The sequence below is a fragment of the Aminobacterium sp. UBA4908 genome (assembly GCF_002398115.1).
Lineage (GTDB): Bacteria > Synergistota > Synergistia > Synergistales > Aminobacteriaceae > Aminobacterium > Aminobacterium mobile.
In genome coordinates this window covers 187,252-390,623 of the sequence record NZ_DHCG01000002.1, presented here as the reverse complement: position 1 = coordinate 390,623, position 203,372 = coordinate 187,252, and the positions used below count along the sequence as shown (strand labels likewise).

190 protein-coding genes, 4 tRNA genes, 1 other RNA gene, 1 pseudogene, 1 riboswitch and 1 other annotated feature (1 of these 198 running past the window's edge) are annotated in these 203,372 nt (G+C 44.3%); of the genes and pseudogenes, 146 read left to right on the top strand and 50 right to left on the bottom strand.

Annotated elements, in window-relative coordinates; genetic code table 11:
* The 3 genes from B4J50_RS02740 to B4J50_RS02730 form a co-directional block, all read right to left on the bottom strand.
* Positions 1 to 842: ABC transporter permease (locus B4J50_RS02740; protein ID WP_286953902.1), on the bottom strand; the 842-nt coding region annotated here is incomplete at its 3' end.
* Positions 839 to 1,990 carry an efflux RND transporter periplasmic adaptor subunit gene (locus tag B4J50_RS02735; protein WP_024821924.1) on the bottom strand — a complete coding sequence of 384 codons (1,152 nt, stop codon included), beginning with the start codon at positions 1,988 to 1,990 and terminating at the stop codon, positions 839 to 841. The genes B4J50_RS02740 and B4J50_RS02735, both read right to left, overlap by 4 nt.
* Positions 1,987 to 2,595 (bottom strand): TetR/AcrR family transcriptional regulator, encoded by a 609-nt coding sequence (locus B4J50_RS02730; RefSeq protein ID WP_024821925.1) that lies wholly within the window; start codon positions 2,593 to 2,595, stop codon positions 1,987 to 1,989. The genes B4J50_RS02735 and B4J50_RS02730 overlap by 4 nt, the downstream gene beginning before the upstream one ends.
* 559 nt (positions 2,596 to 3,154) lie before the next feature.
* On the opposite strand from B4J50_RS02730, the gene B4J50_RS02725 reads away from it, so the two are divergent.
* From B4J50_RS02725 to B4J50_RS02695, 7 genes are all read left to right on the top strand, one after another.
* Positions 3,155 to 3,898, top strand: a complete 744-nt coding sequence (locus B4J50_RS02725; protein WP_286953899.1) for an SPL family radical SAM protein — start codon at positions 3,155 to 3,157, stop codon at positions 3,896 to 3,898.
* A gap of 199 nt (positions 3,899 to 4,097) precedes the next feature.
* A complete protein-coding gene (locus tag B4J50_RS02720) occupies positions 4,098 to 4,493 on the top strand; it encodes a rhodanese-like domain-containing protein (RefSeq protein ID WP_024821928.1) in 396 nt (131 codons plus the stop codon).
* A 351-nt stretch (positions 4,494 to 4,844) separates the two neighbouring features.
* Positions 4,845 to 5,024 carry a hypothetical protein gene (locus tag B4J50_RS02715; RefSeq protein ID WP_024821929.1) on the top strand — a complete coding sequence of 60 codons (180 nt, stop codon included), beginning with the start codon at positions 4,845 to 4,847 and terminating at the stop codon, positions 5,022 to 5,024.
* Entirely contained in the window at positions 5,021 to 6,262 is a 1,242-nt protein-coding gene (locus B4J50_RS02710) for an exonuclease SbcCD subunit D C-terminal domain-containing protein (protein ID WP_024821930.1), read from the top strand. The genes B4J50_RS02715 and B4J50_RS02710 overlap by 4 nt, the downstream gene beginning before the upstream one ends.
* 11 nt (positions 6,263 to 6,273) lie before the next feature.
* Complete coding sequence (locus B4J50_RS02705) at positions 6,274 to 9,531, top strand: AAA family ATPase (RefSeq protein ID WP_286953896.1); 3,258 nt, start codon at positions 6,274 to 6,276, stop codon at positions 9,529 to 9,531.
* Positions 9,532 to 10,336: 805 nt separating this feature from the next.
* Positions 10,337 to 11,242, top strand: coding sequence for a helix-turn-helix domain-containing protein (locus B4J50_RS02700; RefSeq protein ID WP_286846938.1), 906 nt, complete (start codon positions 10,337 to 10,339; stop codon positions 11,240 to 11,242).
* A complete protein-coding gene (locus tag B4J50_RS02695) occupies positions 11,239 to 12,090 on the top strand; it encodes an ATP-binding protein (RefSeq protein WP_286846935.1) in 852 nt (283 codons plus the stop codon). Before B4J50_RS02700 ends, B4J50_RS02695 begins: the two co-directional genes overlap by 4 nt.
* A gap of 19 nt (positions 12,091 to 12,109) precedes the next feature.
* Here the strand turns inward: B4J50_RS02695 and B4J50_RS02690 are convergent, their stop codons facing one another.
* The 3 genes from B4J50_RS02690 to B4J50_RS02680 all read right to left on the bottom strand — a co-directional run bounded on the left by B4J50_RS02690 (position 12,110) and on the right by B4J50_RS02680 (position 14,122).
* On the bottom strand, positions 12,110 to 12,484 hold the full coding sequence (locus tag B4J50_RS02690) for a type II toxin-antitoxin system HicB family antitoxin (RefSeq protein WP_286934742.1): 375 nt from the start codon (positions 12,482 to 12,484) through the stop codon (positions 12,110 to 12,112).
* Positions 12,485 to 12,585: 101 nt separating this feature from the next.
* On the bottom strand, positions 12,586 to 12,786 hold the full coding sequence (locus B4J50_RS02685) for a type II toxin-antitoxin system HicA family toxin (RefSeq protein WP_211235516.1): 201 nt from the start codon (positions 12,784 to 12,786) through the stop codon (positions 12,586 to 12,588).
* Positions 12,787 to 13,006: 220 nt separating this feature from the next.
* On the bottom strand, positions 13,007 to 14,122 hold the full coding sequence (locus B4J50_RS02680; protein WP_286846930.1) for an EVE domain-containing protein: 1,116 nt from the start codon (positions 14,120 to 14,122) through the stop codon (positions 13,007 to 13,009).
* Positions 14,123 to 14,599: 477 nt separating this feature from the next.
* On the opposite strand from B4J50_RS02680, the gene B4J50_RS02675 reads away from it, so the two are divergent.
* Positions 14,600 to 15,160 (top strand): helix-turn-helix domain-containing protein, encoded by a 561-nt coding sequence (locus B4J50_RS02675; RefSeq protein ID WP_286846929.1) that lies wholly within the window; start codon positions 14,600 to 14,602, stop codon positions 15,158 to 15,160.
* A gap of 94 nt (positions 15,161 to 15,254) precedes the next feature.
* Here B4J50_RS02675 and B4J50_RS02670 read toward each other — a convergent pair whose 3' ends face one another.
* The 6 genes from B4J50_RS02670 to B4J50_RS09790 all read right to left on the bottom strand — a co-directional run bounded on the left by B4J50_RS02670 (position 15,255) and on the right by B4J50_RS09790 (position 21,557).
* On the bottom strand, positions 15,255 to 16,382 hold the full coding sequence (locus B4J50_RS02670) for a mandelate racemase/muconate lactonizing enzyme family protein (protein ID WP_286846926.1): 1,128 nt from the start codon (positions 16,380 to 16,382) through the stop codon (positions 15,255 to 15,257).
* A 53-nt stretch (positions 16,383 to 16,435) separates the two neighbouring features.
* A complete protein-coding gene (locus B4J50_RS02665; protein WP_286846924.1) occupies positions 16,436 to 17,743 on the bottom strand; it encodes a TRAP transporter large permease in 1,308 nt (435 codons plus the stop codon).
* Positions 17,731 to 18,294: a TRAP transporter small permease gene (locus B4J50_RS02660; RefSeq protein WP_286846921.1), complete on the bottom strand. Its 564-nt coding sequence runs from the start codon at positions 18,292 to 18,294 to the stop codon at positions 17,731 to 17,733. The genes B4J50_RS02665 and B4J50_RS02660 overlap by 13 nt, the downstream gene beginning before the upstream one ends.
* Positions 18,295 to 18,364: 70 nt before the next feature.
* Positions 18,365 to 19,390, bottom strand: coding sequence for a TRAP transporter substrate-binding protein DctP (gene dctP / locus B4J50_RS02655; RefSeq protein WP_286934741.1), 1,026 nt, complete (start codon positions 19,388 to 19,390; stop codon positions 18,365 to 18,367).
* A 105-nt stretch (positions 19,391 to 19,495) separates the two neighbouring features.
* Positions 19,496 to 20,581, bottom strand: a complete 1,086-nt coding sequence (locus B4J50_RS02650) for an NAD/NADP-dependent octopine/nopaline dehydrogenase family protein (protein ID WP_286846917.1) — start codon at positions 20,579 to 20,581, stop codon at positions 19,496 to 19,498.
* A gap of 769 nt (positions 20,582 to 21,350) precedes the next feature.
* Entirely contained in the window at positions 21,351 to 21,557 is a 207-nt protein-coding gene (locus B4J50_RS09790) for a hypothetical protein (RefSeq protein WP_333593006.1), read from the bottom strand.
* Positions 21,558 to 21,975: 418 nt separating this feature from the next.
* On the opposite strand from B4J50_RS09790, the gene B4J50_RS02640 reads away from it, so the two are divergent.
* The 9 genes from B4J50_RS02640 (at position 21,976) to B4J50_RS02600 (ending at position 30,684) form a co-directional block, all read left to right on the top strand.
* Positions 21,976 to 22,368: an ImmA/IrrE family metallo-endopeptidase gene (locus tag B4J50_RS02640; protein WP_286934929.1), complete on the top strand. Its 393-nt coding sequence runs from the start codon at positions 21,976 to 21,978 to the stop codon at positions 22,366 to 22,368.
* A 148-nt stretch (positions 22,369 to 22,516) separates the two neighbouring features.
* Positions 22,517 to 23,698, top strand: coding sequence for a PucR family transcriptional regulator (locus tag B4J50_RS02635; protein ID WP_286846913.1), 1,182 nt, complete (start codon positions 22,517 to 22,519; stop codon positions 23,696 to 23,698).
* Positions 23,699 to 23,920: 222 nt separating this feature from the next.
* Positions 23,921 to 25,486 carry an OPT/YSL family transporter gene (locus B4J50_RS02630; protein ID WP_286846911.1) on the top strand — a complete coding sequence of 522 codons (1,566 nt, stop codon included), beginning with the start codon at positions 23,921 to 23,923 and terminating at the stop codon, positions 25,484 to 25,486.
* Between the two features lie 15 nt (positions 25,487 to 25,501).
* The gene (locus tag B4J50_RS02625; RefSeq protein WP_286846910.1) at positions 25,502 to 26,158 is read left to right on the top strand and encodes an aspartate/glutamate racemase family protein; all 657 of its coding nucleotides are present in this window, start codon (positions 25,502 to 25,504) and stop codon (positions 26,156 to 26,158) included.
* 18 nt (positions 26,159 to 26,176) lie between these two features.
* A complete protein-coding gene (locus B4J50_RS02620) occupies positions 26,177 to 27,250 on the top strand; it encodes a DUF917 family protein (RefSeq protein ID WP_286846907.1) in 1,074 nt (357 codons plus the stop codon).
* Positions 27,251 to 27,264: 14 nt separating this feature from the next.
* A complete protein-coding gene (locus tag B4J50_RS02615) occupies positions 27,265 to 28,203 on the top strand; it encodes a DUF1177 domain-containing protein (RefSeq protein ID WP_286846905.1) in 939 nt (312 codons plus the stop codon).
* Positions 28,204 to 28,235: 32 nt separating this feature from the next.
* Complete coding sequence (locus B4J50_RS02610; protein WP_286846904.1) at positions 28,236 to 29,039, top strand: hypothetical protein; 804 nt, start codon at positions 28,236 to 28,238, stop codon at positions 29,037 to 29,039.
* A 7-nt stretch (positions 29,040 to 29,046) separates the two neighbouring features.
* Entirely contained in the window at positions 29,047 to 29,718 is a 672-nt protein-coding gene (locus B4J50_RS02605) for an AroM family protein (protein ID WP_286846902.1), read from the top strand.
* A 12-nt stretch (positions 29,719 to 29,730) separates the two neighbouring features.
* A complete protein-coding gene (locus tag B4J50_RS02600; RefSeq protein WP_286846900.1) occupies positions 29,731 to 30,684 on the top strand; it encodes an aminopeptidase in 954 nt (317 codons plus the stop codon).
* Between the two features lie 384 nt (positions 30,685 to 31,068).
* Here the strand turns inward: B4J50_RS02600 and B4J50_RS02595 are convergent, their stop codons facing one another.
* The 4 genes from B4J50_RS02595 to B4J50_RS02580 form a co-directional block, all read right to left on the bottom strand.
* Positions 31,069 to 31,425: a DUF488 domain-containing protein gene (locus B4J50_RS02595; RefSeq protein ID WP_024821942.1), complete on the bottom strand. Its 357-nt coding sequence runs from the start codon at positions 31,423 to 31,425 to the stop codon at positions 31,069 to 31,071.
* 180 nt (positions 31,426 to 31,605) lie between these two features.
* Positions 31,606 to 32,775 carry an FprA family A-type flavoprotein gene (locus B4J50_RS02590; protein WP_024821943.1) on the bottom strand — a complete coding sequence of 390 codons (1,170 nt, stop codon included), beginning with the start codon at positions 32,773 to 32,775 and terminating at the stop codon, positions 31,606 to 31,608.
* 93 nt (positions 32,776 to 32,868) lie between these two features.
* A complete protein-coding gene (locus tag B4J50_RS02585; RefSeq protein ID WP_286846898.1) occupies positions 32,869 to 35,370 on the bottom strand; it encodes an ATP-binding protein in 2,502 nt (833 codons plus the stop codon).
* 170 nt (positions 35,371 to 35,540) lie between these two features.
* Positions 35,541 to 36,335 carry a potassium channel family protein gene (locus B4J50_RS02580; protein ID WP_024821945.1) on the bottom strand — a complete coding sequence of 265 codons (795 nt, stop codon included), beginning with the start codon at positions 36,333 to 36,335 and terminating at the stop codon, positions 35,541 to 35,543.
* 562 nt (positions 36,336 to 36,897) lie between these two features.
* On the opposite strand from B4J50_RS02580, the gene B4J50_RS02575 reads away from it, so the two are divergent.
* From B4J50_RS02575 to B4J50_RS02545, 7 genes are all read left to right on the top strand, one after another.
* Positions 36,898 to 38,103, top strand: a complete 1,206-nt coding sequence (locus B4J50_RS02575; RefSeq protein WP_024821946.1) for a hypothetical protein — start codon at positions 36,898 to 36,900, stop codon at positions 38,101 to 38,103.
* 16 nt (positions 38,104 to 38,119) lie between these two features.
* Positions 38,120 to 38,998, top strand: coding sequence for an ABC transporter ATP-binding protein (locus B4J50_RS02570; protein ID WP_024821947.1), 879 nt, complete (start codon positions 38,120 to 38,122; stop codon positions 38,996 to 38,998).
* On the top strand, positions 38,991 to 40,373 hold the full coding sequence (locus B4J50_RS02565; RefSeq protein WP_286846894.1) for an ABC transporter permease: 1,383 nt from the start codon (positions 38,991 to 38,993) through the stop codon (positions 40,371 to 40,373). The genes B4J50_RS02570 and B4J50_RS02565 overlap by 8 nt, the downstream gene beginning before the upstream one ends.
* A 59-nt stretch (positions 40,374 to 40,432) precedes the next feature.
* Positions 40,433 to 41,644: an ABC transporter permease gene (locus B4J50_RS02560; RefSeq protein WP_286953941.1), complete on the top strand. Its 1,212-nt coding sequence runs from the start codon at positions 40,433 to 40,435 to the stop codon at positions 41,642 to 41,644.
* Positions 41,641 to 42,771, top strand: a complete 1,131-nt coding sequence (locus B4J50_RS02555; RefSeq protein ID WP_286846892.1) for an outer membrane lipoprotein-sorting protein — start codon at positions 41,641 to 41,643, stop codon at positions 42,769 to 42,771. The genes B4J50_RS02560 and B4J50_RS02555 overlap by 4 nt, the downstream gene beginning before the upstream one ends.
* 464 nt (positions 42,772 to 43,235) lie before the next feature.
* Positions 43,236 to 43,394, top strand: coding sequence for a hypothetical protein (locus tag B4J50_RS02550; RefSeq protein ID WP_169728660.1), 159 nt, complete (start codon positions 43,236 to 43,238; stop codon positions 43,392 to 43,394).
* Between the two features lie 341 nt (positions 43,395 to 43,735).
* Positions 43,736 to 45,412 carry a SulP family inorganic anion transporter gene (locus tag B4J50_RS02545; RefSeq protein WP_286846887.1) on the top strand — a complete coding sequence of 559 codons (1,677 nt, stop codon included), beginning with the start codon at positions 43,736 to 43,738 and terminating at the stop codon, positions 45,410 to 45,412.
* A 70-nt stretch (positions 45,413 to 45,482) separates the two neighbouring features.
* On the opposite strand, the gene B4J50_RS02540 is transcribed toward B4J50_RS02545, so the two are convergent.
* Positions 45,483 to 46,877, bottom strand: coding sequence for an MATE family efflux transporter (locus B4J50_RS02540; RefSeq protein WP_024821952.1), 1,395 nt, complete (start codon positions 46,875 to 46,877; stop codon positions 45,483 to 45,485).
* A 222-nt stretch (positions 46,878 to 47,099) separates the two neighbouring features.
* On the opposite strand from B4J50_RS02540, the gene B4J50_RS02535 reads away from it, so the two are divergent.
* Positions 47,100 to 47,351 carry a zinc ribbon domain-containing protein gene (locus B4J50_RS02535; protein WP_024821953.1) on the top strand — a complete coding sequence of 84 codons (252 nt, stop codon included), beginning with the start codon at positions 47,100 to 47,102 and terminating at the stop codon, positions 47,349 to 47,351.
* A 130-nt stretch (positions 47,352 to 47,481) separates the two neighbouring features.
* Positions 47,482 to 47,706, top strand: a complete 225-nt coding sequence (locus B4J50_RS02530; RefSeq protein ID WP_156923340.1) for a hypothetical protein — start codon at positions 47,482 to 47,484, stop codon at positions 47,704 to 47,706.
* Here B4J50_RS02530 and ribB read toward each other — a convergent pair.
* Positions 47,675 to 48,319: a 3,4-dihydroxy-2-butanone-4-phosphate synthase gene (gene ribB / locus B4J50_RS02525; protein ID WP_024821954.1), complete on the bottom strand. Its 645-nt coding sequence runs from the start codon at positions 48,317 to 48,319 to the stop codon at positions 47,675 to 47,677. The two genes, B4J50_RS02530 and ribB, sit on opposite strands and share 32 nt — an antisense overlap.
* A gap of 104 nt (positions 48,320 to 48,423) precedes the next feature.
* A riboswitch (FMN riboswitch) is annotated at positions 48,424 to 48,568 on the bottom strand.
* A 214-nt stretch (positions 48,569 to 48,782) separates the two neighbouring features.
* On the opposite strand from ribB, the gene B4J50_RS02520 reads away from it, so the two are divergent.
* Complete coding sequence (locus B4J50_RS02520) at positions 48,783 to 50,081, top strand: hemolysin family protein (protein WP_156923341.1); 1,299 nt, start codon at positions 48,783 to 48,785, stop codon at positions 50,079 to 50,081.
* Positions 50,082 to 50,274: 193 nt separating this feature from the next.
* Here B4J50_RS02520 and B4J50_RS02515 read toward each other — a convergent pair whose 3' ends face one another.
* Positions 50,275 to 51,723, bottom strand: coding sequence for a copper resistance protein NlpE N-terminal domain-containing protein (locus B4J50_RS02515; protein ID WP_286846877.1), 1,449 nt, complete (start codon positions 51,721 to 51,723; stop codon positions 50,275 to 50,277).
* Between the two features lie 493 nt (positions 51,724 to 52,216).
* Between B4J50_RS02515 and B4J50_RS02510 the strand changes: the two genes are divergently transcribed.
* Positions 52,217 to 53,692, top strand: a complete 1,476-nt coding sequence (locus B4J50_RS02510) for a potassium/proton antiporter (protein WP_286846875.1) — start codon at positions 52,217 to 52,219, stop codon at positions 53,690 to 53,692.
* 98 nt (positions 53,693 to 53,790) lie between these two features.
* Here the strand turns inward: B4J50_RS02510 and B4J50_RS02505 are convergent, their stop codons facing one another.
* The 3 genes from B4J50_RS02505 to B4J50_RS02495 all read right to left on the bottom strand — a co-directional run bounded on the left by B4J50_RS02505 (position 53,791) and on the right by B4J50_RS02495 (position 57,898).
* Positions 53,791 to 55,242, bottom strand: a complete 1,452-nt coding sequence (locus B4J50_RS02505) for a TrkH family potassium uptake protein (protein WP_286846873.1) — start codon at positions 55,240 to 55,242, stop codon at positions 53,791 to 53,793.
* A gap of 2 nt (positions 55,243 to 55,244) precedes the next feature.
* A complete protein-coding gene (gene trkA, locus B4J50_RS02500) occupies positions 55,245 to 56,609 on the bottom strand; it encodes a Trk system potassium transporter TrkA (RefSeq protein ID WP_286846871.1) in 1,365 nt (454 codons plus the stop codon).
* Between the two features lie 239 nt (positions 56,610 to 56,848).
* Complete coding sequence (locus tag B4J50_RS02495) at positions 56,849 to 57,898, bottom strand: hypothetical protein (RefSeq protein ID WP_286934725.1); 1,050 nt, start codon at positions 57,896 to 57,898, stop codon at positions 56,849 to 56,851.
* Positions 57,899 to 58,078: 180 nt separating this feature from the next.
* Between B4J50_RS02495 and B4J50_RS02490 the strand changes: the two genes are divergently transcribed.
* The 10 genes from B4J50_RS02490 (at position 58,079) to B4J50_RS02445 (ending at position 67,112) form a co-directional block, all read left to right on the top strand.
* On the top strand, positions 58,079 to 58,972 hold the full coding sequence (locus B4J50_RS02490) for a DMT family transporter (protein ID WP_286846867.1): 894 nt from the start codon (positions 58,079 to 58,081) through the stop codon (positions 58,970 to 58,972).
* Positions 58,973 to 59,111: 139 nt separating this feature from the next.
* Positions 59,112 to 59,936, top strand: coding sequence for a UDP-2,3-diacylglucosamine diphosphatase (locus B4J50_RS02485; RefSeq protein WP_024821962.1), 825 nt, complete (start codon positions 59,112 to 59,114; stop codon positions 59,934 to 59,936).
* Between the two features lie 71 nt (positions 59,937 to 60,007).
* Positions 60,008 to 60,421 carry a hypothetical protein gene (locus tag B4J50_RS02480; RefSeq protein ID WP_034326259.1) on the top strand — a complete coding sequence of 138 codons (414 nt, stop codon included), beginning with the start codon at positions 60,008 to 60,010 and terminating at the stop codon, positions 60,419 to 60,421.
* A 16-nt stretch (positions 60,422 to 60,437) separates the two neighbouring features.
* The gene (locus B4J50_RS02475) at positions 60,438 to 60,968 is read left to right on the top strand and encodes a chromate transporter (protein ID WP_286846865.1); all 531 of its coding nucleotides are present in this window, start codon (positions 60,438 to 60,440) and stop codon (positions 60,966 to 60,968) included.
* Positions 60,968 to 61,492: a chromate transporter gene (locus tag B4J50_RS02470; protein WP_034326260.1), complete on the top strand. Its 525-nt coding sequence runs from the start codon at positions 60,968 to 60,970 to the stop codon at positions 61,490 to 61,492. Before B4J50_RS02475 ends, B4J50_RS02470 begins: the two co-directional genes overlap by 1 nt.
* 34 nt (positions 61,493 to 61,526) lie before the next feature.
* Positions 61,527 to 62,597, top strand: coding sequence for a magnesium/cobalt transporter CorA (gene corA / locus B4J50_RS02465; RefSeq protein WP_286846862.1), 1,071 nt, complete (start codon positions 61,527 to 61,529; stop codon positions 62,595 to 62,597).
* A gap of 42 nt (positions 62,598 to 62,639) precedes the next feature.
* Positions 62,640 to 63,377: an SIR2 family NAD-dependent protein deacylase gene (locus B4J50_RS02460; protein WP_286846859.1), complete on the top strand. Its 738-nt coding sequence runs from the start codon at positions 62,640 to 62,642 to the stop codon at positions 63,375 to 63,377.
* Complete coding sequence (locus B4J50_RS02455) at positions 63,374 to 64,426, top strand: hypothetical protein (protein WP_024821968.1); 1,053 nt, start codon at positions 63,374 to 63,376, stop codon at positions 64,424 to 64,426. Before B4J50_RS02460 ends, B4J50_RS02455 begins: the two co-directional genes overlap by 4 nt.
* 92 nt (positions 64,427 to 64,518) lie before the next feature.
* Positions 64,519 to 66,414, top strand: a complete 1,896-nt coding sequence (locus B4J50_RS02450; RefSeq protein WP_286846856.1) for a YgiQ family radical SAM protein — start codon at positions 64,519 to 64,521, stop codon at positions 66,412 to 66,414.
* A complete protein-coding gene (locus B4J50_RS02445; protein ID WP_024821970.1) occupies positions 66,411 to 67,112 on the top strand; it encodes a hypothetical protein in 702 nt (233 codons plus the stop codon). The genes B4J50_RS02450 and B4J50_RS02445 overlap by 4 nt, the downstream gene beginning before the upstream one ends.
* A 2-nt stretch (positions 67,113 to 67,114) precedes the next feature.
* Here B4J50_RS02445 and B4J50_RS02440 read toward each other — a convergent pair whose 3' ends face one another.
* Entirely contained in the window at positions 67,115 to 68,041 is a 927-nt protein-coding gene (locus B4J50_RS02440; RefSeq protein ID WP_286846853.1) for a DMT family transporter, read from the bottom strand.
* Positions 68,042 to 68,465: 424 nt separating this feature from the next.
* Here B4J50_RS02440 and B4J50_RS02435 point away from each other — a divergent pair, with 424 nt between their 5' ends.
* Genes B4J50_RS02435 through B4J50_RS02370 form a run of 14 tightly spaced genes read left to right on the top strand, consistent with a single transcriptional unit; the run spans position 68,466 to position 76,896 of the window.
* Positions 68,466 to 68,951 carry a Na+/H+ antiporter subunit E gene (locus B4J50_RS02435; RefSeq protein ID WP_024821973.1) on the top strand — a complete coding sequence of 162 codons (486 nt, stop codon included), beginning with the start codon at positions 68,466 to 68,468 and terminating at the stop codon, positions 68,949 to 68,951.
* A 14-nt stretch (positions 68,952 to 68,965) separates the two neighbouring features.
* On the top strand, positions 68,966 to 69,208 hold the full coding sequence (locus B4J50_RS02430) for a monovalent cation/H+ antiporter complex subunit F (protein WP_034326581.1): 243 nt from the start codon (positions 68,966 to 68,968) through the stop codon (positions 69,206 to 69,208).
* Position 69,209: 1 nt separating this feature from the next.
* Complete coding sequence (gene mnhG / locus B4J50_RS02425) at positions 69,210 to 69,590, top strand: monovalent cation/H(+) antiporter subunit G (RefSeq protein ID WP_024821975.1); 381 nt, start codon at positions 69,210 to 69,212, stop codon at positions 69,588 to 69,590.
* Positions 69,583 to 69,846 (top strand): Na(+)/H(+) antiporter subunit B, encoded by a 264-nt coding sequence (locus tag B4J50_RS02420; protein WP_024821976.1) that lies wholly within the window; start codon positions 69,583 to 69,585, stop codon positions 69,844 to 69,846. Before mnhG ends, B4J50_RS02420 begins: the two co-directional genes overlap by 8 nt.
* The gene (mbhE, locus tag B4J50_RS02415; protein WP_024821977.1) at positions 69,843 to 70,115 is read left to right on the top strand and encodes a hydrogen gas-evolving membrane-bound hydrogenase subunit E; all 273 of its coding nucleotides are present in this window, start codon (positions 69,843 to 69,845) and stop codon (positions 70,113 to 70,115) included. Before B4J50_RS02420 ends, mbhE begins: the two co-directional genes overlap by 4 nt.
* Positions 70,112 to 70,594 (top strand): MnhB domain-containing protein, encoded by a 483-nt coding sequence (locus B4J50_RS02410; RefSeq protein WP_024821978.1) that lies wholly within the window; start codon positions 70,112 to 70,114, stop codon positions 70,592 to 70,594. Before mbhE ends, B4J50_RS02410 begins: the two co-directional genes overlap by 4 nt.
* Positions 70,584 to 70,931, top strand: coding sequence for a sodium:proton antiporter (locus tag B4J50_RS02405; protein ID WP_024821979.1), 348 nt, complete (start codon positions 70,584 to 70,586; stop codon positions 70,929 to 70,931). Before B4J50_RS02410 ends, B4J50_RS02405 begins: the two co-directional genes overlap by 11 nt.
* Complete coding sequence (locus B4J50_RS02400) at positions 70,928 to 72,493, top strand: proton-conducting transporter membrane subunit (protein WP_024821980.1); 1,566 nt, start codon at positions 70,928 to 70,930, stop codon at positions 72,491 to 72,493. Before B4J50_RS02405 ends, B4J50_RS02400 begins: the two co-directional genes overlap by 4 nt.
* A complete protein-coding gene (locus tag B4J50_RS02395; RefSeq protein ID WP_024821981.1) occupies positions 72,493 to 72,834 on the top strand; it encodes a hypothetical protein in 342 nt (113 codons plus the stop codon). The genes B4J50_RS02400 and B4J50_RS02395 overlap by 1 nt, the downstream gene beginning before the upstream one ends.
* Before the next feature lie 11 nt (positions 72,835 to 72,845).
* Entirely contained in the window at positions 72,846 to 73,310 is a 465-nt protein-coding gene (locus B4J50_RS02390) for an NADH-quinone oxidoreductase subunit B family protein (protein ID WP_024821982.1), read from the top strand.
* Positions 73,307 to 73,852 carry an NADH-quinone oxidoreductase subunit C gene (locus B4J50_RS02385; protein WP_024821983.1) on the top strand — a complete coding sequence of 182 codons (546 nt, stop codon included), beginning with the start codon at positions 73,307 to 73,309 and terminating at the stop codon, positions 73,850 to 73,852. Before B4J50_RS02390 ends, B4J50_RS02385 begins: the two co-directional genes overlap by 4 nt.
* A gap of 11 nt (positions 73,853 to 73,863) precedes the next feature.
* A complete protein-coding gene (locus B4J50_RS02380; RefSeq protein ID WP_286846843.1) occupies positions 73,864 to 75,102 on the top strand; it encodes a nickel-dependent hydrogenase large subunit in 1,239 nt (412 codons plus the stop codon).
* The gene (locus B4J50_RS02375) at positions 75,099 to 76,094 is read left to right on the top strand and encodes a respiratory chain complex I subunit 1 family protein (protein WP_024821985.1); all 996 of its coding nucleotides are present in this window, start codon (positions 75,099 to 75,101) and stop codon (positions 76,092 to 76,094) included. Before B4J50_RS02380 ends, B4J50_RS02375 begins: the two co-directional genes overlap by 4 nt.
* 16 nt (positions 76,095 to 76,110) lie before the next feature.
* Positions 76,111 to 76,896: a 4Fe-4S binding protein gene (locus B4J50_RS02370; protein WP_286846841.1), complete on the top strand. Its 786-nt coding sequence runs from the start codon at positions 76,111 to 76,113 to the stop codon at positions 76,894 to 76,896.
* Between the two features lie 113 nt (positions 76,897 to 77,009).
* Here the strand turns inward: B4J50_RS02370 and gltX are convergent, their stop codons facing one another.
* A complete protein-coding gene (gene gltX / locus B4J50_RS02365; protein ID WP_024821987.1) occupies positions 77,010 to 78,326 on the bottom strand; it encodes a glutamate--tRNA ligase in 1,317 nt (438 codons plus the stop codon).
* A gap of 317 nt (positions 78,327 to 78,643) precedes the next feature.
* On the opposite strand from gltX, the gene B4J50_RS02360 reads away from it, so the two are divergent.
* The 4 genes from B4J50_RS02360 to B4J50_RS02345 all read left to right on the top strand — a co-directional run bounded on the left by B4J50_RS02360 (position 78,644) and on the right by B4J50_RS02345 (position 84,276).
* Positions 78,644 to 80,269, top strand: coding sequence for a putative manganese-dependent inorganic diphosphatase (locus B4J50_RS02360; protein WP_024821988.1), 1,626 nt, complete (start codon positions 78,644 to 78,646; stop codon positions 80,267 to 80,269).
* A gap of 96 nt (positions 80,270 to 80,365) precedes the next feature.
* Complete coding sequence (polA, locus tag B4J50_RS02355) at positions 80,366 to 82,930, top strand: DNA polymerase I (protein WP_051461101.1); 2,565 nt, start codon at positions 80,366 to 80,368, stop codon at positions 82,928 to 82,930.
* A gap of 103 nt (positions 82,931 to 83,033) precedes the next feature.
* Positions 83,034 to 84,128, top strand: a complete 1,095-nt coding sequence (locus B4J50_RS02350; protein ID WP_245587094.1) for a peptidylprolyl isomerase — start codon at positions 83,034 to 83,036, stop codon at positions 84,126 to 84,128.
* 58 nt (positions 84,129 to 84,186) lie between these two features.
* Positions 84,187 to 84,276 (top strand) — tRNA-Ser (locus B4J50_RS02345).
* A 48-nt stretch (positions 84,277 to 84,324) separates the two neighbouring features.
* Here B4J50_RS02345 and B4J50_RS02340 read toward each other — a convergent pair.
* The gene (locus B4J50_RS02340) at positions 84,325 to 84,555 is read right to left on the bottom strand and encodes a hypothetical protein (RefSeq protein ID WP_024821991.1); all 231 of its coding nucleotides are present in this window, start codon (positions 84,553 to 84,555) and stop codon (positions 84,325 to 84,327) included.
* A 42-nt stretch (positions 84,556 to 84,597) separates the two neighbouring features.
* Between B4J50_RS02340 and B4J50_RS02335 the strand changes: the two genes are divergently transcribed.
* Both B4J50_RS02335 and B4J50_RS02330 read left to right on the top strand, forming a co-directional pair.
* A complete protein-coding gene (locus B4J50_RS02335; protein WP_286846837.1) occupies positions 84,598 to 84,861 on the top strand; it encodes a hypothetical protein in 264 nt (87 codons plus the stop codon).
* Positions 84,862 to 84,879: 18 nt separating this feature from the next.
* Complete coding sequence (locus tag B4J50_RS02330) at positions 84,880 to 85,029, top strand: hypothetical protein (RefSeq protein ID WP_286953893.1); 150 nt, start codon at positions 84,880 to 84,882, stop codon at positions 85,027 to 85,029.
* 253 nt (positions 85,030 to 85,282) lie between these two features.
* On the opposite strand, the gene B4J50_RS02325 is transcribed toward B4J50_RS02330, so the two are convergent.
* Complete coding sequence (locus tag B4J50_RS02325; protein ID WP_211235517.1) at positions 85,283 to 85,441, bottom strand: hypothetical protein; 159 nt, start codon at positions 85,439 to 85,441, stop codon at positions 85,283 to 85,285.
* Between the two features lie 197 nt (positions 85,442 to 85,638).
* Here B4J50_RS02325 and B4J50_RS02320 point away from each other — a divergent pair.
* From B4J50_RS02320 to pncA, 3 genes are all read left to right on the top strand, one after another.
* A tRNA-Arg gene (locus tag B4J50_RS02320) sits at positions 85,639 to 85,715 on the top strand.
* Between the two features lie 320 nt (positions 85,716 to 86,035).
* On the top strand, positions 86,036 to 86,722 hold the full coding sequence (locus B4J50_RS02315) for a class I SAM-dependent methyltransferase (protein WP_024821993.1): 687 nt from the start codon (positions 86,036 to 86,038) through the stop codon (positions 86,720 to 86,722).
* Positions 86,723 to 86,878: 156 nt separating this feature from the next.
* Positions 86,879 to 87,460, top strand: a complete 582-nt coding sequence (gene pncA, locus B4J50_RS02310) for a bifunctional nicotinamidase/pyrazinamidase (RefSeq protein ID WP_024821994.1) — start codon at positions 86,879 to 86,881, stop codon at positions 87,458 to 87,460.
* Positions 87,461 to 87,697: 237 nt separating this feature from the next.
* Here the strand turns inward: pncA and feoB are convergent, their stop codons facing one another.
* The 4 genes from feoB to B4J50_RS02290 all read right to left on the bottom strand — a co-directional run bounded on the left by feoB (position 87,698) and on the right by B4J50_RS02290 (position 91,033).
* Positions 87,698 to 89,725, bottom strand: a complete 2,028-nt coding sequence (gene feoB, locus B4J50_RS02305) for a ferrous iron transport protein B (protein ID WP_156923342.1) — start codon at positions 89,723 to 89,725, stop codon at positions 87,698 to 87,700.
* Between the two features lie 2 nt (positions 89,726 to 89,727).
* The gene (locus tag B4J50_RS02300) at positions 89,728 to 90,018 is read right to left on the bottom strand and encodes a FeoA family protein (RefSeq protein ID WP_024821996.1); all 291 of its coding nucleotides are present in this window, start codon (positions 90,016 to 90,018) and stop codon (positions 89,728 to 89,730) included.
* A gap of 90 nt (positions 90,019 to 90,108) precedes the next feature.
* Positions 90,109 to 90,339 (bottom strand): FeoA family protein, encoded by a 231-nt coding sequence (locus B4J50_RS02295; RefSeq protein ID WP_024821997.1) that lies wholly within the window; start codon positions 90,337 to 90,339, stop codon positions 90,109 to 90,111.
* Positions 90,317 to 91,033 (bottom strand): DtxR family transcriptional regulator, encoded by a 717-nt coding sequence (locus tag B4J50_RS02290; protein ID WP_024821998.1) that lies wholly within the window; start codon positions 91,031 to 91,033, stop codon positions 90,317 to 90,319. The genes B4J50_RS02295 and B4J50_RS02290 overlap by 23 nt, the downstream gene beginning before the upstream one ends.
* A gap of 169 nt (positions 91,034 to 91,202) precedes the next feature.
* On the opposite strand from B4J50_RS02290, the gene B4J50_RS02285 reads away from it, so the two are divergent.
* From B4J50_RS02285 to B4J50_RS02275, 3 genes are all read left to right on the top strand, one after another.
* Positions 91,203 to 92,078 carry a sulfite exporter TauE/SafE family protein gene (locus B4J50_RS02285; protein ID WP_024821999.1) on the top strand — a complete coding sequence of 292 codons (876 nt, stop codon included), beginning with the start codon at positions 91,203 to 91,205 and terminating at the stop codon, positions 92,076 to 92,078.
* 25 nt (positions 92,079 to 92,103) lie between these two features.
* Complete coding sequence (locus B4J50_RS02280) at positions 92,104 to 93,087, top strand: ornithine cyclodeaminase family protein (protein WP_024822000.1); 984 nt, start codon at positions 92,104 to 92,106, stop codon at positions 93,085 to 93,087.
* 124 nt (positions 93,088 to 93,211) lie between these two features.
* Positions 93,212 to 93,910 carry a helix-turn-helix transcriptional regulator gene (locus B4J50_RS02275; protein WP_286846828.1) on the top strand — a complete coding sequence of 233 codons (699 nt, stop codon included), beginning with the start codon at positions 93,212 to 93,214 and terminating at the stop codon, positions 93,908 to 93,910.
* A gap of 96 nt (positions 93,911 to 94,006) precedes the next feature.
* On the opposite strand, the gene B4J50_RS02270 is transcribed toward B4J50_RS02275, so the two are convergent.
* Positions 94,007 to 96,202, bottom strand: a complete 2,196-nt coding sequence (locus B4J50_RS02270; protein WP_024822002.1) for a methyl-accepting chemotaxis protein — start codon at positions 96,200 to 96,202, stop codon at positions 94,007 to 94,009.
* Between the two features lie 366 nt (positions 96,203 to 96,568).
* Between B4J50_RS02270 and B4J50_RS02265 the strand changes: the two genes are divergently transcribed.
* From B4J50_RS02265 to B4J50_RS02240, 6 genes are all read left to right on the top strand, one after another.
* Positions 96,569 to 97,096, top strand: a complete 528-nt coding sequence (locus tag B4J50_RS02265) for a ribonuclease H-like YkuK family protein (protein WP_024822003.1) — start codon at positions 96,569 to 96,571, stop codon at positions 97,094 to 97,096.
* 22 nt (positions 97,097 to 97,118) lie between these two features.
* On the top strand, positions 97,119 to 98,549 hold the full coding sequence (locus tag B4J50_RS02260) for an aminopeptidase (protein ID WP_024822004.1): 1,431 nt from the start codon (positions 97,119 to 97,121) through the stop codon (positions 98,547 to 98,549).
* Positions 98,550 to 98,678: 129 nt separating this feature from the next.
* Positions 98,679 to 100,151 (top strand): NAD(P)/FAD-dependent oxidoreductase, encoded by a 1,473-nt coding sequence (locus tag B4J50_RS02255; RefSeq protein ID WP_349677298.1) that lies wholly within the window; start codon positions 98,679 to 98,681, stop codon positions 100,149 to 100,151.
* A 54-nt stretch (positions 100,152 to 100,205) separates the two neighbouring features.
* On the top strand, positions 100,206 to 100,397 hold the full coding sequence (locus tag B4J50_RS02250) for a 2-hydroxymuconate tautomerase (RefSeq protein WP_024822006.1): 192 nt from the start codon (positions 100,206 to 100,208) through the stop codon (positions 100,395 to 100,397).
* 26 nt (positions 100,398 to 100,423) lie between these two features.
* On the top strand, positions 100,424 to 100,732 hold the full coding sequence (locus B4J50_RS02245) for a hypothetical protein (protein WP_024822007.1): 309 nt from the start codon (positions 100,424 to 100,426) through the stop codon (positions 100,730 to 100,732).
* A gap of 14 nt (positions 100,733 to 100,746) precedes the next feature.
* The gene (locus tag B4J50_RS02240; protein ID WP_286846821.1) at positions 100,747 to 101,706 is read left to right on the top strand and encodes an ArsA family ATPase; all 960 of its coding nucleotides are present in this window, start codon (positions 100,747 to 100,749) and stop codon (positions 101,704 to 101,706) included.
* 146 nt (positions 101,707 to 101,852) lie between these two features.
* Here B4J50_RS02240 and B4J50_RS02235 read toward each other — a convergent pair whose 3' ends face one another.
* Entirely contained in the window at positions 101,853 to 102,353 is a 501-nt protein-coding gene (locus B4J50_RS02235) for a hypothetical protein (RefSeq protein ID WP_286846820.1), read from the bottom strand.
* Between the two features lie 165 nt (positions 102,354 to 102,518).
* Here B4J50_RS02235 and B4J50_RS02230 point away from each other — a divergent pair, with 165 nt between their 5' ends.
* The 7 genes from B4J50_RS02230 to larA all read left to right on the top strand — a co-directional run bounded on the left by B4J50_RS02230 (position 102,519) and on the right by larA (position 110,005).
* Positions 102,519 to 103,016 (top strand): YhcH/YjgK/YiaL family protein, encoded by a 498-nt coding sequence (locus tag B4J50_RS02230; RefSeq protein ID WP_024822010.1) that lies wholly within the window; start codon positions 102,519 to 102,521, stop codon positions 103,014 to 103,016.
* Between the two features lie 15 nt (positions 103,017 to 103,031).
* The gene (locus B4J50_RS02225; RefSeq protein ID WP_286846817.1) at positions 103,032 to 104,615 is read left to right on the top strand and encodes a nitrilase-related carbon-nitrogen hydrolase; all 1,584 of its coding nucleotides are present in this window, start codon (positions 103,032 to 103,034) and stop codon (positions 104,613 to 104,615) included.
* Positions 104,608 to 105,054 carry a tRNA adenosine(34) deaminase TadA gene (gene tadA / locus B4J50_RS02220; protein WP_286934927.1) on the top strand — a complete coding sequence of 149 codons (447 nt, stop codon included), beginning with the start codon at positions 104,608 to 104,610 and terminating at the stop codon, positions 105,052 to 105,054. The genes B4J50_RS02225 and tadA overlap by 8 nt, the downstream gene beginning before the upstream one ends.
* Positions 105,055 to 105,286: 232 nt before the next feature.
* Positions 105,287 to 105,379: transfer RNA gene (locus B4J50_RS02215), tRNA-Ser, on the top strand.
* Positions 105,380 to 105,995: 616 nt separating this feature from the next.
* A complete protein-coding gene (locus B4J50_RS02210; RefSeq protein WP_024822014.1) occupies positions 105,996 to 107,207 on the top strand; it encodes a hypothetical protein in 1,212 nt (403 codons plus the stop codon).
* A complete protein-coding gene (locus tag B4J50_RS02205; protein ID WP_024822015.1) occupies positions 107,194 to 108,297 on the top strand; it encodes a pyridoxal phosphate-dependent aminotransferase in 1,104 nt (367 codons plus the stop codon). Before B4J50_RS02210 ends, B4J50_RS02205 begins: the two co-directional genes overlap by 14 nt.
* Positions 108,298 to 108,715: 418 nt before the next feature.
* Positions 108,716 to 110,005, top strand: a complete 1,290-nt coding sequence (gene larA, locus B4J50_RS02200) for a nickel-dependent lactate racemase (RefSeq protein WP_024822016.1) — start codon at positions 108,716 to 108,718, stop codon at positions 110,003 to 110,005.
* Positions 110,006 to 110,021: 16 nt separating this feature from the next.
* Here larA and B4J50_RS02195 read toward each other — a convergent pair whose 3' ends face one another.
* Positions 110,022 to 111,278 carry an arginine deiminase family protein gene (locus tag B4J50_RS02195; protein ID WP_024822017.1) on the bottom strand — a complete coding sequence of 419 codons (1,257 nt, stop codon included), beginning with the start codon at positions 111,276 to 111,278 and terminating at the stop codon, positions 110,022 to 110,024.
* A gap of 458 nt (positions 111,279 to 111,736) precedes the next feature.
* Here B4J50_RS02195 and B4J50_RS02190 point away from each other — a divergent pair, with 458 nt between their 5' ends.
* The 6 genes and pseudogenes from B4J50_RS02190 (at position 111,737) to B4J50_RS02170 (ending at position 116,538) form a co-directional block, all read left to right on the top strand.
* On the top strand, positions 111,737 to 112,192 hold the full coding sequence (locus B4J50_RS02190) for a universal stress protein (RefSeq protein WP_024822018.1): 456 nt from the start codon (positions 111,737 to 111,739) through the stop codon (positions 112,190 to 112,192).
* Positions 112,189 to 112,545, top strand: a complete 357-nt coding sequence (locus tag B4J50_RS02185) for a cupin domain-containing protein (protein ID WP_024822019.1) — start codon at positions 112,189 to 112,191, stop codon at positions 112,543 to 112,545. The genes B4J50_RS02190 and B4J50_RS02185 overlap by 4 nt, the downstream gene beginning before the upstream one ends.
* A gap of 77 nt (positions 112,546 to 112,622) precedes the next feature.
* Positions 112,623 to 112,710 (top strand) — tRNA-Ser (locus B4J50_RS02180).
* Between the two features lie 120 nt (positions 112,711 to 112,830).
* A pseudogene (locus B4J50_RS09800) lies at positions 112,831 to 113,001 on the top strand (DUF6538 domain-containing protein); the annotation flags it as partial.
* Positions 113,002 to 113,915: 914 nt separating this feature from the next.
* Positions 113,916 to 114,236, top strand: a complete 321-nt coding sequence (locus tag B4J50_RS02175) for a hypothetical protein (protein WP_156923344.1) — start codon at positions 113,916 to 113,918, stop codon at positions 114,234 to 114,236.
* Positions 114,237 to 114,792: 556 nt separating this feature from the next.
* Complete coding sequence (locus B4J50_RS02170; protein WP_286846806.1) at positions 114,793 to 116,538, top strand: restriction endonuclease; 1,746 nt, start codon at positions 114,793 to 114,795, stop codon at positions 116,536 to 116,538.
* Between the two features lie 286 nt (positions 116,539 to 116,824).
* Here B4J50_RS02170 and B4J50_RS02165 read toward each other — a convergent pair whose 3' ends face one another.
* Entirely contained in the window at positions 116,825 to 117,922 is a 1,098-nt protein-coding gene (locus B4J50_RS02165; RefSeq protein WP_286846803.1) for a GGDEF domain-containing protein, read from the bottom strand.
* Between the two features lie 272 nt (positions 117,923 to 118,194).
* Here B4J50_RS02165 and B4J50_RS02160 point away from each other — a divergent pair, with 272 nt between their 5' ends.
* The 41 genes from B4J50_RS02160 to pepT (B4J50_RS01965) all read left to right on the top strand — a co-directional run bounded on the left by B4J50_RS02160 (position 118,195) and on the right by pepT (B4J50_RS01965) (position 164,204).
* A complete protein-coding gene (locus tag B4J50_RS02160; protein WP_286846800.1) occupies positions 118,195 to 118,830 on the top strand; it encodes a TetR/AcrR family transcriptional regulator in 636 nt (211 codons plus the stop codon).
* Positions 118,827 to 121,922, top strand: a complete 3,096-nt coding sequence (locus B4J50_RS02155) for an efflux RND transporter permease subunit (RefSeq protein ID WP_286846798.1) — start codon at positions 118,827 to 118,829, stop codon at positions 121,920 to 121,922. Before B4J50_RS02160 ends, B4J50_RS02155 begins: the two co-directional genes overlap by 4 nt.
* Entirely contained in the window at positions 121,919 to 123,247 is a 1,329-nt protein-coding gene (locus B4J50_RS02150; protein ID WP_286846796.1) for a TolC family protein, read from the top strand. Before B4J50_RS02155 ends, B4J50_RS02150 begins: the two co-directional genes overlap by 4 nt.
* Before the next feature lie 7 nt (positions 123,248 to 123,254).
* Positions 123,255 to 124,418: an efflux RND transporter periplasmic adaptor subunit gene (locus B4J50_RS02145; RefSeq protein WP_286846794.1), complete on the top strand. Its 1,164-nt coding sequence runs from the start codon at positions 123,255 to 123,257 to the stop codon at positions 124,416 to 124,418.
* 136 nt (positions 124,419 to 124,554) lie between these two features.
* The gene (locus tag B4J50_RS02140) at positions 124,555 to 126,288 is read left to right on the top strand and encodes a hypothetical protein (protein WP_286846792.1); all 1,734 of its coding nucleotides are present in this window, start codon (positions 124,555 to 124,557) and stop codon (positions 126,286 to 126,288) included.
* A 278-nt stretch (positions 126,289 to 126,566) separates the two neighbouring features.
* Positions 126,567 to 127,925: an aspartate aminotransferase family protein gene (locus B4J50_RS02135; protein ID WP_286846790.1), complete on the top strand. Its 1,359-nt coding sequence runs from the start codon at positions 126,567 to 126,569 to the stop codon at positions 127,923 to 127,925.
* A 33-nt stretch (positions 127,926 to 127,958) separates the two neighbouring features.
* The gene (locus tag B4J50_RS02130; RefSeq protein WP_024822031.1) at positions 127,959 to 128,912 is read left to right on the top strand and encodes a TAXI family TRAP transporter solute-binding subunit; all 954 of its coding nucleotides are present in this window, start codon (positions 127,959 to 127,961) and stop codon (positions 128,910 to 128,912) included.
* 70 nt (positions 128,913 to 128,982) lie between these two features.
* On the top strand, positions 128,983 to 130,935 hold the full coding sequence (locus B4J50_RS02125; protein ID WP_286846787.1) for a TRAP transporter permease: 1,953 nt from the start codon (positions 128,983 to 128,985) through the stop codon (positions 130,933 to 130,935).
* A 16-nt stretch (positions 130,936 to 130,951) separates the two neighbouring features.
* Complete coding sequence (locus B4J50_RS02120) at positions 130,952 to 131,659, top strand: CoA transferase subunit A (RefSeq protein ID WP_024822033.1); 708 nt, start codon at positions 130,952 to 130,954, stop codon at positions 131,657 to 131,659.
* Positions 131,643 to 132,344, top strand: coding sequence for a 3-oxoacid CoA-transferase subunit B (locus B4J50_RS02115; protein WP_024822034.1), 702 nt, complete (start codon positions 131,643 to 131,645; stop codon positions 132,342 to 132,344). The genes B4J50_RS02120 and B4J50_RS02115 overlap by 17 nt, the downstream gene beginning before the upstream one ends.
* A complete protein-coding gene (locus B4J50_RS02110; RefSeq protein ID WP_024822035.1) occupies positions 132,341 to 133,525 on the top strand; it encodes a thiolase family protein in 1,185 nt (394 codons plus the stop codon). Before B4J50_RS02115 ends, B4J50_RS02110 begins: the two co-directional genes overlap by 4 nt.
* 244 nt (positions 133,526 to 133,769) lie before the next feature.
* Positions 133,770 to 134,915, top strand: a complete 1,146-nt coding sequence (locus B4J50_RS02105; protein WP_286846784.1) for a sensor histidine kinase — start codon at positions 133,770 to 133,772, stop codon at positions 134,913 to 134,915.
* Positions 134,915 to 135,586 (top strand): response regulator transcription factor, encoded by a 672-nt coding sequence (locus B4J50_RS02100; protein WP_024822037.1) that lies wholly within the window; start codon positions 134,915 to 134,917, stop codon positions 135,584 to 135,586. Before B4J50_RS02105 ends, B4J50_RS02100 begins: the two co-directional genes overlap by 1 nt.
* 248 nt (positions 135,587 to 135,834) lie before the next feature.
* A complete protein-coding gene (locus tag B4J50_RS02095; RefSeq protein ID WP_286846783.1) occupies positions 135,835 to 136,023 on the top strand; it encodes a Flp family type IVb pilin in 189 nt (62 codons plus the stop codon).
* 108 nt (positions 136,024 to 136,131) lie between these two features.
* Positions 136,132 to 136,608, top strand: coding sequence for an A24 family peptidase (locus B4J50_RS02090; RefSeq protein ID WP_286846781.1), 477 nt, complete (start codon positions 136,132 to 136,134; stop codon positions 136,606 to 136,608).
* A gap of 14 nt (positions 136,609 to 136,622) precedes the next feature.
* Entirely contained in the window at positions 136,623 to 137,021 is a 399-nt protein-coding gene (locus B4J50_RS02085) for a TadE/TadG family type IV pilus assembly protein (RefSeq protein ID WP_024822040.1), read from the top strand.
* 5 nt (positions 137,022 to 137,026) lie between these two features.
* Positions 137,027 to 138,046 carry a pilus assembly protein TadG-related protein gene (locus B4J50_RS02080; RefSeq protein ID WP_156923346.1) on the top strand — a complete coding sequence of 340 codons (1,020 nt, stop codon included), beginning with the start codon at positions 137,027 to 137,029 and terminating at the stop codon, positions 138,044 to 138,046.
* Between the two features lie 16 nt (positions 138,047 to 138,062).
* Positions 138,063 to 138,932, top strand: a complete 870-nt coding sequence (gene cpaB / locus B4J50_RS02075; protein ID WP_286846777.1) for a Flp pilus assembly protein CpaB — start codon at positions 138,063 to 138,065, stop codon at positions 138,930 to 138,932.
* A complete protein-coding gene (locus B4J50_RS02070; RefSeq protein ID WP_084043878.1) occupies positions 138,929 to 140,086 on the top strand; it encodes a type II and III secretion system protein family protein in 1,158 nt (385 codons plus the stop codon). The genes cpaB and B4J50_RS02070 overlap by 4 nt, the downstream gene beginning before the upstream one ends.
* Positions 140,083 to 141,201 (top strand): AAA family ATPase, encoded by a 1,119-nt coding sequence (locus B4J50_RS02065; RefSeq protein WP_024822044.1) that lies wholly within the window; start codon positions 140,083 to 140,085, stop codon positions 141,199 to 141,201. The genes B4J50_RS02070 and B4J50_RS02065 overlap by 4 nt, the downstream gene beginning before the upstream one ends.
* Complete coding sequence (locus B4J50_RS02060; RefSeq protein ID WP_024822045.1) at positions 141,198 to 142,541, top strand: CpaF family protein; 1,344 nt, start codon at positions 141,198 to 141,200, stop codon at positions 142,539 to 142,541. The genes B4J50_RS02065 and B4J50_RS02060 overlap by 4 nt, the downstream gene beginning before the upstream one ends.
* 2 nt (positions 142,542 to 142,543) lie before the next feature.
* Positions 142,544 to 143,470 (top strand): type II secretion system F family protein, encoded by a 927-nt coding sequence (locus tag B4J50_RS02055; RefSeq protein ID WP_024822046.1) that lies wholly within the window; start codon positions 142,544 to 142,546, stop codon positions 143,468 to 143,470.
* A 12-nt stretch (positions 143,471 to 143,482) separates the two neighbouring features.
* Positions 143,483 to 144,373 carry a type II secretion system F family protein gene (locus B4J50_RS02050; protein WP_024822047.1) on the top strand — a complete coding sequence of 297 codons (891 nt, stop codon included), beginning with the start codon at positions 143,483 to 143,485 and terminating at the stop codon, positions 144,371 to 144,373.
* Between the two features lies 1 nt (position 144,374).
* Complete coding sequence (locus B4J50_RS09795) at positions 144,375 to 144,743, top strand: DUF192 domain-containing protein (protein WP_084043879.1); 369 nt, start codon at positions 144,375 to 144,377, stop codon at positions 144,741 to 144,743.
* A 116-nt stretch (positions 144,744 to 144,859) separates the two neighbouring features.
* Positions 144,860 to 145,714: an HIRAN domain-containing protein gene (locus B4J50_RS02045; protein WP_286846772.1), complete on the top strand. Its 855-nt coding sequence runs from the start codon at positions 144,860 to 144,862 to the stop codon at positions 145,712 to 145,714.
* Positions 145,715 to 146,339: 625 nt separating this feature from the next.
* Complete coding sequence (locus B4J50_RS02040) at positions 146,340 to 147,860, top strand: ABC transporter substrate-binding protein (RefSeq protein WP_286846770.1); 1,521 nt, start codon at positions 146,340 to 146,342, stop codon at positions 147,858 to 147,860.
* Positions 147,861 to 147,978: 118 nt separating this feature from the next.
* Positions 147,979 to 148,908 carry a nickel ABC transporter permease gene (gene nikB, locus B4J50_RS02035; RefSeq protein WP_024822051.1) on the top strand — a complete coding sequence of 310 codons (930 nt, stop codon included), beginning with the start codon at positions 147,979 to 147,981 and terminating at the stop codon, positions 148,906 to 148,908.
* A gap of 10 nt (positions 148,909 to 148,918) precedes the next feature.
* Entirely contained in the window at positions 148,919 to 149,788 is an 870-nt protein-coding gene (locus B4J50_RS02030) for an ABC transporter permease (protein WP_024822052.1), read from the top strand.
* A 19-nt stretch (positions 149,789 to 149,807) separates the two neighbouring features.
* On the top strand, positions 149,808 to 150,797 hold the full coding sequence (locus tag B4J50_RS02025) for an ABC transporter ATP-binding protein (RefSeq protein WP_024822053.1): 990 nt from the start codon (positions 149,808 to 149,810) through the stop codon (positions 150,795 to 150,797).
* 11 nt (positions 150,798 to 150,808) lie between these two features.
* Positions 150,809 to 151,789: an ABC transporter ATP-binding protein gene (locus tag B4J50_RS02020; protein ID WP_024822054.1), complete on the top strand. Its 981-nt coding sequence runs from the start codon at positions 150,809 to 150,811 to the stop codon at positions 151,787 to 151,789.
* 33 nt (positions 151,790 to 151,822) lie between these two features.
* Positions 151,823 to 152,845 carry a M42 family metallopeptidase gene (locus tag B4J50_RS02015; RefSeq protein WP_034326627.1) on the top strand — a complete coding sequence of 341 codons (1,023 nt, stop codon included), beginning with the start codon at positions 151,823 to 151,825 and terminating at the stop codon, positions 152,843 to 152,845.
* Positions 152,846 to 153,025: 180 nt separating this feature from the next.
* Entirely contained in the window at positions 153,026 to 153,793 is a 768-nt protein-coding gene (locus B4J50_RS02010) for a creatininase family protein (protein WP_024822056.1), read from the top strand.
* A gap of 9 nt (positions 153,794 to 153,802) precedes the next feature.
* Positions 153,803 to 155,500 (top strand): M28 family metallopeptidase, encoded by a 1,698-nt coding sequence (locus B4J50_RS02005; RefSeq protein WP_024822057.1) that lies wholly within the window; start codon positions 153,803 to 153,805, stop codon positions 155,498 to 155,500.
* 35 nt (positions 155,501 to 155,535) lie between these two features.
* Entirely contained in the window at positions 155,536 to 157,062 is a 1,527-nt protein-coding gene (locus tag B4J50_RS02000; RefSeq protein ID WP_024822058.1) for an ABC transporter substrate-binding protein, read from the top strand.
* 98 nt (positions 157,063 to 157,160) lie between these two features.
* A complete protein-coding gene (nikB, locus tag B4J50_RS01995) occupies positions 157,161 to 158,090 on the top strand; it encodes a nickel ABC transporter permease (protein ID WP_024822059.1) in 930 nt (309 codons plus the stop codon).
* 13 nt (positions 158,091 to 158,103) lie between these two features.
* On the top strand, positions 158,104 to 158,958 hold the full coding sequence (locus tag B4J50_RS01990) for an ABC transporter permease (RefSeq protein ID WP_286846761.1): 855 nt from the start codon (positions 158,104 to 158,106) through the stop codon (positions 158,956 to 158,958).
* Between the two features lie 13 nt (positions 158,959 to 158,971).
* Positions 158,972 to 159,961 (top strand): ABC transporter ATP-binding protein, encoded by a 990-nt coding sequence (locus B4J50_RS01985; RefSeq protein WP_024822061.1) that lies wholly within the window; start codon positions 158,972 to 158,974, stop codon positions 159,959 to 159,961.
* A complete protein-coding gene (locus tag B4J50_RS01980; RefSeq protein WP_024822062.1) occupies positions 159,958 to 160,935 on the top strand; it encodes an ABC transporter ATP-binding protein in 978 nt (325 codons plus the stop codon). The genes B4J50_RS01985 and B4J50_RS01980 overlap by 4 nt, the downstream gene beginning before the upstream one ends.
* On the top strand, positions 160,935 to 162,155 hold the full coding sequence (gene pepT / locus B4J50_RS01975; RefSeq protein ID WP_286953891.1) for a peptidase T: 1,221 nt from the start codon (positions 160,935 to 160,937) through the stop codon (positions 162,153 to 162,155). Before B4J50_RS01980 ends, pepT (B4J50_RS01975) begins: the two co-directional genes overlap by 1 nt.
* 25 nt (positions 162,156 to 162,180) lie before the next feature.
* Entirely contained in the window at positions 162,181 to 162,867 is a 687-nt protein-coding gene (locus B4J50_RS01970) for a GntR family transcriptional regulator (RefSeq protein ID WP_286934664.1), read from the top strand.
* Positions 162,868 to 162,971: 104 nt separating this feature from the next.
* The gene (gene pepT, locus B4J50_RS01965; RefSeq protein WP_024822065.1) at positions 162,972 to 164,204 is read left to right on the top strand and encodes a peptidase T; all 1,233 of its coding nucleotides are present in this window, start codon (positions 162,972 to 162,974) and stop codon (positions 164,202 to 164,204) included.
* An 86-nt stretch (positions 164,205 to 164,290) separates the two neighbouring features.
* Here pepT (B4J50_RS01965) and B4J50_RS01960 read toward each other — a convergent pair whose 3' ends face one another.
* The 3 genes from B4J50_RS01960 to B4J50_RS01950 form a co-directional block, all read right to left on the bottom strand.
* Positions 164,291 to 165,016 (bottom strand): gamma-glutamyl-gamma-aminobutyrate hydrolase family protein, encoded by a 726-nt coding sequence (locus B4J50_RS01960; RefSeq protein ID WP_024822066.1) that lies wholly within the window; start codon positions 165,014 to 165,016, stop codon positions 164,291 to 164,293.
* A 100-nt stretch (positions 165,017 to 165,116) separates the two neighbouring features.
* On the bottom strand, positions 165,117 to 166,400 hold the full coding sequence (locus B4J50_RS01955) for an amidohydrolase (RefSeq protein ID WP_286847676.1): 1,284 nt from the start codon (positions 166,398 to 166,400) through the stop codon (positions 165,117 to 165,119).
* Entirely contained in the window at positions 166,400 to 167,602 is a 1,203-nt protein-coding gene (locus B4J50_RS01950) for a M20 metallopeptidase family protein (RefSeq protein WP_024822068.1), read from the bottom strand. The genes B4J50_RS01955 and B4J50_RS01950 overlap by 1 nt, the downstream gene beginning before the upstream one ends.
* A gap of 176 nt (positions 167,603 to 167,778) precedes the next feature.
* Here B4J50_RS01950 and B4J50_RS01945 point away from each other — a divergent pair, with 176 nt between their 5' ends.
* Both B4J50_RS01945 and ffs read left to right on the top strand, forming a co-directional pair.
* A complete protein-coding gene (locus B4J50_RS01945; RefSeq protein WP_286953890.1) occupies positions 167,779 to 168,231 on the top strand; it encodes a YbhB/YbcL family Raf kinase inhibitor-like protein in 453 nt (150 codons plus the stop codon).
* Between the two features lie 75 nt (positions 168,232 to 168,306).
* An RNA gene (gene ffs, locus B4J50_RS01940) (signal recognition particle sRNA small type) lies at positions 168,307 to 168,405 on the top strand.
* Positions 168,406 to 168,423: 18 nt separating this feature from the next.
* Here ffs and B4J50_RS01935 read toward each other — a convergent pair.
* A complete protein-coding gene (locus B4J50_RS01935; RefSeq protein ID WP_024822070.1) occupies positions 168,424 to 168,771 on the bottom strand; it encodes a metal-sensitive transcriptional regulator in 348 nt (115 codons plus the stop codon).
* Between the two features lie 228 nt (positions 168,772 to 168,999).
* On the opposite strand from B4J50_RS01935, the gene rpsB reads away from it, so the two are divergent.
* From rpsB to frr, 4 genes are all read left to right on the top strand, one after another.
* Entirely contained in the window at positions 169,000 to 169,800 is an 801-nt protein-coding gene (gene rpsB, locus B4J50_RS01930; RefSeq protein ID WP_024822071.1) for a 30S ribosomal protein S2, read from the top strand.
* A 23-nt stretch (positions 169,801 to 169,823) separates the two neighbouring features.
* Entirely contained in the window at positions 169,824 to 170,420 is a 597-nt protein-coding gene (gene tsf / locus B4J50_RS01925) for a translation elongation factor Ts (protein ID WP_286847675.1), read from the top strand.
* 83 nt (positions 170,421 to 170,503) lie between these two features.
* The gene (gene pyrH / locus B4J50_RS01920; protein ID WP_024822073.1) at positions 170,504 to 171,235 is read left to right on the top strand and encodes a UMP kinase; all 732 of its coding nucleotides are present in this window, start codon (positions 170,504 to 170,506) and stop codon (positions 171,233 to 171,235) included.
* The gene (gene frr / locus B4J50_RS01915; protein WP_024822074.1) at positions 171,228 to 171,788 is read left to right on the top strand and encodes a ribosome recycling factor; all 561 of its coding nucleotides are present in this window, start codon (positions 171,228 to 171,230) and stop codon (positions 171,786 to 171,788) included. Before pyrH ends, frr begins: the two co-directional genes overlap by 8 nt.
* A gap of 89 nt (positions 171,789 to 171,877) precedes the next feature.
* On the opposite strand, the gene B4J50_RS01910 is transcribed toward frr, so the two are convergent.
* Complete coding sequence (locus B4J50_RS01910; protein WP_286847674.1) at positions 171,878 to 173,179, bottom strand: NCS2 family permease; 1,302 nt, start codon at positions 173,177 to 173,179, stop codon at positions 171,878 to 171,880.
* A 246-nt stretch (positions 173,180 to 173,425) separates the two neighbouring features.
* On the opposite strand from B4J50_RS01910, the gene B4J50_RS01905 reads away from it, so the two are divergent.
* Entirely contained in the window at positions 173,426 to 174,406 is a 981-nt protein-coding gene (locus B4J50_RS01905) for a 2-hydroxyacid dehydrogenase (RefSeq protein WP_414630722.1), read from the top strand.
* A gap of 59 nt (positions 174,407 to 174,465) precedes the next feature.
* Here B4J50_RS01905 and B4J50_RS01900 read toward each other — a convergent pair whose 3' ends face one another.
* Positions 174,466 to 175,656: a pyridoxal phosphate-dependent aminotransferase gene (locus tag B4J50_RS01900; RefSeq protein WP_286847673.1), complete on the bottom strand. Its 1,191-nt coding sequence runs from the start codon at positions 175,654 to 175,656 to the stop codon at positions 174,466 to 174,468.
* Between the two features lie 152 nt (positions 175,657 to 175,808).
* Between B4J50_RS01900 and hpf the strand changes: the two genes are divergently transcribed.
* The 15 genes from hpf (at position 175,809) to B4J50_RS01825 (ending at position 193,242) form a co-directional block, all read left to right on the top strand.
* Positions 175,809 to 176,348 carry a ribosome hibernation-promoting factor, HPF/YfiA family gene (hpf, locus tag B4J50_RS01895; RefSeq protein WP_286847672.1) on the top strand — a complete coding sequence of 180 codons (540 nt, stop codon included), beginning with the start codon at positions 175,809 to 175,811 and terminating at the stop codon, positions 176,346 to 176,348.
* A gap of 78 nt (positions 176,349 to 176,426) precedes the next feature.
* Positions 176,427 to 176,780, top strand: a complete 354-nt coding sequence (hypA, locus tag B4J50_RS01890) for a hydrogenase maturation nickel metallochaperone HypA (RefSeq protein WP_286847671.1) — start codon at positions 176,427 to 176,429, stop codon at positions 176,778 to 176,780.
* Positions 176,773 to 177,438 carry a hydrogenase nickel incorporation protein HypB gene (gene hypB / locus B4J50_RS01885; protein WP_286847670.1) on the top strand — a complete coding sequence of 222 codons (666 nt, stop codon included), beginning with the start codon at positions 176,773 to 176,775 and terminating at the stop codon, positions 177,436 to 177,438. Before hypA ends, hypB begins: the two co-directional genes overlap by 8 nt.
* Positions 177,429 to 179,411: an ATP-dependent helicase gene (locus tag B4J50_RS01880; protein WP_286847669.1), complete on the top strand. Its 1,983-nt coding sequence runs from the start codon at positions 177,429 to 177,431 to the stop codon at positions 179,409 to 179,411. The genes hypB and B4J50_RS01880 overlap by 10 nt, the downstream gene beginning before the upstream one ends.
* A complete protein-coding gene (gene coaE / locus B4J50_RS01875) occupies positions 179,371 to 180,252 on the top strand; it encodes a dephospho-CoA kinase (protein WP_024822082.1) in 882 nt (293 codons plus the stop codon). The genes B4J50_RS01880 and coaE overlap by 41 nt, the downstream gene beginning before the upstream one ends.
* Positions 180,249 to 182,864, top strand: a complete 2,616-nt coding sequence (locus B4J50_RS01870) for a CBS domain-containing protein (protein ID WP_286847668.1) — start codon at positions 180,249 to 180,251, stop codon at positions 182,862 to 182,864. Before coaE ends, B4J50_RS01870 begins: the two co-directional genes overlap by 4 nt.
* A gap of 5 nt (positions 182,865 to 182,869) precedes the next feature.
* Entirely contained in the window at positions 182,870 to 183,475 is a 606-nt protein-coding gene (locus B4J50_RS01865; protein ID WP_024822084.1) for a site-2 protease family protein, read from the top strand.
* 27 nt (positions 183,476 to 183,502) lie between these two features.
* Positions 183,503 to 184,285, top strand: coding sequence for a 5'/3'-nucleotidase SurE (gene surE, locus B4J50_RS01860; RefSeq protein WP_024822085.1), 783 nt, complete (start codon positions 183,503 to 183,505; stop codon positions 184,283 to 184,285).
* Positions 184,286 to 184,353: 68 nt separating this feature from the next.
* Positions 184,354 to 184,578 (top strand) — a binding site (T-box leader).
* 54 nt (positions 184,579 to 184,632) lie between these two features.
* On the top strand, positions 184,633 to 185,850 hold the full coding sequence (locus B4J50_RS01855) for an argininosuccinate synthase (RefSeq protein ID WP_024822086.1): 1,218 nt from the start codon (positions 184,633 to 184,635) through the stop codon (positions 185,848 to 185,850).
* Between the two features lie 46 nt (positions 185,851 to 185,896).
* The gene (locus B4J50_RS01850; protein WP_024822087.1) at positions 185,897 to 186,664 is read left to right on the top strand and encodes a transporter substrate-binding domain-containing protein; all 768 of its coding nucleotides are present in this window, start codon (positions 185,897 to 185,899) and stop codon (positions 186,662 to 186,664) included.
* A 157-nt stretch (positions 186,665 to 186,821) separates the two neighbouring features.
* Complete coding sequence (locus B4J50_RS01845) at positions 186,822 to 187,022, top strand: hypothetical protein (protein WP_286847667.1); 201 nt, start codon at positions 186,822 to 186,824, stop codon at positions 187,020 to 187,022.
* 256 nt (positions 187,023 to 187,278) lie between these two features.
* Complete coding sequence (locus tag B4J50_RS01840) at positions 187,279 to 189,447, top strand: hypothetical protein (protein WP_286847666.1); 2,169 nt, start codon at positions 187,279 to 187,281, stop codon at positions 189,445 to 189,447.
* The gene (locus B4J50_RS01835) at positions 189,444 to 190,493 is read left to right on the top strand and encodes an HlyD family secretion protein (RefSeq protein WP_286847665.1); all 1,050 of its coding nucleotides are present in this window, start codon (positions 189,444 to 189,446) and stop codon (positions 190,491 to 190,493) included. Before B4J50_RS01840 ends, B4J50_RS01835 begins: the two co-directional genes overlap by 4 nt.
* Positions 190,487 to 191,908, top strand: coding sequence for a diguanylate cyclase domain-containing protein (locus B4J50_RS01830; RefSeq protein ID WP_286953889.1), 1,422 nt, complete (start codon positions 190,487 to 190,489; stop codon positions 191,906 to 191,908). The genes B4J50_RS01835 and B4J50_RS01830 overlap by 7 nt, the downstream gene beginning before the upstream one ends.
* Positions 191,908 to 193,242 carry a glycosyltransferase family 2 protein gene (locus B4J50_RS01825; RefSeq protein ID WP_286847663.1) on the top strand — a complete coding sequence of 445 codons (1,335 nt, stop codon included), beginning with the start codon at positions 191,908 to 191,910 and terminating at the stop codon, positions 193,240 to 193,242. The genes B4J50_RS01830 and B4J50_RS01825 overlap by 1 nt, the downstream gene beginning before the upstream one ends.
* Positions 193,243 to 193,339: 97 nt before the next feature.
* Here B4J50_RS01825 and purE read toward each other — a convergent pair whose 3' ends face one another.
* The 10 genes in view from purE to purC are tightly spaced (at most 18 nt apart) and all read right to left on the bottom strand, a layout consistent with a single transcriptional unit that may run on beyond the window.
* Positions 193,340 to 193,876: a 5-(carboxyamino)imidazole ribonucleotide mutase gene (gene purE, locus B4J50_RS01820; protein ID WP_024822093.1), complete on the bottom strand. Its 537-nt coding sequence runs from the start codon at positions 193,874 to 193,876 to the stop codon at positions 193,340 to 193,342.
* 18 nt (positions 193,877 to 193,894) lie between these two features.
* Positions 193,895 to 195,169 carry a phosphoribosylamine--glycine ligase gene (purD, locus tag B4J50_RS01815; protein WP_286847662.1) on the bottom strand — a complete coding sequence of 425 codons (1,275 nt, stop codon included), beginning with the start codon at positions 195,167 to 195,169 and terminating at the stop codon, positions 193,895 to 193,897.
* A gap of 15 nt (positions 195,170 to 195,184) precedes the next feature.
* Positions 195,185 to 196,714 carry a bifunctional phosphoribosylaminoimidazolecarboxamide formyltransferase/IMP cyclohydrolase gene (gene purH / locus B4J50_RS01810; RefSeq protein ID WP_024822095.1) on the bottom strand — a complete coding sequence of 510 codons (1,530 nt, stop codon included), beginning with the start codon at positions 196,712 to 196,714 and terminating at the stop codon, positions 195,185 to 195,187.
* Positions 196,701 to 197,309 carry a phosphoribosylglycinamide formyltransferase gene (purN, locus tag B4J50_RS01805; protein ID WP_286847661.1) on the bottom strand — a complete coding sequence of 203 codons (609 nt, stop codon included), beginning with the start codon at positions 197,307 to 197,309 and terminating at the stop codon, positions 196,701 to 196,703. Before purN ends, purH begins: the two co-directional genes overlap by 14 nt.
* On the bottom strand, positions 197,306 to 198,304 hold the full coding sequence (gene purM, locus B4J50_RS01800) for a phosphoribosylformylglycinamidine cyclo-ligase (RefSeq protein ID WP_024822097.1): 999 nt from the start codon (positions 198,302 to 198,304) through the stop codon (positions 197,306 to 197,308). The genes purN and purM overlap by 4 nt, the downstream gene beginning before the upstream one ends.
* A complete protein-coding gene (gene purF / locus B4J50_RS01795; RefSeq protein ID WP_024822098.1) occupies positions 198,288 to 199,661 on the bottom strand; it encodes an amidophosphoribosyltransferase in 1,374 nt (457 codons plus the stop codon). The genes purM and purF overlap by 17 nt, the downstream gene beginning before the upstream one ends.
* Positions 199,662 to 201,815, bottom strand: a complete 2,154-nt coding sequence (gene purL / locus B4J50_RS01790) for a phosphoribosylformylglycinamidine synthase subunit PurL (RefSeq protein WP_024822099.1) — start codon at positions 201,813 to 201,815, stop codon at positions 199,662 to 199,664.
* Between the two features lies 1 nt (position 201,816).
* Entirely contained in the window at positions 201,817 to 202,521 is a 705-nt protein-coding gene (purQ, locus tag B4J50_RS01785) for a phosphoribosylformylglycinamidine synthase subunit PurQ (RefSeq protein ID WP_024822100.1), read from the bottom strand.
* 2 nt (positions 202,522 to 202,523) lie between these two features.
* Positions 202,524 to 202,772 carry a phosphoribosylformylglycinamidine synthase subunit PurS gene (purS, locus tag B4J50_RS01780; protein WP_024822101.1) on the bottom strand — a complete coding sequence of 83 codons (249 nt, stop codon included), beginning with the start codon at positions 202,770 to 202,772 and terminating at the stop codon, positions 202,524 to 202,526.
* Positions 202,772 to 203,372, bottom strand: the 3' portion of a protein-coding gene (gene purC / locus B4J50_RS01775) for a phosphoribosylaminoimidazolesuccinocarboxamide synthase (protein WP_024822102.1). Its footprint extends 119 nt past the window's final position; the window shows 601 of its 720 coding nt (coding positions 120-720); its start codon lies off the right edge, out of view; the stop codon is at positions 202,772 to 202,774. Before purC ends, purS begins: the two co-directional genes overlap by 1 nt.

Genomic DNA, 203,372 nt, shown 5'->3' with positions numbered 1-203,372 from the left:
GAGGTGGCGATCAGCTTGCCGACAAGAATTTCCTCCATCTGATCTCGAGTGTAGACCGTCAAGCGCTTCCAGCGTCGGATCGATTCAGCCACTTCTTCTGGAGCATGGCCTGTTTCAATCCGAACTAAAATCGCATTGACGTAGGGGTTGGTACTTTGCGAGGCAATAACCGTATCAAGTAAACCAGGCATTCCAGGCTGGTTAAAAGCTGGATTTTCAGCTGTGCGTCGGCGCTGTTCTCGGATGGCGTCATTGTCTTTTAAAAACTGGGCTTCTTGGGCATCTTTAAGCGGGATAAACACCATCGGATCACCATTAGAAGAAACCATCCTCCTGGTCAGGCCGACCACGGTGTATTGGTTACGACGGATCTGGATATGTTCACCAAGTTTAAATCCCGAGGCGATATCAGCAACGGCCTCGTAATGGCTCCGAGTGATCTGACGTCCTGCTACAAGATAGGGTGGCCAGCCCGGCGTTCCTGCTTCTCCAGGTGTGACGCCGGTAACCATGACGCGCACATCTCTTTCTTCTTTGCTTTTGCGCACCTGCATAGTGAGATAGGTGATGTTCGCTGTCTGTTTCACTCCCGGCATGCCTCGTATCTCGCGCCAGATGTCGTCGTAGATGCTTGATGATTCAGCATAAGGACCAAGCGTGTCTTTCTGTACTACCCAGAGATCAGCACCGCTGTTGTCGAGCAGCACCTTAGCGTCATCCACCATGCCACGATAGATGCCGGCCATGGATAATGTAACGCCAATCAGGAGTCCAAGTCCCATGGCGGTAAAGACGAACTTTCCCCAAGAGTGCATGATATCTCGCCCTGCCAAACTGATCATTGCGTTACCCCCGGGATATGATCAACGATGCGAATTCGGCGGCGTTCGTTCAATGCGTTTTCGCTATAGATCACTACCTGGTCACCAATCTTGAGCCCTTCTTGTACCTGTACGAGGCCCTCCAAATCAGCGATTCCTAGTGAAACTGGAGTAAAACGAAGGTCACCATTTATGACTTGCCACACGCCTAATTTGCCATCAATATGATGAATGGCGGCGTTAGGGACAACTGGAGTTTCCGCAAGCGTTGGTAATGTAATCGTGACTTCGGCCAGTTCGCCGATTGGCGGCATAGGATCGGGAATGTGGTCGAATACAACTTTGGCCAATACTTCCTCAGTTACCACATCTGCCAATGGCTCGACTCGCAGAACACGCCCTGTTTGCAGTTCACCTGCCTGGGAACGCAATGTGATCTGGGCTGATAAACCGGCGGCAAGACCTCGCGCACGAATTTGATCGAAGCGGACGTTGACCCACAGTGAGTACGGGTCGATCAATTCCACGACAGCTTGACCAGCAACTACGGTGGTTCCTGGATCGGCATTACGTGAAATAATCAATCCGTCAACTGGTGCAATCAGAGACAAATTACTGCGCTGCGCCTCTAGTGCCTCCCGCTCGGCACGTACACGGGAAAGCTCCTCACGTGCTGCAGTTAGCGCTGTTTCCGCAACCAACAGCTCTTGTCGTTTAGTGTCTGCTATCTCCTCACTGGCGAAACCCGCTTTAAGTAACTGCTCGTAACGTAAAGCCTGTGTTTTGGCATAATCCTTACGTACCTGCGTTTCACTTAAGAGAGCCGTTGCTCGCTTCAGGGTGGCATTTTGAGCCTTAATACGCTCATCAAGATCCACCGGATCCATTTCGCCAAGCGCTTGTCCCGCCTTGACATGTTCACCTACGTGTACATCCAAACGTTCGACCCGGCCCGCGAACGTTGGGCCAATCTTGTAGGTGTAACGAGCCTCAATGGTTCCAATACCGAATAGAGCAGGAGAGAGGCTCTTATTCTCGACTGTGGCCAACACAATTGATACTGGAGCAAGTGGCCCCGAACGCAAGGCCACATAGACAAAAAGCGCAAATAGAGGCACAAGTACAGCTATCAGTGCCAGTGTGCGTATTTGGAAAGGCAATTTTTTCATAGTGTATTCCTAATGCCTCGCTGGTAGATGCCAAAAACTTTTGGTGCATTGCGGCGCATATGGCTCACATCTCCAGCTATTAACGATTGCATGACCAACCCTTGAATAGAGCCTACGAAAAGTGTAGCTGCAGCTTCGCTATCAAGCTTTCCGTCAAGCTCTCCACAGTTTTTACCTTGTTCAAAGAAATGATTGAGGCGCTCTTTATAACGCATGGTAAGCGTTTGTGCCATCTGCTTGGGAACGGTTTCTTCAGAACGTTGCAATTCACAAAATAGCATACGTGGAATACCAGGATGCTCTGTTATAAAGTCCACATGTGCCATAAACATGCTTTCAAGAGCGGCGAGAGGAGAGGCTTTTGCGTGTACCGCCTTGTCGATGCGAGACATTAATCGCTCGGCTACCCATTCCATAACTGCTCGTAAGATGGCATCCTTGTTGGGGAAATAACGAAAAAGTGCACCTTGAGTCAATCCCATGTGTTTGGCTATGGCGGCTGTGGTAATTTCGCTCGGATTTTGTTCGCCAGCCAACTCGATCACCGCTTCTACCGTCATCACCCGTCGTTTCTCTCCCGAAAGATATTTGCTTGATGAGCTCATGTAAACCTCCATAAAAAAGTAATTAATTACTATTTTTTATCATGAAGGGGGGATTTGTCAAGCGTTTTTTAAACCTATTGTTGCTGGAGGGTGGCCTTCTTTGCGATCTGCTCCGCACCTTTTTCAGCACATTTCCATTTCTTTCAGTCAGCGGCATAGCATTTTGAGCACGGTGTATAGCCTTTTGCTTTTGCTTCCCAAAGTAAAACTTTCGATTTTTGTGAGATCGAACCGTTCTTGGCTTCAAGAGTTGGTGTCGATATGTGGACTTTCAGTCGAGCTTTATGGCAATATTATTAGGTTTATTGTGGTGTTGCGCGATTATTTTTTGATTCAGCTTTCTCAAATCCCCTCGTCTCACCGGATAGAGCTTTGTTGTTGATTAAGGTCGTGCGATAATCTTCGCAATAGCGTTTTTTTGTTAGGCGTCTTTTGCAAACGAGGGGTGGGGCAATATGGATTCTAAAGATAAGGTATGGGCGCATGTTCTAAACTTGGAAGATCTCGACGGTAGATTCCCTACCAGTAGTGCAGAATCCACGCACGTAAGAAGGTTTTCATGATTATTCGGGAGATACACGCCAAGAGCATTCTTTCAGCCTCAAAAATTTACCCTTATGTCATTAACCCCTATGTCGGCTGCCAACATGCCTGTACATACTGCTATGCCCGGTATATGAAAAAGTTCACTGGTCACAAGGAACCATGGGGTACGTTCGTTGACGTGAAGGTCAATGCTGTAGAGTTGCTGCAAAAAGAAATACGCAAGAAAAAGAAGGCGACAGTTTGGATCAGCGGTGTCTGTGACCCATATCAGCCCTTAGAGAAACGGTACGAGCTCACCAGGCAATGCTTGCAGATATTGTTTCGCGAAGATTGGCCCGTGGTGATCCAGACCCGATCTCCTTTGGTTCTTAGAGATATGGATATACTCAAAGAAGCAAAAAACGTGGAAGTAGGGCTTACTATAACAACTGCAAATGACGATATAAGAAAATTGTTTGAGCCTGCCGCGCCATCTATACCAGAGCGAATCAACGCTCTTATTGAATTACATCGGCAGGGAATCCGGACCTATGCAATGATTGCCCCGATTCTTCCAGGTGCGGAAAAACTGATTAATCTGCTGACAGAGGCTGTTGACTACATTTTGGTGGATCGCATGAACTACCACTATGCGGATTTTGTCTACAAAAAATACAGTTTGGAAGAGTATATGACGGAGGAATTTTTCGCTCGGGTAAGCCAGCAAATCAAGTCAGATTGCTTCCGTTTGGGTATTGAGTGCTCGGTAGTTTTCTAAGGAATGCCCGATCATAGTAGTTGCGTGTACTTACTACAGGCACTTTTGCTGTTTGGGTGTTCGCACTCATTTGGTCAGAATTGCATAGGCAATCCGTTCTTTATATATAAAATGTTTTTGTTATTGAAATCTCTTTTTTTTTAAATTATTATTGATATTGATTATCGTTATCTAAGTACTTATAAAAGGAGGTTTTGTTTTGAAGACCATCGAAGAGGCAGTTGCGGTTTATTTTCAAGATCTTAAAAAAGGATGCAATAATCTTATCAGTTGCGACCAGTTGAAAGAGCTTATGAGTAGAGAAGATGTTTATATTCTTGATATTCGGAAGCCAGAGGATTTTGAAAAAGAACATCTGGAAGGCGCTATCAATGTTTTTTGGAGTGAGGTAGGAGATCATCTGGATGAAATTCCGAAAGATAAAAAGGTGGTTGTCTGTTGCTATTCAGGTCAATCTGCAGGGCAAGTCGTGTCTCTTATGAGGTTGTTAGGTTATAATGCGTGCTCTCTAAAGGGTGGTATGCAATGTGATTTGACCTACCTACCTTTAGAAGCACATTGCTGTGACATACAAACAGAGACGTGTTCGTCTTGAGGCATTTAGATATATTTCTCCGTGGGAGAAATGAATAAACACATTGTTCAGCACCTCAATGTTAATCAATAGCTAAGTAATTTGAGAGGAATGGGTTCGACACTTCGGTGCTTAGGCGCTTGGGTACCATCGGGCTCATTCCTTTTTTATTTGTTTATAGCCCATCTTTCTGCCTCGCCGGAAATAACTTGAGGTACAATATATATTAATTTGCATATTTGGTGCGTGTTTACGTCTTTGCCATGTGATTATGCCTTTATCACGTGCTCGTGCCTGTGGCGGCCTGGACAAAAATATGCGTAAGAAGAGGCTGAGAATGTAAAATCCTCAGCTATAATTCAAAGAGAAACCGTGGCTGGTCCCGTTGGGGCGGTGCTGGCGGTTTCTTTAGTACTGTTTGTGGTGGCATATTCGACTGACTCGATTACTCTGGCAGCTTCAGCTACCTTGGCCGCGACGGCTTTGTCAGCAGTTTCAGCCGCATCAGCAGAAGAGACTATTTCAATTACTTCACAGGAGGAAGCCCAATGAAGATTCTCCATACATCAGACTGGCACCTCGGGCGCTCCCTTTACGGGCGCAAACGCTACGACGAGTTTGCCCAATTTCTAGACTGGCTCGGCACAACTATCGAAGCCGAAAATGTCGATGCACTGCTTGTCGCCGGAGATGTTTTTGACACGAGCACCCCCAGCAACCGCGCTCAGGAGCTTTACTACAACTTTCTCTGCACAGTCTCCCGTTCCTGCTGCCGGCACGTTGTCATCATTGCGGGAAACCACGATTCCCCCTCCTTTCTGAATGCCCCCAAAGAGATTCTCAAGGCCCTGAACGTCCACGTTGTGGGTTCCATAACAGATAACCCTGAAGACGAAATTATCGTACTGAGAGATAGGACCCAAAAGCCGGAAGCCATCGTCTGTGCGGTTCCGTACCTTCGGGATAAAGATATTCGCGTTGTCGAGGCTGGCGAAACAATTAAAGACAAGAATGACAAGCTCATCGAAGGCGTTGCAAATCACTATGAAGTCGTCTGCCACATCGCAGAGCAAAAGCGCGCCGAACTCAAGGAGAGTAGCGACATAGACATTCCTATCATCGCTATGGGGCACCTTTTTACGGTCGGGGGCGCAACGGTGGACGGAGACGGTGTCAGAGAGTTATACGTCGGTTCTCTGGCTCATGTGGCGGCCGACCGCTTCCCTCCATCCATCGACTATTTTGCGCTGGGACATCTCCACGTCCCTCAGCGTGTGGGAAATACTGATCACCTCCGTTACTGTGGCTCTCCCATCCCTATGGGCTACGGTGAGGCCCGTCAAAATAAAAGGGTGATTATTGTTGACTTCAACAGCACGATGCCAGACGTTCGGGACATTCAGGTTCCGTGCTTTCAGCCTTTGGAACGCATCGTGGGTTCCCTTGATGAAATAGAGTCGAGAATTGAGGAACTTAAGGGACAGGGCAGCTTTGCGTGGCTTGAGATCGACTATACGGGCACGAGCATCGTGGGGAATCTGCGGGAGGTCATGGAAGAGGCCATCTTGGGCAGTTCCATGGAAATTAGGCGAATAAAAAACAGGCAGGTTATGGAAAATGCCACTCTGGCTCTTGAGGAAAACGAGACCCTCGACGATCTGACAGTGAACGACATTTTTGAACGCTGCCTCGACGATCACGATGTTCCTCAGGAAGAGCGGGAAGAGCTTGTCACAGCGTACAACGAAATAGTCAGGTCTCTTTATGAAGACGACGTTAATGCGGAATAAGAGGGCTGGACATGAAAATTCTTGAACTCCGATTTAAAAACCTGAACTCTCTCTACGGAGAGTGGCGAATCGATTTTACAGATCCAGCGTATATGACGCACGGCATCTTTGCGATCACGGGGCCGACGGGCGCCGGCAAATCCACCATCCTTGACGCAATCTGCCTGGCTTTGTACGGGGCAACTCCTCGACTCGGGCGGATCACAAAGAGCGGCAACGAAATCATGTCTCGTCAGACGGCGGAGTGCTTTGCAGAGGTTGTTTTCGAATCTCAGGCAGGGCGTTTTCGTTGTTTCTGGGAGCAGCATCGCGCCCACGGTAAGATTGATGGAAACCTCGTCGATGCACATCATGAGATCAGCGAAGTGAAAGACGATGGGCCAGGCACAGTTATCGAGTCGAAAAAAAGCCTGGTTCCGGGCGTTATTGTAGATAAAATTGGAATGGATTTCGACCGTTTCACCAGGTCGATTCTCCTTGCGCAGGGCAGCTTCGATACCTTCCTGAAGGCCAACCCGGAGCAGAAGTCAGAAATACTTGAACAGATAACTGGCACCGAGATTTATTCTGAAATTTCACGACGTGTCCAGAAGCGTCATAGTAGCGAAAAAGATGCGTTAGGCCTGCTGGAAGCCGAGGCTTCTGGCATTGAACTTCTCACTCCCGAGCGGGAATGCGAGATTGGGCACGAGATAGCCGAAAAACGAGAAGAAGAGACCACCCTCGCCGCTCAACGGGAGGAGACGGAGCGCGCCCTTTTGTGGCTGAAGGATATAGAAACACTTCATGGAGAGATCGCTTCTCTCGCTGAGGAATCCGCAAAGCTCGCATCCGAAATGGAAGAGTTCCAACCGGAGCGAGAGCGCCTTGACCATGCCCAGAAAGCGGCCGAACTTGACGGCGAATATGCCAGACTGGCAGAGGTTCGGAAGGTTCAGAGCGATGATAGCGCCTCGTTGGAAAAGCTGGAAGAGGAGCTTCCCGGGCTTGAGGGTTCCTTTAAAGAGTGTGAAGAGAGCTTGAAAAAAGCAGAGCAGCAGACCCAAAAGGCCAAAGAAGAGCTGAACCAAGAGGTTCCTCTTATTAAAAATGTGCGTTTGCTCGACCAAAATCTCGCCCTGAAAGGGGAAGACGTGGAATCGTGCGCCAAGAAGTGTACGGGGATTGCCGAGGCGATTGAGGCAAAGGAGAAGGAGAGGGGCGTAAAGGAAGCGGAACACAGTAGAGCCGGCGAAAAGTTGAAAGGTGTTCATGAATACCTTGAGACCCACTCCGAAGATGAGTGGCTGGTAAGCGGTTTGACGGGAATAGAAGAGCAGTTGACCTATCTTCTTGACAGAAAGAAGGCCGTGACCCAGAAAGAGGCGGAGGTACGACAAGTTCAGGCAGACCGTGTCACCTGTTGCGAAAGGCTGGCGGAGTGTGTCAGAAAGAATGACGTTCTCAAAAAGCAGGTTGAAGAGACTGTCAAGGCTCACGAAGAGACGCAAAAAGAGCTTGAAACTCTCTTGGCAGGGCGGTTACTTCGAGAATATCGCGCCGAAAAAGAAGCCCTGCTGCGTGAAATGAACCTCCTCAAAAAGATAGCGCAACTTGAAGATTACAGAGCCCAACTTGAGGACGGCAAACCGTGCCCACTCTGTGGAGCTATGGCCCATCCCTATGCTGAGGGGAATATTCCTCTCCCCGATGGAACGCAGAAAAGGATCAATGAGCTGACGGGGCTTATAGAAGCGGCAGAAGCTTTGGGCGAGGACGTAAAAGAGCGTGAAGCAGCTGAGCGGGAGTCCACGAGCAAACTAAAAGAGTTGGAAAGCGATGTTCGGCTCGTTACACAAGAGAAGGAAAGGGCAGAAAAAGATCTCTCAGACTTGAATGAGACGCTACAAAAGATGAGAGACGACTATGAGCGCTTAAAGGTAACTATATCAGAGAAACTGCACCCCCTCGGCGTCGATCTCACATCAGAGACAGACATCTCTTCATTGCGTGGGGCGTTGCACGAACGGCTTGAAGCATTGCAGACCCATGTCGATGAGAAGGAAAAAGTAGAAAGAGAGCTCTTTCAGCTTGAAAAGACGTTGGGTAAGCTTGATGGTGAAATTGAGACGCAGAAGATGGATTTGGCAGAGAAAAAGCAGGCCTTACAGTCGGCTCAAGATGGATATACGAGCGCAATGGCTGAGCGCCAGAATCTCTACGGAGATAAAGACCCCGACAAAGAAGAAGAGCGTATGAGCCAACAGATTGCCAAGGCTGAGGAGGCTGAGAGAGAGGCACGAAATTGGCTTAACCTAGCGCAACAGAGGCTGACCGCAACGAAGGCAAGCATAGAGTCGCTCAGTACGAAGATTGGGGAGAGAGCGTCGCTGCTTGACGAGCTCGAATCGGCGTTTCATATCTCTTTGCATGCGGGTGGATTCTGCGACGAGGCGCGGTTTCTGCAGGCTCGCCTTACATCTTCGGAACGGGCGGCGCTGGCAAACAGGGCAAGGAGCCTCGACAACCGGCAGACGGAACTCAAGGCCAAAGAGGAAGACCGCAAAGAGCGTTTGGCGGCTGAAATTGCCAAAAAGGTGACAGATGAGGGGCGTGAAGAGCTTGAGCCCCAATTTAGGGAGTGGGAAGAAAAACTGAGGCTTCTTCGTGACGTTATTGCGGGGTTGAAGCAGCAGCTTGCCTTGAACAGCCAGGCCAAAGAGCGCATGAAAGAGAAGCAGGGGGCTATTGAAGAGCAGAAAAAAAAGTGCAATCGGTGGGCTAAACTGCATAGCCTGATAGGGTCGTCAGATGGCAAAAAGTATCGGAATTTTGCGCAGGGGCAGACCTTCAAATTGATGGTGTCTCATGCCAATCGGCAGCTTGCCAAAATGACAGATCGCTACCTTTTGATACAAAATGAGGAACAACCGCTGGAGCTTGATGTTATCGACAACTACCAGGCGGGGGAGGTCAGATCGACGAAAAACCTCTCTGGTGGAGAAACCTTTATTGTGAGCCTTAACCTGGCCCTTGGACTCTCGAAGATGGCGAGTCAGAAGGTGAGGGTCGATTCTCTCTTTCTGGACGAAGGGTTTGGAACGTTAGATGAAGATGCCTTGGAAACCGCTCTCGAAACCTTAGCTGGCTTGCAGCAGGAAGGAAAGCTGATCGGCGTGATTTCACATGTATCCGCGCTGCGAGAGAGGATCAGCACGCAGATTGAGGTGGAGCCGGTGTCGGGTGGGAAGAGCAGACTGACGGGCCCGGGATGTTGCGAGGGCGCGTAGGGCTGCTATAAAGGCTATGGAAGAGGCCGAAGTGGCTAAAGCGGCCGGAGCCGGAGCGGCTTTTTAGTAGATAATGCAGGCGTTACCGGTCTGCTTGAAGTTAAAAAACAAAAGAGAAGGAGTGGATCTCGATAAGGGGCTGTTCCTTCTTTTTTAGTTTTTGCTGCTCATGAAATGGCTTCTACGAGCCACAAAACTTTTTGCTAATCGTATATAAGCCACAAATTCCCTTGCTGCTCATAAAAAGAAATATACGAACTGCAAAGTATCGCTTTTATTCAGGGAAACCATTCTGCTCAAAATATAAGCGCAGAAAAATTCCCGTACCTCTTCGCCCTTACCTGCGAAATAATTTTCTAAATGTCGCTTGCCTCGAAAACTTCAAAGAGAAGTTTCCTTTTCAGGCTTCCCCATGCTTTAAATTTTTGTACTGAAATCCCCAAAGAGAAAACTTCCTTTCATGGTTACTTTTCCCACTCAAAACTCCAAAAACTTTTCACTTTTTGTTTTTTCAATGCCACGAGCACACTTATACATATAGAGAGACTCTATTTTTTAAAAATATTGGCGAGTTTGAGTTTGAGCGTCGGGAATTTTTTGAGCAGCATGTCGAGCCACAGTTCGGGCAGATATAGGCCCGAGCTTCAGATCCAACATCAAATTGAATCACAGGCCGAATGTAGATTCGAATTGCTTAAACCGCCTGAACTGCTTGAACGCCGGAAATATTTCAAGCTCACGGAGAGTTTCTCGTGGCTGCATTGTCTCAGTTACGTGGCAATTCATTAGAAAGAGGGGAAGTTTTGTGGCAGACCAGACACTTCTAAACGACACTCGTGATTTTTGGTGGACGTGTGTAGACCGGTGCATCATTCGTGATAAAGACCTTTCTCCTATCGACAAAACCGTTTACGCCGTTCTTTGCAGCTTTGCGTCTACGTATGAGAGAAAATGTTTTCCTAAAGTGGCAACAATTGCCGCATATGCGAGGTGTTCCGTGCGCTCCACTCAAGAGAGCTTAAAACGACTGCAATCGAAAAAATATTTGAGGAGAACTCCTCGATACAAAAATAAGCGTCAGCTCTCTTCGGAATATACACTCATTGGCCACCGAGCGAGAAATGCATCTCCTACAAGGGCGCATGACGTACACCAGGGGGGTGCGCCAAAGGCAGTGGCGGAACTAGAATCACTTGAACTAGATACTTCTCTTTCAGAGAAGAGAGAAAAATTCTCTCCAGAAGCGCGTCCTTCAGGTGGCTTGTACGGAACATCAAACGCAAAATCCCAACCAACCGCTTCCACGCAATATATTCCTAAAGCGACAGTGGAACTGGAAGAAGTTCCTCAAGTAATGCGTGCAACGGTGGAGTATTTCCTACTCAAAACGGGAAGGAAGGAAATTACCCCACAAGAACTTTCCGCACTCAAAGCCCTCGAGAAAATTCATGTACCCGCACGTGTGAACCATGAGATCGCAAGGGCGGTGGCACGATATGAAAAGCTGAACCGTCCGCTCCACAGCCTGACTCTTGAATACATTTACGAAAGCTTGAAATATCAAACATCGAGGCGAAAGGGCGAGTCTGAAACTCAAGAGGTTTCCACATCTGAAGATCCATATGAAAAGCAACGATCGGCCGACTTGAAAGAGTGGGAGGCCAGGCGGCAGGAGGCCTTGATTGAAAAATACGGAGGTGAGTTGCCATGACAAAACGAGTTCTCTCGTATGTGCGGCGACTTTTCAAAAATCCATCTATAACGAAATCGGATTTATATGGCTCCATGGGAGATTTCAGACAGGCTGAAGAGCAGCAACTGTTCTGTGCCAAATGTCCGGGAATCACATTGTGTAAATATAAGGGGCTCCGATGGTCGATTTCAGTGAAAAAAATCTTTAGACGGCAGATTATTGTAGCTGAGGTGGGGAATTGTGTGAATCGCCAGAGGGAAAAACGACAGCGGGAAACGGAACAACTCATTCGGGCGAGCAAGATCCCAGAGGCCATGAAACGCTGCACTTTCGGTACGTTCATAACGGCCGGAGACCCCATGATCAGGACGGCGAAGGGGTTGGCAATGGCGAGTGTGGAAGACGGCGCCTCCTTAATTCTGGGTGGAGGAACTGGCGTGGGGAAGACCCATCTTGCCATCGCTATGGTGCAAAAAACGGTCAGTCGAGGGAAGGCGGCTCTATTCGTTCCGGTGGTAGATTTGCTCGACGAAATTCGGTCAGGCTACAATGAAGGAACCGCAGACGCGATTCAACAGGTGGTGAAGGATGCGGATTGCGTGGCTCTCGACGATTTGGGGGCGCAGCGGTCTACAAGCTGGGTAAGCGAGAGGCTTTTTTCTGTTATCGACGCGCGATACAGGTCGGGGAAACAGACGATCATTACCACGAATGCGTGCTCTATGTCGCAGCTTGAGAAGATGTTGGGGGAAAGAGGCGCGCGGATTGTTTCACGGTTGGCGGAGATGGCGCAGCCTCTGTTTATCAAGGCCCGGGATTTCAGAACACGCAAAAATGTGCAGCAGCGCCTTCCTGTTGGGAAGTAGCGGTATGGTTTGTTTTAAATCATGCAATGGTGGGGGCGGGGTGTGAAAATGGCGTTTCAGCTTTAATATCTATACCGAGTTCTTGCGCAATTGCAACTTGAAGCATCAAACTATAATTTTTTATTCCCGCTTCTTTGGCGGCACGATCCATCCATGCAGGTATTGTAAGCGTCTTTTTTACGCTGTACTCTTTTACAGATGCGCGAATGAGTGGCATCCAAACATCAACAAGTACGCAGATTGTTCCTTTTTTCTGTGGCAAATTTTTAATAGATGACGGAGCGGGAATTGATTCGCCATCGACTTCCATGCCGTAGATATGTAGCCCCAACGCCTCTTTTGCGCATTTGATAGCATCTGTTTCGTCTTTACTTACCGTAACGCACCCAGGCAAATCGGGGGATGTTACTCCCACTTGATTTTCTTCATAGTGAAAAGTGCTGAGTAAATATAGCGGTCTGCCATTGTCTTATTCCTCCTCTGGGGCAGGAATCATTACTTGAGTCGTATTCCTGCTTGTTTCTCAATACTTTTTAGTAAGGCTCCTGAAATATCTTTCTCTGGATGTTTTACCGTAACGTTCCCTTTTTTGTGAGGGTGTTTTAATTGGACAGGATCTCCAATGGAAGCAACCTTCTCCCATCCTTTTGCTTTCAGTATGGCAATGTTTTCTCTTGATGATATCGTACGACCCAATCCACAGCCACCTTTTTGGTACTCTTATTGCAATGCATCAACACGTATTGTCAATACATATTAATACTTTACAATACATTTTGATACTTTTTAATACGTACCAAAATGAGGCATGATTTGCTATATTCCTACCTTTGAGAGGACTATAGTTCTGACATAATGTAAATTTAATTTGAGCTAGAGTTAGGGAACGTGACCATATTTTGAACTTAATAGAGGGTTAAAACTCGTCTCCTTCACAACTTATAGCTATTTTTTGTATAAAATCTGGCTTCATAACGTCAAGCATGTCTTTATGCTTATCAAATGTTTCTTTCAATGTAGAATAAGGAATAAATTTGCATATTTTGGGGAGCGGCTTCTTCAATTTTGCAAAAGTAGGCCTCATGATTTCCCCGAAAACCTTATCTTGCCTTTCATCTGGCGCGACCAGAAAAAGCTTTATATTGATATTAGGTTGCATGCATATAAGATCCGACATTCTCAGCAAGCCGGAATATATGGACGTCGTGTGTTCCACCTCAAAAGTGGCCTCAATAGAATCTCCTTGAAGCCAGAGAACATCAATCAGCTGAATTGTTCTATTGGTGGCATCATCAAACTGATTCGGCAACTCGGTTCGCATACCTTTTATATCCTTAAAGAGTTTCCCGTCGAACTCCTTGTTTTTGTCATTTCGCGCTACCCATACATCTAAACCAAGCCTAGAGCCAATCTCAAGAAGCAACCATTGAATTTGTTCATGGGTAACATTGTTTCCATCAGTTTTTTGAATAGACTTCAACTCGGGCGAATGAGTCTCTTCATTGTTTTCGGTTTCCGGTATCGTTACAATTCCGTTCTTCGTTTCATACGTTTTAGGTGCTCTAAAATACTTCTTTTTATCAAAATCTATCGGTACAGGATTATTCTTTGCCTTGATAATTTCTTTAATAATCAATTCACCATCGTGCGGATGAAATTTTTGTGGTGAACCTCTAAGGAACCCACCCCAAGCGCTTGATGACGTCAGTTTTTCGTAATCGAGATGTTCTATTAAGTTACGTGGAACAGCTGTCTCGGGAGTAAGTTTATGAACAACTTTGACATTGAATCGGACGGGGAATGGTTGATTTTCCCATATCGGTTTATCGTCAATAAAAGCCTCTGATGTCACTTCTAAAACCCCAATAAATCTCTGAACGCCAGTTATGTAGCAAATAAAGTAATCTCCAGGTTTGACCCTTTTACATGTTGTTTTACGTGTTTCCCTGAAGCCGGAAACGTTACCACCGGCCTTAAGAAACTCTTCCCAAGTCTTTCCAATAAATAAATTTAACCAATACGATCTCCCCATATAGATAGATCGCCATCCTTAAAATAAGTTGCTTATATTTTTGTTGTTTCTCTTCAATTCGATGTCAAAGATTAAAGGGTACACAATACTTAAAAACAAATCACATCTATCCAGTTAAAATATTAAATTAATTGATATAAATAAGCAAGGAAACTCTGGGTAAAATGAAAACGCAACGCTCTTTTATTGCTTCTTCAGAAGTTAGGGCGGTACATTATGGCAGATTGGTTGCAAGTTGGTCTTTTATGCCTTTTTAAAATTAACTTGACATTCCTGTCCGCCATGTAATAATAGAGTCAAATTTTCATATAAAATGCAGTTTTTAAAAATGTTTTTATTATTATTTTGTTAAAAAGAAAACAGTCGTTTATGAGTCAATATAATCATTGTTTTTATGAGTGTTGAACTTAGTGCCCACGATTGTATGCTAAGCTTGTTATTGGGTTTCTTATTGTTTTAATCGGAGGGGAATTGTGAATGGAAGAGATGGAAATACTCATAGGGAAACGCATAAGAGAGCAACGAAAAAGTCACAAAATGACCTTACAAGATTTAGCTGATAAAGTTGGCATATCAAAAGCAATGCTCTCCAAGATCGAACTAGGCAAAGTAAGCACCCCAATTTCAACTTACTCGAGAATTGCTAAAAATTTAGAGATGTCTTTAGCTGCCCTCATTAGCGAAACTAGCTCTGGTTTCCTTCTTATTCGCAAAGATGATAAAAAGCCCATCTCATCGAGAAAGACAAGTAAGGGATATCGCTATGAAATGCTTGGTGATGCTTGGCATAATAAAATGTGGAGCGCATACTTAATTACTTATTCAGCTGGAACAGCCGAAGAAAACCCGAACTTCATACATAACTCTGATGAGTTTATATATGTTTTAGAGGGGCAAATGCATTTTTATTATGAAAGCAATACATTTATCCTTTCTTCTGGAGATTGTATTTTCTTTGATGGGAACAAATCTCATGGAGGAAAGGCTTATGGTGGGAAACAATGTAAAGCTCTTCTTATTTTGACACCAACAAGTTAACCAATAAGTCGTAGAAGAAAAATCTTCTACGACTTATTGGTTAATATATTTAGACGATTTTCTGTAGAAGTTTGCTAAACTGCATATAGTGTATCTATTTCTTTATAACTGTACGAGCGATGACATAGCGATCAAGAACATCTTCTAGCAAACTGATACCAAGGCCAGGAGATGCTGGGGCATAAACTCTGCCGTCTCGAATTAAATCGCTAAAGGTAGTAATATCTGCCTCTAAACGTAGCGGTGAGAAATAAGCATGACCATACGTATATATATTTTCAGTGGCAAGAGCCATATTTAGAGAAGCTGCTTGTGTTATTCCTTCTTCTAACATAGAATTAAATAAAATGTTGATTCCATTATTTCTTGCTAGTTCAATAATTCTCATTGACTCTTTTATTCCACCATTCTTACAAACTTTAACACTAAAAACATCAGCAGCGTTAAGACGAATTATATTCTGAGCACACTCAAAAGAAGTGAGACTTTCATCAACGGAAACAGGGACATCGCAACACCTACGTAACTCTGCCATTCCTTCTATATCTTCCCCAAGTAATGGTTGTTCAAATAGAACTGGATTTGCCTCTTGGGCAATAGAAATAAACTTTTTAGCAGAAGCAAGATCCCACCCTTGATTCGCATCAAGAATCAAGGGGTAGTCTGGCCCTACAACTTCTCGGACAGCAAGAACACACTGAGCATCTTGAACAGGATTACGACCAACTTTAATCATTAAGGAATGGTAGCCCTTAGTTTTTGTTTTCATAGCAGCATTAGCAGCTTCTTCGCATGTTTCTCCTCCAATGCCTCCCATAATAGGTAAAGACTCATATAAATTCCCCCCCAGCAAATGATAAACAGGCATCCCTGCCTCTTTGCCAAGAATATCGTAACAAGCTATATCAATAGCTGCTTTAGCCATATGATTTTCACGCATAACAAAATTCATGATTTTGTGTAACTTAAGGATATTCGTTGATTCTTCTCCAAGAATTGCAGGTGCGATATTATGTTTTAGAACAGCAGCGACGGTCTCCGGTGTTTCAGATGTAAAGCCAGCCCATGCATCCGTTTCTCCGTAACCAACGGTGCCGTTATCAGTATAAATTTTTACAATTGTAGGGTGTGTAAACTCCACCACGCCATATTTTCTTGACAGTTTATATGGATCTTTTAATGGAATTTTTGTTTCAATAATTTCGATTGAATTTATCCTCATTATTATCATCCTTTCAACAATTATGGTGGTGAAGGATCTTTTTTAATTATTTTTTAGCGAATTAACCCTGCAAGACGAGGCAAATAAAGAGAGAGAGGTTCCCAATATGTTGTGGCCAAAATAACTGGGACATAACAACATCCTATAAATATCATTATAGGTTTCATCATTTTGTTAACAGCAACCTTTCCTGTTTTAGCCCCCATATATAGAATGCCAGCCATAGGAGGAGTTAACATTCCTACTCCTAAATTAACTCCGATAATAGCTGCAAAATGTATGGGATGAATGCCAAGCTTTAAAATAACAGGGTAAAGCAACGGTGTTACCAAAAGTATCCCACTCAGTGCATCCACAATCATCCCAACAAAAAGAAGAAACACGTTAATGAGAAGCAAAAGGACATATTTGTTATCAGAAAGGCTCAATAAGATAGTGGAAACTGCATGTGGAACTTGCTCCATCGTGTATATTCTGCTTAAAATTGCTGCAAAGAACGTCATAAGCATCATCGTACCAGTAGCAGTAACAGAGGAACGAAGAGATAATAATATTTTCCCAAACGAAAGCTCGCGATATATAAAAAGGCTTAACAAAATTGAATAAATAACAGCAACAGCAGCTGCTTCGGTTGGAGTCATGACCCCCCCATAGATCCCTCCTAAAATAAGTACTGGAAGCAACAAAGCTCCGAGGGCAGTTTTCGTTTTTTCTCCAATGAGAGCAATCTTTTCTCTAAAAGAAACATTCGGGAGCGTTCTGACAGAAGGCATTTTTTTAACAAGATAGACGTTAACGAAACTTAAAAGCGCTGTTAAAATTAACCCTGGTATCACTGTTGATAGGAAACAAGCTGCAACGGATTGACTGGTTACAAATGCATACATGATCATAGTGATACTGGGAGGAATCAATGTGCTTAGAACAGAGGAAGCAGAGATTAGGGCTGCCGAATAACCTCTGGGATATCCATGTCGTTCCATTTCAGGAATCATTATGGTACCAATAGCGATTACCGAAGATGCAGCTGCCCCAGAAATCGCACCGAAAACAGCAGATGTTACACATGCCACTATACCTAGCCCACCTGGAATTCGACCTGCAAAAGCATTAGCAAAATCGAGTAAACGGCGAGCAATGCTACCCTCCGTTACGATGTAACCAAGGGCAATAAAAAAAGGCATGCTAAGAAGGGTTACCGAATTTAGGCTAGTAAAACCTATAGGTAAAAGAAAAGAAGGATCCATTCCTTTTGCAATTTCTAAAAAAATTATAGAGACTAAAAAACCAAACGGTATTGGCACGCCAGAGAAAATCATGAACGCAAATATAACTAAAGAACAAACAATTATCCAATCCATGAGTCAATCTCCTCTCTAGCGACGAGTAAATTTTCAGGTACATGACGATCCATAAAAGCAGCTTTAAACCATTGAAAGGACTCTATGAAAAAATAGAAACTCATTAATGCTAATCCGACAAAAATACTCAATTGGAAAAAAAACACAGGATAGGTACTTCCTAAAAAAGTGGCTCTCGATTGCTCATTCATTACCCAACCCCACTTAACATATTTATAAGCCCATGACAGGGAATAAAAAGCTGCTAAAGCGGAAATTAGGCTTGTAATTGCATGTGATTTGGCGTAGTTAAGTTTATTTTTAAAAATAAGTTGAGAAAGATCTGCCGAAATATGACTTCTTTCATAGGCACCGTATGAGCCACCAATAAAGTAAAGCCAAAAAGCAACATAAGCTGCTAATTCTTCTATACCTATTAAAGGAGTTTCGAAAAAGTAACGCATAATAACTTCAATAAAAACTGCTATCGTCGAAAAACATATTGATAGAAGCATCACAACTCTTTGGGCTCGTAGCATAAAATGCCAAAAAGACAAAAAGACTTTTTTCATGCTAACTTCTCCCTTCAATAAGGAGACCCCGAGAATATCCTAATCGCGAGATCTCCTTAAATATACTGATTTATTTTGTAATCCCAAGCCCAGAAAGCGCTTTATCCATTACTTCTTTACCCACAACATTTTCCATAATTGGCCATGTATTTTTACGTACTTTTGTAGCAATTTTCTTAAGTTGTTCATCGGTAGGGATAATAACTTTTATACCAGCCTCACTCATTTTTCCCATATAAGATTTGTCTTCAGCTTCTGCAATTGCAAAACTTGTATCGGCGTATTTTTGAGCGACTTCTTTAACTATTTTCTGAAGGTCAGGAGAAAGAGCTTCCCAAGCTTTTTTATTCATATAGACAAATGAGTGTTGGAAGTGAGTATTATACTGAACCCAAGTTTTAGTTATATCAAGGAAAGAAGCATAAGTATTATATGGTTGACCACCAATTTGAGAATCGATAAGCTTAGTCTGAAGAGCTATATAAATTTCTCCCCAGGGCACAGAGGCAGGTATGAATCCTAATTGTTGTGCAAGAGATTCGAAAGCCTGATTTCCAGCAGGGACACGCATTTTATAGCCATGTTTATTAGCATCAGGATCAACAAGATCAAAATCAGGGGTATCAGCAAAACCAGCGCCACCAAATCCCTCTGCTACAACAGCAAGAGCCTTAAATCCTACTTTTTCCATTTCTTCAGACAGAATATTAAAAAGGAAAGGATCTGCGCCAGTAAAAGCTTTTCGAGCTTCATTCCAGTTCATGACACTGTAGGGAAGAACACGGATCTGAAGTGCTTTATTATATACTGGAGAGACAGGAAGAATGCCAATTTGTATAGAACCACGCATCATTTGTTCTGACATTTCCATCCAATCTCCCAGCTGCCCTGCTGGGAAAAGAGTAAATTTTATTTGACCATTGCTTCTTTCTTCTATTTCTTTAATCATATCTTTTGAAAGGTTGTCTACCATGGAATCAACTGGCAAATAGTGTACCCACTTCCAATTAACCGCGGCTAAAGACATAGTAGAGAATAGTACTAAAAAACAAACAACCAGAACCAAAAGCGATAAACGTTTCTTCATACCAATCATCTCCCTATCTTTTCTAAATTTATATTCCTAATTGGACGACTAGAAGGCCCTATATGCTAGGCTAGTTGCCGCATGTTAAGCACATATCTACCAATTTGATTAAAACTAAATCATCATTTCTATAATCTCTTGTGAACTTTTCCCTTCAATTCCAATTGAATTTAACGTGGTACCCTGTGTCCAATAGTTGGTACCATGAAGCTGTGATGCCAAATCAATGATAGTATCGCAGCGTGGAGAGGGGGTTCCAATCTGTTTAGCCAGTCTTGCTATTGGCATGATAACGCCTGGTACGTCCTCTGTTATATAACGACTCTTCACATTTTGCCCGATAAGGTCAGCATACGGAGTTTCAGCACTGTTAACGTACTCATATAGATTTTTTGTATCGTTTTGACCATAGTATAATTTCATAAGATCCAAAGCTGATGTTAATGTAAATCCTAAATTTGAACCGATTGAAATTCTTTCTTGATCGAGATATTCCATCTGTTCACTGATTAATGGTGTAATACCGTCTATATAGTGCCTAAACGTAGTGGGATTTTTCTCTATCTGCCCGTAGTTCAGAAGCAGCGGGTAAGGGTGCATTACAAAATTAGCGTTCGAAAAGTCTAGCGCAAGTATATGCTCCGCAGGAAGAAAACTAACATAACCATCAAAAATATCATTCAGAAACTTGCGTACTTCGGGGCCGACTGATAAAGGAGTACTAGCAATGTGAATAGAAAATTTTCTTTTAAATATAACAACAGTGTCGAAATTTTTAATCCGGCAAGCGTAAGGCATTGTTTCAGTTGTTGATATATATATTTTTTTATTACAATGCTCATCAAGCATCATTTTTTTTAGGCGATAGGCCGCAAAATTACTTGGAACTACGATAACGTGTTGTCCATCTTCAAGATAGGGGATCATTTTCCTAAAAATAGGTTTGTGTGCAAACGAAGGAACAATAACAAGAATACAATCTGCTCCTTTCATAGCATCCTCGATATTCATAGTAACTCCAGCAAGTTTTCCCCCTAATTGGATATCACCCTCAAGAAACATTTCTTTCTTTTCTTTTAGCTTTAGATAGTCTTCAGTAGCTTCGAGAGGTTCCCACATAACTACAGAACACCCTTTTGCTGCTATTTGAGCACACCAAGCTCTGGCGCCATTTCCACTTCCAAGAACAGCAAATTTCATTTTAAAATTGCCTCCTTAGTAAAGCATGTTTGAACAGCAAGTAAAATAAAACAATTTATTCAAAGCGCATATGCAGAATAGTTCAATTTTATTAAAAAGTCAACTAACATGAAATTTTTTTACTGTAGTGATACTTATTACTTTATAAAATATTTTGATTACAATGAAAGAGTGGAAGGAGTTCATTTTAGTGACAAATATATGTTTCTGTTTACGCTCGATTTTGCCCCAACTATAATTCTGCTTTAACTTACAGTTACAGAATAAAAAAGTTTTTTCTCCAAATGGACAAGTAAGGCTTATTTACCTTATGGATCTACAATTTTGGATGAATAGAAGTTTATAATGTGAAAAAACACATTTATTCACAAGAAAAACCCAAACAAATCATGATTTTTAAAAAAATAAAAAAACAGCTAATCCTGATGAGGACAAGGGCTAGCTGGCTAGTATGTACCTAAGCGGTGATTATTAGTCAATTACAGCGTAATTCAATTTTGCTCTAGTGCTTGATACACGGAGGAATTCTTATTATCTAGCTGTAACGGATCATCAAAAATTATGTGAAAAAGTATAGTGAAATAAAAAGTCTTGATGGTGTGAGTGTTATAAATAGAATTCATTTATCGTAGCTTTATGCTCATGTTTCATATAACCTTTTGTGAGGGGTTATAGTCTTCTCCCCGATAACGTGATAAAGAGAATAGTGGAAATCCCAGTTAATCTGTTTGGTTCCCGCCATTTCAAAAATGAATGGGCTCAATAACAGCTACAGGACAGAAGTATCGGCTTTTGAATTGGCTGAAGAAAGCTCGTATATTTTCCCTTTTGATGCTTTTCCGTCCATTTCTCTTCTTCCATGTAACCGTTCCTGATTGTAATATTTTACCCATTTTGTAGCGAGAGTCATAAAGGTTTTATGAGATGCAATATAGGGAAGCACAGGGATGGGGTCAGTACGGTGGCTCTGTTCCATAAAGCCCTGGGGCTCTTTCTGTTGTTCCTCCGGAAGATGTTGCTGATTGTGTATAGGGAGAAAGTCAGGCTGAAGATGCGGGCCAGTTTCTTGGCAAGTCGACGAGTACCCATGTTTGTATTCTTCTGAACTTCAAGAACGATAGCCTCCATATGAGGCTGTGTTCTTTTTGAATGGGATGGGATGATCGTGGTCCCCTTTTTCCTTTTTTCATGAGATCAGTTACGACTTCTAGTGCTGCTGCAGAGTTCTCAGATCGCTGTAAGCGTTGGTATAACGATGTCATGGTGGGTTACCTCCAGTTTCCTTTGTCTTGGTTGTGTGAGCAACACCAGCATCAGGAGAGGTGTCCGCCTTTTTCATTATCTATTTCACTTTACCTAAGTAAACGAAAGTGAAGTGGTACAACAAGCGTAAAGTGTTGTTGGCGATAAACGATAGGTTGAAAACTTCCGATATTTTCTGGTTTTCATTATTCCACGAGATTAAACATGTTTTGCAAAAAAGAATAAAGTTAACCATTGTAACAGATGATAATGTTTCATTGGCAGAAAGTCTGATTCAGAGATTAGAGCTTGAGGCTGATGGATTCGCAAGAGATATTCTTATCCCTAGAGAAAAATATTTAGAGTACATACAAGAGGGGATTTTTACTGAGCAGAGCATAAAACAGTTTGCGGAAAAAGTTGATATAGATCCAGGTATTGTGCTTGGACGTTTACAGAAAGACAAATATGTACCTTATAGTTATTTCAACAATTTAAAAATAAGGTATGAAATACAATTAAATTTCTCATCTACAGCCTGCTAGCTCGTTTCCAAAACAGGTAGCAAAATTTACGCCACCCAAAATATGGAAGAAACCTTCAATTAAGGATGTGAGTTGTTTAAAAAGGCTGAATATAGATTAAAGTGGTTTATAGTTATAATATGAGGGCAAAGAAGGGGGGTAGTATAGCGTGTTACGCATTAGGGAAATGCTTGAGTTTCCCTGTTTAAAAGGGTCTATAGTTTTGGCAGGACAACAAGGGCTTGATAATCCGGTTCGTTGTATAGATGTTATAGAAGTGCCAGATGCAGACCAATGGGTGACACCTGGCACTTTTTTTCTTACAACTGCTTATGCCTATAGAGAAAATATTTCACGTCTAGCACAACTAATTAAACTTCAGGCAGAAGGAGGTGCTTCTGGCATAGGAATAAAAGTAGGACGTTTTATACAGGCTTTGCCGGAAGAAGTACTCAAAATATCTGAGCAAGAAGCTTTCCCAATGATCCTTCTGCCCCCAGAATTGCCGTATGTTCCTGTAATAAAAGAAGTTATGTCACAGATATTTGAGAGGGAACAATTCTTAAAGAGATCTTTAAATAAACAGGAAATATTGCAGTATATGCTGAGAGAAAGCGTTTCTGAAAAAGAAAAGCTGGACTTTTTCCGTCAACTAAATCTCTCTCTGTCTGATCAATGTTGTTTCATATTATTTGAGTTCCCAGACAATAGAGGTGTAAATGACATTTCTATTTGGGAATTTGTTGAAAAAACGAGGTTGAAGAGAAAAGATTTCTTTGCTGTTCAACTTGATAATATTATTGGTCTTCTGTTTATAGTGTGCGATGAGTCAAGTTTTGTGGACGTGAAAAATATAGCACGAAGAGTGTCTTCATCGTCTCAAAGTGAATTAGGGGCATATTATGTAAGCGTAAGTGCCCTTCATTTTTTAGAAGAAGGTATAAAGGAGGCATATAAAGAGGCTTGTTTTTCCTTAAAAATTATAAAGAAGCTTATGATTTGGCAATCAAGTTTTGCTGATTTTGATAGCCTTCATTATCTTTATTTTTGGTATACACATCCTAACCGTAAAGACCTTATTCACACGAGTCGTTTGATTTTAGAACCCGTTCTGGCCTATGACGAAAACAATAACAGCTCTTTGTTACAAACGCTTAAAATTTTTTTGCTTATGGATTGCAATCAGAAAAAAGCTGCTGAAGAGTTGCATTTACACAGAAATTCGTTGCGTTATAGATTAAACCAGATAGAAGGAATTCTTGGTACTGACGTTTTTTCCGGTTTCAAACTACAGCGGTTGTTTTTTGCGCTGATCACATATGCTCTCCTCGAAGATGAGAACCCTACATAAGTTTTGTGCATTGTGCATAGAGAACGTTTTTTTCTTTGTATGTTGATCCCATTGTTTTTCCTCTACCTTAAAGATATAAATACATTAGAGAAAACTCTATAATGATGTAATTGTATCCATAGCAGTAACTTCTCTTTGTTTTTTGGCGTGAAACTATGGCATATTTTTACGTATTTGCTCCTACGTATCACAGTGTGCTGGGAATAAAAAGGAGGGGAAAATATGAATGGGTCCAAGAAGCATGTGAAAGCTCTTGAGCCAAGGACTTTTGTTTTAAGCATCATAGTTTCTGTTCTTTCCGCTATTATCTGTATGCAAATCATATCAAGAATAGGTATTACGCCAAACACATCAATTATAGGAGCCATTGTTGCAATGACTCTAGCTCGTATTCCTCTATCATTTTTAAAAGACTTCCGTTCACTTGATCGTCAAAATCTTGTACAAACAATGACTTCAGCTTCAGGTTTTGGAGCGGCAAATTGCGGTTTGCTTGCCGTGGGAATTATATATGTGTTAGGTGCGCCTAAATATATTTTCCCCATGTTAATAGGTTCTGGAATAGCGACAGTTATTGGAATGCATTTTGTATATAAAATATACGATTCCGATCTGTACCCTGCTACAGGTGCATGGCCTCCTGGTATAGCTACTGCCCAAGCCCTTATTGCAGGAGACGAAGGAGGAGAAAAAGCGCGCCGTCTCTTGGAAGGGGTTGTAGTTGGTGCTATCGGCAGTCACTTTGGTCTCCCTATGGCAGGAGTAGGAATAGTTTTTATCGCTAATATTTTTGCCATGTCTGCCTTAGGAATCGGTCTTGTTATACGAGGATATTCCGGAGTGCTATTGGGGCTGGATTTAGGTAAAACCTATATTCCCCATGGCGTTATGATTGGAGCTGGTATTGTTTCTCTTGTGCAGGCTCTTGTTGTTATTTCGCGTAAAGGAACATCCAGTTCTCAAGAAAAAACTAATGATTCTCTTCCTAACACTGTTACCCCTCAAGAAACTAAAAAAGCAATTATTTTTCATACAATACTTTTTGGGTTAGGAGCAATTGTTTTGGCTCTTTTGAGTGGGCTTTGGAGAGACATGAGCTTCGGAAAATTACTCTTATGGGTGGCTTGGGCTACTTTTTCTGCAGTTGTTGCTCCTATTCTTGTAGGTTTAAGCGCGATGCACTCAGGATGGTTCCCAGGTTTTGCCATTAGCGTCATATTCTTGAGTCTTGGCCTTTTTATGGGGTTTCCCGGAGTTCCTTTGGCTCTTTTGGCGGGATATGTTTCAAGTACAGGGCCATGTTTTGCTGATATGGGATACGACTTAAAAACAGGGTGGATTATTCGTGGTAAAGGGAGAGATAGAGAGTACGAGCTTGACGGACGTCGCCAGCAAATGATAGCTGAAATTATAGGGGGCTTTGTAGCGGTAGTAGTTGTTTTTTTCTTTATGAATATGCATTTTAAGTTAGATATGTTGCCTCCGGTAAGTCGCGTTTTTGCTGCTACAGTTTATGCTGGAGCTAATCCTGATGTTCTTCGGCAATTGCTTTTATGGAGTGTTGCGGGCGCTGTTATTCAGTTACTAGGCGGTGCTAAACGTGCTATTGGTATTCTTTTTGCTACAGGACTCCTTATTAAAAATCCTATATATGGAATAGGTGTTTTAGCTGCGGTAATTTGTCGCATTATTTGGGGGACCAAGTGGATGGAGATGCGAGAAGCAGGTTTAATTGCGGGGGATGGCATCTACGGATTTATTTCCGCAGTTGTTCGAAGTTTTGCGTAAAAGGGGATACTTAGCATGGTAAAGACTTATTATCGTATTGGTCTCATACGAGTATTAACTGCGTACGATCAAAAAGTTCTCGAATCTCACGGCCGACTTTTAATGTCTCTTTTCCCAGATTGGGAAGTGCTCTCTTTGTGTATTCCTGATCAGCCAGAAGGAATACATGATGAGGAGACGAAAAAGAAAGCCCTTCCTAAGATAGAAAACCTAGCTCTCTCTATGATTCAAGATAATATTCAAGGTTTAATTATAAGTTGTGCAGATGATCCGGCAGTAGATAAACTCAGCAAAAAGCTCTCCATCCCTGTTATAGGCGCGGGACGTTCTACAGCTTTGCTTGCTATAGGAGTAGGGAAACGAGTTGGAGTTATTGGAATAACAGATGAAACTCCAATAGGGATGAAAGAAGTTTTAAAAGATTCTTTAATAAAAGAAATACATCCTTATGGAGTGAACTCTACTCTTGATCTTATGACCCCAGCTGGGCGAGCTTCTGTTTTAAAAGAGGCATTTACTTTAAAAAAAGATGGAGTGGATGTTATTGCTCTTGCCTGTACAGGCATGTCAACTGTTTCTTTGGCATCAGAGATTAAAGACAGAGTTTGTTTGCCTGTTATAGATCCGGTGAGAGCAGAAGGATTTTTCATGAGGGCTGCTTTAGGGTTTTAATAAAATGGGGTTGATAATATGTCGAGAATAGTATTAATGGACGAACATGTTGAAGCCGCTGTTTTAGGTGGAGCTGTTTTAGGTGGTGGCGGCGGTGGAGCTATGCAACGAGGACTTGATCTTGGACATTTGGCAGTACGTATCGGACATCCTGTTCTTATAGGGTCTGAAGATTGCGAAGATGAAAAAGTGTTAGTGACATGTTCTGGGGTTGGAGCCCCAGCGGCGAAAAAGGCTTTCGTTTCGCCGCGAAGTTATTGGCGAACAATAGAGTTACTCCAGATGCATAGTAGCAGTCTCATAAACGGGCTTATTACTAACGAATGCGGGGGCAACGCTATTGTTAATGGTTGGCTTCAAGGGGCACTTCTTGATTTACCAATTGTAGATTTGCCATGTAATGGCCGCGCTCATCCTACAGGAGTAATGGGATCTATGGGGCTTCACAAGAAAAAAGATTTTGTATCTGTTCAAGCTTTTGCTGGGGGGGATCCAGAAGATAATACGTATATTGAAGGTTGTGTTTCTGGAAGTCTAACTGAAACGTCAGCCTTAGTTCGTCAAGCTGCGGTTCAGGCACAAGGTTTAGTAGGAGTGGCGCGGAATCCTGTCCCAGCATCTTACGCTAAAGCGAACGGAGCTCCAGGAGCTGTCTCTATGGCTATTGATTTGGGAATGACCATGTTACAGGCAAAAGGACAAGGAGCGGAGAAACTAGTTTCTTCTGTTATAGAGTATCTTAACGGTGAAATTGTAACGCATGGAATTGTTCAGAACCTAAGTATTGAAACATCTGGTGGTTTTGATGTGGGACATATAGAAGTAGATGGCCATGTTCTTACTTTTTGGAATGAGTATATGACTCTTGAGAAAAAAAATGGAGAGCGCATGAGTACTTTCCCAGACCTTATTATGACTATGGATGGAGAGAGTGGTATGCCCGTTACAAGCGCTGAAATACAAAAAAGCCAATCAATATACATTATTGCAGTTCCTAAAGAACATTTGCGTTTAGGGGAAGGAATGCGATGTATAGAGCTTTTGAGCGATGTGGAACGTGTTGTTCATAAAAACATCATTTCGTATTTATGAAAGAGGGTGTAGATATGTCGTTTACTCGAACACTCGAAGCGATTGATCTTCTTGATCGTTCTGATGCCAGTGGGGATTTAGTAAAAGAAGCGTTTTACAAAGCGGGGATATCTGAAGTTGTAGTAAAAGAAATTAAAGGTCCTAAGGGGCATACAGATTTTATAAAAGCTATTATTCCAGGAACTCATGGAAAACGGGCAGGGGGGGTAGCTCCTACTTTAGGTGTTATCGGTCGATTAGGGGGAATAGGAGCTCGTCCAGAGCGTATTGGGCTTGTTTCTGATGGAGATGGGGCGGTAGCTGCTGTTGCAACTGTATTAAAGTTGGCTCGTATGCTTTTAGTATATGATGTCCTTCCAGGAGATGTTATTATCGCTACTCATATTTGTCCTAACGCTCCGACACAACCTCATGAGCCGGTTGCTTTTATGGGGTCACCTGTAGACATGTCAACGATGAATCAGCAAGAAGTTGATCCAGAGATGGATGCCATTCTAATTATTGACACAACTCGCGGTAATCGCATTATTAATCATAAAGGGTTTGCTATCTCGCCAACAGTAAAAGAAGGATATATCTTGCGGGTAAGTGAAGATCTTCTTTCCATCATGGAAATAGTCACAGGAGAGCTTCCCGTTGTTTTCCCTCTTACTATGCAGGACATTACTCCGTACGGTAATGGTCTTTACCACTTAAATAGCATATTGCAACCTTCAACTGCAATAACGGTGCCTTGCGTTGGTATTGCTATTACCTCTCATTCAGCTGTTCCTGGATGTGCAACGGGAGCTACTCATGTTACTGATATCGAGCAAGTTGTTCGTTTTAATATTGAAGTGGCAAAAAGTTTTACGAGAGGGAAATGTGCTTTTTATAACGCAGAAGAGTTTAAGTTGCTTCTTGACTTATATGGACCAATGACCCATCTTCAGACACTTGGTAGAAAGCAATAATGTATAAAGCACAAATAACACTTTCTGTTCCTATGGGGAAGCGGCTGATTGCGAAGGCTATCGCCGCTCTCCCGGATGTAAAAAAAGCGTTACGGGAAGGAAATATCCTCCTAAAAGGAGGAACGACCGTTTCTGCAGTATCCGAAGAGCTCATAGGCTCCTCTTTGAGGGTGAGTGGGCGAATCACACTCCGAGGGACAGTGTCGTGTAATAAAAATATTTTGACATATCCTCATAGTATACTTATTCATAAAGGAGAAGCTCAGAATGTCGATAGCTGTTTGCCACAGGTAGTATCAGAAATGAGGTCTTCAGATATTGCCGTATGCGGCGCCAATCTTATTGATGCTCACAGGCGAGCTGCCATGATGGCGGGATCGCCTTTAGGAGGTGCTCCGGGACAGATTGTTTCAACGCTTGAAGCAGAGGGAATTACGACATATATTGCTGTAGGGCTCGAAAAATTTGCTCCTTGTTCTTTAGATGATGCTATTCTTGAATGTGGGCGTAAAAAAATAGACACCTCTATGGGAATGTCTGTCGGGCTTATCCCTATTCCCGGTCGATTAATAAGTGAAATAGAAGCTCTTTCAATTCTTGCTCATGTGAGGGCCTGTGTTATCGGCAGGGGGGGAATCAGAGGTGGAGAAGGTTCCACTACGTTTGTAATAAGCGGGGAAAAACCAGAGGTTGAGAAAATTCTTCATCTTATCTCTACTCTGCTGATGGTTTCTGAAAGTGGAGTAGAAGAATCTCTTAATGAGTGTTCTAGTGGCGGACCTGGTTGCAAAACTCATTTAGGTTGTTGGTATCGTAACTGCTTGATGAAAGGGTGATACATAAGTGAAACGGTATTTAGGAACTGTAACCATAGGTCAAGCTCCACGAACCGATATTATTCCAGATATTATGCCTATTCTTGGCGAGAATGTAGAAGTGGTAGAGTCTGGTGCTTTAGATGGTTTGACAAAAGATGAAGTAGCTGAAATGGCACCGAAAAAAGACGACTATGTTCTTGTGACACGGATGCAAGACGGCTCTTCTGTTACTGTTGCTGAACGTTATATTACTGCAAGAGTGGAACAAAAGATTCAAGACCATTTTGATAATGGAATTCCCGTTGTTCTCCTTCTCTGTACAGGGGAATTTCCTGCTTTCAAAGAAACAGGATTGCTTATTCGTCCCCAGAGGATTCTTTATCAAGTGGTGCGGGCGGTAGCAGAAAATAAGAAATTAGCAATTATAACTCCGTCTGAAAGTCAAATAGCGCAGTCTAAAAGAAGGTGGGGATCTGTATCAAACAAATTATCCATAGTCTCAGCCTCTCCGTATGACGATCGTTCTCTGTTTGATAATGCTATAAATAAATTAAAAGAATGTGACCTTGACGTAATTATCATGGATTGCATGGGCTATACCATAGAAATGCAACAGAAAGTAAGGGAGTGCGTTGGGAAACCTGTCTTTCTTGCCCGGAGCATTGTCGCCAGAGTTATTAAAGAAATGTTTGGATAGAAGGTGATTTTTATGGATTTCGGGAAAATGGTCGATGTATCAAAACGTTTGCTCACTGATAACATGGGACTATTGAAAGAGGAAAACCTTTTAGTTATCTGTGATTATAAAACAGTAAATATTGCTCAAAGTCTTTTTGAGGCAGGGCAATTGCTAGGGTGTGAATCTCTTTTAGTCCAAATTCAGCCCATGAAAAAAAATGGAGAAGAACCACCAGCACGAGTCCGAGAATTAATGATTGCTTCAGATGTTATTGTTATTCCTACCAGCAAGTCAATGACCCATACTCACGCTAAAAAAAACGCTTGTGTAGCAGGAGCACGCATTGCAACTATGCCTGGCATTACTGAAGATATGTATTTTAATGGTCCTATTACAGCTGATTATAAAGAAGTTGAATTTTTAACTAAAAAACTTACAGCTCTTCTAGATCAGGCGAAGCAAGCTGAGATACGGAAAGATGGTTGTTCTCTTACATTGTCTCTTGAGGGACGGAAAGGGGTTCCAAGTACTGGCGTATATAGAGAAAAAGGACAGTCTGGCAACTTACCCTCTGGAGAAGCTTTTATAGCTCCAGTAGAAGGAAGTACATCTGGTGAAATTATCATAGATGGTTCTTTTGCAGGGATAGGTGTTTTGGAGGGGCCGTTAAAGCTTTTTTTTGAAAATGGTAACCTTGTAGATGCTCAAGGGGTAGATAGTCAGAAACTTATGGAGCTTCTTGGCGAAAATCCATTAGCGCGGAATGTGGCAGAGCTTGGAATAGGAACAAATAACAAAGCTAGGGTGACAGGTGTTATTCTTGAAGATGAAAAAATATATGGAACGGTTCATATAGCTCTTGGTAGTAATGACACTTTTGGTGGAACTGTAGCGGCAGGCATTCATGTAGATGGAGTCATTCTTAATCCAGAACTTTACCTTGATGGAGAATGTATCCTTTCCCATGGAACCAAAAAATTTTAAGGTGTTAAAGCGCATAAATAAAACCCATTCTTTAGGCTTTCTCTATGCGGGGTTTCCTTTCGCTATGGGGGCCTTTGAAGGTTTATATGTTATCAGGATAAAGCAACTGTGCATGAAAATGTAGCAATGAAACTAGCAACTATGTTGGGGACTAGTGCCAGTTTATGGCTTAATTTGCAAGCAAAATACAAGGAGAGATGTGAAGTTATACGATCTTTTCGAGCAGAATTTACGCCACCCAAAATGTAGTCTTTATTCACCGCCGATCGCTTTCAGCGCAGAATCTATTTGTTCGGCGTCAGGGAGTGTACGTATCTTTGTATACCCTAATATGCGTTGGCCCTCTTCCGTTGTGGCGAATACATGTTAGAGGTATGCGTGTCTTTACGTAGCCTCCATGCCTTCAAGAAACTCTTTCAGCACCGTTGCGTTGTTCTGCTCATTATTCTTAGAGCTGTAGAGCAGCGTTACTTTGAGTGTTTTCGCTATCTCTGCAAGGGCTCGGAGCTCCTCAATGTGTGTTTCCAACTCTTCCTGATATTGCTTTTCGAACTCAGCCCACGAGAGTCCCCCGCCATGAAAAAGCTTTCGAAGCTCGTTTGATGGGGCAACCTCCTTCATCCATTCATCTACTTTTGCTTTCTCTTTTGATACTCCTCTGGGCCATAGACGATCGACCAAAATGCGGTGTCCATCGCTGGAATCCGCTTCATCGTAAATTCGTTTCAGCGTTATAGGCATTTTTCCCCTCCTCGTTGGCAAGAACTCTAAGCCACTGACGATTATGGCCAGGCGGGCGAACTTGATTCCTTATTGAGAAGAGGCTGCACTAACACCAGTGGCGCCTCAATTTGTAGTCTCGCCTAAGCGTGTAGCAGTGCCCCAACTCACAGCGACCCCTTCGTCTGTTCCGGCTTTAACTTAAAGGAGAGCGTGTTTCTCCTTTATCTTGTTGGCGAGCCTGTCTAATGCCTCGAAATCTTCTTTCCGAGGATATCCCTTGCACATGACCGTATCTAACACGTCAACCTTAAGGTTGGGGATGAGCCCGGCGATCTGTTCCACAGCCTTGGTTCCCCAGCCATATGACCCGATAATAGCCGCATATTTCACTTTAGGCTTGAGGGCATTGGCGAGTTGGGTTACAGAAAAGACGATGGGATGAGGCCCGAAATGGACTGTAGGTGTTCCAATGACAATGGTGGCGGCGTCAACGAGGGCCATGGCGAGTTTTCCTATATCTGTTGACGATAATTCGAACTTTTCCACCTTAATATCCCGCTCTGCCAGGGAACTGACGAGATACTCTACCATCTTTTCGGTGCTGCCATGCATTGATATGTAAGGAATCACTACTTTGTTGGCAACTGTATCTGAAATCCAGTTACGGTAGTAGTCGAGGATGCACTGAGGCTTGTTGTAGATTGGCCCGTGGCTCGGTGCGATGAGTTTAACATCGAGGTCGCCAATCTTTTCCATGTTCTTCTTGATAATCGATCTGAAGGGCATCATTATTTCCGCATAGTACCGCTTGGCAGCTTCGCACACGTAGGGATCGTCGCCAGCGTAAAGGTCTGACGTGGCAAGGTGTGATCCAAAGAAATCACAGGAGAAAAGGATGTTTTCTTCCTCCAGATAGGCCACCATCGTTTCGGGCCAGTGAACCCACGGAGTGTAAATAAAGGCGAGCGTGCAGTCTCCCAGCGAGAGTTTTTCGCCGTCATTTACAATCTTGATCCGTTCTTTCGCTACGTGGAGATGATCGATAAGCAGTTCCTGCGCTTTCTGAGAGCATATGAGTTGGGCGTGGGGATACGCCTCTAAAATTGTGGGTATGGAACCTGAATGATCCTGTTCTGCATGGAGCGATATGAGGTAGTCAATTTGCGGAATGTCACGCAGCTGTTCAAGCAAAATATCCACCTTTGCGGGGTCTACAGTGTCAATAAGAGTCGTTTTTTCGGAACCGCGCAACAGGTAGGCGTTATAACTTGTTCCGTCGGGAAGAGGAATGAGTGAGTCGAAAAGCCGCCTGTTCCAGTCAATTGCTCCCATCCATTGAACTCTCTCGCTTACTTTTCTTGGCTTCATGCGCTTTCCCTCCTTGTTGAGAAGAAGGCCGCACTGACACCGGTGGCGTCAAAACTTGCTGCCTGCACGGCCTCTGTACGTTTCATTTCGTCGTCACTCTCTGATTCTCACCGGAATCCACGCAAGACCGAAGGCCTTGATGGTAATATCCGTACTCTTAGGGCGCACCAGAGATTCCCGTGTCGCTTCTTTGTATTTCTCCATGTTTCTCGTGAGAATATCAATTTCTTCGTTGAGCCGTGTTTCGAGGTCTGTTATTTGATTCTGTAAAAATTGCAATCTCTCTTCAGCTCTTGCCACATCCATTTTTTCTTTTTTAAGCCGTCCCGCTTTGGAGAGGGCAGATCCCATTCTGTAGGTGGATGTCGCCGTGAGGCTTTTTCTGCCGAACAATGCGCTTGCTAAAGCCGATCCGAAAGAGATAACTGTCTCCATATTCCGGTGTTTCGCCTGTTCGCTTTCTCTCTCAATGGCCTGTTCCGCCGCAATGAGCTGTTTTTGCAGAGTGGCCATTTTGCTGTCGTATTTTTTCCGTATCTTTTCGATTTCAATATCTCTTTTTTCCCGCAAGGCTTCGTCAATTCGTATGGTAAAGTCGGCTTCACTTTCTTCCGGCAGGCTGACTATTTTCAAGGGTTGGTTCTTATAGATGACGAGAGGTTTGTTCTGTCTGATCCATCGTTGGAAGGCTTTCCCCCATGTAGCGTAGTTGCGTGGTTCAGCCAGAGTTTTGGGAAGTTTAAGGAAAGGTATGCCCCCAGCGGCTGTTGTTCGCAGCTCTTCTGGAGCGATGTCGAGGTCGAAACCTCTTTCCCAATCAGGGTCAAAGGTGTCAGGTGCTTCTGTCCCCAGCGTGTATGTTATGTGAGTGTCGATTTCGAGGCTGGCGCTGGAGTAGTAGATGTCGCCGATTCCTATAATAAAAGGTTTATAGACCCAGGAACCGCCTCCCGTCGGAGTATCGACGAAGAATTCGGGGATATTCGGGGATATGGCTGGTTTGATCGACGTTCGTGGCGTTGTTGGTGTTGCTGACGTTGCCGCTGGTGGTACGGATGTTGCCGAAATTTGCTCTGCTGGCCCTGTGGCAGGTTCTGTCGGAGTTGCTTCAGTCGCTGCTTTAGCTAATGTTGTCAGAGCTGGCATTGACGCCGGCTCTGACGTTTCCGCCCCCGCCCCAGATGCCGGCGCTCTTCCTTCCATAAGTATTTTAATGTGCTCCCGTGACAGAGGTCCTCGCAGGTACGACATGGCCCAGCGGGTCGTGAAGACGGAGGGGCTGTTTTCGTGGATATTATTAAGAAGGAACTCCCTCTTTTTCAGGGTTGTAATGGCCTTGTCGAGAAATTCCCGGTCACATCCTGAGGCGCTTTCGAGTCGTTCCATTCCTTCGAGAACACGGTCTTTGTCGCGCTGTGTTTGAAGGCGTCCGATAAACCACGTTCCAATATTTGAAAGGCCCTTATAGTCTAGATCTACAGGGTTTTGAGTAGCTAAAACCACGCCGATACCGAAGGCTCGAGCCTGCTTGAGAAGGGTGATGAGAGGTTTTTTAGAGGGAGGTTCTTTTACAGGAGGCATATATCCGAAGACTTCGTCGATATAAAGAATGGCTCGAAGGCTCGAGGTCCCTGTCTGCAACCTCATCCAGCTAACAATTTCGTTTAGAAGCATGGAGATAAAGAACATTCTCTCGTTATCGGAAAGGTGGGAGACGGTAAAAATAGAAGCTCGTGGTTTCCCCTCCCGAGTGTGGAGGAGGCTTCCTATTTCTAGAGGAACCCCTGTCATCCACTGGTTGAACGCTGGAGACGCGAGGATCTGGTTCAGAGCGAGAGCCAGTTTAAATCGTTCGCTCGGTGGATAAAAGGTATCGGTAGGCATAATGCCAATGTGAGGGAATGGAGGGTTCTGAATCCAGCTGATAATCAGCGGCAGATCGACATCTTTGCCTTCTCTCCAGCTTTGTTCAAATATTTTTGACAGAAGAAGGTGTTCCCGTCCAGAGAGAGGGTCAGATTCAATGTTGAGAAGAGAGAGGAGAGTGGAGGCGGTATTTTGAATCTTTTCTAAGAAAAGCTCGTTATCGCTCGTGATTCTATCCCCAGGGCATCTGAAGGAACCAAGCACGTTCACTTTCACACCTGCGCTGCTCCCAGGCGTATAGATGGTGAAGTCGACGGATTCCCTCATTTTTTTAATTCTCGCTCCGTCAATTCTCCAGTCGGCAAGCCCCTTCGCCCATTTTGCGGCTTCCAGGGAGGCATAGTCTGCGACAGAAAGTCCCTGTGCCGCTGCGTCTTCCCTGTTGATCCACGGCAAGAACTCTTCGGCCTTTTGCTCGGGGAAGGATAGAAGAAGGTTTGTAATGTCTCCTTTAGGGTCGATAGCGAGAATTGGAATGTTGTCCATAAGGGCTTCTTCCAAGAGTGCTATTCCAAGGCCCGTTTTGCCGCTTCCCGTCATTCCGATGATCATCCCATGGGTGGTCAGGTCTTTCGAGTCGTAGAGCACGAGTGTGTTGCTCTTTTTCCCTGTTGCGGGATCTATCTCGTTCCCGAGGTAAAATTTCCCCATGAGTTCGAAGTTTTCCATCATCATCCCTCCCATTGCTTAATAAATCCACGTAAAAGGAGGCCACATGGTCTTCATGGCGTATCCTGTTTTTATTCAGAATTCTTGTGGAGACCTGACTATAGTCTGAACTTTTGGCAGAGACTTTCGCTTCTATATATGTTTGCCCCAGATTTTTAGAGCTATATTTATTAACGTAGCTTATTTTTTACGACATTGGATTTTAAGCTCATTAAAACTTGGCAAATATCTTGAACTTCCCTGAGGGTTAGATTATCGAAGTTCTCGAGCTTATGTATGGTTACATTTATAAAATCATTATTCGATTCTTGCTCTTTGTCGGGAGCAATGAAAAAAGAGGCGATAGTTCCGGTAAGAATACTTATGAAGCCAATTCCCACCAACATCAATATAGTTGCTATAACTCGTCCTCCTGTAGTTGTAGGAACCATATCACCATACCCTATTGTAGTTGTAACAAAAGACCACCAGAGGGCGTCGTGGAAATTTATGTTTTCGAAATAGCGGATAGCTATCGCTCCAAATAATACCATGGAAATGGTGATGAAGAGAACGTATTGGAAGTTGTTCCGCCTCAGAAAGCGGGAAAGATAACGATGGGTTCGGCCAAAGTAGGCTAACAATTTAACAATTCTTAAAAAGAGAAAAGAGGAGGGTACACGGAAGAGTTGGAAGAGGCGAATGGCTCGAACGCCTTTGAAAAGGGCGTTAAAGGGTAAAATTGCCGTGAGTTCTATTACATGCTCTTTGACGTAGTCCTTTTTATCTTTTGTCAAAAACAAGTGGAGAAAATAATCTGCAACGAAAACACACCAGATTATGAAATCAATGTCGTCCAATAATTTTTCTTCGTGAAGGGGAAGTGTTGTTCGTTCTTGAATGATAAGCAAAACGACAGAGAGAATTGCCAGTATGCCAAGGGATATTTCGTAAATATTTACGTTATTCCTTTTGCTGTTATCCATAGTAAACGAACCGCCTATCCCGTAAAAGTTTCAATACCCTTGGAATTCGTTGCATTTGTTGCGACTGTCACATTTACTGTGTTTGTCATAATTATGGCACCTCAACTTTAAGGATACGGCTCTGGACTCGAGGCCAATTGGCCGCAAAGCAACATTCTTCGGATTCGAAACTATGTATCTTTGCCCGCGATGCCTGAATACACATCGGGACTGTGGAAAACCTTCGGATTCGAGACTATGTATCTTCGCATGTAATGCCTAAACTCTCGCTGGGTTATTGAAAGCCTTGAGATTCTAAACTACGTATCTTCGCCCTTTTTATATTTTATATTAAAACCTGAATAAGAAAAATACTATAGCTAGGAAACGTTTCGTGTTGTGTGAAAAATCTCCCCCGCCATTACGCCTGTTCGTCAAGATTTCCACCTTCTAAAATAAAAAACAAACAAAATTTGCATAAATAAATTCTCAGATGGTATTCTTATATAAACAATTTATTCATCTCGCCCAACGTTAACCTTGCGAAAAGTAGAGTTCAAGTGATAGGAGGTTAACCATAGGCATGAATATAATAATGGGCTGTCAATCCAGATGTACCCGTGAGCTGTTGTTTGCCTTTGTTTTTGTTTCTTTTGCCCTTTGCATATGGGCGCCTGTTGTGAGTTATGCCACCGTGTTCTCTCACTCGGGGCAGGTCTCTCTCTGGGGGGCATACAACGACGACACAGACAGTTCGTTGGGTATCCGATACATTCCCGAAATAACAATAAGTTTTGGCGCGGGCGCTGAAACGGGCGCTGAAACTGATACCGCCGCAGACTCCGAAACAGACTTAAACAGAGGCACGCAAACAACGCAAACAGCCCAGACCCTTGACGCTCTCGTCTCTTTCAACATCCGCACCCTCTCAACCTTCGGTTCCTTCAAAGAGTTGGAAGACAAATTCCATGCCGATTTGTATCGCTCCTGGGTGCGTCTCTCCGGCGAGAGGTATGAAGTGCGCCTCGGCCTCCAGCGAATCAATTTCGGACCGGCTCAGATCCTTCGTTCTTTAAAATGGTTCGACCAGATAGACCCCCGCGACCCTTTGAGCCTAACTGACGGGGTCAACGCCCTTCTTGGACGCTATTATTTCCCCAACAATTCGAATATATGGGTGTGGGGCTTATACGGAAATGGCGATCCGGAGTTTGGCCTACGCTACCAGTTCCCAGTAGCCAATGGGGAGATGGCCTTTACATATCACAATAGGCGTGTCGACCGGGAGTGGTGGAACTCAAACACTTTTGCTTTTCCCCGCAGAGTAACCTTGGAAGACGGTCTGGAGCAGCGTTACGCACTCGATGGAAGTTTCGACGTGGGGATCGGTCTTTGGTTTGAGTTCGTCATGAGCCGCCTCAAAAAAGACTCCAAACACACTCTTTCCACCACATGTCTTACCCTTGGAGCCGACTACACCTTTGATGTTGGTTCCGGCGTCCACGTTTTGGCAGAACATTTTATACGATCGCCCGGCAGTGACATATGGAATCATGAAAATGACGATGAAATATCCGCCCTTTCCATAGACTTCAGCACTGGCATTCTCGACACCGTAACCATCCTGACATACTACGACTGGCAAAAAAAAGAATTCTACCCCAACGTAAGCTGGCAGCGCACATACGATGACTGGCTTATTAACGTAACGGCTTTTCACAACGGCGACGATGCTAACAGCGTCTATTCGGGAACCGGGGTTGTTCTCACCTTTGTGTACAACTATTAGGGAAGGGGGCCTGTTCATGTCTATCGTAACCATAAAAAATCTGACAAAAAGATATCCTATGGGCAGCCATTTCTTTACGGCGCTGAGTAATGTAACCCTCGAATTCGAGAAGGGGGAATTCTGCGGATTAATCGGTCCCAGCGGATCTGGAAAGACGACTCTTTTGAACATTATTGGGGCTCTCGACGCTCCAACGGAAGGAAATGTGGTGGTTATCAATAAAAACGTAGAAAACCTTTCTCACAAGGAATCTGCGGCGTTGCGCAACCATCATATTGGTTTTATTTTCCAGACGTACAACTTGTTTCCAGTCTATAGCGTCTACGAGAATATAGAATTTCCATTGCTGCTTTTGAAGATGCCGCCTAAAGAGAGAAGGCAGAAAGTTTACGATGCTCTAGAATGGCTGAGATTGACAGATAAGGTAAATTCCAAGCCGGCGCAGCTTTCAGGAGGAGAGTGTCAGAGGGTGGCAGTGGCCAGGGCTGTGGTGAAACGTCCGGCGTTGATTCTGGCAGACGAGCCTACGGCCAATCTTGATAGCGAGAATTCCTACAACATTCTGGAAATGATGGTGCGGCTCAACAAGGAACTTGAAACCACTTTTATTTTTGCAACTCACGACGAGAAGGTCATGAAATACTTGAGACGTAAAATTCATCTCTTTGACGGGCACGTAGCGCGAGACGAAATCATTGCCGTTTCCAGCTCTGAGGTTTCCTCGCAGAGTTCTATGTCGCTCAACACTGGCGAGGTTGTTCCCAGAGATAACCTCACGTCCCGTGATGGAGCTTTATCGGGACCCAACGTAGGATCAGCATCAGCTTCTGTGGCTTGTGATGTTTCCAATGATCACCGTGCGCCTCGCTCCAAAGGAGAGAGCAGACATGTTTAGCGTTGGCGTTACGTTAGCCTATCGCAATATAAAGGAAGCGGGACTTCGAACATGGCTCAACGTGGCTGTGCTTGCGATGACCTTTGTTGTGATCGTCGGTTTCCAGGGGCTTTATACAGGTATGCTCGCCCAGACGTCCAGAGCGATGATTGAAGACGAAATCGCAGGCGGACAATACTGGCATAAAGATTACGACCCTTACGACGCTCTATCCATTGATAATGGACACGGTGTTATTCCAGAAAATCTGTTTTCCCTGATCGAAGAGAGAAGGGCGACACCTATTCTTATTCGCCAGGCCACAATCTACCCTGCTGGACGTGCTCAGTCGGTTCAACTTCGGGGGATCGATCCTGCCCAGACCATTCTCCATATTCCCACGCGCTATCTTCACATTTCAGTTGCTTCCGCTAGCATAAACGGCGCAGGTAGAATGAATGGCGTTACTGGTTCTGTTAGCCCAAATAATACAAATGGCTCTGATAGAGCGAGTGGCGCCGGTGGTTCTTTCAGAGTAAATACCGCCGATATTTACGAACTGCCAATCCTCATCGGAAAGAGAATGGCGAAGAGCAAAAATATCGCTATCGGCGATTATCTGACTATACGCTGGAGAGATGCTCACGGGACCTTCGATGCAACCGAGGGCCAGGTTGTTTACATTATGGATACTCGGGTTCCGTCTATCGACAACGGAATTATTTGGGTACCCCTTCAGACGTTGCAGCACATGACGGCCTTGAAAAATGAAGCGACCCTCGTGGTTGTGAGCTCCGAAGCTGTTGGGGAAGGGACCAAGTTCCCCCATAAGGAGCCACCCATCGGCGCAAGATCCCATGTTGTGAGCCCTGAAACTGAAAGTTCAGGTTCCTCTCAGGAGTGGCCTTTTAAAAGCCAGGCTTTTTTGATGAGGGACCTCACGGAAATGATAAAGACGAAGAGAATTTCAAGCGTTATTATCTATTCTATTCTCCTCTTTCTTGGCATGCTCGCCATTTTCGATACTCAGGTCCTCTCTCTCTTCAGGCGAAGAAAGGAGATTGGTACCTTGATTGCCTTGGGCATGACGAGAATGCAGGTTATTTTTGTCTTTACGCTGGAAGGTGTAATTCAGGGAGCCATGGCTATCGTCGTTGCCCTCATCTTTGGTATGCCTCTTTTAACGTATGTGTCGAAAAAGGGGATTGCCATCCCCCAGATGGTGGAGGGATACGGTTTCGCCCTTTCCGACAAGCTCTTTCCCGTGTACTCCTTAGAGCTCGTTCTCACGACGATACTCTTAATGATGGTCGTTGTCGCAGCCATTAGTTTCCTCCCTTCGAGCAAAATAGCGAAACTCCAGCCTACAGAGGCGCTGAAAGGGAAAATATCATGATCTCTTTCCTTCTAAAAGGGCTGATCCGAGATCGTTCACGTAGTCTCTTCCCCGTGCTAATGGTGAGTGCCGGCGTTTTCCTCACAGTTTTTCTTTACTGTTTCATGCAGGGAGCTATGGGCGACCTCATCAGCTCAACGGCGAAATTCGATACGGGCCATGTCAAGGTTATGACTCAGGCGTATAGAGACCTTGCCGATCAAGTTCCCAACGATTTGGCGATTATCGGGGCCGATGCGCTGCTTGTATGGTTGAAAGAGAATGAAAAAGAGATGATTTGGGCCCAACGGATACGCTTTGGCGGTCTTCTCGATGTCCCTGACGAGAGGGGAGAAACTCTGGCTCAGGCGCCTGTCATGGGCCTTGGAATTGACCTCTTTAGCGAAGATACGCCAGAAAAAAACCTCTTTAACATAGAGAAGGCCATGGTGCGGGGTTCCTACCCAAGAGGTCCGAATGAAATATTGATAAGCGATGAATTTGCTCAAAAAATGGGTCTTCATATTGGCAGCACGGTGACGCTTATTAGTTCAACCATGTATGGCGCTATGGCAACGTACAATTTTAAGATTGCCGGAACCGTCTATTTTGGCATGATTCCTATGGATAGGGGCACGATCATAGCAGATATCAGAGACGTGCAAAATGCCCTCGATATGACTGACAGCGCAGGTGAGATTGTGGGATACACCCACGACATGCTCTATTCCGGCAGACGAATGGGCAATGTTGCGCAGCGGTTCAACAAGACTTTTACAATGGCAGATGATGAGTTTTCTCCTGTGATGGTGTCTCTTGGCCAGCAGAATAATTTTGAGGAATATTTGAATTATGCTGAAGCCATGGAAGCCGTAATTGTTGGCATTTTCGTCTTGGCCATGTCCATTGTTCTCTGGAATTCAGGCTTGATGAACGGGTTGCGGCGGTACGGAGAGATAGGCGTTCGTCTTGCCATGGGGGAATCCAAGGGGCGGCTTTACCGTTCAATGATCCTTGAGTCTTTCTTTGTCGGAATTGCCGGTTCCGTCTTAGGGACCGCTTTGGGCCTCGTCGTTTCGTATTACATGCAGTACACAGGCATAAATTTTGGGGAGATGATGCCGAAATCGAGTATGCTTATCTCCAATATCATACGGGCTCAGGTTACGCCGGCAAGCTATATTATCGGTTTTTTCCCGGGAGTGTTTGCGTCGGTGACAGGGGCCATGTTTGCCGGTATTGGCATCTATAAAAGACAGACAGCCCAGCTCATTAAGGAGTTAGAAGTATGAAGAGGAAGAATATGTTTAGGGAATGGGGGATCCCCTTGGCTGAAGCTTACCCTCATAATATGGCGGTGTGTGCGGCGCTACACGTAGCGGCGGCAGGTATAGCAATGCATAAAACGGTGGGACATGTAGCTGCGAACATAGCTGCGTATAACATAGCTATGCTTATATCGGCAGTTACAGCCTTTTCGCCTGAAGGCACGTCTGTATCAGCGCTCAAGTTTGCGTCGCATTCGAGCGGCCACATCGGAAAGTTTGCGCTGGTTGCTTCGTTGAAAAGGGTGCTGATTATAGTTTTTATCGCTGTGGCGGTGCTGTTAGCAGTGTTGTCGTCTGCTCAATGTAGCGTTGTTGAGACTGTCGGTGTCGCTGCTTTTACCGACGCTAAAGATCTCCAGAGGCCCCTTCCGGACCTCATTCCCCTTACAGGCGAGGGGATTCTTGAAAAAGTTGACGAAAATTACGTTGCCAAGAATCGGAAGGTGACAAGTACTATGATTGTGAAGGGACAGCGCGGCTCCCGCACATTACAAGTGCTTTCATGGGTGCAGGGCACTGAAAAGGCCTTTAGCGAATTCCTTTCGCCTCCCCGTGAAAAAGGGACGAAAATGCTCAAACTCGAAGATGAGCTTTGGATGTACACCCCGTCAACCGATCGCATCATAAAAATAGCGGGGCATATGCTTCGGCGCTCCATGATGGGGTCTGACATATCCTACGAAGATTATATGGAAGATCCCAAACTCAGCAACATGTACAATGTGGAGCTTGTGGGGGAGGGAAAGGTGGGTAAAGAGCGAACAGGCGAAGACAAATTAGGCGAGCGAGATTGTTACCTACTTGAGCTTACGGCCAAAAAAGAAGGAGTTTCCTATTATTCGCGAAAGATGTGGGTGGATAAAGAGAACTTTCTTCCTTTACGAGAGGATCGTTTCGCCAAAAGTGGCAAGCTTTTAAAGACCTTCACCATTAACGAAATATTTCAGGTTCAAGAGCGATGGTACCCTAAAAGGGCGACAGTTAAGGATGCGCTGGCTTCTGGTGAAGGCACAGAATATATTATAGATACTATCGAATTTGACGTTGAAATACCTGACTACATCTTCTCCAAAGCCTCTTTGCGCCAATAGGTTTCATATACCAGCCATATACCAACGGTACAGAATTGCTCTTACAATTACTCTTACAATTGCGATTATAACGGCTCCATGGATATTTTTGTTACCGACGAAGTGGCTCTTTAAATTTCCCCTCTTGGCTTTGAGCTGGTTGGCCTCCATGTATTGATATGGGGCATTTTATCAGCGCGATGTGTGCTATATCATGTATAATAGCCCAGCTCTTCAGAAACTTTCTATTGGGATATCCAAAAATTGGAATAACTCTCTGAAGATTTATAAATTTTAATTTAGATTGTAATAATAAATTTATGTGCTATAATAACAAGGTTGTGATCGGGTGGTTTAAAAGCCATCTGGAAAAGATATAGCGTTTTTTTTGCGACACGTCCCGTCATGTAGTTAGGGCGGTACCGAAACGTCATACTTCATGTGTCGCTTTTTTCGGAATTTGTTAGGAAAGGTAAGGTAATTGTATGAGTAAGAAGCTTGTTTATGTTAATGAAGTTCCTTTCTGGATGACCCCGGAAGGTCGTTTGGAAACAGCAGAACTTCGCAACGGCTGGGCTGTAGAGCGGATTATGCTCCGTACTTCCCGCGGGCTTAAAGCCCTTCGAAGTACCGCTTCTGTCTAGGCTCGGAAGTTGATTCAGAGAGACACTTTTGTCTCTCCCAATTACGTAGATTACAGACCTCTCTCGTGGGAGGTCTGTTTTTTTATGAGGGCGAATATTATGCCTTTGTGCCTTTCGTTTGCGTTCCTGTCATTTGCGCCTCGAAAGCGACCCTTCCATGTTTTATGCGAAGTACAATTTTTGCCTGCCCATAAATAGAATATATGCGCTATAACCTTTTCGTTAATTTAAATTGATTTTCTTAAGATCAATGATAAACTAACAAGAGTTGCTTTTTAACACTCGGAGTACCCCCCATTTATTCCTAAAAATATTAAAATATTGAGCAAAGGAAGATTGATGTGTACACACCAAAGTTATTAACGGAGATCAAGGCGTATTCCCGTGAAAAAGCCCTTGCGGACCTTTTCGCTGGAATGACTGTAGGCGTTGTTGCGTTGCCACTGGCTATGGCGTTTGCGATAGCAAGTGGTCTTCCACCAGAGCGAGGTCTTTTTACTGCCATTGTTGCTGGTTTTCTGATTTCGCTTTTTGGAGGAAGTAAGGTGCAGATAGGAGGCCCGACAGGGGCTTTTGTTGTTCTTATTTCAAGCATAACACTTCAATATGGGTATTCAGGTTTGGCTTTATGTACGTTAATGGCAGGTATTATCCTTATTTTATTAGGCCTTTTTAGAATGGGCGGTCTCATCAAGTTTATTCCCTTTCCAGTCACCACTGGATTTACCACAGGCATTGCCGTTGTTATTTTTTCCACACAAATTCGCGATTTATTAGGTTTAAAAATAGAGAAAGTTCCCGCTGCCTTTCTAGAGAAATGGCAGGTCTATTTCGAGTCCCTCAATACTATGAGCTTTGGAACAGTGCTTGTGGGGATAGGAACCATAGTAGTTATCCTCTTAATACAGCGATTTTGGCCCAAACTGCCAGCTATGCTGATAGGTATGGTCGTGGCTACTCTTGTGGCTCATGTATGTGCTTTGAACGTAGAGACTATCGGAAGCACGTTCGGGGAACTTCCCCGTATGTTGCCAGCGCCGTCCTTCCCCAAAATCGAGTTCTCTCAGATAGGAGATCTCGCCAAGCCGGCCTTTACTGTGGCGCTTCTAGCGGCTATAGAATCTCTTTTGTCTGCAACTGTGGCCGATGGGATGATAGGTGATCGTCACAGACCTAACGCTGAACTTATCGCTCAGGGGATAGCAAATGTAGGAAGCGTTATTTTCGGAGGCATCCCTGCTACAGGGGCTATTGCTCGTACAGCGACGAATGTTAAGAGCGGAGCTAAAACTCCAGTTGCCGGGGTCATTCACGCAGTTGTTCTGTCTTTGTTGCTTCTACTTTTTGCACCAGTGGCAAAGCTGATACCTCTCGCCGCACTCGCAGGAATTCTTGTGGTTGTTAGCTATAACATGAGCGAATTGCACAATTTTGTGTCTATCTGTAAAGGCCCGAAAAGCGACGCGTGCGTATTAATACTGACCTTTGCTCTGACTGTCCTTGTCGACCTTACGGTAGCAGTTCAGGTTGGAGTTGTTTTAGCGGCTCTTCTTTTCATTTGGAGAATGTCGGAGAATACAGATGTCAACGTCATTACAGAAAGGGTGCAAGGGAAGACTGTTGCGGAAGAAGAGTTTTATGCTATTGCACCACGGGATGTTCCAGAAGGAGTAGAGATTTTTGAAATCAATGGGCCTTTTTTCTTCGGGATGATCCACAGATTTAAGAACGCTATCCGCAATATGGAGGAACCGGCCGCAGCTCTTATTATCAGGGCGCGAAATGTATTGGCGGTAGATGCCACCGGGATACATACTCTGAGGTCTTTATATAAGCAGTGCAGGAAAAAGGGAATTTATTTGATTTTTTCGGAAGTCCATTCCCAGCCTTTAAAGGCTTTTCAACGGTCAGGATTGATATTTGAAGTTGGGCGAGATAATTTCTGTAAAAGTATGGATGACGCATTAAAACGAGCGAAGAACCTCCTGAAGATGACGACGAAACCCCAAGAGGAATGATAGTGCGATAATTTTTATATCTTTAGGGCCTTTCCGCCAGTGAGTGATGAGGCGGAAAGGCCCTTCTTTCTTACTGATATTGGGACGAAGATATCTCTTTTTTTATAAAGAGCTCTTGTCGTTTGTAGAGGCGGTCTATCCGCACAAGCTGAAGAGGCTTGTTCGGGGCAAAGAGCTTTAGAGACATTAGAAAAGTTCCTACTTCGGCAAAGGGAATGGCCATATAAATCCCCTTCGTTCCCAAACAAAGAGGGAGCACCATCAAAAAGATAGCTGGCAGTGCAAGACTTCTCGATATGGCAACAACCGCTGAATGAAGCGGCTTTTGCATGGCCGTAAAGTATGATGAAAAAACTATATTTACGCCAATAAGCAAAAATGCCGGCCAGAAATACGCGATAAACTCCTTGGCGATACGGGTTGTTTCTCCAGCCTCTCCATTGGTAAAGAGGTCGATCATCCTATCGGGAACTAAAACGAGTAGAGCTATAATTCCGATCCCTATTAAAAAAACGGTTCCCCAGGCAACAAGGAGAAAGGAAGAGATGCGGTTTGATTTTTCTGCCCCAAAATTTTTACTGATAATAGGCTGTATAGCATCGCCAATGCCATAACAGGCCATGGAGCCCAGATAGAGTATGTAGTTTACAATAGTATAAGCAGCCACACCAGAGATTCCCATTCTCTTGATCATGATCCAGTTGAAGATAAAAGTGAGAATGCCGGCGGATATTTCGTTAGCAAACTCAGAGAAGCCGTTATATGCGGCAAAAAGAATTTCTTTCCAGGATCCACCATTTTTTTTGAACCGCAACTTTCCCTTTTTTAAAAGGAAGTGCGGCAATAATATGCTGAATAAGGCTACTTGCGACAATCCTGTGGCGAGAGCGGCCCCCTGCACGCCAGTATTAAGCTTGATAACAAAAAGCCAGTCAAGAGAGATATTAATACCGGCTCCAGTAACCATAGACGCAGCGGCAAGAAGAGGTCGTCCATCCACCCGTACAAAGTAAGAAAGGCAAATACCGCAGGTAAGAAACGGAATAAAAAGCAAAAGCATAGAAAGGTACTTTTTAACCCAGGGAGCGATTTCAGGACTTGCGCCAAGGATGGTTACCAGAGTATCTATTCCCAATCTTCCTATTACAGAGATACTTGCGGCGATAACAAAAGTAGCCAGTAACGTTTTCGTAAAGATAGAAGAAGCTGTATCAGGATCTCCTTCGCCAAGATATTTCCCACAGTTAACAGAAGCTCCTATGGCCATCATGTAGGCAATCCCTCCTGATAATATAACGAAGGGGAGAGATAAGTTAACGGTGGCCAAGGCCATTTCTCCTACTTTATTGCCAAGAAAAGCAGCATCCACAGCACTGGCTGAGGACACGGCAATCATTCCTATAACTGTTAAGAAGGAATAATAAAAGAACACAGGAAAGATATTCCCGCGCAGAGGATCTAACATGTACTTCACTTTTAATGCACCCTTTCAGGAAAAACAACAACACTTGGACAGTTACCATATTTGCGCATGTTCATTTCGTGGAAGATACTTCTATAATATAGCACAAAAAATGAATAAAAATATGTATACTTTAATGAAAATGTACTTCTATATTCCACTTCTTTTTGCTAACAAAATTTGTTATTCTTTAAAAAGATTCTGTTGGTTAAGGAGGTTTTAAAAATGCAGGAATATTGCCAGAGTTGTGGTATGCCCCTTGAAAACTCCCTTCGTGGAACAGAGGGGGATGGCACCGTATCTCACGACTATTGCATCTATTGTTATAAGAATGGTGAATTCACTCAACCTCACGTGACGATGGAAGAAATGATCAATATTTGTATTCCCCATATGCTAAAGTCAGGTTTCGATGAAGAAGAAGCCCAAAGAATGCTAAGCGAGTTCCTTCCTACATTGAAGCGATGGAAGAAGTAGAAGCGATAAAGCTAAGACGCTGACACGCAATCAAAGTGGAGAAGTCGTCTCAATTCTTTCTTCTGACGGCCTCTCCTCACAGCAAACGTTGATTGCGAGGTTTCTTAGGCCCTTCTCTGCAGTGTCTTGTATGAACAATCTCATCAGCAGATGTTCGTTGAGCGGGGTTTCTGATGGTTCCTCTCTGTATCTCCTTGATGAGCCCCGCCCTTGCTTCTATCCTTGCTATTGGCAGCACTTTGTTCCTTTGTTGCCGGCTAAAATACTGCCGCGAGCCGTAGTGATAGTCGTCGCCATGACAGGTTTCGTTCCGTGGTTGCCGGCTACATTCCATTCTCTTTCCGGTACAAAATAATATCCTGTACAGTTACAACGGGGAAATTATGTTTCTTCGCAAAAGCCGCTACTTCAGGCAAACGAGCCATTGTTCCGTCGCTATTAGTGAGTTCGCATAGTACCCCGTACGGTTTCAATCCGGCGAGCCTCATAAGATCTACATTTGCCTCAGTATGCCCGTCTCGTTCCAAAACGCCTCCCTGTTGAGCCCGCAGTGGGAACACGTGGCCCGGATGTCGCAAATCACACGGTTGAGCGTCGTCAGCTATTGCGGCTTTAATCGTTCTCACTCGATCTGCGGCTGAGACGCCAGTTGTTACCCCTTCCGCAGCTTCTATGGAGATGGTGAAAGCAGTCTGGAATCGACTGGAGTTATGAGTTACCATCATGGGAAGTTCCAAGGATTGAACTTTCTCGGGGGTGAGGCAGAGACACACGATGCCGCTACATTCGCGAATAAGCATAGCCATCTGCGGCACAGTTAAACTTTCGGCAGGGAAAAAAAGGTCTCCTTCGTTTTCTCTATTCTCATTGTCTGTAACCAACACGCCACTTCCAGCACGAAGGGACTCCAACGCTTTCTCCACTCGCTCAAGGGGAGAGCCATAGGTGTTAAGCAACATACTATCCATTCTCAACAAATCCTCCTAAGTAGAAAAATAGAAATAGCAGGGCGGGAACTCTATCAGCGGCCTCTTCTTTTCTCCACAAACAAGCAGAGAAGGATAGTAGATCGCCTGATCCTCTTTCATCCGGACTATTACCGTCGGCTCTGGAATTTAACCAGATCTACATTTTTCTTTCAGAAAAATGTGCGCGGGCTTTCCAGCTTGAACTGGTATACCGCCGATGGGGAATTCCACCCCGCCCTGAGAACCGGCTTTAACACTGTAGCTTCAATAAGACAAGAAGTCAATAAAATAACATCATAATACTATTTACACAAATACTCCTTGCCATCTTTTATTAATATTCTGTTATTATACTGTGTATGTTTCAAGTCTGAACATAATGGATAATGCGTCGTATAATAAATAAAAAAGAGCAACTGCGAGAGAGAAGAAGTGTTGGAGCCTAAAATGGAGGTTATTGGTAGTGATAGATAATTTTGTGGTTTTATTTGCGTTATTTTTTATTTTTATGTTCATCCTCTCGGCGTTTTTTTCGGCGAGTGAAACAGCGTACTCAAGTGTCAATAAAATACGGCTCAAACGCTTTGTAGAGGAGGGCCGGAGAGGGTCCAAACGAGCGTTGGGCTTGGCGAAGGATTTCAATAAAACCATTTCAGCCATCCTCATTGGGGGAAATATTGTCGATATTCTTATGACGTCTGCTGCTACTGGAATTCTTTCGGTCCTTTTCGGGCCTATTGGGGCTGTATATGCGACGCTCCTCATGACGGTACTCATTATTCTATTCGGTGAAATTCTTCCTAAAGCTTTTGTAAAAGACAAAGCGGAAAACTTTGCTTTAGGTGCCGCCTCTCTCGTCCATTTTTTTGTTGTCTTACTTTCACCCTTAACGTGGTTAACCACCCGTCTTTCCCAGCTTTTACGAGGGAAAGACAAACCGGCTTTTTTGCCCAGCGTTACCCACGATGAGCTATGGAGTATTGTGGAGACCATGGGGGAAGAGGGAGTTTTGCCGGAAAGCGAGAAAGATTTGATAGGGAGTTCTATCAACTTCTCTGAGATCGAAGTTTGCGAAGTCCAGACGCCGCGGGTCGATCTTTTTGCTGTGAATGTAAACGAACCTATTGAGAACGTGAAGAATTTATTGCTTAAAAATCATTATTCCCGGGTTCCCGTATATGAAGGAACCTTTGATAACATTATTGGAATCCTGAACGAAAAAGATTTTTTGAACCAGTATATTAACGAGGGGTCTGTGAATATTCGTAGTATCATGTCTCGCCCCCTCCTCATTGCGGGGAGTGCAACCCTTATGGATGCCTTGAAAATGTTACAGCAAAACAAGGCCCATCTCGCCGTTGTTTTAGATGAATATGGTGGAACGTCGGGTATTATCACACTTGAGGATATTCTTGAAGAGTTGGTAGGGGAAATTTACGACGAACATGACGATTTCAAAGAGTATTTTACTCAGGTGGAGGAAAATACATATCTAGTCAGTGGAGACGCGTACTTAGAGGATCTCTTCGAGACGTTTTTGCATTTCTCCCATACGCCGGAAAGCGAATCGAGTACTTTGAATGGTTGGCTTTTCGAACAATTTAAAACGCTCCCGGCAGTAGGAGCGACTCTGGAATGGGGGCCTCTTCGTTTTGAAGTAGTGAAGGTCACCGGACAGAGGATCCAGAAGGTCCGAATTTCTAGAGATCCCAACTACAAGGAACCAGACGAGGAAGATAAAGAGCGAGTGGTGATTTTGTAGCAGTAGCATGGTGAGACGCGCTTCATATGCGCTCGTCCTTTTCGTTGCATGAACATAGTGAGCCCTGACAGTTATGAAGCTCTTTGCAATGGGAAGTATAAGCAAATCGTTCTGGTGAGTGCTCGTCTCGTTCTAATATTATGTCCCAGTGACAGAGGGAGGAGAAAGAAAAAGGTCTCCTCCCTGCATGTTTTTACGGATTATACGGTTCAAAAACCGCTAAGAGAGCTCCATCATGATAAAGCTCCAGCCTGTTGTCTACTATTTTGAACCCGCTAACCAGCTCGAGGGATTCTAAATAGAGTTTTTCTGTCTCCATTGCCGACTCACAGTATCGTCTCGTCGCTGCTATTGGCCCCATATAAAGCTCCTTGCCTGTTCTGGAATAGGGACCGAAAAAGTTGTTGCAACCAGCGTAGCCTGTAACACGGTGAGCCTGTACATCAAATCTGAGAGTCATTGGCTGATTATCGGAGGGACTAAGCGTTGAAATTGTTTCCCCACGAAGGAGTGTGAGTTTCCACACTCTCTCTTCAAGATGAGAGGAGCTTTCCTCATCGCATGTTCGGTTTGGCTGTACCTCTATAAATCGGTCTATAACAAGCATCTCTTCTATTTCGTCGCCCTCCATGGCAGGACGCATGGCTAGATGGGCCTCGACAACGGCATATACAGGCTTGCCCGCTTCATGAGGAAGGGCGGTATATGCTTGTTCAAGGGATAAATATCCTTTTTCCATAGCTACAGGGAAAATTTTGCCAGTAAAGCAATCTGTAAAAAAGGCTGCGTCAGCCATATAGGAAAACATCCCTTTCATAGGGATAGGGGAGAGGTGTTCTTCCACTCGCGTCTTTCTAGAAAGGGTGTAATTGAGGGAGGTTACAGACCTCCTACCTTCATAATCGAGCATGGTTATTTTCTGAGGGGAATCTATGGCGAAGAGAATTGTTTCAGTGTCGCTCTCATGGAGAGTGATTATCCCTCCATTTTTGGAAAGAGACCACCAGCCTAGAGAAGCAAAGGTTTCGTCTTTTCCTTTTTCAGCCTCTATATACGTGATATCGAGTTGATAGAGCCTGTCTGGACGAACCGTTAACGTATAAACAATCCCTGGTCCGTCAGCTGCGGGAAGAAGTCCCTGATAGGTTGCGGGAAGTTTCAATAGTTCTTCTGCCTCTTTGTTGATAAGAACGGAAGGATCTTTTTTTAGGGTCCCGCCCATATCCGAAGGTATCTCTTCTTGGCTTGGCGTTAGCAGGGTCAGGTGTCCTTTAGCATTAGAGATAAAGAAAAACGAAGTATCGGGATAATCGGGGTTAAGCTGATAGACTAGAGCATCGGGATTGCTAACTGTCCCTCGAAGAGATTCCCATTCACCACGGAGGGTGAGGGGAAGTTGTCCAGCCTGGTTTTCTAAAGAAGAGATGGTCATAACGTAGTTTTTAGCCTGCAGTGTGGATGCGTCAGAAAAAAGAGTTAAATCCACTTTGGAAGCAGTTTCATCAAGAGACAGTTTCAATTCCCCAGAGAAATGTTCTGCTTGAATGACCGGCATCTCTTCAGCTGATGCTCCTATTGTTATAGAGAGGAGAACGAAGAGAGCTATACTTAAAAAGAAAAGATTTTTTTTGGTTGTTGTCATGATGAACCTCCTCGTATGAACGTAAAAAAAGTTTAACATATTTAATGCAAAAAAAGTAGGGAAGCTAGGTGGGTAGCTTCCCTACAGGTACAGAGGAGAATCGGAGAACCAAACTTTTTTGTGCAAAAAACAAATACAGTAACAACATTTTAGACCCATAGGCGTTCTCTTTACGGGGTATGTAACACATTTTTTATAATAAGTAACACGATTATCCTAAGGAATTTCCCTCTAAATGTCAAGAGGTAAAAGATTTATTTATTGTCTGACAGCTTCGCTCAGGATTTTTTTGAAAAGAGGTGAGAACACAGGTAAAAAGATGTTTATTGCCAGGCAGGCTTGTGGCGAATCTAACTCTCTAGCCATAGGTTTGCCAGACAGGTGGGATATTCCTCCTGTCCCTTGACAGGACGTATAGAGATATTATTAGATGGCACATGAAGAATACGACTGCGGTGAAGGGAAAGCGCGGTTTTAATTGAGGTGGTAGCAGGTGTTTGATCTTCCTTTAGCTTTTTTAGTTACGGCGGTTCTTCTTGTTTTAAGTATTCTTTCGAGTAAGCTCGCCGATCGTTTTGGTTTTCCCGCCCTTCTCATGTTTCTCGTAATAGGGATGTTGGCTGGGTCAGACGGTCCTGGCGGTATACAGTTTGATAACGCAGCTGCTGCCAATATGGTAGGAACTGTAGCGTTAGCTTTTATTCTCTTTGCTGGAGGGCTTGACACGAACTGGGAGAGCATTCGTCCTGTTCTGACACGGGGCATTCTTATGGCTACGGTGGGAGTTGCCCTTTCAGCCTTTTTTATGGGACTCTTTATTCATTTTGTTTTAGGATTTTCCCTCCAAGATGGGCTCTTGCTCGGTTCCATCGTTTCATCTACTGATGCTGCTGCTGTTTTTGCAGTGCTCAGATCGAGGCGCGTCAGTTTAAAAGACCATCTCAGAGCTTTTTTAGAGCTTGAGTCTGGTAGTAACGACCCTATGGCTATTTTCCTAACCCTAGGTATTTTGCAGATTATGGCAAGAGATACTCTCTCTTGGGGGGAGTTGTTGCCTCGTTTTGCCATGCAGATAACTATGGGTGTTGTAGCGGGATTCATTATAGGGAAGGGTGCGGCGTGGGTTATGAATCGAATCCGCCTAGATTACGAGGGGCTTTACCCTCTCTGGGGAGTCAGTATTGTGTTGCTTACATACGGAGTGGTAGAGAAATTGGGGGGGAACGGCTTCCTGGCGGTGTATTTATGTGGCCTTATTTTAGGAAATGGCGATTTTATTTATAAACGAAGTCTTATCCGGTTTCACGATAGCGTGGGATGGCTTATGCAAATCATCATGTTCTTAGTCTTGGGCCTTCTGGTGTTCCCCTCTCACCTTCCTGCAGTAGCGTGGGAAGGGTTGCTATGCTCTGCTTTCCTCATGTTTGTGGCTCGGCCGGTATCTTTATTTCTGACCCTTATCGGGAGTAAATTCTCTATCCAGGAGCGTATCTTATCTGCTTGGACCGGTTTACGTGGGGCTGTCCCCATTGTATTGGCAACGTTCCCTCTTTTAATGGGGCATCCTAAATCTGAGGAAATATTTAATGTAGTGTTTTTTATAGTCTTGACGTCAGTTCTATTACAGGGAAAAACGTTAATGCCCCTTGCCCGTTTCCTAAAGGTGGATAAGCCGTTAGTTCTGCGGGCACGATACCCTTTGGAATTCGATAAAACGGAAAATGATGTTCGAAGCGAGACGAGGGAGTTTGAAATTCTACCGAGTGCTGATGTGGTGGGTGAACCTTTGGAGAATCTGGGATTGCCTAAAGATGCCCTTGTTTTACTTGTGAGACGAGACAACCAGTTTCTCGTGCCGAGGGGACATACAGTATTGCAACCCTACGATACGTTGCTCGTGCTGGGGGAAAAGGAGGCTCTTCTTCAGACGAGAAAGATACTCCTCAAAACTCATGCTTCAGAGGAATAATTGTGGAAACGCAGGAAAAAAGAAGTTTCGAGGTTTCTAGAAACTGTGTTGAGAAATAAAAATAAAGCTCTCGACATGTATGTGTCGGGAGCTTTTCTTTATTTGCGCCACGTTGCCGGAATGAGAAGGATAAGAACGGTATAAAGCTCTAATCGCCCCAAAAGCATGCAAAGAGAAAAAACCCATTTCCCTGCGGCTGGAATGGCGGCGTAATTTTTAGTAGGGCCAACCATGCCAAGGCCGGGTCCTATATTCCCCAATGTAGCAGCTACTCCAGATATGGCCGAAACCAAATCGAGTCCCAATAAGGTCATAATTAAACTTGCCAGTGTAAATAACCCTATATAAAGCAGGAAAAAAGCGGATATGGACCCCACTGTTTCCTTGGGGATAGTATGGCCAGCCACTTTCGTTTGAATAATGGCGTGGGGATGGAGAAGCCGATATAGCTCTGTACGAGCATGGCGGGCGAGGACCATAATGCGAAGATTTTTGATTCCACCGCCTGTAGACCCGGCACAGCCGCCAATGAACATTAATATAAGGAGCAAAAACTGAGTGAAAACAGGCCACAATTCATAATCAGCTGTGACAAAACCGGTGGTGGTTATAACGCTTACAACTTGAAAGGCGGCATATCGCAACGCATCAAAAATATTAGTATAGATGCTTTTTCTCAGGAGGAGAGCCGTAATGGCGAGGGTGCTTCCTGTAGTGATCCAGAAATAGAAACGAAATTCTTCATCTTTCCACCATGCATTCAATTTCCCCCGAAGAAAATGGTAATGGAGCACAAAGTTGCATCCGGCAAGGAACATAAAAATAGTAATGACCCAGTCTATGTATGGACTGTTGTAATAGCCTACACTGGAGTTTTTAGGCGAGAATCCCCCTGTGGCCATAGTGCCGAAAGTGTGGGTCAAAGCATCAAAAAGATTCATACCCCCAAAGAGGAGCAATATGGTTTGGAGGATGGAAAGAAAAACATAAACGCCCCAGAGCAGCAGAGCTGTTTGCTGTATTCGAGGTGTCATTTTCTCAGGGATGGGGCCGGGAACCTCAGCCTTGTAAAGATCCATTCCTCCTACGCCGATAAAGGGCAGAACAGCTAAGCTCAGAACGATGATTCCCATGCCTCCGAGCCAGTGAGTAAGGTCGCGCCAGAAGAGGATTCCTCGAGGTAATGCCTCAATATCCGTAAAAATAGAAGCGCCGGTTGTTGAAAAGCCTGAAATAGCCTCGAAAAATGCGTCGGTAAATGTGGGAGCTGCCCCATAAAGATAGTAAGGAAGCCCACCAATTATGGAGGCTGTTACCCACGAAAGAGTAACAACGGCAAAGGCTTCTTTAACTCCTAAGTCCTGGTAGTTTTCTTGTTTCCCCCAGAGATGGAGAATTAATGAAATACAAAAACCTGAAACAATAGAAAACGCAAAGGCTTGTACATCTTGGCTTTTATCGAGGATAGCCCAGCTTAGCGGCCATAACATAAAAAGAGAGATCATAGCGGAAAGAAGAGCTAATACTCTTGCTACAAGGCGAAGTCGCATTCTTATTTCACTCCAAGTTTTTCCACAGCTATAGGCATAAGTTCAGATGAGGCAAAAAGAGTTACCAGGTCGTTTCCCTGGAGGGTCGTTTCTCCTTTGGGGACGAACACTTCATTTCCACGCCGGATAAGAGCTACAAGAATCCCTTTGGGAAGCCCCAATTCTGCCATGGATAGACCAACAACGGGACTTGTTTCGGGAATAATGGCTTCGAACATTTCAGCGTCTATCTTTTCGAGAAGAGAGAGTGTCCCCATCCCTGATGGGTAGCGAACGTTGCTCATAATAACTGAAGCTAACGCCTGGTTGGGATTGACCATAGCATCTACGGAAATATAGTTGTCCAGACGCATGTACATCTGTCTGCGTACAACGGCGATAGTCTTTTTGGCGCCAAGAGCTTTTCCTACCACGCCAAAAAGAATATTGGCTTCATCGCTTTCCGTAGCGGCAACTAAGCCATCAGCTCCCTCTATTCCCTCTTGACGCAGCAACATCTCATCTGCGCCGTCTCCGCAAAGAACCAGCGTTTTCTCCAGCTCTGAAGCGATTCGTTCGCATTTCTCTCTGTTATGGTCGATAAGGCGGATATCCAGATGTTTATACTGTCTTTCCAGACGGCGGGCAACTTGATAGCCCAGTTTCCCTCCACCTATAATAATAACTCGATGAAGAGGGGTACTCTTTTCCCCTTGAACCATTTCCTCCAACCGCCATATTTGATCTTTGCGGGTGGCTATAAAGCAGAGGTCCCCTTCTTCCAAAATATTGTCTCCGTAAGGGACAAAACCACCGCCGTTTCGTTGCACATATACGATGATGGCTGTTATTTGAGGGTAATGAAAACGGAGATCCTTCAGGGGCACGCCAATGAGGGGGGAATCATGGGCTATGCGAAAGGCATAAATACCCGCTACTCCTTCAAACAGTTCTGCTGCGTCCATAGCAGAACTGACGGTTAGTAACTCTATAATCTGGCGGGCTACAGATCTTTCCGGAGAGCTCATTACGTCTATGCCCAGACTTCGAGCCCAATCAGGGCTGTCGGTGTATTCAAGGCCCCGAGCCCTTGAGATCACCCGTTTGACGCCGGCCCTTTTTGCAATCCAGCACGCCATAATGTTGACTTCATCGCGGTTCGTACACGCGACAAGAATATCGACTGAACACCCAGGGACAACCCCGGCTTCGGCAAGAACCGATGGGCGAGATCCATTTCCACGAATAGCAATAACGTCTAGTTCGTTGTCTACCTTTTGTGCCCGTTCCTCATCCTCTTCAATGACGGTAATATCATGTCCTTCAGCTGAAAGACTTTTTGCTACGTGGTAGCCAACTTCTCCTGCTCCGACGATGACAATGCGCATAATAAAATTACCCCTGCTTCCGCATTTTTATTTTCTGTTCATGTGTGTAAAACAATCATAATCCTAGCAGAGGCTCGAGGAAACGCAAGAAAAATCTGATTGCCGAAATAAAAGAATTCTTTGCCCACAACCCCTTGACGTAGACGGCATCCCTGGCAATGTGCCGACGCGACAGACACCAGCTCGCTGAGAATGGCTTACCTGACAACATGTCAACGCAGAAAACGTCCCTGTTTTTTCTACGAGGGAATAAGCCAATATGGAGATTCGGGAACCATCCCTTCAAAAACAGAGAGAACTTTTTCCGCTGCATTTCTCCCAGCATGAAGGAAGAACAACTGGGACATTTCTGAAACAGTATATCGAAGGATCTGCTCTGGATAAAGAATATTCTGGAGTCTTCTGAAGAGGAGTGCGGCAAGGCGCCCAATCCTCTCCAACGGAACTTTTCCGTAAAGAAGATATAAATTTCGCAGCGTTCCACTGAGCCACGATGGATCCTGATGTTTGGTCCCTTTCCCGATAATGCCCTCTATTAGAGTTTCTTTTTCGCTATCGAAGGGAGCCTTAAAATAGCTATGGATCTGTGGAAAGACGTGGCCAGACAAGTAGTATACCGAAGCGACAGAGAGATCTTCCATTGTGCAGTTCCGATCTTTCTTATGAGTGGTATCAAGGGTTAATCCATAAGGAATACTTTCCGTCCTTGTTGTTAAAAGAGCTTCTGATGTAAAGGCTCGGCCATGAAAAGATGCCATGTGGGCGGTAGTCCATCCAGTTTTCACCTCTCGAATGCTCCAAAACTCCCCATGCTTTTCAGGAATATCGATGTACATACTTGCATAATGTCCCCATCTCCAGCCGGGAAGAAGTTCCCATGGCAGGTGGGGAGCAGCGCTTGCAATACTAGATGTCACTACCTCCATTTGTACTATTTTCATAAACTGCCGTTCTGGAAGGGTGTCGTATAGATAGGGCAAAGCAGCCTCCCCCATAGCAGAAAGAATTTGGTGCCATCTCTGAGCTATATTTTCTCCAGTTTCGTTATTCTGTTCTGCTGCTAAAAGTGTGCTTTTATAGAGGGATACTATAAAATCTTTCCAATCAATGAAGCGATCATTGACATGAGCTATAGAGGGGATTTTTACTTCTTGGCTAAAAGAAGGGAGCCATACTGTTGGATCGTGAATTATTGAATCGAAAATATCTAACCGTAACAGGTGTTCCATATGCGAGCTGAAATTGAGAGCTTCTCGTACCAGATCCGGAGGATACTTGGAATAGAGCACTCTTTAACTCACCTCCACAACCTTGTTCTGCAAAATATCCATACTATGCCACTCTTTCTCGTTTTAGGGAAGTAAAAACTACCTAAATCGTAAAATTTACTCTCTTTTTTGAAAAAGCTCTTTTTCTATTCTTTTTATCGTGATAGGCTGTACTTAATATCAAATCACAAAGAGGGTATTATGACAATACATTTTAAAAATGAAAAACCATTCATTCCACCTTTTATTGTCTTAACGTTGGGAATAGCCGCCATATCTACAGGAGCCATTTTTGCCAGGCTAGCAGATGGCGTCCACCCTCTTGTCATCGCAGCATACCGAGTGGGGTTGGCCTCCCTTATCCTCTGTCCTCTGGCCGGGCTACATTGTAAAAAAGAAATCTCCCTTTTACAACCAAGGGAGTGGTGGGCTCTTTGTTTGGCAGGAATATTTTTAGCGCTGCACTTTGCATTTTGGATATCATCGCTGTTTTATACTTCAGTAGCTAGCTCTGTTGTTATTGTAGATACAATTCCTGTCTGGACAGCTATACTCTCTCCTATAGTGACAAAAGATTTAGTGCGCAAAAAGACAAAGATAGGCATAGCAATTGCTTTTGCAGGGGGAGTGATTATCAGTTTGGGGGATTTTTCCCTCGGCGAACAGGCCCTATGGGGCGACTTTTTAGCTCTTCTGGGGGCGTGGACGGCTACATGCTATTTTCTGTGTGGCCGGATAGCACGACGAAAAATCTCGTTGCTTACCTACACCTCTCTTTGTTATGGCATAGCTGCCCTCTGTCTCTGGAGTGTTATATGTGTGAAAGGGGTGCCGGTACGGGGTTTTGACCTTTCTGTATGGGGCGCCTTCTGGGGAATGGCTCTGATCCCCCAAATACTTGGGCATAGCAGTTATAATTGGGCTCTTCGGTATGTCAATCCTGGTGCCGTGTCTGTAGCTCTTCTTGGAGAGCCGGTGGTCAGCTCTTTCCTGGCGTGGCTGATTTGGGAAGAGGCAGTGGGAAAGGCTGTTTATAGCGGAGGAGCGTTAATTTTGCTTGGCATATATATTGTCTCTCGAAGTGAGGCCGCATAAGGAGATTTCTCGGAGCGAAGCCTCATAAGTAGGTCTCTCGGAGTGTGATGCTTCATAAGAAGTTTTCTCGGAAGCGAGGCTTTAGAAGAGGGATGAGCTTGCCTTTTTATTCCGGACGAAAAGGAGAAGATGAGACATTATGGAATACCGCTCTGTTTTTATTTCAGACGCACATTTGGGAAGCAGATGGAGCAAAGTTGAAGAATTGGCCTCTTTCCTTTCTTCTATTATTTGTGAACGTCTCTATTTAGTGGGGGACATTCTCGATGGATGGAAATTTAAACACGACGCTCTGAAGAGTCGCTCGGCTTATTACATCCTTCAGCTGCTTTTAAAGTTGTCAGAAAAGATGGAGATCATCTATATTCCCGGCAATCATGACGATTTCCTTGACCAATATGAAGGAACAACTTTGGGCGGAATACACATACGCAGAGAGGTTGTGCATATTGCTGCTGATGGTCGGAAATATTTGGTTGTGCATGGAGATGAATATGATGGCGTGTCCAGTCATACTCATTGGCTTGCCAGAGCGGGAAATGTCGCATATGAAGCGACGTTATGGTTTAACGAAGGGATTAGCGGACTCTTTTCTTTTGCAGGGAAAAGACCTCGCTGGTCATTTTCTCGATGCCTCAAACGGGGAGTGAAATCCATAGTGAAACGTATGAGCGGCTACGAGAACAAAGTTTTGAGAGCAGCAGAGCTGCGAGGGTTAGATGGCATTATTTGCGGGCATATTCATTATCCTGCCATGAGGCGGATCAAAGACATTTTATACTGCAACACGGGAGATTGGCTTGAAAGTTGTTCTGCCGTCGTGGAAGATCGAAGCGGAGCCTTAAGATCTTTTTATTGGCGTCCATTTTTTACTCCAGCCCAACAGGCGTTGGATCTTCCTAAAATAACAAGCCTTTTCCCGTTGTCAGAGATACCGTTACCTTTCCTCAGCTGCAAAAGTTAATACTATTATGTAAAATTGCTTTGTATATTAACGAGAGGATGTAATAATATCTCTGCCGAGGGTAAAGAAAAATGAAGACGTCTTATTTTGCTCATAAAAATATTATTGCGAATCCTCATGCAGTGGCGATTTGTCGCGGAGTTCCCAAATGGTTTCATGGAAGAATCTACTCACCATTGGCCCCCTCTTGGGATTTACTCCTCTATTGCAAAAAAAATGCGCTATCACCCCTTCTTTGCGCGCGAAGCTATTTTAAGGAAGTGCTTTACGCACTTGATCCATGGACCGTCTACAATGAAATAGGTGCTGAAGCTATCCTTTTATGCTGGGAAAAACCTGGCGAGTTTTGTCACCGTCGCATTGTGGCGGCTTGGTTCGAGTGGCACTTGAAGGTGAACGTCCCCGAACTAGGGTATGAAAACCTTTTGTTTGAAGATAATACAATAGACATGGAAAGCATCATGAACGATAGGAGTCATCTTTAGAAGGAGCTGACGTATTATGACGCCCTGGCAACTCTTTAAAATGTTTTTCAAAATAAGCTCAGTCACCTTTGGGGGCGGAGTTGTAATCTTGGGAATGGCTGAAACGGAAATACGGAAACGAGGGGATATGGACGAAAAAACCTTGCTCGACATTGTTAGCCTTTCTGCCGCCATGCCTGGACCTATCGCTGTTTCCTCCTCTTTCCTTATAGGGAAACATTATTGTGGAATTTCAGGGGCTGTAATGGCGATTCTAGGAGTGTTGGTCCCCCCTTTTACTGTAATTCTTCTGCTCTCTAATTTCGTTCTTGCCCATCAGCATTCCCCGGCTCTAAAAGCTTTTTTCCTTGGAGTTATCTGTGCCGTGGCCGCTCTGATTTTTAATGTGGTGGCGCGCCAGTTAAAAAATATAATTTTCCCCGATATAGTAAATTTACTTCCATATGCTCTCGTTATCCTTCTCATTACGTACCTCCATGTTCACCCTCTCTTTGCCATTGCCGCAGGAGTGGCTGTCCAATGGTTTAGGAAGGAGGGGAAGGCATAATGAAGCTTCTGTTATTGGCTTTAGCCTTTGCTCGCATTGGAGTGGGGGCTTTTGGCGGAGGGATCTCTACTATCCCCCTTATCGAACACGAGCTTGTGGTCAATTATGGCTGGCTTTCCCCTAGCGAGTTTAGCCAGGTTCTAGCGTTAGCCCAGGTTACTCCAGGTCCAATAGCTATTAATGCGGCGACCTTCGTGGGGGTTCAGCAGGCAGGGATTATAGGAGCTTTTGTTGCAACTCTCTCTGTGGTTTTAGCGCCATTGACAATATTGCTCATAGTGCTTCTTATTATGAAGAAGAGCTCAGATCGGGGCGTTGAACATTTTAAGGCTTCTTTGCGGCCGGCAGTAGGGGCTCTTTTGACGTTAGCCGTTATTCCCCTTATGAAAACCGCTTTATCTCAGTGGAAAGGCGCCGTTCTTTTCGCAGTAGGCCTTGCGCTTTTTCAGACGAAGTTCTTTAAAGACCGCCCCCCGTTGATGTTCGTACTTTTCGGCCTTATAGGCTTGGTTGTTTTTCGATAGGATCAAATCCATATTCAGGCTAAGGAGGAGGGTTATGACCGTAAAAGGGAAACGCAACCCCAGAACTGCAAAGACAGGGCTTCCGCCAGGAAGCCTCGTATATGTAGGTGAGCAGAAAACGAGACAGACGTCGTTGCGTTTCATGCAGTATAGCGAAAATATATTTACAGAAAAATCTTTATCCAGCCTTGATGAATTTGATAAAAATGTCGTAGAAGACACAGAGGTATGGCTCGATATAATGGGGATACATGATATTCCAGTTGTGGAATCTATTGGCGAAAGGTTTTCCATTCACCATCTTGTGTTAGAAGACATTCTAAACACGGAGCAGCGCCCTAAAGCCGAAGATCATGACGCATTCGTATATGTCATCCTTAAAATGCTCGATATAGACCCTGTCTCTTTGAAAATACGAGTTGAGCAGGTCAGCCTTATTCTGGGAAATAACCTCATCCTATCTTTTCAGGAAGAGCCAGGAGATGTTTTTGATCCTGTCCGAGAGCGAATTCGCAGTGCTGCTGGACGGTTTAGGCGTCTTGGCGCAGATTACCTCCTTTACGCTCTTATGGACGCTATTGTCGATAGATATTTTGTTATTCTGGAGTGCATAGGGGAGAGTATAGAGGAGATAGAAGAGGCTTTGCTCGAAAATCCTGACGCCCATTCCATACACGACCTCTATCTGAGGAAGAGAGAGCTTCTGACGTTGCGACATGCCGTATGGCCATTGAGAGAGGCGGTCAATTCGCTGCGAAAAACAGACAATCGTTTGATACAACCAGAAACGTTGGCCTATTTCGAAGACCTTTACGATCATGTTATTCAAGTTATAGACACGGTGGAAACATTTCGGGAAACAATTGCCAGTATGCTTGATCTCTACCTCTCTTCTTTAAGCAACCGAATGAACGAAGTGATGCGCGTTTTAACAGTCATCTCCACACTTTTTATCCCCCTAACCTTTATAGTAGGTGTATATGGCATGAATTTTAAATATATGCCGGAACTCGATTGGAAGTGGGGATACATATTTGTTTGGTTGCTTATGGGCCTTATTATAAGTGGGATGGGTATGTGGTTTAAGCGCAAAAAGTGGTTTTAACTTCTGAAGGGGCTGTTTGTTTTTAGGGAGGTGTCAGTAAACATGTACGGGAATTTAGCTGATACCATCAGCTCAGCGCGTTCCCTTGTGGCCTTCTCCGGGGCAGGAATGAGTACGGAGTCGGGGCTTCCTGATTTCAGGTCTTCCAAAGGGCTCTGGGCACAGTACGACCCAATGGCGCTTGCATCTGTCCATGCAATGGAAAACAATCCTGGAGCGTTCCTCGACTTTTATCGTTGCAGAATCAAGGCTTTAAAGAAAGCGGCGCCTAATCGTGCTCATTATGTGCTGGCAGACTGGGAGAAAAGAGGACTTTTGAAGGCGGTCATTACGCAAAATGTAGATGGCCTCCATCAGGAAGCCGGCTCGAAAGCGGTAGCGGAGCTTCATGGAAGTCTGCGTCGAGCTAGGTGCCGAAAGTGTTCTCATGAGGGTTCTTCCGATCTTTTGTTGCACGAAAAATCGTGCCCCCTTTGTGGAGGGTTTCTTCGCCCAAGCGTTGTCCTTTTTGGAGAAGCTTTGCCTGAAGAACCTTTAAATGAAGCTCAGAAACTTACTGCCACTAGCGATGTCTTTATCGTTCTCGGCTCGTCTCTCAACGTGTCGCCTGCCAACCTGTTCCCTGTGGAGGCGGTTCGACATAAAGCGACGCTTATTATTATTAATCAGGAACCGACTCTCTATGACGACGTGGCTTCTTTTGTAGTGCGGGAAAATCTTGTGGAAGTATTAGTCCATCTCCACAGAATTATTTTTGGAGAAAGAGGGGGCGCTCTATGATTAACCTCATTCGGAAAGGGGCTCCCGTCCTGATCTTAAAAGGGGATAAAGATCGGATTATAACGTGGCTTCAGAAGCGTTTTGGCACCGCTATACTTTCTTTGCAGAATATGTCTTTTGAAGAGACTGTTGCTTTCGTGAAGCAAGAAGAAACGGCTCTTTATGTAAGCAATAGTCGTGATACCTCGAGAACTCTTCCTACCATCCTCGTTACGACAAGTCACCCAGATAAAATCTTAGAGCGCATTATCAACGAAAATGCTACCGAAATGATCGAATGCGTGGAGAGGCTCCCGCGAGTCATCTTTTTTCGGGTCTTTGGGGACTATCGCACTGTCATTAAAGAGATACAAAATGATTTTGGCGGACGTTTAGGGAAAATTGGGCCGGAACTGCTTTTTGTGTCGGAGAATAGTGGAGTCCCTGTCTGTTTTACAGAAAAATCCTTGAAAAAGAGCATTGCATTAACGAAGGGGGATGTTTTTGAAGACATACTTTATATAGATATGCCTTTTGAAGAACTCTTCCGCAGATTGAATAATAGGGCTCTCCACTATTTCAATGCAGGTTTGGGATACCGGGATTGGAACGTAATGGAAATTCGTCTCTACGATGCAGACCTGCAATATTGGCTCCATAGCCGCCGGCTCAGATTGGCTCTTGAAGCTTTGGAAATAGGCATGATTATTGGGGAAGGATGGGGAAAAGACTACGCCCACATCCTTATGCCCGTTTCTGTCTACTGTATCCGCATTCTGACTTTTTGGGAACCTAAAATTGTAAAGCGGGCTTTAATGGGTCTCGAATATACAGAGGCTGGCAAGCGTTTTGTAGATCTTGATCTTTACTATAACCGTAAAAAGTTTTCCTGGGGAGAAGTTCCAGGGGGAGAGATAATGCCGAGAAGTGAGCGGGAACGGCCTCGAACAACACTGTCTATGGCTTTTCGTAAAGAGATCATGCAGACGATCCTCCCAGAGGAACGGCAGGAAATAGAAAATATTGAACGGGCGATTCTTGAAAAAATTCCTAAGAGAAACGATGTTTAGTATACCCTGTCTCGTATGTCAAGGTAGAGAAAAGTCTGTGGTAGAATACGCTTACTACTTTTTTGTTTCTATGTTTGAAAGGAGAAACTTTTTTGACTCAGACTTTTTTGCCAGTATCCAAGAAGGATATGCGGGCCCGGGGTTGGGATGAACTGGATTTCCTTTTCATCAGCGGTGATGCATACGTAGATGATCCAAGCTTTGGTCATGCCATTATAACCAGGATTCTTGAGAGAGAGGGGTATCGTGTAGGAATTATCCCTCAACCAGATTGGCATAATGTAAAAGATTTCGAGCGTCTCGGCCGTCCTCGCCTCGGCGTTATGGTTTCGGCAGGGAACCTCGACTCTATGCTCAATAAGCTGACAGCCTCGAAAAAGAGCAGGAGTACAGATAGCTACTCTCCTGGCGGGAAACGGGGATACCGACCGGACCGGGCTACAATCGTATATTGCAACCGCATCCGCGAGCTCTGGGGTGATATTCCTATTGTTATAGGGGGTATCGAGGCAAGTTTGCGGCGATTTGCCCATTATGATTATTGGTCTGATATTGTTCGCCGCTCAATCCTGATCGATAGTCAAGCAGACATTTTAGTGTACGGCATGGGTGAAAAGCAGATAATCCAGGTAGCATCCCTCCTTGAAAAGGGATTGCCTGTATCTGAAATACAAGATATAGCCGGGACATGCTATAAAACTCGTACTCTTGAGCGGCTCTGGGATTATGAAGAGTGTCCATCCTTTGAGGACGTGTTTCGAGATAAAAAAGCTTTTGCCGATGCGTTTCGTATCCAATATCTGGAGCAAGATCCTATTCGCGGAAAGATTGTCGTTCAACGTCACGAGACTTTTTATGTGGTACAGAATCCGCCGGTGTTACCTATGACGACGCAAGAATTAGACGAAGTATATGAGCTTCCTTATATGCGCACGTGGCATCCTATGTACGCTAAAGACGGGGGAGTTCCTGCCATTCAGGAGGTACGGTTCAGTATCACAACTCATCGCGGTTGTTTTGGGGACTGTGCTTTTTGTGCTATAGCGTCTCATCAAGGAAGAATGATACAAAGTCGCTCGGAGGAGTCTATTTTGCGAGAGGCGAAATTATTGACCACTCTTCCGGATTTTAAAGGATATATCCATGACGTAGGCGGCCCTACAGCAAATTTCAACTCTCCATCATGTCAGAGCCAGATGGAGCGGGGCACATGTAAAAATAAGCAGTGTCTTTCCCCTGAACCGTGTAAAAACATGAAGGCAGATCATGAGGGGTATATCCATCTTCTGCGTCAGATACGAGCCCTTCCCCGAGTGAAAAAAGTCTTTATTCGGTCGGGCATACGTTTCGATTATTTATTGGCGGATAAAAAAGGAAACTTTTTGGAAGAACTTTGTCGGTATCACGTTAGCGGGCAGCTGAAAGTTGCGCCAGAACATATATCAGATACAGTGCTTCGTCTTATGAGAAAATCTAGCGGGAATGTCTATAAAAAGTTCATGAATCAATATGAGGCCATGAACAAAAAGTTGGGAAAGAAGCAGTACCTTGTTCCGTACTTTATATCGAGTCATCCAGGGGCGGGCTTGAAAGAGGCTATTGAACTTGCCGAGTTTGTGCGAGATCTTGATTTTATGCCAGAACAGGTACAGGATTTTATACCGACGCCTGGGAGCCTTTCTACATGTATGTATTACACGGGTATAGACCCATTAACGGGGGAAGAGGTGTACGTCCCCCGAACAAATGAAGAAAGAAAAATGCAGCGTGCCCTTTTGCAGTACCGGAAGCCATCAAATCACCGACTTGTTCGCGAGGCCTTAGCGATCGCGCATCGGGAAGACCTGATAGGGTGGGGAAAAAATTGTTTAGTTCCTCCCGAAGATCACGCACAGCCTAAAACTCCCGTTACGTCCTCTCGATCTTCGAAAGGGGCTAAGAATGTCCGCCGCCAGAGGCGTGGTGATAGGAGGCGCAGAAAACCGTGAGAAAGCCTTTAAAAACCTATCGCTTTGTGTTGATATGCATAGGAGCGCTTAGTATTTCTTTATGTGGAAGTTTATGGTATCTGGCTACTCAGGGGGACGTTGGTGAATCTTTTTCTGAGGATGCCCCCCCTGTTTCTCCTCCTCAGCATCCTGTTAAGCCACCTGTTTTAGAGATGGGTTTAGACGAAAATGGAACGAATACCCAACACGATGCTCTTCAGGTGGCTCCTGCAACGCCTGCATTACCTACACCATCAGCACCGACGCCCACCTCGCTGGAAGATATAGAAAACGCCATTGTATCTCCGTCAGATTCTCCGTTGCTCCCTCGACAAAAAACACGGGAAGAAGAGTTGAGAGAGTTAAAAAACTATATACGTCCCAAAGAGGCATCAAAGGAAAACATGGTTTCTATTCCTGTAGCTGATAGTGTCATTAAGAAGGGGAAGGAACTTAAAGAATCTATAGAGGGAGAGGCAAAAGATGCTATGCAAGAAACGTTTGACGTTCTCCCAGGCATTGCTGCAGAAGTAGAGGAAGCGGAACTAGGCGTGCAGGGCAATAAAGTGACTATAAAATTCTCTATGCCGGCAGATAGAGTTAAGATATTTGGCGAGCTACCGTCGGAGCCCCCTAAAAAGAAGCACATAACCTCAGACGACGTGTCGTCCGACGATGTGCATGCTGGCAAAGAATAGCATTAGCTTTTCGCTGTTTCCTTTCCTGAGGCAGCGATAAAACGTTGAAATATGAGAGGGGCCGCTTCCGTGAGAAGTACGGCTATAAAAATAAGGACACAGCCGGCAGTCATGTGAGCTGTAAAGGTTTCGTTCAAAAGCAAAATGCCTGCAAGAGCTCCAAAAACAGATTCAAGGCTCAGTAAAATAGCAGCGTGAGACGAGGGGGTAAATTGCTGAGCCGCGTTTTGCACAGATAGGGCGAAGACAGTACAAAGAAGCACAGTGAAAGCAATGTCTCCCCAAGCGCTTGGGGCTATAGCTACAGGCCAAGTCTCGAAAAAGAGGGCGCAAAAGATACTCAATACGGCTGTCGTCCCGATTTGAAGGGCGGTTAGAGCGAGAGGGTCAATGGAGGCTGCAAAATATTCAATGGCCAGAATATGGCAGGCAAAGAAAAATGCACAAGCTATGGTAAGGAGGTCTCCCCTGTTAAGATTTAAAAGAGCCTCCCCATCTCCTTGAAGAGAGAGGAGTCCCATCCCTACGAGACAGATGAACGAAGAGACAAAAGTTAGAGTTCCGGGGAAGATTTTTCGTATCGCCCATGAAAGAAAAGGTACCATAACAACATAGGTAGAGGTGATGAAAGCCTGTTTTCCCGCTGTAGTATACTCTAGCCCTATAGTTTGAGTCACGAACCCCAGGAAGAGAAAAACGCCTACGAGGAGGCCGGAACGAATCTGTTTTATTGTGAGCGTTTCAAGTCTCTTGCGAAAAAGAAGGGCTAAAATGAAAAAAGAGGCTGTGAAACGCACAGAGAGAAGGTAAAATGGAGGGAAGCTGTCTAAGGCACCTTTCATTGCCACAAAACCAACGCCCCAAAAGAGGGCAATGAGAACCAGTGCGCTGTCAGCAAATAAAACTTTATATCGAGTTAATAAAGACATACATGTCACTCCTCATCTATTTTAAACGAAAAATACGAGTCGCATCTTTTGAGTTTGTAGGCACAACGTAAAACTGACAAGAAAAAACATAGGATAAGTGAACTAAAGTTTCAAAAACAAAATCTTGATACATTATCTCATGTTTAGTGTTGATAATAAAGGGTTACATGCCAGTACGTAAGGTGTTTGAGTGCGGTTCCACGCAGGTAATAGTAAGAAGTGAGGGAAATGGTGTTGAGCTTGAGCTGCTCCTCCTACATGTCCGTTGTTATATGCTAGTGTTGGCGAGGAATGAGGGGGATATATGGGATAAACTTTTATTTACAAAGAAAAGTTTCACGGAGTATAATGTATGCGCGAAATATATCAATCTTGAGACAGGGAAAAAACTGTTCTCCATCGAGTAAAAGGGGGGTTGTCATAGGTGTTTATTTTTATAGCTTCCTTTCTGATGTATTTGCTGCTCGTGTGGTCTGGTGGAAGCATTAGTTTAGTTGAGATAGGGATTGGTGCGATTCTGGCGACGATCCTCGCTTTTGCGTCTCACACGTGGAGCCCTTCTAAGCCGCTCAGTTTTAAAGCGCTGAATCCTCTAAAATGGTTAACCTTTCTTTATTATCTTTTAGTTCCTTTTGCCATAGGGCTCATTAAGGCTAATATCGACGTGGCGACTCGAGTTATAACAGGAGATATACATCCCGGGATCGTGAAACTAAACCCAGGGCTGAAGAGCGACGTGGCCAAAACCATTCTGGCTGATTCCATAACGTTAACTCCAGGAACATTAACGGTGGATGTAGATGATGATGGGGCTTATTACATCCATTGGATTAATGTATTGGATGTTTCTCCAGAGGAGGAACAAGTGTACGGTTCTTTCGCTCGGTGGGCAAGGAGGTTGGCGGATTGAGTATCCAGCTATTAATGTGGGGAGCTATGGTGCTCGGAATTCTTGCTATTGTTATTTTCGGTCGTCTTATCGCTGGTCCGACGATTCCAGACAGAGCTGTTGCCCTCGATACGGTGAACACTCTCGTTGTGGCCATTATGATCTTGCTGTCAGCTGTTTTCGATTCAGTAGTAATGATAGATGTGGCCATCGTTTATGCAGCTCTTTCCTTCGTGGGAACGATGTTTATTGCCCGTTTCATAGAAGGAGGGATGTAGGGTGCTGGAGAAATACCTCGTTGGAATTTTTATTACTATCGGGCTTTTTTTTAATACGCTAGGGGCTATTTCGCTCTATAGATTTCCAGATGTATATACGAGACTTCATGGAGCGACGAAGTGCACGACCTTTGGAAGCATTTTTACGTCGTTGGCCGTTATAGCGTATGCTGCTTTCCGTATACACCAAGGTGGGGGGAGTCGGTTTACAGTTTTGATCATCCACGCCGTAGTGGCGGTGATGGTTCTGCTCATAACGAATGCTACAGGAGCCCATGCCATTGCCCGGGCTGCGCACAGAAGTGGAATTGTCCCCAAAATGGCAGTGGTTGATCGTCTTGCGGAAGAAGAAGAACGTAAAGGTGGTGTTGTCAGTGAGTGAGATTTTCCATCTTGCCGTCCTTGTACTGCTCACTTTATCCGCTTTTTTCGCCGTATGGTTTCGAGATCTTCTCTCTTCTGTCATCTCTTTAGGCGTTTTTAGTCTGGTCATGGCTGTAGAGTTTTATCTTCTGCATGCGCCAGATGTGGCCATTGCCGAAGCGGCTATTGGTGCCGGCCTGAATACGGCAATTTATATCATTGCATTGAGAGGGTGCGGAAAAGCGCGGAGCAAAACCGGAGGTGACATCCGGTGAAAAAAACTCTTTTTATAGTTGCGGCATTGATTCTCGGCGGGCTTGTTTGGGGAGGCCTGGATTCCATCCATCCCTTCGGTGATCCAGGACAGGTGGCTATGGACAATTATTTTATTGACCATGCTCTTGTTGATCGATCGGCCGAGAACGTGGTTACCTCCATAGTCTTCGATTTTCGAGGCTTTGATACTATAGGAGAAGCAGCCGTTCTTTTTACAGCTGTGTGCTCAGTTACCGCCTTGTTCAGGGAAGGGGGCAAAAAGAAATGAAGCCTCTCTCTGTTGTTGTTCGGACTGGATGTGATTTATTCGCCTGGTTTATGGTGATCTTCGGTGCGTACGTTATCATACATGGTGATGTAACGCCTGGGGGCGGATTCCAGGGAGGAGCTGTGGTGGCCACATTCCTTGCGTTTTTACTCGTGGCTTATGGCTGGAATACGCTTAAACTCTGGCTTCAGGAGAGCGTTTACAATGCTATGCTTGGCTTCGGCCTCTTGTGTTTTTTAGTGTTGGGATTTATGGGAATGCCCGCCTCCTTCTTTTATAACTTTGTAGCGATTCCCGCTGCTGAAGTTGCGAAGAGCGGACACGGCATTATCCCTCCTTCGGGAACTATTGCCTTAATGGATATAGCTGTAGGTATAGAGGTGACAGGAGGGCTTTCCTTGATTCTCGTCTACATGTTTAAAGGAATTCACCTGTTCGATAACTACGAGATAGGAGAGGAGAGCGGCCATGATCGGTAATGCCCCATTCCTCATAGTAGGAGTTCTCTTCCTTATGGGTCTGATAGCCGTGCTGACGGAGAAGAACCTTGTGAAAATTGCTATCGGTATAAGCATTATTGAATCAGCAACGAATATGTTCCTTATAGTTTTGGGATACCGCACTGGTGGCACAGTTCCTGTGAGGTTTTTAGCAGCAGGTGAGGGCGTTATGGTTCTTCCTACACCTCAGGCTCTTACGTTGACAGCAATTGTTATTGCCTTGGCGACAACGGCGTTGATGCTCTCTTTGATCATGCTGTTATATCGCCATTATGGGACGTTGAATATTGACGAGATACGGAGGTTGCGAGGATGAGTTGGCAAGAACACCTTCCAGCAATGATCCTGGCCATTCCCCTTCTTGGAGCCTTTGCAACGCCTCTGTTTTCTTTAGGCGGGAAGACCCTGCGGAACGTTTGGATGGTCAGTATTTCGTTTATCACAATGATCGTGGCTTTCCTGATTTGGAGGACTGTAACGGTTAATGGCGTTCTGGTATACGTCATGGGTGCTGAGACGGCTACGTTGGCCTTACCTTCCGGAATGGCCTACCCAGTTAGAATTATTCTGGAGATAGATGCTTTCAGCGCCTTCATGGCCCTTGCCGGGTCTATTGCCTCTTTTGCGGGGGCTATGTACTCGATCCATTTCATGGATCGCTTCTCTGGCCTGAGCCGTTTTACATCTCTTTATTTCCTTCAAACAGCAGGAATGCTCGGGATGATGGTTACCGGCGACCTCTTCAACTTCTTTGTCTTTTTGGAGATATCGTCAGTGGCATCCTTTGGCTTGGTGGCTTTTTGGAGAGACCGTCCGGAATCAGTGGAAGCCAGCTTTAAATATATGTTAGTATCCCAGCTTTCCGCTATGATGGTTCTCATCGCCATAGGCTCTCTTTATGGTCGTTACAATGCCCTTAATATGGCTGGTATCGCTAGTATGCTCCATCTTGGAGTGGTGGAAAAATTAGTTCTGGCTTTTCTCGTTGTAGCCTTAGCCATGAAGTGTGGTGCCTTCCCCATGCATATGTGGATGCCAGACGCATATGCGGAGGCTCCGGCAGGCGTAACGTGCCTTTTAGTGGCGGTGAGCCAGGCCTCTCTCTATGGATTGATGCGTGTTTGTTATACCCTCTATGGAACCACCATGGGAAGCTCTTTTGTACCGTGGGTCATTATTGTTCTCGGAATGGCGTCCATGTTCTTTGGGGTCTCCATGGCTGTGGTACAACACGAAGTCAAGCGACTTATGGGATATCATTCCATTTCCCAGGTAGGGTACATGCTTCTGGCTCTCGGTGTGGGCTTATTATCTCTCGGCAATCCCCAGACTATGGCAGACTACGGTTTTATGGCAATGAAGGGTGGCATCTACCACATCTTCAACTACACAATGTATAAAGGATTGCTCTTCCTTACCGCCGGATCTCTTTATTACGCTACGGGAACCCGAGATTTGGATAAACTTGGGGGCTTGGCCAGGCGGATGCCCTATACCACCTTCATGTTTGTTATAGCGGCGGCAGCGATTTCGGGCCTACCGCCCTTCAACGGTTTTGTGTCAAAGTTGCTGATCTACGAGTCAACATTTGCGCTCCATCCTTTCCTTGCCGTAGCGGCTCTTGTAACGTCTGTCCTTACTCTTGCTTCTTTTGTTAAGGTCTTTCAAACTGCCTTCCTGGGACCGGAGAAAAAATGTTATGCTTCGGTTTCTGAAGTGCCTGCGAGTATGCTTATGGGCATGGCTCTCTTGACCATCGTTATTCTTGGGCTTTCTCTCTTCCCGTCCTGGGTACTCTCCAACTTGGTTGAACCGGCAGCGAAAGCCTTGGTGGATCAGAGCGGGTATATAGGCGCTATTATGGGAGGTGGGCTATAGTGTGGAGTAAAGTCTATTCAGGATTTGGATACTGGGACGTGATCTCTTGGCTCATCTTCTTCTTAATCGCGTCTTTCTTCGCCCTTTGGCTTCGCTCTCTTGGAAGGCGGGATTATAAAGAAGGAACGGAACAAGATGAGATTTATTGGTCCGGGAACCCAGTTCCGGAAGACGGATCTGAGATTACGGTACCGGCAAGTTCTGCCTATTGGGGATTTAGGAAAGCTCTTGAATCCTATTATTCGATTTTAACGAACATTCACAGTGGTCACATGAGAGACTATGTAGGGTACTTTGTAATAACAGCTGCTGTGATTGCTGCGTTGATCCTCATAGTGTAGGAGGCGGGAAAATGAGGCTGGATAAATATCTGGAAGTACTGCCTAAATCTCTGTGGGTTATGACCTGCAACTCAGGTTCATGTAATGGCTGTGATATAGAGATAGTGGCGACCATTAGTCCACGTTACGATATAGAGCGTTTCGGCATGAAGCTGGTGGGAACGCCGCGCCATGCCGACGTTTTGCTTGTAACTGGTCCTGTTACAAAGTACATGAAAGATCGCTTGCTTCGAATTTATCACCAGATGCCCGACCCGAAAGTGGTTATAGTGGTGGGCAACTGCGGTGCGTCAGGGGACGTTTTCTATAAATCCTATAACCTTGAAGGCCCCGTGGATAATGTTCTTCCCGTAGACGTGTATGTTCACGGATGTCCGCCTCGCCCGGAAGCTATTATTGAAGGTGTGACAAAAGCTGTTTTAAAGCTTGAGGCGAAGCGTGAAGAGTTGCTGAAGGCAGGTGTGGAAAAACCATGAAGATCCCTCATGATTACGTGCAAAATAGCATAACAACTGAAGAGGTTGTAGCCTCTCTTCGAAAAAACTTCGGCGACGGTGTGGTTGTAGATGTGCGGGAACATCGGGCAGGGAAAGATCAGGCCCTCTCTTTTTCGCAGTTATGGCTTGCCATTGATCGTGATAAGTTCCTTGATCTTGTTGAAACTCTTTTTACATTCGACTTCCTGCATTTCCATATCATCTCTGGCAACGATGATGGTGATGTCATCACTTTGAACTATCATTTCACTCTTTTCCGCAGTGCGGGCCGTGGAAAACGCCTCGGCGTAACAGTGAGCGTGTCTGTTCCTAAAAATGATCTCACCATGCCATCTTTATACAACCAAATTCCTGGAGTGGAATATAGCGAGCGGGAGATGCGAGAAATGCTCGGCGTTGATTTCGACGGTCTTCAGAATAAGGCCTTGATCTTTTTACCTGAAGATTGGGATGAATCTATTAAACCGTGGCGTCGAGATGAAACGGGACCACAGCCTGAAGATATTCGTGAGCTCTCGTAGGAGGATAAATCATGGCGAAGGAGAAAGTCCATACATATAAAGTACCTATCGGACCAGTGCATGTGGGATTAAAAGAACCGATCACGGCCTGGCTTGATCTTGATGGAGAAAAAATTATAGACGCCCGGGTTCGGCCGGGGGCCATTCATCGTGGCATTGAATATATGGCAAGAGACCGAAACCCCATTCAGGTAATATATCTCGCTGAGAGGATTTGTGGCATCTGTTCTTTCAGCCATATAACGGCTTTTCTTAGAGCGGTGGAAGACGCGGCGAACATACAAGTTCCTCCAAGAGCTCAATATATTCGCTCTCTTGTTCTTGAACTTGAAAGAATCCACTCCCACACATTATGGGCTGGAGTGGCCTGTTATTCCATAGGTTTCGACTCGGCCTTCCATTTAGGAATGCTTTTGAGAGAGAAGGTCATGGATGTTTTAGAGTGTTACACCGGAAATAGAGTGAACTATGGGGTAGGGACGGTAGGGGGGGTACGTTGGGACATAACGCCCGACGTGGTAAAAGTAATAAAGGAAATGGTGGCATACTACCGCAATGAACTTGGGGCTTTTTACGATGTAGTAACAGAAGACCCTGTGGCTAAGGCACGTATGAGACATGTGGGGGTTCTTACATACGAAGAAGCTATGCGCTACTGTGCGCTAGGCCCTACCGCTCGAGCCAGTGGTGTCAGATGTGACCTTCGTTGGTCTGCCCCCTACGAAGCATACGCAGATCTAGATGTGGTGCCTATCGTTCCTCAAGATTATTTTGGAGAAGTTCATGGAGATGTTTTTGATCGTTTCCTTGTTCGAGTGCTGGAGCTCTACCAATCTTTGGACATTATAGAAAAAATTATTGACGGACTCCCTGAGGGAGATATTGTTTTTGAGAAGAACTTAGTAAAAGTCCTCAATATTTTGAAAGCGGCGGATGGTATTGGCTGGAGTTGCATCGAAGCTCCTCGTGGTGATGATACCCACGTTATCCGCCTTAAAGGCGGAGATGAGCATGTTTTTTGGTGGAAAGTTCGAGCTCCTACCTACGCTAATGCCGTCTCATGGCCTCTCATGTTCCGAGGTAATGAATTAGCCGATGCTCCTCTCATTATCAATAGTGTCGATCCTTGTATTTCCTGCATGGAACGGACCCTTGTAACTGGTGGTAGTCATAAGGCGGGACAGGTCTACTCGAAAAATCAGCTTTTGGAAATGTGCAGAGATAAGACGAGGAGGCTGAGGATGGCATGATTATCAACTTTGTTATGAAGCTTGTAGCAGGCATGGCTCTCATGTTGCTCGTTTCGGTGGTAGCCATTTTATTTGATGGAGCAGACCGAGTGATTCATGCTCGTATGCAACGTCGCTGGGGGCCGCCCCTCTTTCAGCCTTTTTACGATATTTTGAAGTTGCTGGGAAAAGAGAACATCGTTCCACGCAGAGCGGTGAAGTGGGCTTTTAACGGCGCACCGTGGTTTGCCGTGGCTACTATGTTACTGATATTTCTTTACATTCCTATAGGTTCGCTGCCTCCTATCCTGGGAACAGAAGGGGATATGATCCTCGTTATCTATCTTCTCAGTCTTTCGGGAGTTGCCATGGCCGTAGGCGGCTTCGCCAGTGGAAACCCTATAGCTAACGTAGGGGCTCAACGCGAAATGATCCTCATGATGAGCTACGAGCTTCCCTTGGCAGTAGTGGCGACAACCATGGCATGGGTTGCGTATAAACATGGGGTCCCTGGTCAGCCATTTAGCTTGGAAACGTTTATAGGAGTGCCCATGTGGGGAATTGTAGGGAAGATGGGCTTGCTGGGCCTCCTCTGTCTGCTTGTTGCCTTGACACTGGTTGTGCCTGGCGAAACAGGCAAGGGTTTCATGGACATTCCGGAAGCGAAAACTGAAATATTGGAAGGGCTTATTATTGAATATTCCGGAACGAATTTGGCATTGCTCAAAATAACCTTTGCTTTAAGAGCATTGGCACTGTCGGCTATTATTGTATCTCTGTTCTTGCCATGGTCTGTGGGGCGTCTTGTGAATCTCTCTGGTCCCACCCTTTTCATTGTGGATTTCCTGTGTTTCTGGGTAAAGGTTTTCGTTGTCCAGGTTTTGGGAGTCACCTTTATTCGCACAGCTTTCGGGCGGCTCAAAATATGGCAGGCTTCACGATTTTATTGGATAAATGTAGCGGGGTTGTCTTTGGCAGGAATGGTTCTTGTGTCCATTGACGTGATGCTTTAGGGGAGGGAGCCATTTTATGTTGAACAGAATGTCTTTACAACTTTTGCGGCAATGGGTCGATCGTATTTTTACGAACCCCTTCCCCCTCTCGTCTATGCCAGATTCTCTTTCAGAAACTATGAAAGAAGTAGAGACGGGGAAGGTCTCCATCCATCCACCAATAGAGCCGAAAGGGTATTTTAGAGGTCGGCTGGACTACGATAAAGCTCGTTGTATCGGGTGCAGGCTTTGTGTGCGAGTATGCCCGGCAAATGCCACCGAGTTTTTACCAGACGAGAAAAAAATACAGATACATACTGACCGTTGTTGTTTTTGCGCTCAATGTACGGAAATTTGTCCGGTAAAATGTCTGTCTATGTCGAGGGAGTTCTTAATCTCTTCATACGATCGAAAAGAACAAATAGTAGTGGATTCCGGCTCGCCTCAGAAGGAAGAGAAGGTTGAGGCTGAAAAAAGGCAGGCAGATCAGCGGGAAGAGGCGAAGCAATCGAAGCAGCAGGAACAGCCAGAACAGCCAGAACAGCCAGAAGAACCATCTCAATCGAAGCAGCCAGAATTGCCAGAATCAGCCCGGCAGGAACAGTCTATGCCGCCAAAACAATTGGAGCAATCAGGGCAAGGCCAGCCGGAACGGCCTGAAGAATTACTGGAAGAAGATCCACCTACACCTTCTGCGAAGGAAGAACTTTCTCCGAAGGGCAAAAAACAGGATATTCGGTCTGGGGCTTCTTTTGAAAATAAGGACAGTAAGAAGAAAAGAAAAAGAAAGAATAACAATCATAATAGCAACAATAATAAATAAACAGGAAGGGACTCTGCTTAAAGTGCATCTCCACCAAACGCTGGATTTCCCCCCAGCTTTTAGGATGCTGTACAGCTTTGCAAAAGAGAGTCCCTTTCTTTATGGTCTATATTCTATTCTACGAGATCGTAGTGAGCGAGGCGTCGCTGGACCTCGTCTTTCCCAAGATGCCGGGCTACCTCGAAAATGCCGGGGCTCACCTTTACGCCAGTGAGAACCCATCGTAAGGGCATAGCCAAAATCTTCATCTTTACGTTTTTCTCTTCAGACCATTTCCTGGCAAATTCTTCCATAGCTTCATCTGTCCATGGTTCTAAGGTAAGAAGATCGCTATAAAAAACTTTAAGAAGTGCCTTATGCTCTTCCGTAAGATCGCTTCCATCATAACGAGCTTTTACAGGCTCGAAGGAAACAAAATAATCGGAATACTCCGCAAGCTCTTTTGTGGTGCGGCCCCGTCCCCCCATAAGTTCCAGGGCTTCAGCGAGGTATTTCTTGTCATGGCTATCCACTGGCAATCCAGCCTCTCGCCAGAAAGGTTCCACCATTTCGAGGCGTACCATGGGATCCAGCTCTTTAAGATGTTCCTGATTAATAAAGTTCAGCTTATCCATATCAAAAACAGCGGCCCGTTTGTTCACTCGTGAGAGATCAAAGGCGTCTATAGCTTCTTGTCGAGAGAAAACCTCTTTATCGTCGCCTACAGACCACCCGAGAAGAGCAAGAAAATTGAAGACGGAGTTAGGCATATATCCCATGTCTCTGTACTCATAAACACTTGTGGCGCCATGGCGTTTAGAGAGTTTTTTCTTGTCTTTTCCCAAAATCATAGGGAGGTGTGCAAACTGAGGTTCTTCCCATCCAAGAGCCTTATAGATAAGAAGCTGCTTGGGAGTGTTAGAGATATGATCTTCTCCGCGAATGACATAATTAATGCCCATAGTATAGTCGTCAACAACAACAGCGTAGTTATAGGTGGGCATGCCGTCACTTTTTATCATGACAATATCTTTTAGAGTTTCACTTCTCACTTCAATATGACCATATACAATATCGTTAAATGTGAGAGTTAAACCCTCTGGGACTTTATAGATAACAGCCGGGCCATCAGTGTATGCTTTCCCTTCATCGAGAAGTTGCTGGGCATATTTATTGTATATTTCAAGGCGTTCCGATTGCCGATAAGGTCCACAGGGCCCTCCAATATCTGGGCCTTCGTCCCAATCGAGGCCGAGCCATTTCATTCCAGCCATAATAGTATCTTCATACTCTTTCGTGGAACGTTCTCGGTCAGTATCTTCGATACGGAGAATGAATTTTCCTCCTGTATGTCTGGCCCAGAGCCAGTTAAACAATGCCGTATGTCCCCCTCCTATATGGAGTGCTCCAGTAGGGCTGGGGGCAAAACGGACACGAACCTCTTTATCCATTTTCAGGATTCCTCCTTGTGTCTAATGTCCATTAACGCAGCTATTATACATGTTCTGGAATGAAATAGGGGAGAGAAGCATGCCATAAGGTTGGTATCTTTCTTTAGTAGTGTCGCTACGTGTCGCCGAAGACGCCTAATGCCGCCGACGATGTCTCCATGAGGTCGGCATCTCTCTTTAGCAGTCTTGCTTCATCTCTATAAAGCTCCTTCTAATTTCCATGAAAGTTATTTGGATTATAAGGTATTATAACTATAAGAAAGTACGATTACAGATGATTATTCGAAAGAAATATTTATGTAGGGGGCTTTCGTACGATGAAACCGATTTATGTGTTGGGGCATCAAAACCCCGATACAGACTCTATCTGTTCCGCCATAGCGTATAGCTATTATAAAAATACACTCACTTCTCAAGAGAGCTGCTATGAACCAGTGAGGCTTGGACCTATTAATAATGAAACCCGATTTGTTCTCAATCACTTTAACATGCCGGTCCCGGCTCTTTTAGAGAATGTTTATGCCCAGCTTTCTGATATAGCCTACGACACTCCTTTGAATATAAGAGAGAGCGCTCCGTTGTCGGAAGTATGGCATATTATGATGGAGAATAATATAAAGACAGTTAATATCGTGGATGAAGATTTTTCCTTCGTGGGGCTCGTAACGTTAGGGGATATAGCGAAGGCAAGCCTGGAAATTTCTCACGATTTCTCAGAGTTCAATGTCCCTTTACAAAATATAGTGGAAACCCTCAGTGGCGAAGTAATCTATGATTCCGGCAATAATTTTTGTGGCAACGTTTCCGTAGCGGCCATGAAAATTGAGGATGTGGAGACTCGCTTGATAAAAGGGAGCCTGATTATAGTGGGGAGCCGAAAGGATGTGCAATTACTAGCTCTCCAAAAAGGGGTCAATACTCTTGTCTTGACAGGCGATGCTCTCGTGACGGAAGAGGTTTTGGAGCTGGCTCGGGCGAATAACGTGAATCTTGTAAAAGTGCCTCACGATACCTTTACAGCCGCCAAACTTTTAAATTTGAGCGTTCCTGTTCATTATGTAGCAAAAACTAAGGGGTTAGTGACTTTTAATATTGATGACTACGTTGATGACGTAAAAGAGGCTCTGTTGAAATATAAATATCGTTACTTTCCCGTGCTGAGCAACAAGAAAACGGTTGGGATGCTTGCCCGCCGGCATATATTGGAGTTTGTCGGAAAAAATGTTGTTCTTGTAGATCATAACGAAACAGCTCAATCTGTAGAGGGGCTTGAGCAAGCGCAAATATTAGAAATTATAGATCATCATAGAATAGGCAGTATAGAGACAGCACAGCCTATCATTTTTGTAAATCGTCCGGTAGGGTGTACTGCCACTATTATCTATAATTTGTATAAAGAAAATAACATCCCTATCCTCCCAAATATTGCAGGTCTTATGTGTGCTGCCATCCTATCTGATACGTTGATGTTTAAATCCCCCACCTGTACCTCTGAGGATGTTCGTTCAGCTCAGGAACTTGCTCAAATCGCTGGTATTGAACTCGAGGATTTTGCTCGGTCCATGTTTGTGGCGGGAACATCTCTTGGGGGAAAGACAGCGAAAGAAATTTTTTATACAGACTTCAAGAGTTTCCCGGTAGGGGATTATAAAATTGGCGTAAGTCAAGTGAATATATATAACACAAAACTGGGCTCCTTAAAGGACGACATCATCGCTTTTATGCAAGAGCTCCAGGTAGAGGGGGACTACGACATCCTTCTATTAATGTTGACTGATGTCCTTAACGAAGGATCAGAGTTTTTGTACGTAGGAAGTCATGTGGAGGTCCTTTCCAGGGCTTTCGGTATCCCTATTGCGGGGGAGAGTTTCTTTCTTCCCCATGTGGTTTCGAGAAAAAAGCAAGTTATACCCCAGCTTATATCGGCTCTTCGTTCCTTGTAGAAAAAGATATCCCATGGTGCTTCATTATTAATGGCGAGAGTAACAATAATTCATTCCTTTGAGTTATTATAAAAGACGTGGTAGAAAAAGAAGGAGTTGAATACCCTGAAAAAAAGATCGATACTTCTTGTTGATGGGCATGCATTGGCATTTAGAGCGTTCTATGCCTTGCCAGAATTGAATGCCCCAGATGGTACACCTACAAACGCTATTTTAGGTTTTGTCAATATGCTCTTTAAAACAATTGACGAATGTAAACCGGATATGACGGCTGTTGTATTCGATGCCCCTGGCAAAACTTTCCGTCACATAGCATACCCTGAATATAAAATGGGTCGGAAACCAACGCCGGAAGAATATAAAGTTCAAGTTCCACTCCTTCAGGAACTCATGGAATCTATGGGGATTCGGATTGTAGTCAAGGATGGGGTGGAGGCCGACGACGTTATAGCTTCCGCGGCATGTAGTGCTGCTCGTCTGGGGGTTGACGTTATAGCCTTGACCTCAGATAAAGACATTCTTCAGGTTCTTCAGCCCGGCGTAAGAATTATCAGGCCCATACGGGGCGTTTCCGAGTTTAAAGATTACGACGAAAAAAATTTTGAAGCAGAATGGGGATTTCCTCCCTCCGCCATGCCAGACTACCTGGCCATGTTGGGAGACTCTGTAGACAATATTCCGGGGGTTCCTGGAGTTGGAGAGAAAACGGCGAAAAAGTTGCTCTCCCAATATGTGTCCCTTGAAGATATTTACGATCACTTGAAAGATCTGAAGCCAGGACTACAAAAAAAGTTTGAAAACACGAAAGAGCAGGCCTTTAAGAGTCGGGAGCTTATTCGCTTAAAGTGCGATGTTCCTGTCACTGCTGAGGAGTTTAGGCAGACAGACGTACAGTTCGAGAAATTCGAAGAGCTATGTCAACATCTCGGACTTTCAAAAATATACCAAAGGGTTAAGGAAGAACAGTCTCCCTCCCTTGAGCTTCAGCAAGAAGAGCTTATTATTGGCGATGCCGTTGAGGGAAATTTGGACGAAGTCCTCGCAGGCGATACGTTGGCTCTTTTTGGTCAGGTTGAAGGAAGCTATCCTGTAGGTCTTTCAAAAGCCAGACTCGTTGTTCGCTCTCAGGACGGAGCCTTTTGGCATGGAGTAGTACAAAGTACCGATGTTCCTCAGCCTCTAAAAAAATGGCTTCGTCATGGTCATGTTATTACATCGGATTATAAAATGTTGCAGGCCTTCCTGAAAGAAGATGCCCCAGCTCCGGAAAGAGTATGGGATGTTCAGGTAGCTCATTATCTGCTGCACCCCGACGCGAAGGCTCATAGTCCCTTGGAATGGTCGGGATCGGAAATATTCGATCCGATAGAAGGGGCTGGGTTGCTTTGGAAAACTAAAAATGAACTTGGAGAGCAGCTCGCTCGTTACGAAGGTCTTGTTGATGTAATGGATAAGATAGACCTTCCCTTGGTCCCTGTGTTGTGGAAGATGGAGAGTTGGGGGGTAGGCCTGGATACAAACTCCTTTGAAGCTCTGGAGAGAGACCTACAGGAACGGATTGGAGAGATAGAGGAGCGAATAGCTGACAAAGGGAATGAACGTATCAACCTTAATTCTCCAAAACAGGTTGCCTGGCTTCTCTTTGAAAAATTGCAGCTTCCTCCTATAAAAGAGACAAAAACAGGCTATTCTACAGACGTTACTGTGCTGGAAGAGCTCGTTAAAATGGATCTGCCTGAAAGCGAAGTACCGAAACTATTGCTGGAGCATCGCGAGTTATCTAAAATTCAGTCAGGTTTTGTCCATCCCTTGATGAGCGCTGTAAACCCAGAAACAGGGTTCATCCATGGAACTTTTGAATCCACGTCTACTGGAACAGGTCGCCTAAGCAGCAGAGATCCTAACTTGCAGAATCTCCCCGCCTACGGCCATTGGTCGAATCGTTTGAAGGAGGGTCTTGTCCCGCACGCGAATGGCAATATATATGTAGGTGCCGACTATTCCCAAGTGGAGCTCAGGGTTCTTGCCCATCTTTGCGACGAAAAAAGGCTGAAAACGGCTTTTGAAGCTCAGCGCGATATACATACAGAAACAGCTTCATGGGTATTTAACATAGAGTCTGCGTTAGTGACCCCAGAACTTCGTCGTTTCGCAAAAGTGATTAATTTTGGAATTCTCTACGGCATGAGTTCCTACGGTTTGGCGAGTCGATTAGGTATAGGCCAACAAGAGGCAGGGGATATTATTAACCGATACTTTAAAGCCTTCCCGAAAGTAAGAGAATATGTGGAGGAAAGTTATAGAACGGCGAGAAAACGCGGGTATACTGTGACGGAGTTTGGCCGCATTCGCCCCCTTGATGAGGTATCGGTAAATCCTCGAGATCGGGGAGCCCTTAAAAGAATAGCGGTGAACACTCCTATTCAGGGGACAGCTGCTGACATAGCTCGGATAGCCATGGTGAATTTTAATCGTCATTTTAAAGATCAAGAGAAGGTCCATCTCGTTTTACAAATACACGACTCTCTTGTGTGTGAGTGTCCTGCTGAAGAGCGGGAATCTATAGAGAAAGAATTGGCTGAGGTCATGGAATCTGCTGTAAAGCTTTCTGTTCCCTTGAAAGTAGAAACAAAATGGGGGAAATCCTTAGCAGAAGTCTAGGTTTTTACGTAGCCTTTCAGTAGTAAACTATGATAAAATACGCCGTTGGCATTAGATGTTATTAGCTACGGTTTATGTCAAGGGAGGCAGATTTGCTTTGATAATGCGCTCGTTAAGAGAAAATGTTCGCTGGATTATGTTGGTTATTGTTGTTGTTTTCGTTCTATCTATTTTTGGTATGTATGGCTTTGGCGGTCGTCGTTCCGCTCCACAGCAGGAGGGTATGAGAGATTATCCAGTAGCTCAAATAGATGGGAAAAAGATAATGCGCTCATCTCTTGAGAACAACGTTCGTGATTACGTTGATCGGAATAATCTGAAGGATGTTACGTCGGAAGATTTGGCAGCTCTTCGGCAGGGTGTTCTCGACAATATGGTTATTCAAAATGAGCTTGCGAAAGCAGTTCAGAAGTCTGGAATAAAAGCTTCTGATGAGGAGATAGATGAGGTTGTAAAGCAGATTAGCTCTCAGTTCCCCACGAAAGAGGCTTTCCAGAAATATCTCAACGATAGTGGAATTAAGATGGAAAACCTGAGGGCCAATATTGGAACACAGCTCGCTCAGCAAAAGTTGATAGAACAGTCAGCTGGTTCCGTGGTTGTTACATCAGATGATGTGCGAGAATTTTATGATAAGGGGAAGAATGTCTTCTTCCGTCAGCCAGCAGGCCGAAAAGTGGTTTTTGCGCGATTTATCAATCAGGATGTTGCAGCAGCCATGAGTATGGCAGTGAAGAAAGATAACTCCCAATGGGATGCCCTTCTAAAAAATGCCGCTTCTGGCGATGTGAAAGAAAGCATTTCTTACGACAAGCCTATTTTTATCGCTGAATCTGGCTTGCAAGATAAGTTTGCGTCTTTGAAAGAGCTTCCTATTGGTGGCGTTTCATCTCCTATAGAAATAGCGAGTAACGACTATATGGTTATTCTGAATCGCGAAAATGTGGAAGAAAAGATTTTGTCTTTCGACGAAGTGAGCGGCGATATTAAGACGTTGCTTACAAATCAGAAAAACCAGGAAGCACAGCGCCAATATATTAGTGGTTTGAAGGAAGAAGCGAAGATTGAGATTCTTGATACAACCATCTTCCCACAGCCAGTAGAGGCTGTTAAGCCAGCGGAAGCTACCTCTCAACCTGTTGCTTCTGGTGATCAAGAGCCAGTTTCCAGTGAGCCAGCGAGCGGAGATAAGAAATAAGTAAAGAGCTTGACAGAACCGGGTTCCCTTAATAGAATAGACCCCGCAGTCTATTGGAGGAGAGATGGCCGAGTGGTCGAAGGCGCTCGCCTGCTAAGTGAGTGAGGCTTTACCGCCTCCGAGGGTTCAAATCCCTCTCTCTCCGCCATTTAATAAAAGTAATATAAAGCTCAGGCCTGAGTGGTCTGGGCTTTTTTTATGGTTTCTCATCAACTATGATTCGGTATTCGCATGAAGTTTTATTTATAAGGGTTTCCAGAAGTTCGGAGAGATTAGCTCCATGTATGTCAGTCTTTTCTTTTCTTCCTTCCTTAGTGTTGCTTTGATAAAGTACGAAAGATCCGCCTTCTTGAAGAGCGTAATACCAGGTAATCGTGTTCCCCGCGCTGTCTATTTTTCTGTAAATGACAGGCCCTTTTTTGTTCATCGTAAAGTTCACCTCCCAAAGTATTGATACCAATAAGATACCATGATTCGAAGGTTCTGCAAAAGTCTACGGCCCCAAAAACCTGTAAATAACGCTCTTCGTGCGGTTATTTCCCTTCAAACAGCGAAGCAGCAAGCGGAAAGCTCTAAAGAAGCGATGGAAGCAGAGGCAGCGCTTTTTGACGAATTGCCGAATCCAGCGGGATATGCGTGGCTCTTGCGAAATATACGCCCGGTAAAGGCCTTTAATGTTCGAGGAATGCCAGGTTTATTTGAAGTAGAGGATAACTTGATAAAATACCTCTGATTGAATTTACATGGGAATATGGGCTCAGGCTATGTTTATGTTAGGGAAAGGTTTAACGAAAACCTCTTACGCATTGGAACTTCAGCAGCGATGTCTTCTGAAACAAATCAGGGGAACAGAAACATGGTTATCGATGAGGTAGCAAAACAGCTTTTCGAAGCGAGGTGAATTGCCCTCTGCTGAATGAAAGTGTATCAAATACTTGAGATGCCCTAGCCTCGGCCTTTTCCAGGGCATCGTTAAGATTATCGAAGGCCTAGCTAACGGAGCTCACTCTCATAACGCTGCTGTTTCTGAAGCTGTTATAAGTTTTCAGTGCCCCCCTTGTTGAGCCATTTTGCGAAATTTCTTCCATAGCCTTTGTTTGGATATGCCCTCCATACTCAAAAAGAAAATTTCCATAATCCCCACCATTTAGCAGTCAGTCTGCAACCTCCACAGTGAGCACCGAATCATCGGTAAATTTAGTTATGGGAGTTCGAGGCGACAATTCTTCAATTTCCCTTGTCAAAATGTATCGTTCTACCGTTTGTTGCCATGTTTCCTCGGTGTGAAAAAGCCTTGCCACGTTTCCGGACATGCAGAATCCCTCCCATTGAAAGAGAATTCCTTAAAAATGTCAGGGTGGCTTTTGGGGGCTTAAAATTGTAGTGCGATTCTAGAACGACGGTGTACGTCTTTTGCACGAGCTTTTCATCTCGAAGGAAATACGGTAAAATATCCCCTAAAAGGTTGCATGAATGCCTGTTCCGTGGTAATATTTCCTCCGTTCAAGATGTGCCAGTAGCTCAGTTGGATAGAGCGTCGGTCTACGGAACCGAAGGTCACGGGTTCGAATCCTGTCTGGCACGCCATTTAGATTCGTCAACCGCTCTTCATATGAAGAGCGGTTTTTTTATTGCAATGGCAGTTTGCCCGTAGATCTACAGAGCTTTCTTCACAGCGTTACGTAAGTTTTTATTGTGATTAAGCAGATTGCGCCCTTCTATCTTACTTCCCCCAATACGTAGTTCTTGCTTCTCAGATGGCAGGCATGGGGTTCTTGCTTGGCAGGCGACTCAGATAATAAGAGCTTTTCCTCATTCTTAAAGTGCCTCTTGTTAATAATATTTCAAAAACATAGTAAAATAGTCCTGCTTGTATGTGCCCATCAGAGTTCAGTGGAGGTGGTGAGGTGAGTAACTACTACGCAGAGAACCTGAGTTCGGCGAAGCTGTTTCAAGTTTACGATACTAATATTGATCGAGTTAAGCAGTATTTGCGGGAAGAAATAGATTTTGTTCGTCGCAATGTACATGATCATGAGAAAGTATTGGAATTAGGGTGTGGTTATGGGCGAATCATGAAGGAATTGGCTCCTCATGTGGCTTCTATAATGGGAATAGATATATCTCCAGATTCTGTAAGGTTCGGCGAGGAGTATTTAAAAGGTTGCTCGAACTGCGAAATAAAAGTGATGGATGCCCATGTGCTCCAGTTCGGGCCAATTTTTGATGTTGTTCTTTGCCTCCAGAACGGTATTTCCGCCCTAAAAGGGAATGAAAGTAATCTTATTGCCCAGAGCCTTAAAGTTCTTGTTCCAGGAGGAAGAGCTTATTTTAGTACCTATAGCGCTAAATTTTGGAATCATAGACTAGCTTGGTTCCATGAGCAGGCAGATAAAGGGTTGCTCGGCGAGATTGATATGGAAAAAACCAAAGATGGACATATTGTATGTAAAGATGGTTTCGTAGCGCATACTTGTCGCCCGGAGGATTTTAAAGAATTAGCAGAACAGACTAGTTATACATATCTGATCCAAGAAGTAGATGACTCAAGCCTCTTTTTAGTTATAGAGAAAAAGAAAAGGGTTTCTTCATAAAGAACGTTAAAATCTCTTGGGAAGCTTCGGCTTTTATGGTCTGATTTCTCTCTCGTAGACATATTTAACATATTCCATTGGATTGCGTTTTGGAAAGCAGGTCGAACAGAGGGACCTTTCATGCTTCATAATCTTAAGAGGGGGAGTGGTGTTTAAATGTTGTTAACGATTGGTGATGCTCTGATCGTAGTGGATGTGCAGCAAGATTTTTGCGAAGGGGGGAGTCTCGCTGTTCGTGGGGCCAATTCTATAATTTCCGTTATTAATAGTCTTGTACAGCTTGCTCAGAATCGAAAAATTCCAGTTTTCTTCTCTCGCGATTGGCACCCTTCCGATCATATAAGTTTTAAAAAACAGGGTGGTCTTTGGCCTCCCCATTGTGTTCAAGAAGAGAAAGGGGCAGCTTTCCATCCTGGTCTCATTGTTCCCGACACGGCTTTTATTATAGATAAAGGAACATGTTGCGAGAAAGATGCTTATTCCGCTTTTGAGGGTACCGATTTATTGGAAAAACTTCATGCCCAGTCAATCCGGCGAATTTTTGTTTGTGGCTTAGCCACTGATTATTGTGTGAAGAGCACAGCCCTTGATGGCTTATCTCATGGATTTGATGTCTACCTTGTTACTGATGGCATGAAGGGTGTCAATGTAAAGGAAGACGATAGCTGTAAAGCCTTGGAAGAACTAAAAGCAAAGGGTGCACGGCTTGTTACAAGCCATGATGTGGTTGAATCATAATATAATTTTCAACACCTACGCCAATCATTTGCCAATAAGAAGCAATGCGCTTCATTGTTCGTGACCACTTGTGTTTGCTAACCACTTCTAGATAGAAGCGAACGGTTTGCATTCGGGGCGTACTCCCAAATGCAGTTGATTTTGTCTTTAGTCTGGAGCGAAAGGGCCCCTTTAGTAAGGAGCCCTTTCGTTGTGCTGGTTTTGAAGGGGAGGTACTGTATGAAAAAGGTCCTTTATCTACGACAGCCCAAACATACGGCCACCCTGATATATAAGGACAGCCAGTCCGTAAGCTACGATTGTTGTGTAGGCTACTAAGAAAAAGGTCCATTTCCAACTGTTTGTTTCCCTTTTAAAGGCAGCTATAGCTGCTACACATGGGATATAAAGTAATGTCATAACTAAGAATGCGTAAGCACTTAAAGGGGTGAAAAGAGTGGGTAAGACAGCTGCAAGGCCTTCTTCTCCCCCTAAAAGTGCTCCAAAGGTCCCTACCACAACTTCCTTAGCAAGGAGGCCGAGGAGGAGCGCGACAGTGGCTTGCCAGAAGCCGAAGCCTGCTGGAGCGAAGAGGGGAGCCATAGCGCGCCCGACATGGCCGATAAGGCTGTTGTAAGAACCATATTCTACGCCGAAGGGAAGGCTGGCCAGAATCCATACAAGCACTACAGCGCTAAAAATTACAGTTCCTGCCTTTTTAAGAAAGAGGCTTGCTCGTTCCCACGCACTTCCCCAAACAGCACGTACCTGTGGCACGTGGTATGGGGGCAACTCCATAACAAATTGGGAAGATTCCCCCTTGAACAGGGTTTTCCCCAAAAGTTTTGCAGATATAACAGCAACAACAATACCAAGTACATAGAGAGAAAAAACAACAGTCCCGGCATTTCTGCCGAAAAAGGTTCCAGCAAACAAGAGGTAAATAGGGAGCCTGGCAGAACAACTCATAAAGGGTAAGACTAGAAGAGTGATCATTCGGTCTCTTGGGCGCTCTAAAACGCGAGTTGCCATAATAGAAGGAACGTTACACCCGAACCCCATAAGCATAGGGATAAAACTTTTTCCATGGAGGCCTACAGCCCTCATTATTCTGTCCATCACAAAAGCACCTCTGGCCATGTAACCGGAGTCTTCCAAGATGGCTATAAAGGCGAATAGAATGAAGATATGCGGGAAAAACACTATCACCGACCCTACACCGCCGATAACTCCGCCAGAGATAAAACTCCCTACTACTGTTGGGAGCCCCCATTTCTCTATGAATATTGAAGCATACTCACCTAAGATCCCTATCCAATGATCTAGATAGTCAGCAGCAGGGTCTCCTATTGCATAGGTGAGGCGGAACATGCACCATGTAATAAGGAAGAAAATGGGCAGTCCCCATATGCGATGGGTTACAATTCGGTCTACTTTATCTGACAAAGTTACATCTTCTTTTAGAGACAAATCTTTCTTCATTACTTTCCCGGTGAGAGTAGATATATAATTCCACCGTCTCTCTATAACAGCTGTGAGGAGATCATAACCAAGCGACATTTCCAGCTTTTCGTTCTCTTCTTCTAGAATTTTTTGGATAGTTTTGTCGTTATCAAGAGTTTCCAGAAGAGAGAATATAGCGGCATTTCCTTCAGCTATTCGAAGGGCTGCGATATCTTTTGATATTTCTATTTCTCTTGTTACTAATGGATTAACAGCTTCTGCTAACCGTTTCAAAGTGTCTTCTATGTTTTTACCGTAAGGAATAGTTATGCCATGTTTTTCAACGGGAGTTTCCACGTATTTTTTTACAGCCTTTACTAACTCCTGAATGCCTTTGTTTTCTCGGGCTACGGTAGGAACTACAGGTACGCCAAGCTGTTTTTCCAGTTCCTCCACGTCTATATGAATACCCTTCTTTTGGGCTATGTCAGTCATATTGAGGGCGATAACCACAGGTTGTCCAGCCTCTAACATTTGCAGTACGAGATAAAGACTCCGCTCTAGATTAGAGGCGTCCACTACTGTGATAGTAACTTTTGGCTTTTCCCGCAAAAGAAATTCCGAAGCTACTTGTTCATCAATCGAAGAAGCTCCAAGGCTATAAATACCAGGAAGGTCCACAAGAGAGAACGCCGTGTCCCCCCATTTAAAGTGCCCTTCTTTCCGTTCTACTGTTACACCAGGCCAGTTTCCTACGTGTTGATGAGAGCCTGTAAGTACATTAAAGAGACTTGTTTTCCCTGTGTTAGGATTGCCGGCTAACGCCAGCGTAATACTCCCCATACTTAATGACACCCCCAGCATTTGCTGCACTCTCCATTACATCCACCGCAACTCACTTTTTTTACCATAACCGTTTCTGCCTCATATATGCGAAGGCTCAGTTCATAACCACGAAAAGCCACAGAAATCGGGTCGTTGAGAGGAGCTTTCCGCTGCACTACCAGAGGAGTGCCAGGAACAAGACCCATTTCTAAAACTTTCTTTTTTAATTCTGGATGTCCTTCTATTCGCATAACAATCGCAAGGCTCCCTGCCGGTAATTCACTAAGAGGCAGTAATTCGGATTCACTCATATTTTCACCACCTCGAAAAATTTTAGTTTGATTCATCAAACTATTTTTTTACTAAGAAAAAAAGGAGCGTAGCTCCCAAAAGTGCCGCCTTTATTGATTCTCTATTTCTCGGACAAAAATTCTATCGCCTACTCCTTGCCCAAGGGCAAGGCGGCTTTCTCCTACTTTGAGCAAATAGGGGCCACCTCCCTTATGAAGTACAGTAAAGGACGCGCCAGGCAACAATCCAAGCTCAGCCATCCTTTTCCGGAAGGCTAATCCCCCAGTAAGCCTTTCTATCCTCACTTGCGCCCCTTCTTTAACGAGATGGAGTGGAACCACAAGCGTCATCCTCCTTTACACGCCGAATCCATACGGTGGCAGCCTCGCTTCGGCGCAAAGCCAAACGTGTGCCTCGTATTTCAAACTCAATAGGATCTCCGAGAGGAGAGGTTTGTATGTATGTAATAATAGATCCCGGGACGAGCCCCATTTCCAGTAAACGTTTGCGCAGAGGACCATCAGCAGTAATTCTATTGATAGTTCCCTTCATTCCAGGCCTTAGCATTACAAGAGGGCAGGGTAGTCGAGAAGGATCATCCATTTCTGCTTTCAGATCATTAAACCATGCAGCCCCTTCTCGTTGAGCTTGACAGAAAAAGTCTGTTAAAGCGAGAAGCCGACCATCTGTCTGTTCATCCATTTCGTGTTCCATAATACAAGCGAGAGCCCATGCTTTAGAACGTTCTATTCCTAGAATTTCGGAGAAAAGAAAATTAAGATGGTCATGCCGCCTGTAAACACGCAAGGCCCTCTCTCGCCCATTTTCAGTAAGAGCGACAGCCCCGTATTTTTCATGGTCGAGAAAGCCTGCTTCTACTAATTTTTTAATGGCAGAAACAACTGTCCCTTTTGTCACTTTCAGGCGTTCAGCTAAATCGGTTACAGTTGCTTCTTGTCCATGAATTTCCAAGGCAAAAATGGCCTCTAAGTAATCTTCTATTCGAGCCGATAGAATAGCAATCCCTTCCTTCATTTCCCTTTTTCTCTCTAAGAAAGTTTAGTGTATCAAACTATAGCTGTCAAGATGTTTTTATGGCTCAACACATTATTGTCATATTGAAAATAATGTTGAATTAGGATACAATGCTTGTGAACGTGATATATATAACGAATATGGAAACTAACTCAAAGGAGTGATGGGTATGGTAAAGGTTCTGTTAGCGTTGATTGCACTTGTGAATGGGTTTTACGCCGTACGTTTTGCTCGAGACTTCTTTCTTCACCGTGAAGAGGCGTGGGCTGAACCTGGAAATAATGTCTTTCTAGCTATTTGGGGGGCTATTATTTTCTTTCTTTCGACCTTTGGAATTTCTGATTTTGCTTTATCTACCATCATGTACAGGGCCAAGAAACTTGTAAGTGATACCAAATTACCAGGGACGTTGAATACTCAGTGTGCCATTCCTGTTGCTGTTATGGCGCTGGCATACATATCTGCTATCCATGTGGATCCCATAACGCTGGTAGCCTGCATAGTTGCTCAAATGTTAGGTGCCTATATAGGTCCTCGCTTTGTAGTAAAGCTTCCAGCGAAAACTATCCGTATCTTTATGGGAACAGGGCTTGTAGTTGCCGCCTTTTTTATTTTGGCAGGAAAGCTGAATATTGTTCCTTCTGGCGGAGAAGCAGTGGGTTTGAGTGGAGGGAAGCTCTACGTTGCGCTTGTTCTCCTTTTCATTTATGGAGCTCTTAACAACGTTGGCATAGGTTCATATGCTCCTACAATGGCTACTATTTATGCCTTAGGCGTAAACCCTGCAGTGGCTTTCCCGATCATGATGGGAGCCTGTACTTTTTCCGTTCCTATGGGAGCCATGGAGTTCGTTCGTCTTGGTCAATATGGCCGTAAAATTACGTTTTTCTCCAGTGTCTTTGGAATAGCAGGGGTCCTCGCGGCCGTTTTTATCGTTAAAAGTCTTAATCTCTCTATGCTTCAGTGGGTTATTGCGGCTGTAGTCCTTTATTCTGGAGCGTCCATGCTTTATGAAGAGTTCTTCAAGAGGAAAGCAGTAGCATAAAAATATTTATTAGGGAGGAATTATTATGTTATTAATTTCCAGGGAAGATATATTGAAAATTTTTTCTATGCGAGACGCTATAGAAGCTGATAAAAAAGCTTTTGTAATGCATTATCGAGGGCTAAGCGAGGTTCCTTTGCGTACGAATTTCACACTTCAGACAGGGCAAAGTCTTTTTATGTCGGCCTATGCGAAAGAAATAAATACGTGCGGAGTTAAAATTGTTTCTGTTTTCCCCCATAACCCTGCGAAAGGGTTGCCATCAGTTCCTGCAACAATGATTTTGCTTGATGGGGAGACTGGCGTCGTTTCGGCCATTATAGAAGGAACGACTCTTACACAAATACGCACCGGTGCCATTGCGGGAGCCGCCACAGAACTGCTTTCGAGAAAAGATGCCTCCATTGGCGCATTATTTGGCGCCGGAGGGCAGGCTGCCACTCAGCTGGAAGCTATGTTGACAGTTCGCGATCTAGAAGAAGTGAGGATCTTTGATGTAGATAGAGAACGAGTCCAACGCTTTGTCGAATCCCAAAAGCCCCTTTCCAAAAAATTTAATACGAGGATTATAGCAGCTCAAACTTCTGATGAAGCAGTCGAGGGTGCTCACATAATTACCTCTGTTACCACATCGAGGAAGCCGGTATTTAATGGCAAATTGGTTATGGATGGAGCCCACATAAATGGGGTTGGAGCATATACTCCTGAGATGCAGGAGCTTGATTCGTGTCTCTTAGAAAGAGCGGATAAAGTTTTCGTAGACAATAGAGAAGCTGTTTTGGCAGAGGCAGGAGACTTTATTATCCCTATAAAAGAAGGAAGATTTGCTCCCGAAAAAATTAGCGGAGAGTTGGGAGGTTTGATTGTAGGGGACATAGAGGGACGATCCACAGAAAAAGACGTTACACTGTTTAAAACTGTAGGATTTGCCACTCTCGATGTGGTCGCGGCTTTTACTATATATCAGAAGGCTCGGGAGGCTGGGGTAGGGAAAGAAGTTTCTTTGTAGTTTTTCTATTCCATCGACAGACTCTCTTTTCCTTTTATAGTATTATCTCAGTAGCTTTAAAAAGGCATGATACAATGTGAGGACGGGGTGCCTCCCCGCCCTCATTTATAGGGAGATGGATCAAGTGAAGCGAAAAAAATGCCATCCTTATTTAGTGCCTATTATTGCTATTGTAGAAACTTTAAGTGAAACATTAGGTCCTGACTATGAGGTTGTTCTTCATGATGTTTCCGGCGAAGAGCATCAAATTGTGGCGATGGCTCATGGGGAACTAACGGGACGGACAGAAGACTCTCCTTTAACAGATTTCGGTGAGTACCTGCTTCGTAGTGAAGAGGAATATAAAGGCGTTCATTATATAGCTAACTACCCTTCTTATGCCTCTGACGGGCGACCTTTACGATCAAGCGTAACTCTCTTAAGAGATGGGAACGAAAAGATTATTGGTTTTTTATGTATTAACTACGATATGACCCGAGCTCAAATTTTAAAGGATTTAGGAACAGAATTGACCTGTGTCGTCCCTTTAAAAGCATCTCAGGTTGCCGAAGAAACTTTTGTCCCTTCTTCGGGCTCTCTCTTGCAAAAAATCCTCGAGGAAACGCGCCAACAACGGGGCGGACGCCCTTTACGTTACACTACTAAAAGGGAAAAACTTGAGATTATGTCATTTTTGAAGTCTAAAGGGTTCTTTAGGTTGAAGGGAGCTGTAGAGGCTCTGTGTAAAGAGCTGGGGAAAAGTCGTTATACTGTTTACGGCTATTTAAGAGAGATACGAACTGGCGATAATGACAATAATAATGAAGATTCTTCTCAAGATTAAGGTGTTACATAAAAGGAGACTACTTTGTGCGAAGTGCACCCCAAAAGCTAGACATAAAGTCAAACATTTGGAGGTGCACTTCAGTTTTTCCTTCTTTTATTTTTTTATGCTCTGATCCGCTATGGTTAAGGATCGGGAAAGATTGTTTTTATCTATCTTAAACTGTGCAATCATCTCTCCCAGGCGATGGGCTCCTTCCGAGAGACTCTGTGATTCCACAGCAACTTGTTCACCTGCTTTGGCAGTGTCTTCAGATGCCTGACGTATCGTATCCACTGAGGCTACAACTTGAACGGTCGACTGGGTTACTTGGTCGATTCCAGCTGCCATCTCTTCCGATGATGCTGCTTGCTCTTCTGCTGTGGCGGCTATATTTTGCATAACATCGTTTACGTGCGATATTTCCTCCATGGCTTTTTGCAGCTGTTTTTTAGCTTTCTCTGATCGATTAATAGTTTGTTCTACTATTTCATCGACCTGGCCTATAGACGTCAAAGCGTTTTTAGTCTGGGTTTGTAGATTGTTAATAAGTGTCTCCACTTCACCAGCAGCAACGCCAGATTCTTCAGCAAGTTTTCGTACTTCTTCTGCTACTACAGCAAAGCCTCGACCGGCATCTCCTGCCCGTGCTGCTTCTATAGCGGCGTTTAAAGCCAGAAGATTGGTTTGGTCTGCTATAGTCTGGATGGTTGTTACAAAACGAGTAATAGTTTCAACTGCATTTGCAACAGCTTTCATGCTCTGGGCTGTTTCCTTCGAGCGCTTCCCTACATTTGTGATTTCTTCAACAACTGTAGAAACTTCCAAAGTAGCGGCATTGCTGATTTGCGTGGTTCGAGCAGTTGCTTCGGCACCTTCTGTAGCAGACTTGGCTGCGTTTGTCGCGCTGGAACTTACTTCTTCTACTCCGGCATTCGTCTCTTCTACTGCTGCGCTTGTTGTTTCTGCCAAGGTAGCTACTTGATCTACAGAGGCTTTTATTTCTTCCATGGAAGCTACCGATTCTTCAGAAAGAGCTGCGAGAGATTCAGCGCTGGAGCTGAAACGCTGAGATTCTTCCTGAAGCCCATTTATTATTCCCGAGAGATGTTCTTGTAGATTCAACATGGCATGAAGCATTTGTGCAATCTCGTCTTTTGATTTCATATATTGCTTCATCCATGACAGAGATTGGTTAGAAGAAAAATCAAGATGGGAAAATTGTTGCAACATTTGAGATACGCCATTAATTGGGCGAACAAGAGTGCGGGTGATAAGGATAATGATGAGGCTCAAAATGATAAGCCCAACAAGAGAGGCCGCAATAGTATTGCGAGCCATGATGATGGCGTCTTCTTTTATCTTTGACATGGGAACCTGGATATTGAGGCTCCAGGGGGTTTCCGTATTGCCTAATTGTACAGGAGAATAAATTTTATAGGCTTCCCCGCTGAGGGCATTAGAGAAATCAATAATATTATAAATCTCACCTTTTTGAATATGCGTTAAAATGGTTCCAACATCTTTTAAATCATCAGTACGTTCTGTTAAGTTCTTACCAATAAGCGCTTCATTATCATGATAGATGGTAGTTCCATTATTGGAATAGAGAGAGGCCGTACTTCCTTCCACAACGCTGATGTTTTTCACTATCTCTTGCACTGTAGCTAAATCAATATCTATACCGACGACCCCGGCTATTCCCCCATTTAAAAAAATAGGGGTGCATATACTTGTAATAAACTCAAAATCATCTTTTTGCCCAGAATAATTATAAAGATAGGGGTTCATAACAACAGTTTTTCCAGTTTTTTTAGGAAGGATATAGAAATCTCCTTCCCCATTTTTGCTTAACAAAGATTCTGTTATGTCAAAAGAACGTTGAATATGTCCGTTTTTCTTGACAAAATCTACAATAAAACGGCCAGTTTCCTGATACCCGTCGCGTTCCACATACATAGAATCTTTCCCATCAAATGCGTTTGGTTCAAAGGCGACCCATGCGGTAAAAGCGAGGGGCGTTTCTTTTAAAACATTTTCAAGCATCCCTAACACATTTTGTCGGGCCTGGCTATCTTGCCGGTCTATGCCAGATATGCTTTTGGCGAGAGTTTCTGCGGTAATAAGTCCCTTGTCAATTTCTGAGGCGATAGCGTAGGCTGACGAACGAGCTGTTTCCGTTACAAGAACCTTTGTTGCCTTCAATGTTTTTCCATGCACGGAAAAAGCAATAAAACCAATTAAAAATGCGAGTATGATCGTGACTGTGGAGAGAAAATAGAGGAGCATCTTGCCCTGAAGTTTGAGTTTCAATAGACTACCTCCTTATAGAATAGCGTTATTTAATATTGAATATGTATATTATGCTAAGTATTGTTATTATTGTTAGGAGCGTAGTGTTTAATAAAACATTATTAGTTTTTATTGTTTGGTTATATTTTGAGCACTATACATAGTTATAAATTAAGCGAATTATTGTATATGAGCATTGAGGCTTATTATTAACTGGGAAATCATCCTTACTTATATGGGGAAATAGGTGGCCGTCATTACTATGTCCAGAAAGAAGCATAACTTGTGAAAAAGTGAAATAAATGCTACTCTACTGTTGTTTTTTAGTAATTAAAAAAATGTATTTTTTACTAAAAGAGATCATTTTTAAGGGGGAGGAGGGATATTTTGAGGAGCCCAACGTGGGGTCGCCTTAGTTTATGCCAAGCTATAAATAAGGTTATGGATTTCGTATCAGGTGATAAGAGTAAAACATACCGTTTCATTATCGGGACAGATTCTCAGGTGCATCGCGAGAGGAGAACAGTTTTTGTCTCCACTATTATTGTGCATCGAGTTGGTTACGGTGCAATTTGTTTTTATGAATCTCGAGGAGAGGTGAAGAAATACTCGCTTCGGGAACGTATGTTTACTGAAGTGTTTTTGAGTCTTGATTTAGCGACCCGTTTTCTTGATGAGCTTAAAGTGAAGGATTATAGTTTCTTTCAACATATGGGGAGTATTGAAATTCATGTTGATGTGGGAGAAAATGGCGCTACGAGAGATTTAGTAAGCGCTGTAACAGGTATGGTCAAAGGGTGCGGCTTTATTTGTAGAACCAAACCAGAAGCGTGCGGCGCCAGTACTGTGGCAGATCGCCTTACTAAAGTTCCTCTTGTTCAGAAAAACAATGTTTTTGAAGTAACAGCGAGTTGATTAAACAGCGGGAGGCGCAGGAGTGAACAATCTTAGTTTGGATGAAAAATATAAAGAAAAAGGTTTCCATTCTTTTTCTAGTGCTTGGTCGGTATTAAAAGATGCAGAAAAATCCCATGTCTTTTCTTTGGCAGAGGAGTATAAGCAATTTTTGGATAAGGGGAAGATAGAACGGGAGTGTGTAGAACAAATAGTGGCGACGGCTCGAATAGCCGGTTTTGTAGATCTGAACAACGTAATAGAAGCAGGAAAAAAGCTTGAGCCAGGTATGAAAGTAATGGCGGTAAACCGAGGAAAGGCCGTGGCGCTTTTTGTTTTAGGCAGTAAATCCCTGTCAGAAGGACTCCGCATAGTCGGCAGTCATATAGATTCTCCCCGCCTGGATTTAAAACCACAGCCTCTTTATGAAGAGGGCGGATTAGCTCTTCTGAAAACTCATTACTACGGTGGTATTAAGAAATATCAATGGGCGACATTGCCTCTTGCTATTCATGGTGTCTTTGTTAAAAAAGACGGAACAGTTGTCTCTGTCAATATAGGGGAGAAAGAGGACGATCCTCTTTTTGTTATTAGCGATATACTGCCTCACCTTGGTAAGGCTCAGGCCGAGAAAAATATGAATGAGGGCATTACAGGTGAAAATCTGAATGTTATTTTAGGCCATATCCCTGTGGAAGACGGGGATATCAAAGAGAAAGTAAAACTTGGCGTATTGCAAATACTGGGGAAAGTTTTTGGCATTGATGAGGCCGATTTTACCTCTGCTGAAGTTGAAATAGTACCTGCAGGAAGAGCTCGTGACGCAGGGCTTGATCGTGGACTTATATTGGGATATGGGCACGACGATCGATCTTGTTCTTTCTCTGCTTTACGGGCATTGTTTGATGTAGAATCCCCCCTTTACACTGCGTCTGCTCTTTTTGTCGATAAGGAAGAAATTGGGAGTATGGGAAGCACCGGCATGGAATCTGTTTTTTATGAGAATGTTGTGGCAGAACTTCTGGCTCTGGAGAACGAGCATTATTCAGAACTCTTGCTCCGCCGTGCTTTTAGTAATAGTAAGGTTCTTTCTGCTGACGTGGACGGAGCTTTCGACCCTACATATCCCGAGCCTTTTGATAAACGAAACGCTTCTTTGATGGGGAATGGCGTAGTTGTGCAGAAATATACAGGAAGTCGGGGAAAATATGGATCTAACGACGCCAGCGCGGAATTTATGGCTCATATTCGTTCCCTTTTCGACGAGAACAATGTTGTGTGGCAAACTGGTGAACTTGGAAAGGTAGATGAAGGCGGCGGCGGAACCATCGCCTATATTTTGGCAAATCGCGGGGCTGACGTTATCGATTGCGGCGTGCCGGTACTTTCTATGCACGCTCCATGGGAGCTTATTAGCAAAGTTGACTTATATATGGCATGGAAAGGGTACAGAGCCTTTCTTCAATCAAGGTAACGTCGGAATATCTTTGGCCATATAAGACAACTTGTTTCGTACAGAGCCTTTCTTCAATATAAAATAAGTTTTTTGAGCCCGGTGAAAAGCCGGGCTTTTTTGTAACCCCTTGATATACCCCAGATAGGTATGTTAAAATTAATATACAATCATTGCGGAGGTGGAGTTATGCTGACATTAAAGAAAAGAGTACTCATTATCGGAGGGGGCCCGGGAGGAAGGTTTTCGTATATAGCACTTCGACGCATGGGTGAAAAGAGCCTTTCCATTGTGATGAACGAGGATCCTACTGTCATTTGCTCGCTTCCTTATAGCGTTGGGAGAAAACTTATTCCAGGTGGTCCCGAAGAAGAAGTTGTTGACTTGGCGAACTCGGATCGCTTGCCTCCTGAGATCGTTGAGGATGCTATTCGTGGCGTTATAACTGAGCTAGATGCAGAGAATCATATTGCAAGGGGAATGAGCACAGAAGGTCCCTTTGAAATTTATTTTGAAAAAGTATTACTCGCGCCTGGTGCGGTTCCCTGGATTCCTCCTGTAAAGGGTCTTTTATCAGATAAGGAAGGGTATAAACAAGACCTGACGGAAGTTATGGTTGGACGCGAATATGTTTCTAAAGAGAAATTAGCTGAAAATATTTTTGTTATGCGTGGGGCAGACGATGCCCGTGCACTTGATGCTTTTGCAGAAAAGAGTGGGCGAGCCGTTGTAGTAGGCAGTGGGGCTATAGGGCTAGAAGTTGTGGAAGCCCTTCACGATAGAGGGCTCACTGTCACTTTAGTTGAGGCTTTGCCTCATCTTATTGCAGCCATGGATCAAGATATGGCAGAAAAGGTCAACGACCGTCTTTCTGAATGGGGAGTCTCTGTTTATAAAAATATTCAGCTGACAGAAGTCAAACCAGACAGGGTAATCCTCTCTGATGGTAGGGAGATAGAGACTGATGGCGTTGTTTTCGCAACAGGCGTTCGTCCCAACGTTACACTAGCTCAAAGTGCTGGACTCTCTGTTGAGCGAGGTATAGTGGTCAATGAAAAAATGCAGTCATCCCATCCTGATATATATGTTGTTGGCGACGCTGCTCAAATCAGGGATGCTGTTACGGGACGCCCTATTTTGCCTCTTATAGGCACTCTTGCTATGCGTCAGGGACTTGTTGCATCTTTCAATATTATGGGGCAAACCATGTCTTTGCCGCCTGCAACAGTTTGGGGTCTGAGCGCCATCTTCGACCTTCATTGGGGGAGCGTAGGGTGGACGGAGGAATTGGCAAATGCATCAGATATCCAGGCCTTTTCCCTTACATTGCCCTATTATACCCGTGAAAAAGCTATGCCGAACGGGAAGGAGGGGCTCTGGAAAATTATTGTCTCTGCAACTGACGAAAAAGGACTGAAAAAGGGGCAGATTATAGGATTCCAAGTTGTCATTGATGGAGAATCTCCTCTCTTCTTAACGGAACGTTTTATCGATATTATTACGCGAAGGGAAACTGTTTTTGAGTTATTCTCTCATTATTTTGTCCATTCTCCCTACCATAATACTGTTGAAGATCCGTATCTTATGCTTCTCTTTGCAGCGCAGGAAGCAATGACTCATTAAAAAAGAGTATAATACATAATAGTTTGACTTTTAAATAAAGTGAGGGGGATTCACATGCCAATAGTGAACGTGCATATTCTTGAGGGAAGAACAGTAGAGCAAAAACGACGACTTGTGCATGAAATGACCCAGACTATATGTTCATGTCTCGATGTACCGGCCGAAAAGGTTCGTATCATAATAACAGACATGAAGAAATCTGACTTTGCTGTAGCAGGAGTATTGGCCTCAGATAGAGATAAGTAATCTTTAATCAAGCAGAGGTGTCTACAATGTTTAGCGAAGAAGACGAAAGGAAAGGAGAAAATTTTCTTTCGAAAGTTCTTTTTTGGTCAAAAGCTTTTACACATGGAACTTTTGTAAATAAAAGAATGGCAGTGGTTCGAAAAGAGGCTTTCGATGTTAACGACAACCTCATGCTCTTGCTTTTTGGAGATTTTTTGGGAATTCCCAACCCGATTTCATACTACATGTTAGAAGTTCTCCCCTATTTCGCTGAAGATCTAATCCCTTGGGAACGAAGAATGCAAAACCGAAAATTTATTGTCGCGGAGAAAGCGGCTCAATACGATTTTGATTAAGGGGGCTTCTTTTTATGACAGATGTGGTGAAGCGACAGTTCTCCTTTTTTGGAGGGAAAGGTGGAACGGGCAAAACAACATGTGCTGCAGCCTATGCTTTGGCATTATCTCAGCGAGGCATTAAAACATTAGTAGTCTCCACTGATCCTGCCCACTCCCTTGCAGATGCTTTTAACAGGCCTATTGGTTTGGAAGTCGTTCCTATAGGTAAAAACCTTTGGGGCATAGAGATTGATGCTGAAGAAGAAGCTAAAAAGTATATGAAAGCTATTCAAGACAAGATGTTGAATATAGTAAGTGCTGCTATTGTAGATGAAATTAAACGTCAAATAGAGATAGCCTATATGTCGCCAGGTGCGGAAGAAGCGGCAATTTTCGATAAGTTCATCGAACTTATGGAGACCATAGGAAACCCCTACGATGTTATTGTTTTTGATACAGCCCCTACGGGGCACACCCTTCGACTTCTTACTCTCCCGGAAATTCTTGGAATATGGATTGAACATCTCATCCAAAAGCGAGCTCAAGCAATGGAGCTTATGAAAGCTGCTGCACGATACGATAAAGACCTTCAGGAAAAAATAAAAGAAGATCCTATCATAGAAACGCTCCAACTAAGGCGAGACAAATTTGCTCTTGCCCGAAAAATCCTGACAGATCGTGAGCATACAGCCTTTTATTTCGTATTAAACGCAGAAAAGCTACCTATTATCGAAACGAAAAGGGCCATAGAAATACTAAAGAAGCACAACATTACAATCGGAGGTGTTGTTGTAAATAAAATAATACCTCAAGAAGCAGGTTCTTTTTTTGAAAAGCGCAGAAAAAAACAAGAAGAGTACCTCCGCCAGATTAACGAATTATTTGGGGGCCTCGGAGTAACATATATACCGTTACTTGACTCGGATATACAGGGAATAGAGCAATTGGAACAAATAGCGCCTCTTATTTTAAAACTCGACGAGCTAAAATAAATCTTTTGCTGCTTGCCATGAAACGACGCACCGCTCGGCAGTTCATAAAGCAGCGGTTTCAATGAGTATAACTCTTTAGAGCTGACAATGAGCCTCATATTGTGTAAGTGCTAAGTGCTAAGTGCAACAATGTATAAATACAATCATTACTGACAGTCGTTGGCTGTTTCTTTAATGTAGGGAATAATATGGAGAGCCCATGTCTTGTCAATTTCCTCGCTGAAGGAGTCTACGTGAATAACTCGTCCCCAATGATAGGGCTTGTTTGTAGCGGGAAGCATGGGGCCATTGTAAATGATGTAGTCTTGGTAAATGAGCCACGTGAGTTCTTGGGTCTCTATAAAACCCCTGTCAATTACATTGAGATCATCGTCATATTTTTCCCATCTGTAGGGGCCATAAGCGTTTCCGTAAAAAACGAAAGCCGAGTGATCCTGTTTGACGCAGATCATTCCATGTTGAAGTTTGTGATCGATGAAAATATGGTGGATGCCCCAAAAAGGCGGATTAAATATAGTGAGTTTTTTCCCTCGGCTCCATTCTAAAACGTGATTGGCCTCTCGAGAACGTTGCACAATATCAGCAGCAGACAAGGGTACCAGCTTTTTAGGGTGAATCCCAAATATATTTAGTATTTTGGAAAGCACAGATAACGCTCCTTTCCTGCTTTTTTACATAGAGTATTGTATCATTTCCAATATAAGGGCAAAGCAAGCCACCTCTACGCCAGAGTACGAAATTCCACAGCAGAGGTGCGGTCTACACAGCCCAGCAAAGGGAGCCACCTACGCGTTAGAGTACGCTATCATGGTTTGGATTGTATCATTAAATATAACAACGAAGGGAAAGTGGTGAAATTGATATTCGATACTTTGGGGAATGCAAGCACATACTATTGCATGGGGGAGAGGATACGGCGAGCTTTTGAGTTTCTTAAAACCTTTGATCCATCCGCAATGGAGGATGGGAAATATGAAATAGAAGGATCATCTGTTTTTGCTATACTCCAGTCAGCTACTACAAAGCCGAAGGAGGCCCAGGTTTGGGAAGCTCACTGTAAATATATTGATATTCAATGCCTTCTTTCTGGTCAAGAGTGGCTTGGATATGCCCCTCTCGAGAGCATGCATCTTGTCCTTCCCTACGACGAAATCAGAGATTTTGCCCTCTATGATGGACATGAAGGGCTCTACTTCCAGAATTATCCAGGACGTTTCGTTATTTTCTATCCTCAGGACGTCCATAAAGGATGTGTTTCTTGTAGAGAACCTAGCTATATACGAAAGATAGTTATAAAAGTGCAACTGTAGAAAGGGGGAAGGGCTATGTTCCGTGTCGCCTGTGTACAAATGGAGGCAAGGAATGTGAGTCAGTACCTGCAAACAGAGCAAGAAATTTTAGACTCTATTGATACAGTATGCGAAAAGGATGATATAGATCTCATAGTTTTTCCCGAATGCACCTGGCCAGCCTACTATCTGGGGGAAAATCCTGAAGCGGCAGAATTGGCTCATGAAAGAACCCCCCAACTTATGGAGCATATAGGTGAGAAAGCAGCGTTATACGGTGTTTATGTCGCCATGGGGCTTTACCTTTTCCAGGGGAGATCGCTTCGTAATGCTGGAGTTTTATGGAACCCACAAGGCCAGATAGCAGGAAGAGTATATAAGTCTAATTTGTGGCATTTCGACTCTAAATATGTGGCTCCAGGAGAAGAATTCCCTGTAATTGAAACGCCTCTAGGAAAGATAGGGCTCATGATTTGTGCTGATGGCCGTGCCCCTGAAATAGCCAGGATACTGTCCCTTAAAGGGGCGGAGGTCATTATAGATATGACGAATCTCGTAACTTCAGGTTCAGATCCGACCGTATTAAATAACCCCCAGATTGAATACATGCTCCCTGTCAGGGCCTATGAAAATGGTGTGTGGATTATTGTATGCGATAAAATTGGTCTGGAAGCATACACCGTTCTGAACACGGGGCGGAGCTGTATCATTAACCCTTATGGCCACATTGTAGCGGAAGCATCTCCTAATCAAGAGGAAGTAATAACAGCAGCTATAGATACGTCTATAACCCTACCTCCTCACCGTCTGTACCCGGAACACTGCTTTTTCTCCAGACTTGGAAGCTCCTTGGAGTCGCTACCTATTCTTTCTTTTACAAAAGAGCTCACGGCTTTTACAGGTCTGCTTTGTTCGGTAGCACAGTTCTCCTGGTACGACGAAGAGCATTATTTTGCCTCAGCGTCTCGAATGATTCGCATTCTTCAGGATCAGGATTCATCTCTTATCCTTTTACCAGATAGCGGAGAGGCAGAGATTTTGGATCGTCTCGTACATTATTTGCAGCCTCTTCTTTCCTCCGGTACAGTTGTATGTCTTTCAGGTAAAACTCGCTTAAATGGAGAAGAGAGGAAAGCCATGGTCGGTTTCTCGAAAGATAATTTTTACGGGCCTGCCTTGTATCAGGATGATCATGATCCCATGGTTTTTCAAACAGAAGCTGGTCGCTTGGGATTCATAGTAGATGACGAAATGTCTCTTCCCGAAAAAGCCCGTTGTCTTATGCTGGAAGGAGCCCAAGTTTTTCTTTGGTCTGATTCCTTCCCAAAAAGAATTTCTCGAAACGTGGCTCAATGTCGCGGAGCTGAAAATAAGGTTTTCCTCATGCGGAATATTGTGGCGGATGAAGATAGCTCCCTTATTATTTCTCCTTCAGGGGCTATACTCGCCGCCGCTCTGCCCGGGAAAGATCAGTGTATTTCTTCATATATTGTGCCTGTGGAGGCCTATAACAAAACAGTTATACCTGGAACGAATGTTGTGACAGGACGCCAGCCGAATTTCTATAAAAACGCATTGAATGCACTTAAAGAAAGGCAGGATAGAGAGATTGATGGATGAAGATTTATTTTTTATGAAGAAAGCCTTGGATGAAGCTAAAGAGGCTATGGCGAGGGGAGAAGTTCCGGTAGGGGCCATTGTCGTTAAAGCAGGGAAGATTATAGGGCATGGTGGAAATGTAAAAGATACAGACCCTACGGCTCACGCCGAAATTGTAGCTATTCGTCAGGCAGCTTCTCATCTAGGTGCTTGGAACCTGAAAGGGTGTACACTCTATGTTACTCTTGAACCTTGCCCTATGTGTGCTGGCGCCATGGTGTTAGCCCGAATTGATCGTTTGGTTTATGGAGCTTCGGATCCTCGAACAGGTGCGTGTGGAACTCTTTATAACATTGTACAGGACCAGCGGCTCAACCATCGTTGTGAAATAAGAAAAGGGCTTCTTGCCCAAGAAAGCGCTCGACTTCTCTGGGATTTTTTTGAGAAACGCCGATCTTAGCGCTGCGCCTGAGAGACGATAGATTTTATCTCGAGAGCGCTCACAGAGCGGATATTTGCACAGTTCCTGTATCCCAAATAGCCAAGGGAGTGTATCTGCACAATATTAAGGTTCCTTAATACGTTTAAAATCTCAAAAAGCGCTATGATATAATTCTTTACGGTTTCCTTACAGGTGTCGGAATCTAGACATCTATAGTTAAAATGGCTATAATGCTCACGTTTGCTTATTCGGAGGGGTGGCCGAGTGGTCGAAGGCGGTCGACTCGAAATCGATTAGGCGGCTCATACCCGTCTCGTGGGTTCAAATCCCACCCTCTCCGCCAGAAAAACGAAGCGGCTCTTGTTATGGTGTTCAGCACCTCTAGATGTTGGATTCCTCGTCCAACTTTCGGGGTGTATTCCATGGCAAGAGCCGCTTTTTCATTAGAGAGTTTGTTTTTTATGATCAAGTCTATAGAGGATGGGAAATATCTTTCTTGCCTGGTAATAAAATACATATAGTAGGTTTTGACAAGATAAGCAAGGCTTATTACTGTTACTTTCCGGAACGTAATAAAATATACATGGCAGATCTTGACGGATATATGGAAAAATGGTAATCTTCCATACCATGAAGAACAGAGAGAAAATTCATGAAATACTAAAGAGCCAGCTGATTGTTCAGCAGGCAACGAATAGAGACGGTTTCTTTTATTTTTATTTTAGCGTGGGTCCCTCTCCTGGGATCGACGCCTAGTTGCGTTGATCTTTTAGGGCGGGGCCCCTTTCCTTACACGGGAGGGGCTCCGCCTTTTTTTATACCTTTAGAGCGAGAAAGAGGTGACGGGTATATAGCTCTTATTAGCACTTTAATAATATAAGATGACCGTACCTGAGACGGCTCCCGGGACAGAATGTAGCTTTTTTAATAAGTTATTACTGAAAAGGATGGTGAGAAAGATGAAAGAGGATGCCCAGAAGGGAACTATCCTTTCGCAACTTCTTGATATCACGCAGGTTAAATGGTTTAGCCGATGGCTCATGATTGGTTTTTTATGTCAATCTGTGCTTATTGGCGGAGGTTATGCTACGGGACGAGAACTCGTCGAGTTTTTTATGATGCATGGACTGTTACAGGGATTATATGGTATGGCAGTTTCCACATTCTGCTTTGCCCTTATAGGTATCCTGACTTTTGATTACGCTCGTCAATTTCATCTTTATAACTATCGCAGCTTTTTCCAAAGCTTGCTTCCAGGTTCTAGTTGGCTTGTTTTTGAAGTTGGTTATATTTTCCTTGTGGTGCTTGTAGGTGGTATTTTGTCTTCTGCTGCAGGCACTATTCTTCAACAGTGGTTTGGCGTTTCTTATTGGGTAGGGGTAACGATTCTTCTTGTGGGGACTTCTGCGCTTCTTTTCGCTGGTGGAAAAGCGATTTCCACTATTCTTTCATATTGGTCTTTCTATCTCTATGCAGTAATGTTTATTTTTCTCGCTGTTGCAATTCGTCATTTTGGAATGGACGGGGTCTTTGGAAATATGCTTCGAAATCACGACATTACAGAAAACACCAATTGGGTTATGGGAGGCATAAAATATACACTTTATAACATGGTGTCTTTTTTGCTTGTCCTTTATGCGTTGAAAGATACAATTAAAACGAGGCGCGATGCTGTTATAAATGGCATTGTTTCGTCCATCGTAATGATGATTCCTGCCAGTATTGAGTATCTAGCTATGGTTCCTGCCTATCCTTCAATTTTACAGGATCCGGTTCCTGTCTTCAGCATCCTCAAAAATGATCTTGGTGGAGGCGTTCTTCTTTCTGCCTATGTATTAATGCTTTTCGGAACGAGCATAGAAACAATTACAGGCTTCGTACATGGCCTCAACGAGCGTATCAATTCGGTCTATCAGGAGAAAGGTCGGGAAATGTCTCCTCGAACGAGAGGCCTTGTGGGTTTTTTCGTATTAGTTGTATGTTTTATCAGTGCTAAGGTTGGGCTCGTGGCACTTATTGCGCGTGGATATTCCTTTATGGCCTGGTACTTTCTTTTTGTTATGGTTTTGCCTCTGGTGACAGTTGGTCTTATGCGTTTGAGAGGAAAAGAAATAGCACCTGTATCTATTTCCCAAAACCTAGAGGAGGTGAAGGTTCATGTGGAGCCCTAAAGTTCGGCATCATTTAAGAGATTTTGAACGTGGAAGCTACATTCATGAAGACGGAGTGCATTCTATAAAATTGAATTGCAATGGTCTTGAATCGACGTTGCCACACGCTCCTGAAGTTGAAGCGTTTATCCGTGGCTACGATTGGATAACAAACATGTGGGAAACGGGGGATACTTCGTATAAAGCTTTGTCAGAAGAAATTTGTCGCTACTGGAAAGAGTATGCAGATATCAAAGAAGAGCAGGTAAAAATTGGTTGCGGATCAATGCAAGTTCTGGAAAGAATCAATAAAATCTTTCTTGATGAAAGCGCGACTGTTTTAGGGTATACGCCGCAGTTCGTTGAATATATTACAGAGGTTCGAGTGTCTGGGGCTCGTTTTGAAGCTGTTCCGATGAAACGAGAAGAGAACTTCCTTTTCCACGTGAACTCTTTACTTGATGCACTAAAAAAGGAACAGACCTTACTTTACATAGATAACCCTAATAATCCGACGGGGCAGCTTATTCCTCTTGATCAAATAGAAGCACTTGTAGCTCGAGCTCGTGACCTTGGGGTTGTGGTGGTAGTCGACGAAGCCTATGGAGATTATGCTCCTAAAGATGCTTCAGCCATGCAACTTATATCAAAATATAAAAATCTCATTGTAACCAGAACCCTTACAAAAGGCTTCCATTTTGCAGGAACTCGTGTCGGTTATGGAGTTTTTAGTGAGGACCTCTGGAAATACTACGATAAAGTGAACCTCCCTTTCCCTGTCTCTTCTGTAAGCACCCTTTTAGCGAGGGAAGCCTTGCGAGGTGGAGCTGTCTTGGAGCAAGTCCGAAAGTTGGTAGGAGAGGAGAAGGTGAAGCTGATTGCAGGACTTAAAGAGAGAGGATATTCTGTGGCAAACACGTATAATCATTGCCCCATATTGCTCGTGTCTCTGAATTCCCCCTGCATACATCTGGCTTCCTCTCTCGCTATGAAAGGAATTGGTGTACGATCAGGGGAAGATTATCCCAATTTGGGGAAAAACTATGTACGAATAGCAACGCCGTCAAAGGCCTCAGACTTCTTTGAATGTCTTGATAGAGGGAATCACTAATGTCACTAATATAACAATGTTCTGTTCAACTATCTTTAATTTGATAGAAGTTTCTTTCTGTTTTGTCCTTTACAAAAACTCGAAGCTTTGATAACATCGCGAACCAATACAATGTAAATACAAATCTACACAAAGAGGAGGGACCATATGTAAAATGTTGATGCTAATTGTATTTCTTCTACACGTCGGTCCTACCCTCAAGTGGTAGCGTAATAACTCTATAAGTAGAGCGGCCGAGACCTTGTATAGGGTTTCGGCTTTTTTATATCTGAATATCCAAAGCAGGTAAAGCGTTCCAGAACACGATAGGAGGTGACCATTGTTCCAAATCCTGGATGAGCTATAGGCGACATAACATATACGCAGCGCTGGACTTACTTTATACATATCTTGCTTTTCAGCATAAGGAGGATTTTAAATGTATTCATACGCCATGAATTATGGGAAGAAAAGTGTGGAATTTTCTATTCCCTCCAACAATCTACTCGGAGTAATAGATAGCGAATCACTTGCCTCAGAGGGCTCCGAAGAGGAAATTATACGTCGTGCCCTCGAAAATCCTATTGGCTCACCCCGATTGGGAGAACTGGTAAAACCTGGCGATTCAGTATGCATAATAGTGTCAGATATAACCAGGGCGTGGCAGCGAATGTGGGTCTATTTGCCTTTTATAGTTGATGAACTGAACAAAGCAGGGATACGAGACGAAGATATTCTCTTTCTAAGTGCTACGGGAACTCATAGAGAACAAACGCCTGAAGAGCATAGCCAGCTTTTGGGGGAAGAATTGTCAAAAAGATTTACTGTAGTGGATCATAAATGTCTTGCACATGAAGACATGGTTTATATTGGGACTACATCCTACGGTACGCCTGTTAAAGTCAATAAAAAAGCTCTTGAATGTGACCACATTGTTATAACGGGAGCTATCGGGTATCACTTTATGGCGGGATGGGGAGGTGGCCGTAAAGGAATTTTGCCGGGTATTTCTTCCTATGAAACTGTCATGTCGAACCATGCTCGAGTTTTAGATCCTGAACCTGGGAAGGGGCGCAACATGGACTGTCGGCCTGGGAATTTTGAGAATAACTACATACATTTGGATATGCTGGAAGCAGCAGAGATGGTGAAGCCCACTTTCTTGTTCAATGTTATACCAGGAAACGACGGGAAAATAGCTTTTGCCATAGCTGGAGATTGGAAACAAGCTTTTTATGAGGGAACCAAAATCGTTGATCGGAAAGATGGCGTCATTATTCCAGAGCTAGGTGAGCTTGTTATTGCCACAGCAGGAGGCTACCCGAAAGACATTAACTTCTATCAATCATCAAAAGTGATTGTTAACGCTATGGAAGCGGCTCCCCACGGTGGCTCGCTTGTCATATTAAGTGCTTGTAATGAAGGGTATGGCAACGATGAAGTCCAATATATGCTTCAACAATTCCCGAACACAGTAGAGCGGGAAAAAGAGATACGCCGCGAGTTTACGATCGCTAAATATATAGGGTACATAGTTGGATATGTGGCAGAGAACTGGGATTTCTATTTAGTCACAGAAATGTCCCCTGACGATTTCAAGGGAACGGGCATTACGGTAGTGAAAAACCTCGATGAGGCCTTAAAGATGGTTTACCAAAAAAAGGGGACTCAGCTGAAAACATGGCTTATGCCCCATGGTGCTAATACATTACCTAAACTAAAAAAATAGGAGGGCGAAAGCCCTCCTAAATATTATCGCGCCAGAGGGGCATAGTGGAACATCGAGGTCCGCCGCCGCCTTTAACAAGTTCGTCGGCCTCAATAGTAACCACATCAATACCGCCTTTTTCCAGAGCTTTTATTGTGGCCACATTGCGATCCCAAATACAGAGTTTCCCTGGCTCTAAATTGAAAGTGTTCCCTCCTGACCCCGCTCTTTGCTCTGCAAATGCAATGGCTTCACTTTCGTCTCCACCTACTTTTATAATTCGCAAAGAGTCTAACTTCAGCACTTTCTTAATAGCCCCAAAGAGGGAATTTTCTCTCTTAATCCGAAGGCGTCCCTGCTTCCCCCGTGTAATATGAAGCACAGTGAGCTTCTTTTCTATGTAGGGGAAGAAAAGAAATGCATCGTGATCGATCATGTTCAGGAACATATCCACGTGTACAGAAAGCCCAATAGAATCGGTAGAGCTGAGCCGCGGATTTTCGAACATAAGTGCTAGAACATCTGTAATCTCGCCATTTTGCATTGTCCTTTGGGCAATTTTTTCTATAGAAGCCGGATGGGTACGTTCATTGATGCCGATAATAAAAACGTTTCGGCTATAGCAGTGAATATTCCCACCCTCCACAGGTGTAGTATCTCCTTGGTCTTCTCCATACCATACTTTATAATCGAGATCTTTAAAATCTGGATGATTCCTAAGAATAGATCGAATGCAATAGGGCTCCTTAATGCGATCCCGATTGAACATTTTACAGAAAACGACGCCATCCCCCAGCACGGCAGCAGAATCTCGGGAATAAAGGATATTTGACATAGGGAATAGGCTCCACATGTGTGTTCCCATATCCACGAGATCTACAAGAGAAACTTCGTGAGTCGCCTTATTCAGTTCTTCTTTTGTCATTCCAAAGAAAAGTTGATCTACTAGCTTTGCGGGAGGAAGGCTCAACAAATATTCTTGCAGTACACTCATCGTTTGCTGCGTTATAAAAGATTGTTCGGTTTTAACTATCTGAGCAATGAGGTCTTTTTTCACGGCTGGGATAGCAAGAACATCTCGAAGCAAATCCTCGAAAAGGTAAACTTTGGCTCCAAAGCGTTCTACTACTTCTACCCACTTCTGATGCTCTTCTGCGGCTTTATGAGGACTTGGTACAGAATCCCAGGCCAAAGATCCTATATTAAGAGGGGTACATCGTTCAATGCCCTTACCGGGAGATTGCATCATCACCGCTCTAAGCTTTCCAATTTCTGAATTCACTTGAATTTTCATCCGAGATATCTCCATCCCTTCCTGTAGTCAAAAAATAATCCGGGGAAAGACTATCACCCTTTGCCTTTTTCAGCAATCTGAATTTTGGGTCTAACAAATTATTTTTTTATTCTCTTTCTTCTTAGACATAATACGAATAAAACATGTGTATGAAATAATGTCCTCCATCTGCTAATCGGAAGAAACGAGCGGTCTCTCTGCCCCAAGAAGAAGCTTACAGCCAATTGCGCGTTTCCACCAGTCGGAAACGAACGGTACCTCTGTCTCACGAAGAAGCTTACAGTAAATAACATATCAGTAAGATTCCTTGCAGCATCATGTCCCCCATCTCCTCAATAAAAGGAGGTCTTTGTAGTGAGATTCTTTATAACAGTGCGCATAAAGTTTAGGTATACTTAATTGCAAAATTGAATATATTTGATCTATAATAAAGTCACACGAAGGGAGGGGATGAGAGTATGAAAAAAGCGTTAGTAGCAATTGACCAGAGTCAGAATAGTCAGCTCCTCATTAGTTATGCCTTTCGTTTTGCAGAGAAAAACAGTATTGAGCGTTTAGATTTTATTCACGTGTTAACCCGTATAGACCTTACGATACCTGGATATGTTGATTATCCACCTCACTATAATGAAGAATCCATACGGCAATCTTTTTTGAACATGATAGAAAAAGGGTTAAGAGACGCTGGAGTTTCAGCAACGCCTTTTGAATTTGTTCTCACTACAGGCACTCCGTACGAAGAGATTTTAAAAATGGCAGAAAAGAATAAATATGAACTTATTCTTATCGGCCATAGAGGATTGAGCAACCTGGAGCGCTTCTTTATTGGAAGCGTTGCCGCCAAAGTTGTACGTCACGCACCATGCACAATTCTAGTACATCTGCCAAAAAGTGAAGAGGCGCCTAAAACATGATCATTCGATCAAGCCAAATAGAGGGGCTTGAAAGCCATCCTTTATTTGGAGTCCTCGAAGGAGTGGAAAGCCGCTCTATTCATCCAGATGATTTCTACGAGGAGAGTATGTTTCATGAAATAAGCTGGGTGGAAATGGAACCTGGCGCATCTATTCCTATCCATGAACACGAAGGATGCGAAGAGGTAAAAATTATTGTGTATGGTATTGGCATGTACACGGAAGGGAGACAGAAAGAAAGAATAGGTGCAGGAGATGTAATTTTGACAGAGCGAGGTCTAGAGCATTCTCTTGAGAACATAGGAAGCTACCCCTTAGTTTATATAGCCATTACGTCCCGTTGTAATAAATAAGACTTTTATGGGTTTTTCTTAAGAAAGGGGTGGCAAAAATCTAGGGAAGTTGTTATAATACCCAGCGTTGCTGGTAAGGAGAAGTGGCCGAGTGGTCGAAGGCGGGCGCTTGGAGAGCGTCTGAACCGAGAGGTTCCGTGAGTTCGAATCTCACCTTCTCCGCCATTTGATATCTCGTCCCTCGCTATTACAGCGTAGGGACATTTTTTTACCCTCATATGTCTTACTGAAGGCAAACTAGTACAAAGTGCTAGTACAAGGAGGCCGGAAGTCTTCACTTTATCTGTGGGTAAATCTCCTTCATATCTGGTTTTACAAGGTCAAATATACTATTCCCGTATGTCCATTCCCCTTGGTCTAAGAAAGACATTCGGTAAAACTGAAATACGCTATTCTTTAAGAACAGGCTATCTGCGTGAGGCTAGAGCAAGGTCAAGGGTATTGGCTGTGCGGGTGCATAAACTTATGAATTTAGTACACAAAGGGGCAGAGCCAATGTCCGAACTTACTGCAGAACAGATTAAAGAACTAGCTGATACTTGGATGAAAGAAGGACTTGAAGAGGACGAACTAGACAGGGCGTTAGCTCCTAGGCCAATGACAGTGGAAGAATAGGAAGTAGAGGACGAAGCCCTCTTTATTCTTCCATCAAATTTTAAGGAATATTTAGTCTTGAATGATTATACAAGGGTTAGATATCTTGTGGATAATTTGTTGGAAGATAGGGGGATAAAGCTCGACCGTGATTCTGTTTCCTATAAGGTTTTATGCAGGGAATTGCTCAAGGCGCTACCTAAATGGTTTAAGGTTCTTGAAGATAGAAAGTACGGTATTTATGATACAGACCCTGTTGTACAAGTACATAAGTACATAAGTACATAAGTACATAAGTACATAAGTACAAATACATAATAGTATCCCCTCACCCACAGCATTCAAAGCCTTCTCCCTGTCAGACGCAATAGATAAATATGTTGATGAAAAGGTGAGAGCAGGGGAATGGTCTAAGTCTTCTCTCAAAGATATGACCCCTGACCTGAAACTCTTTCTTGAGTTAGTAGGCGATATTGACACCTCTTTCATAACCAAGGATCACGTAAGGCAATTCAGAGAGATAGTCATGAAACTACCAAAGCATTACAAGAGTAAAAAGTGTTATAAAAACTTATCCTTGGTTGAAATAACCTTTCTAGATATTCCCAAAGATAAATTGCAATCTACAAACACTGTCAATAACAGGTTGGTAAAGCTTGGTTGTTTTCTTATATGGTTGGGCTCTATGGATTACAACAATGTATCTGGTTTAAGTGAACCACTGAAAAAACTGAGGTCCAAGGATAAGAAATCTGACAAAGTGCCCTTTGCTAAAGATGATCTGCAAAAACTTTTTACGGGTAGGGAGAATAGAAGAGCTTTGTCAACTCCATGTTGATGATGTAAGGGTTGTGGATAGTGTATGGGGTATCGATATTAATAATCAGGGGGAAAAACTTGTAAAGACCCTAGCAGGAATAAGGCTAGCCTCTCTTCATCCCGTTCTTGTGGAGCTGCGTAGGTTTCCATCCTTTGTGGCAAAGGTCAAAGCTGAGGGGAACAAGCGAGTGTTTCCTGAGTTAAAGACTGTGAAAAAAACAGGAAGGTGTTCAGATCGTGCATCCTCGTGGTTTAATCGCAGGCAGAGTCTCCTATAGGAAAGTTTTTAGCCTTCCCAGTCTTGGCTTCTCTAAGTACGATCCTATCCTTAATCCTTCCCTTTGAATCTCTTACGTTCTCTACCTTGAGGGACAGAAGGTCTGACACCCTCAGTCCTGAGTTAATGCCAAGGGTGAACAGGGCTTAGTCTCTTAGGTTTTTTGCTTTGAGTAACCTCTTCATCTTGTCTATTTTTTCCTGTTTTTTATTGGTTGAACAAATTCCATGCTAATCCCCCTTATGAAAGTAACAAAGAATGCATTGAAAATATATTAAGTTACATTTAAAGTCAACGCTAAAAAATACATCTTAAGTTGAATTGCTCTTAAGCCTTGTTAATGCTTAATTGGGGGGGCTTTTTCGAATGTAACAAAATAACATTGTGTTTTATTCGCTAAATACTGCCTCTCAAAATGTTTGCTGTATGTTCTGTTGTGTTATGATTAAATAGCTTGTCCATTATTAGCTTAAACTAACCAACTCATTGAGCAAGCGAATTACTCTCTACACGGTCTAATGATTTATCAAGGATTTTAGATGAAAGGGGAGCTTTCAATGAGTCAATTTGTTAAACTGCCAAGGAAATATGATCAAGTTGTGAATGTGGATGATCAATTTTCTGTAACGCGTCTTTTTGATTCTCGCTGTGACTATTGCTATAAGCTTTCTCACGATGGTCTAAATAAAATCAAATTAATCAAAAGTAACGATCCTTATGATCTTGAGATAAAACTTGGTAATCTAACGAATCAATGGATGGATCAATGGGAAAAATTGCAAGAACGTGAAGAGAAGCGAAAAAACAGGGAAAATGAAAAGCAACTGAAGGAAGAGAAACAACGGATTGCAGTTGAAAAAAGTGAAGAAGCGAGTAAAAGGCTTAATGAGATACAAGCTCTTCTAGTTAGTGGGGTTGAAAATACCACTGTCGTTGATTGGGAAAAAGCCAAGAAAACTGAAAACTATCACCTTCCTAAACCTGCTCCTCCTAAGAAACCATCATTTCCAATAGAACCTAAAAGGACTGACTTAAAATACAATCCTAAAATTGGTTTCTTTGGTTCTATCTTTGGAGGGAAAAAAGCCAAGGAAGAAGAAGCATCGCAAAACTTTATAAAGGACGTTAATGAATGGAAAGGCAAGGTCAATGAGCTTAGAGCTAAGCATGAAGAAAAGACAGCAACCTATCAAATACAAATACAACAATGGGAAAAAGGTAGAGATGAATTTGTGCAAGAGGTAAGAGCTTTTAATTTGTATCTTGATGGAATGCAAGAAAAGTATAGGGTTGTTACTAAAGATGGAGTTGAGTTTCAAGCAAAGCTAGTTCTAGAAGATTCATCTTATCCAGAGAGTTTTCCGAAAAACTTCGATATTGAATATACTCCTGATAATAAGGTTCTTGTCATTGATTATCAACTCCCCAGTCCAGAAGATCTTCCTCGGCTCAAAGAAGTAAAATACATAGCTTCCAGAGATGAATATCAGGAGAAGTTTATTACAGACTCGGCAAGCAAAAAGCTTTACGATGATGCCATATATCAAGTATGTCTTCGGACTATCTATGAATTATTCAAGAATGATCAGATTGATGCATTGTGTGCCGTTGCATTTAATGGGATTGTTGAATCTATCGATCCTGCTACAGGACAGGATATCAGAGCATGTATCTTAAGTGTACTTGTGGAAAAAGAAGAGTTTTCAGATATTAACCTAACCAAGATAAATCCTAAACAGTGTTTCAAGAAGCTAAAAGGGGTGGGCAGTTCTGCTCTTCATAGTTTAACTCCTATTGCTCCTGTTATTGAGCTTAATCGTAAAGATAGTCGTTTTATTGATGCTTATGGAGTAGTTGAAGGAGTTAGTCCCGATACAAACCTTGCTCTGATGAATTGGCAAGATTTTGAGCATTTAATCAGAGAGGTCTTTGAAAAGGAGTTTTCTGGAAATGGTGGAGAGGTAAAAGTTACCCAAGGGAGTAGAGATGGGGGAGTAGATGCAATAGCTTTTGACCCAGATCCTATCAGGGGCGGTAAAATCATCATTCAAGCTAAAAGATATACTAATACAGTAGGTGTATCTGCGGTGAGGGATCTTTATGGAACTGTAATGAATGAAGGGGCCACAAAGGGTATACTAATCTCAACTTCTGATTATGGTCCAGATGCCTATGAGTTTGCCCAGGGAAAGCCTATAACGCTACTAAATGGTTCAAACCTCCTCCACTTACTTGAAAAACATGGACATCAGGCTAGGATTAATCTGAAGGAAGCAAAACAGATATTAAGTATGGAGCAATAAATGGGGGGAAATATTTTCTCCAATGTCCTTGAGTTGTCTTAGTGGACTTCAACTGATACAATTCGCTACGACAAACAAAAAAGTAAGACATAGATAGCATCAGGGCTTGGGAGTTTTTGGCAAGCGAATTTTCGAATCTCACCTTCTCCGCCATGAATATACAAGGTTGCCCTTATGAGGCAACCTTTTTTGTTTCCATGAAACAGCAGCAACCTTTTTTGTTCTTGCCAAGCAGTAACAATCTTTTCTTTAAGATAATGCATTCTCAAGCCAATATATTCCAACGTTACCACGATATTTGGTCTTTCCCTAAATTCTTCGCATTGTAAAGAAGAATATCTGCTTTATGTATAAATGCCTCGAGGGTATCTTCACCATTAAATTTTACGATCCCCCCACTGACGGAAATAGACGTATAGGTTCCTTGGCTGTTTGGTGTCGTTAAAACTTGTCGAAATCTTTCTGCGGCAATGACGGCATCTTCCACCTCTGTTTCTGGGAATATAACAAGAAATTCATCCCCTCCATACCTTCCAATGAGGTCGGTATCTCGAAAGGTTTCTCTCATCTGCTGTGCTACGTAAATAAGAATAGCGTCACCTTCTTGATGACCATGAGTGTCGTTAACGTTTTTAAAACCATCGAGGTCAAAGATCCCGATGGAGAGGGGGGTTTTATATCGCTTGGTACGCCGTATTTCCTCTTCCAGCCGCGTACAGATGTAATTGTGATTAAAAAGGCCGGTCATCCCATCTTTTATGGAAATTTCTCTCAGTGCTTCCATTTGCTCTTCAATAGTTTTACTATTTATAAACGCTGCCATTTTCTGATTATACGTAAGCCTGGAAATGAAAAAAGCGAGGCAGAGGGCCGCCGTTGAATTGACAACGTGGTCCTGAAGAAGTAGGTAGTGGGAATGTATATGAAGCAGAGTGTAAACAAAGAAAAGATGCGAACCAATAAATATGAACAGTGACGGTAAAAAGGGGATATAAAAAAAAGAAGCAAGGCTAAACATTACAATAATGTATTCAGAAATAGCGCCTGTATAGTATTGGTTCATAATGCTGAGAAAAGAGGCATAGATAAGGATAGCGAAAAGAAAAAAACATCCAAACACATTCCCCCCACGAGGCATAAAATCCATTCTTCTTTTATTTAGGTATATTAAAAGGGGAATGATTCCAAGAGCTGCGAGAAAAAGAGTGATGTAAAAAGGAAAGTAGCGAGTCAATTTAGCTTTTAAAACATAACCAAAGGCCATACTTTCTATAAAAAGCCCTATAGAACTAAAAACAAGAGAATGATGAATATTTTGGTTCCAGAGAAAGTGTTTGAATTCTTCTTGCTTCATTCTTAAATCGATTCCACGTATAAAATTCATATTCTACCTCGCTGGCGCGAATATCCGAAACCTAGCCGGCCTCCGATACTGCTTATATATTTCATATCCTACACACTCCCTTATAAATATGAAATATATTGTTATTTCCTTAATATTATTCTACACGATTATTTGAAGAAAGCCTACAGAATGAAGACACATTCATTTACGTGTTTTCCCCCTTGACCGCTTAATAAAATCCTTTATAATGGCTCAAGTTGACTATCAAGTCATTTTTTTGGCCTCAGAGTCAAATGTATTGGGGGAATTTAATGTCTCGACTTCATTCTAAGAAAAAGGCAGTAGTAGGAGAATTAATGCGTGACCTCTTATACAGATCTGCGCGAAAAGTTTTAGAAGATTACGGTTGGAAAGGCACGACTATGGATAGGGTAGCCCAGCAGGCTGGCGTTGCCAAAGGAACTGTCTATAACTACTTTAAAAATAAGCGCGAGCTTATGGCTTTTGTGCTAGACAAGAATGTAGAACCTCTAAACCAGAAAGTGGCTTCTATAATAGACGATTCGCCGTCAAGTATGAAAGAAGCACTAGCTGATATTATACAAACCGTCTTAAACGGCATGAAACAAAATCGTAAAATAAATTCAGCAATGATATTGGCTTTTCATGAGGATGTAGAGCTCCGCCGCAGCTATAACCCAGAAGAGCATCCGCTTCAGTTTATACGAAATGGTGTTCGTCAAATTATTGCGGAGGGAATTTCTAGCGGCGAGTTTCGCCTCGTTAATCCACTTCTTGCTGAAGCCATGATCCATTCCCTTATTACTGGTCTCTCACGACAAACAGCTTTTGGCTATCTCGATATAACGGAAAAAAATATGGACAACGATATAGTTTCTATTATTTTAGATGGATTAGCAGCTCCAATTAGAGGAGGAAACCTATGAAAGTTACCGATATTTCTTTACGAAGACCTGTTACTGTTTTAATTGGAACTTTTGCTCTTATTTTCTTTGGTCTTTTGGCCATGAGAAATATGGGTATGGAGCGAATACCAGACGTAGATTTCCCATTAGTCGTGGTTTCTACCACAATGGAGGGTGCTAGCCCTACCGTTATGGATAATGACGTAACAGATGTGTTGGAGGAACAGCTCAACACCATTTCTGGAATAGAGAGTATTCGCTCTAGCAGCTATGAAGGGCGTTCTCTTGTAATAGTGGAATTCGAGCTTGGTCGAGACATAGACGCGGCAGCGGCAGATGTTCGGGATAAGGTAAATTTGGCCATTGCTGATTTGCCGGTAGAAGCTGATACTCCCATTGTTCAGAAGTTCTCAGCTGCCGATAGTCCGGTTATCACTTTAGGTGTTGTAGGGACAGCTCCTTATCGGGTCATGTCTCACTATGCTGATAAAGTTGTAAAAGAGCGGCTCCAGGCCGTTAATGGAGTAGGAAATGTAGACACTATCGGTCTGCGAAATAGGGAGATACGTGTGTGGCTGAATCCAGCACTTCTTGAGGCCCGAAATTTAACGGTACAGGATGTTCGGGACGCCATTAAAGATAAGCACGTAGAACTCCCTGCCGGGCGCCTTGAATCTGAACGCCGAGAACTCAGTATCAGGCTTGAAGGAGAATATGGCTCTGTTGCAGAACTCAAGAGCCTCCCTATTGTTTCTCGGGACGGCGCCGTTATACGCCTTCAAGACGTGGCGAAGGTAGAAGACGGCTTCGAAGATGTTCGGTCTGTGGCCACCTATAATGGAGAGCCGGTTATCCTTCTCGATATTTTGAAGCAACGTGGAGCTAACGAAGTTTCATTGGCAGATGATGTAATGAAGCAACTCGACGGCCTAAAGAAATTGGCTCCAGAAGGTGTAAAGCTTCTGGTACTTTCAGATACTTCTGACTTCGTTCGAAAATCGATGACTGGTGTAGGGTGGGATATGCTTGCCGGAATCGGGCTTTGTTCTTTGATCATGCTCTTTTTCCTTCAAACATTCCGAGCGACCTTCGTAACGGTAGTAACAATCCCTGTCTGTCTTTTAGGGAGCCTGATCGTATTGCGAGGTTTGGGAATAACCATTAACAACTTGAGCATGATGGGCCTTTCTCTGGCGGTAGGCATGGTTGTTGACGCAACTACAGTGGTTCTTGAGAATATCCATCGCCACATGGAACAAGGGAAAACGGCATTTCTGGCAGCATCTGAAGGCACAAGCGAAGTAGGTTTCTCCGTTATAGCCGGAGCTGCAACTACAGTATGTGTTTTTGCTCCAGTGGCATCTATGGGTGGAATTATTGGGCGATTTTTCTATGCCTTTGGAATAACAGTCGTTATGACGATCATTATTTCTTTGGTTCTTTCTGTCACTTTATCTCCTTTCCTTTGCTCTCGAATTCTGAAGAGAGATAACCCAGGGAGAATAGCTTCTAAAATCGAGAATTTTCTTAGAGGAATGGAAAACTCTTATAAGAAGGCATTACATGTCTGTCTGCGTCATCGCTTTCTCGTTCTCGGAGCGGCGAGCGTTTTCTTTATAGTAGGTCTTATCATCGCCAGCAGATTGGGAACGGGCTTTTTCCCTAACGAGGACCGGGGAGACTTTACCATTAGCTTTGAGCTTCCAGCAGGAACGTCTCTTGAAGAGTCGAAACAATTCCTTCTCGAGCTAGGTGAATCTGTTCGTTTATATCCTGAAGTGGCTTATACCTACGCCACCATCGGTTCTGGTATGGGGAAGGAAGTGAATAAAGGTAAGCTGAATGTAACCCTCATTCCTCGTAAACAGCGGGCCCCTTCGAAGGCTATTATGGGACAGATGAGAAAACAGTTTTCTTCGTACAAAGATGCGGAACTTACCTTTGGAACGTGGGGCTCCGACATTACTCTGACCCTTGTTGGTCAAGACACAGAGCAGCTTTCCCGTATAGGAGAAGCGATGAAAAAGGATCTTGAGAAAGATGATCGTCTAGCTGACATTACCACAGACGTACGTCTCGATAGCCCCCGAATAAATGTGAGTATTAATCGTGGATTGGCCGATGAAATGGATATTAACGTACGAGATCTTTCCAAAGATATTCAGGCGTATTTTGGTGGTGTCAAGGCTGGAGTTTTCAAAGACGGCGGATATCGATATGACATTAGAGTGAAGGCCGAGGAAGGATATCGCCGAAGTTTGGCAGATATAGAAAGTCTTACTTTCAAAGATGGGAGCAAGAAATTAGTGAAGGCCCCCGGACTCATTAACGTAGAGGAAGGGCGCGGACCAACTCTGGTAAAACGCTATAATCGACAGCGCTCCCTTACTGTAAGTGCCAATACTGCCGGAATATCTTCAGGAGAGGGAATGGCCCTTGTTATGAATGCCTTTAAGCAGAATGCTCCGGTAGATGGCAGTGTACGGCTTATACCAACCGGCTCATCGAAACATATGCAAGAGAACTTCAGAGAACTCTTAATGGCCTTAGCTATTGCTATCGTTCTGGTCTATATGGTTATGGCTGTCCAGTTTGAATCATTCCTCTATCCTTTGATGGTCATGTTCTCGTTACCTCTTGCGACATCAGGTGTGTTTTTTATTTTGTTGTTAACAGGAATGGAAATAGATATGATGAGCATGATGGGAATTATCCTTCTTGTCGGAATAGTTGTTAACAACGCTATTATCCTGGTGGACTTCGCCAACCAACGTCGCGCGGCAGGATATGACGGGCTCACTGCTATGGAAGAATCAGCTCCCCTTCGGTTACGGCCTATATTAATGACGGCCCTATCCACAGTTATTGCAGCTGTTCCTATAGCGTTGGGGCTGAGCGAAGGCGGCGAAATTCGGCAGCCCATGTCTACTGCCGTTATTGGTGGAATGCTGACCTCGACTTTCTTGACCCTCTTCGTTATCCCTGCAGTTTACGTTATTCTTGGAGATGGGAAGGAAAAAGTAAAGGCGTTGTTCTTTCGCATCAGAGGAGGAGAAAAAACAGTAGTTCAGGCTGGCAATCCTGGTACGAGTATGGGTGGAGGGGAAAAATGAGGAGAATAAGAAAAACCATATACAGTGTTGCTGTTTTATGTGGGGTGCTCTGGGGGTGTGCGGGAACATATTCCAGTGCTCTTGCTTCTGATGAAAAACCATTAACTCTCAAAATGGCACTGGAACTGTCAGAAGAGAGAAACCTGGATATCCTTTCTGCCAGAGAAGAACTTGTTCGAGCCAAGGGAAAGATAGTTGAAGCTGATGCAGAAGGTCTTCCCACCTTCAATGCTGGAGCCAGCTATACACGCCGTGAGGCAGGGAAAGAAGACATCCTTGAAGAAGATGTTTATAGTGCTGGCGTGACCCTCACTCAGCCTCTTTACAAAGGGGGACAAATCAGGGCGGGGAAGCGGCAAGCCTCCTATGGCCTTTTACAAGCCGAAAACTTTTACAAGGAAACCAGAGAACAGATAGCTCTTGGTGTTTATAATCGTTTCTATGCTGTTTTGCTGGAAAAAGAAAATGTAGCTACTGCTGAAGACGCGTTAGCTTTTGCAGAAAAATATCTGGAAGAAGTTAAGAAAAAACGGGTGCTGGGTCTGGCTACAGGGCTTGAAATTACCCGCGCTGAGAAACAACTTGCAGAAAATAGATCGGCATTGATCAGGGCAACGAATAACCTTAAAACTGCCCACCTTGATCTTTTTGAACTATTGAATCTTGCTCCTGACGCTCCGTATATGGTACAGGGGAAAATAGCGTATGTTCCTATAGATGGAGGAGATCCGGCTCTCTCTTTAGCGAAGGCGCTTGAACTCCGCCCAGAATTGTTGAGAGCTAAAAACCTGGTTAAGGAGCGGGAGCAGTCGGTAGAGATAGCTAAAAGTGGATTAAGGCCTTCTGTATCTGTGTCAGGATCGTATCGTTACGATGATCCGAACCAGACAGGATACGATAAAAAAGATACGTGGCTTGCTCGTCTAAATGTAGATATTCCCATTATTGATAGCGGTGCCACCCATGGGCGAGTGGTTCAGCAAACAGCCTTGTTGGAACAGGCAAAAAGAGGGGTAGAAAAAAAAGAAGAGGCTATTCGAACAGAAGTACAGTCTGTATATTTAGATTTAGATACGGCTGCTCAAGTTTTAAAAGAGGCTAAAGTGAATTTGGATTTGGCAAAAGAAACCCTTCGTCTTGCGGAAGTTGGATATAGGGAGGGCGTGGGTATTCAGCTTGATGTTTTAAATGCCCGGGCCTCGTTAACCCAAGCTATGCAGGAACACTCTGCAGCCCTTCGAAACTATGCGTATACAATTGTCCGTCTCAAAAAGGCGGAAGGAAATTTAGTAGACGAACCAGTTCTTTCTTCCATAGAGGAGTGATGGCGTAGTGAAATTCAAAAAGAAAATTATTATTCCTTTCATCTTTGTAGTCGCTGCACTTGCATGGCTTATCTGGGGGCCATTAAAAGACAAACCGGAAGCTTCACAGAACGTTCCTTCTCATCTTCCGGAAGTGGCCAAAGTTGTTGCTGTACCTGTAAAGGAAATGCCACTGCTACGCCAGGGGTTTGAGGAGACATGTTCTATTGAAGCTATAGAGCGTGTTACCCTCTACCCAAAAGTAACGGGGCGTCTTGAGGAACTCCGAGCCCATCAGGGCGATAAAGTTCAAAAAGGGCACGTCATAGCCGTTCTTGATCATCGAGACATAGATGCCCAAATTGCTTCATTAAAGGCGGGTATTGTTGTATCTGAAGCTCAGGTAGCGGAAGCGCGAGCAGCTCTTAACAACGCGAAGGTAGAGTGGGAACGCTATCAGCGCCTCGTTAAAGAGGGGTATGCAACGCAACAGCAACTAGACAACAAAGAGACCGCCTATCTCCAGGCTGAAGCTCGCTCTCAACTGGCGAAGGCTTCGGTAGATCAGACACGGGCGCAGCTTCAAAACTTGGAAGTTTCCTTGTCTGAGTACTCCATAAAGGCCTCTATTAATGGAATTGTATTGAACGACTATGCTCATACGGTAGGCACAATGATGACACCCTCTACTGCCGTTGCCGAGATCGCGAATGTAGATACTCTTAAGGCTGTGGTTCGGGTTCCTGAATCGAGAGCTTTCTCTCTCTCTAAAGGTATGGTGGGCCTTATAAAAGCAGATGGGCTGGGAGATGGGGTTTTTGAGGGCAAAATAGCACGAATGAGCCCCTTCGTAAAAGAGGACACTCGCACTGTTCAAGTGGAGTTCTTCATTGATAACAGAAAGAGCGGCTATCAATTGCGTCCAGGAATGTTTGCGAGGGTTTTCATGGTTCAAGAGGAGCGGCCTGAAGCCCTTGTTGTTCCTCCAGAGGCTCTTTTTACGAACAGTGAAAGTCCATCTGTCCTCTTAGTTGAGGATGGGAAAGTAAAACATACACCAGTCACCTTGGGATTAAAAACTGACACGGCGGTACAGATTACGGAGGGAGTAAAAGAAGGAGATCTCGTTGTTATCTCTGGTGGAAACCACCTCCAGACTGGGAACTCGGTAGAGGTCTCTGTCCGGAAATAACCACATCCCTTGAAACATGTTCGTTCATTACTGTACACATAGGTTTCTTCTCCCTGGAGAGGGCTTCCTCCTTTTCAGGGAGTTTTTTATGGTAATGTATATGAATCATGATTCTATTGGAGGCAAAAAATATACAATGAAGCGCATTCTTGCAATATGTATTTTATGTACTCTTGCGTTCGGCTGGATAGCTGTTTCCCCTTCAAGAGCAGAAGTGACCCTCCATGAGGAGAAAAAATACGACCCTATGGAAGTGGTGCAAGCCCTGAATTACTGCACCTATTCGTTAAGTAAAATAGTTTCGTACAACGACAAGGTAGTACTTACCTTCGAGTATGACAACATCATTAATAATCTTAATCTCAATGCTATTCCTGATGAGGAGATTGTTAAACTTCTTGCGAAGTTAATGGACACATTGAAAGATGAGATTATCTCTGATCGGAAAAGGGAACGCCTGCAGAGAAGTTATCAAAAGAAGATGGAGCGCACTTTTTTTAATCTGTTAGCAGGGGTAAAAGTTTCTCCCTCTGATGTGGTTTCAGCGGCAGTAACCGCGGTCTCTTCTATGGGCTCCATGTATGTCAACTATCAACGGCAGCTTGAAGAATACAAGACAGAAAATGAACTTATGATCGAGTCGCTTGATGACGAAAAACTCAACTCTCTCAACGTCATTCGCAAAGATCTTCTAACGGCCTCCTGGTCTATTATCAAGAAGTACAATCTTGACGATCACTATCGTCTAACTGAAAAACAAATTAATGAATTTGTAGAGAGCGTAAAGGCAGGGAACTCTGATATTCAGCACCGTAGGTTAGAGCGTCTGCTTCGCGATAACACGGCTTTTGAAGCATTTCCGCCTTTTTGGTATCACTTTGCTCTCTCTAAGCAAAATGATGCCGATTTTGTGCACTCATGCCTCGATAAATTTCTATCGACACATCGTCCCATTTTCCGTAAAGATCCTCTGTGGGCGAGTGTATTAATGGAAAAAATTCGCCTCAATGAAACCCGTGACCATCAACAAGTTCTTTCGGACCTTGAAGAAATTATTCGACAGTCACACAATGCAGACTGGCAAAATTTCCTGTTTGCAGGTGTAACCTACGCTCAGCTCAATAAGATGGACGAGGCAAAAGATTGTTTGCAGAGAAATATAGATAACGGATACGAAGTCTCCCTTAATAGCAGAATTCTTGCGGAAACTTTGTATGAAGGGGGAGCACAAAGTGAGTTTGAAAATATTTTGAAAAAAGCTATTACCGATAATCGGATAAGCAATAGTGATAAGCTCTACCTTATCGGACGCTGTAAAAACGTAACGTACCTGAATCGTTTCCGCGAGGAAATTGGCGAAATTCGCTTGATTGCCATGAATGAAGCGGGAGTTACTGAAATTATGAGCCCGACATATTTGCTTACAATCCCAATTAAATGGCTTATAGAAGATGCCCCCTTCGATGTGCGGCTCTTCAACGAAACCATCGATCGCTCCCATCACTTCGAGTCTTTAGATGATAAAGATTTAGTGGTAAGCGAGAAAAAAAAGAGGGTAGCCATTAAATTTCCAGAACCTGACCACACTGTGGCTCGTAAACCTGAAAAGGTTTTATCTGTAAATATACGGCACCCTATGATCGATATGACCCTCTGCTATGCGCTGGAAAAGAAAGATATTGGTAGGGCGGCTAAAACAACTTTGGAAGCCTTTATCCCTTTCTACTCTGAAGTTTTAGGAACGTACCGCCTCACAGAAGTTCTCTTTATGGGGGATCGATATATTTTTACTCAAAAGGGATTTACTCTGGAACAGAGTGACGGAACGCAAGACAAAACAACGCAGGAGAAAGGAACTCAAAATCAGTAGACATCCCTTCCAATCGGAATAATAAAGATGATGATCAACAGAGCTGTTTTTTAGAGCAGCTCTGTTTTTTGTTGCAATTGACAAAAGAGATTGAAGATTCTATTATTGATGAAGGAAAAACTTCATAAAAATAGAATATAAGTAGCGTATACTTCTTTTTGTGCACAACGAAATTATTCTTCAGCTTTCTCTCCGTTTTTTCCACTTTAAGGCTTTTTCTCTGTAAGTTCCGGCCAGGTTGTTACAGAGAGAGTATGTTATCAAAATACAGAGAGGGGATGATTTGTGTGCCGGAGTATGGAGCTATGATTCCTCGTAGTTATAAAACGGCTTTAAAAAAGGCGGTCAGGGGGGAAGGAATTTATATTTTTGATGAAGATAAGAAGCCCTATATTGACGGTTGTAGCGGGGCCTTACTTTCCAGTGTGGGGCATGGGAACAAAGAGATAGCTGATGCTATCTATAAACAGCTTACAACTCTTGAATTTGCTCACCCTTCGCGATGGTATAACGAAGCAACTATGGAAGCGTCAAAAGAAGTGGCATCCATGTCCCCAGAGGAACTGAACTACGTATGGCTTGTAAGTGGCGGGAGCGAGGCCATAGAATCGGCTCTCAAGCTGGCCAGACAGTACTTTGTAGAACGAGATGGGGTTAGTTCCGCTAAATATGTAATGATTGCGCGATGGAACTCCTATCATGGAAGCACAATTGGTACCATGGGCTTAGCCGGCAGTATGGCTCGGCGGCGAACCTTCTATCCTCTCTATCAAGATTATCCTAAAATAGCTTCTCATTATTGTTACCGTTGTCCCTTCGGATTATCGTATCCTTCCTGTGATATTCGTTGTGCCTATGATCTCGAACATGAAATTCGGAAAATCGGTGCTCAATATATTGCTGCCTTTGTAGCTGAACCGATTGTTGGTTCTACTGTTGGAGGACTCCACCCACCTAAGGAATATTGGCCGATAGTACGGGATATTTGCTCAAAATATGATGTGCTTCTCATTGCTGATGAAATCATGACAGGCATTGGTCGAACAGGGAAAAACTTTTGTTTGAACCATTGGAACGTTGTGCCCGATATGATTTGTTCAGCAAAAGCTCTGTCTGGTGGCTATTCTCCAGTAGGTGCTCTCATCGTGAAGGATGAAATTATTGAAACTCTAAAGGAAGGTAGCGGAGCTTTTCAGCATGGTCACACGTATAACGCAAATCCAGTAACTGCCGCAGCTGTTACGGCAACTCTCCGATTAATCAAACGAGAAGGATTGGTAGAAAATGCTTATATTCAAGGAGAGAGACTTGGTAAAAAACTACAGAGCCTCTACGAGATACCTATTGTAGGTGATGTTCGGGGAATGGGGCTCATGAGGGGTATTGAAATAGTAGCGGATCCTGCCACTCGCCAAGCCTTCCCATCTCCAGTCAATGCTGCAGGTGTGGTAACAAACGAATGCTTAAAGCAAGGGCTTGTTGTTTACCCCGGTCGAGGACAAATAGATGGCATAGAGGGAGATCAGTTTTTAGTAGCGCCTCCCTTAATAGTAACAGAGCAAGATGTAGACGAAATCTTTACTCGTTTAGAGAAAGGGCTGAGGGCAGCGAGAGACATATTGCTGCCTAGACAATAAGAGTAGGGTAACTCGCAAAAGGAGGGTCTAAGTATGAAGAAAAAATGGATAGCCCTGATAGCGGTTCTAGCTCTCATTGCTTTGGGCGCTACAGCAGCAGCCGTAACCTTTATCACCATAGGGTCTGGTGGGGTTGGCGGAACCTACTATCCCTTGGGTGGAGCTATGGCAGAGATACTCACCAAAGCGGATATTGGCGTGAAAGCTACTTCGCGCTCAACAGCTGCCTCGAAAGAAAATTGTCGTCTTGTAGCATCTGGAAAAGCCCAGATAGGAATGTCTATGGGGTCTACTTTGTACCAAGCTTATACAGGTACCGAAGCCTTTGAACAAGATGGGAAACTGCCGTTGAGAATTCTTATGCATATGTACCCTGCCCCCCAGCATCTTGTAACTACAACAAAAACAGGCATTAAATCTTTTGGAGATATTAAAGGTAAAAAGGTGTCTGTGGGAGCCCCTGGCGGAGGAGATCAAATATTAAGCAATATTATCCTTAATGCTGCTGGAATTGATCCGGATAAAGACATTCAAAAACAGCAACTTACACAGCCTGAGGGCGTTATGGCTCTGAAAGATGGCAATATAGACGCCGTATTTTGGAACTTTGCAGCTCCAGGGTCGGCAGTACTGGAGGTAGCGGCTGTTCGGGATATAGTATTGATTCCTCTCCCTCAAGATGTAGTGAATAACATCGTGGAGAAAAATCCATTCCTCTTCTCGTACAACATAGCGAAAGGGACATATCCAGGTATTGACGAAGACATCCTCACTGTCGCCGATGGCAACTTTCTTGTTGTGCGCGAAGATATGCCAGAAGAGCTTGGATATAACCTCGTAAAAACAATTATTGAAAAAGCGAAAGCTTTTATGGATGTAACCCAGCAGGCATCTCATTTTGTCCCCAAAGAAGCGAGTGTAGGAATAATCCCCTTTACGTCAGGATCCATTAAATATTTTAAAGAACAAGGCATAGATATGAAATAAGTCTCCCTTTATTAAGCGGGAGAGCTCAGACTCTCCCGCTTAAGGGGGGATTAGACTGGGGGGAAGCTCAATGACAGATCCTTCAACACTTTCACCGAAGGATGTACAGCCAGTAGAAGTGGAAATGGATTCAAAAAAACGGGATCTCCACGGTTGGCGATATTTGGTAGTAGCTTTCCTAGCCTTATCTGCATCTATTTTTCATCTTTATACAGCTGTATCCGGATTGCGTTCGGCTATGTATCAGCGAAGCATACATTGGCTCTTTATGGGGGCTCTTATGTTTCTTCTTTATCCCGTGTCGAGAAAAAGGCCTAAAAACAGTATTGATTGGTGGGATTGGATATTAGCAGGGCTCCTTATAGTGGGATGTCTCAATATTATTCTTAATTGGGAAGCAATTACCATACGGGAAGGGGCACCTATCCCCTCCGATATTTATTGGGGCACAGTCATGGTTCTTCTCGTTCTAGAAGGGACACGAAGATCTATGGGGCTTCCTTTGCCTATTATGGCTACTATAGCCCTGCTGTACGCCTTTTTAGGGCCCTACTTCCCTGGTATTCTAGCCCATGGAGGTTTTGCCCTTGAAGAAATAGCACCTTTCCAATATTTGCGTACAGACGGCATATTTGGAGTCCCCTTGGGAGTTTCTGCCTCCTTTATATTTCTATTCGTCTTGTTCGGAGCGGTTCTTAACGTTTCTGGAGCGGGACAATTTTTTATCGATCTCTCCATAGCTTTAACAGGAAAAAGTCGCGGCGGTCCCGCAAAAGCGGCGGTTGTTGCCAGTGCCCTTATGGGAACTGTCTCTGGTAGTTCTGTGGCGAATACAGTTACGACAGGGGCTTTTACAATCCCTCTTATGAAAAGTGCGGGGTACAAATCTGAATTTGCCGGTGCTGTTGTAGCGGCAGCCTCTACAGGCGGGCAGGTTATGCCACCTGTAATGGGGGCGGCAGCTTTTATTATGGCCCAGTTTTTAGGAATCTCTTATTGGGACATTGTTGTAGCGGCCGCTATTCCAGCAGCCCTGTATTTCTTTTCCATATGGGCCATGGTTCATTTCAGGGCCGGGAAGAGGGGTATTCGCGCCATGACAAACGAAGAAGTGCCTAAAATCGGCCCAGTACTCCGAGAGGGATGGCATCTTTTAATACCTATCATTACTCTTATTGCTTTTCTTGCTACGGGGTATTCGGCTGTAAAAGCGGTCTTTTGGTCGATCCTTTGTCTTATAGGGGCATCGTGGTTGGGAGAGAAGAAATATCGGATGACGCCCCAACGCGTCCTCGACGCTCTTATTAATGGAGCTATTGGCGCTGTAGATGTGGCAGCGGCATGTGCCTGTTCCGGCATCGTTATTGGCGTTATCGGCATTACTGGCGTTGGCCTTGCTTTCTCTTCTTTTGTCATGAGCCTTTCTTACGGAATCCTCCCCTTAGCTCTTGTTTTGACCATGATCGGATCTATTATCCTCGGCATGGGAGTCCCTACCACAGCTCAATATATCATTACGTCTACACTGGCAGCGCCAGCGCTGGCTCAGATGGGAGTCCCCATGATGTCCGCCCATCTTTTTTGCCTTTACTTTGGCGTTTTAGCAGACGTAACCCCCCCTGTGGCACTCGCTACCTACGCAGCAGCCGGAATAGCTCGTTCTAACGCAATGAAAACTGGATTTACAGCGTTAGTGGTTGCTGTGGCAGGGTTTATTGTCCCCTACATGTTTGTGTACAACAGCTACCTCCTATTTCAAGGCAGCATCGTCAAAATTATTATCGGATGTGTCACTGCATTCCTGGGGATTATTGGACTGGCAGCAGGAGTTCAGGGCTATTTTGTTACCCATCTCCCTCTCTGGGGAAGGGCTGCATTACTTGCAGTTCCTTTTTTGCTCATCCACCCAGCCCTTATATCTAATTGCATAGCCGTGGGAATCATTGGGTCTATGTACTTTATTCAGAGACGAAGAGCTTCTCGTATCGTCTCTCCTGTATTTGAAAAGACAGAACAACAATAAAAGGGAGGTTCTGCATATGCCCAAAAAAACTATTAAACCAGTTATGTCGGCAGAAGAGGCAGTGCGATACGTTAAGCCTGGAGCCTCGTTGATGGTAGGTGGTTTTAATTACGGTGGGGTTCCCTACACCCTGGTAGACGCATTAGCTTCTACTGACATCAATAACTTGCATCTTATTGCGAATGACACTGTATATGCGAATGAAAAATATCCCAAAGGGGTTGGTCATGGGAAGCTCGTTGTAAATGGGCAGATTCGTAAGGTAACAGCCTCTCATATCGGTCTGAATAAAGAGACTCAGCGTTTGTTCAACGAAAGCAAACTTGAGCTTGAACTTGTTCCTCAGGGCAGCTTTGTTGAACGTATTCGGGCCGGAGGCTTTGGGTTAGGAGGAATTTTAACGCCCACTGGCGTTGGTACGTGTTATGAGGAAGGAAAACAAATTATAGAGGTTGAGGGGGAAAGATATATTTTAGAGCTACCGTTACGGGCAGATGTAGCCTTCATTCGTGCCTATCGAGCCGATCGGTGTGGAAACTTAACTTACTTTGGAACCAACAGAAACTTCAATCCCATAATGGCTACTGCAGCCGATATTGTTATCGCCGAAGTAGACTCCATTCTTAGAGAGGGAGAAATAGATCCCAACGACGTTGTAACTCCTGGAATTCTTGTGGATATTCTTGTTCTGAAAGGAGATGGATACTATGCTTCCAGAACTTGATGAAAAGATTGTTCGGGAAAGAATAGCCAAGAGAATAGCTCTTGATTTCGATAACGGGTCTGTTGTGAACTTAGGCATAGGGATCCCTACTCTTGTGTCAGATTTCATCCCCCCAAACGTTCAAGTCATTATGCAAACGGAAAATGGAGTCGTTGGAGCAGGCCCATCCCCTGAAGAGGCGGATCTTCGTTTTATTGGAGCAGGTGGCCGAGGCCTCAGTCTCCTCCCCGGCTCCTCCATAGTATCAAGCGACATGAGCTTCGGGCTTATTCGAGGGGGCCATCTTGACGCCACAGTACTGGGAGCCTTGGAAGTGGACGAGGAGGGTAATTTAGCGAATTGGTGGATCCCCGGCAAACTTGTGCCAGGAATGGGGGGGGCCATGGATCTTGTTACCGGAGCAAAAGCGGTGTATGTAGCTACCACCCATTTAGACAAAAAAGGGCGTCCAAAACTCGTAAAGAAATGCACCTTGCCTCTTACAGGGGCAGGCATAGTCTCCACTATAGTTACTGAATATTGCGTTATAAGGAAACAGAACGGTCACATGGTTTTAACAGAAATAGCTCCAGGTATTGAGCTTGAAGATCTTCAGTCTAATACAGGAATAAATTTTGAAGTCAGTAAAGATCTTTGCATCATGCAAGGGACGGAAGAATATCTTTGCGAGGGGGTTGCGAAATGACCAAGGCCGTTATTCTGAGCGCTTGTCGAACTCCAGGGGGGAAATATGGCGGTTCCCTGAAGTCTTTCCAAGCTCCCGACCTCGGCGGTGTTGCCATAGCGGAAGCTATAAAACGTTCAGGTATAAACCCGGAAGATGTTGAAGAAGTTATTATGGGAAACGGATGGCAAGCCGGTGTAGGTGCTAACCCTGCTCGAATTGCCATGGTCAAAGGGGATGTCCCTCAGGATGTTCCGGCTTTCACTGTAAACAAGCGGTGTGGATCTGGCCTGAGAACAGTTATGCTTCTTGCCGATCGAGTCCGTCTTGGGGATATTAGCGTTGGTGTGGCGGGAGGAATGGAAAGCGCCACGAACACGCCCTATCTTCTTCCAGAAGCTCGGTGGGGACATCGCATGGGAGAAAAAAAGGCTCTCGATGTTTTACATCAAGATGGATTTATGTGTCCGGTAGCAGGAGCCTTAATGGGGGCCATTACAGAACGTTTAGTGGAGGAACACCACATTTCCAGGCAAGAACAAGATGAATTTGCCTTAGCGAGCCATCAGAAAGCAGTGAGGGCAATGGAGGAGGGGCTCTTTGCCGAAGAGACAGTCCCTCTCTTTATTCATGATCGAAAAAAAGGCGATATTGCTATTGATAGCGAGGAAATTCCGAGGAAGGATACAACTCTTGAAGCTTTAGGACGTCTTCCTGCCATATTTAAAGAAGGAGGAACAATTACCGCCGGAAGCAGCTCTGCCCTATGCGACGCTGGTAGTGCTGTGGTTGTAGCCCATGAGGAGTGGGCACAGAAAAATGGATATACTCCTATTGCTCGAATCTTGGGATACGCTGACGCTGCTATTGATGCCTCGCTTTTTGGAATATCCCCCACAGTTGCCATGCCGAAAGCTCTCGATATGGCCGGACTCTCTTTGGAAGAGATGGATCTTATAGAGATTAACGAAGCCTTTGCAGCCCAAGTTATCGCCTGCCATCGCATTATGCCCTTCAACATGGATAAATTAAATATTCATGGTGGCGCCATAGCTCTTGGACACCCTATCGGAGCGACAGGCTCCAGAATACTCACAACTCTTCTTTACGCCCTTAAACATGCAGATAAAGAGTTGGGAATAGCCAGTGCCTGCATTGGTGGCGGGCAAGGGGTAGCCATGGTAGTGCAGCGTTTGCGTTAAGCTTTCTTGCGCTTAAAGTTAATTAAAGTTTGTTTTTGTTATGAAGGCTTTTGCCTCTCTTCGAGGTAAAAGCCTTTCCTCTTGTCTGTTGATGCTGGTATAATACCAATAGCCCTATAAAATTGAATATTAAAAATTAAATTCTTTATTGATTTTTCATGATATAATTTATTGACTTTCTATGAAATATGTATGGATTAGCGGTGTTTTTATTAAAAATAAATTTATAGACCGGAGGAGGCCCATGAAAAGCGATTCGATTTATACCAGGTTGAAAAATATTCACGAAAAAGTAAGCGGGTATATTTCATCGAATTTGGCCAGTGTTTCCGGTATCCGAGAGCAAGAATCCACTAGGTTGAAGGAAATACGCGAAAAATTTGATTTTGTTCAAAAAAACATTGTCGAGCTTATAGAAGCTTCAGATAAGGCTGAGGAAGCGTATAAATCTGCTCGGCAAAAGTTAGTAGATGCCACAAGGGAAGGGGATGGGCCTTCTCAACGTCAGGCATATGACCGAGCGGAACATCTGATGAAAATGCTGGCAACTTTCGAGGAACGAGAGAGAAATTTAAAACAACAACGAGAGTATTTAAGCCTTGAAGAACGAGAGATTTTAAAGTATTTAGCTCGCAGCGATGAGATGGCGAACAAATTTCGGCTAGCATTAGAGCTTCTTCGAGACCAGTCTATAAATGCCATGTTAGGAGATAGTAACGAAAAAAGCTTTAGCGTTCTTCTTGCTGCTTTAAGCCTGGCAGAAAGAGACAGTCGAACTTTGGCCAGAGACCTTCACGATGGGCCGGCTCAAAGGCTGTCGGGGGCTATTATGCTTTATGATTTATCGGATCGTTATTTTCAGACAGGCCGTACTGAAGAAGCCTTGGCTGAATTTCGCAAAGTGAAAACACAGATGCAGGAAGCGATGGCAGACATAAGAGCTTTCCTCTTCCAGATCTACCCGCAAGGCCTGGAGGAGGGTCTTGATGTAGCCCTTCAACGATATGCAAAGCAGGCTAGCGATCGGTATGGAGTTGATATTACATTCCAATCTTCTGGAGATATTGTTGCTTTGCCCATGGCTCTTCGTTCAAATCTGTTTAAAATTATTCATCAGGCCATGGATAATGCCATACAAAGAGGTGAAGCCAAAAGCATCAAAATAACGTTGAGCGCAGGGAGTGAGGCTTTTAGCGCACGTATAGCAGACGATGGTATGGGGTTCGACGTGAATAAAGCCAGAATGGCAGCTCAAACACGAGGTTCCTATGGGCTTATGAATATGGAGGAACGAACGCGTCTTTTTGGAGGAAATTTTTCCATTGATAGCGCACCGGGTAAGGGTACAGTTGTAACTATGAGTGTTCCACTTCCGGAGGATGATATGTGATGGAAAAAATTACGATAGTTATAGCAGATGATCATAATATGTTCAGGGAAAGCCTTCGAAAAGTTCTGGACCTTGAATCTGATCTGGAAGTTGTAGGGGAAGCCAGAGATGGACAAGAGACTGTAGATGTTATAGAGCGAACCAACCCCCAAATAGTAATGCTTGATATACGCATGCCGAAGTTTGATGGTATAGAGGTCGTAACACAGCTCAAAAAGAAAGGATGCCCCTGTAAATTTATTATCATTACAGCCTTGGATGGAGAAAATCAAATAACTCGCATATCCCGAGCCGGAATAGAAGGATATGTGCTTAAATCCTCTGGTTTGACGGAATTGCTCATTGCATTAAGAACCGTCGCCTCAGGTGGAAGCTATGTGGATCCCAAGGTAGCTTCGAAGCTCCTTACATCTTTCTCTACCCATGCAGAATTTCGAGAAAAAATGGATCTTCTCACCAATAGAGAAAAACAGATTCTCTATTGGGTCTCTCACGGACTCTCCTCAAGAGACATAGCCAAACAAATGATCCTCTCAAATAAAACGATACAGAACCATATAAGCCAAATTCTTAAGAAGTTGCAATTACAGGAAAAAGGGCAAGCAGTAGCTCTTGCCTGGAAATGGGGCCTTCCTGAGCGCTCTCCTTCAGACTTTTCTGAAAAAGATTAAACCCAAATAAAATATATAACACACGTAGAGAGGCGGAGAAAAATCTCCGCCTCTCTTGTACTCTCCTTTGTATTCGTACAGGCGGGAAATATTCCTTTATTTATAAGTTAATCTTCCTTTTATTTTAGTGAGTCTCCCCACCTTATTTATGAAACTTCCGTTATGTATGAAAAAACATTAACCCATTATTATTATTGTAAAACAGTAGTAAAAATATTTACAGATACAGAGAAGGGGAGGGATTATAGATGCTAGAAAGACTTCGTAACCTTGTGTGGGATGAGGAAGGCCAGGGAATGGTGGAGTACGGGCTGATTATAGCAATAATATCAATAGCCTTGGTTGCCATAATGGCCACCCTTAAAGTAGGTATTCACGATACTTTCAAAAGTGCAAGCGATGTCTTGAAAAGCCCTGGCTCAGTTACTCCTGAATAATAGCATAAATATATCTTATTGTTAAAGATACTACCAAAAACTAGTTCCTGAATCAAACATCAAGGGCAGGTTTTTCCTGCCCTTTCTTTCTAAAACAGGAGGGGCTGTATGGAGTGGGGAGTGCTGGCAGTCGTATGTTGGGCTGGCTTTTACGATATGAAATATAAAAAGGTTCCTAATTGGCTCACCTATGGGCTGTTAGTGGCGGCGTTGTGCTTTCATGGAGTAACGGGCTCTGTTTCCATGTCTCTTGTAGGGGCAGTAATGGGGCTTGTGTGGTTCCTCATCCCTTATTTACTTGGTGGCATGGGAGCGGGTGACGTGAAACTTTTGGCGGCTACAGGGGCTGTGGTGGCGTGGCCGGGTGCTTTGAATCTCGTTTTGTATTCGTCCATAGCCGGTGGCGTGTTAGTGATAGCCTTGGCTTTTAAAGGTATAGATTACCAGAGCTTTTGGCTGGCTTTAGCTGGAGGCCCCAGGGTTTTTTTTAAAAGCATATGGAGGTCGGGGCGGGAACATCGTAAAGAAAAAGTACCTTATGCCCTATCTATTGCCGTGGGATATGCCATATATCTCCTGCTGTGAGCGGGGGTGATGAAATGAGAAGACTTTTGAAAAAACGAAGTGAAGGGCAGGCGTTAGTTGAGTTTGCCATAGTGTTGCCCCTTTTGCTTCTTCTCGTGATGGGAATAATAGATTTCGGTTTGATGATGCAGCAATACCTTACGTTAAATCACGGAGCTCGAGAAGGGGCCCGTCTGGCAGCTGTAGGAGGTTCTGCTTCAGATGTAGAGGCTCGAGTCAAAGAAATTTTAGCCGTCAGGTGGTCTGAAGACAAGGTATCTGTGAACGTCACAGAAGTAGATAAAGGGACCTATAAGGAAGATGTGGTTACAGTGCAGGCCCCGGTCGCATTTTTAACGCCTTTGAGTGCTTTTGTGAAAGGGCTTACTCCTAACTGGACAGCCCAGGCCAAGGCGGCATTTAGATCGGAGTGATAGACATGAGAAAAGAGAGCCATAGGCAATTAAAGAGAAGTAGGGGAGCTGTTCTGGTGTGGGTAGCGGGAAGTTTGGTAGTGCTTCTTGGCGCTGGCGCCCTTTCTTTAGATTACGGCCGTCTCGTGTTGAGTCGTTGGAGATTGCAGGCTGCTGCTGATGCCGGAAGTTTAGGGGGGGCTTGGGAGCTTGGAAATGCCATGGTGGATCAAGGCATTCGTGAAAGCGCTGCCACTCAAGTGGCGACAAGTATTGCTTCTGAGAATAGGAATGAGGGGAATTATTCTGTAACTTTCCCTGATACTAAAACATGCCATGTACTGGGACAGGAAAATGTTTCCATGACCTTCGCCAGAATTTTAGGCTTTGAAAGCAGTACTGTCCAGGCAGAAGCTTCGGCACGTCTTTCAGCCGCATCGTCAGTTAAGGGGCTTCGTCCTTTAGGTATTCAGGAACCGGAAAGCGGTTTTGTTTTCGGAGAACAATATCTTTTAAAGATTGGGCCTCATGATCCTACAAACCCTGACGAGACAGGCTATCAACACTTTGGGAATTTTCACGCACTGGCTTTTGGAGGGAACGGCGCGAATAACTTTCGTGAAAAACTCAAATACGGTTATGACGCCATCGTGACAGAAAATATGATGGTTACTACAGAACCGGGAAATATGTCTGGCCCCACAGAAGACGGAATTGATTACATTATAGCCTTAGAAATTATTAAAGAAGGGGTAGATTACATTTTGGATCAAGATGGGCATATTTCGTGGGACTGGTATGTGACCCATCTCGATGAGTTATATGAAAGCCCTCGCCTCATTACGTTGCCTGTAGTGGCTGAGTGGGATGTACATGGCCGCAAACAGGTTCGAGTTATCGGTTTTGCTAATTTTTTCCTAGAAGGTGTGGAGGGTACGGGTAAGGACTCTCGAGTTATTGGTCGTTTTGTAGAGCAAGTGATACCAGACAGTGCTGGTGGCGGAAGTGGAAGCTTTGGCGGATATTCTGTGAAGCTCATTCAATAAAAGGTGAGGTGAGGACGTGAAAAAGCGAGGCATTTTCCTAATTGTTTCCCTGTTGTTGGGAACCATGGCAGGACTTCTTGTGTACCAACAGATACGAAGTTATAAACAGAAAATTGCCCGTGCAGAACGAGAGCTTATTTCTGTGGTAGTGGCGACACGTCCCAAAGATGCTTTTTCCATTATTACATCTGAAGATGTAAAAGCTGTGCGTATGCCTCGAAGCAGCATTCCAGTAGAAGAAGTGCTTTCTCTTGACGATGTGGTAGGAAAGGCGTCGATGATGGATCTCTCTACAGGAGACCCTGTCCTGAAAAATAAATTATCCTTGGATCCAGAAAAGCTCGGAGTTGCTTTCCAACTTGCAAATGGTCGGTTGGCAATAGCCCTGCCTATCGATGAAGTTCGGGCTACTGGAGGTCTGCTCAAACCTGGAGATTATGTTGATATTTTCCATGTATATCGCGAAAAAGATGTTGAAACTCCTACATCACGACTTCTTCTGTCTCGAGTAAAAGTTCTTGCTATTGGCGGGGTCATGGCGAGGAAAGAAGAAAAAGAGAGTACGAAAGAGAAACAAATGGTTGCACAAACAGCAGTAGTGGAAGTTTCCCCAGAGGAAGCAGCGGTTGCGGCATGGGCTCAAAGTTTGGGAAATTTATGGCTGGCGTTGCGACCAGCCCAAGAAGAGACACCAACGTCATTAGTTGTTTATAGAGGGCCTGACGTGAGTAACCCTGCCCCGTTAAAAACAGCATCAGCGGAGCCGGTAAAGGCACGGTCTGTGAAGAAAGCGGTTCCCAGAACGCCTCAAGGGTGGAAGATAGAAATGATTCAACCTGGAAATATAACCACAGTAACAGTTCCTTCTGATGGGAGGTCTCGATGATGACTTGCCTCGTTAGAAAAACAAAAATATTTATGGCTCTAGCGTTCCTGTTCATTGTTTTAGGCGCCCTTCCCGCTTTTGCTGAAACCTATAACCTCGATGTAGGGGATAGTGCTGTTTTACAGTATCAGAATGTGAGCCGGATTTCTGTGGGAAACCCAGACGTTCTCGATGCGATTCCTTTAGATAAAAGTCAGATTCTTCTAACGGGGAAAGCGACTGGCGGCGCAGCCTTAATCGTTTGGGACAGTAAGGGCATGCATATGGAAAAAGTGATGGTCCATCCAGCAAGCGATGCGCCCACATGGGAATTGAAAGAACTTTTAAAAGCAGAAAATGTGGAGGTAACAGTTCGAGGAAACGCAGTAGTGCTGGAAGGGAAGGTAAAGACTCCTCGCGATAGACTAAGGGCTGCTGCGATAGCAGGCGCCTTTGGAGAAAAAATAATTAATCTACTTGATGTAGACGATGCTCCTCAAATTAAGCTCAGGGCTATTGTAATGGAAATTAAAAAGCAGGATGGAGATTTGCTTGGAATGAAGCGTCTTGAAGGAAGAGAGGGGAGTTTTTGGGGTATTTTTGACCTTGCGCCAGACATAGGACATATCCTTGATTACTCAAAAGACGCTGACTATTCTGCCAAAATCAACGCACGCATCAACGCTCTTGTAGAGAACAAGCAAGCAAAAATATTGAGCAAGCCGTACTTGACAACCTTGAGCGGAGAAGAGGCTTCTCTTAACGTAGGTGGAGAAATTCCGGTGCCTGTTGGGGTGGATAATAACGAGATAAAAGTGGAATGGAAGCCCTATGGGGTTATTTTGAAGTTTACGCCTGAATTAGATGGACTGGGGGAGATATGGCTCTCCTTTGAGGCTGAAGTGAGCGAGATAGATTGGGAGAATGCTGTGGAAACCGAGGGTATTAAGATACCTGCTATTCGTAGCCGGAAAATAGCGAATAAAGTTCGACTCGCCCATAATGAATCTCTGGTTGTTGGAGGGCTTCTCGACAATAAACAATCGAAGCTCGTAAAAAAGATACCCTTGTTAGGGGATATTCCTATTATTGGAGAGCTATTTAAGAGCAGAGAGTTTACGAACGATGAAACAGAGCTTGTAATTACTGTAACTCCGGAGGTGGTGGGTCTATGATACGAATTTTTGTTGTAGATGATGATGCTATAACCCGTGAAGTTATTCGTGGCATGATTGCTATGGAGCCTGATATGGAACTCATTGGTGAAAGCGACCGCCTTGATGGGGTTATGGAGACTGTTACTCGCCTCAGACCTTCGATTTTGCTTCTTGACGTGCAATTGCCAGATGGAGATGGGCCTGATCTGGCAGAAAAATTGGCGGAAATGCCTGCTCATCCAGGGATCATCATGATTTCAGTGCAAAAAGATGTGGCTTTCTTGCGGAAAGCTATGCAGGCTGGTGCGCGTGATTACCTTTTAAAACCCTTTACTGGCGTAGAGCTCGTAGATGCTATTAGGCGTGTAAATGCTGAGGCAGCCTCTAGAGGCGGTTCTCATCAAGCCGAATGTATCGCTGTTTGGAGTTGCCGGGGTGGCGCAGGTGGTTCTTCCTTTTCCATCTCTTTTGCTTCTCAGCTCGCCATGATGGGGAAACGCACCGCTTTAATAGATGGAGATCTTTTTATGGGGGATATAGCCTTTCTTTTAAATACTCCCTATGAGCTGAGCTGGACCCATTGGGCTAACGAATGTCTAAGTGGGACGGTGGATGGAGAACGCTATCTAACCTTTGGCCCTAATAATCTTATGATTATGCCTACCGCTAAGAATCCGGTTCAGGCAGAGCTTATAAAACCGGGGATGGGAAATAGGCTTTTGCAAGCTCTTTCTGACCGTTTCGATTTCGTTATTGTAGACCTCCATCGTTTGCTTGATGAAATGACGTTGGAATTGGCAGAAGCCTGTCAGCGTTTATGGCTCGTGACTGATTGCAGTTGTACGGGCGTTAAAAATTTACATCTTATTACAGGAGTGCTCGATCAGCTGCGAATCCCATGGATAGAGAGAGGCGTTATTCTCAATAAAGCGCGAAGGGAAGACCGATCTATTATTGAAAAGATACAAAAAGAATATCCAGTGAAAGGAATTTTGCCATTCGACGAAAAAATCGAAGATGGGTGGCTGAAAGGAGATCCCCTTATTATTGATCAGCCTCGATCGCCTTATTCCAAAACAATAAAGGAGATGGCTTCGGGCTTTATGGCTCGAGAGAAGGTGAAGGTATCATGAGCCTTTTACGCCGTTTGGCAGGAGACACACTAGGGCAACGGCGAGGTCGTGGAAGCGTATCAGATCTGTATCGAGAAACCTATCGGCGGGTATTGTCTCGCTTAGCAGACGAAGTGGATATGGAGGAAATAACTTCTCAGCCAGATTGGGGGAAGTCCACTCTTGTCAAAGAGCAGATTACCCTTGAAATTCAATCGATGCTCGAAGAAGTTCGGGGACTGAATGCATTAGAGCTGAGTCGTCTTCACGATGACCTCCTGAACGAAGTTTTCGGGTATGGACCTATTCAGCCCCTCCTTGACGATGACACAGTAACGGAAGTAATGGTGAACGGCTGTGACCGTGTATATATGGAGAGATGGGGGAAAATAGAGCCAGCCGATGTGTTTTTTAATGATGATGACCATATCCGACGCATTATCGACAAGATAGTGGCCCCGTTAGGGCGGCGCATTGATGAAGCTTCCCCTATGGTAGATGCGCGATTGCCAGACGGGTCTCGTGTCAATGCTGTTATTCCGCCCATATCTATCGATGGGCCTACGTTAACTGTCCGGAAGTTTAGAAGGGAGCCCTTTACAGGGCAAGATCTTATTGCTCTCGGCACTCTTTCTGACGAATCGGTAGGTTTTTTACGGGTAGCTACTGAAGCTCGATACAATATTATTGTCACTGGCGGAACAGGATCTGGTAAAACCACAACATTGAACGTGCTTTCTAGCTTTATCCCTAACCGAGAACGAATTGTTACTATCGAAGATGCAGCAGAATTGAGCTTGCAACAGGAACATGTTGTTCGTATGGAATCTCGCCCTGTAAATATAGAGGGGACAGGGGCTATTACTATCCGCATGCTGGTTCGGAACGCCCTGCGAATGAGACCCGACCGAATCATAGTTGGAGAGTGCCGGGGTGAAGAGGCCTTTGATATGCTTCAAGCCATGAATACGGGGCACGACGGATCTCTCACTACTCTTCATGCCAATTCACCTCGAGATGTACTTTCCCGTCTTGAAAGCATGGTCCTTATGGCTGGGATGGAACTGCCTATACGTGCCATTCGAGAGCAAATATCTTCTGGCATCGATCTTATTGTCCATCAGGAGCGTTTGAAAGATGGAACTCGCCGTGTCCTCACGATCTCGGAAATTACAGGTATGGAAGGCGACACAATTCAGATGCAAGATCTATTTGTTTTTAATCATCAAGGGTTTGACGACGCCGGCAGAATTCGGGGTAACCTTGATCCAACAGGCATTCAGCCTCACCGCAGCTTTAAGTTCGAAATGGCTGGTGTCTCATTGCCTAAAGATGTTTTGAGAGCTAAAAGGGGGAGCTAAGCATGGGAGGAGTTCTTTTTGCTCTTGTTATAGGAGTGCTTCTCTTTTTGATGGCATGGGGTTTTTCTAAAATAATATTGGGAGAAGAAACAGATCAGCTGACGAGAACGGAGTCATGGTTTACTGGCAACCGAGAAAAGCAGGGGGAAGAAAAAAGGCAGTGGAATAAACGTTTTACTTCCGATTCTTTTCGGAAAAAGCTTGAAGTCGAGCTTGTAAAAGCGGACCTACCTCTTAAACTGCAGGAAGCTTTTGTTCTGTGGCTCGCTCTTCTCATTGTCGTTCCATTCCTTCTTTTTATGTTTCGCGGCCCCTTCGGTCTTGCTGTAGGCCTTGTTGCTGTTATTGTTGTTCCAATTGTCATGATACGAGTTCGGAGGCAACATCGCCTTCAAAAGTTTGAGCGTCAGATTCCGCCCATGCTCGATATGCTTTCATCAGGGTTACGAGCTGGATTCAGCTTTTTGCAATCTTTGCAGAATGCAGCTACGCAAATTGAATCTCCCTTGGGAGATACGTTACAGCAGGTCGTAGCTGAAATTTCATTGGGACTGGATCTAGAAGATGTTCTGAATCGCTGGGTTGAAAGGGTTGGAAGTATGGACCTTGAGCTTGTAGTAACATCAATTTTGATTCAGAAAGAAATTGGTGGTAACTTGGCGAAAATTTTAGAAAATATAGCGAGAGTTATGCGAGACCGTCAAGATGTGGCAGCTCAGATGCGAGCACTAACATCTCAGGGACGCCTTGAAGGCCTTATTATATCTGTGTTGCCAGTGGTTATGGCCGTTATTATTAATATAATGAATCCCGGGTATTTAACCCCCTTATTTCAGACAGCTTTTGGGCAAAAGATGCTGGGAACAGCCGTGTTCTTTGGGCTCGTTGGTATTTTCGTTATCCAACGTATCGTTAAGCCTCGATATTAAGGGGGGAGAAATATGGAGATTTTAGTGATTGTTTTTTTGGTGCTTGTCGTAACATTATGTCTCTTCCTGATTTTAAATATCATCTCTCCTCAGAAAGAAGACTCTTTTGATAGGGCAGCTCGTTTTGCCGGTGACGAGGAAGAAGAGATCGCCTCTTTTAAGGAGCGGGTTGTTGAACCTTTGCAGGTTAAAATAAGTCGAGTCGGCCGTTTTCTGTTCCCTAAAGAAGCTATTGCACGTATGGACCGTTATTGTGTTATTGCTGGTCGTCCCTTGGGAGTGCGAGGAGAAGTTTTAGCTGGTATGAAGGTTTCCTTTGCCTTGATTACAGCTATAGTGTCTCTATTTATTCTTCCCATACCGTTGCGTATTTCAGGAGCTTTTATTCTCGGAGCCCTAGGGTATCTGATTCCTGGAATATGGATTACCAAAAAAGGAAAAGAGCGTCAGATGTTGGCTCGTAACCAGCTCCCAGATGTTATGGACCTTATGGTGGTGAGTGTAGAAGCAGGGCTTGGCCTTGATGCGGCTATGGCACGCGTAGCCGAGAGGCTTCGTGGCCCTATGGGAGAGAGTTTTGCTCGGGCTCTTCATGAAATCAGCTTGGGAGAAAATCGCCAGACAGCTCTTCGGGGCATTGAAGAAAGATTGCCCATGGAGGAAGTTCGCCATTTTATTACAAGTCTTATCCAAGCCGAAGAGTTGGGGGTCTCTGTGAGCGATGTGCTTCGGAGCCAGGCTGGATCTTTAAAACGTTTCCGGAGGCTGAAAGCGGAAGAACATGCCCGGAAAGCGCCTATAAAAATTCTTTTCCCTATGATTCTCTTTATTTTTCCATCGTTGTTTGTGGTTATTCTAGGCCCGGCTTTTATATCGATCATGGAAACCTTTGCCAAGAGATGATATGTTGATGCAAAAACATCCGTTGAGTCTTTTAAACGCTCAGGGGGATTTTCTCTTCTCCCCCTTATTTTGTGCAGACTCCTTTATGAGTCGTTTCCGGGGTCTTATGTTATGTCCTCCCGAAAAAAAGTGTGGCTTGATTTTGATTCCTTGTAATTCTATACATACATTTTGTATGCGTTTCCCTCTCGACATATTTTTCCTCAACGATGAATGTCGAATTCTATGTGTTCGTTGGAATTTGTCTCCATGGAGATGTTCCTGGTGCCCTGGGGCTTCTATGGTGGTAGAGTGTCCTGCCGGTGAAATTCCCCATAAAAGAATAGAGATTGGTTCAAAGATTATTTTTAAAAAGATATCTTCCAGTTAGCGTATATTCTCATCTGATATTTTTTTCTCAACATTCTATCTTTAGCCCCCTTTTCAAAAGAGAAAAGTAGTTTATAATGTCCGCACAGAATGTTATACCAGAGGATGGTGAGTCGCATGACGACCCGAACGAGAGAAACATTGAAAGAGATTTCTCTGGACAAAGTGCGGAAGTATTTGGAAGAAAACGGTGAAGACGTTCAATTGCTTGCAGGATCTACCATCGTACACAACATCTACGGAGAAGGTGAAATTTCCCGCCTCGAAACATCGCCTCAAGGAATCACATATCTTTATATCGAGTTTCAGGATCCATCGCGGGGAGTTGCTCTCGTGAAGAAGTTCCCCTTGAAAAATGTTGTAGAAACCTTTTTTTCCAGGCTCTGTCTTGTGTCTGACTTGTATAGTAAGGTTTGTTCTAGCGTTGAGTGTTCTAAGGAGGAGAGATCCCCTCTAGAGGACCGTTCCATTCACTCAAGGGTGATGGATACTGTAGCTAAGAACGAAAATGGACGGTCCCGCCAAGAAATTTTGAAAGAGTGCCGAGTTGGCGATATCGTTTTGTTATCTATGAATCCTGATAATGACCAAATAGCGGTTTCGACTGAGCAAAAAGAGGTTATAGGCTATTTGCCTGGAGAAGTGACGGAACTTATTGTCCCTGCCATAGAGAAAAATCTTCCAGTGGAGGGAATGATAACCAGTATCCCTAAAGAAGGGACAGCTCACAAGCGCGGTTGCCGTCTGGAAATTTATCTTAACGTGCCGGGCAGAGAGAACCCTCGTCTCAAAAACCTGTCGAACAAAAGACAATTGGAAAAAAACCTGTCTGCAGAAGAAAGTGATGTAGCTTCTCCCGAAGAGAGACCATGGGATGTGTTGGGGGAAGAAGATATGGACGATATGGTGGATCAGGATATGGAGTTGGATATGGATCAGTGGGATTTGTCTTTTGGAGACGGGATGGAATAAAATGGATTTGTAAACAATATTTTTATTAAAAGGCTGCCTTTCAAAAGGCAGCCTTTTTATGAGTTTTATACGGAGCCCGAGACAAAACTAACATTGGCTTCGATGCTGCTATATGTATTTTTATTGATCTTATAAGGGAGTCGAGAGCAATGTCGTTTTTGAACCTCAAATTCGATAAGAAAAAGGAGGGCATAAAAAATATTTTATGCTAGAATAAAATATATGCAAAAAAGTTATATCATACACGCCAAAAAGATCTCCCCCCCTTTTACAGATCGTTTTGGTTTTTCTGAGGACCTGTTATAAATGCAGGTCCTCTTTTTGTTCCTTAGCAGTTTTATTACGGATCACCCTACTTCGCATGTTATAAATGTAGACTTTCTTTTTTGGGGTGCATAATAATATAGAAATTGTTCTAAGAATATACTCTATGAAATAAAAGGTAAAAATTTTTTGGCTATTGACTTCAGTTCAACGACCTTGTATAAGTGGTTACTACAAAAACCCTTCCATCGAACTAGTAAATCCAGTTTTGAACAGAGATATTAAAAAAATGAATGCAAAGATGTTATTTGCAATTACAAATATGTGCAATTCCTATTATCAAATCAAAGGAGATGAAAGAATGAACAGAGGTAGGAAACGTTTCTTTGTAGTGGCAGGGTTGTTGTTAGTTATGCTGTTTGTTGCTTCAGCAGGGTTTGCCGAGAGTAAGAAAGATACTCTTATTGTGGCGAATATTTATGATGCAAAGACTATGGATCCTCATGCAACCAACGATGTAGCTTCTTCTGGCGCGATGATGCAGATGTATGAGACGCTTATTGCTCTTGACGATGCGAATAATGTGGTTCCCCAGCTTGCAGAGAAATGGGAAAAGCTTGACGATGTCACATATCGCTTCTATCTTCTCAAAGGTGTCAGGTTTCATAATGGAGAAGAACTGAAAGCTAGCGACGTGAAATACTCCATTGAGCGGGCAATGTCCCCTAAAGGAGCTGCTATTCAGAACTATTCCAGTGAAGTAGAGTCAGTCTCTGTTGTTGATGATTACACTGTAGAAATTAAGACAAAACGTTCCTCCACTCCTTTCCTTGCCTCTTTAAGTCATACGTGGGGGAGCATAATGAATGCCAAAGCCGTAGAGGCTGCAGGAGATAACTACGGTATGCAGCCTATAGGAACGGGCCCTTTCAAGTTTGCCGAATGGGCGAGAGGTGATCGAATTGTTCTTGAGAGATTCGATGATTTTCACGGGAATAAACCTGCGTATAAGACCCTTGTCATCCGGGCTATTACTGAGCCCACAAGTCGTACCATTGAGCTTGAAAGCGGTGCAGTGGATATTGCCTATCAAATTACTACCAATGATATTAAACGGGTGGAAGAAAATCCGAACCTGAAACTTATGAGGGTTATGGATAACTCCACAACGTATCTTGGCTTTAACTGTTCTAAGAAGCCTTTCGACGATGTGCGGGTCCGCCAAGCTATAAATATGGCCCTTGACACAGTCGGTATTAACCAAGCTGTTTATCGTGGAGTAGGGCAGGCTCCTGCCGGACCTTTTGCTCCCAATGTGAAGTATTACGATAAGTCTCTTTCTATTCCCGAACCCAATATTGAGACGGCACAGAAGCTTCTTGAAGAGGCTGGATATAAAGATGGTTTTAAAGCTGAAATATGGACAAACGATAAAAAAGAGCGCGTGGACATGGCCACGATTATTCAAAGCCAGCTTCAGGAACTTGGCATTACTGTAGAAATTAAAGTTCTGGAGTGGGGCGCGTATCTTGATGGCCTTAAAGAAGCTAAACACGACATGTTTATTGTTGGTTGGACTGCATCTGTTCCAGATCCAGACTTTGCTGTGGCTGGTGTCTTCCATTCCTCTATGAAGGGGAAAATGAACTTCGCCTTTTTTGGCGATCTCGAAGTAGATGCCCTTATAGAGCAGGGAAAAACTCTTCCCGATGGCTCTGAAAGAGAGGCTCTTTATAAGGAGTTACAGCTCCAGTTGAATGAAAAACGCCCGTGGGTTTATCTGTTGAATGATGAACAGATCTGCGGACTTCAGAAAAATGTGAAAGGGTTTCGCCCCAGCCCTCGAGGATATCACGAACTGTATAACGTTTATTTCGAATAATAAATAATTATATTTATTGTTTGTGATGTGCTCCTTTCTATTTAGGTAAGTTTATGTAGATGATTGCAGGGGCAGATCTATTGTCCCTGCAATTGTTATGTTTCAGGAGGAAGAAAGAATGCTCAAGTATGTTGTTAAAAGAATTCTATCTCTTGTCCCCGTCCTGATCGGGGTTGCTTTTATTGTCTTTTCCCTCCTTTACTTCACTCCCGGGGATCCGGCTCGGATGGTTTTAGGGGATATGGCGACCGAAGAGGCCATAGAAGCATTTCGCGAAACAGAAGGGTTAAATGATCCTTTTATCGTACAGTTTGGTCGTTACCTGTACAAGGCGGTAACGAATGCTGATATAGGCCGTTCCTATATGACAAAGCGGCCTGTTACCAGCGAGATTATGACCGTTTTCCCAGCTACATTGAAGTTGGCGGCCTTTTCTATGTTCATAGCCATCATCCTTGGAATCCCTTTTGGGATTATCTCGGCAATAAAGCAATATTCGTGGTTCGACTCCATTACTATGATCTTCGCCATGGTAGGTATCTCCATGCCAGTTTTCTGGTTGGGAGTGCTTTTGATTCTATTTTTCTCGGTGCGCCTCAGTTGGCTTCCTTCTTCAGGTTTTGACACCTTTGGCGCCATGGTCCTTCCTTCCATAACTCTTGCAGCTCAGGGAGTGGCCATTATTACGCGAATGACTCGCTCCACTATGCTGGAAGTAATTCGTCAAGACTATATTCGAACTGTTCGAGCTAAAGGTCAGAAGGAATCTTTGGTTATTTGGCGTCATGCTTTGCCTAATGCCCTTATCCCTGTCATTACCATTGCAGGTATTCAGTTTGGGCAGCTTTTGGGAGGGGCTGTGTTGACAGAGTCTATTTTCTCCATCCCTGGCGTTGGCCGTTTGATGGTAGAAGCCATTAAAATGCGAGATTTCCCAGTTGTTCAAGGCGGTGTTCTTTATATTGCTGTGGCCTTTAGTTTAGTGAACCTCCTCGTGGACCTGATCTATGCATGGATCGATCCTCGTATCAAGGCACAGTACAGGTAATGAGGAGGAGATGGAGATGAACGTAACCAAGAAAAAGAAACGAGGAAATTTGAGCGAAATTTTCCGTCGCCTTAAGAAAAATCGTCTTGCTATGTTCGGATTAGCTATTGTGGTTGTTCTCCTTATAACTGCAATTTTTGCTGATGTGATCGCGCCTTATGGCTATGCGAAACAGCACCTGAGAGATGCCTTCCAAGCTCCGAACGGAAAATATGTTTTCGGCACAGATGAGTTTGGCCGAGACATTTTTAGTCGCATTGTATATGGTTCCAGAATCTCTCTTCAGGTAGGGTTCATTGCCGTAGGTATTGCCGTTGTAATAGGCGGGTTCTTGGGCGCTGTCTCCGGCTTTTACGGAGGGCGGGTTGATAACGCGATTATGAGATCTATGGATATTCTTCTTTCTATTCCACAAATTTTGCTGGCTATCGCTATTGCAGCTTCTCTTGGCCCCGGACTTTTTAATCTCATGATAGCCGTGGGCATATCGTCGATTCCAAGCTATGCACGTATAGTGAGAGGTTCCGTGCTCTCTATAAGAAACCAGGAATATGTAGAAGCAGCTAAAGCGATGGGTTCTGGCGATATTAGAATTATTATGAAGCACATATTGCCAAACTGCATGGCGCCTATCATCGTACAAGCCACATTAGGCGTCGCCTTTGCTATCCTAACAGCTGCAGGCCTGAGCTTTATCGGACTCGGCATTCAACCTCCCGTCCCGGAATGGGGTGCTATGCTTTCTGGCGGACGAGGCTATATTCGGGATTATCCCTATATGACGCTCTTCCCTGGCTTGGCCATCATGATTACCATATTGGCTTTGAATTTTCTAGGCGATGGGCTTCGGGATGCTCTCGACCCTAAACTGAAGCGTTAAGGATAAGAGAGGGAGTTTCATGACAGAAAAGAAAGAATACCTACTCAATATTCAAGACCTGACGGTGCACTATGAAACAGATAGTGGCGTTGTTTGTGCTGTTGAGCACTTAAATTTACATCTTGGACGTGGAGAGTCTTTGGGGTTTGTAGGAGAGACTGGAGCTGGCAAAACAACAACGGCTCTTTCCATAATGCAGCTGATCCCCAATCCTCCTGGACGGATTTTAAGCGGGAAGATTTTGTTTGAAGGCGAAGACCTTATCGCTAAAAACGAGGAAGAGAAACGTCATATTCGGGGTGGAAAGATTGCTATGATTTTTCAGGATCCCATGACATCTTTGAACCCTGTTATCCCAGTAGGAGAGCAAATAGCTGAAATGATAGAGCTTCACCAGAAGGTGACGAAAAACGAAGCTCTGGAAAAAGCGGTTAAAATGCTTGAGTTAGTGGGAATACGACCGGAACGAGCTCGAGATTATCCCCATCAATTTAGCGGAGGAATGAGGCAAAGGGTTGTTATCGCCATTGCTCTTGCATGTGATCCCACGCTCCTCATCGCTGACGAACCTACCACGGCGTTGGATGTTACGATTCAAGCTCAGGTGCTTGAGTTGATGAAAGACTTGAAGAAAGAATTTAATACCTCTTTAATCATGATTACGCACGATCTTGGTGTAGTGGCAGAAATTTGCGATAAGGTAGCTATTATGTATGCAGGAAGCGTAGTGGAATACGCTGATACACACTCTCTATACACGAATCCCCTACACCCTTATACAAACGGGCTTTTCAATTCCATACCGGATCTTGATGCCGATCAGGAAGAACTAAAGGTCATCCATGGTTTAATGCCAGATCCTACGAATTTGCCCTCAGGGTGTACGTTCCATCCCAGATGTCCTATGGCTCAGCCTGAATGTTCCCAAAAAAGGCCGGAGATGCTTGAGATAGAGCCGGGACATTTTGTGGCCTGCCCCGTTTGTTGTAACGGACTGAAGAAAGGGTAGGAGGAGAAACTATGGCTGAGACGCGAAAAAAACTTATAGAAGTAAATCATCTAAAAAAATATTTTCAGACTAAAAAAGGAATGCTTCACGCGGTAGATGATGTCTCTTTCTTCGTGTACGAGGGAGAAACGTTAGGGCTAGTGGGAGAGTCAGGTTGCGGTAAATCCACATTAGGCAGAGTAATGATTCGTCTTCTTGACGCTACTGACGGAGAGGTCATTTATCGTGGCGATAACATACTGAAGTACAATAAACGCCAAATGAAGGAGTTGCGAAAAAACGTTCAGATAGTCTTTCAGGATCCATACTCGTCACTCAACCCCCGTCTCTCTGTTGCAGAGCTTATAGCAGAGCCTCTCATCGTCAATGGAGTCTATCGTTCCAAAGCGGAGCGAGATAAGCGAGTTTTGGACCTTATGGATACGGTGGGTTTGGCCCAACGTTTGGTAGATGTCTATCCCCATGAGCTGGATGGGGGACGGCGGCAACGAATAGGTATTGCGAGGTCCTTGGCTCTCAACCCGGAGTTTATTGTATTGGATGAGCCTGTATCGGCACTCGATGTTTGTATTCAAGCCCAGATTCTGAACCTCCTCAATACGTTGAAAAAGGAACGGGGCTATACATACATATTTATTGCTCATAATCTAAGCGTGGTTAAACATGTTTCTGATCGCATAGCGGTAATGTATCTTGGCAAGATAGTGGAGCTTTCAGACTACAGAACTATTTTTGCTGACCCTCTTCATCCGTACACGCAGGCTCTTTTGTCTGCTATCCCCATTCCCAAAGTAGACCAGAAGCGAGATCGGATCATTCTAGAGGGAGATGTTCCCAGCCCTGTAGAACCTCCAGAGGGGTGCCGTTTTGCTGGTCGATGCCGTTACAGACAAGATATTTGTGAGCAGCGGACTCCCGAATTGCGAGAGATTGATAACGGGCATTTTGTTGCATGTCATTTCGCCAGAAATTTATTAGAGACAGGATGTTAAAAGGAGATGCTCTTTGAAATGTTTTGCATTGATATGGATTATGTAAATTCATTGATGCTTGAATTGCTCGCTATCCCATCTGTGGGAGGAGATTGTGAAGAAGCGCTGTCGAGGGTGGCAAAAGAGTTTCAGCGCTTCAATATCCCTACAGTAAGAACCAATAAAGGAGCTCTTATTGGAACGTTGCAGGGGGCTGACGATGAAAGGCATGTTTTGGTTTCAGCTCATGTGGATACTCTTGGTGCTGTGGTAAGAGAAATTAAAGGGAATGGCCGTTTGAAGCTTCTCCAGATCGGTGGTTTTGCTTGGGGGTCTGTAGAAGGGGAAAATCTTCTTGTACGAACTTCCGAAGGGAAAGAATATTCAGGCTCTCTTCTTCCATGTAAAGCCTCTATTCACGGATATTCAGATGAAGTCCGCGATATGAAGAGGGATGACGATACTATGGAGGTTCGCCTCGATGAATTAGTAACCAGTAAAGAGGATGTTTTGGCGTTGGGAATCAGGGTGGGAGATTTTGTTTTTTTCCAGCCACGGGCTGTTATCACTGAGTCCGGCTTTATTAAATCTCGTCATTTAGATGATAAGGCCTGTGTGGCCCTTATGTTTGGGGCCATTAAAGCTCTATATGATAATGGAGTAACGCCAGCTCATACTACACACTTCTACATTACTAACTATGAAGAGATCGGCCATGGTATTTCTGTCATTCCCGATAAGGTGGCGGAGTTTGCCGCCCTTGATATTGGTATTGTTACAGATACGTCGGCTTCTTCAGAAACATGTGTAACCATATTGGCACGTGATAGCCGTACTCCTTATGATCTGTCTTTCCGAAAACGTCTTGCAGCTTTGGCTGAAAAACATAATATTGACTATTGTGTAGATGTTCATTATCGCTATGGTAGTGATGCCAGTTTAGCCGCAGTTGCCGGGTTCAACGTAAATTTTGCCTGTTTCGGACCAGGCGTTGATGCCACTCATCACTACGAACGGACCCACGTGCGGGCCATTGAGGAGACTGCGAAACTTCTCATAGCTTATGTATGTGAGTAACCGATTTTCATAACGAAGCGCTTCTTAAAGGCCGCTCTGACGCAGAGTGGCCTTTTTCTTTTTGTTGCAGAGAGGAGTGCATGGGTATATAATTACAAAAACTATGAATGCAAAGATGGATTCAAAAATTTCTATATCGATTTCCTAAAGAGAAGTTGGTAATGAAAGGAGTTCTTCTTTATGTATTTAGCATCTTTGACATGGAAAAAGGCTGAAAAGAATTTTACTCCTAACACTGTAGCAATTGTTCCTCTCGGAAGTGTGGAGGAACATGGTCCCCTCGGTCCCCTCGGAACAGATTATCTTATCCCTGAAGAGTTTGCACGGCGCATAGAGGCTGATTATCCTCAAGATGTAGTAGTGTTTCCTGCTATGCCTTATGGGGCTTGTGACACGTTACTTTCTTTCCCTGGAACAGTAGACATTGGTATAGAGACGTTAACGGCTGTAATGCGGGGTATTGCTCGCAGCTTGCTTCATTGGGGACTGAAAAAAGTTATATTCATCAATGGACATGGTGGTAATAATCCTGCCCTTAATGCGGCAGCTTTAGATATTTATAAAGCGGGTGGATTGGCAGCGATTGTAGATTGGTGGATATTGGCTGGCCAAATGAACCCAAAGTGGGTTGGTGGGCATGGAGCAGGTCAGGAAACAGCAATGATGATGGCTCTCAGGCCAGGTTGGGTCAACAAAGAAGAAAATTTCGAGGAGCCGGTGAACCATCTAAGTGATAACTTAATAAATGTTCATCTTCACCAAATCCAATTCAAAAATGGTTTCGTACGGATAGTCCGAGATGTTCGGGACTCTGTTCCCACGGGAGGATTTGGCGGACCTGATGATCCGTCTATGGCTACTGAGGAGTGGGGACATGAAATGTTCGATGCAGTAACAGAGTATATGAAGGATTTTGTAGCTGAGTTTTTAAAGTTAAACCTCAAGTAGAGAAATATTATGCTTTCTTCCCTTGAGCGAGACGTTCTCGCAAATATTCATGAGGATTGTCTGGAAAGGGACGTTGCTGCTCTGTCGGCCCTTTATCGCCGGCAGAGCAGTTCAGGGTTAAAAGAGTCCCTTGATTGGATACGTTGTCATCTTGATAGTTACGGTATAAAGACACAAACACATCAATGGGTTGGAGAACTGACAACCCCTATATCAGCTTCTCTTCGCATAAAAAAAGAATTATCTTCTTTTCTCGTCCCCTGCAAAGTGTGGGGATTTTCCGGACGAAGCAGAAAAAAAGCTTCTGGCCCTCTTGTATGTGTAGACCCTAGAACTCTTCCTGCCCCTGAGGCAGTTCCTTATTTTGCCATTCGAAAAGAAGTGGAGCGCGATCTGGAAGGGAAGATAGTTCTGACTAAAAAATTCCATGGCACGGCTATTTTAGCCTTACAGGATCGCGGAGCTGCCGCAGTGATAGTAACATGGCCGGGAGGTGACGAAGAGGAGATCCATGAGAGTGGGACTGGGCTTATTTGGGGCAATCCAGAACCCTTAGAAGAGACTCTCGATATTCAGATTCCTCTTATAGCTGTGAATTATATGTGGGGCTGTAAACTCCTTGAGGTGGCTTCCGGCAATGGCAAAGCAGAAGGGGAAATAGAAGTGGAGATACAAACAGATTTTCAGCCCTTCCCGGTACTGGAAGCCCGTTTGCCTGGAGAGGAAGATAATAGCCCCTTTCTGCTTGTTGGGGCTCATATAGATGCCAAACACTGGGGAGCCACTGATAATGCTTCTGGTGCCGCACTTGCCCTTCATCTGGCTCGAATTGCATCTACGTTGCGGGAAAGGCGCTACGGTCTTCGCATATGCTGGTGGACTGGCCATGAATTTGGTCACTATGCAGGTTCATCAGCCTACTGTCTGAATTACTATGCTGATTTAGAGGAACGAGGCTTAGCCTACCTTAATATTGATATGCCCGGAGTGCGAGGGGCCTCTCATTGGCAACAGGTGGCCTGTAGCCCGGACCTTACCCCTACTGTAGAAAATATCCTTCATGACGTTGTAGGGAGATCGAGCGGTGTCATTTCTGACCCGGTGAGAGCCTGGGATCAATCGTTCCAAAATCTTGGCCTCTCTTCCCTTCTTGTCTGGGCTTCTTCACTTCCCGAGGGATCTCCTTATAGGTCAGGAAGTTTTTCTATGCCTCGATGGTGGCACACGGAATCTGATGTTTTGGACTGTTTGGATCGCCATGTTTATCTTACAGACGCACATATCTATACGCTGGCCCTTATACGCTCCGTTTGCAGAGAGGGGCTTCAATATGATGTTCATAACCTGTGGATGTTTTTTTTAAATAGGCTGGAAGCCCTTTGCTCTGCTTTGAAGGGGCGGATAAATTTAGAAGATATTTTAAGTCGGGCTCAATCGCTACATCAGCGGTCGGAAGCTTTTACAGGTACATGCCCATGGAGCAGGGATGTGGTGTGGAAAGTTCGTCGGTTAAATAGACTTCTTTTTGCGCAGAAAGCTCCATGGTCTCAGGACTGGTGTGCTCCTCAGGAGGCTATTCCTGGCCTATCTGCTGGAATAAGCATGTGCAGGGAAGGGAGAGGAGGTGTTGTTCTCGATCATTGGTTGATGTGCCAGCGCAATCGCATTTATTCGTTGCTGGGAGAAATTGAAGAAGGTATACGCTAATCGCCAGAACGCTGAAAAGTAAGGGGGAATAACATATGAGCATAAGCTGGTTAAAAAAATTTGGATTGGTAGCTATGTGTTTTGCCCTAGTGTTGGGGATGAGTTCCGGAGCTTTGGCTGCAAAGGATACCTTAGTAGTAGCCAATATGTATGATGCCAAGAGTTTAGATCCTCACGTAACCCCTGATGTGGGGTCGGCCCACATTATGGTGCAGATATATGAAACCTTGCTAAAGACTGATGATAAAGGCGAAATAGTTCCATCTCTTGCTGAAAGCTACGAGAAAATTGATGATCGTACATACCGTTTCCATCTGAGGGAAGGCGTAAAGTTCCATAATGGAGAAGAGCTGAAGGCTTCTGACGTTGCTTTTACATTCCATAGAGCCATTGAAATAGGCAAAACCATTGGCTTTATTGTAGGGAATATCGACCCAGCGTCTATAAAAGTTGAAGACGATTACACCATCGTTATGGGAACTAAAACTCCAGATACGAGCTTTTTGGCTTGTTTAACTCACTTTGGTGGTGGTTGTATTCTCAACGAAAAGGCAGTAAACGAGGCTGGCGATGATTACGGAACCCACCCAGTGGGAACTGGCCCCTACAAGTTTGTAGATTGGCAGAAAGGTGATCGAATCACCTTAACGCGCTTTGATGAATATTGGGGAACGAAGCCCGCTATTAAAGACGTAGTTGTGCGGGCTATTACAGAGCAGACAAATCGTACAATTGAGCTGGAGTCAGGTGGAGTAGATATAGCCTATGCTATTCCTCCTCTTGATATTCGTCGTATAGAGGAAAACTCTAAATTAAAGCTTATCAGAGTTCCAGATGTCTCTGTTCAGTATATGGGGTTCAACTGCTCAAAGAAACCCTTTAGCGATGTTCGTGTACGTCAGGCTATTACCATGGCCCTCGACCTCGAAAAGCTCAATAAGGCTGTATATCGTGGTATAGGCGGCCCGGCTTATGGACCGATCCCTCCCAGACTTCGTTATTTCAATACGAATTTGTCCATTCTCAAGTACGACCCGGAACGAGCTAAGGAACTTCTGGCTGAGGCTGGATATCCTGAAGGCTTCAAAGCCTCTATTTGGACAAACGACCGGAAAGAGCGTATCGACATTGCAACTATCGCACAGAGCATGTTGGCAAAAGTAGGAATTACCGTGGACATCCAGGTTATGGAGTGGGGCGCATATCTTGATAAGTTAAGCGAGAAACAGCATGATATGTACCTCATGGGATGGTCTACGCCTATCCCTGATCCGGATTACGCAGTATACGGCATTTTCCATAGCTCTCAGATTAAGGGAATGAACAAATCTGTGTATAGCAACCCTAAGGCTGATGAGTTGATGGATCGTGGACGTACTCTTCCAGATGGAGATGAACGTCGCGCTATTTATGAAGAGCTTCAGACACTATTGGTACAAGAAGCCCCATGGGTTTTTGTCCATAACGGTGAAGAAGTTGTAGGAACCTCCAAAAATGTTAAGGGTTTTGTAGCAGACCCTGCTGGCTACCATAAGCTCTATACCGTTTCTTTTGAGGAGTAGTGGATACGGAAAGACGTTTTATATTGTGGGGGCGGGCGGCTTATGCCGCCTCCCCTAGCTGATTTTGCTTTTGGTTTAAAGGGAGGTAGTGACTCACTATGTGGAAATATGTCTTTCGTAGACTGCTCTATTTGATTCCCACAGTTATTGGAGTTACGTTCATTGTTTTTCTTCTTCTTTTTATAACCCCTGGTGATCCTGCTCGAATGATTTTGGGAGACCAGGCCACAGAAGAGGCGGTTGCAGACCTCAGGGAGGAAATGGGGCTTAACGATCCGTTTTTGGCGCAGTATGGACGTTACTTATATAATGCTGTCTTTCATTTCGACATTGGACGTTCCTACGTAACCCATGCTCCAGTTACACAGGAAATAAAGGCGGCTTTCCCTGCTACCTTGAAATTAGCTACATTGGCAGTTGTCTTGGCTGTTGTGCTGGGTATTCCAGTGGGAATATTTTCAGCGATCAAGCAATATTCTATCTTGGATAACTTGGCCATGGTTTTCGCCCTTGTTGGCATTTCCATGCCAGTGTTCTGGTTGGGACTTCTGCTTATACTGCTTTTTTCAGTTCATCTCGGGTGGTTGCCCGCTTCCGGCTTTGATAGCTTTAAATACATGATAATGCCTGCTGTCACCCTTTGTACTGCTTCTCTTGCCGTTATTTCAAGAATGACGCGGTCGAGCATGTTGGAAGTGGTGCGACAAGACTATATTCGTACAGCCCGTGCCAAAGGGCAAAAAGAAAGGGTCGTTGTTTGGCATCATGCCCTTGGCAATGCGCTTATTCCCATTGTAACCATTATTGGCATACAGTTCGGTTCTCTCCTGGGCGGAGCTGTTTTAACAGAATCTATCTTTTCAGTACCTGGGGTCGGTCGTCTTATGGTTGAGGCTATAAAAATGCGAGATTACCCCGTAGTTCAGGGTGGAGTTCTGTATATCGCCATTCTTTGCTCCTTGGTGAACCTTTTAGTCGACATTCTTTACGCCTATATCGATCCGCGTATTAAGAGCCAATATTCTTAGGAGGGAAAGATTTATGTCCGCCAAATCCAACGAAAATTTGCGGGGGGTTGTTCTCCGTTTTTCTAAAAATCGTTTTGCAGTGCTGGGGCTTATCTTGATAATCCTCTTCTGCTTGGTGGCTGTTTTTGCCTCCCATATCGCTCCATATTCTTACGAGGAACAAGATTTGCTCAATACATTGATGCCACCTTCTTCCGAACATTGGTTCGGGACCGACGAGTTTGGGCGAGATATCTTTAGCCGCATTATTTATGCTTCTCGTGTTTCCCTTAAAGTCGGGATTATTGCAGTAGGGATAGGAATGATTGTAGGTGGAATTTTAGGAGCTGTATCGGGATATTATGGTGGCTGGTTAGATAATCTTATTATGCGCACCATGGATATTCTTCTCTCTATTCCATCTATTCTACTCGCTATAGCTATAGCAGCTTCACTTGGGCCTGGTGTTGTGAACATTATGATCGCCATAGGTATATCTAGTGTTCCACAGTATGCAAGAATTGTGAGGGGGTCAGTTCTTTCAATTCGGAGCCAACAATTTGTTATAGCCGCTCGTGCTGTGGGAGGAAGAGATTTTCACATTATATTTAAGCATATTCTACCCAACTGTATGGCGCCAATCATTGTTCAGGCTACGTTGGGAGTTGCTTGGGCCATCCTTAATACAGCAGGGTTAAGTTTCATTGGGCTCGGCATTCAACCACCGATTCCTGAGTGGGGAGCCATGCTTTCCAGCGGTCGAAACTATATTCGTGACTTTTCTTATATGACGCTTTTCCCTGGATTGGCCATTATGATCACTATTTTGGCTTTAAACTTCGTTGGGGACGGTCTTCGGGATGCTTTAGATCCGAAGATGAAGCGATAGGAGGACTTCTGAAATGTCTGATTCTAACAAGACTCTTCTCGACATTCGGGATCTCTCCGTTGACTACGAAACAGATAGCGGGACGGTGTATGCCGTACGAAACCTGAATCTTTCGCTGGGATATGGAGAATCTCTCGGTTTAGTGGGAGAAACTGGCGCTGGTAAAACAACTACAGCCTTAAGTATTATGCAACTTATCACTGATCCTGGGAAATACAAATCTGGAGAGATCTATTTTGAGGGCCGAGATATGATGACTCTGCCTGAAATGGAGAAGCGGATTATTCGCGGTGGAGAAATCTCTATGATTTTCCAAGACCCTATGACAAGCCTTAACCCAGTCATTACTGTAGTTCGACAGATAGCAGAAGTCATAAGTCTCCATGAGAATATAACTCCCGATGATGCCAGAAAAAAGGCAATAGAGATGCTTGAAGTGGTAGGTATTCGTCCAGATCGGGCAGATGACTACCCCCATCAATTTTCTGGGGGCATGTGTCAGCGAGTGGTTATAGCTATTGCTCTTGCCTGTAACCCTCAACTTCTTATTGCTGATGAGCCTACTACAGCCTTAGATGTCACTATTCAGGCTCAGGTTCTTGAGCTCATGAAAGAATTAAAAGAAAGGCTTAATACATCACTGATCATGATTACTCATGATTTGGGCATTGTTGCTGAAACGTGTGATCGTGTCGCTATTATGTATGCTGGAAATGTAGTGGAGACGGCTGATACTGAAAGTCTTTTCACCCGTCCCATGCACCCCTACACGACCGGTCTTTTCGATTCTATTCCTGATCTAGATTCTAAAGAAAAAAGATTAAAGGTCATTCCTGGACTCATGCCAGATCCTACCTTGCTTCCAGTTGGTTGTTCTTTTGCCCCCCGCTGTACGTTTGCTTGTGAGTCGTGCGAACGGAATAAACCAACTATGGTGGAGGTTCACCCTGGACATTGGGTTGCGTGCCCAGTTGTTGTAGAAAAAGGAGGGGTAAGCCGATGAATTCCACGGAGCGCCTGCTTGAAGTTCGTGGTTTGAAGAAATTTTTTAAAACGAAGAAAGGCATTCTTCACGCTGTGGATAACGTCTCTTTTGATGTTCACCGTGGCGAAACCCTTGGGCTTGTTGGAGAGTCTGGATGTGGAAAATCTACTTTGGGCAGAGTGGTTATCCGTCTCCTTGATGCTACAGGAGGCCAGGTCTTTTACAACGGAGAAGATATTTTGAAATATAGGGGGCAGAAACTTTGGGATTTGAGACGAGTGGCCCAGATCGTTTTTCAGGACCCTTATTCGAGTTTAAACCCACGGATGTCTGTTTCCAGCCTCATCGCTGAGCCCCTGGAAGTTAATAATATATGCAAAGGGGCGGAAAAAGAGGCAAGAATTCGCAAGCTTATGGATACTGTGGGGTTGGCGCAACGGCTTTATAATGCATATCCTCACGAACTGGATGGGGGACGGCGACAGCGCATTGGCATAGCCCGGGCTCTGGCTCTTGAACCGGAGTTTATTGTCCTTGATGAGCCAGTCTCAGCTCTCGATGTTTGTATTCAGGCTCAGATATTGAACTTGCTCATTGACTTGCAAGAAGACATGGGATATACGTATATTTTTATCTCCCATGACCTGAGCGTGGTAAAACATATATCTGATCGCATTGCTGTTATGTATTTGGGATGTATTGTGGAGATGGCAGGGTATCAAGAGATATTTGATGCTACCATGCACCCCTATACAAAGGCTTTGCTGTCGGCTATCCCCATACCGAAGTTTGGAGTGAAACGAGAACGTATTCTTCTGGAAGGGGATGTCCCAAGCCCTATTAATCCACCTGAAGGATGTCGTTTCGCAGGGCGTTGTCACTATAAAAAAGATCTATGTATGCGCAAGACGCCAGAACTTCGAGAGATGGCTTCCGGCCATTTTGTGGCATGTCATTTTGCCGAGGAACTTTTTGAGGGGAGAAAGAATTAATGAAGCCAGTAGTAGAGAGGTTTCTTCGTTATGTAGCAGTAGCTACAGATGCTGATCCTCAGTCAGCGAAAGTTCCGAGCTCTTCTGGTCAGCTTTTCTTGGCCAAAATGCTGGCAGAAGAGATGAAATCCATGGGACTTTCAGATGTGGAAGTAAGCGATCATGGGTATGTAATGGGATCCTTACCAGCAGCTGCAGAGGAATATCCCGTAATAGGGCTTATAGCCCATCTTGATACATCGGATGCTGTGTCTGGGAAAAATGTGCGGCCACGTATTGTTGAAAACTATGACGGTAAGGATATTTTGTTGAATCCCCAGGAGAAAATCTTTCTTTCTACAAAGGATTTTCCTGAAATATTAGACCATGTAGGGGAAGACATTATCGTCACAGATGGAACAACCCTCCTTGGTGCTGACGATAAGGCTGGCATTGCTTCTATACTTGCAGCGCTGGAGTACCTCATAGATCATCCGGATATTCCTCATGGTACGGTTCGGGTAGCTTTTACTCCAGATGAAGAGGTGGGGCATGGAGCAGCGTTGCTTGATCTAGAGCGTTTTGGAGCAGATTTTGCCTATACTATTGACGCTGGTCCTATTGGAGAACTTTGTTACGAGAACTTTAATGCGGCAAGCGCTACGATTGAGATAAAGGGAAGAAGCGTTCATCCTGGCCGAGCGAAGGGGAAAATGATTAATGCTATTTTGATAGCTCAGGACTTTTTGGCCGCATTGCCTCCCAAAGAAATCCCAGCCTGTACAGAAGGGTATGAGGGATTTTTTCACGTATGTTCCAATGTGGGAACCGTTGAGAATGCCACGATAGAGTTGATCGTCCGAGATCACGATTCAGAGCATTTTGAAGGGCGCAAGGCCTTGTTGCAAAAAATAGTGGCAGAGCTTAACTCCCGATGGGGAGAAGGGGCTGTTTCTCTGACGATGCGTGACGAGTATCGCAACATGGCTGAAGTGTTGCAGCATTCTATGCATATAGTTGAAAGAGCCTATAAAGCAATGGAATTGGCTGGAGTTACACCGCGTGTCAAGCCTGTTCGGGGTGGTACAGATGGAGCGCGCCTTTCTTTTCGTGGACTGCCGACGCCTAATGTTTTTGCCGGTGGACATAATTGCCATGGCCGATTCGAGTTCTTGCCAGTTCAATCTTTGGAAAAGTCCATGGAGGTTGTAGTTGGTATTTTAACTGGGACAACGGTTTAAGAACAACATCTGAAGGAGGGTCTAGATGGAAGCTTTTTTACCTGCGGAAGAACAAGCTTTCCAATATGTGATTGGCTTAATAGTTGCCCATGAATTACAACCAGGAGATCGTATGTACGAGCCTGAGCTTGTTCAAAAAATGGGTATGAGCAGAACGCCCATCCGTACGGCTCTCAGTCGTTTGGTAGCAGACGGAGTGTTGGAGAAAGTCCATGGTCAGAGAGGCTACCAGGTTCCTAAACTTTCTTTAGAGGATATGGAGAAAGTTTTTACGGCCAGGCAGGCTTTAGAGGGAATGATAGCTCGAGAAGCGGCCATTCACCGTACAGAACTTGAAGTGGAGGAGCTGTGGAAAGTCAACGAACGCGAGATGGATATTGTTTTAAGCAGGAAGGAAGCTACGCAGCTTAACGAACTTTTTCATCGAAAGCTAGTACGAATGGCTCGAAATGAATATCTTGAGCGGTCTTTTGAGGCTCTCTATTTACGTTCATCTCTTTATATCTTTTACTTTGGAAGGTTTTTCCTAGACGGGCAAAGCCGGGAGTTATCTTCGCATAGGGAAGGGAACAATTATACATATGAAGAGCACCGGGCTATTATTCAGGCAGTGAGTGACCAAAATGGTGAATTAGCTCGTCAGCTTATGGAGCAGCACGTCTATAATACGTGGCGAATCCGAGTGATCAATTCCCCTTTCTTTGATGGATAATTTGTTTTATCATAAATAGCCAAGATAAAAATGAGAACGGAGCATAGAGGTACCCAAGTGTTGATGCTCCGTTCTTTTTTAGGCCAGAAGGAGGAACGAGAGTAATGTCTTCAGTGGTAGAGCGCTTCCTGAAATATGTTTCTTTTGATACTCGTGCAGTAGAAGATTCTTCAAGTGTTCCCAGTTCGAGTGGACAGATGGAGTTGGCCCGAGAGGTGGCGAAGGAGATGGAGGCACTTGGCATGGTGGATATTTCAGTAGATGATCATGCCTATGTTATGGGGACTTTCCCTGGCAACGTGAAAAAAGAAAGAGTTCTTGCAGTCGGTTTTATCGCTCATCTCGATACCTCCTATGAAGTAACCGGCACGAACGCAAAACCCAGAATTGTTTCCTACGAAGGCGGAGATATTGTGTTGAACGAAGAACAAAATATTCTCCTTTCTCCTCAAGATTTTCCTGAGCTGGAACATTATAAGGGGCACGATTTAATTGTTACCGATGGTACCACTCTTCTTGGTGTGGATGATAAGGGTGGTATGGCTCAAATTATGGCTGCTGTGGAATATTTAAAAGATCACCCTCACATTCAGCATGGTCCTGTAAAGGTTTGTTTTACTCCTGACGAAGAGATTGGTCATCAGGCGAAACTTTTAGACCTGAAGAAATTTGGGGCGAATTTTGCTTACACAGTAGATGGAGGGCCTTTGGGAGAGTTGAATTTTGAGACCTTTAATGCAGCGAAAGCGGTCATTACTATATATGGAAGAAGCGTTCATCCTGGCACGGCGAAGGACAAAATGATCAATGCCGCCCTTATAGGTACGGAATTCGCAGGGATGTTCCCTTTTGACGAGACTCCAGCAAAAACAGAAAAATACGAAGGGTTTTATCACTTGGTCTCTTTTCAGGGGAATGTGGAAAAAACGGTATTGCAGTATATTATCCGAGATCATGATTGGCAGAGGTTTCAGGACCGTAAGCAGAGAGTTGCTGACGTGGCTCAAAGTTTCCAAGAGAAGTACGGTACTCACGTACTGGAGTGTAAGATTGAAGATCAGTACTTTAATATGGCCGAGAAAATCAAGGATGCCATGCATATAGTGGAGACAGCAAAACAAGCGATGAAAGACGCAGGGATTGAACCCCGTATAGTGCCTGTCCGTGGTGGTACAGATGGATCCAGTCTCTCTTTCAGAGGGCTTTTGACGCCCAATCTCTTCACAGGGGGACATAACTATCATGGTCGTTTTGAATATGTGCCCATTTTTGCTTTAGAGAAAGGCGTAGAGGTTATTGTCAACATTATCAAACTCTACGGAACTCGTTCGGCCTAGCGATACATACAGTGATTGGGTATGTAAAAAGCACAGAATACAAACGGAGCGGATTTTTATAATAGGTCCGCTCCGCTTTTTATCGTTTATTGAGAGGATTTTTCTACAAAGTGTTGAAACAGAGGAAGCATAAGATCCGATAGAGAGAGCATCATTTCCGGATGCCACTGTACCCCCATTACGAAAGGATCTCCATCTTTTTCCACAGCTTCTATTACTCCGTCGGCAGCTTGTGCTGTTACCTTGAGACCCTTCCCACAATTTTTGATACTCTGATGGTGATAGCTGTTCACAGCTATTTCATGTGGAAATAGAGATGCGAGAATAGAGCCTGTTGCTATCTTTATAGAGTGGGTGGCTTCACCTCGTGGAGCATCTTGTGAATGTTTTACAAAAAAATTGTCTTTACAGCTAATATCTTGGTAGAGAGATCCTTCCAACGCAACATTAAGAAGCTGCGCTCCTTTACAGATCCCCAGGTAGGGTTTTCGTGCCTCTAGAGCAGCTTGGATTATGGCAAGTTGAGAACGATCGACAGACGCGGACACAAATCCTAATTTTCTCTCGGGCTCTTCTCCGTACAGGAGGGGATTTATGTCGTAACCTCCAGAAACAAGAACGCCATCCACTCTCTCTATCAGGAAAGGAGCCAAACTCAAGTTTTCTACTACAGGTAAAATGACAGGTACCCCCCCTGCTTTTTCTATGGCTTTTGTATAGTCTCTGTTGACATAATTTCGTTCGAGACCTGGCATATCTTCGCTTTTTTCAAAAAGAATATTGCCAATAATGCCGATAACAGGTTTTTTCACAAACGACCATCTCCTTTTCTAGCCCTGTTTATAACAGACATAAAATTTTTCGGAAGGAGGATATCTCCAGGAAATTTTAAATGTTACTCTATGTCGAGTCCTATTGTTTTTTGCTTAAGGTCCTCAAAACGGTGTAAAGAAGATCAACACCCATGGGAAGAACGGTTTCATCGAAATCAAAGCATTCGTTATGATGACCGGCCTTGAGGGTGGATCCAAGAATTATGTATGTTGCTTTCCCACCACGTTCCTGTACCCGTTTCATCATCCATGTGGCATCGTCACTCCCGCCTGGGGCTGCATCTCTCTCTATCTCTGCAAAGGTTCCCATAGAGCGGGCCGCGTCGACAATAATATCCACAATTTCACCATCACTTTGTGTTGTAGTGGCGGAGCCAGTTTCTTGAAGGGTCTTTTCTGTTCCGTACATAATTGCAGCCCCTTCTATAATATCTTTTGCCCGAGAGTAAACATAAGCTGCAATTTCCTCCGTTTCTCCACGAGTTTCCACTTTCATAAGAGCTTTGGGCGGAATAACGTTGCGACCTTCACCTGCCTGTAGGACCCCTACGTTGATTCGTGTCATTCCTCGGGAATGGGGAGCTATGGCATGAAGATTCAGTGCGGCGCTGCATGCCGCCAGGAGAGCGTTTTTCCCGTCTTGCGGAGCGGCTCCGGCGTGGGATGCTTTCCCTATAAAATTCACGTCAAACTTAGTAGTGCATAAGAATCCATGTGTGCCGGCAGTCAGCTTTCCTGTAGGATTTGACATGCCCAAATGAAGGGCAATGAAGTAACTACAATCATCAAGAATGCCTCTATCTGCCATTGCTTTTGCGCCACGTACTCCTTCCTCGGCAGGTTGGAAAATAAGTTTGATTGTCCCTTTGAGGGTACTCTCTTCTCTTTTTAGTATTTCAGCAAGCACGAGGCCCATGGCCGTATGACCATCATGACCACAGGCATGCATAGCACCTGGATTAACAGAGGCAAAACCTTCCTGTACAGGAATATGAGATGAATTTGTCGTTTCTGAAACATCTACAGCATCCATGTCAAAACGCAGAGCTACTACTGGGCCGGGACGCCCTGTTTCCAATATTGCTACAACGCCAGGATATCCTTCCATCTTATTTATCCACTCTCGAAGGCCTCCCTGGTCAAGAGCCCTCTTTGCATGGCGATCTATTATGTCTTTTGAAGGACGTCCCATGATAGAAGGGATGTAAAAAATTTGACGGCCCAATAGGAGTTTTGTGTAGCCTAATCGAAAAAGGCGTTCTGCTACCAATGAAGCAGTGCGAAATTCTGTCCACGCCGTTTCCGGGTATTTATGAAAATCTCTTCTATAAAAAATAAGTTTTTCTGTCAACGCTTTGTCCATTATCTTTTCTCCATTTCCGTCAGTTTTAAAGTGGATAAAACCAAATATTTTACCCCATAGGGGAGAGCGGATTCATCAGGGATAAAACGATTATTATGAAGCATAGGATACTTTTCACATGCTTCTTCCCGAGGGCAACAACCGATCCATGCAAAAACTGCAGGTACTTTTTCGCTGAAAAAAGCGAAATCTTCTCCACCAAGGTCGGGCATTTTAATGTCGATGAGTCCCCTTTTTCCAACAATTTCTCGAATAACTTCTTTGGCTTTGTTCACTAATTCGACGTTATTCATGAGAGAAGGGTAGCCAAATTTATAATCTACAATTGCTTCTGCGCCAAGGGCCTCTGCCGTCCCCTTTGCCGCACGAGTAATCCATTCAGGCATTTTCCCTCGTGTGCCGGGATCGAAAGTTCTCACCGTTCCATCGAGAAAAACTTCCTCAGGGATAATATTGTAACGGCTTCCACCCTGTATAGTTCCTATAGTAATAACAGCTTGATCGAGAGGGCTCACATTCCTGGAAATTATTGATTGAAGGGCATTGATCACTTGTGCTGAAGCGACAATGGCATCAATGCCTCTTTGAGGAGTGGAGGCGTGAGCCGATCTCCCCTTTATAGTTATATGAAGACGATCTGAAGCGGCAGACATAGCCCCTTCTCGCACTCCAATTGTTCCTGTCTTTAACGTAGGCCATACGTGAATTCCAATCATATAATCTATTGCTGGGTTTTCCAATACCCCGTCTCGAATCATGCCCGGAGCACCGCCTGTAGGGCTGTTTTCCTCTGCCGGTTGGAATATAAATTTAATAACTCCTTTTATGGATCCTTTCAGTTCCGAAAGAATATGAGCGGCTCCTAAAAGCATAGCAGTGTGAGAGTCATGACCGCAGGCATGCATAATTCCGGGATTTTTCGAAGCGAAAGGAACTCCGGTCTTTTCTTCTATGGAGAGAGCGTCCATATCAGCTCGAAGACCGATGGTGGGGCCATTTTGAGAGCCTCGTAACAAACCTACAACTCCTGTGGTTCCTACTCCTGTCCGTACTTCAAGTCCAAGAGAGCGCAATACAGTAGCTACTTTTTCTGCTGTTCGAATTTCCTGGTCGCTGAGTTCGGGATAGGTGTGTATGTCTTTCCAATATGAGAGGTATGTTGAGCGAAAACGTTCTTCCAGAGACAATACTTGCTCGATCATTTTAATAACCCCCTTATGGAGAGATAAAGAGGAACTTTTTTATTTTATCATACAATTTAACTTTAATTTTTTTATGGGAAAATAAAGCATGTTCGAACAAGTACGGGCTTCTCATTGTTGACACATCTTTTTATAATATAAAATATAGTCAATATAGAGAGTGAGGGGGGAACGTCATGAAGTTGGTGTGTAATAGTTTTGAAAACGGAGCAGCTATTCCCCATCATCATGGGCGTCTCTTTGGGAACATCCCGCCTTCTTTGGTGTGGGAAGATGTGCCTGATAATGCTGTGAGTTTGGTGCTTTTCTGCCTTGATCCTGATGCTCTTGCCGGCATATGGACCCATTGGGCAGTCTATAATATTCCGAAAAACAATAATGGGTTGCCACCAGACATGGGGAGGGCCGACGAAACGTCTGATGGGATACGACAGGGTCTCAACAGTTGGGGAGAGATTGGGTATGATGGACCGCAACCTCCTTTCGGTGTTCATCGCTATATCTTCACCCTTTATGCTTTGGATATAGAACTTGGTGTGAAGGGAGGAGCCTCAATTCACTCGGTGGAAAAGGCAATGAAGGGACACATTGTTGGGACGGCAGAACTCATGGGAAAATTTGGAAAGTGACAATAGATAATCAGAAAAGATCTTGCTTCTAAAAGAAAAGACTGTTAGAATACCCGTCGGCGGTCTTCTCCGGGGGGTTCAGCCCTGTGCGGCAGATCCCCGTGAATTCTGTCAGGCCCGGGAGGGAGCAGCAGTAAGCGGAGTGTTCTGGGTGCCACAGGTAGCTGGATCTCCCGGAGAGGGCCGCTCTTTTTATGCTTTTTTTTCGTTCTTCTCTTCATCTTCGTCGTTCTTGAAAACCATCCCTGCGGGAGCGATGTCAATAAGTGCTTCTATGAGTTTTTCAAGGTTGTCCAAGTCAGGGTCTTGGGCTTCGTGAACACATTTGTTGATGTAGTTTTTCAATATTTCAATACAGGCTTTTTGCATGGCTTTTCTCGCTGCAGAAAGCTGAAGGAGTACGTCGTAGCAGGGTTTGTCTTCAAGAATCATTCTTTGAATGCCGCGAAGTTGCCCTTCAACTCTTCGTAACCGGTTAAACATTGCTTTTGCTGCTGGTGACATATCGTCGAGCTTATTAACGAGGGAATTTTTACCCATTGTTGATCCTCCTTAAGAGCGATGTTTTTCACATCTTTATCTGTCTAACAATACAGGGTATATGTTGTTTCTGCAATAGTTGAAGGGGTATCTTCATTTGTGATATACTGTCCGGTGGCCCATATCACACACATGAACTGATGGGGGTGGGGGTGTCTTTGTTTAGCAAGGATCCTGCTTCCAGGCGATGTTTGTGGAGGGAAAACCAAATATCAGGAGGAATATGCTATGTCTGTAGTAAGTATGAAACAGCTTCTTGAATGTGGCGTCCACTTTGGACACCAGACGAGACGGTGGAATCCTAAGATGAAGCCGTATATTTTTACTGAAAGAAACGGAGTCTATATTATTGACCTTCAGAAGACAGTGAGAGGGTTGGAGAAGGCGTATAGTTTCGTACGTGAAATTTCTGAAAATGGTGGTTCGGTTCTTTTCGTGGGAACCAAACGGCAGGCTCAGGATACAATTCGAGAAGAAGCTATGCGCTGTGGGCAATATTATATAAACCAGCGCTGGCTGGGTGGACTTCTTACTAACTTCTCCACCATTCGGAAACGGGTCAACAGAATGATTGAGCTTCGTCGTTTGACAGAGAACGATACATGGGAGGATCTTCCTAAAAAAGAAGTAGTTCTTCTCAAAAAAGAGTTAGCCAAACTTGAAAAATATTTGAGTGGTATCGCTGGGATGAAGGCTCTTCCAGATGCCCTCTTCCTTATCGATCCGCGAAGAGAAGAAATAGCTGTTCTTGAGGCTAAGAAACTTATGATTCCTGTGATTGCCATCGTCGATACAAATTGTGACCCTGAAATGATCGATTATCCTATCCCGGGCAATGATGATGCTATTCGGGCTATAAAGTTGATTTCTGGCCTCATGGCAGATGCTGTAATTGAAGGGAAACAGGGAGTGGATGCCGCAGTTGAAGGGCATGAGGCAGCTGAGGGACAGGAAGAAGTTGGCGAAAAAGACATTATCGAGGTTCGAGAGCGTCTTCTTGAGACTTATGACGATAGCGAAGAAGAATAATAATTAAGGAGGACGTATTAAGCATGGCGGATATTAGTGCATCTGCAGTAAGAGAACTCAGAGAACGTACCGGGGCAGGCATGATGGATTGTAAACATGCCCTTGTAGAGACAAATGGCGATATGGAAAAGGCTATTGATTTCCTTCGTGAAAAGGGAATTGCGAAGGCCGCAAAGAAAGCGGCTCGTACAGCTGCAGATGGTAGGGTTTTCTGCTATTTGCACACCAACGCCAAAATTGCCTCCATGGTTGAGTTGAATTGTGAGACTGACTTCGTGGCGAAGACCGATGAGTTCCAGGAGCTTGGACATGAATTGGCTATGCAGGTGGCAGCTACTGCACCTTTATATATAGATCCTGAAGAGATTCCTATCGAGGTTCTGGATAGAGAGAAAGATATCTATCGTCAGCAAGCTCTTGACGAGGGGAAACCTGAGAAGATCGTAGATAAGATAGCGGAAGGGAAGGTTCAGAAGTATTACGAAACAGTCTGTCTTCTTGAACAGCCCTACATCCGTGATGGAGATAAGAAAGTTAAAGATTTGGTTATAGCAAACATAGCCAAACTGGGCGAAAATATAAAGGTTGGAAAAATCGCCCGATTTGCTATTGGCGAATAAAAAAACAGGGGCGAGGTCGATATTCAGGACCTCGCCTTTTTTGTGTTTGTTGATTGTTAGGGAATAGATGGAGGATTTAGAGCATGTTCAAACGGGTGTTACTGAAGCTATCAGGAGAGGTTTTAGCTGGAACGAAGGCTTTTGGGCTTGATTTTGAAGCGATACGCTCTATATGTGAAGAAATAGCGGAGGTAGCGAATTCTGGCATAGAGATAGCCATGGTTGTTGGTGGCGGTAATATGCTTCGCGGCAGAGATGTGGAGACAATGGGTATAGAGAGAGCTCAAGCTGATTATATGGGGATGCTAGCTACTGTTATTAATGCTCTTGCCCTTCAGGATACATTAGAAAAACTAGGTGTTCCTACTCGGGTTCAGACTGCTGTAGAAATGCGTCAGATAGCAGAGCCCTATATTCGGAGACGAGCTATCCGCCATCTTGAAAAAGAGAGAATCGTTATTTTCGCTGGTGGAACTGGGTCGCCTTACTTTTCAACCGATACTGCGGCGGCTCTTCGCGCTGCTGAGGTAGGGGCCGATTGTTTGTTGAAAGCTACAAAGGTAAATGGTATATATAATGAAGATCCGGAGAAAAACCCAAACGCAATTCTTTTACATAGAATAACCTACATGGATGCATTGCAGAAGCAATTAGAAATAATGGACGCGGCGGCTTTTTCTTTATGTATGGAAAATAAGATTCCAATAGTGGTTTTAAATGTTTTGAAAAAAGGTAATTTGAGCGACTTCTTGCTTCATGGGAAAAAAGTTGGCACCATAGTCTCGACGGGGAAGGAGGAGTTTTATAGTGCCTAAACAAGAAATTTCAACAATGAAAGAAAAGATGGAGAAAGCTGTTGAACACCTAAAGGAAGAATATATCGGTATTCGAACAGGTCGTGCCCACCCAGGGCTTGTGAACGATATTAAGGTCGATTATTACGGGACCCAGACCCCTATTAAGCAACTTGCCACAGTTTCTGTGCCCGAAGCCAGGCAGATTGTAATAGCTCCCTTCGATAAGTCGATATTGAAAGGGATAGAGAAGGCCATTCAGGCCTCTTCTCTTGGCATTAATCCTCAAAATGATGGAGAGATCATTCGGTTAACCCTTCCTGAACTCACGAAGGAGCGGCGTATGGAGCTTTCGAAAGTAGTGGCTAAATATGCTGAGGAAGCTAAAATAGCGATTCGTAATCTTCGTCGTGATACGAACGATACTCTGAAAAAGATGGAAAAAGATTCACTGATTAGTGAGGATGATCAGCGGAAATATACTAAAGACGTACAAGATGTTACAGACGAGTATATTCGTAAAATTGATGAGATTTTGAAAAACAAAGATAAGGAAATTTTAGAAGGAGATTAATGTATTTGGGTTTTCTCTTTTAATTTTAAAGGGCCTCGCGTAACGAAGCGAGGCCCTTCTTTTTATTGTACGTGCGGTGTCCTGATAGTTTAGAAGAATACTTCCTTTAAGATAAAAACAAGGAAGAGGAGGAACATCATGGGGCTAATCTCTTTTTTCCGTCCTGTACAGATTTTTATAATTACAAAACTAATGACACCAAACTCAATTCCAGCAGCGATGCTATAGCTGAAAGGCATCGTGAAAATAGCGATGCATGCAGGAACGATATCTGTCCATTCGCCGAAATCGAAGCCCTTGAGACTCATCATCATAAAGATACCCACCATTATCAAGGCTGGGGCTGTAGCACATGGTGGCACAACAGCTACGATGGGGCTGAAGAAAAGAGCGAGCAAAAAGAGAATAGCCGTAACGAGAGATGTGAGTCCAGTTCGCCCTCCCTGTTCTACACCGCTAGCGCTCTCAACAAAAGAAGTGACAGTAGAGGTTCCAAGAATGGCTCCGGCCACAGTCCCTACCGCGTCTGCGAGCAGAGCTTCTTTTGCTCGTGGTAAATTCCCCTCTTTGTCAAGCATGCCTGCTCTGTTTGTAACTCCTACCAGAGTTCCCACAGTGTCAAAGAAATCTACGAAGAAAAAGGTAAAGACAATAATCCAGAAATCAGCATTCCAGAAAGCAGAAAAATCGAGCTTGCCTACTATAGGAGCAATGGAAGGAGGCATAGAAATAATCCCTGAAGGCATGGATGTTACGCCGAAGGGAATGCTTAGAGCGGTGATAATCAAAATCCCCCAAAGAATAGACCCACGAACTTTACGAGCTTCCAAGATTACCATGAGAAAAAATCCGGCAATAGCGAGGAGAGCGGAAGGGCTTTTTAAATTCCCCATCCCTACAAGTACTGCATCATTTTTCACTATAATGCCGGCACTTTGGAGGCCTATGAAAGTTATGAAAAAGCCGATGCCTGTGGATATACCGATCTTAAGAGAGGTGGGGATAGCATTTACTACTTCTTCGCGGATGCGGGTGAGAGTTAATGCTACAAAAATAACTCCTTCAGTAAAGATAGCAGCTAAGGCTGTTTGCCAGCTTATGCCCATGTTGAGGACTACGCCAAAAGCAAAAAAAGCATTGAGCCCCATACCCACAGAGAGGGCGATAGGGTAATTAGCCAGAAAAGCCATAAGTAATGTGGCAAAAGCACTGGCCAGACACGTAGCCGACATAACAGGGCCAAAAGGCATTCCCGCTTTTGACATAATGTCAGGATTGACGAAAATAATGTACGCCATCGTCATAAAGGTGGTTACTCCAGCTAATATTTCTGTACGAGCATCACTACCAGCTTCTCGTACCTTAAAAAAACTTTCGAGCCATGAAGCCATATCAAAGGAACCTCCCATTTAAATAAGGTTGTAAAGGTTAAAATAGAGACAGTGGGAAGTATAATCCAAACTTTTATAAAATACAACAATCTAAAGTAAAGAGTTCCAGAGAATATGTGAGTTTTATCTACTGTCCCAGTATGAAAATTAAAGTAGAAAACTATTTATATACCTTTTGTTGTATCTGTTAGTTGTAAAATCCTGTTACAATAAAAGTCGAATGAAGTATCAATGGAGGTGACCCTTTTGGCTTTACCGAAAGTGTATGTAAGTCAGCGTATATTGAAAGAGGGCAGAGATATTTTAGAGGGGCAGGTCTCTTATCGTATGTGGGAAGGAGAAGGTGCCCCAGACAGAGGCGTTTTATTACGAGAGGTTCAATTTATAGATGGGCTTCTTTCCATGCCGGCTGACAAAATTGACGAAGAGTTTTTTCAACAAGCTCCTCATCTTAAGGTGGTAAGTCAGCATGCTGTTGGATTCGACAATATAGATGTTGAAGCGGCAACTCGTCATGGAGTTCTTATTTGCAATACTCCAGATGTCTTAACTGATGCCACCGCGGATTTGGCTTTTACGCTTCTCCTAGCTGTAGCTCGACGTCTTGTAGAGTGTGGTGGATATTTGAGGAGAGGGGAATGGAGAACGTGGTATCCTGATATGTGGCTTGGTATGGATACTGCTCAAAAAACCCTTGGTATTATTGGGTTTGGAAAGATTGGACAAGCTATGGCACGGCGAGGCCGAGGTTTTGGCATGTCTATTGTATATTTTAACCCGTCTCCTAAACCAGAGGCAGAGAAAGAGGTAGGGGCGAGACGTGCCTCTTTAGATGAATTATTACGCATATCAGATTATGTTTCTATCCATTGTCCTTTAACGTCAGAGACGCGAGGACTTATAGGAGAAACAGAGCTTAAAAAGATGAAATCAACGGCTATTCTTATTAATACAGCGAGGGGATTGGTTGTGGATCAACGAGCCCTGTATAAAGCTTTATCAGAGAAGTGGTTATGGGGTGCGGGGCTTGATGTTTTTGAAGTCGAGCCCGTTCCCGTAGATGAACCATTGCTTTCCTTGCCTAACGTTACGGTTATGCCTCACATGGGAAGTGCCACTTTAGATTCTCGTGGAGGTATGAGTCGGCTGGCAGCTCAAAATCTTATTGACGCATTGCAAGGGCGACGTCCAGCTTATGTAGTTAATCCTGAAGTTTTGGATAGGTAAAAAATAAAAGAGAGAGGCAGCACAAAACCGCCTCTCTCTTTCTCAAAAACTGCAAGGTTCTATTTGAGTTCTTCTAGGAACTCTTTTAATCGCTTCATTCCATCCCGAATCTCTTCGCTAGAGTTGGAATAGGAAACCCTCATATTTCCAGGTACCATGAAAGCTGCTCCAGGCACTCCAGCCACATATTTACTTTCCAAAAGCGCCGTGCAAAATGAACCATCATCTGTAATAGTACGGTTGTCATGTTTTTTCCCCAAGGTGTTTTTCACGTCGATCCAAACATAGAAAGCACCGCGGGGTTCCTGGAAGGAGATGAGGGGCATATCGTTCAAAAGACTGATAATAAGATCCCGCCGTTTGCTAAACTCTCCATGCATGGCTTGTACGTCCTTTTCTGCCCCTCTAAGAGCGCCGAGGGCGGCCCACTGGGCTATAGAGCATGCATTGGAAGTAAGATGCCCCTGGAAAGACCCCATCTTGGCAATAATCTCTGCAGGGCCGAGAGCGTAACCAATACGCCACCCTGTCATGGCAAAAGCTTTGCTTACTCCATTTATGATGATCGTCAAATCTTTAGCTTCTGGGCAGAGATTCAAAATTTGGTGATGCTTCGCCTCTCCATAGACCAGTCGTTCATAGATTTCATCATAAATAATAACAATATTATGTTTTATAGCTAAATCAGCAAGTCCCTTAAGAGTTTTTTCGTCGTAAACGGCTCCGGTGGGATTGTTGGGAGAATTAATCATCATGCAGCGTGTTTTTGAGGTTATAGCCTTTCGTACCCTTTCCAAATCCGGAACGAATCCTGTATCAGATGTGTCGATCAGCACAGCCTTGCCTTCAAAAAGGCGAATTTGCTCCACGTAACTGACCCATGCAGGTGTAAATACCAGTACCTCATCACCAGGGTCCACTGTACAGCCCAAAGCTTCGTAAAGAAGGGGCTTTGCTCCTGCTCCGATGAGAACCTGATTGCTTTCGTAGCTAAGATTAAAGTGGCTCTTATAATAGTTGCAGACTTCTTCTTTCAGTTCAGGGATCCCAGAGGCCGGAGTGTAGTGTGTCTGCCCTTTTTCCATAGCGGTATGGGCGTATTCCAGTGCTGAAGCAGGGGATTGAAAATCAGGCTCTCCTGCACCAAAAGAAATAACAGGTTTCCCCTCTCTTTTGAGGGCTTTGGCTTTGGCTACTACTGCGAGAGTGGCCGATGGTTCCATTCTGCGTGCCCGCTCTGAAATGTGCATTATCTATCAACTCCTGATTATGATGGTGATGATATAGCTACAATAGATATTATACCGATGAGAGGGAGGGGATACCAGCCCTCTTTATTGCCCATATGTTGTGACAATGTTAGAATATTTGTGATCAGAGCTAGTAGATTGGAGGGATGTTTATGGACGTACGCTTTGTAGCGCGAAATGCTGTTATTGACGACGAGCTCCGAGATTATATGAGGGGAAAGATGTCAAAGCTGGATAAGTTTTTTAGCCGCATCCTTGATAATCAGGTTTTGGTGAGCTTCGGTCGGGGGATGTACAATGTGGAAGTTACCTCCAACGCCAACGGAGTCATTATGAGGAGCGAGGAGAATTCTCCTGATATGAGGAAAGCTTTCGATAAGGCCATGAAAAATATCGAACGTCAAATTAAGCGCCATAACGACTACCTCAAAGACAGAGCACAGCTCAAGACACACGATGTTTCTTTTAATCTAGAGGGATTCCCAGAAGTTGAAACTGTTCCCCTCGTAGAAGAAGAAATAGTCAAAGTAAAAAGATTCCCTCTACGGCCTATGACAGCTAAAGAGGCTACGATGCAAATGGATCTTCTCGGACATGAGTTTTTCCTCTTTAAGAATGTGGAAACAGGTACGGTAAACGTGGTGTATAGAAGGAAAAACGGGGGGTTTGGTCTTCTCGAGCCTATCGATTGATCGGGCGACTTTTAGAAAGGTATGAAAGGCCCCTGCGGGGGCCTTTTTTTCTGATACATCCCGACTGGGGGCGATTCTATGCACGAGATGTCTCTGGTTGAATCCATTATAGAGACTCTTTTAGAGTTACAAAAATCTCATAAATGGAATCATATTAATAAGGTTACTCTTCACGTTGGAGCTATGAGGCAAGTGATCCCTGATGTCATGTCTTTTGTGTTTCTTATCGCCACAAAAGATACACCTCTTGCAGGGGCTAAAATGGAGATCATAGAGATTCCCATGAGTTTTAAGTGTAAAAAATGTGACAAAAAATGGGGAGAAGATCAAATGGATTTTGTCTGTCCTCATTGTGGCTCTTTGGATGTTGACGTTTTGTCGGGTATGGAGTTGGATATAGAGTCAGTGGAGGTGGAAGAAGAACATGGCTAAAATCTATAAGATTCAACAGTCCGTTATGGCAGCTGATGAAGAGTATGCCCTGCAGATTCGAAAAGAGATGTCTCGTCGAGGTCTTTTGGTTATTAATATTATAGGGTCCCCAGGGGCCGGGAAAACTACGCTACTTGAAGCGACAAAAGATAAAGCTCCCTTCTCTTTTGCTGTTATTGAAGGTGATATAGCCACTTCTCGAGATGCGGAACGTCTTTCAAAGTTGGGAGTTCCTTCAATTCAGATTAACACTCATGGGGGATGCCATCTTGAGGCGAATTTAGTGAAAAAAGCTCTCGAAGAGTTGCCTCTCGAAGATATTGATGTGATCTTTATAGAAAATGTGGGGAATTTAGTCTGTCCCGCAGAATTTGATATAGGTGAGGACTGGAAAGTAGCAGTGAGCAGTATTCCAGAAGGTGCTGACAAACCTTTGAAGTACCCGCATCTGTTTTCCGAAGCCAAAGCTGTTCTTCTCACAAAGGTAGATCTCGTCCCTTACGTTCCCTTTGATATGGATTTATATAAGAATGATCTTTTTCACTTAAATCCCAATGTAGAATGTATTGAGATAGAAGCGTTGACAGGCAAGGGTATTCAGAAGTGGGTATCCTTGGTGGAGAAATTATTAAAGGAGAAGCGTTCTGAATGTCTGTAAATGACCCTATTTTAGAGAAGTTGAATCCGCGGCAACAGGAGGCTGTTTCTTATTGCGACGGCCCATTACTCGTTCTTGCTGGGGCAGGAAGTGGCAAAACAAGAGTTTTAACTCATAAAGTAGCCTACCTTATTAATAAGGGATATGCCTCCCCGCGGGGGATACTTGCTGTAACGTTCACGAATAAAGCAGCCCGGGAAATGAAAGAGCGTGTAATATCTCTAATCGGAGATTCTGCGGCTATAATGCAAGTAAGTACTTTCCATTCTTATGGCCTTCATTTCCTTTTTCGAAATAGCGACCAGCTAGAATTTCTTGGCCTCAAAAAAGGTTTTGCTATTTTTGATCGTAACGATAGCCGATCTCTTGTGAAAAAAGTAATGGAGGATTTGCGCCTCGATCCGAAACAAATTGATCCATCCCATGTTCTTGACAGAATTTCGAAGGCAAAAACAGAAGGAAATCCTAAAACTTTAGAGCCTTTAGGGTTGGAGGGCATAGAACATCAAGTTTATAGCCTATACAATGAAGAGTTGAGGAAGCAGAATGCTATAGATTTTGATGATCTCCTGGTCCTTCCCCTCCATCTTTTAACCGTTGATAGTGACCTTCGAAAGAGGGAGCAGGAACGGCTTGATTGGATTTTGGTCGATGAATATCAGGACGTAAATAAACCTCAATATCTTCTTTTACGCCGTCTTATAGGTACTTCAGGTCGAATTATGGTTGTAGGAGATCCAGACCAATCTATTTATGGATGGCGAGGGGCTGATATGACCATGATCCTTAACTTTGAGAAAGATTTTCCTGCTGCGAAAGTGGTGGTCTTAGATCAGAATTATCGATCCACCGGGAATATTTTGAAAGCTGCAAACTCAGTGATTATGAGCAACGAGCGGCGCAGGAAGAAGAATCTGTGGACAGCCCGGGATATGGGAGATAAAATACACGTCCTTCTTTCACCTAACGAATATAAAGAAGCTGAATTTATTATGTCGGAAATAAAAAAGCTTCATGATTTTCAAGGATATAAATATGGCGATATGGCAATTCTTTATCGCATTAATGCTATGAGCCGAATTTACGAGCAGAAATGCATAGAACGAGGCGTTCCCTATCGTGTTGTGAGGGGTACGGCGTTTTATGACAGAAAAGAAATAAAAGACATGCTTTCTTATATGCGTCTCGCGGTGAATCCGGCAGACTTGGCTTCTTTGTCAAGGGTAGCCAATGTCCCGGCGCGAGGGCTTGGAAAGAAAAGCCTGGAAAAGCTGGGTGAAACTCTCGGTTCTCTTTCTGCAATGGAAGCCCATCAAATTTGGGCGGTCATAGAGGAGGGGAAAGAGCTTACCCTTTCGGGGAAAGCACGTGCAGGGGCTATGGAACTAGCTCTTCATATGTCGGCTATTTTAAAGAAATCCCAAAACTTCCAGGATGTGTTGCTTTATATCCTTGACAGCATTGGTTATCAGGAGCAACTGAAAAAAGATGATCCTGAAGGATGGGAAGAGCGAGTGGAAAACATCCGCGAGCTGGGGTCTCTCATTTCATCAGGGGGGGATCTTGCCGAAGTGCTGGCGGAGGTGGCTCTCTTTACAGATCTGGAAACTACGGATTTGGGAGATTTAGGTGCAGTAAACTTTTTGACACTTCATGCGGCTAAAGGATTGGAATTTCCAGTAGTGTTCCTTGTGGGGCTGGAAGAAGCTATCTTCCCTCATTTTAAGTGTATGGAAGACCAAGAAAGCCTTGAAGAAGAGCGTCGGCTCTGCTATGTGGGTATGACACGTGCGGAAGAAAAACTTTACATGACAGGAGCACGGAGTCGCCGGCTTTTTGGTTCTGTTTTCAGAAACGGCTTGTCTCGTTTCCTTTGGGAGATTCCCGACGGGAATAAAGAAGTTGAAGACCAAGGCGAGGAGGAGATGTCCTATGCTGGTTTTGGGCGTGACAGGAGACGTAGGGGCTGGTAAATCTACTGTCGCTGGTCTTTGGAAAAATCACGGGGCTTCTATTATTGACGCAGATTGTATAATCCATGAAATATGGAAAGAACCCAGAGTCCTAAAAAGAGTGGAAGAGCGATGGGGAAGTTGCGTTTTTTATCATAATGGCAGCATCAATCCATCAGAGATCGCTTCTCGTATTTTTGCTGACCCCAAAGAATACGAGTGGCTTTGTTCTATTCTCCATCCTATGGTTCGTAAAGAGATGGAACGTCGGATGTTTGCTCTTCGAGGATGGATTGTAGCAGAGATTCCGCTCCTTTTTGAGAATAGTGTGCCGTGGTGGGTAGATTATACAGTGTATGTGACGGCATCTACGTCAACGAGACTTTCTCGGAACGTTTCGCGTGGATGGAATGAGGAAGAGATAGAACGTCGAGAGCGTTTCCTTATGAATACTGAAGAAAAACAGGCTATGGCTGATCTTGTGATACAGAATGAGGGGTCTTTAGAGAGTCTTGAAGAGTCTTTGTTGCGATATGCCGTTGCGTTTAAAAAAATGGCGGCTCTTTGTGTTATTCAGGCGTATAGCTCTGATGAAAAGAGTCTTCGCCGTGCGGCTGTTCGCCTGGGAGCCTCTGGCTGGGCTTCGAGGGTGGAGGTGCAGCCTTTAGTCAATGCTCTTATGCAAAATGGTCGATTATCTATGGGAAAGCGCTATTTGTTGCGAGCTTATTCTTGTGAATTTTACTGGAGATTTGTAGAGGAACTACTGAAAAACGAGGGCGTGAATGAAGTGGAGCTCCTTCATGTTCCGCGTCTATCAGCGGCCCTTCGAAATGATTTAGTGGAGGAAATGAACGGTTGAAAGTTATAACGAGCCATATGGGGAACGATTTTGATTCCATAGCAAGTATGGTTGCCGCTTCGAAACTTTATCCCGACGCCATACTCTCTCTTTCTGGCTCTACAAGCCGGACGGTTCGGGATTTTTTGCGAAAATTTCCTCGTCGCTGGCCTATTGTGACTCCCCGAAAAATTAGGAAAGATGAGATTACTCAGCTCATTGTAGTTGATACCCGTTCCCGGTCGCGCATCGGTCCTTTCGCAACTCTTTTGGGGAAAAAAGATGTTATTGTTCATGTTTATGATCATCATCCTCCCTCCGCCGATGATATTGACGGAGAGCTGATAGTTATAGATCCTATAGGTGCCACTACTACCTTGTTGGTTGAAATTCTTTTTGAACGGCAAATCCCCATTACGCCTCAAGAAGCGACGCTTTTCGCTATGGGAATATATGAAGATACAGGCGGACTGACTTTCGGGGGAACGACTGAAAGAGATTTTGCTGCTATATCTCGGCTTAAAGAGATAGGGGCCGATTTGACTATTATTCCTTCCCATATTGAAATGAGCTTTTCTGCTTCGGAGCGGCGAATTCTCGACTTATTAATTGAAAATGCATGGGTTCGCTATATTAACGGGGCCAGGGTTGTACTTTCTTTTACCTCTTCCCCAATATATATAGATGGGTTATCCCTTTTCGTTCATCGGCTTCGAGACTATTTCGATGCGGATGTAGCCTTGGCTGCTGTTAAGATGGAGAAGAGGACATATGTAGTGGCGAGAAGTCACGAGAAGGTGCTTGATGTTTCTCAGTTTTTAGCTCATCTGGGAGGAGGGGGGCATCCTCAGGCCTCGTCTGTAACGCTTCATAATGTTCGTCCGCTCTCTATTCTAGAGAGCCTTGAGAAAAAACTAGAGGAATCCATTCAACCTCGCTTAACCGTTGAAGACATTATGACAAGTCCTGTCATGGCGGTAGAACCTGATTCTTCAGTGAATGATGCATATAGAATCATGATTCGTTATGGACATTCAGCCCTTCCGGTTGTACGAGGAGACACTCTAATAGGTATTATTACCCGAAAGGACCTTGATAAGGCTCAACTTCACGGTTTTGGCCTGGCTCTTGTAAAAGAATTTATGACAGAGGGTGTTATCTCTATTTCAAAAGAGGCATCTATAGCGGAAGCTCACCGTATCCTGGTTTTTCACAATATAGGAAGATTGCCTGTTTTGGATGGGAAGATTCTTGTTGGTATTGTAACTCGCACTGATCTTGTTCGCGCACTTTATCCAGAATCCCTTCCGCCGGAAGAGCGAAAAATAGCTTCAGAGCTTCCATGGTCGGCCGATCTTTCCGACCTGTTGATGGTTCGACTGGCACCCCCACAACAGGCTATATTGCAGAAACTGGGAGAACGTGCGCAGACCCTTGGTATGAAAGCATATATTGTGGGCGGAATTGTACGGGATCTTATGTTGGGCCGAGAGGGTCTCGATTTAGATGTGGTGGTGGAAGGCAGCGCGGTGGATTTTTTGAAAAGTCTGGATTGGGAGGGATGTCGAGTTTCTGTTCATGAACGTTATAAAACAGGAACGCTTATTTTCCCTGATGGAATGAAGGTTGATGTGGCAACAGCGAGACGGGAGTTTTATGAATATCCCCTCGCCCAACCCAAAGTGGCAAGTGATTCATTGAAACACGACCTGTATCGCCGCGATTTTACTATTAATGCCATGGCTATTTCCATTACCCCTGATACATGGGGAACTCTGATAGATTATTTTGGTGGCCGCCGAGACCTGAAGAAAAAGGTACTGAAGGTTTTGCATAACTTAAGTTTCGTAGAGGATCCAACTCGCGTTATTCGTGGAATTCGCTTAGAACAACGGCTTGGTTTCCGCATGGAGGATAATACGTTGCGCCTTCTGAAAAGTTGCTTGAGGGGGGGGCTCCTTTCGAGGTTGTCCGGGTTTCGTCTGCGAAGCGAGCTGGAACTTTTATTTCAGGAAAAAGCTCCTTATCCGGGAATGAAACGAATGGCCGAGTTAGGAGCTTGGGATATTTTATTTCCAGGAATACGGATTGGAAATGTAGTTATTCGTACATTCCGTCGCCTTTCGGCTTTTCTTATCCGCATTTCCAGAGATTTCCCAGATTTTAAGGGAGCAGAGTGGCTTGCTTTCCTCGCAGCTCTTGTTATGGAGTCGTCTGAGAGTCTTCAATTTTCTGTCTTAGATCGCTTGAACCTGTCTCCTAAAGAGCGGGAAATTATGGAGGAGTCTCTTCAGGGGCTTCGTACAGCTGATCAAGAGCTCGGAGGAAGAGCCGCTAGAAAAAACTCAGAAATTTATCACTATTTAAAGGAAGTTTCTCCAGTAGCAGCCCTTTTCTGGAGTGCAGCGACAGAGAGATGGAGAGTGCGTCGGCGAATACTTTTGTATCTCTCTCGACTGCACAGTACGCATAGCAGCCTCACTGGACAGGATTTGATCCGGATGGGATATAAAGGGGGCCCTAGCCTGGGGCGTATCCTTTCTAAACTGAAGGATAGTTGCCTTGATGAGGAGCTACCATCTCGAGAAGAAGAGCTGATATGGCTTGAAACCCATTTCCCTAAAGGAGAGTGAGAGGGATGTTCCGTTTTCCACCTATTGCTGAATTATTGTTGAGTTTGCCTGCTATATTGTGGGCTATAACCTTTCATGAATTTTGTCATGGTTATGTAGCGTACCTTCTTGGAGATCCTACAGCAGAGAGAGCTGGGAGGTTATCTCTTAATCCCTTAGCGCACTTAGACCCTATTGGAGCTCTTATGCTCCTTTTCTTCAGATTTGGATGGGCGAAACCTGTTCCTATTGACCCAAGATATTTTAAAAACCCTCGACGGGATATAGTTCTTGTTTCCCTTGCTGGAGCAGCTGGTAACTTGGCAAGCGCCATGTTTTGCGGTCTTTTAGTACGGCTTTTTCCTTATTTCTTTCTTGGGAATCCAGCTTTACGCCTTTTCATGTTCCTCATGGTAGCTATAAATGTGGGACTCGCGGTGTTTAATCTTATCCCTATTCCTCCTCTCGATGGTTCAAAAATACTCTATTACTTCTTACCGCCCCGTTGGATTGAAAAATATTTTTGGCTTGAACGCTATGGTTTTATTATTCTCATGGTCCTTTTGGGGTTAGGTATTATCCCGGCTATTATGAGCCCCATTTCTTATGCCATCATACGATGGATTCTTTAAGTGTATTGATGAGAGGAGAAGAAGTATTTGAATATCCTATTGACTAATGACGATGGAATCTATGCCCCAGGCCTTATGGCTTTGGCCAAACATTTAGCATCGAAAGGTTTCTTATGGTCTGTAGTAGCGCCAGATAGAGAGAGAAGCAGTGTCGGTCATGCCATTACTTTAACGAGACCTCTTCGTTTGTGGAATATTGATCAGAGTCCATATATTCCGGGGCAAAAGGTTTATGCTTGTGACGGTACTCCTTCCGATTGCGTTGTATTGGGAGTTGAGGAGGTTCAAAGTGAGACTGATATGGTTATTTCAGGCATTAACAATGGGCCTAACGTAGGAGATGATCTTACCTATTCTGGCACAGTCTCTGCGGCTATGGAAGGTGTTATCCTGGGTCGTCGTGCTATCGCCGTATCCCTGAATTGCAGTAGTCGAGATAGCGAATGTCATTATGAAACAGCCGCTATTGTAGTGGAGAAAGTGCTGGCAGTTTTAGAGGAAGAGCCTCTTCCCGAAGGGGTGTTACTCAATATTAATGTTCCTAATCTTCCGATCGCCATGTTAAAAGGAATCAAAGTAACAAGAAAAGGAGTCCGGCTTTATGAGGGGAAAGTGACGAAACTGGAAGATCCTAAGGGGCATGTTTATTTTTGGATTTCAGGTCAGCCGGAGGATCAGCTGGTAGAAGGCTGCGATGTCTGGGCTCTTGCCAACGGCTATGTCTCTATTACACCTGTTCATATGGACATGACCCATTACCCATCTCTTGAGCGGTATTCAGGGAATGGCCTTGAAAAAATAAACTTTTAGGTACTTTTTAAAAAAATAGTTGACAGAAGTTCATTGTCGTGTATAATGCTTCTCATACAAAAAAGCATGATACGGCAATGAAAGGGAAGAGTATTCTCCAAACACACCTACAGAGAGAGAAGGCCGGAGGCTGAGAGTCTTCTTGGAATGTGGAGGAGAAGAATAGAACCCTAGAGCTGATCTCGAAGAAAGATCCCCATGGGGAATCAAGTAGAGATGTTAAGGAGAGGACAAAAGGATTTTCCCCTTTTGTCAACGTGGGTGGCACCGCGGGTTACAAGCCCGTCCCTCTTAAAAAGAGGGACGGGCTTGTTTGTTTTTGAGACATTAAGGGAGGAGAACAGAATATGGGAGAGAAGAAGGTTGTTTTAGCATACAGTGGAGGATTAGATACTTCTGTTGCTGCTATGTGGCTGACAGAACAGGGATATGAGGTCATTACCATGACAGCTGACGTGGGGCAATCTGTAGATCTGGAGAAAGCCAAAAATAAGGCTTTACATAGTGGTGCCTCTAAAGCCTACGTTATGGATCTTAAGAAGGAGTTTGTAAAGGAATTTGTGTGGCCAGCGTTGAAGGCAAATGCTCTATATCAGGGAACCTATCCTCTTAATTCGGCTCTCTCGCGCCCTCTTATAGCAAAGGCTATGGCGGCGGTGGCAAAAAAAGAGAATGCAGGCGCTGTTGCTCATGGATGTACAGGTAAAGGACAGGATCAGGTGCGAATGGAGGTATGTACTAATGCATTAAACCCTGAACTTGTCGTGTTGGCTCCTGTTCGAGATTGGCACTTTAGTCGAGAAGCTGAAATGGAGTATGCACAGGCCCACGGAATTCCTGTCTTGGCTACTACTGCATCTCCATACAGTATTGATGAAAACCTATGGGGACGTTCCATTGAGTGCGGCATTTTAGAGGATCCCTGGAATGAACCCCCTTCTGATGCCTATATCCTCACAGTGGATCCGTGGAATGCTCCAGATCATCAAGAGTTTGTGGAGATATCATTTGAAAAGGGAATTCCAGTAGCATTGAATGGAGAAAAAATGGATGGGATTGCGTTGATTCAGTCTTTAAACAATCTTGCAGGGAAACACGGTGTAGGACGTATCGATATGATCGAAGATCGTCTCGTAGGATTTAAGAGCCGAGAGGTTTACGAGTGTCCTGCCGCCATAACTTTAATTACAGCCCATAAAGCTCTTGAAACGTTAACTTTAGATAAGAAAGTGCTTGCGGCTAAAAAGGAAATGGAGACAAAGTTTGCGGAACTCACATACGAGGGCTATTGGTATTCCCCTCTGAAAGAATCTATTGATTCTTTTATAAACACGACGCAAGAATATGTAAATGGAGTTGTGAAAGTTCGACTTTACAAAGGGCAAGCAGTTGTTCGAGGCATGAAGTCTCCCAGTTCGATCTATCAAATGAATATAGCTACTTACTCAGAGGGAGATGTTTTTGATCATCAGGCAGCGGTTGGGTTCATTAAAATATGGGGATTACCGCTGAAGACGTGGAAACAGGTTCATAAAGATAAAATGCCCATAGAGATTTTTCAGTAATTATGTAGTAAAGATTTTTTTCATAAATAGAGAGGAGTGACGATAGATGAAAAAAAACAGTTGGGTATTTGTTCTGTTGGTGACAGTGGTTGTTTTATGGGGTGGATTTGCACAGGCTGCATCAGTTATGGAGAAAGATACTATTGTTGCGGGTACGTCAGGTTCCTATCCGCCTTTTGAGTTTCATGATAAGACGGGAGCTCTTGTAGGGTTCGATATTGATTTGGCCAACGAAGTAGGGAAAAGGCTGGGTAAGAAAGTTGAATGGGTAGATATGGCCTTTGATGGTGTTATCCCATCTCTTTTAACAGGAAAAATTGATATGATAGCCGCTGCTCTCAGCATTACGGAGGAACGAAGCAAAAAGGTGGCTTTCTCTCAACCCTATATGGTAAGTCTCAGTGCTTTTGTACTGCCTACAAATAGCCCTGATGTAAATGGCATGGAGGATTTAAAGGGGAAAAGCGTAGCAGTACAGCTAGCTACGACACAGGATGTGTTTATCTCCGAGGTTGCGGATGTAACGGTGAAGCGCTTCCCTAAACTTAACGATGCTGTGCGAGAAGTAGCCCTAAAACGGGCTGACGCCTCTCTCATGGATGAAACGGTGGCAGAAACCTATATAAATAGTGAAGAATTTAAAGGACAACTTAAAAAATCTTTTACAGTTGAGCTGAAAGGGGCAAAACAGGCTTTAGCTGTAAGCCAAGAAGAGCCTCTTTTCCTTGAAGCTATAAATGAAGTCCTGACAAAACTTGATGAGGAAGGGTTTATTGCAGAACTTCATAAGAAATGGAATACGAAAAAAGAGTAGATTTTGGAAGGTAAAACAATAGAGTAGAGAGTGTGAAATATGGCCTGCTAATTTTTTAGTTAGCAGGCTTTTGCTTTTTGGCAAAGAGCTTTATACGGTGTACAATTATTGTTAATATTTAAAAAATAGTCGCCTAAGAAGGGAGACAGATTTTAGAATGCCAGAACGAAAACCGCTTACTACAAGGGGCAAGGTATTAGCCGTACTTACTGTATTTGTCATGGTGGTGTTTAGTTTTACAGCCCTCGTTGGACGAGAAAAAGTAGGGCTCTTCTTTCAAGGTCGCCTGCGCTATTTTTGGATTGCAGTTATTCTGGGTATTGGCTATTTTGCTGCTCATGATAGGGGGAGAAGGTAAACTCAGGGAACGAAGCATCCATTGAGAGGTCGTTTTTTGTTCACCATAGAGTTCGTTTCAGGGATATGAATACCCTTAAGTTTGAACATTAACATATGATTTCCTATCTACCATGTTCCGCCGTTTTAGCTTTATATGAAATATGTTACAATTTTGAGCGCATGGGTACGTTCTCAATTTTTATATAAGTGACTCTGCCTCTGCAGTGTCAGTATCAACTTGCAAGTTCCGATTTTTACATGGAGGTTCTATCAGTATGTTTTTGCTCAGAATAGCCTGTTTGGCGTGGGCTCTTTTATCGATAGCGACTTCTACTTTATATGGAAGCCAAAGTCTTTCCCTCCCTTCTCTGGCAGAGTTGGAAAACATGGTCGAACAAGGGCCAGAAGTTCTGTCTTCTATGGCGGCTTTGGCGCGGGATGAACATATAGAACACCTTGTACGTCAGAGAAGTGGCCCTAAGTTTTTTGCTGGAATATCTTATGGTTATAGCGATGAACCAGAGTCTGAAACCGCCGAAGAACGAATTTCCTATAATAAAGTTACTGCTCGAGCAGGCGTTTCCTTCCCCATTTTAGGTACATGGACCAAAGAGAAAATAGAGATCCTTCAAAGTGAGCTTCGAACTTTAGAGGGACGAATTTTGGCAGAGCGAACCAGAGAGATGAATCTGATTTCTCTTAGAAAGGCTTATATGGTCTTGTGGGGGGAGGGGCAGAAACGCCGTCTCTTATCTGATTTCTTGAAGAGTCGAGAAGCGACAGAGGCCCTCTTGTCGAAGAGGGTAAGAGAAGGGTTTCTTTTAGAGGCGGATCGACTGGAGTTTTTGTCTGTCTATGATGTAGCTCTTCGAGACGTGGCCGCTTCCTCTCGGATGGAAACACAGGCCCTTCAGGTTATTCGATTGGCTACAGGGCAGTCTTGGCAGGTGACCGAAGAAGTTCCATTCCCAACTCTCCCGGGGTGGGATTATAAGAAGAGGCGCCCTTTAGGAGTGGCCCATCTCACTAATGTGAGATACAACAATAGAGTTTTGGATATTTATGGTCGCATTCTCGAGATCACAAAAAAAATTGATCGGGATGGAACTGTAGAATTTGGTGCTACCGCTGGTCGAGATTTCCCTGGGACTTCCGGGGCAGGAGTTTCCATCCGACTTACAGTAGAAGAACCCTTCGCTTCTTTAAGGGCAAAAAAGGATGAGGCTAGATTAGCTGCTCAAGCAGATTTAGAGCGACATAGAGCCGAAGAGCTGAAGGAACGCCTTCGCCTTGAAGGGGAGTTGGAAGACGCCTTATCTTTGCTGGAGTACGGTTCTCGATCTGTTCAGGCCGGAATAGCAAAAGTGCAAGCTTCCACAGAGGCCGTAAGAGTGCATCACCTCCGCTATGATCGTATTGGTGGAGATGCTTTTGAGAAACTTGAAGAGAGTCGCTATGCCCATCTCCGTGCTGCTCTGGAATTAGTGGATGCCCAAATACTGGTTCTTCAGGCTGCTTCTGAGCTGGTTCGTTTTTTCCCTGAAGGAGAGGTCCAGAGAGGATGTCCTTTATCTATGCTAGGCCTTGATAAGCCTCTTGCGAGTTTGCCGAATTCGCCAGTCGCAATGATTTCCTCTCCAGAGCAAGATGTTCAGACATCTACAATTCTGACACCATCAAGGAAGAATACTTCAGTTTATGTGTGGAATGCGGCTCCCTTCCTCAAGAGCGAGACGAGGCATAGAGAACTGAAAAAACTTCAACAAGCGGGATTCTGTCGAATATTGCTCTCTTTTGATGGACAGGAGATCCGCTCTTTTAGCACGAATAATTCCCGGTTATCTCTCATGGCCTTTTTAGAACAGGCAACGTACATGGGAATTCAAGTTGATCTTTTGCTTGGCGATCCTACCTGGATTTTGCCAGAGCATCGAATGGAGCTTGTTCAACTAATCCGTTTCTTTGCCCCCTTCCCTTTTAAGGGGGTTCACGTAGATTTAGAGCCAGATTCTCTTCCTGGTGCTGCGTCTAAGAGGTCTGAGCTTGCTCTGGAATTGCTCCAAACGTTGAAGGTTGTTCGAGATAATACAGATCTTCCTCTATCTCTTTCTGTCCATCCTCGTTATTTGGAGGGGGAGTTAGGAGAAATTATGGGGCGAGGGTTAGTGGCGTTGTCTATGGAGGACGTAGCAGTGATGTTTTATTCCACCAACGTGGATATGGTGACAGATCGATTTGGAGCCCTTCTTAAAAAATACCCGGATCTTCCATTACTTTTAGCACAAAGTGTGGAGTCTATTTTATCTCCCCGCGAAAGCTATGCCACCTTAGGACGGGATATTCTATGGAGTCGAATTGCCTATTACAACGGAGTGTTCCAAGAAGAGAACTACCGGGGTGTGGTTGTTCAGGCTTGGAAAGATTATGAGGAGATGGTCCGATGAAAGTGCGGTTTACTTCTGGGAAGAGTCGAGATCCCTTTCAGGAAAAAGGGGTACGAATTCCTTATGCTCCAGCTAGAAGAACTTTTCCGCGGTGGCGATGGTATTTTGTTGTGTTGCTGGTCTCTAGCCCCTTGCTGTTTTTTATAGCCAAGGTAAGTGTAGGGGTGTTTTGGGCTACATCTCCTGGGGTGATCTTTATGGAGAAAACCCCGATTAACAGCCCAACATCTGGAGTTTTAATGGAGGTTCATCTTCGAGAAGGCCAGCATATAGCATTGGGAGACGTGATGGCTAAAGTAGCGGATCCTACGCTGGAGATGAAAAGAGCCCCTCTGACAGCAGAAAGAAAAGTCTTGATGGATTATGCGAGCCGTCACATTTCTACTGAACCCTTCAGGGATGCTTTGGTTTTAGCGGAGAGAGTTTTGAAAGAAGAAAAAGCTTATCGATCTAAGATTCAGGAACTTGTTAATGCTGGAGCAGCTACAAAGGCTGACCTCAACGAGGCTCAGAAGAGGGTACTTCGAGCTGAATCTGATGTGATTAAGGCAAAAATAGATCTGAATTTAGCATTGGCTCCCTCTGGAGAGTATAAATCTCAACAGGTTAGATTGGCGCAAATTGATGGAGAACTTGCTGCTATGGCAGATATTATGGGTGGGGTAGCTTTAGCGTCTCCCGTGTCAGGAGTTGTCTTGGCTGTTTTTGCTGTTGTGAACCAAGCCTTGGCTCAGGGGGCTCCTTTAGCGGTAGTGGCTGACCCTCAAACTGCATCTATAGTTACCTTCCTGAACCCTAAAGATCTCGGATTCGTAGAGAAGGGTAAGAAAGTCCGAATACGTTTCCCTGAAGGAACGATGGTGGAGGCTTTCCCTGTGGGGAGACCTACTCTAGCCGAGCCTGCGCCATCGTCTCTTTCAAAACCTCTGACAGAGATTCGTCAGACAGTACGGGTTACCCTCAGTACACGTTCTCCCATTCCGGAGGCCTTTTTGGTGGAGGGGCTTCCTGTAACTGTTCATTGGGGAGGGAGATGGCCGTGGTAGTTGCTTTTACCAGTGAGGAAGGTGTCATATCTATGGAAGAGATCCGGCTTCTTCGGTTTGTCAACTGCGGCAATATTTCTTTTGCGCCTCAAGATGGGGTTATAGATGTAGATACGCTGGAAGATCTGGTTGCTAAAATACGATCTGTTCATGGAGTTATTCTAGATGGGGACTTTTCTAAAGAGACTGTTTTAATGGCGGTCAAGGAGATCAGAAAGATCCCAGAAACCTGTTATTTGCCTGTGTTTTGCTCTCCATCTCTGGATTCCGATTCTGCGCTCTTTACCGATGGGGCTATAAAGTCTTTAGATCAAGCTTGGGAAAAGACGGCAGATATGTGGGGGAAATTGAATGAAGTGGACCGGGGAAGCTTGGAGCTGAGCAGAGATTTTCGTCTTTTGGCCTATTTGGCTCTTCGACAAGAGGGACTGAATCCCTTGCTACAGCCTTTTACCTGCGACGCATATAGGTATCCCATTGCCGAGTTCTTGGGTGGTGAGAGCGAGACGAGGCAATGGCTTCGAAATTTGAGGGATAGAGGTTTGTTGTCACAAGGACCTTTGATTGACCGCATACGCTCGTGCCCCAAGTGCCAATGTACTCATCTCAATTATATCGACGTTTGCCCCAATTGTGGGAGTATCGATATTGTTCCCAAAGAGTTTATTCACTGTTTTACTTGTGGCAGGGTGGGGCCGGTAGATGATTTTCTCCAGGAGAATGGTTATCGTTGTCCTTTCTGTGGTACTCACCTTCGTCATTTAGGTTCGGATTACGATCATCCTTTAGAGAGTTTTTTGTGCAACGATTGCGGACATAAATTCATAGAGGCCCATGTTGTTGTGGATTGCCTCAGTTGCCAAACGAGGTCAGATCCAGAGGAACTTCTCGTAAATACAATTCATGGTTACCGAATATCAGAGAAAGGGCGAGCTGCAGCTAGGGTTGGGTCCATTGATGATGTATATGCTCTTCTAGATCGGCTGAACTACGTTATTCCCGCGTATTTTAACCAACTTTTAGATTGGATGATTTTGTTGAACCGTCGCTACCCGGATCAAACTTTCTCTGTGGTAGGTGTTCGGTTTGTAAATTTAATTCAGGTTTCCGAAAAACTAGGCCGTCATAGAGCTTCTCAAATTGTGGACGCATTAGCGGAGCGGCTTAGGCAGCTTATTCGAAATACTGATGTTACGACCAGGACAGCTACTGGTATATTATTGCTTCTTTTGCCTATGACAGATGAAGCAGGGGCATCTGTAGTGGGTGGCCGGATATTAGAGTTAGTCAATTTAGCAGAAACGTCACCTAAGCCCCAATTCCAACTGGTAGCATTCTCTTCATCTCAGAATATGAGAGAGGGGGAGAGCGCTTCATCTTTACTTGCCAGAATTTTAGGGGAACTTGAGTCCTGATGCTAATACCTGAGCCGTTTTTCCAAATTATTGCTCTGGTTTTAGAAGCTCCTTTGGTCTCTGAGACGTGGGAAATAATTCTCAGATTCATTCCTTTTGTCCTTTTTCTGGAAATGCCTGTCTATCTGCTAATTTTGATGGGAGTACTTCGTTACGGTTTACTTCGGATGAACGAAGTTCCTTGGAGAAGCAGTTACTATCCTTCTGTCTCCTGTCTAATAACGTGTTACAGTGAAGGAGAGGCGGTGCAACAGACTATTCGTTCTCTGTCCAGACAGTTATATCCTGGTCGGATCCAGATTGTGCCTATTATAGACGGTGCTGCGGCTAATAAAGAGACTTACAGTGCGGCTTTGTCTATGAAAGACGAAGTGGATCGGCTTCCCAACCGAGTTTTAAAGGTGGTACCAAAGTGGCAAAGAGGCGGCAGAGTGTCGGCTCTCAATACGGGAATGAACTTTGCTGATGGTGAAATAATCATGGCTTTGGATGGCGACACATCTTTCGACAATGACATGGTAGAACGTGCCACCAGACATTTTGAGAATCCCACGGTCGGATGTGTAGCTGGGTGTCTTCGGGTACGAAATGTGAGGGCCAGCTTAGTTACCAGACTTCAAGCGATAGAATATTTTTTCTCTATTCAGGCTGCCAAAACAGGACTTAGCGCTTTTGGGCTGGTCAACAATATCTCGGGGGCTTTTGGAGTTTTTCGCCGTTCCGTTTTAGAGCTGATTGGCGGGTGGGATGCCGGAACTGCTGAGGATCTGGATATTACACTGCGAGTGAAGAATTATTTGGGTCGATATCATTGTTTTCGCATTGTTTTTGATCCTGAAGCCATGGGTTTTACCCATGTCCCAGATACATTTAGGGACTTTTTCAAACAGAGGCTTCGTTGGGATGGAGATCTGTCGTTTATGTACTTCCGAAAGCATTGGCGAACCTTTTCACCACGATTAGTGGGGTGGAAAAATTTTATAGCCTTGCTCTGGACAGGACTCTTGTTTCAAGTGGTGATGCCCGTGGTCGTTGTCATTTATACTGCGTATCTCTTTATAGCTTATCCCTTGGGCGTTGTAGCTGGAACTATGGCTTTAGTGTATTTGTTTTACCTCGCGGCAATGGTGATTCTCTTCCTCGTTTTTGTCCTCCTACTCTCAGAAAGGCCGAGGCAGGACCTGTTACTGGTATTTTGGCTTCCTCTGGTTCCTATTTTTGCCTTTGCCAATCGAATTCATGGTGCTTTTTCAGCGTTGTGGGAGATATTTGGCCTTGGACATCAAGATACAAATATGGCTCCATGGTGGGTTACCAAAAAGAGTAAATTTTAAGATTTGAGATGCCTGTGCTTTTGTATAGATGCAATAAAAGACAGGACAGCTCCGGAACGTAAAGATATTTTCTCGAAACTGTCCTATATTGTTTGCATTATTGTTCTTGGAAAGCTTCTGAAGGGGCTACTGGCAGGTCGACTATTGTTTGTCGAGCATTGCGTACTTTTTCGGCTTCTGAGGCAGTGTATTGAGCCAGATTTTCACGAAGCTCTTTATTATTGATGGCAAGAATTCTCAATGCGAGAAGAGCTGCGTTTTTTGCGCTGTCTATGCCTCCGGCAGCTACAGGAACGCCAGGAGGCATTTGTGCAATAGAAAGAAGGGCATCCAAGCCGCCTAAGGATCCCGCAGAAATAGGAACGCCGATAACGGGAAGTAATGTGTGAGCAGCCAAGACTCCCGGGAGGGCTGCAGATAGGCCTGCCAAGGCTATAATAACGCACAATCCTCGTTTTTCGGCGTTTTGCCCATATAGCGCCGCATCTTCAGGGGTTCTATGAGCTGAAGCTATGGTTATTTCAAAGGGAACGTGAAATTGTTCTAATATCTCTGCTGCTTTATGCGCGGCAGGCAAGTCTGATTTAGAACCTAAGACCAGACCTACAACTGGTGTCTGTTTGTTTGTGTCCATAAGCTTTTCTCTTCCTCCTTATATTCGGGCTTTTGCGGCAATATCCCGCCGATAGTGTGCACCTTCAAAGTGGATATATTTTACTCCCTCATAAGATCGTGCCAAAGCATCCTCTAATGAAAGGCCAAGTCCTACTATATTCAAAACTCTTCCGCCATTCGTAACTGTTTCTCCTCCTTGATTTAAAGATGTACCGCTATGGAAAAGAAGGACATTCCTTAACGCGGCTGCTTCATGAAGCCCTGAGATGGGAAGCCCTTTTTTGTAAGGGCCAGGGTATCCTTCAGACGATATAACTACGTCTACGGCCCATCCATTTGCTACTATAGGGGGAAGAGTAGAAAGTGCGCCTGTACTGGCAGCCACAGCTAATTGAGCGAAGTCTACGTTAAGGACCGGGAGAATAACCTGGGCTTCAGGGTCTCCGAAACGCACATTATATTCTACGACGCGGGGCTTATAGTGAGAGTCGATCATGAGCCCAAAATAAAGGACGCCACAATATGGTATCCCTTCCTTCTTGAGTCCTTCAAATGTTGGAGAAATAACCTCCTTCTCAATTCGTTCCATTAGGGAGGATCCAGCCCAGGGAACAGGACAATATGCCCCCATTCCTCCAGTATTGGGCCCCTTGTCATTATCATAGACCCTTTTATGATCCTGGCTTGGAGGCAAGATGCGATACTCTTTCCCATCACTGACACAAAGGACAGTGAGCTCAAGGCCAGGCATATAGTCTTCCACTATTATCTTTTCTCCAGCAGCACCTAATGTCTTTTTTACGAGGAGATCTGAAATTATGCTTTGAGCGTCTTCTAAATTGCCGACTACAAAAGCTCCTTTTCCTGCAGCGAGGCCGTCGGCTTTTATAACGTACGGTGCGTGACGCTTTTTCAGGGCCTCCATCCCTTCTTCCAAAGTTGTACACAAGCGAAAAGGAGCGGTGGGAATGTTCCATCGGCTCATAAACTGTTTAGCAAAAGCCTTGCTTCCCTCCAGGGCTGCTCCGGTTTTCCCGGGTCCAAACACTGTAAATCCATTGTTTCGCAGAGAATCGGCGGCTCCTTTTACAAGGGGGGCCTCTGGACCAATAATGATAAGGTCAGGGTCTATTTGTGTAGCGAGATCGAGAATTTCTTCTGTTCCCTCACTATGGACAGAGTGAAGAAATGCAACTCCTCGCATACCAGCGTTGCCTGGAGCCACATGAATTTCCTCTACGAGTTTAGATTTTGAGAGGGCCCATACCAGAGCATGTTCTCGCCCACCTCCGCCTATAACAAGGACTTTCATGGGCTATTCCCTCCTTTAATGACGAAATGTTCGCCAGCCACTAATGAACATGGAGATTCCAAGTTCTTGGGCTTTCGCGAAAACCTCATCGTCTCGAACAGATCCGCCAGGCTGTATAATGGCCGTTATTCCAGCCTTTGCTGCAGATTCTACTCCGTCAGGGAAGGGAAAGAATGCGTCACTGGCCATTACAGCTTCTTTAGCTCTCTCTTGGGCCTGATGGGTCGCGAAGTCTACTGCAAAAACGCGACTACAGAATCCCATGCCTATTCCTACGGCTTCGCCGTCTTTTACTATAGCCACTGCGTTGCTTTTTGACAGATATGCTACTTTCCAGGCGAGAAGGAGATCATCCCAAAGGTCTTCGCGTTTCGGTCCAATCCATGTGCCTTTATCAGGATTCGGAATAGGTGGAAGCATGTCTTTTTGTACAAGGAATCCACTCCAAGTGCTGGTTACTTGCCAGGGGAACACACGGCCTCCTTGCCATTTCAAGATGCGAAGAGAAGGTTTCTCTTGTTTTAAGAAAGCGAGGGCCTCTTGAGAAATATCTGGAGTAAGAATTACTTCCGTAAAGTGTTGAGCGATAGAGCGCGCCGTATTCATATCAAGAGGGCGTGAAAATCCTACAACACCGCCAAATGCCGAAAGAGGGTCGCAGCGGAAGGCTTTTTCGTAGGCTTCTTTCGATGTTTTCCCGTAAGCCATGCCACAGGGGGTGGTGTGTTTGATAACTAAGGCTCCAGGAGCGTCCTGAAGAAGGGCGGCTCCTCTCATGGCACAATCAAGATCGAGAATGTTGTTATACGAGAGAGGCTTTCCTGCAAGCTGTTCCCATGGCAGCTCTTCCAGGCGGGGAAGATAAAGAGCCGCTTCTTGATGGGGATTTTCCCCGTAACGTAAGGTCTGTACTTCTTTTAAGGGTATGGATAGTTCTTTGCGAAATTCTGTGGTAGCTCCCAGTTCTTGGGAGAGACCATCGAAAATAGCACCATCATAGGCAGCAGTGTGAGCAAAAGCCTTCAATGCCAGATTTTGCCGGGTAGGAAGAGTTACGTCACTTTCAGCGTCCAGTTCTTCCAGCACACGAGAGTAGTCTTCCGGGTCTGTGAGTATAATAACGTGAGGATAATTTTTAGCCCCGGCTCGAATAAGAGTTACTCCGCCTATGTCTATGTTCTCTAAAAGTTCATCTATATGGGCCCTTTTTTTAGCGACTTCTTCGAAGGGATACAGGTTGCAAACGACCATGGAAATAAGGGGGATGTTGTATTGTTCAACATCTTTTATGTCTTCTTGAAGCTGGCGGCGTGCAAGAATGCCTCCGGAAATGAGGGGATGTAGAGTCTTAACTCGCCCTCCAAGAATATGGGGGAAACCAGTGAGGTCTGAAACCTCCAGAACCTCAACTCCTGCTTCCCGGAGCTTTGTGGCTGTACCAGAACTTGATACTATTTGCCATCCCCGCTCTATAAGATTTTTTGCAAAATCCACAATGCCCTTTTTATCAAAAACCGAAATGAGGGCTCTTTTAGTAGCTGTCATTAATGGCTCTCCTCCCGTCAAAAGAATATCGACCTTCTATTGCCTTTTTGAGGGTCTTCCAATAAAGATCATGTTCAGTCTCATGAATCTTCGTTGTGAGGCTGTCTAGCGTGTCCTCCTCTTTGATGACTATGGCTTTCTGGGCAAGAATAATGCCGGAATCCATGCCTCGATCTACAAGATGAATTGTTATCCCTGTTACTTTAACGCCGTATTCCCATGCATCCCAAATAGCTCTGTTCCCAGGGAAAGAGGGGAGAAGAGCAGGGTGGATATTAAGTATCTTTCCTTCCCATCTGTTTACAAACCATGGAGAGAGAATTCTCATAAAACCTGCCAGAACAATCCATTGGACATGATGAGAACGACACATTTCGTCAAGCACCCTTTCAGCTTCTTCCTTCCCCTTCTCTTTGTAAGGAAGAATTTCTGTCTTTATTCCCATGGCTTGTGCCAGGAGCAGCCCTTCCGCTTTTGATGTATCGCTGGCAATGAAGGGGATTTCACAGGAGAGGTCTCCTGACTCCTTCCGGTCTAACAGGGCTTTCATATTTGTCCCTTTGCCGGAAATTAAAATGGCAACTGATGCCGTCATGCCGAGACTACCTCTCCAAATACAATGGGAGATTCCCCTTCTTTTTTGAGAAAGGTGACAAGAGAATCTTTATCTTGAGGTGAAACAATAAAACAAAAACCGATGCCGAGGTTGAATACATGCCGCATTTCTTTCTCTTCTACGCCGGCATTGGCTATAAGGTTAAAAATAGCCGGCCTTTCCCATGCAGAAAAATCTAGGCGTAAAGTCAGTCCTGAAGGAAGAGCCCTCTGGATATTCTCTTCTAACCCACCGCCTGTAATGTGAGCCATTCCCCGTATCTCATGGTTTTCGAGTGCTTTCATGACAATACGAGGATAGAGGCGAGTTGGGCGTAGTAGGTTTTTTGCCAAAGATTCTTCGAGTTCTGGAAGGACTTCGTGGAGAGGCAGAGCTTTTGGCCCCTCTAGCAACGCTTTTCGTACAAGGGAAAAACCGTTGCTGTGAACTCCGGAGCTCGGTAGCCCCACAAGTATATCTCCTTTGGTAATATGACTTCCATTTATAACTGATCGAGAAGAGACCATGCCCACGGCAAAGCCAGCTACATCGAAGCCTGTTTTTGGATAGACGCCTGGCATTTCTGCTGTTTCTCCTCCAAGGAGTGCACAGCCGCTTTCTGTGCATGCTTCGGCCACACCCTGAACAATAGGTTCCAGTACGTGTTGATCAAGATAGCCACAGGCAATATAGTCGAGGAAAAATAGAGGGCGAGCGCCGCATGTAATGAGGTCGTTTACGTTCATGGCTACGAGGTCTTGTCCAAGTCCCTTGTAGTCGGAAGCAGCCTTGGCTACTTCAAGCTTCGTCCCCACCCCGTCACAGCATCCAGCTAAGAGGAGGTCTTCTGTAATGCGGTAGAGTCCGCTGAATCCCCCAATTCCCCCCACAACGTTAGGGTCTCGAGGTTGGGAATTGACAATGCGTCCAATTGTCTTTACCCATGCATTCCCGCTATTAATATCTACTCCAGCTTCTTTATAACTCCAAATCATCCGGCTCTTCTCCTTCCATATATTCCCCAGTAAAGCAGGCGGTACATAGTTCGCTCTTAGGAAGCCCAATGGCGGTTATAAGATCTTCTTCAGTAATATATTGCAATGAATCGGCTCCGATTTTCTTTTGCAATTCCTTTATATCCATTCGAGCCGCAGCCAGCTCGACTCGGCTTGGTGTATCGATTCCGTAGTAACAAGGGAAGCATACAGGAGGCGACGATATTCGCACGTGAATCTCTTGGGCGCCACAAGATCTGATCATCGCTATAATTCTCTGACTGGTAGTACCTCGAACAATAGAATCGTCGATAACGACTATTTTTCGGTCCTTAGTAAGTTCCGTAATGGGATTTAGTTTTATCCTGACCCCTAATTCGCGAACTCGTTGGGTAGGATCAATGAATGTTCGTCCTACATAACGATTTCTGACAATGGCTTTTTCGTAGGGGAGGCCGCTGCCTTCCGCAAAGCCCATAGAGGCTATAGTTCCACTGTCTGGCATTCCCGTAACCATATGAGCACCTGGACACGGTGCGCGATGGGCAAGACAGTGCCCCAGAGCTTTTCGTACAGCATAAACAGATTTCCCTGCTAAAACGCTATCAGGCCTGGCAAAATAAACATACTCAAAAGAACACTGATAGTGCCGTTTTACCTGGACTGGTATTTTTATAGAGTGAAGTCCTTCTTTGTCTATAACCACTACTTCACCGGGAGAAACTTCTCGAATAACTTGAGCTCCCACCAGATCAAGGGCGCAGGTCTCTGACGAGATGTACGTAATATCCTCTCGCTGACCGAGAACGAGAGGTCGGAACCCCCAAGGGTCTCTTGCCGCTACGAGTGTGCCGTTAAGGATGATGGCGAGAGAATAAGCCCCTCTCAGTCGTCGCAACGAATCTATGAGAGCGTCGATAAAGGGTTTATGAGGTTGATGGGCCATAAGATGCAGCAAGACCTCTGTGTCAGTTTGAGAATGGAAAATAGCCCCTCTATTCTCAAGATACTGTTTTAGGGCTTCAGCATTGGTGATATTCCCATTATGGGCTACTGCCACAGATCCCTTCGAATTACTGGCAGTAAGAGGCTGGGCATTATTAATGTCCGAGCCTCCTGCAGTAGAGTAACGAACGTGGCCAATAGCGCAGTTCGTATTGATCTTTGCCAATTCGCTTTGATCGAGCGCAAGGTGTACGAGACCGTTCCCACGTTGGGAATGCATGGTATTATCACTGTTGATCCATGTAATGCCAGCCGATTCCTGCCCCCGATGTTGCAAGGCATAGAGGCCGAGATAGACGTCTTCTAGAACGGAGTGCCCATTATGAGAAAAAGCCCCAAAGACACCGCACATTTATTTCCCCTCCCACCTTTGGCGAAGAGCAGAAACAGAGATATGGAAAAGATTTTTGCATGTCAAGTCTTTCCCTCCCACAGCCCCTAGTTCCATTAGGGGGAACCCTTTCCACGTGGAAAGGAACTGGTCTACTTTTGATGAGGGCACGGCATAAATAGCTCGTGGTGATCCTTCCCCAAACAAAAACACATCGCCTCGTGTTGGGTATGAACAGGCAATGGTTGCTCCTATCCCTGATTCAATCGCCTCTTTGGCCAAGGCTATAGCCAGACCTCCACCGGCAATGGCTCGTCCACTTCGCGCAAGTCCCTCTCTAGCTGTTTGTAAAGCTCTGTCGCAAAAATCTTTTTCAGCTTCTGGTACAAATGGAAGAGGACGTCCAGATACTTTACCAGTGGTTTGAAGTACATATTGGCTCCCTGAAAGAGGAGGGTTCATTGCACCTACAAGGAAGAGTATGTCCCCTTCCTGCCATTGTCCGCTTGGAAGATATGAGGAATAAGAATCTATGACTCCTACTGTCCCTATTACTGGCGTCGGATAAATCCGCTGAGAAGAACTCTCATTGTAAAGGCTTACATTTCCAGACACTACAGGACATTCCAACTCCCGACAGCAGTCTGCCATCCCTTTTATAACTTGTTCGAGCTCCCAGTACTGTTCAGGTACTTCGGGGGACGGGAAATTGAGGCAATCTGTAAGTCCTAGAGGCAAGGCTCCTGCCACTGTCAAGGCTCGGATTGTTTTGGCCACACTCTCAGCACCCCCGCGATAGGGGTCGAGATAGCATTTCCACGGATCTGAATCCATAGCCATGGCTACAAGACGTTCCGTCCCTTTTACTCGTATTACGCTCACTGGGGCTCCTGGCCCTTGGACTGTGTTGGTTTGAACCATCTGATCATATTGTTGATAGATCCATTTTTTATCCCCTAAAGATGGAGTGCCTAAAAGATCAAGGATGGCTGTATTGAAGTTATTCGGCAGGGGAAGCTCTTCTATATGGAACTCCCATCTATTCTCCAGATTTTCAGGGCGTCGGGAAGGCCAGGATATTGAAGGGCAACGCTCTCCTATAAGAGAGGCTGGCATTTCTGCAACGATCTCTGAGCCCCACATAATCGTATATTGATCTCCCAGTACCGTTTCTCCAATATCAGTGCAGTCGAGTTCCCACTTCTTAGCAATAACTTCTACTTCTTCCTTATCCTTAGGTTCAACGATGAGGAGCATCCGTTCCTGAGACTCTGAAAGGGCTATTTCCCACGGAGTCATACCTTCTTCTCGAAGGAGAACTTTATCAAAGTGTAGAATCATTCCGACACCGCTTTTTGCAGCGATTTCGCTTGATGAAGACGTGATGCCAGCAGCTCCCATATCCTGCATGCTTACAATAAGTCCTTTGTCTCGAAGCTCAAGACAAGCTTCGATCAGCAGCTTCTCGGCGAAAGGGTCACCTATTTGGATGGATGGACGACTAGATTTCGTATCGTCAGATAGTTCTGCAGAGGCGAAAGCTGCGCCCGCTATACCATCTCGTCCCGTTTTAGAGCCGAGGATGAGAACCCGAAGACCAGGTTTGGCTGTTTGAGAGCTTACGAGGCTGTCTAGGCGTACAAGTCCGAGGTTAAATGCATTGACGAGGGGGTTGTCAGTGTAACAGGAATCATAAAGGGTCTTCCCGCCTACAGTTGGAACTCCTACTGCATTTCCATACCCCCCGATCCCTTCCACAATTCCATTGGCTAAAGTCCGCGTTCTGGGATTGTCGGGAGCACCAAAGAAGAGCCCGTCCATAGAAGCTACCGGTCTTGCTCCAAGAGCCAGAATATCGCGAATAATTCCGCCGACGCCAGTAGCTGCTCCTTGGTAGGGAGCAACGGCAGATGGGTGATTATGACTTTCTGCTTTAAATGCAACGCCCCATCCCTCGCCAATATTTACGACCCCGGCATTCTCGCCAGGTCCTAGTACTACAAACTCTCCTTTTATAGGGAAATTGCGAAGCAGATGTTTTGTAGATTTATAGCTGCAATGTTCTGACCACATGACCCCCATAATTCTCAATTCTGTTTCATTGGGCTCACGGCCAAGAACCTTCTTGAGTTCTTCGTATTCTTCTCGTCTAAGACCAGCTGCGCGATAATCCATATCAGACACCTTCCTTTGCAATCCAGGCTTCGATAGATTGCCATGTAAGAATTCCATCTGTACCACCAAGTATTTCTTCGCTGGCCCGTTCCGGGTGGGGCATTAAACCAAGAACATTTCCTTTTAAGTTTGTAATACCCGCAATGTCATGAAGAGAGCCGTTCGGATTGTATTCTTCCCCGCATTTCCCCTCAGGAGAAACGTAACGAAAAACAACTTGATTATTTTTTTCAAGCTCTTCTAACTCTTTGCTGGGAAGATAATAAAGGCCTTCATGATGAGCTATGGGAAATTGGACCACCTGTGCTTGCTTATAAAGGTTGGTAAAGGGGAGATCTGTACGTTCTACTTTGAGATAACATGGTTTGCAAATAAATCTCAAGTTTTTATTTGCGAGTAAGGTCCCGGGGAGAAGCCCCGCTTCTGTCAGAATTTGGAACCCGTTACAAATTCCGAGTACGAGCCCTCCATCTTCTGCAAATTCTTTTATTGACCCCATAATAGGGGAACGAGCTGCCATAGCACCAGTTCGTAAATAGTCTCCGTAAGAAAAACCACCAGGTAATACAACGAGATCCGTTTTTTCCGGAAGATTTTTTTCTCTATGCCACACTTTTTGAACATGGGCTTTAATCACGTGCTCCAAGGCATAAATGACGTCATGATCACAGTTGCTTCCAGGGAAAATAACCACACTTGCTTTCACGACTATTCCTCCACTGTAATTGAAAAATCTTCAATGAGTGAGTTGACTAAAAGATCGTCGCACATGGATTCTGCTTGCTTTCGGGCCTCTTCTACACTCTGAGCATTGATGGAAAGTTGAATATAACGTCCTATGCGAACATCCCTCAGATTTTTATACCCCATAGAAGCCAGGGAGCCAGCTACGGCTTTACCCTGACTGTCCAACACTCCATCTTTTAGATAAATTAGAATTTTTACATGAAATATCATTAGTGCCCCTCCTTTTCAGAAATTCGTCGCCATATTTCCTGATATGCCCCAAGAACATCGCCAAGATCTTTGCGGAATCTATCTTTGTCTAGTTTCTGCATGGTTGTTTTGTCCCAGAATCGGCAGGTATCTGGAGACATTTCATCAGCGAGGAACAAAATGCCATTGGAATCCACTCCAAACTCAAGCTTAAAATCTACAAGAATAATGCCTATGGCATCAAAATAAGCGCTCATGAGAGCGTTTACTTTGATGCTGGTCTCTTTCATGAATGTAATTTGTTCCTTAGAGGCCCATCCAAAAAGTTCAGCATGATCTTCTGTGATGAGGGGGTCGCCAAGCTGATCGCTTTTATAATAAAACTCCACTAGAGGACGGGGGAGCTTTACATTTTCAGGTACACCGAGTCTTTTACAGAGTGTTCCAGTTGTTATATTTCGGACGACAACTTCCACGGGAAGGATTCGTACTTTTTTTACGAGCTGATGCACATCGTCTATTTTTTTTATAAAATGGTTGGGAATGCCATTTTTATTCATATATTCAAAGAGAGCGGCACTGATGGAATTATTGAGAGACCCTTTCCCTTCAATAGAGCCC

Bases quoted from the DNA above. Each gene is read 5' to 3' on its own strand.
- B4J50_RS02205 (WP_024822015.1), top strand. From the start codon at position 107,194: ATGTGGAGCCCTAAAGTTCGGCATCATTTAAGAGATTTTGAACGTGGA.
- B4J50_RS02160 (WP_286846800.1), top strand. From the start codon at position 118,195: ATGTCTCGACTTCATTCTAAGAAAAAGGCAGTAGTAGGAGAATTAATG.
- pncA (WP_024821994.1), top strand. From the start codon at position 86,879: ATGTTGTTAACGATTGGTGATGCTCTGATCGTAGTGGATGTGCAGCAA.
- B4J50_RS02165 (WP_286846803.1), bottom strand. From the start codon at position 117,922: ATGAATTTTATACGTGGAATCGATTTAAGAATGAAGCAAGAAGAATTC.
- B4J50_RS02025 (WP_024822053.1), top strand. From the start codon at position 149,808: ATGACAGAAAAGAAAGAATACCTACTCAATATTCAAGACCTGACGGTG.
- B4J50_RS02095 (WP_286846783.1), top strand. From the start codon at position 135,835: ATGCTAGAAAGACTTCGTAACCTTGTGTGGGATGAGGAAGGCCAGGGA.
- B4J50_RS02490 (WP_286846867.1), top strand. From the start codon at position 58,079: ATGACAATACATTTTAAAAATGAAAAACCATTCATTCCACCTTTTATT.
- B4J50_RS02735 (WP_024821924.1), bottom strand. From the start codon at position 1,990: ATGAAAAAATTGCCTTTCCAAATACGCACACTGGCACTGATAGCTGTA.
- B4J50_RS01980 (WP_024822062.1), top strand. From the start codon at position 159,958: ATGAATTCCACGGAGCGCCTGCTTGAAGTTCGTGGTTTGAAGAAATTT.
- B4J50_RS02100 (WP_024822037.1), top strand. From the start codon at position 134,915: ATGGAAAAAATTACGATAGTTATAGCAGATGATCATAATATGTTCAGG.
- B4J50_RS02695 (WP_286846935.1), top strand. From the start codon at position 11,239: ATGACAAAACGAGTTCTCTCGTATGTGCGGCGACTTTTCAAAAATCCA.
- B4J50_RS01950 (WP_024822068.1), bottom strand. From the start codon at position 167,602: ATGATCGAGCAAGTATTGTCTCTGGAAGAACGTTTTCGCTCAACATAC.
- B4J50_RS01970 (WP_286934664.1), top strand. From the start codon at position 162,181: ATGGAAGCTTTTTTACCTGCGGAAGAACAAGCTTTCCAATATGTGATT.
- hpf (WP_286847672.1), top strand. From the start codon at position 175,809: ATGGACGTACGCTTTGTAGCGCGAAATGCTGTTATTGACGACGAGCTC.
- B4J50_RS02190 (WP_024822018.1), top strand. From the start codon at position 111,737: ATGAAAAAAGCGTTAGTAGCAATTGACCAGAGTCAGAATAGTCAGCTC.
- B4J50_RS02595 (WP_024821942.1), bottom strand. From the start codon at position 31,425: ATGCCTATAACGCTGAAACGAATTTACGATGAAGCGGATTCCAGCGAT.
- gltX (WP_024821987.1), bottom strand. From the start codon at position 78,326: ATGGATAAAGAGGTTCGTGTCCGTTTTGCCCCCAGCCCTACTGGAGCA.
- B4J50_RS02290 (WP_024821998.1), bottom strand. From the start codon at position 91,033: ATGAAGGAAGGGATTGCTATTCTATCGGCTCGAATAGAAGATTACTTA.
- B4J50_RS02470 (WP_034326260.1), top strand. From the start codon at position 60,968: ATGAAGCTTCTGTTATTGGCTTTAGCCTTTGCTCGCATTGGAGTGGGG.
- nikB (WP_024822051.1), top strand. From the start codon at position 147,979: ATGCTCAAGTATGTTGTTAAAAGAATTCTATCTCTTGTCCCCGTCCTG.
- B4J50_RS02115 (WP_024822034.1), top strand. From the start codon at position 131,643: ATGCTTCCAGAACTTGATGAAAAGATTGTTCGGGAAAGAATAGCCAAG.
- B4J50_RS01835 (WP_286847665.1), top strand. From the start codon at position 189,444: ATGAAAGTGCGGTTTACTTCTGGGAAGAGTCGAGATCCCTTTCAGGAA.
- trkA (WP_286846871.1), bottom strand. From the start codon at position 56,609: ATGCGCATTGTCATCGTCGGAGCAGGAGAAGTTGGCTACCACGTAGCA.
- B4J50_RS02615 (WP_286846905.1), top strand. From the start codon at position 27,265: ATGTCGTTTACTCGAACACTCGAAGCGATTGATCTTCTTGATCGTTCT.
- purN (WP_286847661.1), bottom strand. From the start codon at position 197,309: ATGACGGCATCAGTTGCCATTTTAATTTCCGGCAAAGGGACAAATATG.
- B4J50_RS02505 (WP_286846873.1), bottom strand. From the start codon at position 55,242: ATGCGACTTCGCCTTGTAGCAAGAGTATTAGCTCTTCTTTCCGCTATG.
- B4J50_RS02255 (WP_349677298.1), top strand. From the start codon at position 98,679: ATGTTAAAATTAATATACAATCATTGCGGAGGTGGAGTTATGCTGACA.
- B4J50_RS02240 (WP_286846821.1), top strand. From the start codon at position 100,747: ATGACAGATGTGGTGAAGCGACAGTTCTCCTTTTTTGGAGGGAAAGGT.
- B4J50_RS02080 (WP_156923346.1), top strand. From the start codon at position 137,027: ATGAGAAAAGAGAGCCATAGGCAATTAAAGAGAAGTAGGGGAGCTGTT.
- purH (WP_024822095.1), bottom strand. From the start codon at position 196,714: ATGACAGCTACTAAAAGAGCCCTCATTTCGGTTTTTGATAAAAAGGGC.
- B4J50_RS02400 (WP_024821980.1), top strand. From the start codon at position 70,928: ATGAGTTGGCAAGAACACCTTCCAGCAATGATCCTGGCCATTCCCCTT.
- B4J50_RS01880 (WP_286847669.1), top strand. From the start codon at position 177,429: ATGTCTGTAAATGACCCTATTTTAGAGAAGTTGAATCCGCGGCAACAG.
- B4J50_RS02385 (WP_024821983.1), top strand. From the start codon at position 73,307: ATGAAGATCCCTCATGATTACGTGCAAAATAGCATAACAACTGAAGAG.
- B4J50_RS02730 (WP_024821925.1), bottom strand. From the start codon at position 2,595: ATGAGCTCATCAAGCAAATATCTTTCGGGAGAGAAACGACGGGTGATG.
- B4J50_RS01985 (WP_024822061.1), top strand. From the start codon at position 158,972: ATGTCTGATTCTAACAAGACTCTTCTCGACATTCGGGATCTCTCCGTT.
- B4J50_RS09790 (WP_333593006.1), bottom strand. From the start codon at position 21,557: ATGGAACAGAGCCACCGTACTGACCCCATCCCTGTGCTTCCCTATATT.
- purD (WP_286847662.1), bottom strand. From the start codon at position 195,169: ATGAAAGTCCTTGTTATAGGCGGAGGTGGGCGAGAACATGCTCTGGTA.
- B4J50_RS02455 (WP_024821968.1), top strand. From the start codon at position 63,374: ATGATTAACCTCATTCGGAAAGGGGCTCCCGTCCTGATCTTAAAAGGG.
- B4J50_RS02460 (WP_286846859.1), top strand. From the start codon at position 62,640: ATGTACGGGAATTTAGCTGATACCATCAGCTCAGCGCGTTCCCTTGTG.
- B4J50_RS02210 (WP_024822014.1), top strand. From the start codon at position 105,996: ATGAAAGAGGATGCCCAGAAGGGAACTATCCTTTCGCAACTTCTTGAT.
- B4J50_RS02070 (WP_084043878.1), top strand. From the start codon at position 138,929: ATGATGACTTGCCTCGTTAGAAAAACAAAAATATTTATGGCTCTAGCG.
- B4J50_RS02565 (WP_286846894.1), top strand. From the start codon at position 38,991: ATGTTTAGCGTTGGCGTTACGTTAGCCTATCGCAATATAAAGGAAGCG.
- B4J50_RS01945 (WP_286953890.1), top strand. From the start codon at position 167,779: ATGAAGTTGGTGTGTAATAGTTTTGAAAACGGAGCAGCTATTCCCCAT.
- B4J50_RS02050 (WP_024822047.1), top strand. From the start codon at position 143,483: ATGGAGATTTTAGTGATTGTTTTTTTGGTGCTTGTCGTAACATTATGT.
- B4J50_RS02185 (WP_024822019.1), top strand. From the start codon at position 112,189: ATGATCATTCGATCAAGCCAAATAGAGGGGCTTGAAAGCCATCCTTTA.
- B4J50_RS02130 (WP_024822031.1), top strand. From the start codon at position 127,959: ATGAAGAAAAAATGGATAGCCCTGATAGCGGTTCTAGCTCTCATTGCT.
- B4J50_RS02090 (WP_286846781.1), top strand. From the start codon at position 136,132: ATGGAGTGGGGAGTGCTGGCAGTCGTATGTTGGGCTGGCTTTTACGAT.
- B4J50_RS02335 (WP_286846837.1), top strand. From the start codon at position 84,598: ATGATTCGAAGGTTCTGCAAAAGTCTACGGCCCCAAAAACCTGTAAAT.
- purS (WP_024822101.1), bottom strand. From the start codon at position 202,772: ATGATATTTCATGTAAAAATTCTAATTTATCTAAAAGATGGAGTGTTG.
- purM (WP_024822097.1), bottom strand. From the start codon at position 198,304: ATGATTTGGAGTTATAAAGAAGCTGGAGTAGATATTAATAGCGGGAAT.
- B4J50_RS02030 (WP_024822052.1), top strand. From the start codon at position 148,919: ATGGAGATGAACGTAACCAAGAAAAAGAAACGAGGAAATTTGAGCGAA.
- B4J50_RS02625 (WP_286846910.1), top strand. From the start codon at position 25,502: ATGGTAAAGACTTATTATCGTATTGGTCTCATACGAGTATTAACTGCG.
- B4J50_RS02140 (WP_286846792.1), top strand. From the start codon at position 124,555: ATGAAGCGCATTCTTGCAATATGTATTTTATGTACTCTTGCGTTCGGC.
- pepT (WP_024822065.1), top strand. From the start codon at position 162,972: ATGTCTTCAGTGGTAGAGCGCTTCCTGAAATATGTTTCTTTTGATACT.
- B4J50_RS02380 (WP_286846843.1), top strand. From the start codon at position 73,864: ATGGCGAAGGAGAAAGTCCATACATATAAAGTACCTATCGGACCAGTG.
- B4J50_RS01840 (WP_286847666.1), top strand. From the start codon at position 187,279: ATGTTTTTGCTCAGAATAGCCTGTTTGGCGTGGGCTCTTTTATCGATA.
- B4J50_RS02390 (WP_024821982.1), top strand. From the start codon at position 72,846: ATGAGGCTGGATAAATATCTGGAAGTACTGCCTAAATCTCTGTGGGTT.
- B4J50_RS01900 (WP_286847673.1), bottom strand. From the start codon at position 175,656: ATGCACATTTCAGAGCGGGCACGCAGAATGGAACCATCGGCCACTCTC.
- B4J50_RS02375 (WP_024821985.1), top strand. From the start codon at position 75,099: ATGATTATCAACTTTGTTATGAAGCTTGTAGCAGGCATGGCTCTCATG.
- B4J50_RS02480 (WP_034326259.1), top strand. From the start codon at position 60,008: ATGAAGACGTCTTATTTTGCTCATAAAAATATTATTGCGAATCCTCAT.
- B4J50_RS02550 (WP_169728660.1), top strand. From the start codon at position 43,236: ATGAGTAAGAAGCTTGTTTATGTTAATGAAGTTCCTTTCTGGATGACC.
- B4J50_RS02150 (WP_286846796.1), top strand. From the start codon at position 121,919: ATGAGGAGAATAAGAAAAACCATATACAGTGTTGCTGTTTTATGTGGG.
- B4J50_RS02370 (WP_286846841.1), top strand. From the start codon at position 76,111: ATGTTGAACAGAATGTCTTTACAACTTTTGCGGCAATGGGTCGATCGT.
- B4J50_RS02610 (WP_286846904.1), top strand. From the start codon at position 28,236: ATGGGGAAGCGGCTGATTGCGAAGGCTATCGCCGCTCTCCCGGATGTA.
- B4J50_RS01855 (WP_024822086.1), top strand. From the start codon at position 184,633: ATGGGAGAGAAGAAGGTTGTTTTAGCATACAGTGGAGGATTAGATACT.
- pyrH (WP_024822073.1), top strand. From the start codon at position 170,504: ATGTTCAAACGGGTGTTACTGAAGCTATCAGGAGAGGTTTTAGCTGGA.
- B4J50_RS02650 (WP_286846917.1), bottom strand. From the start codon at position 20,581: ATGAAATTTGCTGTTCTTGGAAGTGGAAATGGCGCCAGAGCTTGGTGT.
- B4J50_RS02560 (WP_286953941.1), top strand. From the start codon at position 40,433: ATGGTGAGTGCCGGCGTTTTCCTCACAGTTTTTCTTTACTGTTTCATG.
- B4J50_RS02570 (WP_024821947.1), top strand. From the start codon at position 38,120: ATGTCTATCGTAACCATAAAAAATCTGACAAAAAGATATCCTATGGGC.
- B4J50_RS01990 (WP_286846761.1), top strand. From the start codon at position 158,104: ATGTCCGCCAAATCCAACGAAAATTTGCGGGGGGTTGTTCTCCGTTTT.
- B4J50_RS01825 (WP_286847663.1), top strand. From the start codon at position 191,908: ATGCTAATACCTGAGCCGTTTTTCCAAATTATTGCTCTGGTTTTAGAA.
- B4J50_RS02680 (WP_286846930.1), bottom strand. From the start codon at position 14,122: ATGGGGAGATCGTATTGGTTAAATTTATTTATTGGAAAGACTTGGGAA.
- B4J50_RS02725 (WP_286953899.1), top strand. From the start codon at position 3,155: ATGATTATTCGGGAGATACACGCCAAGAGCATTCTTTCAGCCTCAAAA.
- B4J50_RS02110 (WP_024822035.1), top strand. From the start codon at position 132,341: ATGACCAAGGCCGTTATTCTGAGCGCTTGTCGAACTCCAGGGGGGAAA.
- B4J50_RS02005 (WP_024822057.1), top strand. From the start codon at position 153,803: ATGCTTTCTTCCCTTGAGCGAGACGTTCTCGCAAATATTCATGAGGAT.
- B4J50_RS02285 (WP_024821999.1), top strand. From the start codon at position 91,203: ATGGTAAAGGTTCTGTTAGCGTTGATTGCACTTGTGAATGGGTTTTAC.
- feoB (WP_156923342.1), bottom strand. From the start codon at position 89,725: ATGGGGAGTATTACGCTGGCGTTAGCCGGCAATCCTAACACAGGGAAA.
- hypA (WP_286847671.1), top strand. From the start codon at position 176,427: ATGCACGAGATGTCTCTGGTTGAATCCATTATAGAGACTCTTTTAGAG.
- B4J50_RS02475 (WP_286846865.1), top strand. From the start codon at position 60,438: ATGACGCCCTGGCAACTCTTTAAAATGTTTTTCAAAATAAGCTCAGTC.
- purF (WP_024822098.1), bottom strand. From the start codon at position 199,661: ATGTGCGGTGTCTTTGGGGCTTTTTCTCATAATGGGCACTCCGTTCTA.
- larA (WP_024822016.1), top strand. From the start codon at position 108,716: ATGTATTCATACGCCATGAATTATGGGAAGAAAAGTGTGGAATTTTCT.
- B4J50_RS01865 (WP_024822084.1), top strand. From the start codon at position 182,870: ATGTTCCGTTTTCCACCTATTGCTGAATTATTGTTGAGTTTGCCTGCT.
- tsf (WP_286847675.1), top strand. From the start codon at position 169,824: ATGGCGGATATTAGTGCATCTGCAGTAAGAGAACTCAGAGAACGTACC.
- B4J50_RS02555 (WP_286846892.1), top strand. From the start codon at position 41,641: ATGAAGAGGAAGAATATGTTTAGGGAATGGGGGATCCCCTTGGCTGAA.
- B4J50_RS02675 (WP_286846929.1), top strand. From the start codon at position 14,600: ATGGAAGAGATGGAAATACTCATAGGGAAACGCATAAGAGAGCAACGA.
- B4J50_RS02135 (WP_286846790.1), top strand. From the start codon at position 126,567: ATGATTTGTGTGCCGGAGTATGGAGCTATGATTCCTCGTAGTTATAAA.
- hypB (WP_286847670.1), top strand. From the start codon at position 176,773: ATGGCTAAAATCTATAAGATTCAACAGTCCGTTATGGCAGCTGATGAA.
- B4J50_RS02085 (WP_024822040.1), top strand. From the start codon at position 136,623: ATGAGAAGACTTTTGAAAAAACGAAGTGAAGGGCAGGCGTTAGTTGAG.
- B4J50_RS02045 (WP_286846772.1), top strand. From the start codon at position 144,860: ATGACGACCCGAACGAGAGAAACATTGAAAGAGATTTCTCTGGACAAA.
- B4J50_RS02535 (WP_024821953.1), top strand. From the start codon at position 47,100: ATGCAGGAATATTGCCAGAGTTGTGGTATGCCCCTTGAAAACTCCCTT.
- B4J50_RS02405 (WP_024821979.1), top strand. From the start codon at position 70,584: ATGATCGGTAATGCCCCATTCCTCATAGTAGGAGTTCTCTTCCTTATG.
- B4J50_RS02000 (WP_024822058.1), top strand. From the start codon at position 155,536: ATGAGCATAAGCTGGTTAAAAAAATTTGGATTGGTAGCTATGTGTTTT.
- B4J50_RS01935 (WP_024822070.1), bottom strand. From the start codon at position 168,771: ATGGGTAAAAATTCCCTCGTTAATAAGCTCGACGATATGTCACCAGCA.
- B4J50_RS02540 (WP_024821952.1), bottom strand. From the start codon at position 46,877: ATGTTAGATCCTCTGCGCGGGAATATCTTTCCTGTGTTCTTTTATTAT.
- B4J50_RS02710 (WP_024821930.1), top strand. From the start codon at position 5,021: ATGAAGATTCTCCATACATCAGACTGGCACCTCGGGCGCTCCCTTTAC.
- B4J50_RS02360 (WP_024821988.1), top strand. From the start codon at position 78,644: ATGAAACCGATTTATGTGTTGGGGCATCAAAACCCCGATACAGACTCT.
- B4J50_RS02670 (WP_286846926.1), bottom strand. From the start codon at position 16,382: ATGAGGATAAATTCAATCGAAATTATTGAAACAAAAATTCCATTAAAA.
- B4J50_RS02015 (WP_034326627.1), top strand. From the start codon at position 151,823: ATGGATTATGTAAATTCATTGATGCTTGAATTGCTCGCTATCCCATCT.
- B4J50_RS02330 (WP_286953893.1), top strand. From the start codon at position 84,880: ATGGGCTCAGGCTATGTTTATGTTAGGGAAAGGTTTAACGAAAACCTC.
- B4J50_RS02065 (WP_024822044.1), top strand. From the start codon at position 140,083: ATGATACGAATTTTTGTTGTAGATGATGATGCTATAACCCGTGAAGTT.
- B4J50_RS01910 (WP_286847674.1), bottom strand. From the start codon at position 173,179: ATGGCTTCATGGCTCGAAAGTTTTTTTAAGGTACGAGAAGCTGGTAGT.
- B4J50_RS02105 (WP_286846784.1), top strand. From the start codon at position 133,770: ATGAAAAGCGATTCGATTTATACCAGGTTGAAAAATATTCACGAAAAA.
- B4J50_RS02340 (WP_024821991.1), bottom strand. From the start codon at position 84,555: ATGAACAAAAAAGGGCCTGTCATTTACAGAAAAATAGACAGCGCGGGG.
- B4J50_RS02195 (WP_024822017.1), bottom strand. From the start codon at position 111,278: ATGAAAATTCAAGTGAATTCAGAAATTGGAAAGCTTAGAGCGGTGATG.
- B4J50_RS02630 (WP_286846911.1), top strand. From the start codon at position 23,921: ATGAATGGGTCCAAGAAGCATGTGAAAGCTCTTGAGCCAAGGACTTTT.
- B4J50_RS02665 (WP_286846924.1), bottom strand. From the start codon at position 17,743: ATGGATTGGATAATTGTTTGTTCTTTAGTTATATTTGCGTTCATGATT.
- dctP (WP_286934741.1), bottom strand. From the start codon at position 19,390: ATGATTGGTATGAAGAAACGTTTATCGCTTTTGGTTCTGGTTGTTTGT.
- B4J50_RS02410 (WP_024821978.1), top strand. From the start codon at position 70,112: ATGAAGCCTCTCTCTGTTGTTGTTCGGACTGGATGTGATTTATTCGCC.
- purE (WP_024822093.1), bottom strand. From the start codon at position 193,876: ATGGACACAAACAAACAGACACCAGTTGTAGGTCTGGTCTTAGGTTCT.
- corA (WP_286846862.1), top strand. From the start codon at position 61,527: ATGACCGTAAAAGGGAAACGCAACCCCAGAACTGCAAAGACAGGGCTT.
- B4J50_RS02575 (WP_024821946.1), top strand. From the start codon at position 36,898: ATGAATATAATAATGGGCTGTCAATCCAGATGTACCCGTGAGCTGTTG.
- B4J50_RS02350 (WP_245587094.1), top strand. From the start codon at position 83,034: ATGCGCTCGTTAAGAGAAAATGTTCGCTGGATTATGTTGGTTATTGTT.
- B4J50_RS02590 (WP_024821943.1), bottom strand. From the start codon at position 32,775: ATGAAGCCAAGAAAAGTAAGCGAGAGAGTTCAATGGATGGGAGCAATT.
- B4J50_RS02020 (WP_024822054.1), top strand. From the start codon at position 150,809: ATGGCTGAGACGCGAAAAAAACTTATAGAAGTAAATCATCTAAAAAAA.
- B4J50_RS02620 (WP_286846907.1), top strand. From the start codon at position 26,177: ATGTCGAGAATAGTATTAATGGACGAACATGTTGAAGCCGCTGTTTTA.
- B4J50_RS02580 (WP_024821945.1), bottom strand. From the start codon at position 36,335: ATGGATAACAGCAAAAGGAATAACGTAAATATTTACGAAATATCCCTT.
- B4J50_RS02515 (WP_286846877.1), bottom strand. From the start codon at position 51,723: ATGACAACAACCAAAAAAAATCTTTTCTTTTTAAGTATAGCTCTCTTC.
- B4J50_RS09795 (WP_084043879.1), top strand. From the start codon at position 144,375: ATGTTGATGCAAAAACATCCGTTGAGTCTTTTAAACGCTCAGGGGGAT.
- B4J50_RS02170 (WP_286846806.1), top strand. From the start codon at position 114,793: ATGAGTCAATTTGTTAAACTGCCAAGGAAATATGATCAAGTTGTGAAT.
- B4J50_RS02430 (WP_034326581.1), top strand. From the start codon at position 68,966: ATGTGGGGAGCTATGGTGCTCGGAATTCTTGCTATTGTTATTTTCGGT.
- B4J50_RS02300 (WP_024821996.1), bottom strand. From the start codon at position 90,018: ATGAGTGAATCCGAATTACTGCCTCTTAGTGAATTACCGGCAGGGAGC.
- rpsB (WP_024822071.1), top strand. From the start codon at position 169,000: ATGTCTGTAGTAAGTATGAAACAGCTTCTTGAATGTGGCGTCCACTTT.
- B4J50_RS02010 (WP_024822056.1), top strand. From the start codon at position 153,026: ATGTATTTAGCATCTTTGACATGGAAAAAGGCTGAAAAGAATTTTACT.
- B4J50_RS02705 (WP_286953896.1), top strand. From the start codon at position 6,274: ATGAAAATTCTTGAACTCCGATTTAAAAACCTGAACTCTCTCTACGGA.
- ribB (WP_024821954.1), bottom strand. From the start codon at position 48,319: ATGGATAGTATGTTGCTTAACACCTATGGCTCTCCCCTTGAGCGAGTG.
- B4J50_RS02125 (WP_286846787.1), top strand. From the start codon at position 128,983: ATGACAGATCCTTCAACACTTTCACCGAAGGATGTACAGCCAGTAGAA.
- B4J50_RS02325 (WP_211235517.1), bottom strand. From the start codon at position 85,441: ATGTCCGGAAACGTGGCAAGGCTTTTTCACACCGAGGAAACATGGCAA.
- B4J50_RS02120 (WP_024822033.1), top strand. From the start codon at position 130,952: ATGCCCAAAAAAACTATTAAACCAGTTATGTCGGCAGAAGAGGCAGTG.
- B4J50_RS02660 (WP_286846921.1), bottom strand. From the start codon at position 18,294: ATGAAAAAAGTCTTTTTGTCTTTTTGGCATTTTATGCTACGAGCCCAA.
- B4J50_RS02060 (WP_024822045.1), top strand. From the start codon at position 141,198: ATGAGCCTTTTACGCCGTTTGGCAGGAGACACACTAGGGCAACGGCGA.
- B4J50_RS02280 (WP_024822000.1), top strand. From the start codon at position 92,104: ATGTTATTAATTTCCAGGGAAGATATATTGAAAATTTTTTCTATGCGA.
- B4J50_RS02600 (WP_286846900.1), top strand. From the start codon at position 29,731: ATGGATTTCGGGAAAATGGTCGATGTATCAAAACGTTTGCTCACTGAT.
- coaE (WP_024822082.1), top strand. From the start codon at position 179,371: ATGCTGGTTTTGGGCGTGACAGGAGACGTAGGGGCTGGTAAATCTACT.
- B4J50_RS02245 (WP_024822007.1), top strand. From the start codon at position 100,424: ATGTTTAGCGAAGAAGACGAAAGGAAAGGAGAAAATTTTCTTTCGAAA.
- purL (WP_024822099.1), bottom strand. From the start codon at position 201,815: ATGGATTATCGCGCAGCTGGTCTTAGACGAGAAGAATACGAAGAACTC.
- B4J50_RS02155 (WP_286846798.1), top strand. From the start codon at position 118,827: ATGAAAGTTACCGATATTTCTTTACGAAGACCTGTTACTGTTTTAATT.
- B4J50_RS01845 (WP_286847667.1), top strand. From the start codon at position 186,822: ATGCCAGAACGAAAACCGCTTACTACAAGGGGCAAGGTATTAGCCGTA.
- tadA (WP_286934927.1), top strand. From the start codon at position 104,608: ATGGATGAAGATTTATTTTTTATGAAGAAAGCCTTGGATGAAGCTAAA.
- B4J50_RS02440 (WP_286846853.1), bottom strand. From the start codon at position 68,041: ATGTCTTTATTAACTCGATATAAAGTTTTATTTGCTGACAGCGCACTG.
- B4J50_RS02225 (WP_286846817.1), top strand. From the start codon at position 103,032: ATGTTCCGTGTCGCCTGTGTACAAATGGAGGCAAGGAATGTGAGTCAG.
- B4J50_RS02040 (WP_286846770.1), top strand. From the start codon at position 146,340: ATGAACAGAGGTAGGAAACGTTTCTTTGTAGTGGCAGGGTTGTTGTTA.
- B4J50_RS01850 (WP_024822087.1), top strand. From the start codon at position 185,897: ATGAAAAAAAACAGTTGGGTATTTGTTCTGTTGGTGACAGTGGTTGTT.
- B4J50_RS02585 (WP_286846898.1), bottom strand. From the start codon at position 35,370: ATGGAAAACTTCGAACTCATGGGGAAATTTTACCTCGGGAACGAGATA.
- nikB (WP_024822059.1), top strand. From the start codon at position 157,161: ATGTGGAAATATGTCTTTCGTAGACTGCTCTATTTGATTCCCACAGTT.
- B4J50_RS02485 (WP_024821962.1), top strand. From the start codon at position 59,112: ATGGAATACCGCTCTGTTTTTATTTCAGACGCACATTTGGGAAGCAGA.
- B4J50_RS02250 (WP_024822006.1), top strand. From the start codon at position 100,206: ATGCCAATAGTGAACGTGCATATTCTTGAGGGAAGAACAGTAGAGCAA.
- B4J50_RS02175 (WP_156923344.1), top strand. From the start codon at position 113,916: ATGATCTGCAAAAACTTTTTACGGGTAGGGAGAATAGAAGAGCTTTGT.
- B4J50_RS02530 (WP_156923340.1), top strand. From the start codon at position 47,482: ATGAACAATCTCATCAGCAGATGTTCGTTGAGCGGGGTTTCTGATGGT.
- B4J50_RS01955 (WP_286847676.1), bottom strand. From the start codon at position 166,400: ATGGACAAAGCGTTGACAGAAAAACTTATTTTTTATAGAAGAGATTTT.
- B4J50_RS02055 (WP_024822046.1), top strand. From the start codon at position 142,544: ATGGGAGGAGTTCTTTTTGCTCTTGTTATAGGAGTGCTTCTCTTTTTG.
- pepT (WP_286953891.1), top strand. From the start codon at position 160,935: ATGAAGCCAGTAGTAGAGAGGTTTCTTCGTTATGTAGCAGTAGCTACA.